The sequence below is a fragment of the Mangrovihabitans endophyticus genome, assembly GCF_014646155.1.
In the GTDB taxonomy this organism is placed as follows: Bacteria; Actinomycetota; Actinomycetes; order Mycobacteriales; family Micromonosporaceae; genus Actinoplanes; species Actinoplanes endophyticus.
Window position 1 is genome coordinate 115,344 of the sequence record NZ_BMMX01000002.1, and the last position, 230,686, is coordinate 346,029.

A 230,686-nucleotide genomic window follows, 5' to 3' on the forward strand; every position below is an offset into this window, starting at 1 on the left:
CGGCGAGGATTCGCCCGTCGAGCGTCATCCGCTGGATGGTCACCGGGCCCCGCCATTGCACCGTTCCGTCGTTGACGCCGATGACGGACAGACCGGCGCCGCGGGGCTGGATGGTCAGCAATTGCGGCGCGTTGGCGCGTCGCAGGGCGTACCACAACGGTTTGCGCCGCCCGTCGCCGTCGACGGCCGCCCAGGAGGAGACCGGCCAGCAGTCGTTGAGCTGCCACACGACCTGCCCCATGCACCAGGGCCGCAGTGACCGGAAGTGCTCGACGGCGTACGTGATCGCCCGGGCCTGGTTGACCTGGGTGAGGAAGTGCCATTCGTCGAAGTCGCGGGGCTGCGGCAGGTGCGGCGTGAGTCCACGCAGCATCTTGGCGTTGCCGTCGGTCGCCTTCTGATGATGCAGCATTCCCGGCGAGTCGGCCGCGAGGGGCTCGTCGCGCACCGCGCGGCGCAGTGTCGCCCAGGTCGGCGGCCCCTGGAATCCGAACTCCGCGACGAAACGCGGTGCGTAGTCGCGGTACACCGTGTAGTCCCGCTGATTCCAGACGTCCCAGATGTGGCGCAGACCGTGCTCGTCGAGGTTCGGGTGCAGGTCCATCGATCCGGAGTACGGGCTTCCCGGCCAGTAGGGTCGGCTGGGGTCGACGTCGGCCACCGCTTTGGGGAGCAGGTCCAGGTAGTACCCGGCGCCCCACGTGCGGTCGCCGATCTGGTCGCGCCAGTCCCAGTCGAACCAGCCCCAGATGTTCTCGTTGTTGCCGTTCCACAGCACCAGGCTGGGGTGGGGCATGAGACGGGCGACGTTCTCCCGGGCCTCGGCCTCGACCTCATCCCGCAGCGGATTCTCTTCCGGGTAGGCGGCACAGGCGAACAGGAAGTCCTGCCAGACCATCAGACCGAGTTCGTCGCAGGCGTCGTAGAAGTCGTCGCTTTCGTAGATGCCGCCGCCCCAGACCCGCACCAGGTCGAGGTTCGCCTCCGTGGCCTGGGTGAGCCGGGCGCGGTATCGCTCGGCCGTGACCCTGGTCGGGAAGCAGTCGTCGGGGATCCAGTTGGCACCGCGGACGGCGACGGCCACCTCGTTCACGTACAGGGTGAAGGGCGTGCCCTGCTCGTCTCGGGTGGTGTCGAGCCGGACGCTGCGGAAGCCGATCCGCTTGTCCCAGGTCTGCACGACCGTGCCGTCGGCGTCGAGCAACTCGACGGTGGCCGGGTAGAGCGGTTGGCCGCCCAGGCCGTGCGGCCACCACAGGTCGACCGAGGGGACGTCGATGTCCAGTTCGGTCTGGTCGTCTTCCCGGGGCACCTCGACCTCGTGGGTGACGCCGGCGACGGTGGCGCGCAGGCGGATCGGCTGCCGCCCGGCTGCGGCGCCGGTCCGGGCCACGTCGATCAGGAACCGCACCCGCCCGTGGCCGCCCTCCACGGACACCACGGGCCGGACGCGGGCCAGCCGGGCGGTGGACCACGATTCGAGCGCGACGGCCCGCCAGATGCCCGCCGTCACGAGACTGGGCCCCCAGTCCCAGCCGAAGTTGGACGCCATCTTGCGGATGAAGTTGAACGGGGCGGGGTACGCGTTCGGCAGGTTGCCGAGTTCGTCACGGACGGCTTCGGCGTACGTCCAGGCCGAGGAGAAGAGCACGGTGAGCTTGTTCTCGCCCGGCTTCAGCAGGTGGCGGACCGGAAATCGGTAGGAGCGGTGCATGTTGCGTGTGCGGCCCACCTCCACGTCGTTGACCAGGACGGTCGCTATGGTGTCCAGCCCACCGCAGACGAGGTCGACCTCGTGCGCGCCGGCCTCGGGCTGCCACGAGAAAACCGTCTCGTACTGCCAGGGCTGCCGTCCGATCCAGTCCACCGCGACCTCGTTGAGGTCGAGGTAGGGGTCGGGAATCAGGCCGGCGTCGAGCAGGTCGGTGTGCACGCAACCGGGAACCGTGGCCGGCACCGGCGACGGCACGTGCTCCCGCGCCTGCGGCGTGGCTTCGTCGCCGACGGTCAGCGTCCAGCCGGTGGAGAGCTCGCGTCGAATGTGAGGCATGGTGAACCCACCAAATCTTGGGAGAGGGTGACTCAGAAGGTGGCGACCGCGGCGTGGCGGTCCGGGTGGGCCGAGGCGCCGATGAAGTTCTCGACCTTCAGGTTTTCGGTGTTGCTGCTGGCCAGGGCGTGGTGGAAGTACTCCGGCCGGTTGTCACCCCAGACGACCTCGCAATTGCGCAGCGTGACGTTGCTGGCGCGGTCGATGTAGAAGCCCGAGGTGGGTGCCTCGAAGATCGGGTCGGCGCCGGAGGAGGGTCGGCGGTCGTAGCGGCCGCCGGGCTGGTTCGACCACTTGTCGAGCTCGATGCGGACATTGTCCAGCAGGACGCCGTCGATGACACCGTCCTGGATGCCGCTGATGTAGGCCCCGTTCTCGGAGCGGGCGAGGATGTTGACGAAGCGGACGTTGCGGATGCGGCCCACGTCGTTGTGCCACGGTTCCACCGAGACGTAGATCGGCTCGCCCCTCCCCCACCACTTGTCGTCGAAGATCCGGGTCTCGACGACGATGTTGGAGAACAGGATGTTCTCGAACAGCGAGTCCTGTCCGCAGTTGACCGACAGACCACGGTGGCTGCGCTGGATGACGCAGTTGTCGAAGACGACGTTGCGGATCGGTGCGATGGCGTCGACGCCGACTACCAGGGCGCTTGAGGTGGTGACGAGCACGCAGTTGGTGACGGTGATGTTCTCGCACGGGCCGTGCTCGGGGAACTCCTCGCAGGTCTTGAGCGAGATGGCGTCGTCGCCGCAGGAGATGTAGCAGTCGCTGATCCGGGCGTTGCGGCACCGGTCCAGGTCGATGCCGTCGCAGTTCGGGTACTTCAGGTCGCCGTCGATCCGGATGCCGTGGATGACGATGTCCTCGCAGCCGGTCAGCCGCAACGTCCACAGTGCCCCGTCGCGCCACGTCGTGTCCCGCAGGGTGACGTCGGTGCAGCCGATCAGGAACATGGTGAACGGGCGGGCGTTCGGGCACTGATAGATCGGCCCGAGGTCCTTCTCGATGAAGTGCCGGCCGGCGCCGTCGATCACCCCGGCTCCGGTGATGGCGATGTGGTGCGCGTCGCGGGCGGAGATGAACATGCCGCTGGCCTGGGTGTCGTCGCGGACGACGCCGGACGACAGCGCGCTCACCACGAACCGGTCGGTGTAGTCGTCCCAGTCGCCGCTCGCCTGCAGGACCGCTCCCCGCTCCACGTGCAGCTCGACGTAGGAGCGTAACTGAATCGTGCCGGCCAGGAACACGTGCCCGGCCGGGATCAGCACCGTGCCGCCGCCGGAGCTGGCGCAGGCGTCGATCGCCACCTGGATCGCCGCCGCGTCGTTGGTCTTGCCGTCGCCGACCGCGCCGTAGTCGCGGATGTCATAGGTGGCCATGTCGTCCCTTCGGTAGAGGTGGGGCTAGCTTTTGACGGCGCCTTCGAGCAGCGCCGATTCCATCCGTCGTTGAAGCAGGATGTAGACCAGATAGACCGGGATCATGGTGATCAGGGCGCCGGCCAGCAGCACTCCGTACTCGGTGTTGGTCTGGGAAACGAGGTTGGGCAGTGCCACCTGGACGGTCCGCACGGCCGGGTCGGGCCCGCCCAGGATCAAGGCGAACAGATATTCGTTCCAAAAGCTGAGGAAGTTGAGGATCGCGATGGTGATGATGCCGGGCATGGTCAGCGGGAGATAGATGCGCAGCAGGATCCTGATCCGGCCGGCGCCGTCCATCACCGCGCTTTCCTCCAGATCGGACGGGATGGCCCGCATGAACTGGGTGAGCAGGATGACGGACAACGGCAGGGCGCCGGCCGGAAGGAAGATGATCAGGAACGCGCGTGTCTGGAAGAGTTGCAGATGGATCGCGAGCAAGACGGTCGGCACCAGAGCGGCGAAGCTGGGGATCAGGAATCCCAGCGCGAAGAAGCGTTCACACCAGGCGGCGATGCGGCCGCGGCTGCGGGCGAGGGCGTACGACGCGGGAATGGCCAGGGCCAGGGTGAGCAGTTCGGCCGACACGGTGATGAAGGTCGAGTTCCACAGCGCCCGGCCGAGCTCGACCCGCTGGAACGCGTCAACGAAGTGGCTCACCGACAGCGATGACGGCGGGCTCAACGGCGAGTTGAAGATGGCCAGGTTGTCCTTGAACGCCGACACGATGATGAAATAGAGCGGGAATACGAGCAGGAGCGCGTAGAACCATGCCAGCCCGTGCGCCAGGGGCGCGGCCCGGTCCCGGATGCCTTTCTTTGCCATGGTGGTCTCCCGATCAGTAGCGCTGGCGGAAAAGGGAACGGATGCCTGCCATGCCCACCACTCCGACGAAGAACAGCAACACGCCGGTCGCCTGGCTGTAGCCGACCTCTGACTGGGTGAAGGCCTTGTCGTAGATGAGGAAGGAGAGCGTGGTCGACGCGTTGCCCGGTCCGCCGCCGGTGAGTAGCAGCACCGACCCGGCGGAGCTGAACAGCACCCACAGGAACTGCAGCATGGCGAGTACGCCGAAGTAGTCCTCGGTCATCGGGAAGGCGATGCGCCACATCCGGCGCCAGTGTCCTGCCCCGTCGATGCGCGCCGCCTCGTAGACCTCGCGGGATATCGACGACAGGCGGGCGCTGAACAGGATGGCGGTGAAGCCGATGCCGCTCCACAGGTCGACGGCGATCACCGATGGCAGGGCTGTCGCCTCGTTGGCCAGCCAGGGCCGGGTCAGCGAGTCCAGGTGCAGCAGGTCGAGCAGTCCGTTGAGGGCGCCACTGGGCGCGAACACCGCCAGGAAGACCATTGCCTTGGCGGACAGCGACACCAGGGCCGGGGTGAAGAGGATGACCCGCAGGAGGTGATGGCCGCGCGGTTCCAGGGTGAGGTAGTAGCCCAGCATGAAGGCGAGCGGGATCATCACCGGGATGACGACGCCGATCTGGATGAGGCTGTTCTTGGCCGCCGTCCAGAAGACCGGGTCGTGCAGGATTTTGGTGAAGTTGTCGAGGCCGACGAAGGTGCTGGGCGACAGCAGGCCTTCCCAGTCCAGCAACGCGATGTAGAAGACCGCACCGAGCGGCCCGATGGTGAAGACGGCGTACCAGAGGACGGCCGGCGTGGCCAGGAGGACGAGCAGTTTGTCGCGCCGGGTACGCCGTCCACCGGCAGGCGTGGTGGCCGGCTTGTCAGAGGTGCCGGCGCCGGGTTCGTCGACGAACCCGTGCGCCGCGTGAGGCGTCGTTGTCATCCGTCCGTCCTCTGTCCGCCGGTCAGGAGTAGAGCTGGTCGAGTGACTTGCAGATCTTGTTCGCGTCATTGCCCTTGATGAAGGCGCTGCTGGTCGCCCGGATCATCGGGTCGGCCACCTTGCCCGGCACCACGGTGTCCGGCATCAGCGCGTACTTCACCTTGCTGTCGAGTTCCGTGACGGCGGTCTTCATCAGGGCGTTCTTGGCCTGGACGTCTCCGCTGCTGACGCCGGCGGTGACGGTGTTCGCCTCGGCCGCGAAACGGTCGACCACGGCGGGGTCGTAGAAGGCGGTCACGAACTCCTTGACGGCATCGATCTTCTTCTTGCCGTTGCGGGACACCCAGAAGCCGGAACCGGTGAAGCCCCGGTACGCCGTCGGTTCCGCGTACGTGCCACCGGCCGGGACCGGCAGCCCACCGAGCTGGATGTTCGGCACCAAGGCGGCCGGCGCCGGCGCGAAGGCCCAGGATCCGGCCGACATCACTGCCGACTTACCCGCGAAGAAGCTGGCGTTCATCTGGTCGGCGGTGAGCCCTTCGACGTCGTCGGCGAACACCCCGGCGTCCCGCAGCCGGGTGAACAGTTGAATGCCGCGCATCGCGGCGGGGCTGTCGCAGTAGCCGCCCTTGGCGTAGACCGTGCGGGCCTCGTCGGCGGTCATGTAGGACTGGGCGATCTGCAGGAAGAGCTTCTGCCCGGACCAGTCCTTACCGCCCACCACGAGCGGGCCGATGCCTGCCGCGCGCAGCTTGCCCGCGGCGGCGATGAGATCGTCGGTGGTCTTCGGGATGTCGGTGACGCCGGCCTTGGCCAGCAGCTCGGTGTTGTACCAGACCGGCCAGACGAAACCGACGTACGGGAAGCCTTGCACCTTGCCGTCGGCGTCCTTCCACTCGGCGAGCGCCTCGGGCTTGATCTTGCTGGTCAGGCCCCAGGTGTCGAGGTATTCCGAGGCCGGGACGACTTCGCCGTTCTTGACCCAGTCGTTGGTCTTCTCGGCGAGGTTGACGATGGCGACGTCGGGTTCCTTGTTCGCCGCGAACGAGGTGTCGAAGGTGTCGGCGAGCGTCTCGCCGCCCTCGATGACCTTGACGTTGATTCCCTTGCTGCCCAACTGGGTGACCACATCGTTGAGGATCTTGCCCTCGGGGTCCGAGGCGTGCCAGATCGACATGACGGTGATGCTCTTGCTGTCGCTGTCGCCGCCGGACCCGCCGCCGCAGCCGGCCGTCACCAGGCACGCCGCGGTCAGGGCAGCGCCTATCCCCAGAATTTTCTTGCGCATGGATTCGCTCCTCGGACTCGCCGTTCTCGAGGAGTGGCCGGCCTCAGTTGTGGGAGCCGGTGCACTCGTTGCCGCCACGTTAAGCGCGCATGACAACGATGTCAACTAACCGGTTAAGTAATTTCTGTGGGACATTTTGGCTGTTCAGACAGCACTTAGACCGAATATTGCCACGAGCTAGTCGATCAGCTAGCCTTCATCAAGTAATTTACTTGATGGGTATGACTTATGGTTAAGCATTCCATCAAGTACGGGGCCGGACGAGATGCCGTCGCGGCACCTGCAGGATGATGAGTCCACACCCGACAGCCCAGAGGACAGGGAAACAAGCAATGGTTGACGATCGGTCCGCACCGAAGGCGGGCGCGGGGGGCAAGCGGCTCACGATCGCCGACATCGCCGCCCGCGCCGGGCTTTCGAAGGTGTCGGTCTCCTATGCCCTCAACGGTCGCCCCGGGGTGTCCGCCACCACCCGCGGCCGCGTGCTGGCGATCGCCCGGGAGATGGGGTGGAGTCCGAACAGCGCCGCCCGCGCGCTCTCCGCCTCGCGCAGCGGGATCATCGGGCTGGTGCTGGGCCGCTCCCCGCGCCTGCTCGGGGTCGAGCCGTTCTACATGGAGCTGATCGGCGGCGTGGAGAGCGTGCTCACCGAGTCGTCGGCCGCCCTGCTGCTCAAGGTCGTTCCCGACCCCGGCGACGAGGCGCGCATCTACCGTGAGTGGTGGAACAGCCGCCGGGTGGACGGTGTCATCGTCACCGATGTCCGCACCGGCGACGACCGTCTGGCAGCGCTGGCCGACATCGGTATGCCCGCGGTCGTCATCGGCAGTTCACCGACGTTCGCGACTGACTTCGCCACCAGCACGTTGTGGACGGACGACGTCCGGCCGATGGAAGCCGTGGTGCGCTACCTGGCCGGGCTCGGCCATCGACGGCTGGCCCGGGTGTCCGGTCCGCCGACACTGGCGCACTGCGCCGAACGGACCGACGTCTTCCGCCGCACCGCGGCCGGCCTCGGGCTGGAACCGACCCTGGTCATCGAGGCCGACTTCACCGGTGAGAAGGGCGCCCAGGCCACCCGGGAAGCCCTGCTGGCCCGTGAGCGGCCCACCGCCATCATCTTCGACAACGACGTGATGGCGGTGGCCGCCGTCGGGGTGGCCGGCGAAATGGGCATCTCCGTGCCGCGTGACCTCTCCCTGATCGCCTGGAACGACTCGGCGCTCTGCACCCTGACGCATCCTCCGCTGTCCGCGATGAGCCGCGACATCCCCGCCATCGGCGCCGACGCGGCCCGGCTGCTGCTCGACGGCATGACCGGTGCCGCGCCGGTCGCCCGGGAAACCCCGCCCTACATCCTCACGCCGCGTGGCACGACCGCTCCCGCGCCGACGGAACCCCCGCCGTCTGGTGGGGTTCGACGGTGGGATTCGGACGGGTGAGCCGTCTTTGTCAACCGGGTGTTCATCCTGGCCCGTCCACGACGGTGAGGATGCCCGCGGCGGTGAACAGGGCGTCAACCAGGCCGGTCGGTGGCAACAGCACGGTGGTACCGGGCAGCAACATCTCGAAGAGGGCGGCCTTGGCCAGCTCGAACAAGACATCCTGGATCAGGATCGCTGCCGCCTCCGCAAGCCAGGAGGCGTCCCGATAGGAGGAAGGCGGGGGCGTCTGCGCGCTGCGGTCCTCCGGACGGCCGTCTGTCGGGCGGCCTTTCCACGCTTCGGCGGCTGCCCGGAGGACGGCCTGATCGGTCCGGTCGCGGAGGCGTGACGTGAGTTCGCGGCGCTCTTGATCGTCGCGGACGGTCACGACCCGGCCCAAGTCCAACCGCATCGACTTGAGCTTGACGGGATCCGCCGCCAAGGCGCGCCCCGCAGCAATCGCGAGGTCCGAAATCCTGCCGGGCGGCTCCGGCGCGGGGTGGTCCCGCCGGCCGTCCGGTGGTGAAGGCGATTCATAGGTAGGGCCGTCCGGCCCACGGGCGTCCACCGTGTCCCGGACGGGATCGGATGCTGCACGAGATGAGGAGGTATCCGGCCTGGCTGTACCCGGCGAAGTGCCGGGCCGCTGTGAAGGGGCGTCGGACGGCTCGGTCAGCATGTCCCGGGCTCCCCGGCAGTGGACCAGGAACCGCTTCCAGTCTTGCTCGCGCGTCGCGGGCGGTGGGGCCATGACCGGGAGCCGGTCATGGTCCTCGGTGAGGAAACGGGCAACGAGGTGGGCTGCCTGGCGCATGACTTCAGGGAACTCCGCCGCCTGTGTCGACAAGTCCTGGCCGGCGAAGTTGTCCACCCGCTGTGCGAAGTCGGCGAATCGGGGATCGCCGCGGGCTAGTTCCAGTGCAGCGTCAACCTGCTGCACGTGCCGGTGAGTACGCTCCGGCAGGATGCTGTCGTCAGGCAGCGGTATCGGCTCCGGTGCGCGCGGGCCGACACCTTCATACGTCGCCGGAGCCCCCTCGGTGCCGTGGTCGCGTATCGCGTCGGCTGCGTCCCGGTCGCTGTGGTCGGCCGAACGCCGGCGGACTGCTTCGTCCAAGAGATCGGTGAGAAGATCCACCGGCGGTGCGGCGAGTCCCGGCCTCGTCGTCTCGACCTTTCCGGTTCTCTCGGCCGCCGGCTTTTCGGCCCTCTCGGCCGCCGGCTCAAGCCCCGTCAGGCGCCTCGCGAACTCTTCCAGCGCCGGGATCATCTGGTCAGGCGGCAAAGGCGCTGCATCGTGGGGTGGCAATTCATCAGGGAGGTCCGACCCGTCAGTCGGGCTCGCGAAAATCCCGTCGAACACCTCCGGGTGCCAGCCTGGATCGTCGGGCACGCCGTGGTCATCGGGACGGTCGTCGTCTTCTCGCGGAATGTCGAAGTCCATCCGGGTGTCCTCCGCCGACGGGGACAGGCTCGTCAGCAATCGTAGGCGCTACGGCAAGCGACCATCTGAGTCCACACGTCGCCGACCTCGGCGCTGGTCACCAACGAGCAACGCGGTCACCTCATGACCGTGACGCTTGGGCGTTGTGCTCGTCGCGCCAGGCGAGCCAGCGGCGCAGCCCGTCCAGGTTGAAGTCCGGCCCGCGGGTCATCAGGGTGAACATGCCGGCGCCGCGCTCGCGCAGCCGCGTCCCGACGGTCCACGGGTCGCCGTCGACGAACACCGCACGTTCGATCGTGGCCGGATCTCGCTGCAACTGGTCGCAGTAGCTGTCGAGCAGACGGGACTTCTCGCTGAAGGCGTCGTCCTCGGCGAAGGTCTGCCAGATGTCGGCGTAGCGGGCCACCAGCCGCAGAGCCTTCGCACCGTCGGCGGCCACCAGGATCGGCAGCTTGCGGACCGGACCCGGGTTCAGCAGGGTCATGCGGCGTTCGATGCGGTGCAAAGCCTCGCCCAGTTGCTGCACGCGCTGAGCCGGTGAGCCGAACTCGAAGCCGTACTCCTTGGCCTCCCACTCCCTGAAGCCCGCGCCGAGGCCGAGGATCAACCGGCCGTCGCTGACGTGATCGACCGTGCGGGCCATGTCGGCCAGCAGATCGGGGTTGCGGTAGGCGACGCAGCTGACCAGGGCGCCGATCGCGGCGTGGCTGGTGGACTCGGCCCACGCGCCGAGCATGGTCCAGCACTCGAAATGTTTGCCGGACGTGTCCTTGCCCAGGGGGAAGAAGTGGTCCCAGTTGAAGATCGCGTCGGCCCCGAGCGCATCGGCTTGCGCGGCGGCCCGCCGGATGGCCGCATAGTCGGCCCGCGACGGTGGGATCTGGATCGCGACCCGGATCCTGGCCGGTGTGGTCATCACGATCGAGATCTTAGGCCTGCGGCGTGCCCGACCTGACGGGTCCTCGCGGCACCCGGCCCTGCCGGCCCCTTCGTCATTGCCCGGCCACGACGCGCTGCCGGCAACGGCAAGCCCACGGTACTGCGACCGGAGCCCGCACGGTTGCCGGCTGTTACGAGGGCAGGCGTACGACGCGCTGGAAGTCCCGCAGCGCCCAGGGCCGGCGACCGCGGACGGTGAGTTTTCCGCTCAACATGGCACGCGGTTTGCTTACTCGGCTGAACAGCACCAGGTTGAGCATCGAGCCGGGCTTGTCCCGCCGCCGCGTCTACCTCCCGCGCGGACGCGTGCTGGGCGGGTCCAGCTCGATCAACACCATGGTCTACGTCCGCGGGCACCGGCTCGACTACGACGGCTGGAACCAGTCCGGCTGGCGTTACGCCGACATGCTGCCGTACTTCAAACGCTCGGAGGACAACGAGCGGGGTGCATCGGAGTACCACGGCACGCTGGTGTTCGCCCACTCGCAGCCGATCAGCCTGATCACCGCCAACCAGCCCGCGAACGTGGAGTTGTTCCGCACCGAGGGGCGCGGCCCGCTGACCGCCAACGGGCCGGAGGCGGGCGGTTTCGTCCGGCTGGGCGACGCAGTGGCCGCCCCCGACGTGGAGTTCCTGGCCGCGCCCGTGATGTTCGTCGACAGCGGCCTGACCCCGCCGACACAGCACGCGTTCTCGTTCGGCCCGTCGATGCTGACCCCGCACACCCGCGGCAGCGTGTCTCTGGCCTCCGACGAGCCGACGGCGAAGCCCTACATCTCGCACGACTACTTCGCGGACGGACGCGATCTGGACGCCGCCGTCGAGGCCACCCGTGCGGGCCTGCGCATCGCCCGGCAGAAGGCGCTGGAGCCCTACACCGAGACCCCGTTCGAGCTGCCCGCGTCGGACTCCGACGCCGACGTGCGCGACTTCATCCGGCATTACGCCCACTCGATCTTCCACCCGGCCGGCACCTGCGCGATGGGGTCGGTCGTGGACGCCGACCTGCGCGTCCAGGGCGTCGACGGGCTGCGGGTCGTGGACGCCTCGATCATGCCGAGCCTGGTACGGGGCAACCCCAACGCCCCCACCATCGCCATCGCCGAGAAGGCCGCCGACCTCATCGCCGGCACGACCGCCCCCGAACCCGAGATCGTCGCCGCGGCGGGCTGAGCCGCCCCGGTCGGCCGGTGTCACCAGGCGGGCGGTGGATCTCTGTGCGATGGCTTATCACCGGGGCCGGCGGAATGCTCGGCCGCGACCTGGTCGCCCGGCTCGGGCGCGAGGCGTTCCCGGGCGATGTGACGGCCGGGCTGGACCGCGCCGCCTTGGACGTCACCGACCCCCGGGCGCTGCGCGGGGTCTTCGCCGAGCTGCGCCCCGAGGTCGTGGTCAACTGCGCCGCGCACACCGCCGTCGCCGCTATCGAGTCGGACGCCGAGCAGGCCGCGCGGGCGTTCGCGGTCAACGGCGACGGCCCGCGCCTGCTCGCCGAGATGTGCACCGCGCACCGGTCCCGCCTTGTCCACGTCTCCACCGACTACGTGTTCGCCGGCGACGTCCGCTCCCCCTGCCCCGAGGATCACCCCTGCGCGCCGGGCACGGTGTACGGAAGCAGCAAGCTGGCCGGTGAGCGGGCCGTGCTCGACCCTCCTGGACCGTTGACGTTGCTGGGCATCTCGTCACGGTCGGACGCACCCCGGAGGCGGCTGGCATCTTCCACGCTACCAACGCCGGCGTCGCCAGCCGGTACGAGCTGGCGCGTGAGGTGTTCCGGCTGGCCGGCGCGGACCTGGCCCGGGTGCGCCCGACAAGCGCAGCCGCGTACGGCCACCCGGTGCCGCTGCCCGACTACTCAGCGCTGGCGCACGATCGATGGCGTGAGATCGGGGCCGCACCGCCGCGGCACTGGCGCCCCGCGCTGCGCGAGGCCATGGAATCCTTCGCCGAGCAGATGCCCGGATGGACGCGCGATCGGTCGTGAGCAGCCGGCGTCATTTACCCCGGATCTCCTTGACGCGCTCGTCGAACACCGCCTTGACGATCTTTTTGGGCAGCGGCTTGTCGGGCGGGAATCGGATCGTGCTCTCGGCCGTGTCGTAATCCTTCAGAAGATCACCGAGGCGGCCGAGCGCCGTGTCGCTCCAGACGTACAGCGCCGAATGGCGTTTGTGCGCCTTGAATCCGCCGAGCGGCTGGCCGTCCAGTTTGAAGTAGGGCCGGCTGTAACTGATCTGCTCGGTGGCATCGGGGTAGAGCTTCTTGATCTGCTGATAGAGCTCTTCCAGGGCCGCGCGGTGCGTTTCCGGAACCGACTTGAAATAGTCGTCGACGCTCTCGATTTTGGAAGCCATATTCCCAGACTTTAACAACCGTCGGGTCGACCGACGCCCTGGTGCGGGAAACCGGCAAACCGATCGGCGAGGCGCGGCAGGAGGTCGCCGCCGCGGCCGACGCGCTGGCCTACAACGCGGGCCTCGCCGGTGTCGTCGGCGGCGGAGCGGGCGTCCTGCCCGATGGCTCGGTCGCCCATCTGGTCCGCGAACCGGTCGGGCTCACCACGTTCATCGTGCCGTGGAACTGGCCGCTGCTGCTCTTGCTGCGCGACCTCGCCCCCGCCCTGGCTGCTGGGGTCACCGCGCTGGTCAAACCGGCGCCGCAGACGACCCTGGTCACCAGCCGGGTGCTGGTGGATCGCCGGCGCTACGCGGAGGTACTCGAACGGTTGGTGTCCTTGCTGGAGGCCATGCCGGTCGGGCACCCCGCCGACGAGCGGACCTGCATCGGCCCACTCATCTCGCCGGCCGCCGGCGAACGCCTGACCGATCTGCTCGGCGACCCGGGGCCTGCCACGGTGGTGACCGGCGGCGGCCGCGTCCCGGTTCCCGGGCTGAAGGGTCATTTTTCCGCTCCCGCCGTGGTGACCGGGGTCGAGGCGGCCTCGCCGCTGGTCCAGCAGGAGCTGTTCGGCCCGGTCGTCACCGTGGAGCCGTTCGCCGACGAGGCCGACGCGGTGCGCCTGGCCAACGCCACCCCGTACGGCCTGGCCATGGGGGTGTGGACGAGAGACGTCGACCGGGCCTGGCGGCTGGCGCGGGCGCTCCAGGCCGGCACGGTGTGGATCAACGGATACAACCGGTCGTACCCGGCGATGCCCAGTGGCGGGACAAGTCCTCCGGGCTCGGCCGCACCCGCGGGTTGGTCGGCGTCGAGCAGTTCACCGAGCTCAAACACGTCCACTTCAGCGTCGCCGGGGTGCTCGCGTGACCGGCGGCGACTGGCCCGCGCGCCAGGACATGCGTTCCTGGCTGCGGCATCTGGACACGCACGGCGAACTGGGCCGAATCCGGACCGCGATCAGCCCGAAGCAGGAGGTCTCCGCGGTACTGGACCGGGTCGACGGACGCCGCGCGGTGCTGTTCGACCGGATCGACGGCGCGCGATTCCCGCTCGCCGGCAACCTGCTGCCCGGCCGCGCCCCGGCAGTCGACGCGCTGATGGCCGTGCTGGCGCTGGGCGGGACGGTGAAACGAGCCGTGGTGGTGGACGACGACGTGGACATCTTCGACGACGAACAGGTCGGCTGGGCGGTCGCGACGCGGGTGCAGGCCGATCGCGACGTCCACGTGGTGCCGCGTGCCCGTGGCAGCAGCCTGGATCCCTCGGCACCCGACGGCGTCACCGCGAAGCTCGGCATCGACGCGACGGTCCGTGGACCCGCCCGGGCCCGGCACGCCCGCATGCGCGTCGGTCCCGTCGCCGAGGAACGACTGGCCCGGTTCCTGGCCGAGGTCGAGGCGCCCGGCCGGGCGCACCCCTGAGGCCCGGGGCCTGGTCAGGCCGGGTGGTCGACCTTGCCGATCCGGGGGAACGGCGACAGCGAGAACACGACCTCCATCGGAAGCTCGAAGTACTCCGCGATCCGCATGGCGAGGTAGAGGCTGGGGCTGTACTCACCGCGCTCCAGGTAGCCCACGGTCCGGTAGTGCACGCCCAGCGCCTGAGACAGCTCCCGGCGGGAGACGCCCCGTTCGACGCGCAGCATGGCGATGCGGTTGTAGACGGTTTCGGCCATCGCTCGTCTCGACACCCGGCCTCTCGGTTCGGTCAATAGCCCCGCTGCAGAGCGCGTTCCCTGCGGGCCTCCACGACCGAGCCGGATTCGCCACGCGCCATCCGGCGCAGCACGCCGAGGGCGAGGAACATCCCGACCACCGCCCACACGGCGAGCACGACGGCCGTCTCGACGGTTCGCCATCCGCCGCCGAGTTCGGCGGCGGCGGCCGCGTCGTCCAGCAGAGCCGAGCGCATGCCCAGGCCGAGCCAGTATATGGGGAACACCTGGCCGATCCCTTGCAGCCACCCGGGGAGCCCGGTGATCGGATAGAAGATCCCGGAGATGGCGATGAGGACGGAGATGCTGAGGAAGGTCAGCCCGAAGCTGGAGGCGGCGCTCTTGACCAGCCCACCGGCGATCGCGCCCAGCGGCACCGTGGCCAGCAGCCCGAGCGCGATCACCCACAGCAGCGTCAGCCAGTCGCCGACGCCGTCGGGCGCGACCCCGTCGAGGAGGAGCAACCCGGCGATGAAGATGATCGCGATGTTGAACACGGTGACGATGGTGGCCAGCGTTAGCTGCGAGACCAGGTAGCCGAACACGCCGTTGGGAACGGCTCTCGCCCGCAGCAGGGTGCCGTCCTCACGGTCGGTGGCCAACTTTCCCGCAACGCCCATGAAGCCGCCCTGGGCCACCAGCATGCCCAGGATGCTCGGCAGCGTCAGCGCCGCCAGCGACGTGCCCTCGATGCGGGAGTCACGCTGGAAGAACAACACCGTGATGAAGGCAATGTTGATCAGCACGGTCCAGGTCATCTCCGGCACGCTGACCAGCATGTGCCGGAACTCGATCAGGCCGCGGTCGGCGCCCAGGCGAACGGCGTACGCGTCGGGGCTCATCCCGTGGCCTCCTCGAAATTGGTGGCTGCCTTGCCGCGGCCGGTCTCGTGCTGCTGCACCAGCGCCATGTAGGCGTCCTCCAGGCTGGCCCGCCGGATCTCCAGGTCGGCGATCTCGCCGCCGTGCTGGTTGAGCAGGTCGCGCACGTAGTGTGTGGCGTCGTCGGTCGGATGGACGAACTGCTTCCCGCCTCGGCTCCAGCGCACCTCGGCGTCGCGGGAGAAGTGACGGGTGAGCTCGTCGGCGCTGCCCTCGGCGACGATGCGCCCGTCGGCCAGGATCAGGATGCGGTCGGCCAGTTTCTCGGCCTCGTCGAGGTCGTGGGTGGTCAGCAGGATGGTCGTGTCTTCCATGTCGGACAGGCGATGCACCAGATCGTGGAAGTCGCGCCGGGCCTGCGGGTCGAAACCGACCGTGGGCTCGTCCAGGAACAGCAGCTCGGGCCGACCCACCAGGCCGACCGCCACATCGAGGCGGCGCCGCTGGCCGCCGGAGAGCGCGGCGATGCGTTTGTCGGCGTTCTCGGTCAGGCCGACCGTCTCGATCAGTTCGTCGGTGGCGTACGGGCGGGGCCGGTCGGGGGTGGCATAGCCGGCGTAGTACCGGCCGATGTGGTTCAGCAGCTCGCGGACCTTCCACTGTGCGTGGTCGCGCCAGGACTGCAGGACCACGCCGATGCGCGCCCGCCACGCTTCGTCCCCCTGGGCGGGGTCGGCGCCGAGCACGCTGACCTTGCCCGCCGAGCGCATCCGGAAGCCTTCCAGGATCTCGATGGTCGTGGTCTTCCCCGCGCCGTTGGGACCGAGCAGGCCGATGACCTCGCCCCGGCTCACGCTGAAGTCGATGCCCTGGAGAACGTCCGTCGAGCCGTACCTCATGCGCAGGTCATGGACGTCGATCACCGTCCCGCCGCCCGCTTCGGCGTTCCGGGTCTGCTCGCGCAGATCGCCGTCCTGTCTCATCCAGCTTCCTCCTTCATGGAGACTGTCGGCCGACGGTAGCACAACTACTACCAATGGACATGGTTGTGTGTCGCCAGGATGCTGTCCTGCGCCATGACGGGGACGGTCTCGACCCGGGAGTGATCGCCGACGACCAGCCGCGGCGCCGCCGCACAGGCGGTCACCGTCGCCGCGTGCCCGATCATCGAGCCGCGCATCTGCGGAATGGTGAGCAGCGACGCACCGTCGAAGATCAGCGAATCGGCCAGCCCGGTGGCACGCAGCAGGCAGTCCCGGCCCACCAGCTCGGCGTGGTACTCGCGGCGCGCAGCCGGCGAGTCACCGGCATACCGCACCACAGCGCATCTCCCGCCGTGCGCCGCGCATTCGTCACGCGAACCTGGCATGCATTGTTACATTTCAATAGATAAACGGAAGAAGAGCCCGCGCCTACACGATGGCGCTGCGGTATGGGCACACTGAGAACGGTTCATGACAGCTAGAATCTCGTCGATGGCCAGGACGGGGGACGTTCGACGGCCGGGGCGCAAGGAGTCCATCATGGATTCCGCGCTTCCGGAGCACCGGGCCGCCTTCGCTTCCCGGCTTCGAAAGCTGCGGCACGAGTGCGGAGAGCCGCCCTACCGCGCGATGAGCGCGCTCGCGCACTGCAGCTTCGCGTCGCTCTCCAGCGCGGCTGCGGGTCGTCGCCTGCCGAGCTGGGAGACGACCCGAGGGTACGTGACCGCCTGCCTGCGCCACGCCGATCGGGCGGCCGAGATCGACACCGTCCTGCCCCGGTGGCACCATGCGTGGGAGGTCGCCTCCGCGCGGGACAAGTCATACCGTCCGCCGCCCCCGATGCCCGAGCCCGCTCCCCCGCCCACGCGTGTTGCTCCACGCCGGGCGTGGCGGGGAGCAGCCGTACCGGCCGCGCTCGTCGCACTGGCGCTGCTCACGATGGCCACAATGGCCGGCGCCGCGGCCCGTCCGCCCGCCCCGGCACCGATGAACGGGCTGTTCAACGTCCTCGTTGTGCCTTTTCGGGGGCTGTCCGCGCTGGAGGCGACACTCGCCCGGGACCTCACGCAATGGGCGGGAGCCGAGCCGATCGTCGCAGTGCGGGGCCCGTCCGGCGTCCGTCCGGTCGCTCCGGACCTGCTGGCTCACGCGGGAGCGGAGCACGGCGCCGACGTCGTCCTCACCGGTGGTCTGCGGATGGCCGGGGATCTCTGGACCCTGACGATCGACGTGGTGCTGACCGATCGGCTGTTCAGCGAGACCCCGGAGCTGGTCGGCCGCCACGAGATCAACCTGACCGAGCCGGCCGATGTGATCCGCGGCAACCTCGAGGTGAACCGCCAGCTCATCGGCGACGCGGTGCGCTACGTGCAGGCGGTGGTGTCGTTCGTCCGGGGGCTGGGGCGCTACGCGCTGGACGACTATCCGGGGGCGGAGCACTATTTCCGTACGGCCGACACGGGGTTCTCGGCGCTCAGGAACGCGATCCGGGCCGAGGTGGTCCTGCTGATGCTGGGCAACGCGGTCGGGCGGACCGCCCGGTATGCCGAGGCGGCGCGGGTCTTCCAGCGGGCGCTGACGGCGAATCCCGGGTACGCGCGGGCCAAGATCGGCCTGGCCGAGGCGCTGCGGGCCGGCTCCGCCCGCGATCCCGCCGGGCTGCGACAGGCGCTCGGGTTGTACGAGTCGGCGCTGGCCGTCCCGGCGAGCATGTTGCAGCAGATGAAGGCTCGGCTGGGGCTCGGGCTCACCTACCAGAGCCTCAGCCGTCTCCACGACGGTGATCATTGGGCCGCGGCGGACGCCGAGTACGCCGCTGTGCTGCGGGCCCAGGCGATCGCGGGTCTGCGGGGCGAGACCGGGCGGCAGGCGATGCGGCTGGCGGCGGAGGCGCGAGCCGGTCAGGCGTTGACAGCGTGGTCGTCCCAGCGCTACGACCGGGCTGCGGTGGCCTACGAGGAGGCGCTCGGCCTGCTCAGCCGGATCGGTGTCGACCGGCCGACGATCCGCGACCGGGAGCAGATCTTCCTGCACAACCTCAGAGACGTGTACGCGGCCTCCGGCGCGGCGGCCCAGGCGAGGGATGTCGAGGCTCGCATCCGCCGCACCGGAGGCTAACCGTGACCGTCCGGCTCCTGACCCGCCGCGCCGCGGTCCCGCTGATCGCTGTCGTCGCCAGCGTGACGACCGTGTCGATCTGGCTCGCCGACGACTCGCAGCGACCGGCGAGTCGTCCGCCGAGCGACGGGGGCACCGCGTCCGCGCCGCCCGCGCCGATCGGCACCGATCCCCCGTCTCCGGTCCAGCCGGATCCCTCGCCGACGGCGGCTGCCCCGGCCGACCTTGCTTTCGGCTCATCGTCACCAACCGCGACGCCGTCGTCGTCGAAGTCCTCCCGCAGGGCCGCCCACGGAGCCGGTCCCGCCCACGGAGCCGGTCCCGGCCGCACGGTGCCGCCCGGCCCGCCCGGCCCGCCCGGCTCGTCTCCGCCGGCCACCGTCCCCGTGCAGTCCGCCTCTCTCGACGAACTGCTCCAGCAAGACGCGACGGCGCCCGCCGGCGTGCCTGCCCAGCTCAATCTCTTCCTGGGTGGCGGGCCGTCGTGCGATTCTTCCGGCTCCACCGTCCCGCGGATCCTGCTGTGGAAGTACGTCATCGAGGTTCCGAGCGTGCCGGTGCTCTGTTTCGAGAACTTTGACCGGGACCACGACGTGTCGCTGGTGTTCACCGATCCGAACGGTGCCGCGGAGCGGGCCGTCATGCCCGGCCCGTTCAGCGAATTCGAAGGGCTCTTCCACCCCGTTCCTCCGGGTGCCGTGATCGGCCGGTACCGCGTCCGCGCCACCCAGGGTCGGACGACCGCGACCACCGAGTTCCAGGTGGTGAGGGCCACGAAACCGCGGATCTGGGTGCATCCCCGGCAGGCCACCGCGGGAACCACTGTCGACATATACCTCGGCGGTTTCCCGCCGTCCGAGCGGGCCGATCTGCATCTCTACTCAGGCTGTGGGACGCAGCGCTACCGGGCCAAGGCCACCGTGATGATCGACCGGCGAGGCGAGGCACACGTCGCGCTGAGCACCAGCACGACCGGCGCGGTGGGCTGTTACGCCGTGAACAATCCACTGGTCTTCGTCCCCTCGGACCCTCCACCCGAGGTGGAAGGCCCGACCACCACGACCTTCTTCGTGCGAGAGCCCGAGGATCCGCCGCCCCCGTGCGGGGCCCCGCCGCTGCGCTGCTGAGTTCAACGCGCCTTCCTGGCTGGGCGGTCGGTACACCAGGAGGCAGTCGGAGCCGGCACACGCCCATCGCGCGCCTCGTCGTCGTTGGCCGCCCACGGGCCGCGGATGTCGCCCGAGCAGAGGTCGCCCTGTTGGTTTCGGCGCACGTCGTGCCGCTCGGCTCATTCTCGATCCGGATGCTGCATCAGCTCCACCGCGGTTCCGTCCGGACCCCAGAGGTAGACGACGCGGACGCCGGTCAGCGGCCCGGCTGACATCTGCACGACCGGTGCGCGCGTCGTCCAGCCATGGCGGCCACCGGCAGCTACTGCCGTCTCGATGTCGTCGACGTCGACCGCGACATGGATCGAGCCGATGTCGCACGGCCTCGGGGCGTAACGCTCCCGGGCCGCTGGCTTCTCGTATTCCAGCAGCTCCACCATCTGGTTCGCCCGCGCCAGGACGGTCACTCTCGTGCGGGCGCCCTGGACGCCGGTGATGGCGTCGATCTCGGGCCCTTCGGAGACCACGCTTTCCACCACCGGGCTGAAGCCCAGGACGTCGTGCCAGAATGCGACGGCGGCATCGAGGTCGCCGACGGTTATGCCGACGTGGGCGAAACTCTGCGGTGTTCCGGTCATGCCAAGTCCTCCGTCATCAAGGTCCGCGACGCGGGCGCGACGCCGGCGACGGCGTCGGTTCCCAGGAGAATGCGCTCGCTGGCGGCACGCACGTTGGCCGGCCACGGGGCAGGCAACCGGGTCTGCGCATCAAGGCGGACCAGGGTGCGGGCCCCCCGAGCGTGGACCACCTCGCCGCCGACGGAACAGATGCGGAAGCCGTGCACGGCCGACGTCGTGCCGAGTTTGTCCAGCCACAGATGCACCGCATACGTGCCCGGCACCACGATCGGCAGGTCATAGGCGATCCCCATCTCGCGCACCACGCTGTGGCCGTCGTCCGGGAGGAAGGTCCATTCATTGGCGAAGGCAATACCCTCCGACCTCCAGTGATTGACCCACGCCCGCTCGACGAGCAACGCGTACCGGCAATGGTGCAGCGTGCCGAAGCTGTCCAAGTCGTCGAAGTGGACGTCGACCTTTTCCACGACACCGTGTGCGATGTCCATGATGCGAGCAGTTCCTTCCTCGAAGAGCCGTGCTTGCCGGCCGGGCCGGCCGGCCCCGGTCAGGCACGGCCGGTCCGGTGTTGGCGACCCGCCCAGCATCGACGGCCCTACCGCGGACAGGTCAAGATCGCAGGAGGGGTACGGGTAAGCACAAAGCACTTTGGTCCCAAGATCGGCCAGGCGGCGAATGGATGCCCCTATGGTCCGCCCATGCCGCTTTTCGCTCCCTTGCCCCGCACGAAGAACATACGCCGCCGGTTCGTCCGCGCCGGCCTGTCGGCGCTTGTCCTCGGAACTGCCACCGTGGTCGCCGCCGCCGTCACGACCGGCGCCGATGCGGCGACCGTGGCGGCGGGCGGCGCACCGGCGCCACCGCACGGTTTCGATCTGACCTGGCACAGCAACTTCACCGGCCGCTCCGGTTCCGGCGTCAGCACCGATCTCTGGAAGTACGACACGGGTCCGGGCAGCAGCTTCGGCACCGGTGAGATCGAGACCATGACCAAGAGCACCAAGAACGTGTACCGCGACGGTTCGGGTCATCTCGTGCTCAAGGCGCTGCATCACGGCAGCGATCCAGCGAGCGGCTGGACCTCCGGGCGCATCGAGACTCGCGAGGACGGCTTCAAGGCGCCCGCCGGGGGCGTCCTGCTGGTCAAGGCCTCCATCAAGCAGCCCGATGTGAAGGCCGCCAACGGGGCCGGCTACTGGCCGGCGTTCTGGATGCTGGGTTCCACCGTGCGTACCGGCACGACCTGGCCTGCCTCGGGTGAGGTCGACATCATGGAGGACATCAACGGTCGTAGCTCGGTGTTCGGCACCATGCACTGCGGTGTCAATCCGGGCGGGCCCTGCAACGAGTCCACCGGTGTGGGCAGTGGCGAACGGCCCTGCCGCGGTTGCCAGGCCGGCTATCACACCTACGCGGTGCGCATCGACCGGTCCGTCTCCCCGGAGGAGATCCGGTGGTACCGCGACGGCACGAACTACTTCACCGTCAAGGCCAACCGGGTCGGCGCTGCCACCTGGAACCAGGCGGTGCACCACGGCTTCTTCATCATCTTCGACCTGGCCATCGGCGGCAGCTTCCCGAACGCCTTCGGTGGAGGGCCTACCGCACGGACCGCCAGTGGGCACGCGATGAAGGTCGATTACGTGGCCGTCTACACCAAGAAGCCCTGAGTCCGCAGCCGAGTCGGTGATCGGCGAAGACGTCGAACAGAGGGGAGCAATCGCGGATGCAGTTCGGTGTCTACAGCGTCGGCGACTGCCGGCCCGATCCGGTGACCGGACGGTCGCCCGGCGGCCGGGAGCGCATCGCCGGTTTGCTGCGGATCGCGCACGCCGCGGAGCAATCCGGATTCGACGTCTTCGCCCTCGGCGAGCACCACACGCCGCCGTACGCGGTGTCCTCGCCGGTGCCGGTGCTGGCCCATCTGGCGGCCACCACCCACACCGTGACCTTGTCGACGGCGACCACGCTGGTCACCACCAACGACCCGGTCCGCCTCGCCGAGGACTATGCGACGCTCCAGCTCCTCGCCAACGGCCGGATGGATGTCATGCTCGGCCGCGGCGTCGACCTGAACGGCTATCGTCTCTTCGGCCGCAACCCCGAAGATGGTGCGCGGCTGGCCGCCGAGAACTACGACCTGCTCCGCCGGCTATGGGATGAGCAGCCGGTCACCTGGCAGGGATCATTCCGCTCCCCGGTGGATTCCGTCACGTCGACGCCGCGCCCGCTGGACGGCACGCCACCGTTCGTATGGCACGGTTCGACGCACAGCCGCGAAACCGCTGAGCTGGCCGCGATGCACGGCGACGGGTTCTTCGCCATGAACAGCTTCTGGCCGCGCGAGCACACCCGCCGGATCGTGGCGGTCTTTCGGGACCGGTACGCCCATCACGGCCACGGTAGCGCCGACCAGGCCGTTGTCGGGCTCGGCGGCCACGTCTTCGTGCGCGCCAACAGTCAGGACGCCGTCCGCGACTTCCGGCCGTACTTCCACGCCTCGTCCGGGTACGGCGGCGCCTCGCTGGACGAGGCGATGGCGTCGGCACCCCTCGTGGTGGGAAGCCCGCAACAAGTCATCGACGGTGTGCTCGGATTCCGCGAATACGCGGGGGACTACCAACGCCAGTTGTTCGCCATCGACCACGGCGGTCTGCCCCTGGCGGTGGTGCTGGAGCAGATCGACATGCTCGGCGCAGACGTCCTTCCGGTTCTGCGCCGCGAAACGGGCGGTCCGGCCGGTGACGGATCACTACGGAGAGGAAGTTCGCATGTCGGCACTGGATGAGTGCGACGAGTATCCGCTCCAGATCGGCGCCCGCCAGTACCTGATCAGCACCGCGTCGACCGCCACCATCGACCACCAGCGGCTGGCCGATCTCGCCGTGCAGACCTCGGTTCCCGGTGACGTGTCGGTGTTCGTGGCGTCGATTGACGTGTCGAGTCCAGGTATCCGCAGATACCTGGAGCATCTGCGGGCCAGCGGAGTCGATGCGGTCGCCGTGGTTTTCGACCCGGTCACCACCGCCCTCGTGCACGAGGGCCACCACCTGATCGAGTCGCAGCGGCAGCTCGGCATCCCGGTGCACGTACCGGATCCGGCGGCCCTCCCGGGGGACGCGGCGCACCGGCACATCCCGGTGACCACCGACGCGCAGCGGACCACCCCCGGCCAAGCGGCGGGACACCGGTTGGTGTCGGACTCGGCCGCGGAACAGCACCGTCACTGGCAGCGGCTCATCGACGCCGTCACCGCTCAGGGGCCGTCGCCGGCTCTGCTTTCCGCACTCCCCCGGTCCGCGCCGGGCTCCGACCTGGCCGTTCACCTCGCCGTCCCGTACGCGCTGCAGGGCAATCTGCCGGGCCTGTCCGTTGCGGAGGAGCTGTTGTCGTCCCTCGCGCCGGTCACGCCAGCGACCTTGGAAGGCGCCTTGCGGGGCACTTTCCAGCGCATCGAGCCCGCGGTGCTGGCCGGCGAATTCGACCACGGGAACGCGTCGGCCATGCTGGCTCACGGATGGCTGGCCGACCGTTCACCGGCGTGGTTCTGGCTCTACCGCGATCCCGCAGGTGAGCTGCGATGGCTGGATCCGCGCCCGGGCGCCGAGTCCGTCTCGCCGGCGCGCCTCGTCACGACCGTGGACGGCATCCCGTCGCTGGACGGCGACGAAAGTCCGCTGGCAGCCCTGCTCGAACAAGCCGACACCACGGCGTTGCTGATCGATGCCGACAACAACGCCTACACACCGAAACGGCAGACACCTGCGGCGGCAGAACCGGCGCACGTCCCGGCGGCGGGCACCACCCGGCTGTCCGACCACACCGTCCTGGTCGGAGCCTGGTACCAGGACGGAAAATACGCGGCCAACGCCTCAAGCCTGGAGGCGTACACCGGACCCGCGACCATCATCGCGGTGAAGGTGCGGCACGAAATCCTCAAGGACTTCGATCCCGTCGGAAACCGCTACTTCAGCCGGAAGGTTCTGCAGCGCGGACTCGCGGAACGGTTCACCGCGACGCTGGCGCGGACGGACACGGCACGCATCGCGTTCCTGACCGAGACCGCTCCGGAGCTCGAATCGCTGGCGCTGAGCCTCGGCGCGTCCGTCGTCTCCGCCCGCGCGGGCGCCGACGTGGGAACCTTTGCCGTGCGAGCGCCCGGCGGCTCGTTCGAGGAGGTTTACCAGGCCCTCGGCAACGGCGTGTGGGAGACCGCGCACGCCGGAGCGACGCCACCACCGGTGCTTCCCGAACCGCTGCGCGAACTCGTGTTCGCACCGACGTGGCCGGAGGCACAGCTCCGATACCAACAACATGCGGAAACGTTCCGCGACCCGATGACCCTGGAGTCGCTTTCCGCCTATCGTGCCGCCGCGAGCGACATCGCCGGCCGTCATGATCTACCGGTGCGGTTCGAGGACCGCACCATCACCGCCTTCGAGCTTCTGGTGCGTACCGGAATCGACGCGCCCGCCTCGTCCGTGGCGCAGCCCGATGCGACGGCCGCGCAGCAATTCCCCACCGATCCGGTCGTCCCCCAGGAGCGAGAGCCCAGCGTCGACTTCCTCTTCGGATACCTCACCGACCGGCCCCTCACGGCCGAGGCGGAGGCAGCCGGCAGCCTGCCCGCGGCGACCATCTGGCTACGAGCGCTGGTCGGTCACGTGGTCGGCGGCACCCTGACCCCGGACGATCTGCTGACCCTGATGCGAGCGAAGGGGGAACTCGACGCGGAGCGGGCCCATCGGCAACCCGGCGACCGCGAGGTCCTGCGCGGGTACGCCAGCGTGATTGCCGCGCTCAACGAACTGGTCTCCAGCGCCGATCCACCCGCGGTGCCCACGGCCGCCGCGACCACACCGTTGACGGCCGAGTGGCTCACGGATCGGCTCCGGGAAGCCGGAGACTGCTTCACCGGACAAGATCGGGTCGTGCTGCTCGGACTGGCCAAGAGTTATCAGGCCCATTGGCCCGAACGGGCCGACACGGTGCAGAGCATTCTGGACTGGATCACCGACTGTCACTGATTCCTGGCACCGGCAATCTGTTCGAAGGGGTGTTGATGGTGGAGCGGCGGCCTCCGGTGTGTCTGGACGGCATGGTGGTGGTGCGGTCGGGTCGGTGGTTGTCGCCGGATCCAGCGGGTGTGCCGCCGGGGTGGGTGGTGCGGGCGTCCGCGGTGCGGGGCGTGGTGCAGGTCCATTTCGGGCCGGGGTCGCTGGGTGCGGTCGCGGTCAGGGATGCGTTGTGGCGTGAGGATCCGGGCGTGGTGGCCCGGATGGTGGAGGTGTTGGAGCCGGGGCAGGCCGCGACGATCAGTCTGGCCGAGGTGGTGGCGCGTACAGCGGTGCACGGGTTGTATGTGGATTTGCCGCGGCGGGCTGATCTGGTGGATGCGGCGGATGTGCGGTTGTTGCCGATTGATGGTCGGCATCGGGTTGTGTCGCCGGAGCGGGCCTCGGGGGTGCGGGTGCTGCCCGCCCGGCATCGGTTGCCGGGCGAGCCGTCGGCGTCTGGTGGGGGGCTGTTGTTTGCGCCGATGTCGGGGCAGATGCGTCTGCGTGCCGGAGGTGTGGAGGTGGGTCTTCCCGCCGCCGTCGTGCACCGGCGGCGGGATCTTCGTGCGGCGGCGCTCGCGGCGGCGGGTACCGCGGTGGTGCCGGGGGCATCGGTTGCGGCGTCCGGATACGCCGGATTATTGATGTTGCTGGACGGCGTCCGGGCCGGTGCGCTGTCGTCATTGACGGTGGGGACGGCAGAGGGGGGCACCGCCGAGTTCTTCGTTGTCGGCGCCCGTGACGGAGTCGCCGTGGTAGACCCGTCCGGGCAGCCTGTGCTCTTGCCGCTGCGCCCGGAGACCATCCGGCTGACGCCACTGACCTCCACCGTCGATTTCACCGCGGGCTCGGTGCGCGCCCTGGTCGGAGAGAAAGCAGCGGCGCTGCTAGCCGCCGCCCCGCCGGCCACCGACGCCGTCCCGGTCTGGTGCCTCGCCGTCGCCGCCGCCGTGCGCGACCTTCACTTCGATCACCAACCCCTGCACCCCGATCCGACCCGGCCCGACGCCACGGCCACCACCGACGATCACCTCACCCCGCACCCCCTGCACAGCCAGTGGGGACCGCCCCGCACCTGGCCGCCCGCCCGCGACTGGCACGACATCCACACCGCCATCGCCGCCGCCGACCGCAGCATCGCCTTCATCGCCGTGAACCGCCCCGACGCCGGACCGGCCACCGACGGCGGCACCGGCCACCTTTACATCGCCGTGAACACCGGTGACGGCACCGTCCAATGGATCAATCCCGACACCCCCCGCCGGCCCTACACGACGCACGACCAACCGCCCCTCGACGCCACTACCGATCTGCGCGCGCGCCTGTACACCGGCACCCGTCACGAGCGCCCCCTGCCCCCACCTACCACCACGCCGAACACCCACCTCCTCCCACCCGGCGCCCACCACTACGGCGGCCGGCGGCCGCAACCCCGGGACATCGAAGCTGCCAACACCCAGATTCCCGCCGAGGTGCTGCACGAGTTCCGCACCGCGAACGACTCCTACATCCGGGGAGTCAAGCAGCCCCTCACCGACCTGATCCTGCGCCACGCCACCGGTGACGGACGCATCCCCGGGGAGGTGATGTCGGCGGCCGTCGGCAGGGACCTCGGCTTCGCCGGGCGCATCATCAGAGCTCACCGGGCTGTGGGCGATGCCGCGAGCCTGGACCCGGAGCGGAAAAGGGCGCTCAAGGCTGCTTACGACGCTTCCGGCACCGGGCGGATGAGGGAATTCTTCGACCTGCTCAACAGGCCGGACAACCGGGCCATCAGCAATGCGGCGCTGGGAAACATCTTCGGAACCATCGAAAATCAGGCTGCCAAGCTGCGGGCGGCTGCCGCCGCGTTCGAGGAGGGACTCACCGGGGCGGCCGATCTGCAACGCGCGTATTTCCGCCGGGATTATTTTCCCGCCGAACTCGCTGACGCACTCACCAGGCACCGAGCCGACAACGTCAGCTACGCGCGGGTTGCCGCGGCTCTCTCCCTAACGCCGCGCGCAATCGAGTCTCTGTTCAGAGGTCTTCGGGCCCCTCAGCAGCACCCGGACGGCACACGCAAATACCCGTGGCAGAAGACCAGGGTTCTCTCGGTCGCCGAGATCGCCCGGCTGCGCACCGCGTTGCGGGACCGCGGCCAGGACGTGCTCGAGATCGTCGACCAGTACCGTCGCGCCGGCGTCTCCGCCGCCAGGATCGCCGACGCCCTCGGGATCGCCAACACCGTGGTTCACGGGTGGTACCGCGCGCTGGCCTCGGCCGGGTACGACCGGCACGGCCGGTTGCTCGCCATCATCGACTCCCGACCGGGAAAGATCCGGCCACGGCACCCGGTGCTGGAGAGCTACGACGGTGACGGCGAGGCGACCGTCGCCCATCTGCTCCCGGAACTGGCAGCCCAGTTCGGCGACGAACTCGGCCCGGCCGGCGGTGCGGCCCCCACCGCTCCCACCGACGTCTTCGACCCGTTCGGCGATGCGCACATCGACGACGACTACCGTGACTTCCTGCTGGCGCACATCGGCGACGACCCCCTGATCCAAGAGCCCGGCACCGAAACCGGGCACGACGTGGGCGTCGATGCGGTATCCGAGGTGGACTCGGATACCGCCATCGACCTTGACGCCCTCGATCAGACACCACCATGGCAGATCGCTGCCCAATACCCGGCCGGCTACGAGATCGAGACGGTCGGCAGCACCACCGTCGACGCCGCCGGGCTCGACAACTCGCTGCCGCTCGACGTCGTCGACCGCGTCACCGCCCTGGCGAGAACGTCCGACTGGGACGGCCTCATCGACCAGATCCACCGCCTGCCCGCCGGCGTCACCATCGCCGACGTCGCCGCCTGGACCGGCCTGGAAGAAGACTTCCTTCACCGGCTCACCACCGCGGACACCTATGTCGGCATGGTGCGTACCGGGACCGCTGCTCCCCGAGCCCTGGCCGACGCCTTGCGGCTTCTCACCGAGCCCGGCCTGAGCGCTGAGCGACGGCAGCAGTACGACACCGGCCTGCGCAACGCCGCCACCGGCTACCGCGAGGCCGTTCACACCTACCTGCACACGGCTGGGGCCCAGGCCGCTGCGGCTCCCGAAACCGCCGCCGCCCGGGCCCTCTGGGACCACTTCACCACCGCGTCGCCCACCGTCGACCTGACCACCGTCGCCATCCTCTACGACCAGCTCCACCACCAACTGCAGCAGCTCGCCCGCCCCTCCGGCCCGCAGAATCCCCTCCCCTCCCTGCACGCCCTGCTGACCGGCGGCGACCGGCCCGCCACCGAACATCTGCCACCGGGCACCCGATACCGCCTCGGCCGAGCGAGGATCACTTCCGAGGAAGCCCGGCAGCGGATTCCCGCCGGCCTCCTGGCGGATCTCTTCGACGCCGACCGCGAGTACGCCCTTGGAAACAAGGAGCCTCTCGAAGACCTCATCGTCGAGCACACCATTCAGGCAGAGGTTCCGGTCGCCGCCGCGGTCATCTCGGCGGCCCTGCACCGCAACGCCGATTTCGCCTCCAGCATCGTTCGCAAGCACGTTGCGCAAGGCAAGGCCGAGAGCCTGGACGCGACGGGTCGAGAGGCGCTCAAAGCCGCGTACGCCAACGCCGGGAACGGGCGCATGGCCGACTTCTTCGGCCTTCTCAACACGCCGGACAACGCACGCAAGAACAGCGCCACGCTCGCCCATGTCATGGGAACCTCAGCCGTCGTCGTCGGCCACCTTCGAACGGCTTCCACTGCTTTTCAGCACGGTTACGACGGAGCCGCCGAACTGCAACGAGCCCATTTTCGACGGGAGTATTTTCCCGACGATTTCGCCGATGTGCTGCACCGGCAGAGGAGCGAGCTTGTCTCCTTCGCCCAGATGGGCGGGGTCCTCTCCGTCTCATTCGACGCGATCCGCGGCTGGCTCGTCAACGACCGGCAGCGGCAGTGGCCGGACCGCACCCGCCGGTACCCGTGGCAGAGAAGCAGGCCGCTGAGCCTGGCGGAAGTCACCGGTCTGCGAGCCGCGTTCCGCAATCCGGTCGACAATCCGCTCAAACTCGTCGAACAACTCCGCCGGGCCGGCGTGACGAGCGAGACCATTTCCGCCGCCCTCGGGACCGAGGACTCCACCGTCACCCGGTGGTACGCGCAGATCAAGGCGGCCGGGAAGCGGGGGCGCTACCCGCAACCAGGGGACTTCCGGATCGGCGGGGCCAGGATCAGGCACCCCGAGTTGGAGAGGTACTTCGGCGCCGGCGCGCCGACCGTGGAGAACCTCCTTCCCGAGCTGGCGGGACTTGCCGGCGCCGTGGTGCCGCAGGCCGACGACGCGGCCGCCGAGGACAGCTTCGAGTCCGGAATGGACATCGACGCGCTGGACCAGGAACCGCCGTGGCAGATCGCGGACCGGTACACGCCCGGCGACGACTTCGACATGACGGGCGCCGCCGTCGCGGACGACGACACCGAGCCCCTACCCCTCGACCTCGTCGACAACCTCACCGCCCTGGCCCGGACGTCGGACTGGGACGGCCTGGTCGACCAGATCCACCTGCTGCCCGGCACCATCACCCTCGCCGATGTCGCCGCCTGGACCGGCCTCGAAGAGGACTTCCTGCATCAGCTCACCGGCACCGATGTCTACGTCGGCATGGCTCGCATCGACACCGATGCCACCCCGGCAGCGCTCGCCGATGCTTGGGCGATGGTGGACGCCCATGCGTCCGATTCAGTGGCCGCGCAACGAATTCATGCGCATCTGCGCGCGGCCGTCCAACACCATCATGCTGCCGTCACGCGACAGCTCCGAGCCGTGGACGACCTGCTCGGCGACGCTCGTCACGGTTCCGGCACCCCTGCGGGCATCCAGTCCGCCGAGCGGGTCCGGCAGGCACGGCTCACCGCCCGCGAAGTATGGAACGCCTTCTCCCGTACGGCCGCTGCGTCCACCGCCGATCTGAAGTCGCTCGCCGCCACCTACGATCAGGCGCACGCGGCGATGGACACGCTCGTCACCGAGCTCACTGAGTATGACGAGTCGCGCAACGCGAGCGTCGAGAATCCACTGCCGCGGGTCGACTACTTGATCAGCGGAAACATCGAGTCGCCGGTCGTCGAGGTACGGCGGGCGTCCACGTTGTTGTCCGACCTGTCGATATCGCAATCGGTGAACGCGGATCTGCATGCTCTTGCAGCGACCAAGACCGTCCAGGCTCATACGCTGAAGGACGATCTCAAGAGGCTGGCTCGGCAGAGCTTCGCCCAGGATGTCGATGCGAAATTGACCATCGCCCTCGCCCAGGCGAAGGTCCGCCGCAGCATCGCAGAATTGGACTCCGCGCGGAGCCGGTACAAGCGTCCGGCCGGCCCGAGCCGGTCGCAGGCACGCGAGCAACTCGTCGAGGCCGTCGGCGACTTCAGTGTCGCCGCCGAAACGGTCGCCCGCGTCATGCAGAGATTGATCACGGACGCCGCGGTCAAAGCGGTTGTCGCGGGCCAGATGACGAAGGTCCGGGAACGCGTCGGCGTGGGGATGCAATACGTCGGGCTCGCCTTGGACATCGCCGCGAACGCCACTGCCTTCAGCGGTTTCGCCACCGCTCCGGCGGCTGCGGCGCTCATCGGCAGCGCCTCCGTGCAAGCAGCGTTGAAAGCCTGGGAGAAGTGGCAGCGTTCGGACTATCTGCGCCGGCACAGCACGGGCGAGGCGCTGGTGCGGATGGACGAGAATCCGGATCTGATCGCCGGCAGGCTCATCGAGTCCTACAAGCAAGGTGTCGACCTGCTGCTGCGGGTCGCCGGCGCGGCCGGAGGCAGTCTGTGGCCCGCGTGGCCGTTGATCCCGCCCGCGGTGAACGCAGCCATCTCCGCGTACCTGGACGCGCGTCTCGCCGAGGCCACCGAGCATCACCGCCTGGACGGCAGCACGGCCGCGGAGCGCCTCCGGGATTATGGTCGTGACGTCTGGGCAGGCATCGGGCCGACGATCCGGGCCAAGCTCACCGATCCGTCGTTTCTCAAGACCGTCATCGAACAGATCGCCGGCGAACCCGATGCGTGGGGCATCGCCGAGCAACTGGTGGAAACCGTCGTCAAGCACATCGTCGACTTTCTCGTCGCGCTGGTGCCTCCGCACCCGACCCAGCGTATCGACGGCGACCATCTGCGCCGCCTGATCGAAGGCGTCGTCGATGTCGCGGCGAAAAGCGAACGGTTGTCCGTACCGACCACAGCAGCGCTGTCGGTCCCGGAGCATCGCCCCCCGACGGTGGCCCCGATGGACGACGCCGGCCGACGGGTGGGTGAATACAAACGATACGAGGCCGGGGGTGCGTTGTCGTACGTCGCCGTTCAGCGCAACGACTCGCTGGTCTGGATGAGGCCGGGGTACCACAGTGGGCTCATTGCCGTGCGCGCCCATGAGTCGGCTTTCGTTCCGCAGGCGCGATGGCTGCACCGTACGGTCGGTGCACGGCACTACGTCGATCCGGCCGTGGGTTATCCCGTCGCGGGCACGTGGCGCAAGCCGTGGGAGGCGCAGAACGTCTTCGTCTTCCGGCGGGACAGCGACGGCGGTGAGGAGTGGGCGCAAGCGTTCGCACCGACCTCGGGGGTGCACAGTGACGCGCTGAACATGACAGCGACGTTCTCGGTTCACCCCGACTGGCTGGTTCCGCATGTCTTCCGAGACGAGGCGACGCCGTTGGCCGTGGACATCGCGCCGGGTGGCGGGGTGCCTGCGAACGCTGCCGGCGACTTGCGGGAGTTCGCCCGGTTCGTGCTGCAGATGGCCGGTCATGTTGCGCGGCAAACCCTCGATGGCGGCGCCTCCGGCGTTCCGGTTCGGGTGCGGGTCGAGGGCGGCGGCGAGAGCGGCCTGCGCCGGGCCGGTGCGGTCCGGGACCGGCTGATCGAGCTGGTGCGCGGCGAGCTGAACCGGATCCGGACTCGGCGCGGACTGCCAGACGGCGCCGTGCCGGACGTGGCCGCGATGTTTGCGGAGCCCACGAATCGGCTCGCCGGCCCGTCACGCGCGCCCGGCGAACGGGCAGGCGGTGCAGAAGCGACACCACGACGGCGGACATTCGCCTGGGTCGAGCGCACGGACGAGCACGGTTCCGACGGCCCGCCGGCCGGGCCGGAGCTCTACGCTTCGGTCACCGAGGATGACCTGCAGACGGCTCCGTCGTGGCTCATGTCGGCATTGGCCGGGCGAACCCGGCCGGTGGACAACCTCATCGTGCTCTCCGACGCGGAGAAGCCCCGAGCGCTGCCGCGAGGGCTGACGGACGCGGCGCAGCAGCGCACGGGGCAAACGGTGATCTATGTCGACCGGCGGCTCGGGCATGCGCTGACGCCGGTGCTGTTGCGGGATCTGTCGGTGCTGCTGGCACAGCTCGGCGACGCGGGGGCGGTGCCGACGGTCGTGGTCGAGGGCGCGGCTCCGCCGGAATTGTCGGCGGTACTCGCCGGTGCGCCGCTGATCGATCAGATCCCCGCCGGGCTCGACATCCGTTTCGTGGCGCGCCGCTCGGTGGGCGACGAGCCCGTGGCGCAGGGTGAGGCCGCCGTCACGGCCGGGCTGCTGGACGCTGCCGCCCGGATGGCACGGTCCACCCCGGCCAGGGACCGGGTCAGTGAGGTGGTGGGCAGCGCCGCCTGGGCCGACGACGCGCACCAACAATGGCTGATCGCGCATTCCGCGTCATCCGTCCTGCGTACCCAGGCCGTGATGAACCGGCTGGCGGAGACGGTGGCGCGGGTTCCGCAGGCTCGCGCGCCACGGTTGTTGCTGTCGCAGTTCGACTTTTTCGGGACGTCGGTGGTGCCGGACTATGTGGCCGCCGATGACGAGCGGCGTCCGCGGGTGTTGTTCCGTGAGATGGCGCGTCGTCATGGCGAGGATCCGGGGGCGTCGTTGGGAGAGTTCGCGTCGTTGGTGGAGGCGACGGGGGCGGGAGCAGCGGAGCGGGACCGCGTTGGGCTGGATTTCACGGTGTGGGTGCTGGATCAGGTGGGGTTGATCCGGCAGGGCAGGTTCGGTGCGGTGGCGCGGTCGTATCCGAAGTCGAAGTCGGCGCAGGTGAAGCAGCAGATGGCGGAGGCGATCGGGGAGTTCGCGGCGGCGATGGACGACCATCAGGCCGAGTTGCGGGAGTTCGCCGCCATCGTCCTCGACTGCTGACCGCGGGAGGGCAACCCGCCGGGCTCGGATCAGAACAGCGTCCTGCCCACGCTGACGAGGTGAGCGAAGACGCCGAAGACGCCGAGCGTCACCGGCGCGATCATCACGCTGGCCGCCACCCCGATGGGCTCCGCCCGGCTGCGGCGCCGCGGTCGCGGGCCGCCGCCGGAGTCCGCGGGCCCGGGCAGCAACACGGTCATCGCCACCCCGGCCCCGACGACGGACAGGCCAACCGCGAGCAGCAGGGTGTCACCGGGCGCTCCCCCGCCGAGCAGTTCGGCGGCGGCGACCAGGAGGCCGAGAATGCCGGCCATCGCCGCACCGCCGGAGGCCAGCAACTCGTTGGTGAACGCGGCCTGCCGAGCCCGGGCAAGCAGCGCAACGGTGACCACCGACGCAGCGGCGATCCCGAAGGGACGGCCGGACAACGCCAGCATGGGCAGTGTCACGGCCAGCGCGGCCGCCGGGCCGGTTATCACCACCGTGAGCATCCGGCTCGACTGGTCGACCAGCCGGCCGGTGGTGTCGGCGGCGGACGGCGTTGTCGGCAGGCGCGCACCCCAGGCGGTCACCGTGGCGGCGAGGCGGCGGCTGAGCGCCAGCAGGCCGGTGCTCGCCGCCGCGACCAGGGCGGCGGTCTCGATCCGGTCCGCGGCCAGCCCGGCAGCGAGGGTGGCGACGAGTGCGGCGATCGCGCACGGGATCTCGACGGCGGCGAGGACCGTGGAGGGGGTGGCCGCGAGGGCCATCAGCACCGCGAAGTTGGCACCGGCTGTCAGCCCGATCCCACCGTAGGTGTCGCCGCCCAGCCCCTGGGCGACGAGCGCTCCGGCCGCCGCGAGGCAGGGCACGGAGGTGAGCGTCACCAGATGCACCAGCACCTCGGGCACGCCGGTCTCACGCTGACGCAGACCCCAGGCGGCGCCGAGCATCGCCAGGCCGGCGATGATCAAGCTGATGGCGGAGCCGGTGCCGCCGTCGGCTCGCCACGCCGCGTATGCCGCCGCGATGGCGAGCCACACCAGGCCGAAGGCGATGACGACCGGGCCGGGGTGACCGCTGGCGCGGCGTTGCCGGGCCGTCTCGTCGGCCACGAACTCGTCCAGATCCTTGACCACGGGAGCATCGCCGGGTTCCCGGGCCGTGTCACGCAGGTAGAGCACATCACCATCGACCACCCCGAGATCGCTGAGGCTGGCGTCCAACGGGAACGGCGGCGAGTCCGCCGCGGCCAGCGACCAGACCGGCGACATCGGCCCGGTTGGCTCATGGCCGCAGAGTTCGGCCAGCCGAGGGGCATACTCACCGATCATCGTCCGGGACGGCACCGCGAGATCGACGCGTTTCCGGTCACCCACGACCGATATCCGGCTCAACTGGCTAGCCATGGCGATCGCCTTTCGCGTTGGTCTGGTGCGGTCCGGTTCATGACGCCGGGTCGGTGACGGGCGTCGTCGCCACGTGCAGGAGCCGGCTGGGCCGGCCCCGCTGGACGAGCACGCCGCGGCCCGGCGGACGCTCGACGGCCCGCTCGTCACCGATCAGGGCACCTTCTCGGTGATCCCCGGACAGGATCAGCCCGGCGCTGCCCATGTCGCGGATGCGGGCGGTCATCTGGTCACCGAAGCCGCGGGCGGCGCCGGTGACCCGTCGCGCGAGGATCACATGCAAGCCGACCTCGCGGGCCTGCGGGATGAACTCGGCGAGCGGGTTGAGCGCCGGGGTGCCGGTGGTCAGCAGGTCGTAGTCGTCGGCCACGACGTAGATTTCGCTGCCTTCCCACCAGTCACGGGCACGGAGTTGGGCCGGGCTGACTTCCGGCGGCGGCAGCCGTTCCCGGAGTTTGTCCACGACCTGTTGGACGTATGTCTGGGCGCTGGCGGAGTCGCCCGCGTACGCCCCGAGGTGGTCCGCCGGTACCACGTCGAGCAGTGAGCGCCGGTAGTCGAACAGCACGACCCGGATGTCGTACGGGGATTGGCGTTGCGTGAGGCCGGTCAGCATGGTGCGCAGCAGGGTGGTCTTGCCGGAGCCGGCGTCGCCGTAGATGAGGAAGTTCCGTTCCGTGCCGGCGAGATCCAGTGACACGGTGGCCAGTCCCGCCTCGTCCACCCCGATCGGCACCGCGGTCTCCTCCGCCGGCGCGTCCAGTTCGTGCACCTCGAGATACTGCGGCAGCAGCCGGATCTCCGGTGCGCGAGTGCCCGCCCACTCTTGCGCCACGGTGGCCACGACCTCTTGCTGCGCCTCGCGCAGACCGTCCGCCGAATCCTTGCCGTCCACGCGGGGCAGCACTAGGTGGAAGAAGACACCCGGCGCGGCGAGGCCGCGGCCTGCGGCGTCGGCCGGCACGCCGGCGGCGAGACGCCGGTTGATCTCGGACTCCGCCGGGTCGTTGAGGCGCAGCTCGATACGGGTGCCGATGCTGTCGCGCAGCGCGGGCCGGATGTCCATCCACCGGCCGGTGGTGAGCACGAGATGGATGCCGGCGCCCAGACCACGCGCGGCGATCTCGGTCACCACCTGTTCCGCGCCTTCGAATTCGGTGCGCAGCGCGCCCCAGTTGTCGATGAGGAGGAAGACGTCCGCGCTGCGGGTGCCCTCGGGCAACGTTCCCGCGGCGCGGCGTGCCCGCAGGTCGCCGACGGAGTCGATGCCCAGCCCGCGCAGGAGACGCTCACGCTCGACGATCAGCGCGCGGATCTCGGCGAGAATGCGGCTGACCAGCTCCGGCTCCGTGCGGCCCGCGACGGAGCCCACGTGCGGGGCGGCGCAGAGCGGGTAGAGCGAGCCACCGCCGTAGTCGATGCAGTAGAACTGCATCTCGTCGGGGGTGTGCGTGAGCATGGCGGAGATCATGATCGTGCGCAGCAGCGTGCTGCGCCCGGTGCGCGGCGCGCCGACCGCGGCCAGGTGGCCGTGAGCGCCGGCGAAGTCCATCACCAACGTCTCCTGCCGCTGACGCAGCGGCAGGTCGAGCATGCCCAGCGGCACGGCGAGCCGGCCGCTGAGCGGCCACACGCTGGAGGCGAATCCCCTGTCCTCCTGCACCGCAGGCCGGCCCAGGAGCTGGTCCAGCGCCATCGTCGTGGGCAACGGTGGGAGCCACACCTGGTGGGCCGGCGCGGCAGCAGCGCCGAGCCTCTCCACGACGATCTGCAGTTCGGTCGGGCCGGTCTGCGTGGCCGGCGCCGCATCGTCCGGCTCCTGCTCGACCGGTTCGGTGGTGGTACGCGTCTGGAAGGCCACCGGCGTGGTCTCGTGCCCGGCTGCTCCGCGCGTCTCGGGGGCGGCGTAGTGGGCGGATACGTGGGCGACTCGCAGCCGCGTGTAGATGGACTCGTCGACCTTGAGATAGGCCGAGCCCGGAATCGGCGGGAGCTGGTAGGCGTCCGTCGTGCCGATCACCGAACGGCTTTCCGCTGCGCTGAACGTGCGCAGGCAGATCCGGTACGACAGGTGGGAGTCCAGACCGCGCAGCTTTCCCTCTTCCAGTCGTTGGGTGGCCATCAGCAGGTGCATGCCGAGGCTTCGGCCGACGCGTCCGATCTGGGTGAACAGCTCGGCGAAATCGGGTCGTCCGGAAAGCAGCTCGCCGAACTCGTCCACGATGATGATCAGGTAGGGCAGCGGGTCGAGCGGCCGCCCGTCCGGGCCGGAGACGCCGGCCGCCCGGCGCATCTGATAGTCACGGATGGTGTCGACGTTGCCCGCGTCCCGCAGCATGCGCTGACGGCGTTGCTGCTCGCCCATCAGCGCGGCGAGCACCCGATCGATCATGGCGAGGTCGTCGGCCAGGTTGGTGATCAGGCCGGCGACGTGCGGCAATCCGGTCAGCGGCGCGAACGCGGCTCCGCCCTTGAAGTCGATCAGAACGAAGTTGAGCAGGTCCGGCGGGTGGGTGAGGGCGAGCCCGGTCACCAGCGTGCGCAGCAGCTCACTCTTGCCGGAGCCGGTGGCCCCGACGATGAGCCCGTGCGGGCCGGAGCCGCCCTGTGCCGACTCCTTGATGTCCAGGACCACCACGTCACCGTCGCCGTCGGTGCCGATCGGTGCGCGCAACAGCCGCGTGTCGCCGGGTCCCACCCAGCGAGCCGTCACGTCGGCATCCTCCGGACCGACGCCGAACACCATCTCCGTCAGCGAGGTCACGCGGGCCAGTAGCTGCTCGCGTTCGTCGCTGAGCCGCAACGGTGCCACAGCTCGGGCGATCAGCTCGGCGAACTCCGGTGTCACCGCTTCCGGGGCGCAGTCCGCAGCGGGAACGGTGATCAGTTCGGTGCGTCCCTCGGTCACGATCCGGCCGTGGCCGTCGATGCGCAGCCGCAGATCGACGCGGCCCGGCTCGCCGCTGTCATGGTCGGTGAGGAAGACGAGTGTGAGCCCGGTGAGCGGGCCGGCGGCCATCAGCAACGCCGTCATCAGCTCGGACCGGCCCCACTCCGAGAACGGGGCGAATCCCGCGAACACCACGACGAGGCGGCGTTGCGGTGGCGCGCCGTCGCGGCCGGCGGAAGCCGTCGTGCGCCGGTTCTTCTGCTGTTCGAGCCGCTGACGTAGCTCCTCCTGGAGGAATCCGGCGAGCAGTTCGGGTTCCCCGGCCACCAGCGAGACGGTGCCGGCCGCACCGCGCACCTTCGGCTCGAAGGTGTGCGGCAGCCACTTCGCCCAGTCCCAGGACGGCGAACCACCGGTCTCCACCGCGATGGTGACGTCGTCGGGCGCGTGCAGCACGGCGATGTGGCAGAGCAGCGCACGAACCAGCGGTTCGGTACGCGAAGCACCGCCCACCACACTGATCACGCCGGCGCCGCCCACATCGGCGACCATGGGTTGCTGCTCGACGCGGCCCATCTGTTCGAGCAGCCGGTTCACGGCCTGCTGCGATTCCCAGTCGTAGTCGGTCAGCGGGTCCAGGCCGCCGTCGACTTCCAGGGGCGTGGTCAGTCGTACCGCACCCACGCCGAGCCGCACCCGCAGGAAGTCCGGGTCACTCTGCCGTCGTTCCCAGACGCGCTGGCGCGTGGTGGCGATGAACCAGAGCCGGGCGGGCTCCGGGTGTCGCAACGCCGCGACGTCGCGCTGCGCCGAGGCCATCTCCCGGGCGCGGTCGCGGGATACGGCCAGCAGAGCGCGGTACCGTGCCCGTTGTTTGCGGGTGGTCTTGCCGGTGGCACTGCGCTGCTGCATGCGCATGGCGATGACCGCGCCGGTCGAGGTGACGAAGAAGAGCACCCCGATGATGATCAGCGCGGGACGTCCGAAGGTGACCATGTAGGCGGCCATGCCCACGCTGCTGAGCAGGGGCATGACGAGGCTCCACGCCCCGTTGGAGGGGTTCTCCTGCGGCTCTTCGGGCGGTGCCGGCAGCATCACGGTGTCGCTGGGCAGCTCGGGCAGCAACATGCGGGCCGGGCGGTGGAAGGCGATTCTGGTCATCGTTCTCCTCAGCCGCGCTCGTCGACGTCGACACCGACCAGGTCGTCGGCTTCCAGGGTGCTGAGCTGTTCGTCGGTGGAGTCGACAAGCTGGGTGACACGGCCCGCGTGTTGCTCAGTCATCTGCTGGAACACCTTGCGGGCGAAGCGGCCGTTGCCGAAGCCTTCGCCCCGGCCGGTCGCGGCGAAGAACGCGGCCAGCGCCTCGCGCGCGCTGCCGGACAACCGGTAGTCGTGCATGCCCGCGTGCCGTTCGACGATGTGGACGAGTTCGCTTCCGGTGTAGTCGTCGAAGGTGAGGGTGCGGGAGAACCGAGAGGACAGGCCGGGATTCGCGGCGACGAAGTGCGCCATCTGCTCGGGATATCCCGCGACGATGACGACGATCTCGTCGCGGTGGTCTTCCATGAGTTTGACCAGAGTGGAGATGGCCTCCTGGCCGAAATCCGTGCCGCCGCCCTCGGGCACCAGCGCGTACGCCTCGTCGATGAACAACACTCCGCCCAGCGCCCGGCGGAATGCAGCCTGGGTCTTGGGAGCCGTGTGCCCGACGTACTCGCCGACGAGGGTGCCCCGGTCAACCTCCACCAGGTGGCCGCTGGAGAGCATGCCGAGCGCGTTGAGCAGCTTGCCGTACAGACGCGCGACGGTGGTCTTACCCGTACCGGGGTTGCCGGCGAAGACGAGATGCCGCGACATGGGCGGCGGCGACAAGCCGGCGGCTCGGCGGCGCTTGACCATCTGCACCAGGCGAACCATGGTGCCGACGTCCTGCTTGACTCGGGCGAGTCCGACCAACTCGGCGAGTTCGGCGAGCAGCGTGTCCAGGTCGGTGCCGTCACCGGCCCGTTGGTCCTGCGAGTCCGGCGGAGCCTCCGGCTGCGAGGTCGCCGTGGCGGCGGCGGACGCCGGGGCCCGCTCCGGGAACGTGGCGGTCGTGACGCCGGTGCTCCAGCAGCCGTCGTACCGGGGTTTGGCGTTCTGGGCCTCGCTGACGTCCTGGTCGGCATCGTGGACATGACACCGGCTGAGCACCGGGTCGGCCTGGTCTCCGATGTGGATGGCGGGATAGCCGGTGCCGGAGATCGTCGCGTCGGTCACCTCGCCGTGCGCGCCGGGTCCGAAGTACAGCCCGTTCTTCTGACTGCCGGTCACCGTGACGGCGCGAAGCAGTGGAAACGCACCCGTGGCGGCGGCCAGTCCGCTGCCGCCGGTTGCGGTGATCTCACAGCGGTCCAGCACCGGTGTCGCGTTCTCACCGACGATGACGCCTGCCGCGCCGCAGCCGTGGACGCGGGAGCGGATGAGCAGGGGCCCGGTGCCATCGGCGATTTCCACGGCGGTCTGCGTGGCATCGCGGATGTCGCAGTCCTCCAGCAGAGGGCGGTGTGGGGTGTCCAGACGGACAGCGACTCTGCCGCCGGTCAGGCGCACGGTGCTCAGCACCGCGTCGGCGGATCCGGAGACTGCGACGGCGTGGACGGCGGCGGCTTCGATCACGCTGTCCTTGAGGTGCAGCAGGGACCGGTCCGCGGCATGCACACCGATCTCCGGCGTGCCGGTCACGACGCTGTCGCGCAGTGCCACCGACGCCGTACCGGTGAGATGGACGGCGGTGTACCCGGACCGGCGTATCTCACCACGGCTGATCGCCGTTCGGCCGCCCGCTGCGTACAGGCCGTTGGCCGTGGAATCGGTGAAGGCGCATCCGACGGCGCGCACCTCGGCGTCGTCGCGCACCGCCAGCGCGGTCTGGGCGCTGTGCGTGATCCGGGTGTCGGACATCCCGAGCCGTCCCTCGTCGGTGACGAGGACGCCGGCGGTCCCGGCGCGGGTCACGTCGACGTCGGTCAGGACCATCTGCGCGGTGCCGCCCAACCAGACTCCGGCGGCTTGGGTGCGGCTGATGTGGCAGCGTTCCACCGCTAAGCCGCCGCCGCCGGCGCCGGGGGCGGGGGCAGAGCCGGCGGCGGGGCGGCCGGCGGCGAGCGGTGTCCACCAGTCGGGGCCGAAGGCGGCGCTCCCGAGCGCCCGGATTCCTTCCCCGTCCGCGTCGTGGATGGTGCAGTCGATCACGTGGGTGCGGGCCTCTTCGGCGAAGTCGAGGCCCGCCGAGCCGGTATGGCCGATGTCGCAGTGTTTGATCGTTGCCGTGCTGCTGCCGGTCACCAGGATGCCGACGCCCGTGATGCCGGTCATGGTGACTCGGGTCAGGGCGAGGTGGGCCGTGTCCGTCGCGGCTATCCCCACCCCGTCGATGTGCTCCAGGCGGAGTCCGTCGACCTGGCCTCGTGCGCCGTCGCGGATCGTCAACGCGGCGATCGACGCGTCTTCGATGACGCACTGGCGCAGAAGCAGGGTGGCGTTGCCGAATGCCTCGACCACGCCACCGGTGATGACGGCCCCGTTCAGGGTCAGGGATCCGGCGGCCACGCTGACGGCTGCCGTGCCGGGAGCTGCCGCCCGCAGGGTGAGGCCGTCGACGGTCACGGAACCGGCACGGACCGACAGCGCAGTCCCGGTGGTGGGGGCGATGTCGACGGTGCCGCCGCGGTCGGCCGCGACGAGGGTGACCGGCCGGTCGATCACCAGATGTTCGCGATAGACGCCGGAGGCGATGGTGACCACGCCGCCGTCGGGGGCGGCGCGCACCGCCGAGCCGATGCTGCGGTGCCGGCCCCAGCCTCGCGGGGAGACGCGCTCCACGCGGCCGGTGAACGGGGTGGATGAGAGGCCGTCGGTCAGGGCCTCGTCGAGGTTGGGCTCAACTGCCACAGGTCACCTTCATCTGTGCCATCGCGAGCCGGCTGCCGGCGGCGCCCGTGTTGCCCGCGGCGTCGAGCCGGACGGCGATTTTCTGCTCGTGCACGGGAAACGAGCCGACCTCGGTCCACCGTCCCGTCCCGGCACGCTGATCGAGGCCGAAGGTGGCGTACGCATCGGCGCCGCTGCCGGCCAGCACCGCATACCGTGCCTGGGCCACCGGGCGGGACGTGCTGCTCGGCGCGGGGACGAAGGCGCTGATCCGGCAGTGGTCCAGGCCGACCGGTGGGGCGAACCACCATGTCCCGGACTGGCCGCTGGATCCGGTCGATCCGGCTGAGGCGGTCGGGACGGTCTCGTAGGTGCCGTGGCAGCCGTCCTGACTCCAACCGCCGGCCGGCGCGGTTCGCCAGTCACCGGTGCGGCCCTGGGCGGAGAAGCCGCGGTCCGCGCCCGTGGCACAGTCCCAGCCGGCCACCGCCGTCCATGAGGAGGGGGCAGCGGAGGGTTTCGCCGTGGCTGCGGGCGCGGCGGAGGTTTCCGGTGGGTCGATGAGGCTCCAGAAGATGCCGACCACCAGGGCGCCCACGGAGACCAGCGCGGTCACCGTGATGAGGGTGGGCCATCGCACCGTCAGGCGTTCGCTGGCTGCCCGGGCTCCGGCGTGCTCCACATAGGCTCGGACGAATTCGCTGCGCTGAGTGATGGCGGCGGAGGCGTCGTCGGACCGCGTCGACGGCATGAGCACCGTTCGCCGGTCGCGGCCCACTGTCACCTCCTGAGGTTCATCACGCTGGCAGACGCGGATTCTGCGATCCGGCTCCGCGGCGAACGCGTGCCGGGAGCATGGCATCCACGGCGCCTACGGAGCCCGGCATCGCGTGCGGGTGAGGACTCCGGGGCACCGACGGGGACCCGAGGGGCAGTGGTGTGTGCCGGTCACCGCGGGAGGTACGCGGTCGCCACCGTCGTGCGATCACTGCGCTGAATCGTGAAGTGGGACAGCTCCTGGATGCCGACCGCGATCTCGCCGTCGATGCTTTCCTCGGCGCCGTCAGCCGTCCAGTACGCCAGCGGCCAGGACCGCCCGGAAAAGTCGTTTCCGAACAGCCGGTAGCCGGTACCCCGTTGCAGTCCGCGCACACGAACGTGCACGTGAGCACCGCCCGGCCGGCGGGTGAGGGTCAGTGCCATGGAGATCGCGTGCGACTTGTCGGTGGCCGTCGCGGTCACGGTCGGCGGCGCCGTGACAGTCGGCTTTCCGTTCCCGGCGAGGGGGTCACGGGCAAGGAATCCGATCCCGAGAGTTGCCAGGGACAGCGTGACGATCAGCAGCCCGCCGGTCAGCACGATGCGCCGGGTGGGACGGCGCTCTCGTCCGCGGCCTGCGGCGGGTGGCGGCGGTGCGGCGGCCGGCGCACCGCGAGCCGGTTCAGGCTCTGCCTGCCCGAGTGGGGCCGTCACCGGCGCGGGTCGGCGCTCTGCGGATGGCTCGGGTTGGCGCCTCGGCGACGGCCGCGAGTCGTGTCGCGGTGCTGCGGGGGTCGTCCGGGCCACCGGTTTGGTAGCGGCGGCGATGGCTCCGTCGCGGGCGCACGGAGCCGGGGACGCCGTCGCCGCTGCGGGGGCGGGAATCGGCGCCGCCGCCGCTTTCGCGGCTGCGGCGCCGATTCCGCTGCCGGGATCCTGCCGGGCTCCGGAGCGGTCACGCGATCGCCGTAGCCGGGCGGCGCGGGCATGCCGCCGGGGCTCCGGTTCCGCCTCCGCCGGGGCGAAGCGCGCGGGGAACGGCGGCGGCGCCGCGCTGCCCAGCGCGCCGAAGGTGTTCAGCAGATCGTCGCGGTCGCCGGTCAGCAGTGCCAGCGCGGCGAGAACGCCGCAGACGTCCACCGCCGAGTTCCGGCAGGCAGCGCAGGCGGCAAGGTGGCTGCGCACTCCCGCCGCCTCGTACGCGCTCAGCTCGCCGAGGTGATAGAGCCCGAGCAGGCCGGTGACGTGCTCGGACTCACCGTGCTTTGCTGTCGCTGACATCGCCTGTCCTCGTCCAGGTCCGCCGGCAGGCGAACGCCGCGTCCGGATCAGCTAGCCGGGGGCGTCTGCTCGGGTGGTCGTCCGGTCACCACCGGCCGCTCGCCTGCCGTCGTTGCGCCCGGCACCGGCGGCGGTGGGGGCGGCGCCGCGGCCGCGTCCGGGCGCACCCCGACCTGGACGAGCGCCGGTTGCGTGCTGCGCGACGGGCCGCCGTTCGCTGGCGGAGCCGCCGTCGTGGGCGGGGCAGGCGGGGGCGGGGCAGGCGGGGGCGGGCCTGATCCGCTCGCCGCGTCACCGCCGGGGCGGGCGCCGTCGGTGCCGGTGGCCGGTTCGGGTCGCAGCAACCGGCGCAACCGCAGGACCAACAGGATCGACGCACCCAGGGCGAGGACCGTGATCAGGGTCAGCAGCGCGGTGTTGCTCCGGCGCACCTCGGCGGCCGGGACGATGCGCGATGCGTTGTCTCCGGTGGCATTCTCCTCCGGCAGTACCTTCGTGACCGAGGCGGCCGGGTTCATCAGGCCCCAGCCGTAGCTGCTGTCCGGGCGGGAGCCCTCGCCCATCGGGTCCGCGGTCACCTCGATCCGGTGGGCGACCTGCGCCGCGGACAGCTCCGGATAGGCGGCGCGGACCAGGGCCGCCTCGCCGGCGACGAAGGCGACCGCGTAGTGCGTTCCAGTTCCGGACGTCGTGCCGGTGCCGGTGATGCCGAGGCTTGTCACGTTCGCCCCCGGTGCGACCAGGTCCACGCCGCCAGCGCGATATTTACCGGCGAGGTCGCCATCCACGCCGATGCCGGCGGTGCGCAGCAGTCCGCCACCGACGTCGGCCTCCGGGCCCGCCGGGGCGGTCGCCGCCGCGGCGGCGACCACGACGACCACATCACCGGCGACGGCGTCGTGCATGGCCGAGGACACGGACGCGTCGCCCGCGTCGACCGAGGGTCCGAGTGCGATGACGGTCGCCCCGGCGTCGGTGGCTACCCGGATCGCGGATGCCGCGTCCGCTGGGCTCGCGTGGGTGGCTGCGCCGGTGACCCGGATGGGCATCACCGTGGCGTCCGGTGCGATCCCCGCAGGTCCGCCGTCGTTGTTCTGCTGGGCGACGATCAGGCCGGCCATCGCCGTACCGGTGCCGAGGCAGTCGGTGTCTCCCCGCCCGCTACCGCCGACGATGTCGGCGCCGACGGAGACGTGCCCGGTCAACTGGGGCAGGCTGCCGTCGGCGCCGGAGTCGACGACGGCGACCAGTTGGCCTTTGCCGCGGCTCTGCGGCCATGCCTGGTCGGCTGCCAGCCGCAGTTGGGCCCAGGTCGATCCGCTGCCGGAGGGGGCAGCACCGGCGCAACCCCCGGATTTGGCGCTCGATCCGGTGGAGGGACGCGGGGCCGGGGCGCTGCCGGACGGGGGGACGGACGCCGGGTCGAGAGACGGGGTGGCGGCCACCGGCGCGGTCGCGCGGTCCGGGGTGGTGTTGGCCGAGCGCGCGGGTGCCGGGGTGATCTGGGCTCCCGGGGTGTCTTCGGGCAGCAGGCCGTAGTTCACCCCGGTGCCGACGGCGTCCCAGGGCAGCATCAACGTCCACCCTGCCGCAAGCTTGGCCGGGTTGACCAGTGCCTCCCCGTCCGGCTGCGGGCGTCCGACGTTGAGATTGAATACCTCGGTGGATCGTTTGCCGTTGCCGAGGAAACGCTGCGCGATCTCGGTCAGGTTCTCCGCGGCTCCATGGTAGGAGGTCGTCACCGTGTAGTACTTCACGTACTCGCTGCCGGCGAAGGCCGCCGAGGGCACGGCAGCGAGGGTTGCCGTCAGGGCAGCCGCCGCGAGCACGGCGCCGGTCGAGGCTCTGGTGGACAGAAACATCTGCGTTCGCACCTGTCGTCGTCTGATTCGGTCAGTTCTTCAGCAGGCGCCAGCGCTGGTCGTGCGCCCGGGGCTGACGCTGGAACTGCTGCACGTACGAGCCGTTCCAGGTGCCGTCCTTGCGCGGCGCGCCGAGGTCGTTGCCGAGCAGATCCATCACCTTGCCGGAGAGATGGTTCTGGAGGTAGATCTGGCCGTTGCCCGCGTCGATCAGCTTCCACTGCTGGTTCTTGACCTTCGGCAGCTTCGCGGAGAGAACCAGCTTGGCCCGGTCGGCGCTGGATTTCTTCTCCACGGCCAAGACCAAACCGGTGAACTTGTTGGTGATGATGACGTAACCGTCGGCCGGCGCCTTGGTGATGGTCCACACCTGATCCTTGGCGTGCGTGTTCTTCCACATATCGACACGGGTTCCCGCGTCGTGCTTCACGTTGTCGCCGGGAACGTCGAGCACCGCCCCGGCCCAGACGTTCTGGATCCGGTAGCCGGCACCGAGGGTGCACTTCACCGGCGTGGCCTTGTCCGCGGCTGGTGCCGGCGGGGCTGACATCGGCGGCTGAGTCTTCGAGGCCGGCACGTTCGGCGATGGTTTCGCCGATGGCGAGTGGCCGGGCGTGGGATCATGCGGCGCGCCGGTGGCGGGTGCAGGCGACGTCGCCGGGGTGCGATGGGGGGCCAGCCTGGGGTCCTTCTGATATTCCTGCGTGAAGCGTTGTGCCCGATCCACGAGTTGCGGGACGGTGGTGCGGGGCAGGCCGCCCGCCTGCCGGATGACGTCCGGGCCCCATTGATAGGCGCCGAGGGCGAGCACGTACGGGTTCGTTCCGCTCAGGCCGGCGAACTGATCGGTCAGGTCGCACATCGCGGTGCCCAGCGCCGAGATGGCGTCGTCCGGGTTCCACGGCGAGGTGGAGTCGCCGGGGCTGTACTCCTCCCACATGTCGGGGGTGAACTGGGCGATGCCCTGTGCGCCGCTGGGTCCTTGCAGGTTCGGGTTGAAGTTCGACAGGGCGCGCAGTTGCGCGGCGAGCCGGACTGGTGTGACGGTGGGGCAGATCCGCCCTGCGGCGGTGACGTCGGAGACCAGACCGGCGGGGATGTCCATCGCCTTGGCCTCGTTCTTCTTCGTGGACTTGTTCTTGTCCGTCTTGGTGGTGAATTCCGGCTGTTCGGCGTACCAGTTCGCATATGCGCCCGCCCGGCGGACGTTGTCCTGTGCCGCCTCGGGAACACCCTTGGCGTCGATGACTGCCCGGACGCCGACCTTGTCCGCGGCCAGGGCTGCCGACCACAGGTCGCCCTTGACGCCCGCTGCGCGCAGGCTTCCGACGGTCTCGCACGTGCGGTGAGCGACCGCCAGGATGTTGGCGGCGTGATCGCCGCGTCCGGCGCCCGGCCAGGGACGCCAGCGGGACCAGTCGGTGTCACTCATCGCGGCGATCCCCTTGCCGCCGGCGTTGCCGAACGCGCTGGTCGCCATGAGCTGGGCGGCGAGTTTCTGGGGGCTGAGCGCGGGACACGAGAGGGCCGCCGCGACCAACGACGCCACGTCCTTGTCCGGCACCGGCGTGCCCTTCAGTTTGTCCGCCGAGGCGAGCGCGGGCACGACCGTGAAGGCCAGGCCGACGGTGAGGGACAGTGTCAGGGCCAAGGCGATTATCTCGGTCCGGGCCCGCATCGATGTCCCGGCGAGACGCCGCGCCTTGATCCGTTCGATGGTATTCACACCCATGGTTCCGTTCTGAGATCGTGTCCCCTCGCGGGGCGGGCTATGGTCGTGGTTCGGGGCCGACGTCGAATCCGCGCTCGGCCAGCGCCTCCCGAAGCGCCTTGAGGGCGTAAAACGTCCGCGATCTCACCGTGCCCGCGGGCACGTGGAGAATCTCGGCGACTTCGGCCACGGATCGCTCGCGGAAGTAGATCTCGACCAGAGTGATCCGCAGTCTTTCCGGCAGCGCGTTCAGCGCGATGCGAACTTCTTGTCGTTCGAGGAGCAACTCCGTCGGATCCGCCACCGAGGCGTTGCCGTCGAGCGACTCGGTGCGAAGCTCGGACGGTCGGACGGCGACGGCCCGGAAGTGGTCGATCATGATTCGCTTGCCGACGGTGAAGAGCCATGCGCGGCTCCACCGGCCCTGCCCATCTCGAGATGACGGTGTCCGCCAGGCCCGCAGGATCACCTCCTGAACCACGTCCTCGGCTCGGTGGCGGTCCCCGTGCGCCAGCCGGGTCAGGTAGCTCAGAAGCACCGGGCCGTGCACCTCGCGCAGGGTCCGGAGGTCTTCGTCCGGCCGGGGTTCCCGAGCGGAGGCGGTGGCCGGCTCGGAGGCACCGATCGTGCCGACGCTGTTCTCCACGCCGAGACGGTCGCACGGGCAGATGATGTTGTCGTCGGCGAAGCAGTCAACGAGAAGCGTAAGTGCCTCGGGCATGACCCTTCGCACCGAAACACGGCCGGCACCCTGGCGCCGACGCTCATGCGAAGTGCGTGAGGATGTCCGGAAGCTGGGCCGCCCGTTGCTCGCTGACCGTTCGGATCTGCTCCGCGATGTCCCGCAACGCGCTCAACACCGCCTGCTCGGTCTCGTCCTGGCCGAGTTCCAGCACCTCGGGGTCGATCCGGACGGCGCGAAACTCGCCGGTCACGGTCACCCGGATCGCGACAGCACCGCCGTGGGCCGTGCCGGTGACCTCGGTGTCGCTGAGGTTTTCGCGTACGGCCGACAGGTGGGCCTGCATGGCCTCGACCCGCTTCAGCAGGTCCTTCATGCCGGGACTGGTCATCATGATTCGCCTCTCTCCTGCGGTGCTTGCCCGGGTCATCGTCAGCACTCGTAGATCCGGGTGATGACATCCATCAGGGCGCCGCGGCCACCCGCCGGTGCCGTGGCCAGGTGGTGCGCCGTGACGTAGTCGGCCAGCGGCTGACGGTTCGACCGCTCGACCTGGCGGAAGACCGACTTGCTGAGCGCTCTGAGCGCGCTCGCCTCGCCTGCGGCGTGGGCGAGCAGCGCGTCGACAATGGTGAGCAGCGCGGCGGCGTTCCGGTCGGTGTCATCGGTCAGCCGCTGCAACGCTGACACGGCCGGTCTGTCCAAACGGTAGGCGAGATCAAGAAGCATCAGGCCGCGCTCGCCGGTCCCGGAACGATCCAGGAGAGACCGGCTGCGGTCCGCGACTTGCGCCTCGGTCAGGATTTGCCACGCATCGCCGGCGGACAGTGCCGCGCCGGTCGTGCGGTGCGCCGCGTGATCGGCGGGCGACGCGGCCACGGCCGTGCCCATGTCCGGCCGGCTTGCTTGTTCCGCGAGCCGTGGCAGCATCTGTGCGGCGACCTGTGCGTAGGTTCGCGGCCAACTCGTCACCTCCTCGATGCTCAAGCCGGGCCGGAAATACCAGTGCCGGATGCGAGAGCGCAGGTCTCGCAGCGCCTCATCCAGGGCGGCGGCCGGCACCTGGTGCCGCAGAACCGAGACGGCCGCGTCCAGGTCGCCGTCGAGCTGCGCCTCCGCAGCCCTCCAGCCGACCCGTTGCAACAGCCAGATCCGCAGGTCCGGAACACCGTTGCGGTGATCCGCCAACCACGAGGCCGCGAGCGAGGTGTCGCCCACGGCCGGGACGTGCTCCGCGGTCGTCAGGTGGGACTCGAATCGGCGCAGCGCGTCGTGGTGCCAGGCGGTGGCAGCGTGCCGGGCGGTGACCGCGTCGGCCCCGGCGAAACGGTCGACTTCGGCATCCACGATGCGGGTCAGTTGAGCTTCGAAGGCAATGCGGGCTCTCGCCCGGGCGGTGGAACGCAAAGCCCCGGCAGCCGCGGCCGTCCATGCGGCCGACGTCAGGTGCGCGTCGCCGACGGCGGCCTTACCAGCCACCTCGTTCAGGAATCGGTGACGCAGCGGGTCTTCATGGGGCAGGCTTTCCGCGCCCGGCAGCGTGGCGAACCTGTCCGCGGCGGTGGCCAGGGCGGTTTCCAGCCGGCGTTCGGCGGCAAGGCGGTCCGGGATCCCGGTAACGATCTCATCGAGCCGGTTCCGTGCCGTCGCCAGCACACGTTCGGCGGATCCGGCGGCGTACTCGCCAGCCTCCAGGCGGCGCCGGGCATCCTCAAGCACGCCGTCGACTTCCCCGTGGATCCGGTGCAGAACGCCGGGACCGGCGTCGAGGGCGCCATCGGCCACCCGCCGGTGCGCGTCCGCGGCGAGGTCACCGAGGAACGGCTGCTGGTCGCTCGCTGCCGGTTCGGACGCCGGCCGCTGCGGCGCGTCGGTGACAACACGCTGACGTTGTCTGGCGGCGGCGAACTCGGCCTGCTCCACGCGCTGGTCGTCATCGACGTGCCGGAACTGCCGGTAGGCCAGGTCGAACACGTCGGCGGTGGCGGTCATGGCCTCGGCGCTGCGAGCGCGCCGCTCGTCGGCGGACAGCGCGACTTGCGCCAGCCGGTTCTGCAGGTCGTCGGCCGCACCTTTCATCGCTTCCCGCCGCGCTCGCGCCATGCGCAGGTGCTGCGGCACCATCGCGGCCAACTCGGCGTCCAGCTCGGCCCAACGGCCGAGCCGGGCGGGATCGAACGGCTTGCTGTGCAGCAGAGCTTCCAGGGCGGCCGTTGCCTCCCGGGTGAACACGGCAACCGCGGCCGCGATGTCGGCGTCGGACAGACCGAGGTCCGCGGCCTCGGCACGCAGACGAGCGATCATCGGCTGGATACGCGCGGTCTGCTGGCGGCGCGCAGCAGCGATCCGCGCCTCGGCCCAGTAACGGGTGTTGAGCTGCTCCCAGCGTTCCACGGCGGCACGCCACGGCTCGGAGTCGACCGCCGAGCCGGTCCGGATCACCGCGTGCCACACCTGCTGGTACAGATCCGTCAGCTCGGACACCGCGCGGTCACGCCACGCCACGCGCTCGTCCGGATCGAGTCCGTCCAGCGTTCGGATCCACTGATGCGCCGCGCTCCGGTCGTGGTACGCCGCAGCGAGCTCGGTGGTGCGCGTCGCGGCGCGGCCGACCTCGGCGGCGAACAGTCCGGCGAAGTCCGGCTGGCGGCGAGCCACCTCGGCGGCCGCGGTCACGCGCGGCGCGTACTCGGTGAGCAGGGCGCCGGTGATGCGATCGGCTCGCGCGGCGAAGTCGGTCACGCTCCGGGTGGACGCCGCGGAGCGCCGGGCCCATTCGGCGGCGAAGACGTGGGTGTCTGCTTTTTCCCTTTCCAGCCAGGCAGCCAACGCGTCCGGTGGCAGGCCCTTACCGCGCAAATGTGACCGGACTGCGTCGACGCGAAAGCCTTCGGCCAGCGCGACGACGGTGGCCGTCGCCCCGGCACCGCCCTCGTGCGCCACGTGACGATGGAACTGTGCCGCCGCTGCGGACAGCACGTCGCGCATCTCGTACGCGAAGGTAAGCTGGTCGCGCAGCCAGGTGAGCGAGGCGTCGAACGACGCGTGCCAGTTCGACCACGTCGAGTCCTCGTGCGACTGGGTCGCGACGGAGACCGCCGTTGTCATGCTTTCGGCGTAGGCGGCCAGGGAGCCGAACCACCCCGGCGCCGTCCCGGCTCCAGCCCGCAGGTAGTCGTCTCGCAGGCGCTGCCCGAATGCGGTCCGATACCACTCTGCCTGCGGGATCTGTGGCGCCTGCGAGGGATCGTCGCCCCCGTCGAAGGCGACGGCCGCGACGGTCCGTTCGAACCATCGGTTTCCCGACGCCGTCACGGCCAGCTCGTCGGCGAGCCTCGCCGCGGCGGCGTCCATGCGCGCCACCCATGAGGGTGTCGCCGACCAGTCGGCCGCGGCGCCGGCTGGACCGGCGGCGTCTCGACCCGTGGCGGCGAAGCCGGCACGCAGCCGCGCGTAGTCATCGGCGCTCAACCACCGGCCACCGAACAGGTCGCGGCGGCGGAATGCCCCGACGACCTTGTCGAAGTGCTCATCGGTGAGGTCGTCGACACGAGCGTGAAGGCGGTCCGAAGGTATCGCCGGAGCTGTCTGTCCGGTGTCGGCGCGGCTGATGGCTTCGTCCAGCCGGCCGGCGAGACCCTGCGTTTTCTCGGCAATGAGGCCGGCCATCAACGTCCGTTGCATCGCGCCGTCGGTCAGGGTGTCGCGGACGGTGTAGAAGTGCGGTGTGATCGTGTCGGCGAGGTCCCGTTCGATCCGTTCCACCATCTGGTCGCTCAGTTGGGCGTGGCGCGACGGGTGCTCGGCTCGCCAGGCATCGACCGCGGCGCGGACCCGGCTTGCCAGATCCTCCCGGTTCGCCCGCAGGTCCCGTTCGAGGGCAAGGTAGGAATCGTAGGCGTCGGAGACCTCGGCAGCGGCCTCCTCGGCCATCCGCTCCCGCAGCCGTTCGGAGGGGGAGGCCGTCCGGTTGTGGGCCGCTGCGCGAGCGACGACGACGGAACCGTCCGGCTGGATCGACTCGATGTCGGGTCGGCTGGGCCCGGCCGCCGAAGTGGTGGTGGGGGCGGGATCCGGTGCCGTACCGGGCGGCTTCGGGGTTGGCGCCGGCAGCTCGTCCGTCTCGGTTTCTCCGAGCCGCCGCAGGCGCCGGGTCAGTTGCTCATCGGGGGCGACACCGAGGGAACGTCCGGTCGCGCCCTCGGCGGCGGCCATCCGCCGGATCTCCTCGGCGAAGTCGCCGAGGTCTTGCTCGCCGTCCTGCGGGCCGGGCGTGTCCGGTCCGCTCCCCCGGTCCGGATCCCGCGGGGCGCCGGACGGCACGGAGGGCATCTGCCGGCGCAGGTCGTCGAGCGTGCGGGGCCGCACCGGCGGGACGGGATCGGTGTCCGGCGCCGCGGGCGCCTGCGACAAGCGCTCTCGTACGCGGGCGATCTCGGGGGCGGCCTCGGACCGTTCCACCAGGCGCACCGCGGCACGCAGTTCGGCCAGCTCGTGCTCGACGTCCAGGTCGGCGGCGCTGGGATGCGGCTGCTGCGAATGGGGCGTGACGGGTTGCTCATCCGCAGGCGTGAGTGCTGCCCGGCGGGTGGCGAGGACCGTCTCCTGCAAGCCGGTCACCGCCTCGTACAGGGCGGTGCCGTCGCCCGCGGCCAATGCCTCGTCCACCGCGGTCACGGTGCCGCGCCATGCCGCCTTTTCCAGGCCGGCCCGCGTCGCCTCCTGCCTCGCCCAGCGGCGGAACATGCCGACCAGGTCGTCGTGCTGCATCGGCACGGTCGGAAGCGCCGACAGGCGGGCCGCGATCTGCGCGTCGTCACCGGGCCTGCGGGCACGGGCGTAGCCGTCGCGGCGCAGCCGCTCATCGAAGGCGTCCAGATCGTCGAGCGAATCGAGTTCGGCGGCGTCGTGGTCGAACCGCGCGGCCAGTTCACGGGTGATCGGTGGGGCGTGCTCACCGATCACCCGGTATCCGTACCGGGGCACGAATCGTCCCAGGGCCTCGATCTGCTGCTCGAAGGTGACGCCGGGCGCGTCGGCGGCGGCCTGCAGCGCGTCCCGGCGGCTGTCGAGCTGGTCGTACAACCGCTCCAAGGCCTCCGGGGTGCCCGCCAACCGGATGTCGCGCCGGAACAGGGCACGCTCCGCATCGGGCACGACGGCGTACTGCCGGTCGAACTCGTCGACCGGTTCGGTTGTGCCGGCCGGTGACGACGCCCCGTCGTCGCCCCGCGCCGCTGCCCGCGCCGCGGCGTCGGCCGTTTCCACCTCGATGCGCCGCATCTCCGCCAGCGAATCGGCGTTCTCGACGCGCTTGGTGAATTCGGTAGCCACGGAGGCGTGAAGCTGCGGATACCGCGACGCGATCGGCATCTTGGCACGCTCCGCGTCAGCCGCGGCGGTCATCTCGCCCCGGATGGCGGCCTGCCGATCGGGATCGTTGCCCGCGGCCAGCCAACGGGACCAGAATTCCGCACCGACCTTGGCCGGCAGAGCCTCGGCGCGAGCCTTGAACAGGGCGGCGAAGCGGTGCAGCAGCCGGGCGTCGGATTCCTGCTCGTGGCCGGGTTCGCCGGACGGCGGCGACAACCACGTGAGTTGGCGCAGTTGCTCCCCGGTCGCCTCCGGCGGCGTGGCGACGACCGTCGCGTGTGGTGCCGGGGAAGGTTCCACATCCGGCACATCGAGGGTGGCCAACTCGCCGAGTTGCTCCTCAGGTTCCGCCACCCGCGGGCCTAGATCACCGGCGTCACCGATGAAGCGCCGGAGCAGCCGCTCGAAGTGCTCCGGGGTGACCCGGCCGGAGCCGGCGGCCGCCCATGCCTGCGTGGCACCGGACACCAGGTCGGCCAGCGCGGTGTCATTGCCGAGCCGCAGCGCGGCGACCTCGGCGACGCGGTTCAGCAGATCGTCCGGAGCGTCCCCGGCCGGGTCCGCCTGCGCTCGTTGCTGCCAGGCATGCCTCTCGGGTTCGGGCAGGAAGCGCAGCAACAGGGCTTCCCCGGCCACCGGATCGGGACGCGCGCCGGGCACTGTGAGCCCGCCGAGGACGTCCATGAGCTCGGCGGCGCGGCGTTCTTCGTCGTCCGCGACGTCGCCGTCCGGCCCGGTCAGCAGGCGGGTTTCGATGCGGTCGTCGGCACTTTCCGAGGGCGCCGCCGGCTCGGGCCGGGTGCGCCGCAGCCAGGCTTCCACATCGAAGCCGCCGTCGCCGCCGAACATCTGGTGATACTCGGCGACGTAATCTCGCTCGAAATCGGAGTAGAGGCGCTGCTGCACCGGCGTGCCGAGGTCGCGGCCGGCCGCGGCGGCGTGCTCGTTGAGCGTCGCCACCGCCGCCGCGTCGCCATGCCGCAGCAGCGCGTCGCGGACCGTCTCGGCGCGGACACGGGCGACGACCGAGGAGAGCCGGCTCTCCAGCTCCGCGAGGTGCCCGGCCAGCGCCGTCGGCGTGTACGCCTGCGCCGCGAAGTCCGTCCGCACCCGCTCGACCCCCGACAGGACTGCGCGGCGGGCGTCGGCCGAAGCGGTGGTGAGAGACGCCGACGGGTCCAGGCCCAGGGTCAACGCCTCGATCACGCCCTCCATCGCCTCGGTGTTGACGCGCTCCAGGGCAGACCGGGCAAGCTCGGCGGCGCCGGTGGCGAACGCGGCTCGCTCCGGGATCTGGTCGCGCAGCAGGTTCAGGCTATGGCGCAGGCCGTGCAGCACGTTCTCGGTGAGGGGTTGCGGGTCGGATCCGAATGACGGAGCAACGGCGTCGATGACGACCTCAGCTTCTCGCCGCACGTGCTGGGTGACGGTGGCGAGGCGTTCCTCATCGAGGGCGGACCGTAGGGCGGGCGGCAGCGTGTCGGGCTGCGTCATCCGCTCCATCCAGTCCAGCAACGGTTGTGTCCGGTCGAGGTGGTCCAGCCGCACACGGACGGCGGCGCCGAGGTCCGGGAAACGGTCATCTGCCAGGTGGGCTTGCGCGGTGGGGTCATCGACGGCCTGCGCGATGCGCGTGGGTCTCCACCAGCTCAGGTACTGGTCATGGGCGGCGGACATCGCCTCGGCGCGGGATCGCGCCACCCGGTCGAGGTCGGCAAACGGGGCGGGCCGCGCGGCCACGACCTCGTCGAACATGTCGGCGACCTCGGCGGCTGCCCTTTCCGCGCCCCGGTGCATGGCCAGGTAGACGTCGGCTTCCCGGATCCGCCGGGCCAAGACCGCTGCGGCATCCTGCCATCGGTGGGCGGCGCCAATCGTTTCCAGGTGGCCGGTGGCGTCCCGCGTCCAGTGCTGCAGCGCCGCGTTGTAGGTGGCGACCGGCTCCACATCCTGCTCTCGCCATCGGTCGAAAGCTCGGCTGGCGGCAGCGTCGATCTCGTTGTGGCCAACCTGCATTCGCAGGTCGTCATCGAGATTCCGCACCAGGTCGGCATAGCGCCGGTGCCACCGGTCACGTTCTGCCGCGCTGGGTGCCCGCACATGGGCGAAGGAATCGGAGAGAACGTCTGCGAACGAGCGTGACACCTCGGCCCGGAAGTCGTTGAGCCGCGCGTCGAGCTGAGGCTCGGTGATTCCGCTGCCGCCGGGGGTGTCGTGCAGCGCGCGGACGAAATCGCCGTCGGTGTCGGGCAGCATTTCGTCGAGGGTGCGGGCGTTGCCGAGGCGCTTGCGGAGTTCGTCGATCAGGTTCTGCCGTACGTGTGACCAGACCGTCCGCTCGTGGGGGTGACCGCCGCGGAACTGCTCGGCGGGCGGAAGGGGCTCCGGCAGGTCCCGAGGCGCCGGGGGCGGCTGCTCGACGTGCCGCGGCGTCAGCAGCCGACGGGCCGCCTCGTGCGCGCTGATCGTCGAGACGCCTGGTTCCAGGTCGCCGCGATCGACCCGGTCCTGCCATTCCCCGGCGACGTGATCGCGGACGCCGGCCCAGCTCGGATCGCTCTGCCGGCGCAGCCACGAGTGTGCGCGGTCCAGCTCGACATTGGGCAGTTCGCGGACCTGTTCCCGCACCTCGGGACCGGCGGATGCGGGGGACGTCGTGGAGTCCGCGGAGCGCAGCAGGCCAGCGGCGACGGTCGGGCCGCTACGTCCTGGGGCCGGTGTGCCCGAAGCGAAGTCGCCGGGTGCCTCGCCCTGCCGGATGCCGTCCCCGAGCGTTTGCCGCAGGTCCGCCTCGTACTTGTTGAGGGCGTTCCAAGCCGTCTGGCGGGCGTCCGGCATCGCGGCGGACGGCACGCCCGGGTCATCGGGCACGGCGCCGTCCAAGCGGCCGGGATCCAGCTTCTGCGACACCGGCCGTTCTGCCCGGCTCAGACCGCCGACCTGATCGGAGGCTGCGGCGCGCTGCTCGGACCGGATCTCATCGATGGTCCGGTTCAGTCCGGACAGAGGCTCGTCGAGCGGCTTGGGCACGATGAGGTTCCGGCGTGCGTCGTTCTCGGCCATCCATCGTGCGACGTCCGACCGTGTCGGAGCCGGCGGCGGGTCTGTCCGTGCCTGCTGGTAGCTGGGCAGCTTGTCGCCATCGAGCATCTGTTCATAGCTCGGTGGTGTGTCGACATGCCCGTCCCGGGAGCCGGCCACCTCGGCCGCCGTGTCAGGCCCGGAGGCTTCGGCGGTCTCCCGGGGGTGCAGACGCGCGGCGGCCTCCCACGACGTTTTGGCGTCCGAGGCCGGCTCTCCCCCGCGCCATGACGCCTTGCTCCGCAGCAGAGCCTGCGCCAGCCGGTCCATGTCCGCCGTCGGCGGTTGGATCTGCACGCGAAAGACCCGGACGTCGTGCGCACCGGGCGCGGCGCCGTCCCCGGCGTCGGCATCGAAGGGCGAGGCCGCGTCGGAGTCCGGCTCCGAGCCCGGCAGGGTTGCGACGTCGGCGGTCGGGCGGTGTGGCACCACCTCCGGATAGCGGTCCGCGAGGGTGAGACGCTCGCTCGTCGTGAGGAACGGGGCGTGCACCTTCACACCCGGGCGGAGCTCGGCGCGCAGACCGGCGCCGAGCGCCCATTCCGGTTCGACGCCGGGGCCGAGGACCAGGTGAGAGTCGCCACTGCGCGCGCCGACGCGCGAGACCGCATCAGCGAGGTCATCGACCAGACCGCGATCCATCGCGACCTGGTCGGCGTTCGCGTGCACGAAGAGCATCCCGTGGCGTTCGGTGACCGGCATGCCAGCCGTCTCAATCGCCGCACGGATGCGTGCGCGTGCGAGCTCGGCCGGAAGACGGGGAAGGTCGACGTCGGCAAGGGGTGCGCGGGTTGAGACGTCCGGTGCCGATCGTTGCTCCGGAACTCGCGCTTCCCGCAGATAGCGGGGCAGCTCGACATCGTTCCACCGCTGTCGCATTTCCTGCCATTGATGTTGCTGCTTGGCGGTGAAGGGCTTGCCGCGGCGGACGGCGTCACCCACCATCCGGGTCACGTCACCGGTGAAATCGCGCCGCCACTGCTGCACGGCGGACGAGAAATCCGAGTCGGACAGGTGACGCCCGGCGTCCTCGGCGAGCCGTTGTTGCGCGCCGGTGAGGCCACCCAGTTCGTGGTGCATGACGCCGTTGACGCGCACCGACTCCCGCAGTGCGGCATATCGCACCTTGAACTGCCATGCCGCCTGCTGGAACCGCGCGCTGTGCGCGTCGAACCCCGCCCGCGTGACAGTCCCCAGGGTCTCGTCGAAGATCTGCTGCTCCGAGGCCCGGAAGTCGTGCAGCATCGCGGTCTGTTCCGGAGGCGGGACCGATTCGAGTGAGCGCACCACCGGCCCGCTGCCACGACCGCTCGACAGGCCGGCGAGGTTCGCGGCATTCCTGCGTTCGGCTGCGAAGTCGGCCACCACGTTGGGGCGCAGCCGGTGGGCGACCGTTGCGGTCTCCTGCTCGATCGCTTCCCGGCTCACCGGCTGGCCGTGGCGCATCGCCGATGCGGGCGGCTCGGAGTCCATGACCGGCCGGACGCGCTGTTCGACGCGGTGGAATTCCGTCATCCCGTCCGACAGTTTGGCGAACAGCTTCTCCCGTTGGGTTGCCCACCGATCGGCCGCGGCTGCGGCCCGGGACTGTTCGGCCTTCAACGCCCTGATCTCCGCGGCGGTCGCCGCGGGCGCATCCGACCTGGCCACCTCTGCCTCAGCGGCGCGGCGTGCGGCAGTGGCGGCATCGTAGCCGTGCAGCGCGCGCCCTTCAGCCACCGTCCGGGCAAGACCACCGCCCGCATGCGGTGCCTCGCCGGGAACTCCGCCTCCCCGATAGGTGCGCAGCCCCTCGCGAAAATCGCTCAACGACTCCGCGACAGCTCCCCGCTCGGTGCGGGCCAGACCGGCTGTGACGGTGGCAACATGTTCTTCCGGCATGCCCGCGAGCCGCGCGATGAACTCGGCGGTTCCCCTGCGGGCTCCGGCCATGTCGCCGGGCACCATGCCCCAGTGCTTGCCGTCGATGAAGCTGCGAATGTCTCCCATCTTGTCCCGCACCCCGGCCTCGCCGGCGTAGAAGCCGGCGAAGCGGTGCAGGAGGTTCCTCGCGTGGTCGGCGAAGGTGACGGGATCGCGATGCATGGGTCCGGTGTGCGCGCGTTCCGGCATCGTGCCGAAGTCCGTCTTGGCGCCCTTGCGGATCGCGCGGGCGGCCTCGGCTGCCTCCGGGATGTCCGGCCCGGAGTGCGTGTTCTGCAGCTCGGCGTGCCGGATCCGCATTCCCTCGTCGATGTGCGCGAGCCGGCCCGTGATCGCGTCGGTGATGGCGGGCCCGGAGTGGCCGTGCGGTGCACCGCCGCCCGTCTCCGGGCGGGGGGTGATTCGCGGAGCAGCGTCCCCGGTGGGCGGCGGGTGCGCCGCCGGCGTCGCGGGCTTGAGCAGGTGACCGGGCACCGAGGGCGGCCGGCCGGGCACCGTCATCTCATCGCCGTGGACCCTGGGAACACCGTCCGGGTGCCCGGGTGCCGGGACGGCAGGGCCTCGCACGCCACGAGGCGCGGAGGGCGCCGCCTCCCCGGCATGCGGCGAGAGGTCGCCGGGCCGGTTGATCGCGCCCTCATGGACGCTGCTGACGGACGGCGTACGCGGCGAAACGTCACCGGCGCGAGGCGCACCCGTGTGCTCGGCGACCCTCGGGGAAGGTGCCCGGACGCCGTCCGCGTCGGAGGTCATCGGGCGCGGCGCCGGTTCGCCGACGCGCGCCGATGGCGTCTCGTGCACCGCGGGCGGTGCGGCACGCCCGGCCGACGGCGAGTTGATCGTGGTGTGGACTCGAAGCTGCGGAAGCTCGCGGGGGCCGGCCCCGGCGCGAAGGTCCGGTGTGGACGCCGTGCCGTTCGTCCGGCCGGGCGAGGGCAGCCCCCGTACGGTCGTGGCGTCGGCATGGGCCGGCGGGCTTCCGGGGCTCCGGGCGGGAAGGCTCCGCGGCGTCGCCGTGGGTGTCGGCATCCTGTCCACGTCGGTGGCGGGGTTCCTGGCCGGCACTGTCGCCGATGTGGTTCCCTCATTCACCCCTTCGCCGTTGCGGCCAGCGCCCCCGAGGTTGTTCTGCCCTTCGCCGGACGACGTGACGTCGACGGACGGGACGTCGAACTTCTCCGCCTCCGAGGCGCCGCCGGTCACACCGGTTCGCTCCAGGGTCGCCAGGCCGGGCCCGATGGCGAACAGACCGCCCAGCAGCGCGGCCACACCGACGAAGACCCCTTCCATCCAGGAAGGCGTGAAGTTGGGGCTTCCCGTCGCGTACGCGTGGGCCGCGGGCTCGGCGATCATGTCCATGGCGAGCTGGATGGTGCCGAAGGCCAGCGCATTCACACCGAAGTTGGCGATGACCGCCGCCGCCCGCGCCGTCGTCCCGGTCAGACCCAAGGTCTTGATGACGTTGGCCACCATCAGCCCGATGCGGATGGGCAGGAATATGAACAACGGCATCAGCACCACGCTGAAAATGCCCAGGATGATGCCCAGGATCATCGACTCCTCGTAGGCGTCGATGCGTTCCTGCCATTGGTCGGCCGACTGATCCAATTGATGAGCCCAGCGGCGCGCGCCCTCGGCGACCTGTTTGAGCTGGATGTCGACAGTGGTCGCCGCGTCCAGGCCGGCGAGCGCGGCGCCGCCCTTCCACGTGGTCGTCCAGACGCCGTTCACCACCGCGTATCCGAGACGCTCCAGCCGGTCGGCCTGGTCGCGCCAGTCTTCGGCCAGCCGCCGGAGCTTGTCGGGATCGGGATGGACGAACGTCATTGCCGCTACTTCCCGTTCTTCCCCACCGAGTAGCTCACCACGTTGGGCCCGTTGTCGTACCGCACGGCGATGGGACCGTCCACGTCGTCCTTGGGTGCGGGCGATCCGGAGCCGCCGCCGTGTGCGTTGAGAGCCTTCATGAGTTGCTGGAACATCTCGGTGACGTGTTGTTCGGCGTTGTCGTAGTTGGCGGACGCGAGTTCAACTGCCGACTGAACCTCGCCGAGAACGCCCGTCTCGCCGTCATCGGCGCCACGCGCTTTCGATCCGAAAAACTTCGCCTGGACCTGCTCCAGGTCGCTAAAGAACTCCTTGGCGGTTTCCGCACTGCCACCGACCCAGTCGAGCTTCAGGTCCTGCCAGGCATGCGAGATGGCCCGCCAGCTATCCACGATCTGCACGATCATCAATTCCATGCCGAGACTGGAGTGCTGCCACATCTGCTTGGGGTCAACCGTGATGTGCGTTCCGGCGGCGTTGTAATTCGACGGCGGAAGCCAGGGCGGCGACGATTTCGTCTCCCAGCTCGCAGGGCCGCCCTCCTTCTCCCATGATCGCGGCGAAGGGTTGTCCGGAAACGTGCCGCTGGGAGTGCTGTCGAGCAGACCTTGAAACGCGCGGTCCATGCCGGACTCGAATGATCTCTCAGACAAGGCGCCGCCTTTCCGACGTACGATCGTCCCGTTATCCCCACGTCAAGCTACGACCGGACAACGACACATCCACAGTCCCACTTTGATGGACTCACAACCGGACGAGAGGGACGTTGCACCCTCGGCCGCCGTCGGTAACAGTCAGGCATGAGCAGCGATGACAATGAGGTGGTCCGCCACGGCCATCCCGGTGGTGAACTCGTGGATCTCACCCAGCGCTGGGCGCGCGGCCGGTCGGTGACCGGAGATTCCGCCCACTTCACCGGCGGGGCTGAACCGTTCAAACTCGTCGACTCTTCCGGCCACCGGACGCACGCCGGCAACGGCTTTCAGGAACCTCAGTCCGCCGCGTTCACCGTGCACCCCGGAACGCTGCTGGACGCCGAGAACAGCATCCTCGCCGCCACCAAGAGCGGGATCGCCGAGTTCGAGAGCTTCAAGGATCGCGTGCTGTCCGAAGAATCGTGGATCTTCTTCGCAGAAGACAAGTCCAGCACGGTCCCGTCTTACCATGCGGGCCACTACGTCTGGCAGGGCGACGAAAGAGTCTGGAAACAGCCCGACACGTACGCCGATGTCAAAGATCCCAATCCCGGGCAGACGGCGGACCTGCAAGGCCAGCAGAATTCACTGCTGCAGGCGGTCGGCGGGGCCATCCAGTTGGTCGGGGTGTTCGTCGGCAAACTCAACGACGCCGCGCAGATCTACGCCGAGGCGGACAAGCAGTCATGGGCGGACGCGTACGACGTACCGATGGACGACGGCTTGCACACCCCGGGGGTCTTCGGCACCAAGACGGCCGGCGGTCCGCCCGGTGGCGGCGAGACGCACGGACACGGCGCCGGCGAACATGCACCGCTCCACGACGGAAAAAACACTCCGGGGGTCTTCGGCACCAAGACCGGTGGCGATGAGCCGGACCATATCGGGAAGCTGTCCACACCGGAGATTTTCGGCATCCACGGCGGCCATGCCTAGCCCGGCGGCTGCCGCCGAGACCAGTCACAGCAGCGACGGGGGCGCCGGCCACCTCATTGAGGTGGCCGGCGCCCCCGTCGCTGGTTCAATGGTTCATTGTCACCGTGGCGCGGCACGACAGCCGCCGGAGCCTGCCGAAGGCCCGACATCGTCGGGCTCGATGCGGGGTTGGGAAGGTTCAGCGGCCCGGCGTCCAGGTACGAATGTTGGCCCACTCACATTCGCTGTAGTTGTCCCACGCGACGTTCAAGGTCCGGCTGATCGCCGACAGAACACTGTCGTTGACGCCGAACAAGCCGTCAGCCGCGGAGTCCCATTCATTCTGGAGGTGACGGTAGCGTTCCCGCGCCTCGTCCTGCCAGGTCTCATCCAGCGGTGCGAGGCGCTTCTTCAGATCAACCAGCTTCTCGGTGATGGCGTCCGCCATCTGATTGAGGCGCGCGCCTGCCTGCTCGAGATCGGCCGGGACCTTCAGGTTGCTGGAAGCCGGATCCACCATGCTTCTTCCTCATCTCGACGTGGTGCCGGCCTCAGAGCCGGGCCGCTGGAATTTCGTTTTGCACCTGACCGAGGTTGGCATCCACGGTGCGCTCGGTGTCGACATAGTTGTGTGCGTTGTGCCGAAGACCGACCGCGATCTCGGTCAACGCGTGATGCAGGTGCCGCCCGCAGCGGTCGAAGTCGTCCATCAGATGATGGAAACGCGTTGCGGATACCCCGTGCCACTTCTGCTGGATTTCGATGACGTAGCGTTTCAAGTGCGCCAGGTCCATCTCGATGTCCGAAGCAGTGGCATTCGTGTGCTGAGCGGCTCCGTAGAGCTCTTCCGGCGTTACCGCGATCGGCCACATGGCCCATCCCCCTCCCTCAGTTGCCCGTACCGTTAGGCTTGCAGCAATCCGGCGCCCCGGCCAGTGAACAATTTGGGGACGGTGTCCGCCGGCGGACTACACCTGGACGGACTTTTTTGGGGACACGGGCGATCCGTCTCCCCCTATCCTCTGCGCCTGTTCCCGGAGTTTCCCGAGGTTGACGTCGATGCCCGCGATGCCCTTGAGCGTGCCGCCCTCGGCGGCGAGGTAGTTGTCGTACGACTTACGCATGCTGTCGACCGACCGGTCGAGCACCTCGATCAGGTCGGCCGCCGTCGAATTGAACCGCCGGGCGACTTCTTCGAAGTTGTGGCCAGCGGGACTGTTCCAGTTCCGCATGATGGCGTTCAGGTGATCTTTGAGGGTTGCTACGCATTGCCGGATATGCTCCCTCTCCTTGCCGACTTTGTGCGTGGCTTCGAGCAGCTTGGGGATCTCGACGGCGTACTGGATGGTCTTGCCGCCGGCGATCTGAGCGATGGGATGCCCCTGGCGATCGGTCACCAGGATGGTGGTCTTCCCCGACTTCGAGGTATAGAAATAGGCGATCTGGCCATGGTCGTACCTGATGGTTACAGTCCTGTCACCACCGTTGATGCGACCGTGCGTCGGCCTTCCCTTGTCGTCGAATTTGTCGTACGTCCAGCCGTGGCTTCGCATGCGGACGACGTCACCTTTGCCGTTCCGGACCACGGTGACACCGCCGCCATAATGCCAGACGCTGCCGCCGCCAGGCCGGTAGTCGATGGTGATGGTGCGCGATGGATCACCGGTACGAAAGCCGCTGACCGGACGCCCCTGGCCGTCGAAATCCGTGTATGTCCAGCCGCCCGAGACCAGCCTCAGCGGGTTGCCGTCGGCGTCCTTGGTGAGAATCGTCTTCTGGTCACCGTCAACGACGGTCCATATGCTGCCGCCGTCGCCGGTGTACCGTACGGAAACGGTCTGCTGGTCGTCGGAAGTCTTGAAACCGGAAACGGGCCGGCCGTGATCGTCGAACCGGTCGAACGTCCAGCCGTCGGCTACCATGCGAGTGACGTCACCGTGCGCGTTCTTTGTAACAACGGTGTCCGGTCCGGATCCCTCGTGATAGGTCCAGGTGCTGGTCCCGCCGCCGTGATAGGCGATGTCCACCGGGGTCGGGCCGCCCTTGCCGGGAACACTGCCGTGCGTCGGCTTCCCCTCCGCATTGAAGCGATCGAACACCGTCCCGTCCGGCAGCTTCTCCCGCACCACATCATCACCATGGCGGGTGATCACGGTCTGCTTCCCGTGATCGTGATACGTCCACACGCTGGTGTCGTGCCGATAGGCGACATCAACCTCAGAGGCGCCGCCCTTACCCGGCACACTCCCATGCGTCGGCTTCCCGTCGGCATTGAAACGGTCAAACACCGTCCCGTCCGGCAACTTCTCCCGCACAACATCATCACCATGGCGGGTGATCACGGTCTGCTTACCGCCGTGGTGGTACGTCCACGTCGACTCGCCATCACCGTGATAGGCGATGTCCACCGCGGACGGACCACCCTTACCCGGCACACTCCCATGCGTCGGCTTCCCCTCCGCATTGAAGCGATCGAACACCGTCCCGTCCGGCAACTTCTCCCGCACCACATCATCACCGTGCCGGGTGATCACCGTCTGCTTACCACCATGGTGATAAGTCCAGGTGCTCTCACCGTCCCCGTGGTGCGCGATGTCTACCGCGCTAGGACCGTGCTTGCCGGGAACACTGCCGTGCGTCGGCTTCCCGTCAGCATTGAAACGGTCAAACACCGTCCCGTCCGGCAACTTCTCCCGCACCACATGATCCCCGTGCCGCGTGATCACGGTCTGCTTACCACCATGGTGATACGTCCAGGTGGACTCACCGTCCCCGTGGTGCGCGATGTCCACCGCCGACGGGCCACCCTTACCCGGCACACTGCCGTGCGTCGGCTTACCGTCAGCATTGAAACGGTCGAACACCGTCCCGTCCGGCAACTCCTCCCGCGCCACATGATCACCATGGCGCTTAATGACGGTCTGCTTACCGTGATCGTGATACGTCCAGGTGCTCTCACCGTCCCCGTGGTACGCGATGTCTACCGCGCTCGGACCGCCCTTGCCGGGAACACTCCCGTGCGTCGGCTTCCCGTCGGCATTGAAGCGATCGAACACCGTCCCGTCCGGCAACTCCTCCCGCACCACATGATCACCATGGCGGGTGACCACGGTCTGCTTACCGTGATCGTGATACGTCCACACGCTGGTGTCGTGCCGATAGGCGACATCAACCTCAGAGGCACCGCCCTTACCCGGCACACTCCCATGCGTCGGCTTACCGTCAGCATTGAAACGATCGAACACCGTCCCGTCCGGCAACTTCTCCCGCACCACATGATCACCATGGCGGGTGATCACCGTCTGCCGGCCGTGATCGTGATACGTCCACGTCGACTCGCCATTGCCGTGATAGGCGATGTCTACCGCGCTCGGACCGTGCTTGCCGGGAACGCTGCCGTGCGTCGGCTGCCCCTCCGCATTGAAGTGATCGAACACCGTCCCGTCCGGCAGCTTCTCCCGCACAACGTGATCCCCGTGCCGGGTGATCACCGTTTGCTTCCCGCCGTGGTGGTACGTCCACGTCGACTCACCATGGCCGTGATAGGCGATGTCTACCGCGCTCGGACCGTGCTTGCCGGGAACACTCCCGTGCGTCGGCTTACCGTCGGCATTGAAACGATCGAACACCGTACCGTCCGGCAACTTCTCCCGCACCACATGATCACCATGGCGGGTGATCACCGTTTGCCGGCCGTGATCGTGATACGTCCACGTCGACTCACCATGGCCGTGATACGCGATGTCCACCGCCGACGGGCCGCCCTTACCCGGCACACTGCCGTGCGTCGGCTTCCCGTCGGCATTGAAGTGATCGAACACCGTCCCGTCGGGCAGCTTCTCCCGCACAACGTGATCCCCGTGCCGGGTGATCACCGTCTGCTCACCACCATGGTGATACGTCCACGTCGACTCACCATTGCCGTGATACGCGACGTCCACCGCCGACGGGCCACCCTTACCCGGCACACTGCCGTGCGTCGGCTTACCGTCAGCGTTGAAACGGTCAAAGACAGTGCCGTCCGGCAACTTCTCCCGCACCACATGATCCCCGTGCCGGGTGATCACCGTCTGCTCACCACCATGGTGATACGTCCACGTCGACTCACCATTGCCGTGATACGCGACGTCCACCGCCGACGGGCCACCCTTACCGGGAACACTCCCGTGCGTCGGCTTACCGTCGGCATTGAAACGATCGAACACGGTACCGTCGGGCAGCTTCTCCCGCACTACATGGTCGCCATGCCGGGTGACGACGGTCTGCTTCCCGTGATCGTGATACGTCCACACGCTGGTGTCGTGCCGATAGGCGACATCAACCTCAGAGGCACCGCCCTTACCCGGCACACTCCCATGCGTCGGCTTACCGTCAGCATTGAAGTGATCGAACACCGTCCCGTCCGGCAACTTCTCCCGCACAACGTGATCCCCGTGCCGGGTGATCACCGTCTGCTTACCACCGTGGTGATACGTCCACGTCGACTCACCGTCCCCGTGATACGCGATGTCCACCGCCGACGGGCCACCCTTGCCCGGCACACTCCCATGCGTCGGCTTCCCGTCGGCATTGAAGTGATCGAACACCGTCCCGTCGGGCAGCTTCTCCCGCACCACATGATCACCATGCCGCGTGATCACCGTCTGCTTCCCGCCGTGGTGGTACGTCCACGTCGACTCGCCATGGCCGTGATAGGCGATGTCTACCGCGCTCGGACCATGCTTGCCGGGAACACTGCCGTGCGTCGGCTTACCGTCGGCATTGAAGCGATCGAACACCGTCCCGTCGGGCAGCTTCTCCCGCACCACATGATCCCCGTGCCGGGTGATCACCGTTTGCCGGCCGTGATCGTGATACGTCCACGTCGACTCGCCATTGCCGTGATAGGCGATATCCACCGCGCTCGGACCATGCTTGCCGGGAACACTGCCGTGCGTCGGCTTACCGTCAGCATTGAAGTGATCGAACACCGTCCCGTCCGGCAACTTCTCCCGCACCACATGATCCCCGTGCCGGGTGATCACCGTCTGCTTCCCGCCGTGGTGGTACGTCCACGTCGACTCACCATGGCCGTGATACGCGATGTCCACCGCCGACGGACCACCCTTACCCGGCACGCTGCCGTGCGTCGGCTTCCCGTCGGCATTGAAGCGATCGAACACCGTCCCGTCCGGCAGTTTCTCCCGCACCACATGATCCCCGTGCCGGGTGATCACCGTCTGCTTACCACCATGGTGATAAGTCCAGGTGCTCTCACCGTCCCCGTGGTAGGCGATGTCCACCGCGCTCGGACCGTGCTTGCCGGGAACACTGCCGTGCGTCGGCTTCCCGTCGGCATTGAAGCGATCGAACACCGTCCCGTCCGGCAACTTCTCCCGCACCACATGATCACCATGCCGCGTGATCACCGTCTGCCGGCCGTGATCGTGATACGTCCACGTCGACTCACCATCACCGTGATAGGCGATATCCACCGCGCTCGGACCGTGCTTACCGGGAACACTGCCGTGCGTCGGCTTACCGTCGGCATTGAAACGGTCAAAGACGGTGCCGTCCGGCAACTCCTCCCGCACAACGTGATCACCATGGCGCGTAATGACGGTCTGCTTACCGCCGTGGTGGTACGTCCACGTCGACTCACCATGGCCGTGATACGCGATATCCACCGCGCTCGGACCGCCCTTGCCCGGCACACTCCCGTGCGTCGGCTTCCCATCGGCATTGAAGTGATCGAACACCGTCCCGTCCGGCAACTTCTCCCGCACCACATGATCACCATGCCGCGTGATCACCGTCTGCTCACCACCATGGTGATACGTCCACGTCGACTCACCGTCCCCGTGGTACGCGATATCCACCGCCGACGGACCACCCTTACCGGGAACGCTGCCATGCGTCGGCTTCCCGTCGGCATTGAAACGGTCGAACACGGTACCGTCGGGCAGCTTCTCCCGCACCACATGATCGCCATGCCGGGTGATCACGGTCTGCTTCCCGTGATCGTGATACGTCCAGGTGCTCTCACCGTCCCCGTGATACGCGATATCCACCGCCGACGGACCGCCCTTACCCGGCACACTCCCATGCGTCGGCTTACCGTCCGCGTTGAAACGGTCAAAGACAGTGCCGTCGGGCAGCTTCTCCCGCACCACATGATCCCCATGCCGGGTGACGACGGTCTGCTTCCCGTGATCGTGATACGTCCACGTCGACTCACCATCACCGTGATAGGCGATATCCACCGCCGACGGACCACCCTTACCCGGCACACTCCCATGCGTCGGCTTCCCCTCCGCATCGAAGCGATCGAACACCGTCCCGTCGGGCAACTCCTCCCGCGTGACCGTGCCGTCCGCGTTGCGGACCACGGTGACGCCGTCGTTCGAGACCTGCGTCGTCGCGGCTTCGTCTCGTCCGTGCACGGTGCGGTGCATCTCCGTGCTGACCGGTCCGACGTACGGCGTTGGCGAAGCCGCGGCCGACCTGGTCGCCTCGTCGGGGAGTACGGCCAACGCGGGCGTGGCGCCGTCGACGGGCTTTGCGGTAGGTGCTGGTTCCGGCACGATGCGCTCCTCGATAGGCGGACTGGCGCTATTCGAGGCTAGGAATCCACCCAGCCGTACAGGCAATCCCTCATAACGAGGCCCGAAAGGGCATCCGGTGGGGACGTCGGTGACGCCCTTTTGTATTTCCCGCGCCGTCGTTGAACGGGGTCTGCCTGCCAGCCGTTCGAAGGGCATGCATCCCGGAGTGGGAGCTCAAGGAGGCCTCATGCACAGCGTTGCGATCGTCGGCAGTCAGCCCATTTCCCGGGTCGGTTACGAGGGCCTGGTGTCCACCGGTTCCGGCATGCGAGTGGTCGCGACGGTGTCCTCCCTCGCAGAGCTGCCCCGCGCGGAGAGGCGGTACGACGTTCTGGTGCTCGACGTGCCGCAGATGGACAACGCCGCGGTGAAGGCGGTCGGCCGGGCTGCTGCCGTGGGCCGGCCGTTGGTCTGCTCAAGCTGGAACGACTCGCCCGGCCTAGTGGCCACAGTTCGAGCGGGCGCGCAGGGTTGCGTGAGCCGCTTCGCCGACCACGAGCACGTACGCGACGCTATCCGCCTGGTCGCGCAGGGCGGCTTCTACCTGTGTCCGCGCCTGTTCGGTGCCTTCCAGGCGGAAATGCTGGCGCGGACCGAGGAGGACCAGGCGGAACTGGCGCCCCGAGAAGTGGAGACGCTGCGGTGGATCGCGTCGGGTCTGACACACGGTCAAATCGCCAAGCGGATGGGGCTGTCCACGGCGACCGTCAACACGTACGCCAAACGGATCCGCACGAAGCTGAACGTCGGCAACAAGGCCGACATGACGCGGATGGCCATCGAGCTGGGCCACTTCGTGCATTGAGCGCATCGACCGCCCGGCGGTCATTCGTCGAGCGCGATGCCGTATTCCGCGAGACGGCGACGGGTGCGGGTGAGGTCGGCGTGGGCGGACAGAGACGCGTAGATGGCCCAGGCATGGGCTCCGGTCTGCGCTGCCTCGTGGGGCTTGCGGTCTGCGGCGAGGAGGACGGCGGCGTCCTCCCAGGCGGCAGCCTCCTCCACGGGACGGCCGTGCCTTCGGTCGTGGTCTGCTGCCGCCAGCGCGGGTGCGGCATCACCGGTCAGCAGTGCACGGCAACGCAAATCTGCGACGTAAGCGCGGGCCGGCGTGCCGTGCGTCCGGGCCGCCTCGGCGCAACGGGTGGCGGCGCGGTGCGCGAGCTCGTGATGGCCATTCGCAAGGGAGAGCCGCACCGCGCTGGGCAGCCACGGCAAGGCTGCCATGGCGTCGCCGAGCAGCATGTCCATGAGGACGACATGGTCATGGTCGGGGATGAAGGCACGAGCGGCGAGGACGACGCCCCGCAATTCGTCGTCCGACGGGGGTGGTTCGTCCTCGATCGCCGCCAACAATTCTACCGCCAGTGCATGGTCCGCTCGGTGCTCCGCGATCAGCGCGGCGATGCTGTGCATGACGGCGCGGTCGAGTGCTGATGGCCGCTCCCCCGTCACGTCGTCCCAGCGCCCTCGCCAGTAGTGCTGAATGGTGACGGAAACCCGCGGGGGCATCGGCGCGCCGGTGCGGATCGCTTCCAGTGCGGCGTCACGCAGCATTCGGTCAGCTTCGCCCATCCGATCCTGGGCGCGCAGCATGGCCACCTGGAGGTGCACGGTTCCTGCATGCTCGTACGCGCCCGGTGGGTGACCCACTGCTGCCGCGCCGAGCAGCGTGGCGGCGACGGCGGGTGCGGAGCGTTCCAGAGTCTCGCGGTGCTGTTTCGCCCACTGCCGCATCCATTCGTCGGGTGCGGGCACCGCGGTAAGGAGGCCGGCGACCCGGGTCACGGAGGCGCCGATGCCGGACAACACTTCGGCGACTCGACGGCGCTCTCTTTCAGGGTTGGGGATGGCCTGGTGGAGCAGTTGGCGCTGGAGTGGGTGGACGAAAACGAGTTGGCTGCCGGTGTCGGTCAGCACACCGGCGGAGACCGCCTCCTCGATCTCGCTGACCAGGTCGAAGGCGGAGCGTCCGGTCACTGCCAAGGCCTCGTCGGTGGTGAGCGCGTTGCCTAGCAGCACCATCTGTTGCAACGACTCTTGAGTTCCGGCGGTCAGCGCTGACAGCCGGTGCGCGAGGTCGGCCGCCACGTCGGGGGGCGGAGGGTTCACCGTCATGACGGGGCCCGGCAGGGTAGACACACGTTCCCTCAGCGTGCCCAGCCGGGCATCGGGCCGTGCGGTGGCGACGAGCAGCAGTGGTGCGCGTCTGGTCGCGGCGATCAGACGATTCCACAGGCGCAGGGTGTCCTCATCGGCTCGGTGCAGGCCTTCGATCACCAACATGAGCGGGCCGCGACGGCAGACGGCGTGCAGGTGCTCGGCCGCTTCGTCGGGCGACTCGAAGCGCTGCCCGAACGCTCGGGTCATGAGGTGCAGCGGGAGGTGCCGGTCGGCTCCGTCGGCGGTGACCCAGGCGATTTGGCAGGCGGCGTGGGCGAACGCGGCCGTCAGCAACGCGGTGCTGCTTTCCGGGTCGCCCTCGATCCAGGCGGCGCCACCGGTCCCCGCGGTGAGATGCTGGAGCAGTTCCCCGAGCCGCTGAGTTCCGGCGTGGTGGGCGGCCGGGACGGGTTGCGCTCGCCGGGCTTGCGCTGGCGGGGTGGGCGTGGTGACCTTGTCCGCGCCGCCTGCGGTGATGGAGCGGTACAGCTCACGCAACGCAGGTCCGGGTTCCATGCTCAGCTCGGTGGCCAGGGTGCGGCGTGCCGTGTGGAAGACCTCCAGAGCTTCCGCGGTGCGGCCTGCGCGGTGCAGCGCCAGCATCAAGAGCTCGTGCAGGGGTTCGTGCAGCGGATTGTCCCGGACGAGGGCGGCCAGATCAGCGACCAGATCACCGTCACCGACCTCCATCAGCAGACGGGCCCGCAACTCCACCGCTGCGAGCCGCCGGTCGTCCAGGTGGGCGCGTTCGGCAGTGAGGCGTTCGCTGGTCAGACCCGCGTAGGCTTCGCCGCGCCAGAGCTGGAGCGCAGCGCCGAGCCGGACCGCCGCGGCGACCGCATCCCCACCGGCGCGGAGTTCGTGAGCCTGCGCAATCATCGATTCGTACTGGAAGCTGTCCAGCTCGGATCGGTCGAGCGCGAGCGCGTACGCGGAAGCCTGTGAGAGCAGCAGGGTGCGGCCGTGCGGTGCAAGACTGCGGCGCAGACCGGACACGTAGGTGTAGACGCTGCCCGCGGCGGTGGGCGGCGGTGTCGCTCCCCAGATTCCTCTGGTCAGTTCGGCGCGTGCGACAAACCGGCCGTCGGCCGCGGTGAGCAGGGCGAAGAGGGTGCGCTGACGGGCCTGTCCCAGGTCGATCTCGCGGTCGCCAAGCCAGGCTCGGACGGGGCCGAGGACCGAAACTCGCAGCCGGTTGGGGGCCGACAAACAACACCTCCGATCGCCCGGTGGAGGCACCGCATCGGTCGCATGGCGAGTCGCGCGGAGCTCGGCAGAGCTGGTCAGGCGGGATTGTAGTTCCTGGTGATGGCTTCGAAGACCCGGTGAATGGCATGCTCGCGGGCGACCTGCAAGGCACCGTCGAGTAGGCGGGCAGTTCCCGCCCGCGAGGCCCGGACCGTGGGCGGGCCGGGCATCTGCCGGGCGAGTTCGCTCTGCACGAGCCCGGCGAGGGCGTGTCCTCCGGCGTCGGCTGTCCCGCCGGCGAGCACTGTTGCCGGGAGGCCGAAGCGTGCGTAGTCCGTTCTGAGCGAGGCGACGATGCGCTCGGTCAGCCGCAGGAGACTTCCGGGCGTGAGGTCACCGGCGGCCGGCGTGGAGCCGGAGGCATTCCCCCCGGCGTCGCGGGCTTCTGGCTCGATGTCTGCTCCGCTGGCCGGCCGTGGCACCGTCCGGCCGCCCGCGCCGGCATCGGCGCGGGCGGCGCCGAGGTGTGCGTCGAAGCTGGGAAAGACCCGGCCCTGCAGCACGTCGACGGTGCGGATGGGATCGGCGAGGTACAACAGGGTGAAGGTCTCGTGTCCGTCCGCGCGCATGTAGGGAGTTTCGGCGCGGGCGGCGAGGCGGGCGTCGCTGACCACGACCACGGGCACGTTCCATTCCCGGGCGAGCATGCGGCGTACGGTCGGACCGAGCGCCGAGGACACCTCAGCGGTGGTGTCCGCCGCGTTCATGACGATCTGGCCGAGCGGCAGCGTTCTCGGATGCGCCTCGGCGGCGGCGCGGACGGCCGCGCAGACCGCGGTGACCGGGTCGAGGGGTCCGGAGACCGGCCGCCGGGCTTTGGTGACGGCCGTCGCGGTCAGGTCCGAGCAGGCGGCGATGACCACGGTGGCGGAGATCTCGACACCGACAACGTTCACACTCATGCTTTTCCCGTGAATCCCTGTTCGCGCCCGGTCCAGGCGACTCGGGCGGTGATGCATTGCCGGAAATGTATGGCATCGGGGCAACACGGATGGGGCACCGTCGTATCGGACCGGTACCTGCGGGAATGGAGCGTGCACTTTCGACGCCGGAGGGGTTGCCGTCCGGCATGGTGTGCGGCCACCGTGACGGTGCTCATGCCCCACCGGCAGGAGTCGACGCAACGGGAGGCCACACCGTGAGCCGATGGCGACAACTTTTCACGGGCAACGAGGCAAGGGCCACCGCCGGTGGCGCTCTCGTGATGGACGGGCTGCTGGGAGTGGATGTCCGGCGGGGTCGCAGGCGGCCCGGGATCGTGGGCTCCATCTTCATGATCGTCGCCGGTCTGCTGTTCGTCTGGCTGGGGTGGTACTGGCATGGCCAGCATGAGCCCTACGCCGACGGCGTTACCACCACCGCCACGGTGACGCGCATCGTGCGCTCGGAGGGCCACGACGGTAAGACGCATTACGGGCGCATTTTTACGTTTCGCACCTATCAGGGGCGCAATATCCGCGTGACGGAGCGTGAGCGCAGCAGCATCCGCCCCGAGCTAGGCGCCCCGCTCACGGTCTCCTATCGGCCGGATGACCCGGAGGGCGCGCGCGTGGTCCCGGAGAACGATTGGATGCCGTACGGCCTGATGGTCTGGGGCTGCTTGTTCGCGCTGATCGGTCTGGCGGTCTTCACCGTGCGCTTGATCAAGCTTGGCTTCGGTGTGTACCTGCTCGGCAGCGCCGACCGGCAGAGCGGGCGCTGACGGCGGCGCCGCACGGAGCGCTACGGTGACATCGACCGATACAACCGGCGTGAGCAGGGCACACAGTGTGTGAGTCATTGCGTGCACAGCGCAGGAAGGGCGAGCTCATGGGTGAGCCCGAGGCGGGTCTCGATATTCGACTGCTGGGTCCGGTGCGGATCCGGCTCGGTGGTGCCGAGACCGCGGGCGGGGCCGACCGGCGAGCCGCGGTTCTCAGTCTGCTTGCCCTGCGCGCCAACCAGCCGGTCACCCGCGACGAACTGGTGACGGCGGCCTGGGGAGACGAGCCCCCGGCGACCGCCCTCGGGAATATCTACAAATTCATCTCGCAGTTGCGGCGCATGCTGGATCCGGGACGCGACACCGGCGCCGCAGGCGAGATGCTGAGCTCCGCGGCCGGCAGCTACATGCTCAGCCTGGACGAGGACGCGGTGGACGTACGCCGCTTCGAGAAGGCTCGCGACCGGGCTCGCCTGCACCGCGCCGCGGACGACCAGATGGCCGAGTTGTCCGCCGTGGAGGAGGCGCTGGGCCTGTGGCACGGCGAGGCGCTAGCCGGGGTCCCCGGACCGCACGCGGCTGCTCAACGGACGCGCCTCGCCGAGTTGCTTGTCGTCACCCAGCAGCGACACGCCGAGCTCCTCCTCGGTCTGGGTCGGCACAACGACGCGATCGCCGTGTTGCGAGAGCTTGCCGCCGCCTATCCGGTGCAGGAGAAGTTCTCGGCCTTGCTCATGGATGCGTTGCAGGCGGCCGGGCGCGATGCTGAGGCGCTGACCGTCTATCGCCGGACCACGCGCATGCTCCGACGGCTGACCGGGACCGAGCCGGGTTCGCTGCTGCGTGACGCCCATCGCCGGGCAACCGGCGCCGCAGACGCTGCGGGCCGCACTCCGCTTGGGGAACAGGTGCTGGTGGGCCGCAAGGCCGAGGTGCACCTGCTCCGCCAGGCGGTGACCGATCTGGTCGCCGGAACGGGCGGCCACCTGCGGCTGGAGGGTGTTCCGGGCATCGGCAAGTCCGCCGTGCTGACGGCTGGACTGCGCGTTGGCGTGCCGGCCGGTTACCGGACCGGTTGGATCGGCTGTGCCGCCGAGGCCACGCACTCCCCGTTGGACGTTCTGATCGAGTGTCTGGCCGCCTCTGTCACGGGCGCGGAACCTGCCTGGCTGACGCGGGTACGGCAGGCCACCGCGGATCGCACGACGCTGGTCGACGTGGTCGTCGAGGCGCTGCGCGAGGGCTGCGCCGAGGCACCGCTGCTGCTGGTGGTCGACGACCTGCAGTGGGCCGACCGGCAGACGCTGCAGTTGTGGCCGGTTCTGCAGCGGCTGACGACGCGGCTCCCCCTCCTGTTGGTGTCGGCTGCCCGCCCGGACCGAACGGCATTGGCCGGACTGGGCTGGAGCGGGGTCATCCCACTCGGACCGCTGCCGGTGGACGAAGCGAGCGCCGTGGTCACCGCCGCGGTCCCCGGCACCCTCGACGAGTCTGCGGCCCAGCGGATCGTCGCCGATGCCGGCGGCAACCCCTGTTACCTGCTGGCCGGGGTTGCGGCGGCGCAGCAGGACGATGATGCGGGCCCGGGCAGCGTCCCCGCGGCGATGGCGGTGGCGGTCACGCGGCATCTCGCCGCGCTGGACGAGCCGACCCGTCATGTCCTGCGCGCAGTAGCGTTTCTCGGCGAGGACTGTGACGTGGTCGAGTTGTCCACGGCGACCGGCCGCAGCGTCGATGCCTTGAGCGGACCCATCACGGCAGCCCGTGCAGCCGGATTCATCACCGCGTCCGGTGAGACGATCACTTTCCGGCACCGGATCGTGGCGAGGGTTCTGCACGACAGCACCTCCACCGGGTTGCGCACGATGCTTCACCGGTCCTTCGCCGATCGCCTGGCCGCCGCCGGCGTGGCACCTCACCGAGTCGTCAGCCAGTTGCTCGCGGCTTCCACGCCACTCGGCGCGGAGATGAGCGCCTGGATGGCTCGGCACATCGAGGCTGCCATCGAGCAGTCACCCCGCGAAGCGGTGGAACTCCTGCGCCGGGCTCACCTCCAGTCCGACCTGCCGGCCACGGACCGTCTGTATCTCACCGCGTCGCTGGCACGGCTTCTCTTCCGCCTCGGCCAGCTACCGACCGGGCCGGCCGAGTGGGTCGCCGCCCGCACGCCCGACGCCGGCCTGGAGGCCGAGATGCGCCTGCTCGTTGCCCGGGCCAGTGAACGCAGTGGTGACATCAACCGGGCGGCGGAAGTGGCCCGGTGGGTTCTGGGCGCGGGGCGTGCGCCGGAGCCGTGGATGGAGAAATTCCGCGATCTGGTGGCCCGGCTTCGTCCGCAGATGAGCGGAGTCCCGACCAAACCGCATGATCAGACGGTCACCGGATATCGCTGAGCGGAACGAACTTCTGAAGAGATCCGGAAGATTTTCCCCACGGCGTCTCGCCACGATGTCGGATCCCGGCATCGGAGGGGTGCGATGGAGAAGATCACGGTCGCGGTGCATGTGACCGACCCGGTCGACGCAGCCGGGCTGCGCGGATATCTGGAGCAGGTCCCGGACCTCAGCATCGTGCAGAACGATCCGCAGGTACGCCTGGTCGTGGCCGAACGTCGTTCGGCCGGCGCGCTGGCCTTGTTGCGTCAGCATGCCGACGGGAACGCGCCGCAGATCCTCCTCGGCGATCTTCCGGCAACTGCGCTGGTCGGCGCCCTCGACGCCGGTCTGGCCGCGGTCATCTCACCTCGGGACGCGGGCCTGGACCGGCTGAGCACGACGATCCGGGCGGTCGTCGCGGGGAGCACCCTGCTGCCGCCGGATCTGGTCACCGAGCTGGTGCACCAGCTTCACCGCCTGCAAAAGGACGTGCTCGCCCCGAACGGTTTGAGCAGCTCCGGGCTCACCACCCGGGAACTGGACGTTCTCCGGCTTCTGGCCGAGGGGTACGAGACCGCCGAGATCGCGGCCAGGCTCAACTGGGCGGAGCGTACCGTCAAGAACATCGTCCGCGTGATCAACACCCGGGAGCATCTGAACAACCGTTCCCACGCCGTTTCGTGGGCGCTCCGCAACGGGTTGATCTAGATGGTGCGCACGTCCAGGCCGGAGAAGGTGACCGTGAACGGCGCCTGGCCCGCGTGTGGCTCGACATCGATCCCCAGCCGGAGTTTCCCGGTCGACGGGGAGCCGGCGGGCAGGCGCACCCGGCCAGCGACGCCGCCGCCCCGGTAGATCGTGACGGTCCCGTCGGCGACATCGATCCTGATGCGCGCCGTCCAGCCCACGAGGATGCGCCGGGCCGCCGGCAGGGAACCGACGACGGTCTTGTCGTCGCCGTCGTCGACCTCGACGGCGATGGAGTTGCGGCAGACACGCAGGACGTCGCCGCCGCGGGCCGGATTCCAGTAGAACCAGAGCGAGGCACAGCTACCCAACGAGGCCAAGGTGACGTTGAAACGGGCGCTGAAGTCGTCGCTGACCGGCGTTTCCGCGCCGGGACACTTGTAGGACTTCCGTTCGGTTCGCTCCACGGTCAGCACGTCCGTGACGGTGCACCGGGCGTTGTGTGCGGAGGTCTCAGTGTCTGGCCATGCGCTCGGCGCCTTCAAGGCATCGTGGATGAGCACCTGCGTGCTCGGTGCCGGGCTGGCCTGCGCGCTGGCGTTGGGACCGGGGGCGGCCGGCGGTGGCTCGTGGCCGCGATCGACGGCGAACGCGGTAGCCGCGGTTCCGGTGAGCAGGACGCCCGCGGCGGCGGCGATCATCGCACGCCGGTGTCGCCGTGCCCGGCGGGCCGGGACGCGTGCCACTTGCTGAGGACCGGAAGCACCCTCGACAGCGTCCACCAACATGTCCAATAGTTCCCGGGCGGTCGGACGGCGTTCCGGCTCCTTGGCCAAGGCGGCTTCGACCGCGCCGCGCAAGGGTGGCGCCAGCCCGTCGAGATCGGGCGGCTGGGTCAGGATCCGGGCAGCGGTCGCCGAGATGGAGTCCCCGGCAAACGGGCTCCGGCCGGTGGCCGCGTAGGCCACGATGCAGCCCCACGCGAAGACGTCCGCAGCCGAGCCGATAGGAGTCTGCGACGCGACGTCGATGCGTTCCGGAGCCATGTAGGCGATGGTGCCGATCGTCCGTTCCGCACTGGTGTAGCCGGTCGCGGCGTCCAGGGTGCGGGCGATGCCGAAGTCGACGACTTTGGGGTTACCCGGCGGCAACAGCACATTCTCGGGTTTGAGGTCGCGATGCACCACCCCGGCCCCGTGAATGCCCACCAACGCCGTGGCCACGCCGGCGGCCAGCGGATGCAGTTGGGCCCCACGCAGCGGCCCGCGCTGCTCGACGACCTCCGCCAGGCTCGGCCCGTCCACGTACTCGATGACCAGGTACGGCGGTTCGTGATCAAGGTCGGCGTCCAGCAATTCCGCCGTACAGTACGGCGGAACCTGACGGACGCGTTCGATTTCGCCGCGAAAACGTTTCCGGAATTCCGAGCGTTCGAGAAGTCGTGCCTGCACGGTCTTGATGGCGACGTAGGCACCCTCGGGGTTGCGCCCCAGATAGACCACACCCATTCCGCCGGATCCCAAGCGCCCGGCCACGTCGTAACCGCCCAAGCACTCGGGGTCGCTATCGAACAGCGGACTGACGCGGTAGGCGGTGTCCACTCAGCCTCCCCTCCGCGGCGGGCACTGGCCTCCCGGGGTCCCGCTGTGGATCCCCTCGTCGCCGTCTTGGAGCACGCGCGCACGGGTGCGTGATCGTCATCGGATGGTAAACGGCGCGGACAGGTTGCGCGAGCGCGGCAACGTCACCACGGCACCAGCGCGAGCCGTCTGAAGAACGCCGGAAGATTGTCTGACGGCATCTGTCCCAGGCTGCTGGCCGACCCGCGTCACCCCACGGGAGGCAGCAGTGAAGCAGGTTCGCGTGGCGCTGTTCGCGTCCACTCCGTTCGGCCGCGCCGGCCTGGTCAGTTACCTGCAACCGCACCCCGCCGTCGCGTTGTTGCCGGAGAGCGACGAATCTGACGTCCAGGTTGCCGTGGTGTGCTGCGACCGTCTCACCCCTGAGGTGATGACGACCATCCGGCGGCTGGCCGCCGGAGCGCGGACGGCCTTCGTGCTGGCGGTCAACGAGATCACCGAGACGGAGTTGCTCCTCGCTCTGCACTACCGGGTCGTCCAGGTTCTGCCACGCACCGCGCTCACTGCCGATCTGCTCACTCGCAGCGTCCTAGACGCCGCGGACAGCAACGGCGTGATGCCTGTGACGTTGTGTGACGAGCTGATGCGACACATCGAGCGTCTCCAGCAGGAGGTGCTCCACCCCCAGGCGCACGAAGCTGGGCTCAGCCCTCGTGAGATCGACATTCTGCGGCTGCTGGCTGACGGGATGGACACCGACGCGATCGCCGTCCGGTTGTGCTATTCGCAGCGCACGGTCAAGAACGTCATCTACGGCCTGACCCGGCGGCTGAACCTGCGCAACCGTCCGCACGCCGTCGCGTACGCCGTGCGGACGGGAATCATCTGACGCCGGAAACCGTCGGCCGTCAGACAACCGGATCAGAGAGGAAGTCCATGAGACGTATCGATCGTCGCCGTCTTCTGTGGGGGGCGGCAGCCGTCAGCACGGGCGCGGCCGGTGTGGGCGTCACCTACACCGCCGCCGCGAGCGAGGCGCCGAAGCCGTCCGTTGCAGGAGCGTCGGCTGCGGGGGCGTCCGCCTCGCCGGACCAGGCGATGTCCGCGGCTACGGGATCGGCGGGACCTCTGCCGGTCATCACGGTCGATGCGCGTACGGTCAAGGCAGCCGTCAGCTCGGGCATCACCGGCGTCAACGGTTCCAAATGGTACGACGACTCCTTCGGCATGTGGGATCGGGACAAGCATCGAGTCCGCCCCGAGGTGGTGGCCAAGTTCAAGCGCGCCGGGATCGGTCTGTTCCGCTACCCCGGCGGTACGTCGGCGAATCTCTTTCACTGGAAGCGGGCGGTCGGTCCGCAGTCGCAGCGCAGCAGGCAGGTCAACGGACTGGAAAGCGCGGATCCGGTGGACAGCAGGTTCGGGCCGGACGAGTGGATGCCGTTGGTCGAACAGCTCGGCGCGGAACTCACCATCATGGCGCCGTTCGCCAGCACCGATCCGCAGGACATCGCCGACTGGGTGCAGTACATGAACGGCCCGCGCGGAACCACTTTCGGCGACCTGCGCGCCAAACACGGACACCCCCAGCCGTACGGGGTGCGCTACTGGGAGATCGGCAACGAACACTACGTCGGCCATGAGCGGTACTGGATGAGCTCGGACACCCAGACCGCCCTCCAGCAGTACGCCTTCGGCGGCACCCAACGGCAGAAGGGACAGCGGGTCGGCGCCCGCGACGATCACCGCCCCCAGGCCGGGGTCAGCACGGGTAAAGCGGGCCAGCAGTTCACCGTCCACTACCCGCCGGTGGTTCCGCGCAGTCAGGTGATCAAGGTCGACGGCACCGCGTGGACCGAATGCAAGGACCTGTCGGCTGCCGGACGGCAGGCCCGGGTCTACACGTTCAACCCGGCGAACGGCGCCGTGAAGTTCGGCGACGGGACGCACGGCGCGATCCCCCGCAAGGGCGCCGTGATCACCGCCGACTACGACTCCGGGCCGCATGCCGGGTTCGTCGACTACTACAAGGCCATGAAGGCCGTGGATCCCTCGATTCAGGTCATCGCGACCTGGGCGCCGGTCGGCCGGGGCGTGCTGCATCCGGGCAAGACTTTCCCGCAGATCATGGCCGAGCACGGCCACGCCGAGCACTACGACGGGCTGGCGGTGCATCCGTACACGAGCGTCGTCCGCGATCTGGGCATCACCAAGTTCCCCAACCGGATCGCCGGCCACCACGCTCAGATGATCGGCGACGGGGCCTCCCGTGACGCGGTCGTCGCCCTGCAAGCTGAGGTCAAGAAGTACGGTAAGCCTTCGGCGTACGTGGTGGTGTCGGAGAGCGGCGCGCTGTTCTTCGGCGACAACCATGACGCTTCGGCCTACCGGGAGTGGACGTGGGCGATGTCCCACGCCCTGTACGAGGCGTCGCAGTGGTCACATTTCCTCAATCGTGGCCTGCGGTGGGCGATCGCCAACGCCCCCATCTCGACGAGGTCCGGTGTCACCCGGGCGATGCTGGGCGGCCCGTCGCATTTCGTCTTCTCGGCCGAAGCGACCGTGCGGGAGTTGCTCAAGCCGGTGGTGCACGGCGGCGGCCACGTGGTGGCGACCGACACGCAGAACAATCTCGTGGTGGACAGCGGCCTGACCACACCTGTCGGCGGGACGTATCACGCCCTGGTGACCACCGCGACCGTGGACCGGGCGGGCGGTCTCAACCTGGTGGTGGTGAACCGGTCGCCGGACAAGGCGGTGCAGGCGCGGCTGGCGCTGAACGGCTACGCCCCCTCCGGCAAGGTTTCCCTCGCCGTGGTGTCGGGGGCCAGGTATGACAGCTTCAACGACGTCGGCCACCTGAACGACGTGACGATTCACCGGACGACGGCCAAGGCCTCGACGTTGACGCACACCTTCGGAGCTCACTCGGTCACCGTGCTTCGCTTCGCGAAGTGACCCGGCGGTGACATCCGGGGTTTCCGCACGCCCCGGCGTGCGGGAACCCCGGCCCGCGACGGGATCCCCGATCTGGCGGGTCAGGTGACTCCGGGCTCGGCCCGCATCGTCAGCAGTCGAGGACGATGGCGGCGAACTCCCGCAACTCGAATTGATGGTCGGCCATCGTCGTCGCGAACTCGCCGATCGCCGCGGCCATTTGCTGCTTCACCTGCGCGGTCTTCGTCTTCGGATAGGAACGCGCGATCTCGGGGAATCTGCCCTGCCTGATCAGCTCCACCTGATCCAGCACCCACACCGTGAAGTCCAGCGGGACCCGGTCCGGCGGCGCCATCCCCGCCGCCGTCGCCTCGACCAACGACGTGAACTCCGACAGCGACGACCCCGGAGCGTCCCGGTGGCGACGCGCCATCTCGGTGAACAAGACCCGCGGACGCCGCTCATCATCGGCAGCCACATAATCCGGCACCACCGACGTCCCGAAAAAGTCGAACTGCGACAGCAGCAGCCGCGGTGAGCGAGCCTGCGGCACCCGGGCCACCGTCTGCCGCAAACGCTCGATGGTCTCCCGCGTCCGCAGCTCAGACGACGACGCTTGCACCATCGTCCACTGCTGGCGCACATCGTCGGCCCAGGTGGCGCTGCCCACCAGCGCACTGACCCGCTCCGCCGCCGGCCGCGCGGTCCTGGCCGCGGCATCCAACAGGCCGGCGGTGACCGCCGCAGTTCCCGGCGACACCGGCGCGCCGCCCACCGTGGTGCGCGCTACGAAGTGAATATTCAGGCCCGCGGGCACCTGGTCGATGACGGGTGCACCGTGCAGCACCGCGGACAGCTCCGGCGGGGCGGCGCCCTCGACCAGCACCGTCGGCGTCACGCCCGCGTCGTGGAACTGAGCCAGCAGCACCGACAGATCCTGCAGCAGCGCGGGCGTCAACGCCTGCCCCAGCCGACGACCGATGAAGATCAGTGTCTGTCCCGGACGTAGCCGCGCCGCTTCCGCCAGACCGTGCGGCAACGCCCGCGCGGTGTCCCCGTCGGACAGGACGATCAGGTTTTCCGCCGGTCTGTTCCGCTGCCCCAGCACCGGCGACAGCCACAACGGCGGGGCCAGCAGATCGTCCTCGGTGATCGACGCGTAAAGGTCACGCGCACTGGGCGAGATGCCGACCTGCTCACCGCCGGCTCGCTCGACCCACGTGAACGTCCTCTGCTGCGGTGCGGTTTCCCGCTCGCCGGAACGATCGCCCGCAGCCGCCGACGATCCGAAAGCTCGGCTCACCGGATCGGCGAACAACGCGGCTACCTCGGGCATGACGTCGTCGGGAAGCCCTCGCCGGGTGCGGACCCGATTCAGCTCGTTGTGCACCACCTCGATCAAGCGGTCGCGCACCACGCCGGCGCGGCGCAGACCACCGTCGCCGCCACCTTCGATCCGCACCCGCACTGCAAGCCCGCCGTCGACGGTCTGGCGAGAGACGTGACCGACAGACCGCAGGACGGACCTTGCGAAGTCACGCAGGTCTTCCGGGTCCGCCGCCGGCACGTCACTGCCGGACGGGAAGTCCACCACCAGGGGCGCCGGCTCGTCGCGGGCGCCGAGACCCTCCGGAGCGACCCCGGCCGCCTGCCCGAGGGCACGGTCGAGAGACCGCGGGGTAGCCGGGACAGCCTCCGGGGACGGCGCGCCGCGCAGCGCGTCGACGAGTGATGTCGGGTCCGGCAGGCTGCCGGCCGGCAGATGGGTGAGCGCGAAGTCGTAAGCGGCCACGACCGACTCCAGCCGCGTCCTGGCCCCCACCAGATCGGTGGGCGCAGCGAAGTGGACCGCGCTGCGGAAGGCGGCCCATGCGGCCCATGCGGTGGAGTCGGGCTCGCCGATCAGCGGCGTCGCCACCGCGTCGAGGTGAGCCGCCTCGGCGGGCAGACGTTCCAGCACGCGGATGAGTTCCGGTGGCGAGCTGACCGCGGCGAGCGCGTCGCCGGTCGAGGTGGGCACGGTTACGTCGGTCAGCGCCATGCCGACGAACGGCTCCGGCGAGCTGGACCGTTCCGTGCCGGAGTCCGGATCTTCGGTCTGCGAGATGTCGGTCTGCTCGGGCTGGGCCGTGGCGCCGTAAGGCAGGTACTGGCCGTCGCGGTCGGCCAGAAACAGCGTGTGCGCGGCACCAGGGCGCCACATCCACTGCCGGGACCCGTCGTCGATGGTGAGGTTGAGGTCGAGCGCCCGGGCCAGCATGGCCGGGACGGCACCGCCCAACGCCGAGGTCAGCAGGCTCCGGTCGGTGAGCAGCTCCCGCAGCACAGCCTGGATCAGGTCGCCGCCCTCGTCGAGAGCCGACCGAGCCGCGTCGATCAGTACCTCGCTGGGGTCTTGAGGATTGAGGCCGTCGGGTTCGAGCCCGCGCAGCCGGTCCAGGGTCTGCGGGTCGGCAGCATCGATCAGCCGGCCGATTTCGGTCCGCCGGTCCGGGTGCGGAGCCGGGTGCAACTCGCGGACCCACCAGTCGGACAGGTAGCCCGCCAGCAGCGGGCCGACGCCGCGGTTGAGCACACCCGCGAAGAGATCGGGCCGGTCCTCGACCAGATCGGCCAGCAGGCGCCAGAGATCGCGCGCTTCGGCGATCCCGTCCGGAAGTGGCACGCCCTGGCGGGTGGCAGCGGCCAGCACGGCCGCGTACAGCCCGCCCGGTCCCTGCTCCTGTTGCGACAGAACGGTCGGGGCGACGTGGTGCCGGACCAGTCCGTCCAGGCCCTCCGGCGCCCGGACGACCGGCGGCCGGGTAACCGGAGAGGGCGGCGCCGGCCGTGTGTTGCGGTCGACGAACTCGGCCGTGGTGTACGGAAGGTCGCTGAGCCACGCCCACCCTTGGGCGGCGGCCCCGGCGCGGGTCGTGAGCATGCTCGCGGCGTGCGGTCCGGCCGAAGCCACGACGGCGCGTAGCCGGTCCACGTAGCCCTCCCAGAAGCGCTCCGGCACGGGCGCGTGCACGACATCGCCGACCAGCAGCCCGGGGTGGGCGTGCCGGAGCAGCGGAAGCGCGTATCGGTAGTCCTCGCGGCGCAGCAGTTCGGCGTCGTCCTGCGGACCGGTGTGCAGGCCGAGGGTGGTCGCCTCGGTTGCGCTCACCCCGAGCGGCAGACCCTCGTGACCGTCGCCCGGGTGCCAGGGTGTGGTGTGCCAGAGGGCGAGGGCCTGCCAGCGCAGTTCCGGCTCGGGGAACAACCGCTCCAGCAGACGCATGGTCCCCGGGTCCGGCGGTCCGTAGAGCCGCCAGTCGTTCACCGGCTCGCCGCGGACCGTTTCCGGCTGCGTGGTGTCCGGTTCCGCGGCGTCGGGCTCGGTTGCGGCCGTGCGGACCAGCGCTGCGGCCAGGCGGGTCTGCGCCTGCAGCACTGGCAGATCAAGGGTCGCGGCAAAGAGGTGGAACGTCGCGACGTCGCCCTCGACGGTGACGAGTTCCCGAGCGGGCAGCGGCCGGACACGTCCGGCCGCCGGGTCGGCGCCGAGCCGCAGCAGCGCCGGCCGGTGCGCGGCGATCAACATGTCGAGCGCCGTCGCAGTTCCGGCGCCAGGCAGCGTGATCGAGACGGTGGCCGAGGCGGGCACCGGGCGGGCACCGTACCCGCGCAGCACCCGCAGCAGGTGCCCGATCTGTCGCCAGGGCCGTTCCAGCACACCCAGATCCGCGAGGGTGACCGTCATGGTCTCGCCGGCGCGCCGCAGCACGGCGCCCGGCAGACCGGCCCGGTCCGCGGCCGACTCGATCAGCTCCCACCGACTGTCCGGGCGCACCGATGTCCAGGGATTGCCGGACGGCCGGACCGGCGCCTGGAGGGCAAACGTGAACCCGGTCCGGGGCATCTCGCCGCGATGGCCGGCGTCGTGCGGCACCGGGTGCAGGCCCTGCCCGACCCTGGTCCGCAGCCAGGCGTCGATGCCGCCGTCGGCCGGAACCGGCAGCAGAGGCTGCTGCCACGCCGCGTCGACCCGGACAGCGGGGTCGGGGTCGGCCGTCGGCCGGGTGCCGTCGTTCAGCAGCCGCGTCCACGCGGCCTCATGCCTCGGGAGTTGCTCGGCGAGCCACGCCGCCCGCTGCGGATCGGTCAACCGGGACAGCCGGTGGAGTTCCCGGTAGGCATCGCGCACCGACTGCGGCGGGATCGCCGCACGGCCGACGGCCAGCAGCCGCATCGCCTCGGCGATGCTCAGCTCCAGCCCCGGGTTCATCCGGGCCAGCACCCGGTCCGGGCCGGCCAGCCACAGCAGAACCTCGACCGGAGACACGCCGCTCGCGGTCGCCAGTCGTACGCCGAGACGGTTCAGGGCGGCAACGTCGAGGCCCGCGGTTTCCGGCGCGTCGCGCAGTGCTGCAGCCACGCCGGAATCACCGACCGGCACAGCGAGGGTGCGATCGGCCAGCACCGGCCCCAGCGTCGGCGGTGGTTGCGGATCCCCGTCCCGCTCGGGCGGCCAGGCACCGTGCTGGAAGACCGCCGCGACCTGCACCCGGGCCAGTGGATGGGGAAGTCGCCGGGTCAGCTCGCGAACGGCCACCTCGTGCCTCGCGTCAGTGGACTCGTGGTAGGCGCCGGCGCTGCGCAGCCGCCCCATCAAGTGCCGCGGCGGTCGCGGGTCGCGGGCGGCGTCGACCAGTGCGGCCAGCAGCATCGCGGCCCCGCGGCGGGTCGGCTCGTCCCGCGCACCGACGGCGAAGGTGACGGTGTCGGCGGAACGCCAACGCACGTTCAGGTGCAGCGGTGCGGCCGGGTCGGTATGCCGGCGGAGCAGATCCTGCACGCTGGCGTACCCGCCCCGCTGCCACGCTTGCGCTCGATCCGGTTCGGCGGCAAGCGCCGACATCCGGCTCAGGGTCGGCAGGTTCGCGTAGTACATCTGGATCAGGCGCACATAGGCCGCGTCGTCGGCGCCGAAGCCGGTGCGGATCCGCACCCGCGCGGGAGCGCGGTCCGCCTCGTCCGGCAGGATCTCCATCCCGTCGGGGACTTGCAGGCCGCCGATGAGCGGCGGTGCACCCCGGCCGCGGGTCGCCGTCCCGAGACCGCGCAGGATGTCGAAGAGCCCATCGACCGGTTCCTCGGCCAGGACGGCCGCGGTGTGCTGCCGGAACACCCCGGTTGAGACCCGGTACGCGAGCAGCTCCCGCTCGGCGTCGCGAGCGGGCAGGTCGTCGAGGGTGCGATAGCGGTAGCCGCTGGGCCGCAGGTGCGTCATCAGCACCTGCCAGATGTCGGCCGTGGCGATGCCGTACCGGTCGTGGAGCCGGGCCATCCAGCGGCGGGACCGCTCGGCGAGATCCTCGGTCTTGCCAGGCGGCAACTCTTCGGCCGCGACCGCGGCGACCCTCGGGTCGACGTGCAGCCGGTGGGCGAGCTCGGCCAACTGTCGCACGCTGCGGCCGGACTCGGCGGCGCGCTCGACGATGTCCACCGGGACCCGCCCGGTGTGCTGATGTAGCTCCCACAGCAGGTCGTTGAGCGTGGTGTCGTCCGGCGGGAGCTGCGCTTCGAGGTCACCGGCCAGGTCGGCGACGGCGGCGAAACGAGTCTCGCCCTCATGATTGAGCCGGGCCAGCCGCGGGTCGGCAGGAATCGACGCCGGGTCGACGCCGAGGTGGGCGGCCAGGGCGAAGAGCCGTCCCGGGTCGGCGACGCCGAGGCGTGCCGCCCGTTCGGGCAGGTCCACCGGCAGGTGGCCGATGCGCACCGCCAGCGCACGCACCCAGCTCGCCGGAACGGCGAGCCGGGCGGTCAGTCGAGTCAGCTCGATCTCGTCCATGCCGAGCGCTTCGGACAGCCGGTTCATCAGCATTCCCCAGCGGCGCAGGCGCGTCCCGGCAACCTGGTCCCGAGGCACGACCGGCGGGCGAACGCCGGCGATCGCGGCCAGCAACTCCCAGTCCTCGGCGGCAGGAACAGAGTCGTTCTCCCGGCGTCCGCCGAGTGACAGCCGTAGCACGTACGCCCGGACGTCACCGGCGGCGCGGGCCTCCACGGCGCGGGCGAAGTCCTCGTCATCGACGTCTTCCCGCTCACGCAGCTCGGTCCAGTCGAGGGCGCCCAGCAGGACCGGGTCGATGCTCCACCGGCGGGACAACTGCACCACGTCCCGTAGCGACACGCCCCAGGCAGCGGCCAGGCCGGGCAGCTCGGTCGGGACCCGGCTGAGGAAGACCGAGATGTCCCGGGCCGTCTGGGTAGGCAGGTCCGCCGCGATGGCGAGGTCCCGGACGGCGCGCGCGTCGAGCGCCGGATGATCCCAGACGTCGTCGGTCTGCGCCCCGAGATCGTCGGCCCATGCTTCGGCCGGGTTGGCTGCCGCTCGCGGCCGGGGCAGCCCGGCCACGATGGTGGCGATGCGTTCGTCGGCCTCGGCTGCGGTCAAGTCTTCGGCGCGCCAGAGCGAGGGGTGTGCGGCGGCGCGTTCTTCGGCCCGGAGCGCGACCTCGGCCACGGTGTCGGCCAGCGCGGCGGACTGGCGGACCAGCCAGTCCCGCAACCGCGCCGCGGCTGCCTGCCCGTACGCGGTGTCGGCTTGCTGCGCCGCGAGTTCGGCATCGTGGGCGTCGACCCAATGATCGAAGGTCGCCGTGGCCCGGCCGGCGGCGGCCGTGTAGGCCGCGTAGGCCTCCCGTTCGACGGCGGCGAGCCGTTCCTGCCCGGCCTCGGGAAGCCGTTCGGCGAGCCGGTGCAGGGGTTCGCGCCGCAGCGGGTCCGGATCGTGGTCGGTGAGTTGGTCGCGTGCCCAGTCGCGCACCGCCTGCAGCTCGTCCGGTACGCCGGGCCGCGTCCCGGCGAGGAAATCGTACTGGTCGGTCAGCCGGTCGACAGCCGCCCGCAACGCGCTCTCCGCATGGTGGAAGGGCTCATGCGGACGTTCGCGCAGGCGCTGCATGACCGTGATCAGTTGCGCGGGGTCCAGGGCGTACCGGCCCCCGTGGGGCGGACGGCCGCGGGTGCCCTGCCGCAGCGGCCAGGCGACGCGGAAACGGGTGGCGCGGATCGGGGTGATGTCCTCGAGGATCTCGCGAGCACTGTCCACGATGGTCACCGCTGTGGGTGCGTATTCGTCCTCGGGGTCGATACGGGCCAGCAGCGACCGGAACGGGGCCAGGACACGCGGGTCCACCTCCAGGCCGGTCGCGACATCGAGCAGCGACGACGCCGGCACGTCCATGCGCAGCGCCAGCGGGCCCAGGTCAGTCGGCACCCGGCCGATGGTGTAGGCGAGTCCCATGATGCGCGGCAACGCCCCAGAGCCGAGGCCGGCCCGGTTCGCGGCGAGCAGCACGGCGGCCGGATCACCGAACGGCGCGTCGACGAAGCTGTCGAACACCTCGTCGGCCACCCCGAGCCGCTGCGACCAGGCTTGCCGTTCCGCAGCGGAATAACGGTTCCGCGGCAGGCTCGCTGCCAGCTCGGCGCTCGGCTCGGGGTGCGCTTCGGCGAGCAGGTGAAGCTCCTCGGCGACGCGGCTCAGCGGCACATCGCCGAGGAACTCGTACGCGAGCAGTTCGACATGCCGGGACGGCACCAGGAAGGCGAGATCCCGGACCGGGAAACCCAGCTCACGGGTCAGGTGCCAGTGCCGGTTGCCGCCGGTGCCGGCGTCCTGGAGCCCGGCGCTGACGGCCGCAGCGACCCGCTCGGCCCACCGCTGCGGGTCCTCGTCCGTGTCCGGGCGCTCCCGGTCGACGGCCTCCGCCACGTCGCGAACCGCGTGCTGCAGAGGCGCGCCGAGCAGCGCGAGGTCGACCGGGTTCAAGCCGAGCGCCCGTGACAGCAGCCGGGCCGTGGTCTCGTCCGGCAGGCCCAGCTCGTGCGCCCCGGAATCCGGCGCGTCGACGATGCGCCGCTGCCGACGTACGGTGTCGAGCACGGCCGTCAGATATCCGTCCGGCAGCGCATGCAGCAGTTCCAGGGCGACCCCGTGCTCCCGGAACCGGACGAACAGCGGCAGGTCGTCGCGGGTCAGCCCGAGGCGGGCCCCGATCTCGGCCAGTCGCACCACGTCGTCGGCGTTCTCGACGCCGTACCGCGCGAGCGCGTCGGGCCACTCGCGCACCGGCATGCCGGCCGCGAGCGGTTCCCCGAGAAGATCCAGGCCGCGCACGTCGACGACGAGGTGCCGGGCCGCCTCGATGAGCGGTGCCGGGCCGGGCAGCCCCATACGAGCGGCGATCTGCCCGGCGTCGTCCGGAACCCGGCCGATGGCTTCGACCCACGCGAGCAGTTCCCCGACCTCGGTCGGGCCGGCCGACGCCCCGACGGCACCGGTGCGCGCCTGATTGACCAAGTCGCCGAAACGCGCCGCGTCGAAGCCGACAAGCGGGTCGGTGGTCAGGCGTGCCCAGCGGTCCGCCGGTGCCGGTGTGGCCGTGGCCGGTTCCGGGTAGCCGGGCGGGTCGAGGTACGGCTGCGGTTCGGAGCCGGGTACCAGGTCGGCGTGACGCCGTGCGAGATGCCCGACCGCTTCCATGTCGGCCAGCAGCTCGACCGTGCCCGCGTGGCGCACGGAGGTGGTGTCATGGGTGTCGGCCACCACGATGAGCGCGGCGCGGATCACCATCCGATGGCTGCCGCCGACGCGGACGTATCCGGCCGGTCGCGGGTCGCTCAGCTCCAGCCGTGCCGTCCCCCGCCCGGACCGCACGGGCTGCCGGGTGGCCAGTGAGTCGGCCAGCAGCCGACGCACTTCCTCGGCGGTGTGCAGGCGGCCAAGCGCCCTACCGATCGCGGCCCGGGCGTCGTCGTCGATCGCGCCGAGCACGACCGCACCGGCGTGGAGTCCGCCGACGGCCAGCCGTTCGTGTCGGGAAACATGGCGGAGTTCCGGCGTTTCGCGACCGGCCGCTGCCGGAGCATCCCGCCGCACCGTCTCCGGCATCTGCACGGTGGCGTGTCCGGCGGCGGCCCGGCGCCCACCGGCATCGCCGCGCCATTCCATGGTCACGTCGAGCGCGCCCTGGTAGGTCACGCCGGCCGTCTCGGCGGGCAGCATGCGATAGGTGCCGGTGCGGCGGGCACGCAGCACCAATTGCGGGCGCTGCCGTCCGGCGCGGCTCGCGCCCGCTCGCAGGCGCAAGCCGTCCGGACCGAGTGCCTGCGGCAGGCGTTCGATCAGGGCCGGCCCGCTCAGCAGATCGCGCAAAACCGAACCGCCGGATCGTGCGCCTTCTGACGTCCAGGTGGCGGCGCCGTGGTCGGCGGGCAGCAGCATCCTGGCGCGGCGAAGCAGTTCGTTGCCGGAGCCGACAGCCAGTGTGGTGAAGGCATCGCCGACCGCTTCCGCCGCCAGGGTCTCCGGCATCTCGGGGAAGGCCGGATCCGAGGCGAGCGGAATGTAGTGGACGCCTTCGGGGTCTCGGTGCCGGGCGACGTGAACTTCTCGATGGCCTCGGTCGCCGAAGACGTGGACGTCGGCGCCGTGGACCACCACCACCCGCAGTCCCAGCCGGTGGGCTGCGGCGCCGACGTTGTCCGGCGTGAGCCCTGCGGGTTCCTCCGGCAGCCCTGCGGCGATTGCCAGCGCGGCGGCCAAGCCGCCGTCGCCGCCGTGCAGTACGGTCAGCCCGAAGACCGCGGCGGCGCCGCCCACGCCCGGGCCCGGTGCGAACGCGGGGCGCACTTGCGAGCCGTTCGCCCAGACGTGGGACAGCGCGCTGCGCAGGTGCGGCGCGAGCGCGACGACGCGGGTCGCCGCCAGATCGTACGCCCGCCAGAGGTCGTTGACCTCGGACCGCATGGCCGCCAGGTCGACGTTGTCGACGCGTTCTTGGGCGCGATCCAGTCCGGCGGTGAACGCCTCCCACGCGGCGCGCGCATCGAGGGCCTCCTCCGAGTATCCGTCGGTGGCCGCGCGCGCCGCGGCGTCGTGGGTCAGCAGCGCGCCGCGGACCGTGGCAAGCTGCTGACGAAGCCCGGCTCGGGTGGCGGCGATCGGCGGGGGAACCGGCACCGCTGCGGGCTGGTCCAGGGCGACCTCGGATACGGGGAAGACCTGGGGGGTCATGGAATTCGGGGCGCTGAGCGCCCGAACGGCGTTCTCGATGCCGTCCCACTGCCGGGAACGGGCCGCGGCGTCCGCAGCCGCCTGGTACGCGGCTCGGGCAAGATCGGCCGCGGCCGCGAGGTTGTCGTCGGTCTGGTCCAGATTGTTCGTCGGGGAGGCGGCCACCATGCTGCCGTCGGCCAGCGGTATCCGGCCCAAGACCGTCCGATGCTCAAGCAGGAGCAGGCCGAGCTCGTCGCCTTCCGGCTCGCGGACGTCGAAGACGCTCATGCCGCCGAACAGGGACCGGATGTCGATGGTCCCGGCCATGGTGAACGCGTCCAGGAGCACCTGCCGCAGGCTGTTCAGGCCCTCCCGGCCACCGGTCGGATCGAGCGGGAACTCGCGGTCGAGCCAATCGCCGGCCGGGTTGAGGGCCGCTAGGTTCGGGTCGGCGAGTTCCATCTTGCGGCCGATGATGTCGACCAGGTATGCCGCGTTGTGCTCGACGAAATCCCGCGGAGAACGGGCCAATCGCCGCACCGCCGTCGCCAGGCTGTGCCGCAGCAACCGCGTCAGCTTGTTCTTGCGATACGAGTCGGGGTGACCGGGGAACGTGACCTTCGCCAGCTCTACCGATGCCGGCCCCGTGGCCACCGGCAGGGAATAGGCGACGGCCATCAGGTGGGTGACCACAACCGCGACGACGCCCTGCAACTGTAGTGGCTCGGAGAGGTTCACCAGCAGGTCGACCCGATCGGCGGGCAGGCGGTCGCCGAGCGAGCGTACGTAGACCCGGGCCAGGTCGGCGCCGACGGCCAGTCCGGTCCTCGCGGTGAAGGCCTTGAGGGCGAGGTGCGGGTGCCGGACAGTGGGCGGATAAACGGGCTCCAGGACCGTGACGAGGCCGCCGAGTGGCGTTCCGCTTGTCGTCTGTTGTCCGATGTGCAGCGAGGCGACCTGTTCGGGAAAGTGCAGGCGCTCGGCGGTGAGCTCGCTGTCGACGATGACCTGGCCGTGGAACATCGCCGCCCGCACCGCCTCGGTGGACGCTCGCGCCGGGGGCGTGGTCTGGGTACGCGCCCAGGAGTCGAACAACGCGGTCACGCGCGGATCCTCGCCCGGGCGCATCGCCTCGCCGAGGGTCATCCCGCGCTGCCCGGCTTGATACACCCAGCGCAGCAGCGCCTTGCCGTTGCGGTGCGCGGACAGCGCGTCCGGGCCGCCCGCGGCCAGTTCATGGTCCAGGACCGCGCCGGGATAGGTGACTGCCTCGACGATGAACCACCGCTGCTGCCGCAGCGTCTGCTCGATCATCGCGGCTTCGTTACGCGACCGGTACACCGTGCCCGACCCGCCGATGGTCACCATCGCCTCGTCGAGCACGAGGTTGACCCCGAGGCCGGGCAGCAGGGCCAGCGGCCGGGCCGACCACCGCGCGCGGCGGGGATCGTCCATCCCGGCAATCGGCGCCCCGACCCGGGCGAGCGACTCCATTTCACCGCCGAGCAGGCCGTAGCCGGTGCCCGGTGCGGCCCCGGATCGAGCCGTGGAGGCCGACTCCGGCGGCTCCGGCGCACCGCGCACGGGCGTCCGGTCGTGGTGGTACGCCCGGACGCGCAGGTCGACCTGTGGCAGCCCGTCCCGCATCAGTTCGGCGTGTGAGCGCATGCGCACCGCCCGGCCCGGGTCAGGGGCATCGAGCCACCCGATCTCGCCCGACGAGGTCCGGACGGCGACGAAGGCGTGCCCGAGTCCGCCCGGCCGGCCCATCAGTACCACCGCGATGCGGCCTGGTTCGACCGGGGCGCCGGCGTCGTCCGTGCGGCCCGGCCGCAGCATTTCGGCAACGGCGTTCCAACCGGCGGCCCGAGGCCACGCCGCCGGCCGGTCCCAGGCCAGCCCCGCATCGTGGTCGAGCACGGAGTCGTCGGCGGTGCGCCCCGGTGCCAGGCCTTCCGGGAAGGTCGCCACGACGGCGGCAGCCGCGAATCGCACGCAGTACCGCTCGTCGGCGGCCGACGGCGTACCCGGCTGCGGGGTGGTCATGCGGCTCAGTGCTTGCGCGGCGAGCAGGCTCATCTCGTCGGCGGCCGCGAGGGTCAGCGGCTCGGGGGCCGGTGCCGCCGGGTCGAGGTCGCGAGGGTCGGCGCTGACCACGGGCGACGGCTCGACGCTGGTGGCCGGGGTGGCCGCGCGGTATTCGATCCAGGCGTGCGACTGGCGTCGTTGCCGCCGCCCGGAACCGGCGCCGTCGCGGGCACTGCGGCCACGGTCGACCACCGGTGCGAACAGGTCGGCCGGGACCTGCGGCAGGTCGGCGTCGGTGAGGTCGCGTTCCCGCTGGATGCGCCGCATTTCCTCGCTGACCAGCCGGGCCAGCAGGTCCTGCACGGCGGTGGCCCGCCGGTGGCCGGGCGCGGTGCGCGGGCCGGGTTCGGTGAGGAGCCGGACGATTGCCGTCTGCACCGGATGGCGGTTGCCGCCGCCGTCGACGTGGACCTGCGGGCGGGCCACCGGTCCGTGCGGCGCGGTGTGGTCATCGATGAGGCGGCCGGCGATCGCGTACGCGAACTGTCGTGTCGCCCAGAGATCGGAGACGGGGGTGAACTCGCTCCGGGAGAAGTCCAGGGTGAGCAGTGCGGGGGGATCCCAGTCGAAGGTGTTGCTCACCCACTGGGGATGCCGGAGGTGGGTGAGATGGATGTTGTGTTCGTCGGTGGACATTCTCGACGTCGCGTAGGCCGGGCCGGCGACCTCAAGAACGCCGTCGCTCTCGCGCAGGAAGCCGTAGTAAAGATCGAGAAGCCGGTACCACTGTCCGGGGACGGGTGTGGGCTTCGCCGTGCTGCCCTCCGGCGGCAGTTCGAGGTACCTTCCGTTTTTGAGAACGCGGTTGAACCACCGTTCGGCCACCTCGGGTCCGGCAGGTACCGGGCGTACCGGCCGGAAGCTGCGGGTGAAGCGGTTGAGGTAGCCCCAGAACCGGGCGCCGCTGAACTCCACCGCCACGTACGCGTGTTCCTCGTCGGAGTAGTTCGCGCGGTACGCCTGGATGGGGCGTCCCCGGTCGTCGGTGGTGGGTACGCCGGCCGGGACGCTCTCGTCTGATCGCAGCGCGGGCTGTGTGGGTTGCGGGGTGTACCAGCCGGTCTTCAGCTTGCCCACCACGTCGAGGACGGCGGTGCGCAGCATCGCGCCGGTGACCGGCTCGGCCGGGCGGGGCGGCATCACCGCGAGCAGCGCGCCCAGGGCGGCTTCGACGGCGGCGTCGGAGGCGATGTTGGCCAGGCCGAGGTAATCCGGGTCGCCGTGGAGCGTGTTGAACGCCTGCTGCAGGGAGCCGATGTCGGTGCGTTTCGCCTTGACCTCGTGGTGCAGCCGATCCCACGCCGAGTCGACCGCCCGGCGCCAGCGGTCCTGCCCGGCGGGGGTGGTGCCTTCGAGGTCCCGCTGGGCGAGCGTCACCCGCTCCTGGAGATATCCCTGCAGGACCTTGGTGATCGCCGACGAGATCAAGGGCCAGCCGGGCACGTACGCGCCGCCGATGCCGGCGGCCGCCATCAACAGTTCGATCGCCTGCTCCTGCTTGGCGACGATCGCCCGCGCCATGGTCAGCGGATCCTGATCGTGGGCGAGCAGCGCCTCGCCCGACGAGTGTTCGCGCCGATACACGTGTTCCTGCCATCGCTGGAATGCCTCCAGCGACGCGGCGGCTGCGGCCTTGACGCCGAGTTCCAGGGCGGCCGGGGCGAGCGCGGCCCCGGCCGGGATGGCCAACGGGGCCGCTGCGGTCAGCGCCGAGCTCACGTACCCGAGCGATTTCTTGGCGCGCTCGTGGGTGTTGCCGGCGCGCAGGCCGGCCCGGATCGCCTTGTCCTCGATGAGCTGCTTGATCCGGTGGCCGGCCCGTTCGGTGACCCGGCTGACGTTCTCCAGCGACTGGGCCAGCCGCACCCGGACCTCCACGCGCACCTGACGTGGGATCCGTGCGGTTGCCGTGCGCGCGTCTTCCATGCGCGCCAGGTCCTCCGCGCGCCCTTCCAGGTCCGCCACCGCGCGGGCGAGTTTCGACCGGTTGCGGCGCACCGTCCACGCGGCCCACACGGATTCCTTGATGAAGTCGTGCGCCAGCAGCCCGCTCAGCACCTCGATCAGATGGTTGCCCTGCTCGACCTGAGCGTGCGCGAGGTCCCGCAGGTTGTCGTCGAACAGGGTGAAGCCCGTGTCGGTGCTGCTCCTGCCGCTCGTCGGGGCGGCCTCGCGGGTCAGGACCGTCGCGGGCGAGGGCAACGGGCTACCCGGCCCCATCTCCGCCAGCAGGGCGTGAACCTGCTCGTACACGGCCACCACCGGCGACAACCCGTCCGGGCCGGCCCCGGCCACCACATCGGTGAAGTGCTCCCACACCGCCACCGCAGACTCGTGGTCCGCGTGCTCCGCGTGCCCGGCCAGGAACGTCCGCACGGCGGTGCCGTGAGCGGCCGCGGCCCGCGCCAGTTCCCCGAGCATCCACTGGCGCTGCGCGGCATCCGTGCCCGCCGCCTGGACCAGATGCTGTGCCCGGAGCGCCGAATCCGGCGCCGTCACGTCGGTGACCGCCATCCCCACGAACGGATAGGTGCTCGACGGCCCCGGACCGGCCATCGCTTCCAGGAAATCCCGGTCGATGCCGGTTGCCGCCGCGATGTCCGTGAGGCTGAACGCCGGCAGCAGGCGGCTCACCTCGTCGGCCAGTCCGTCCCAGTCCTGCCGGCCGACCAACGCCTGCAACAAGTCCGGGTCGATCACCGGCGCGGACCGTTGCGCGGGCTCGCCCTCTTCGACGGCGCCCGAGGACCAATCCTCGGCCCCTGGCCGGGACCGTTTGACTCCGATCCTGGTCCGTGCGTGCGCCGCCTCCCAAGGCGGATTCTGCTGGGTCATCAGCCGTTTGACCCACCTGCCCACGGTCGTCTTGGTGGTAGCGAAGACCTCGGCCAGGTCGACGTGGCTGACCTCGGCGCCGTGCGTTCGCATCCAGTCCGCGACCGCAACGGAATTCTCGGAGTCGGCGCGGTCGGTCCAGCGCTGCGCCAGCCAGTCCCTCTCGTCGGCGGTCAAGTGCCGGCCGCGAGCCGCTTGTGGCCGGCCCGCCCGGTCGGAGGTCCACGGATGCTCATCGAGCCGGGACAGCCAGTCTCGGACCGTCGTTTTGGTGACCGGTCGGCCTGCCGCGATGAACGTCGCCGCCAGTTCCGCCGAGCTGACGTCATCGCCGTTGGCCCGCAGCCAGTCCGCGAGCCGCCGGGAGCCGTCCAGGGTTTCCCGGTCTGCCCACAGCCGGGAAAGCTCCTCCGTCTCGTCGGCAGTGAGCGGGCGGGCACGGCGGGCTTCGATCCCTTGCAGCGATGACCAGGGGTGTTCGTCGGCGCGCTCGATCCAGCGCGTCACCGTCTGTTTGGAGACCGGTTTGCCGTTGACGTCGAACGCCTGCGCCAGGTCGGGGCGTTGCACCTGGTCGCCGTTTTCACGCAGCCAGGCCGCGAGTGCGGCGGAGCTGTCCGGGTCCGCCCGGTGCGACCACAGGTGCTGCAGGGTTTCCCGCTCGTCCTCGGTGAGCTTGCGGCGCGACGGTGTGCCGTGCTGACGGTGCGCTTCGATCTTTTGCAGGGACACAGCGGATGCCCAGGGATGTTCGTCGGCCCGCTCGATCCAGCTCGTCACCGTCGCCGTGGAGACCGGCTTGCCGTCGACGTCGAACACCTGCGCCAGGTCACGACGCTGCACCTGGTCGCCGTTCTCACGCAGCCAGGCCGCGAGTGCGGCGGAGCTGGCCGGGTCCGCCCGGTGCGACCACAGGTCCTGCAGGGTCTCCCGCTCGTCCTCGGTGAGCTTGAGGCGCGGCGGTGCGCCGTACTGCTGGGCGCCGGCCAGGAGCTGGTGGGTGGCCGGCACGCCGGTGACCACCGGCAGGGCGATTTCGCGGCGGTCACTGCCGTAGACACGCCATCGCAGATCCGCGGTGATGGTCGGGTCGTCGGCTCGCACCTGCGACAACGTTTGCAGCCGGTACGGCTCACCCGGCGTCTGCGGGTTGACCCACGCCACCCCACGGCCGTGGTTCACGGCCACGTACGCATGGCCCACCCCGTCGAGGTCGCCCACCCCGCCGGGCCGGCTCATCAAGACCACCGCCAGCCGCCCGGGTTCCGCCGATACCACCCGCTCGACGGCGTCCCAGTCGCCGATGCGCGGCCACGATCCGGGCGGTCCCCACCGCGACCACAGCCCCATCCCGTGGAGAGCGTCGTCGGCCGAGGTCGCACCCGCCGGCAGCACCGGCAGTCCACCGAAATGGGCATCCCGCACCACCGCGGCCACCGCGACGCACCACGCCGCGGTCCCGGACACACCAGCACCGGCCAGCACCCCGGCCGCCAAGCGGCCGACCTGTTGCCGCACCCCCGCCGACGTCAGATCCACGGAACCCGGCACCTGCGCGGCCGCGCGGTCGACCATCCTGAGCGCCTGAGCGACGAAGTCGCCGGAGAGGTCGTCACCGCGGTTGATCACGACCCGGTTGTCGAAGGTGACGAGCCGCCATCCCTTGTCCGCGTGCAGGCCGCCCCGCTGTCCCGGGCTGAGCCGGGTCGGCGCGTTGGGGTGGATCCGGGGCAGATTCACGTCCTGGGCCATCAGATGGACGTCGCGGTGATAGCCGGTCAGCACGAACAGGGCGCTGCGCACCAGCGGCCAGTTCGCGTCCAGCAGGTCGCCGAAACGGTTCATCCGCTCGTCGGTGTACCGTGTGGCGCCGCGGCGATCGGTGACGGCCGTGTGCAGCACCACGAGGGTGCGGCCCGCGGCGGACGCTGCGGCGCCCAGTTCGATGGCCCAGGCCGGCGGTGGTGAGTTGTCGTCGCCGAGCCAGTGCAGACCGGCCCGTTGCGGGAATCTGCCGGCGCTGCCCCGCCAGTCCCGGGCATATCCGATGCGGGTGTCGGCGGGCAGGAGGAGAGCTTGCTGGTAGGCGGTCGCCGACCAGGCTGCGGCTTGCCGGTAGCGCTCTTCGAAGCGGTCCACGGTGAGCTGTTGACCGAGGTCGGCGCGGATCTCGACGACCTCGTGCGGCACCAGCAGCGCCGCGTCGTTCACGTCGGTGCGGTGCAGCGTCGTCATGCCGCCGAAGACCTCGCGCTGGCCGGGGGCGGCCGTGTCGCCGCGCATCGGCGCCAGGAGGTAGTCGGCCAGCTCGACCCGATCCTCGTCGCCGTCGGTCAGATTGAGCGAGCGAAGCTCCACGTCGCCGGCGCCGGGCTCGACGAACTCACGATAGGTGTCGTCGAAGGACGGGATGCGGGCGCGGAAGCGGCGCTCGAAGTTCTCCCAGAAGGCGTTCAGGTCTGCGCGCAGGTATTCCTGCGCGTTTTCCGGAAGGTCGGCCCAGACGTCGATGAAGTCGATCCGGGACAGGGCAGCGACCAGGGATTTCGGATTTCCTGCGACCACTGTGTACTCGGCCAGGCCGGCCGCGTTCGTGTAGGCGAGCGCCGCATAGCCGGAGACCTGTTTGAGGCCCCGGCGTACGTCAGACGAGTCCTGTCCGCTCAACGGAGCCGTCATCGCCAGCGGTTGAACCGGCGTCCCGTCCGGCTCCGGCAGAGAACCGGTTCGCCGCCAGTGCAGGAACCGTGCGCCGATCTCCCGGCCGAAGTCGAGTCCGTCGGCGGTGTGTGCCTGGTTCAGCCAGCCGTTCGCCTCGTCCTTCCAGATGCCGGGGAGCAGGTTCTGCAGCAGCTCGTACATGCCGTCGTGCACGATGCCCAAGCTCATGTGGTAATGCTCGCCGCGCGGTTCCCCGATCGAGGGCGGGCCGAGGCTCGCACGTCGCCCCAGATTCGTCAGGGTCATCTCGTCCAGTTGTGCCGCACGAAGGTATTGCTCGAACGACACGCTGGCGCGGGTGCCGTCCTGGCCGGGAATGCGTGCGGCGGCGGCGCTCAGCCCGCGCAGTGCCCGGAAGACGGCGTCCGGGTCGTGGCGTCCCTCCTCGTGCGGTTGGACGCGCATGATGCCGGAGATGAGTTCCGGCTTGCCGACGAGGATGTCGTCCGCGGTGCCGGTGGCCGCCTCCGCTTCTGCCGGTGTCGCATAGAGCAGCCCGTCGGCGCCTTGGACGGCGAGCTTGGTCTCCACCGCGATGCGCAGCATGCCGGACGGGTGCTCGGCCAGCACGAAGGAGCGTACGTTCTTGATGTTGTCGACGCCCTCGATCCACAGGGTCGGGGCTTGCTCGGCTTCGAAACCGGCGCCGGCGACTCGGGGGTCCGGCGCGTCCAGCAGCGGCAGCACCGCATCCGCGGACGGCACCGGCGCGGGTGGATGCGGCAGCAGACGCCCGTCGGTGTCGAAGATCCGGGCGCGCAGTCCTGCGTCCGACTCGGCGGACGGCAGCCGGTGCCCGTCGCCGGCCGCTTCGGTGATGTCCCGGTGCTCGCGCACCCGGTCCTGCGGCCGGGGCTGCGCCGGGTCGAGCCAGCGCACGCCGTCCTCGGTGCCGACGGCAACGACGACATGGCCCACGCGCCCGGGGCGCTCCAGGTGGACCACCGCGGCCCGGCCGGTCACGGCGCCGACGATCTGCCCGGTGGCGGTCCAGCCGCCGGCTATGGTCGGCCAGTCCCGCGGGCTGCCGAGCGCGGGCAGCGGACCCATGGTGAGGATGCTGTCGTCGAGGGAGACGTCGGCACCCCGGATCCCGGCGACCGAGATGCCGTCGTCCGGGCCGTTCCCGAAGAGTTCCTCCAGCGCTGCCGACGCGAGTGCGAGGCAGTATTGCTCGCCGTCGCCGATGCCGATCCGCGCGCGCACACGTTCCGACAACCCGATCATGCCGGCATGCGTGAGGCTCGTTGTCAGTGGCGCCAGCCGGATGGTCTCGGGACGTGCGGGCAGGACCGCCGGCTGCGCGGTCCGGTCCACCACCGCGACTCCGTCACGCTCGCCGGCGACGAAGAGCTGGAGGGCATCTCCCGCCGCCGTCTCCACCGTCAACGACGACACCGAACCAGCCCGGACATCGTCCAGCAGCGTCAACAACCCGGCGTATCCGGGCGCCTCAACCGGTGTCCCCGCCACCATCTGGCCATCGGCCAGCACCGGCACGATCGCTGCCTCAAGTAGATCCCGCCGCCGGTGGAGGACGGCGGCGGGAAGACCCAGCTCCACGCCCTCAGCACGCAGGCGCAACTGCCCCGACATCCGCCCCCACGAGGCCACCTCACCAGCCGCGGCCGGCCGGTCCTGCACCATATGCCGGACCGGGACCACCCGCACCCCCGCGGCCCGCTGCGGTGAAACGGCCCGATGCCACCCGTCGATCGGCACCAACCGCCCATCCGCGGCATCCACCAGATCAGCCCGCTGCGGCAAATCCACATACAACCCATGCACCGCTGTACGCGCCACCACCTCGGCCAGACTGATCGTCGCGGCCTGCCCCGGCTCCAACACCTCCACCATCCGGGCCACCACGCCCGGATCCTCACGCCGCAACGCGTCCCGCACCACCACCGCGCCCAGCGCACCCGGCCCAAAACGAACCTGAACAACACCCTTCACCGCCGGCGCCCGCACCACCCACTCCGGCGGCACCCCCACCGGATCCAGCGAAAACCACCGACCCGACCGCACCACCACCACGCCATCCAGACACACCGGAGGCCGACCGCCCACCATCAACAACCCACCTCCGCCGTACGAGACATCCGCTGTTGACGCCCGAGACCGCAGGTCAGTGGCGCTGGGGCGGCCAAGTCAGGAAGCCCTGGCCGGGCAGGTCGCCGAGGGTGCTGTGCCGCGAAGGCGGGACCAGAAGGCAGGCATGGGGCGAAACCTAGTGGCAGCCGCGGTCACCGCGCGGTGGTCGAGAGACGAAAGTGCCCGGCGCATACCCCCGCGTCACCGCCGGGCCGCCCGAGCGGACCGGTTAGTTCAGATCGTCCAGCACAATGCGGTTGCAAAGCTGACGACGAGACGTGATGCCCAGCTTCGTGAATATCTTGTGCAGGTGGTATCCCACCGTGCGCGGGCTGAGGAACAGCCGGGTTCCGATCTCGGCGTTGGTCATCCCCCGGGCGGCGAACTGGACGATCTGGGCCTCACGCGGGGTCAGTTCGGCGGCTCGGCTCTCCGTCGGTGAGTCGCCCGGGTCGGGTGCGTCGCCTGCCGCGCGCAGTTCCCCGATGGCTCGTGTGATCCACGGGCCGGCTTGCAGCGCGTCGAATGTCCGCAGCGCCGTCCGCAGGCGCAGCCGGGCATCCTTGACCCGGCGCATTCGGCGTAGCCATTCGCCGTACAGGAGGTTGGTCCGGGCCGCCTCGAACGGCGATGGCGTGGCCGTGTGAATCGCGGTCTGGAAGAGACTGTCGGCCCGGTCGACGTCGGCGAGCAGCGCCGCGCATCGGAGCTGCCGCGCCTGAAGGTAGGGCAATGACCCGGCTGACCAGGCGTCGAGCATGTCGAAGGCACGCCGGCCTTCGTCGTGATCCCCGGCCAGCACCAGCGCTTCGATGAGGTCGGGGAGGGCGACGATGCCCATCGCGAAGTGCGCGGCCGGGTCGTCGATGTTGAGGATGGGCATCAGTTGCACGATCGCTTCTCGCAGGTTGCCTTCGCCGAGGTGCAGCAGGCCGAGCACCCACTGACAATGGGCACTGACCAGCTTCAGCCCGCGCGGCATCGTGCTCTGCAGCGTGGTGCTGACGAGTTTGCGGCATTGTTCTGCGTGCCCGCGCAGTGCAGCCACCCACGCGAGCATCGCCTGCAATCCGACCGCGATCAACGACTGTCCGGTCTCCTCGGCGACGACAAGCGCCGCGCTGCCCTCAGCTACGGCACGGCTCCAGTCGCCGAGATGAATTTGCAAAGCCATCATCGGCGCGACCGTCATCGGGATGGCACCGGCGTCACCGCGCCGGCGCAGCATCTCGACCGCCTCCTGATAAGCGATGAGCACGGTGTCCGTCTTGCCGAATAGCTGCGGCACGAGGGCCGGCGGCCATATCCAGGGCCGGGGATCGTCTCGATCCAGCCACCACACGCAAGGGTCGGCACCCTCATCGGAGGCATCGGTGGCCCGGGCCTCGATCTCCTTGTCGCGCAGCTGCAGTAGTTGCCGGCTGAGCCGCATTTCGGGCCTGTCCGGGGTCAGCGGCAGCTCGCTGAGGCGCCGGCCCACCTCCAGCAAGCCGTTGAGGTCGCCACTGAACCAGGCCGAGCGGGCCGCCATGACAAGCATCTCGGCAGCCAGGTCGGGCGTGCTGTCGATGATCGGTTGTGCGCCGCGGAGCAGGATCGCGCTGGAAGCCGTGGCCGATGAACTGGCGTGGGCGATCAGCGCCCGGATCCGCTCCACCGATGCAACGACCGCGGGTCGCCCGGCAGCTAGCGGTCCCACCCGGTCGAGCAGTTCGCCCGCGTGCACCGGCCGGCCTGCCTGCCAGGCGGCGATCGCCGCATTGACGAGACAATCCGCAGCGAGATCGGTGGACGGCGCCAGGGCCGCCGCTTGTTCGAACGCCGCGATTGCCGCCGACCCGCCGACCGTACGCCGGACCCGTTCCGCGGCGGCCGCGAGCTTGGCGGCTACCTGCTCGTCCGGCCCGAACGTCGCGGCGCCAAGGTGATAGGCGTGCCGCGCGGCGCGGTGATTGAGCGCCTCCGCCAGAGCCCGATGCGCCTCCCGCCGTTCGGCCGGAGCCGCGCAGGCATAAACCACCGACCGGGTCAGCGGCTGCCGGAAGCGCAGACCACCCGCGCTCTGCTCGACGAGCCCGCTGCGCTCCACCTCGGTCAGGGCGGCCCGATCGCCCCACAGCAGCGAGCTGGTGGCCGGAATCGCGGACAGATCGTCGTCGCTGGCGGCGGCGGCGACCAGCAGTAGTCCTCTCGCATCCGGTGCCAGCAGGCGAAGGTGTCGCGCGAAGGCGTCCTGCAACCGCCGGCTGAGGCGCAGATGGTCCGGCAAGGGACCCGCTGCCAGCAACTCGGCCCTGGTGAGAGTGGCCGGCAGCTCGGTCAGCGCCAGCGGGTTGCCGCCGGCCTCGTGGAGCAGACGGTCCAGTACCGGCCGGGCCGCGTCGCGCGCCGTACGCATCAGCAGCGTCTCCGATTCGGCGGCGGAGAGCGGGCCAACGTGTAGCTGTGCGACCTCGGCGAAGCGTTCGGCGTCGCGTTCGCCGTCCCGGGCCGCGGCGACGAACGCGATTCGCTGAGCGTCGAGTCGCCGGCCGACGAAGGACAGGACTTCGGCGGACTCGACGTCCAGCCATTGCGCGTCGTCGACCAGCACGAGCAGGGGCGTGTCCTGGGCGTGGTGGGACAGCAAAGTCAGGGTTGCCAGCGCGATGAGGAATCGGTCGCACTCGCCGGTACCGAGGCCGAAGGCGCTGCGCAGGGCGTCCGCTTGCTGCCGTGGGAGCAGCCCGATCGTCGGCTGCACCGGGAGCAGAAGCTGGTGGAGGCCGGCGAAGGCGAATCCCGCCTCGGCCTCGGCGCCCCGGCAGCTCAGGATCCGCATGTCGCGGCCGGAACTTGCGGCCAGCGAGTCGAGCAGGGCGCTCTTGCCGATGCCGGCGTGTCCGCGGACGACGAGCGCGCCGCCTCGACCGTTACGGGCGTTGGCGGCCAGGGCGCCCAGAGTCGCCGATTCGTCGTCACGACCGACGAGGCAGGGACCGTAAAGGACGGATGATGGGGGAATCCGGCCGGCGATGGAAGGTGTGATTGTTTTGGGCATCCGCCAATTCCACTAATCGTCCGCCCGTGAACCACTATGTCGCTGGAACCTCCTCGTCATAAAAAGTTGAATTCGCCGTCAAAAACCCAAAATGACGTTAAGTCGATATTAGACAGACGCTCCCGGGGTGTCAACGCGTCTTCTGCTTGCCCCTGCGGACCCCGCAGACACGCCGGACAGGCCGGAAAACCGGTCATGTGACAGATGCGTGGCGCCGTCCATTGCCTCTCGGCGGGAAACTTGGCCGAGCGTTCACCGGTCGCGCATCAGATGCCGATGACCGCCGATCTCCGTAATCGTCGATCCGAGTAGCCGATCAAGCGCGAGGCTCTCGGCCCGAACCGGTCGCCCGCCGTTGACGAAAAGGACCACTTCCCCGCACCTTTCCGGCGCCGCAGAATCCCGCCTTCGTCCGTCCGAGAGAGTGAGGAACAATCGTGGCGTCGTCTACGGTTCGCAATTCCGCACGCAGCACGGCCGTCACCGGTGGCTGGACCGGGAGCTCACTGGCCGGCAGGGAACCGGCGTGGCGCATTCCGCTGCGGCAGCCCGCCGTCGAGGAGCTGCTCGTCCGTGCCCGCGCCAGCGCCGCGGACGGCGCCGTCCCCGACCTCGCGGCGCCGGCGCCCCGGGACCTCCCGCACGTGGCGGAGCTCGCCGCCGAGTTGCGGCGGCGGTTGACCGGCGGCCCGGGATGCGTCGTGCTCACCGGCTTCCCCGTCGACGCGGCGGACGAGCAGACCATCGAGCTGGCGCTCTGGACCCTCGGCCTGATGCTGGGCCGCCCGGTCACCCAGAGCCGCAAGGGCGACCTCATCGGCCGGGTGGAGGACCGAGGCGCCGACATCGGCAGTCCCGTCCAGCGCGGCTACGAAAGCTCCGCCGAGCTCCCGTTCCACGTCGACCGTACGGATGTGATCGGCCTGCTCTGCGTGCGCCCGTCCGCGGCAGGCGGGCTGAGCCGGCTGGTCTCTTCGAAACAGGTCCACGACACCCTGCTAGCGGAGGCGCCCGAGTTGCTCGCCGAGCTGTACCGGCCGTTCCCGCACGACCGCCGGGGTGAGCAGCAACCCGACGAACTTCCGTGGTGCGAGATCCCGGTGTTCAGCCGCATCGGCGCGTCGTTCGCCACCCGCTACGTCCGGCGGTTCATCGAGGGCTCGCAGCGGCACGACAAGGCGCCCCGGCTCACCGACCGCCAGCGCGCCGCGCTCGATGCCGTCGACGAGATGTTGCGACGCCCCGGTGTCTCGCTGGACATGGAGCTGCGCCGGGGCGACCTTCAGCTGATCAACAACTTCCACATTCTGCACGCCCGCACCGCCTTCACCGGCCCGCAGAACGGCGCCGGCAGGCTACTGCTGCGGCTGTGGCTGGCCTACGCCGACAGCCCCGAACTGCCGGAGAGCTATCGGGCGCTGTATGGCGCAACCGGCGCGGGCACCTACCGCGGCGGGGTCTGGCCCGCCGGTGTCCGGCCGGCAACTATCGGCGTGCCCGTGGCGGAGCTCGGCCGGTGAGCGTCACCGGGTCACGTCCGGGAGCCGGGCCGGCGCTCGCCCGCATCGGCCGGGCGGAGCTGCTCGACTTCGACCTCGCCGCAGGGCCTGGCGCCGGGGCGGTACGCGGCGCCCAGCTCCTTCTGCACGGCTTCGCCGATGACAAGGCATCGCTGCGGGAACTTGCCGACGCGTTGCGCGCCCCCGGCGAGGTCGCCGTTCTGCCCTCCCTGCGGGCGCACGGCCAGAGTCCCGCCCCGGCCTGGGGCTACTCGCCGCTGGACTTCGGGGCCGATCTGCACCGCATCGCCGATGTGCTGCCCGGACCGGCACACGTCATCGGCTATTCGTTCGGGGCACTGATCGGGGCCGTCACCGCCCTGCTGCTGGGGCCGTCGCGGGTCAGCACCGTCACCGTCCTGGACCAGTCCTTCGACCGGATGCCGGAGCGGTTCGTCGACGACGGCTGGGCGGAAGCCAGCTTTCTCAAGTGGCACTACAGCTACGCCCATGTGTACGACGGGCTGCGGGCGATGGGCATACCCGTGCACGTCGTGTTCGCCCGCGACAGCCACGTCGTGCCGGAGCAGGAACGGGCAAGCCTGCTCGCCCGGGTCGGACCCCGATTCCACTGCGCCGTCGTCGACGGCACCCATGCCGGCTTGATCCGTGACACCGGCCGTCTCGCAGGCGTGCTCAGCCCGTTCTACGAGCGCTACCACGTCGAGAACGTTTCACTGGAGGCCCTGTCGTGACCGTGCGCACCGATGCCGTGAGCAGCCCCTTTCTCGAACCGGTGGTCAGCGTCGTCGAACAGGTCCTGGACGTCGATGACGTGCGGGCCACCGACGAATTCGTCGCCCTCGGCGGCAACAGCGTCCTCGCGCTGCGCCTCCTCGGTCGCATCCATCAGGAGCTGGGCGTCCGCGTGCCGTCGAAGGCGGTCTTCACGGCCGCCTCCGTGGCCGACCTCGTCCGGCATGTCGAGGCCGCCGCGGCGGACAGCGAACAGTCCGCGCCGGCCCGGCCAAAGAGCCGGCCGCCGGCCGGGGCCACCACCGGGCGAGCCTCGCTGGGGCAGGAGTGGGCGCTGCTGTCGAGCCTTCGCGATCCGGGAGCACCCGCACTGCAATTCCATGTCGCCTACCACGTGCGCGGCCCGCTGGAACCGACCCTGCTGCGCAAGAGCCTGCAATCGGTGATCGACAGGCATTCGGCGCTGCGGACCCGGTTCTCGGTGGCTGACGACGCCGCCCGGCAGCACGTGGACCCGACGGCCACGGCCGAGCTGAGTGTTGAGGATGTCAGCGGCCATCCCCCGGAGCATCGGGCCCGGCATGCGACGCATCTGCTGCGGGCGTACGTCCGGCAGCCGTTCGACAGATCCCGCGCGCCGCTGACCCGGGCACTGCTGGTGCGATGTGCGGAGAACGAGCATCTGGTCGCCTTCGCGTTCGACCACCTCATCGCCGACGGCTGGTCGCTGGATCTGTTCACACGGGACCTGTCGACGGCATACGCCCGCTCGCGGGGCGACGCCACGGCTTCCCTCACGGCGGCCGCGGACTACGCCGGCTGGGCGCAGACTCAGCGAGCGGGATTCGACGCCGGTCGGCTCGACGAGGTCGCCGCGTACTGGCGCGACCAGCTCGGCCCGGACCCCGAGGACTTCGCCCTGCGCCTGCCGGGGTACCGGAGCAACGACGGCCTGCACGGGCCCGCCGCGCTCGACCTCGACGTGGCCGGCGAGGTCGCCACCGCGCTGGCCGAATCGTCGCGGGCGATGCGCGTCTCCCCGTACTGCACGGGCATGGCCGCGCTCAAGGCGCTCATCGCCGACCTGACCGGCCGGCGCCGGGTCACCCTGCTGTCCAGTTGCGCGAACCGCCTCGACGCGGAATACCAGCAGACGATCGGCTGGTTCGCCAACGGGGTCTTTCCGACCACGACCGTGGATCTGACGGCCTCATTCCGCGACCTCGTGGCGGCGGTGCAGGACACCGTCCTGGGCGCCACCGCGCACGGCGACCTTCCCGCCATGCACGTCCGGCGCCGGATCTGGCCCACGCTGCCCGCAGGCTTCCGCAAGGAGCCGGGGGTCTACTTCATGCAGAACGAGATGTGGGGCAACGCGCTGCGGCTGGCCGGTGCCGAGGTGGCGCTCCTGCCGTTGGAGGAGGACGCCGACTCCCCCGGCCTGCACCTGTGGCTGTTGCAGGACGACGCGAAGCTCAGGCTGCACGTCCTGCACTACGAGTCCGAGTACTCCCGCGAATACGTCGGCGAATTCGCCGAGACCTTCCTGCGCGCCCTGCACGCCCTGACCACCGATCCGGACGCCCGCGTCGGCGATGTGGTCAGGCAAGCCCGCCGCTGATCCCCGTCCGTCCCGCACGCCGCGCACGATCGAAGAGGAGAAACATGCCGGACATCGACCTCGACTCCTTCCGGAAAGACGGCTACCACCTCCTTCCGGGGCGTCTCGGTGCGGACGATCAGCGCCGTGCCGTGGAACTGTTCGACTCGCTCGACGCCGCCGATGAGGTGCCGGCATCGTACGAGGCGGAATACGACGCGCACGGTGACGAGCGGCGGCTGCGGAAACTGCGGCGGCTGCTCTGGAACGATCCCCAGATGTGGGGGCCGATGCTGAACCGCGCCGGAGTGCCCGACCTGGCCCGCCGGGTGATCGGTGACAACGCCGCGGTCGTCTTCCACGCGGCGTTCCTCAAGGCCGCCCGGGTGGGTACGGAAGTGGCTCTGCATCAGGACCAGGCACTGTGGACGTACAGCTACCCCAAGGCGTTCAGCGTATGGATCGCGCTGACCGAGGTCTCACCCCGCAACGGGGGTCTTTTCGGCTGCCCGGGGTCGCATGCCAACGGCGAGATCAAACACCAGGAGCGCCCGCACTATCCGTGGCACGCCAGCCTGGATGTGGCCGGGGACGGCCTCGCCGAGCCCGTGCAGTTCGTGCTGTCCCCGGGCGACGGGGCGATGTGGGATCGCTACTTCGCGCACGGCAGCGCCGCGAACACCTCGGATGAGGACCGCCGTGGCATGGTGATTGTCTTCGCCGATGCCGGTGATCCCGATTTCGCCGCCAAGGACAGCTTCGCGCTCAGCAGCTTGACCGCACTCGGAAGTCGCTGACGTGACGCGGATCATCGACAGCACCCTGCGCGAGGGCATGCAGACGGCGGGAGGCCGCTTCACGGTCGGCCAGAGTGTCGAGACGGCGCGGCTCCTCGTCCGCCTCGGGGTGGACACCATCGAGTGCGGCCATCCGTCCATCAGCGACGACGAGTGTGCGCGGGTGGCCGCCGTGGTGGCCGCGGTCGGCGACGTGCCGGTCCTGGCGCATGCCCGGGCGCAACGCACCGACATCGACGCGGTCGCCAAGAGCGGCGCCGGCTGGGTGGGCATCTTCCTCGGCGTGAACGACATCTCGCGCGCGTCGCGACTGCCCGGACGGAGCCTGGCGAGCCTGTACCAGCAGATCGATGACACCGTCCGGTACGCGCGGGGGCTCGGATTGTCGGTGCGGTTCACGGTCGAGGACAGCAGCCGTACGGACGCCGGCGAGCTCGGCGAGGCGTACCTGGTCGCCGTCGAGGCCGGGGCGGAGCGGGCCTGCTTCGCCGACACCGTGGGCATTCTGGAACCATCCGAGGTGCATGAGCGGGTCACCCGCCTGCGCCGCCTGTGCCCCCGGGTGGACCTCGAGGTGCATTTCCACGACGACCGGGGGCTGGCGCTCGCGAACAGTCTGGCCGCGGTCGACGCCGGAGCCGAATGGGTGTCGACCTCAGTGAACGGCCTCGGAGAGCGGGCCGGAGTGGTGGACCTGGCGCTGCTCGCTGTCAACCTGCACCAGCGGGGCGGACGGCCCCTGATCGGTGGCGATCTGCTGCCCGAGATCAGCCGGCGTGTCGGGGCGTATTCACGGTCGATGCCCGACGCCCGCCGGCCGGTCGTGGGCCGCGACGCGTTCCGTCACGTCGCCAAGCTGCACCGGGCCGCCGTGCAGCGCGACTCCCGGTCGTACGAGTGGATCGACCCCGGCCTGGTCGGGCGGGAACGCACGTCCAGCGAGCGGCAGCTACCCGAAGAACCGCAGCAGTGGATCGTCGACCCCAAGGTGATCTCGGCGACCGAGCTGCGACACCACCGGGCGGGCCCCGGCGAGCGCTTCGTCCTGGTCGACGAGAGGTTCGTCCCGGGCGCGGCGCAATACTGCATCGCCCGCCACATCCCGGAACTCGACGACTACGGCGCGGGCCACGTCGACACGCACGTCCACCACTGCGACAGCCTGTTCGCCTTCCTGGGGTCGCGCGACGGTTACGAAGGCCTCACCGTGGAAGTCACCCTGGGCAGCCAGGTCTTCCAGGTGCACAGCCCCAGCTCCGTCTTCATTCCGGCGGGCGTCCCGCACGGCTACCGGGTGATCGGCGGCTCGGGTACCTATCTCAACCACGTCCTCGCCGGCGACTACAACTCCAGCCTGCTCGACCCGCTCGGGAGCACATCGTGACGACCAAGGCGACCAATGCCAAGTCCGCAGCGTGGGATCTGATCGGATCGCAGTTCTGGGAGGCCGGGCGCACCTCGGCCAAGCCCAGCCCCGAGGAGATCGGCCTGTTCCTGCGCGAGATCCCGCCGGGCGCCCGATGCGCCGTCATCGGCGCCTCCACCAAGGACCTCATCGAGGCGCTGATCGGCCGGGGGGCGGTCGTGACCGTCCTGGACTTCTCCGCCCGGATGTGCACCGATCTGGCCGCTGCGCTGCCCGCGGGCGCCTGCCAGGTGTGCCAGCTCGACATCACCGCCGAGGTGCCCGCCGAGCTGCGCGGCACCCAGGACGTCGTGCTCTCCGACCGGCTGATCAACCGGTTCAGCGACACCGAGCTCCAGAGGGGTCTGACCGGCATGCTCGAGCTGCTGGCGCCGGGCGGCCAGGTCCGCGCGTCGGTGAAGATGGGCCTGTATCCGATGGACGAGCGCATGATCGCCATCGGGACGGAACGCGGTTGCCTGCAAGACTTCTACCGCCCGGCGGACCGGGTCATCGACTTCGCCGCGGCGGGCGAAGTGCTGGTCGACGCCCTGCTGGCGCACGGCCAGATCCCGGCGCCGACGCTGCTCGACTGGTATCGGGGCCGCGGCCGGGAGAAGCGCGTCACGCACGAGGACATGACCGGCCTGATCGCCGCGGTACGCGGCAACGGCCGCGCGCTACGACTCGTCGAATTCAGCGAGTTCCCGCAGGCGCCACAGACGACCATGTACGTGGCCGAAGCCTCCGACGCGACGGGCGAGGGCTGAGCGGCATGTGCGGAGTCGTTGCGGTCTCGCTCGCCGGACGAGCCGACGCGAGCGCGATGCGCCTGGCCGGCGCCGCCATCGCCCGTCTGCGGCACCGCGGCACGGACGGCCAGGGCGTGCTCGGCGACGACGACTCCGCCGTCGCCATGTGCCGGCTGCGGCTGCGCAGCCGGCCGGGTGACCGGGTGCCGTTCCGGACGGATACGCCGCCGAACGCCTACGCCTTCAACGGCGAGGTGTACGCGGTCACGTCGGCGACCGGAGCGGTCCGCGTCCCCGCGGGCGGGCTGGCCGAGGCGGAGGCCGTCGATCAGGCCGGCCCCTGCGCCGTGGACGGCATGTACGCCACTGTCCGCCGTGACCCGGACGGGTCGATGCACGCCGCCCGCGACCCGCTGGGGATCAAACCGCTCTACGTGCGCCGCCACCGCACCGGCGTCGCGCTCGCCTCGGAGGTTCCCGCGCTGCTGGACGTCTTCGACCGGCCCGCCCTGCGCCCCGCCGCCGTGGCTCAGTTCCTGCTGCTCGGCCGGGTCGTGGACGGCGGCACCTTCTTTGAAGACATCGCGCCGGTGCGCCCCGGCGCGCGGCTGGTCGTCAAGGAGGGCCGGGTCGAGAGTGTCGCCGTCACGGCGGCGCCCGCGCCGCCCCGGGGCATCCCGGTCACACCGGCCGACCTGCGCGCCGCCGTGGCGGAGGCGGTCGACCGGGTCCTGATCACCGATCGTCCGCTGGGTCTCGCGCTGAGCGGCGGCCTGGACTCGTCGATCATCGCGGTCGAACTCGCGCGGCGGGGGATGACCGGCCTCGACACGGTCAGCGTGCTGCCGCGGGGCAACGGGGACGGTGTGCGCACCCTCGACGGCCTCGGCTTGCCCGGCACCGCGTGGCGCACGTGGCGGCACCGGTATGTCGAGTTCGGGCCGCAGGACCTGATCGACGGACTTCCCTCCGCCGTCGCTGCCCTGGGTGAGCCGACCGCGATGACCAGTGTGCCGATGTACGCGGCGCTCGCCGCTCGGGCGCGCGCCAGCGGCATCGTGGCGCTCCTGCTCGGTGAGGGAGCCGATGAGCTGTTCGCGGGCTATCGCAGCTATCTCGACATCGCGGAGCTGCCCGACGCGGCGTCGTTCTACCTGCGGGCGAAACGGTACGCTCTGGCCGGCCGACTGCTGCGGCCCGAGCAGCGCGACGCCGCCGCGGCGGCCCTGCGCGCGGCGCTGCCACCGCAGGATCGCGACGGAACCGCCGAGACGGTGCGGCGGTTCGAAATGACGCACAGCCTGGAGCCGTTGCTCAGACGCGCCGACCACCTGCTGATGGCCGAGAGCATCGAGGGCCGTCTGCCTCTGCTGCACGGCGATGTGCCCGCCTTGGCCGCGGACCTGCCCTGGGACCGGCTCATCCGTGACGGTCAGACCAAGGTGGCGCTCCGCGAGGCGTACGCCGGGGAACTCCCCGCGCACCGCGGCGAGCGCAAGAAGCCGTTCCGGGCGCCGATCGCCTCCTGGTGGTCCACCGGTTCGGGGGGCGCCACCGTCCGGGACGCCATCACCGGGCATCTCGACACGCTCGCCGCGGCCGGGGTGCGGCCCGACGGCGTCCGCCACCTCGCTGCAGCCGCCGATCGTGGTGACGCGACGGCCGCGGATCTGGCGTTCGCCGTGCTCGCCCTGGGCACCTGGCTCACCTGGCTGGCGGCCCGATGACGACCACGATTCACCACGCAGTCGCAGCCCAGGCGGCGTGGCGGCCCGGCGCGATCGCCGTGGTGCGCGGCGCCGACCGCATCGACTACGCCACCCTCGACCGCGCGGCGGACACGTGGGCGGCGGATCTGGCCGCGCACGGAGTGAGCCCCGGCGATGTGGTTCCCGTGGTGTCGCCCCGAACCCCTGCCCTCGTCGCGGTGCTGCTCGCCATCCTCAAGTGCGGCGCCGCGTACGCGGCCCTCGATCACCGGTGGCCCGCGGCGCGGATCGCCTCCCTGACCGAGGCGGTGCAGCCGCCGCTGATCGCCGGGGGTCAGGTCCCAGGCACGCCCACGTGGCCGCTGCCCGACGAGAGTCTGCACAGCGCCGCCAGCCGTACCCCCGGTCCGCCCGCGGTCCGGGTCGGCGGTCACGACCCCGCCACCGTCTTCTTCACCTCGGGCACCACCGGCCCGCCCAAGGGCGTGCTGTCACCGCACCAGGCCACCATCCGGCTTTTCGGCGCGCCCACGTTCGCCGCCTTCGGTCCGGGCCGGGCGATGCCTCAGGCGGCGCCGGTTCCCTGGGACGCGTACACGCTGGAGTTGTGGGGCATGCTGACCACCGGAGGGACGTCCGTCCTGGGCGAGGGCGACAACCTGTTCCCCGGCGACCTGCGCGACATGATCTCGTCGGCCGGAGTGGACACGGTCTGGCTCACCGCGTCGCTGTTCAACCTCTTCGTCGACGAGGACGTCGATTGCTTCCGCGGCATGCGGCAGGTCCTCACCGGCGGGGAACGGCTGTCCGTGCCGCACGTCCGATCGTTCCTGTGGCGGCACCCGGACATCACCCTGATCAACGGGTACGGGCCGGTGGAGAGCTGTGTCTTCGTCACCACGCGGGCCGTCGAGCCAGCCGATTGCGACCTGGCCGGGGGCATCCCGATCGGCTCGCCCGTGCCGGGAAGCGGGGTGCACCTGCTCGACGGGGACAAGCCGGTGACCGACGGCGACCGCGGCGAGATCTGCGTGTCCGGTCGAGGGCTCGCCCTGCGGTATCTCGCCGACGAGCGGGCAACGGCCCAGAAATTCGTCACCGTCGACGTGGACGGCGTGCCGACCCGGCTCTACCGGACCGGTGATCTCGGCTGGCGCGACGACCGCGGCGTTCTGCACTTCGCCGGCCGCAAGGACCGGCAGGTGAAGATCGCGGGCTACCGCGTCGAACCCGGCGAGGTGGAGAGCGCAGCCCTGCGGATAGCCGGGATTCGCGAATGCGCCGTCGTTCCGGTGCAGGCCGCTGACGGCTCGTACGGCCACCTGGCGATGTTCTACACCGCCGAACCGATCGAGTCCGGGGCCGTCGAGGGGACCGATGCCAGGGCCGTCCGCCGGGCATTGGGCCGCTTGCTCCCGCACTACATGGTTCCGCAGCAGATCCGGCGCCGTGACGCGCTACCCGCCACGCCCAACGGCAAGCTCGATCGCGCCTCTCTGCTGAGGGAACTGCGGTGAACACGCGACGCCGGGCCGGTTCGGCGGATGAGGCCGTCCGCCATCCGCTGGCGGAGCTCGCCGCCGAGGCGGGTGGCGACCTGGGGACGATGCCGTACTCGATGCGGGTGTTGCTGGAGAACGTGGCCCATCTGGCGGCGACGGGCCGGGCCGCCCCCGCCTCGGTCGCGTCGCTGGTGCGCTCCGGCGGCCGCAGCTCGCAGGCCGAGCTGCCGTTTCACCCGTCCCGGGTGGTCCTGCAGGATTTCTCCGGTGTCCCCGTCGTGCTGGACCTGCTGGCGCTGCGCTCGGCCGCCGTGCGCAAGGGGCTGCCGGCGTCCCGGGTGGAGCCGGTCATCCCCGCCCATCTGGTGGTGGACCACGCGGCCCGGGTCGACGTCGCCGGAGTCCGGGGCGCGCTGGAGGCCAACCTGGACGGGGAATATCAGCGCAACGCCGAACGGTACGCGCTGCTGCGCTGGGCCGAGCAGGCCTTCGCCAACCTCACCGTGATCCCGCCGGGCAACGGCATCATCCACCAGATCAACCTGGAACGGCTCGCCCGGGTGGTCAGCACGCAGCGCGAGCCGGACGGCCGGGAGCGAGTACGCCCGGACACCGTTCTGGGAACCGACTCGCACACCCCGATGGTCGGCGCCCTCGGCGTGCTGGCCTGGGGCGTCGGCGGCATCGAGGCGACATCTGTCCTGCTCGGCGAACCGGTGCTGGTGCCGCTGCCCCGCGTCGTGGAGGTGCGCATGACCGGACGGCTGCGTCCCGGGGTGACGGTGACCGACCTGGCGCTGACCCTCACCCAGCAACTGCGCGGACACGACGTGGTCGGTGCCTTTCTGGAGTTCACCGGGGACGGCGTTGGTGGCCTCGGCGTGCCCGACCGGGCCACGATCGCCAACATGGCACCCGAATACGGCGCCACCACAGCGTTCTTCCCCGTTGACGACGAGACTTTGCGGTTCCTGCGGGCAACCGGCCGTACCCCGCACCACGTGTCCCTCGTGGAGGCGTACTGCAAGGACCAAGGGCTTTTCGCCGAGCAGAGCACAACCGTCCGGTACGCCCGGACCCTGACGGTGGACCTCTCGTCGATCGAGCCCTGCCTGGCAGGACCCCGTACACCTCACGACCGGGTGCCGCTGGCCCGGGTCCCGGCGAGCTTTCGCGCGCTACGACCGGTCACGGCCTCCGCAGCCGCCGCGCCCGGCGTTCCCGACGACGGCGCCGTGCTGCTCGCGGCGCTGACCAGTTGCACCAACACCTCGAATCCGGCCGCCATGGCCACAGCGGGCCTCGTCGCCCGGCGTGCGGTCGAATCCGGGTTGCGGGTCAAGCCCTGGGTCAAAGCCAGCCTGGCACCGGGCAGCCGAGCCGTGCCCGCCTACCTCGACCGGGCCGGCTTGCTCGCGCCGTTGGAGGATCTGGGATTCGCGGTCGTCGCCTACGGCTGCGCTAGCTGCCACGGAATGAGCGGCCCGTTGCTGCCCGCCGCGGCGCAGGCGGTGGCCGGCAGCGGCATCGCGGGCGTCGCCGTGCTGAGCGGGAACCGCAACTTCGACGGCCGCGTGCACCCCGACGTGCGAGCCGCTTACCTGGCGTCTCCCGGCTTGGTCGTGGCGTACGCGCTGGCGGGCACCGTCACCCGCGACCTGACCACCGAGCCGGTCGCCCTTGCCCCGGACGGCCGCGCCGTGCACCTGCGCGACCTCTGGCCGTCGCCCCGAGAGGTCGAGGACGCCGTCGCGGCGGCGAACGACCCGGGGCTGTTCACCGCCGCGTACGCGGGGATGCTCGCCGGTGACGACCGCTGGCGTTCGCTGCCGTCCCCGGCCGGCGAGTTGTACGAGTGGGATGCCGGCTCCACCTACGTGCTGCCGCCCCCGTTCCTCGACCAGTCCCCGCGGTTCCCGGCCGGGGACATCACGGGCGCCCGCGTGCTCGCGTTGCTCGACGACGACGTCTCCACCGACCACATCTCCCCGGTTGGGGCCATCCCCATCGGCAGCGACGCCGGACAATACCTGCTCGATTCGGGGGTCTCCGTGCGCGACCTCGACAGCTACGGCACCCGTCGCGGCAACCACCACGTCATGGTGCGGGGCACCTTCAGCAGCCCGCGACTGCGCAACGCCTTGGCCGGCGGGCGCCCCGGTCCGTCGACCGTCCTCTTGCCAGAAGGCAGGCCTTGCTCCATCCATGCCGCCGCCGTCGAGTACGCGCAGGCGGGCGTGCCGCTGGCCGTCGTCGCGGGCAAGCGGTACGGCCTCGGCAGCGCCCGCGACTGGGCGGCCAAGGGCACCGCGCTTCTCGGCGTCCGCGTCGTCCTGGCCGAAGGCTTCGAACGCATCCACCGCAGCAACCTGGTCGGAACGGGGGTGCTGCCGCTGTGTTTCCCCGCCGGGCAGAGCAGCGGCTCCCACGGCATCGACGGAACGGAGACGATCGACGTGCTCGACCTGGCCGATCTCCGGCCGCGCAAGTCCGTCACCGTGCGGCTCGGCGGGCGGGACGGTTCGGTGCGGACGCTGGCGATGACGGCCGCCGTCGAGACCGACCGCGAAGTGCAATACCTGCGCGGCGGCGGACTACTGCCGCATGTCATGGCGGGATTGACGTGACCAGCACCCCGCTCGAACCCCCATTCGAGGAGTCAACCGGCATGGAGCGCACGCTGGACTGGGATCACGGCGTCGTGGTGACCGTCGATCAGAGCCTGCTGCCGCAGCGGCATCGACGGCTGCGGCTCGGCAGCGTCGACGAGTTGATCGACGCGATTACCAGGCTCGCCATCCGAGGCGCTCCGGCGCTCGGCGCGGCAGGCGCACTCGGGGTGGCGTTGTCGGCCCACACGCACCGGCACGGCGGGCGTTGCGACGAAGCCGCGGTGCGCCGTGACGCGGAGCGGCTCACTGCCGCTCGGCCGACTGCGGTCAATCTCGCCTGGGGCGTGCGGCGCGCTCTCACCCGCCTCGCCGATGGTCCGGACGCCGTGCTGGACGAGGCCCGGCTGGTGCTCAGCGAGGACGAAACCGCGAACCTGGCCGCGGCGCAGCGGGCCGCGGCGCTCATCCGGCGGCTGTGCCCGGATCGCCCGTTACGCCTGCTCACTCATTGCCACACCGGCCGGCTGGCCACCGTCGCGCACGGCACGGCCCTCGGCGCGATCCGGGAGCTCGCCGGTGCGGGCCGGGTGCTTGAGGTCCTCGCTGGGGAGACCCGCCCGCTGCTGCAGGGTGCCCGGCTGACGTCGTGGGAACTGGCCGAGGCGGGCATCGCGTACCGGCTCTGCGTGGACTCCGCGGGACCGGCCGCCATCGTCTCCGGCGCGGTCGACTGCGTCGTGGTGGGCGCCGACCGGGTGGCCGCCAACGGCGACACCGCCAACAAGATCGGCACCCTGTCGGTGGCTCTCGCCGCGCGGCACGCGGGCATACCGCTGGTGGTCGTCGCCCCACGCTCCACTATCGACCCGGCGGCTGCGCACGGCGGTGACATCCCGGTCGAGGAACGCGATCCCCACGAGGTAACCCATTTCGCGGGGCGCCCGGTAGCCCCACCGGGCGCCCGGGTGTTCAACCCCGCCTTCGACGTCACCCCGGCCTCGCTCATCACCGCGGTGGTCACCGAGGACGGGGTCTTCCCCGGGCACGCCGAAAGCGGCGTGGGACAGCCGTGATCGCGCGATGACGCCGTTGGTCACCGCGTCCGGAAAGCTGCTGCCACCCGCGGGACCCGTGCGAGCGCTCACCGTGGCAACGCTGGCAAGCCGGTTCGGCCGGGGGCTTTTCTACACCATCGCGCCGCTGTACCTGACGCGGGTCATCGGCCTCTCCGTCGGCAGCGTGGCGCTGGGCTTGACCGTGGCCTCCCTCGCCGGCCTGCTCGCCGGCATCCCGACCGGTTACCTTGCCGACCGTCTCGGGCCCCGGCGGATGCGGATCGTCTGCCGCAGCATCGAGGGTCTGCTGCTCTGCGGCTATCTGGTGATCCGCGACTTCCCGACCTTCCTGGCCGTCGCGTCGCTGGTGACCTTCTTCGAGTCCGCCGGTCAGGCCGCCGAGGGCGCGCTGATCGCCGGTTCGGTGCCCGCCGACGAGCGGGTGCGCGCCCGCGCCTATCTGCGCTCGGTGACCAACGCGGCCTGGGCGGTCGGCGCGGCGGCTGCCGGTGCCGCTCTGCTGAGCGACACCCGCGCGGCCTACCTGGTCATCATCCTGATCGCCGCGATCAGCTATCTCGTCTCCGCGTGGGCCACCCGCGGGGTTCCGCCGGTTCCGCCGGCCCCTCATGTCCACAAGGGACCCCGGCTGGTCGCGCTGCGCGATCGCCCCTACCTGACGCTGACGCTCCTCAACGGCGTCCTGGGCATGAATCTCGGCCTGTTCACCGTCGCGCTGCCGCTCTACATCAGCCAGCGCACCCAAGCGCCGGTCGTGCTCTACTCGCTGATATCACTCGTGAACACGTTGGCGGTCACCTTCCTGCAGGTACGGGCGAGCCGGGGAACGGGCACTGTGGAGGGTGCCGCGACGGCGCAACTTCGGTCGGGGCTGCTCCTCTTCCTCTGCTGCGCCTTCTTCGCCGTCGCGGACGGCACCCCCGCCGGAATCGCCATCGCATTCCTCCTGCTCGGCGCGTGCGCTCACGTGGCCGGCGAATTACTGCAAGCCGCCGGCTCGTGGGGAATCTCATTCGAGCTCGCCCCGGACGGAATGCAGGGCCAGTACCAGGGTCTTTACGGCATGGGCCGGGACCTCGGCCAGGTGCTCACCCCGTTGGTCACCGTCACCTTGATGATCGACTTCGGCTGGCCGGGCTGCCTGGCGCTGGGCGTGTTGTTCCTCGCGGCCGGTCTGACCGTGCGATTCGCCGCGCGATGGGCCTCGGCGTCAGCCGCTGCCCGCCACGAGACGTCGAAAGGGGTTCAGTCCCACCCGGGCCGCGCCCGGCCGTAAGTGGGCGGCAGGTGCGGCCAGGTCAGTGCCCGGCCGTCGAGCCGTCCCGGCGGGCTGATCCCGCTCCAGCCCCCGCCGAGATCCGTACGGAAGGCGTCGGCCTGGGCTTCGGCGTCGGCTGCCGATGACGGCGGGACGGCGGTCACCGGGCCCTGGTCGAGCAGCCATTGCGCGACCCTGGCCAACGAGACGGCGACGTGGGTGCTCTCCCCTGTCCGGGCTCGGCGGGTCAGCGCCTCGAGCACTCCAGCCGCGAGGAGATAGCCCGCGGCGTGGTCGAGCATCTGACAGGGCAGGGAACCCGGCCGTTCGCCGTCGGCGCTCGTCGCCCAACCGATGCCCGTGGCGATCTGCACGAGGCTGTCGAAACCCCGGCGTGCCGTCCAGCCCTCCGCTTCGCCCCACGCCGACAGCGTGGCGACAATCGTGCCGGGATGCCGGTCGGCGATCTGCTCCGGCTCAAGACCGAAGCGGGCCAGCGCCCCGGGCCGGTAACCGGTCACGATGACGTCCGCTTGGTCGGCGAGGTGGTGCAGCAGCTCGCCGCCGGCCGCGGTGCGGAGATCCACGGCGGCGCTGGCCTTGCCGATCACACCGTCCACGGCGTGCAGCGGCAACTCCGGCCGCCGCGGGTCGTCGATCCGCAGGACGTCCGCACCGAGGGCGGCCAGCATCCGGGTGCCCACCGGCCCGGCGATCACCCGGGTCAGATCGAGCACGCGCACGCCCGAGGCGGGAAGCGCTGCCGCGCCGCTGCGCGCCGGAGCGCCGACCCCCAGTGGCGCCATCGCCACCAGCGGGGAGGCGCTGGTCACGCCTGCGCCTGCGGCCGCCTGCCACTCGGCGCGGCTTCTGGCCGCCACCGCCAGGCCGCCCGCGCGGTAGACCACCTCTTCGACCTCCGTCGCTGCCCGCTGCGCCATGGCGTGCTCGACCAGCGGCCGCACGCCGTCGTCCGGCCCGTCGGCCAGGTCCAGAGCGGCCAGCAACGCCGCCCGGTGCCACGGATAATTCGCGTGCGTCCGCACCCATCCGGCGCCGGTGCGCCAGAGCCGGGAGAGCGGAGCGAACCCTTCGACGCCCCGGCCGGCCGAATCGCGCAGCCAGAACTCGGCCCGCATGGCGGCGGCCACCTGCCCGGTGTCGAGGGTGACCTCCGGCAGCCGCCCGGTGCGGGCGAGGGCCAGCTCCGCGGCGGCGCCGAGGCAGGCCCCCACCGACGCGATCGCGCAGTCGGCGACCGGCAGCGGCGACGAGAGAACCGCCGGGCGGGGATCCCCGGTCAGGTCGAACCTGCCTGCTCGCGGCAGCCCGAGGTCTGCCAGCACGTCTTCCAACAACCTCATATGCCTATCTTTCCCGTCCGCCGCCGGGCCGGGTCAGGCAGGCCGCTCTCCGAGGCGGTTCCGGCGCCCTCGGGGCGGCGGTGCAGAATGGTCCATAGCGATCGGTGTAAATCCATCCGCCGGGAGGCCCACGCGATGCCGGACGACCGCCCTCAGCCCATCAGCACACGGCCGTTGTTCCAGGCTGGGCCGGACGACGCCCGCCGGTCCGCCCTGATCGACCTGGCCGCGCGCGGCCCGGTCAGCCGGATCGAGCTGCCCGACGGCCGGCAGGCATGGTTCGTCACCGGTTTCAACACGGCCCGTGCGGCCATGATGGACCGGCGCCTGCGCAAGACGACAGCTCAGATGCCGTTCGCCGAGCGCCTGCCACACCTGACCGGGGCCATGCACGACCACATGCTCAACGCGAACCCGCCGGACCACACCCGGTTGCGCCGGCTGGTCTCGGCCGCCTTCACCCGCCGCCGCGTGGAGGCTCTCGAACCCCAAATCGAACAAATCAGCGCTGAACTGCTCGAACAGCTCGCGGCGACGCTCGACGCGGGGCGTTCAGCCGACCTCCTGACCGAGTTCGCGTTCCCGTTGCCATTCCGCGTCATCTGCCACCTGATCGGGCTGCCCCTGCTCGATGAGCCGGAGTTCCGCGCGTACTTCACCGTTCTCACCCGCGGCACGATGGCCGGCGAAAAGGCGTACGGTTGCGCCGCAGACGGTTTGCTGACCTTGACCCGCAGGCTGATTTCCGAGAAGCGCCGCGCCCCCGCCGACGATCTGCTGTCCGCGCTGGTGACCGTTGGCGAGGACGGCGACCGGCTCACCGAGGGCGAACTGACCTCGATGGTGCAATTGCTGGTCGCGGCCGGGCACGAGACCACGACCAACCTGATCTGCAACGGTGTTCTCGCGCTGCTGCGCCATCCCGGTCAGCTCGCCCTGCTGCGCGCCGAACCGGACCGGATCGAGGCGGCCGTCGAGGAGATCTTGCGGTACGACAACTCCGTCCAGGTCGCATTCCCCTTGGTCGCCGCCGAACCGCTGGACCTGGAGGGACAGCACATCGCGGCCGGTGACGCGGTGCTGGTCTCCCTGCTCGGCGCCAACCTCGACCCAGCCGCGAACGACGAGCCGGAGCGGTTCGACATCACCCGCAGCCCGGCGCATCTGGCCTTCGGGCACGGCATTCACCACTGCCTCGGGGCCCCGCTGGCCCGGCTGGAGGCGCGGATTGCGTTGCGGACGCTCCTCGACCGGTTCCCCGACCTGGCCTTGGCCGAGGACCCCGCCGCACCCGCCGAGCGGAACGCCTCGGTGATTTTCAACGCGGTGCAGCGTCTGGAGATCTGCCGGGCAGGCGTCCGGTCGACGGCAGCCGACTGACCACCGGCCGGGGCCGCGCATCCGTTTCATTCCGCGGTTCGCCGAAGCAGCCGGGATTCGCCGAAGCAGCCGGGATTCGCCGAAGCAGTGAGGAGACGCCTCGTGCGTGGAGCATCAGGGATCACCCGTGGGGCTCCACGCCTCCGGTAACCCATCGCCTCCATCACGATCCGGCTCCGCGCCAACTCCGACCGGAGCCGACCATGATCCGTCAGATGCGCTGTAGAGCCGGCGGACCATACCGCCGCGGGGGGACGGCGGCGGACCTCGCGGGGTCAACCGTTCCCTGCAGGGCAGAGGTGCTCGCACCAACCGGACACGAACGGGCGTGAGCGAGCATTCTCGGCCCTACTCTGCTGGCAGACAGACGTCGGCGGCATCCGAGGTGGCATCGTGCCCGTAGAGACCCTTTCCGACAGATGGTTGCGTCGCTTCGTGAAGGCACCGGCGCCCCGCAGCCGGCTGGTGTGCTTTCCGCACGCGGGCGGCTCGGCCAGCTACTACCTGCCCGTGGCCCGGGCGTTGGGTGACATCGCGGACGTGGTGGCGGTGCAGTACCCGGGCCGCCAGGATCGTCGTCACGAGCCGTTCCTGCCGACCCTCGCGGATGTGGCCGACCAGATGCTCGGGGTCGCCGGCCCGCTGGACGACCTGCCGCTGGTGCTGTTCGGTCACAGCATGGGGGCCTCGATCGCGTTCGAGGTGGCGGCCCGGCTGGAGGCCGGTGGTGCCCGGCCCGCCGCGTTGTTCGCCTCCGGCCGGCGGGCGCCGAGCACGCATCGGGTGGAGACGGTGCACAAGCAGGACGACGCCGGTCTGCTGGCCGAGGTCCGCGATCTGAACGGTACGGACACCGCCCTGCTCAACTCCGACCCGGAGTTCCGTCAGATGGTGCTGCCCGCGTTGCGCGCGGACTACCGGGCCGCCGAGACCTACGAGTGGGTTCCCGGACCTGCGCTCGGCTGCCCGATCGTGGCTCTGCGCGGCGTCGACGACCCGCACGCCGACGAGGCCGAGACGCTCGCGTGGCAGCAGCACACCACCGGCGGATTCGAGATGCACTCGTTCACCGGCGGGCACTTCTTCGTCAACGACCACGTGGCCGAGGTCATCCGGCTGGTGCGCGGGCGACTGTCCGCAGCGGCCCACCCCTGATCGGCATCGCGGATAAGGAGCACAGCATGCTCGGCATCGTCGGCACCGGCTCTCACCTGCCACGCACCGAAGTGGACAACGCGACCGTCGCCGAGCGTACCGGCGTGACACCGGAGTGGATCGTCCACAAGACCGGGATACGCCGCCGCTGGTACGCCGGGCCGGACGAGGCCACCTCCGATCTCGCCGTCCACGCGGCTCGGGCGGCCCTGGCCGACGGCGGTGTCTCCGCGGAGCGGCTGCGCCTGATCGTCGTCGCCACCTCCACCCCTGATCATCCGCAACCGCCGACGGCGAGCCTGGTGCAGCGGGCCCTCGGTGCGTACGGCGCGGGCGCGTTGGACGTCAACGCCGTCTGCAGCGGTTTCGTCTTCGCCCTGGCGACGGCGGCCGGCCTGCTCGGCGACGACGAGTACGGCCTGGTGATCGGTGCGGACGTCTACTCGCGGATCATCGACCGGGGCGACCGGCGGGTGGCCTCGCTGTTCGGCGACGGCGCGGGTGCCGTGCTGCTCGGACCGGTGCCGAGCGACCGGGGGCTGCTCGGCTGGGACCTGCGTACGTTCGGTGCCCTGAGCGACCTGGTGTGCGTCGACGCCGGTGGCAGCCGCACACCCGTCACCCCGCAGACCACCGCGGCCGGCCGGCACCTGTTCCGGATGGACGGTCGCGGGGTCGCCGACTTCGTCCGGGCCGAACTCCCGCCCGCGATCAAGCGGGTGCTTGCCTCCACCGGTGTCGCGCCGGAGCAGGTCGATCACGTCGTGCCTCATCAGGCGAACGCGGTCCTGCTCACGTCGGTGGCCGAAAGCCTGGACCTGCCGCGTGCCCGGCTCCAGCTCACCGCGGACGAGCACGGCAACACAGGTGCCGCGTCCATTCCGCTGGCTCTCGACACCGCCGAGCGGTCCGGCGCGTTCGCCGGTGACGACCTGATCCTGCTGACCGGCTTCGGCGGCGGGATGTCCGTCGGCTCGGTTCTGCTGCGCTGGCATCCGACCAGGAAGGCGTACTTGTGAACAGCTCTTTCGTCGAGACCGTCACCGATCCGCAGGCCGATTCCGCGGAGATCGCGGCGCTGGAGGTGCCCGAGTCGTATCGGGCGGCGGTGCTGCTGGCCGAGGAACAGACCATGTTCGACGGGCTGGCCGTCGCCGACCGCAACCCCGCCAAGTCGTTGCACGTGCGCGAGGTGCCGACCCCGGAACCCGGTATGAACGAGGTCCTGGTCGCCGTCATGGCCAGCGCGGTCAACTACAACACGGTGTGGAGCGCGCTGTTCTCGCCGGTGCCGACGTTCGCCTTCCTGCGCCGGTACGGCCGCGAGGGTGGCCTGGCCGCCCGGCACGATCAACCGTGGCACGTCATCGGCTCGGACCTGGCCGGGGTGGTGCTGCGCGCCGGGCCCGGCGTCCGCAAGTGGAAGCCCGGCGACCGCGTGGTCGCGCACTGCCTCAGCGTCGAACTGGAGGAGCCGGAGGGGCACGACGACACGATGCTCGATCCGGCCCAGCGGATCTGGGGTTTCGAGACCAACTACGGCGGGCTCGCCGATCTCGCCCTGGTGAAGGCCAACCAGCTCATGCCCAAGGCCGAGCACCTCAGCTGGGAGGAGGCCGCGTCACCGGGCCTGGTGAACTCCACCGCGTACCGGCAGCTCGTGTCCCGCAACGGCGCGGACATGAAACAGGGCGACAGCGTCCTGATCTGGGGCGCGGCCGGCGGGCTCGGTTCCTACGCCACCCAGTACGTGCTCAACGGTGGCGGCATCCCGATCTGTGTGGTGTCCAACGCCCAGCGCGCGCAGGTGTGCCGGGAGATCGGTGCGGAGGCGATCATCGACCGGGGTGCGGAGGACTACACGTTCTGGAGGGACGAGCACACCCAGGACCCGGCGGAGTGGCGGCGGTTCGGGCGCCGGATCCGCGAGCTCACCGGCGGCCAGGACCCGGACATCGTGTTCGAGCATCCCGGGCAGGACACCTTCGGCGCCTCCGTGTACGTCGCCCGACGCGGCGGCACCATCGTGACCTGCGCGTCCACCAGTGGCTACACGCACCAGTTCGACAACCGCTACCTCTGGATGAACATCAAACGGATCATCGGCTCACACTTCGCCAACTACCGTGAGGCGTGGCTGGCCAACCGCCTGATCAGGCAGGGCCGCATTCACCCGACCCTGTCGCGCAGTTATCCGCTGGGCCAGGTGGGCCAGGCGGTCGACGACGTGCACCGCAACCGGCACCAGGGCAAGGTCGGCGTGTTGTGCCTCGCACCGAAGGCCGGGCTCGGCGTCCTCGACCACGAGCTGCGCGAGCGGCACGAGGCCGCCATCAACCGCTTCCGCACGCCCGACGAAGCCGCGTAGATCCGCCGCCTGGCTGCGATCAGGGCCGTGCAGTGTGGCCCCGGCAGACATCCGATTCGGCCCTTATGACCATCAACGACGCCTCGCCGTCGACACCGGAGGTGATCGAGAAGCACCTTGGGGTGACGACCGGAGAGATCGTTACGGGGCCTCGCCGCGTTGCTGGCCGGACGCGGGACGGGCGCCGGCGCCGACCACGAATGAGGGAAGGCATGCAGACCGCCGAACTGATCACCGAGCTGGTGGCCGACGCCGCCCGGCAGCACCCGGAACGCCTCGCCGTCCGTCAGGAGACCGGCGACCTCAGGTACGGCGACCTGGCCGGCGACGCGGCCCGCCTCGCCCACCGGCTGATCGCCGAGGGGATCGGCCCCGGTGACATCGTGGCCCTGTACGGCGATCCGGGGACCGACCTGGTGACCGGAACCCTCGCCGTGTGGTGGACCGGCGCCGCCTATCTCCCGCTGGACCCCGAGACCCCGCCGGAACGCACGGCGGGCATCCTGGCCGAGGCCGGGGTGCGCGTGGTGCTGTGCGGTGGGCACCATCGCCTCGGCGTACCGGGGGCACGCACGATCGCGCTGTCCGGGCTCGACCTGACCGGCCAGCCCGCGGACCGGCCCGCGCACCGGCCCCGGCCCGGCGACCTCGCCTATGTGATCTACACGTCGGGGACCACGGGACGGCCCAAGGGTGTCATGGTCGAACACGGATCGCTGGCCAACTTCGTCCGGTGGAACGCCGAGGCCCTCGCTCTGACCCCCGCCGACCGCAGCGCGGTGCTCGCCTCGCCGGGCTTCGACGCGTCCGTGGGGGAGCAGTGGCCGGCCCTGGTCTCCGGCGGCTGCCTGTGCGTCGCCCCACCCGGCCTGCGCCGCGACCCCGCCGCGGTGGTCTCCTGGCTGACCGAGCAGCAGATCACGGTCTGCGTGCTCACCACGGCCCTGGGCGAGCTGGTCGTCGGCGCGGTGTGGGAGGCCGGCACGGCGTTGCGGGTGCTGCAGACCGGTGGTGACCGGCTTCGGGTGCGCCCGCCCGCCGGTGTGCCGTTCGCCTTCGTCAACGGCTACGGCCCGACGGAGGGCACCGTGCTGGCCACCGCGGGACAGGTGTCCAGCGAGGACACGGGGTCGCTGCCGTCGATCGGCGTGCCCATCGACGGCGTGCGTATCGAGATCCTGGACCCGCAGTTGCGGCCCGTCGCTCCCGGCGAGGTGGGTGAGCTCTACCTCGGTGGCGCCGGAGTGGCCCGCGGCTACCTGGCCCACCCGGATCTGACCGCCGACCGGTTCGTTCCCGACCCCCGCCCGGCCCGGCCGGGTGACCGGCTCTATCGCACCGGGGACCTCGGCCGGTGGCGGAGCGACGGTGCGATCGACTTCGCCGGGCGCAACGACGACCAGGTGAAGATCCGTGGCCATCGCATCGAACCGGCCGAGGTCTCCGCCGTCATGGGCGAGCATCCCGAAGTCGCGACCGCCCACGTGCAGACCTGCCGCGACGGCGAGACCGGTGACTCGTACCTCGTCGCGTACGTCGTCCCCCGCCAGGCCCGCAGGCTCCCCGCGCCCCGCCGGTTGCGCGAGTTCCTGTCGGCCCGGCTGCCCGAGGCGCTGATACCGACGGCGTTCATCATCCTCGACGCGCTGCCGTGGGACCGCAACGGCAAAGTCGACCGGTCCGCCCTACCCGCCCCCGACCTGCGCCGTCTCACCGCTGAGCCGGCCGGGGCACCGCCGCGTACCCCGCTGCAGCGCACGATCGCGGCGGCCTGGGCCGAAGTCCTCAACGTCGGTGAGATCGGCCTGGACGACAACTTCTTCGACCTCGGCGGCCACTCCCTGCTGGCGACGCAGATCGTGACCCGGGTCCGCGAGTCGCTGGGCACCGACGTGCCGATCGGGACGCTGCTGGCTGCCCCGATGCTCGGTCGATTCACCGAGGCAGTCCAGGAGCTGCGCGACTCGACCAGCACCGGGGGCCTGCCGCCGATCGTCGCGGACGCGGGCACGCCCGAGTCACCACTGTCCCTGCCGCAGCAGCAGGTCTGGTTCCACAGCAAACTAGCCCCGGACAGCGTCGCTTACCACGCGCAGACGAGCATCCGCGTCGTCGGGCCGCTCGACGTGGACGTCCTGGACCGGGCCCTCACCGAGATCATCAGGCGCCACGAGAGCCTGCGGACCACCTACGGTGAGCACGACGGGCAGCCGCTCCAGTCGGTCCGGCCGCCGGTTCCAGCACGGCTCACCCGCGTCGACCTGTCCTCGGCCACCGGTGACGAGCGCGGCAAACGGCTCGACGAGGTCACCCGAGCAGCCCTGGCCGACCCGTTCGACCTGCGGGAACCGCCGCTGGCCCGGTGGACCGCCGTCCGGCTCGGTCCCGAGGAGCACGAGCTGATCCTCGTGGAGCACCACCTGATCCACGACGGCTGGTCGTTCGCGGTGCTGATGGCCGAGGTCGAGGCGCTCTACAACGCGTTCTCCGCGGGCCGGCCGTCGCCGCTGCCGCCGCTGCCGGTGCAGTACCGCGACTACGTCGCCTGGCAGCGCGCGCTGCTCGGCTCACCGGAACTCGCCGAGCAGGTGCGGTATTGGAAGCAGCGGCTGCACGACGCCCCCACCGAACTGGGATTGCCCACCGATCGGCCACGTCCGGCGGTGCAGACGTTCCGCGGTGACGTCCTGCGGCTCCACCTGCCGGCTGGTGTGCCCGCCCGGATCAGGGCGCTGGGCCGCCGGTACAACGTGACCAGCTTCATGGTCATGTACGCCGCGTTCGTCGCCCTCGTGCACCGCTTCAGCGGCGACACCGACATCTGCGTGGCGTCCGGGTTCGCCAACCGGCGGCTGCGCGAGGCCGAGGCGCTGATCGGCATGCTGGTCAACCCGGTGGTGTTGCGGACGCAGGTCAGCGGAGACATGCCGTTTCGTGAGCTGCTGGCCGCCGCCCGGGAGGCGGTTCTCGGCGCCGCGGCGCACCAGGAGTGCCCGTTCCCGGTGGTCGTCGAAGCGCTCGGCGCCCGCCGTGACCCTTCCCGCAACCCGCTCGCGCAGGTCATGTTCAGTGCGCACGACTCGGCCGTCCGCAACCCGGAGCTGGGCACGGCCACCAGCACGGTCTTCGAGCGCAGCAACGGCTCGGCCAAGATGGACGTCAACGTCATCATCGTGCCCCGGGCCCGCAACGCCCTGGGCGACCGCCGGCACACCGACGACCGGGTGACGGTGCTGTGGGAGTTCAACAGCGCCCTGTTCGACGAGTCGACCATGCGCCGGATGGCGGCGGCGTACCTGCGCCTGCTGACCGCGGCGGCCGACGAGCCGGCGGCGCGAGTCGGGCGGTTGCCTGTCCTCGACGACGCCGAGAAGCGGCACCTGCTCGTGGAACGCAACCGGCAGGAGGCCGAGGCTGTCCCGCGGACCGCCGAACCGGTGCAGGAGGCGGTGGCTCGGTGGGCGGCGACCCGGCCGGACCTGATCGCCGTCAGCGACGGCGATGAACATCTGACGTACCGCGACCTCGACGAGAGGGCGTCGCGGCTGGCCGCCCGGCTGAGTGCCGAGGGGGTGGGCCCGGAGACGATCGTCGGGGTGTGCCTGCCCCGCAGCGCTGCCCTCGTCGTGGCCGAGTTCGCCGTCCTCAAGGCTGGTGGGGCGTTCCTGCCGGTGGACGAGGACAACCCGCACGACCGGGTCGCGTTCATCCTGGCCGAGTCCGGCGCGCGGTTGCTGATCACCACCGCCGGGGTCCGCGACCGGCTCCAGATCACCACGCCGGTGCTGCTCAGCGACGCCGGGCCGGAACCTGGCGCGCCATTGTCCACGCCGCCCCGGATCTCTGCGGACACCCTCGCGTACGTCATCTACACCTCCGGCTCGACGGGCCGGCCCAAGGGGGTCATGATCCAACACCGGTCCCTGGCGAACCTGGTCGCCTGGCACCTGCGCGAGACCGGGCTGGGGCCGTCGGACCGCGGCACGATGGTGGCGTCGCCCGGCTTCGACTTCTCGGTGTGGGAGATCTGGCCCGCCCTGGCGGCGGGGGCCACCCTCGTCGTGCCCGGCCGGGCTCTCCTGCTGTCCCCGCCGGATCTGCGCCGCTGGCTGGACGAGGAGCGGATCACCGTCTGCCTGCTGCCCACACCGCTGGCCGAGGCGGTACTCAACGGCCACGGTGGCACGGGCCCGCGGGGGCTGCGGATCCTGCACGCCGCGGGTGATCGGCTCAACGTCCGGCCCCCGGAGGACGCGGGCTTCACCTTCCACAACTCGTACGGGCCGACCGAGAACGCCGCCATCTCGACCAGCGGGCCGGTCGCCGCCCGGGTGGATCCCCCCGCGCTGCCCGACATCGGGCGGCCCATCTCCGGGACCGCCGTCTACCTGCTGGACACCGAGCTCAATCCGGTGCCCACCGGCACCACCGGCGAGGTCTACCTCGGCGGCGCCGGCCTGGCCCGTGGCTACGCCCGCCGCCCCGACCTGACCGCCGACCGGTTCGTCCCGGACCCGTTCAGCGGCCGCAGCGGGGGCCGCCTCTACCGCACCGGAGACCTGGCCCGGTACCGGCCCGACGGGACGCTCGACTTCCTCGGCCGCGCCGACCGGCAGGTGAAGATCCTCGGGTACCGGATCGAACCGGCCGAGGCCGCCGCCGCTCTGCGGACCCATCCGGGCGTGCTCGACAGCTACGTCCAGGGTCGCCCCGCGGGGTCCGACGGGTCACCGGAACTCGTCGCGTACCTGGTGATGCGCGACCGGGACGCGGTCTTGGACGACGAGGAGATCCGTGACCATCTGCGCGACCGCCTGCCGCAATACCTGATTCCGACGCACTTCGTCGTCCTGCCGACCTTGCCGTTGACCCGCAACGGCAAGGTCGACGCGTCCTCGCTGCCGCCCGCGGAGATCACGCTCGCGCAGGCGCCCGAACCGCGCGGCGACCTGGAACGCGCCCTCGCCGCCATCTGGGCGGAGGTGCTGGGCCGCGACGTGGTCGGCCGCAACGACAGCTTCTACGAACTCGGCGGCAACTCGCTGAAGCTGGTGCAGGCGCACCACCGGATGACCAGCCGGCTGCGGATCGATTTCCCGCTCGTCGAACTGTTCGAACGGCCCACCATCCACGAGCTCGCCGGATACCTCGGCGCCCTGACCGGAACCACGGCGAAGTGAGCACCGCCCGACGAGGACGAGCAGCAGGAGGCACCGTGTTCGAGGACGACGACGACCGGATCTATCAGGTGGTCCGCAACGACGAGCAACAGTACTCGATCTGGCCGGTGAGCCACGACCTTCCGCCCGGCTGGCAGGGCGTCGGCGTGCAGGGGGACAAGTCCACCTGCCTGCGGCACATCGGCGAGGTCTGGACGGACCTGCGCCCGCTGAGCGCACGATACGAGGAAGTGGCCCGATGAGTACGGGTGTGGACAACGGCCAGGTCGAGGCGGATCTCGCGGCCTTCCTGAACGAGCGTACGGGCGAGCAGTGGCCCGGTGACCGCGACCTGTTCGCCGACGGCGGGCTGTCCTCGCTGTTCGCCATGGAACTGGTCGTGCACCTGGAGAACACGTACGACGTCACCGTTGCCGGACCGGACCTGCAGCTCGCCAACTTCCGCACCGTCACGGCGATGGCCGACCTGGTCCAGCGGCTGCGGGAGGCGCGATGAGCGAGCCCGAGGCCCTGGTCACCGGCATCGTCGGTGACCAGGCCGAGGAGTGGGACCGCACCGGCCGGATACCGATCGAGACCCTGCGCGAGCTGGGCAAGGGCGGCTGGCTCTGTGCTCAGGTCGGCACCGCGCATGGCGGCCCGGGGCTGGACAGCCTGCGCAACGGCCGGTTCACCGCCCACGTCGGCAGCCTGTGCAGTTCCCTGCGCAGCGTGATGACCTCGCAGGGCATGGCCGCCTGGATCGTGCAACGGCTGGGTGGTGCCGGGCAACGGGCCACCCTGCTCCCGGCGCTGGCCGCCGGGACGCTCGCGGCGGTCGGCTTCAGCGAGCCCGGGGCCGGCAGCGACCTGGGCGCCATGGCGACGACCATCCGCGACGAGGGTGACACCGTGGTCGTCGACGGGCGCAAGATGTGGATCACCGCCGCCGCGTACGCCGATCTGCTCGTGCTCTTCGGCCGCTACGGCTCCGGTGGCGCGGTGGTGGTGGTGCCCTGCGACGCCCCCGGCCTCGAGATCACGCCGCTGGACGACGTGCTCGGCTGCCGGGCGGCCGGGCACGCGGGGCTGGTGCTCGACAACGTCCGGGTGCGGCGCGAGAACCTGCTCGACTCCGCGGGCGCGCCGCTGTCGCTGCTCGCGACCGTGGGGCTCACGTACGGCCGCATGTCGGTGGCCTGGGGCTGCGTCGGGATCCTGGACGGCTGCCTCGGGGCCGCGGTCCGGCACGCCACCACCCGCGAGCAGTTCGGCCGGGCGCTCTCGGAGCACCAGTTGGTCGCCGGGCACCTCGCCGACCTGTACGTCGCCGGCCAGGTCGCCCGGCGCATCTGCGAACACGCGAGCCGATGCTGGGACGAGGGCTCGCCCGAACTCGCCACCGCCGCCGTACTCGCCAAGCACGTCAGCGCGACCCAGGCTGCGACCGGCGCGGCGACGGCGGTGCAGGTCCTCGGCGGCGCCGGCGCTCGTGACAGCAGCCTCGTCGCCCGCGCCTACCGGGACGCGAAGCTGATGGAGATCATCGAAGGCAGCAACGAACTGAGCCGCCTGGCGCTCGCCGAGGACGTCGTCCGGCGGGCACCCCGGCCGGGAGGAACCCGATGAGCGAGGCCAAGACCGTCAAGTGCGTGGTCTGGGACCTGGACCACACGCTCTGGCAGGGAACCCTGCTGGAGGACGGCGAGGTGCGGCTCACCGACGAGATGCGTGCGGTCGTGCAGGGCCTGGACGCCCGCGGCATCCTGCAGTCGGTGGCGAGCAAGAACGACCACGACCTGGCCTGGCAGCAGCTTGAACGACTCGGCGTCGCCGAGTACTTCCTGCTGCCCCGCATCGGCTGGGGGGCGAAGTCGGCGTCGGTCGAGGAGATCGCCGGTGAGCTGGACTTCGCGCTCGACACCATCGCGTTCGTCGACGACCAGCCGATCGAACGGGCGGAGGTCGCGCACCGGCTCCCCCAGGTCCGCTGCTATCCGGCGGAGCAGGCGCTGTCGCTGCTTGAGCGGCCGGAGTTCATCCCGGCGACCGTGACCATGGACTCGCGGCGACGGCGGCTGATGTATCAGGCCGGGCAGCGGCGCGACGCGGCACGGTCGGCGCACCGCGGGCCGGACGCCGAGTTCCTGCGCTCGCTGAACCTGAGCATGAGCATCGCCCGCGCCGACGAGGACAGCCTCACCCGGCTGGAGGAACTGACCCTGCGCACCAGCCAGATGAACGCGACCGGGGTGCACTACTCCGACGCCACGCTGCGGGCGCTGCTCGGCGACCCCGCATATGAGCTGCTGGCCGTGAGCATGTCCGACCGCTTCGGCGACCACGGTGCGGTGGGCATCGTCCTGCTGGCCCGCTCGGACGCCGTCTGGCACCTCAGGCTGCTGGCCACCTCGTGCCGGGTGGTGACCTGGGGTGCCGGGTCGACGATCCTGAGCTGGCTCACCGACCAGGCGGCACGGCACGGCGTCCACTTGGTCGCGGATTTCCGGCGTACGGACCGCAACCGGATGATGGAGGTCGCCTACCGGTTCGCGGGCTTCGCCGACGACCCCTGCGCCTGCCTGGACCAGCTCGGCGCGGCGGGAGAGTTCCAGCGGCTGCACCTCGTGCCGTCCCTGCAGGACCCGTCGCCGACGGTGACCGTCGACGCGGTCGACCTCGGGCGCCTGGCGCGGCTGGACACCTGAGCGGCGTGACCGTCAGACCGGGCGCTTGCGTGCCAGGGTGATCCCGTCGGCCATCGGCAGCATCGTGAGATCGATCCGCTCGTCGGCTTGCAGCGCCCGGTTCAGCTCCCGGACGGCGACGGCGTCCCGGTCGGTGGCACCGGGATCGGCGGCCCGCCCGAACAGCACGGTGTTGTCGATGACGACCAGCCCGCCCGGCCGTAGGAGGATCAGCGAGCGCTCGTAGTAGTCCCGGTAACGCGCCTTGTCGGCGTCGATGAAGACCAGGTCGATGCCGTCGGGGCCGTACGCTGGGTCCCCGATCACGTCGTCGAGGACGGCGGCGGCCGGGCCCACCCGTACCTCGATGCGGTCGTCGACGCCGGCTTTCGCCCAGTACGGACGGCCGATCTCCGGCCACTTGGCGGAGATGTCGCAGGTGACCACGCGGCCCCCGCTGCCCACCGCCCGGGCCAGGCACAGGGTGCTGTAACCGGTGTAGGTGCCGACCTCCACCACGGAGACGGCCCCGGTCGACGCGGCCAGCACGCAGAGGAACTGCCCCTGCAGGGGCGAGACCGGGAAGGTCGTTCCCCCGGGCAGTCCCGTGGTCTCTTCGCGCAGTTCACGCAGCACGTCGTCCTCGCGCAGGGACACCGATTCGACGTACTCCAGCAGGGGGCCGGAAAACTGCAGATGAGAGGCCATACGGCCACCGTAGGACGGGCGGGCGGCCCGGTTCGCGGGGGAAGGACCGCAAGTGCACGGAATTGCTCCCCCGGCGGCCATGCCGGGCGTTCGCCGGTGTCGGCCGCCGCCGTTCCCGGCACTTTTGATCCCAGCGGTTCGGCTCCACGACCGTCACGACGAGGGGGTCCGGGCATGGCTGAACAGGTCGCTTCTGCGCTGTCGTCGGCCGAGCAGCGACTGTGGTTCCAGTGGCAGTTGCGGCCGGACGGCGCCGAGTACAACACCCCCCTGGCGTACCGGTTGACCGGGCCGCTCGACGTGCCGGCCCTGCGCCGTGCGGTGGACGAGCTGGCCGCGCGGCACGAGGTGCTGCGTACTCGCTATCCCGCGACCGGTGGGGTCTCCCGGCACGTCGACCCGCCCGGACCGGTGCCGTGGACCTCCACCGACCTGCGGCGGGTGGCCCCCGCCCAACGGGAGAGCCGAGTCGGCGAGGTTGTCCACGCCGCGGCCGGCACCCCGTTCGACCTGACCGCCGGGCCCGTCTTCCGGGCGGTCCTGATCGAGGTGGGCGCCGCGGACCACGTCCTCGTGCTGGTCTTTCACCACATCGTCGTCGACGGCTGGTCGCTCGAGATCATCACCCGGGACCTGCGGGACCTCTACACGGGACGGACGCCGGAGCCGGCCGGGCGGTACGCCGACTTCATCGCCGCCGAGCAGCGGATGCTCGCCGGTCCTCGCCCGGCGCGGGCCCTGGCCTTCTGGCGGGAGTACCTCGCCGGGGCACCGGCCGAGCTGACCCTGCCCAACGACCGGCCCGCGCCCCCCAATCCCGGCCACGGCGCCGGAGCACACCCGTTCACGCTGCCCGCGAGCGTGCTCGACACCGTCCGGGCGGTCGTCCGCGAGCAGCGGGTGACGCCGTTCCTGATCATGTTGTCGGCGTACGCGGTCACCCTGGCCACGACGACGGGCAGCCGTGACGTCGTGATCGGCGTCCCCGCTGCCGGCCGGTCCGGGACAGGCACCGAGAACACCGTCGGCCTGTTCATCAACATGCTGCCGATCCGGGTACGCGTCGGCCCCCGCACGACCTTCGCCGACCTGGTGCGGGAGGTGATGGCCTCGTTCGTGTCCGCGTACGAGTTCGAGGACGTCCCGTTCCAGCGCCTGGTGGAGGAACTGGCCCCGCCGCGCACCGGGGACCGGCACCCGGTGTTCCAGACGGCGTTCAGCTATCAGGACGGGGGTGGCTGCGGCCTGGAGCTGACCGGGCTGACCGCGCACCGGCTGGCCGTCCCCGGCGGTACCGCCAAGTACGAGCTCACTCTGGACGCCACCTGGGGCCCGGATCACACCGCCGGGAGCATCGGCTACCGCACCGACATGGTGGACGCCGGTGTCGCCGCCCTGATCGCCGAGCGGTTCTGCCACGTGATGGCCACCCTGACAGCCGATCCCGGTTGCCCGCTGGGCTCGCTGCCGATGCTGCCCCCGGACGAGGCCGCGCTGCTGCTGGGCCTGGGCGGGCAACCCCCGCTCACGACCGAGCCGGTGCACACCGCCGTCCGGCGGCACGCTGTCGAGCGGCCCGGCACCCTCGCCGTCGCCGACGGGGACACCGCGTTGACCTACGAGCATCTGGACCGGGCCGCCACCCGGCTCGCCGGTGAGTTGACCGGGGCCGGTGCATCCGGTCCGGACGCCGTCGTGGCCGTCTGCCTGCCCCGGGGCGCCGAGCTGGTCACCGCCGTCCTCGGCGTGCTGTACACGGGCGCCGCGTACCTGCCGTTGGATCCGGCCCACCCCGTGCACCGGCGGCGTACCGTGCTCGACGAGGCAGCCCCGGTCGCTGCCGTCGTCACCAGCGCCGCCTACGGCCCCGACTTCCCGGATCATCCGGTGCTCGGCGTGCCGCCGGTCGCCGGGAACCCGCCGGCCGTCCCGGGAGCGCGGACCGGCGGCCGGGCGTACGTCATCTTCACCTCGGGGTCGACGGGCCGCCCGAAAGGGGTGGCCGTCGGACATGCCCCGCTGGCGAACCTGGTCGCCTGGTACGGCCGGACTGTCGGCCTGCGCCCCGGGGACCGGACCGCACTGGTGGCAGCGCCCGGGTTCGACGCGTCCGCCCTGGAGATCTGGGGAGCCCTGGCAGCCGGCGCCACCCTCGACGTCGCGCCCCCGGAATCGCTGCTGTCGCCCGTGGAGCTGCGGGACTGGCTGGTGCGACGGAATGTCACGCACACGTTCCTACCCACCCCGCTGGCCGAGCGGCTGGCCGCACTCCGGTGGCCCCCGGACTCCGCCCTGCGCACCGTCCTGGCCGGTGGCGACCGGTTGCGCCGCCCCACGCCTCCGGGGCCGCCCTTCACGCTCCTCAACGGGTACGGCCCGACCGAGTCCACTGTGGCCGCCACCTACGCGAGCGTCGACCCCACCGACGAGCGCGCCCCGTCGATCGGGCGGCCGCTGCCGGGCGTCCGCGCCCTGGTCCTCGACGGCGACCTGCGGCTCACTCCCGTCGGGCTGGTCGGCGAGCTGTACCTCGGCGGGTCCGCGCTCGCGTTCGGCTATGTGGGCAGGCCCGGCGCCACCGCCGAGAAGTTCGTGCCCGACCCCTACGGCCCGCCCGGCGCCCGGCTGTACCGCACCGGGGACCTCGTGCGCGTACGACCCGACGGGATGCTGCACTTCGCCGGGCGCAACGACACCCAGGTGAAGGTCCGCGGGTTTCGGATCGAACCCGCGGAGATCGAGGACGCCCTGCGCGGACAGCCCGGCGTCCGCGACGCGATCGCCGTCGTCGAGCCCGGCCCCGGCGACGACGGGGTGCTCACCGCGTACCTCGTCCCGTCCGGCGCCGTGGCCCCCGACGCCGTGGCCCCCGACGCCGGGGTTCTGCGGCGCCGTCTCGCCGAGGTGCTCCCCCAGTACATGGTTCCGGCCCGTTTGTGCGCCGTCGAGGGCTGGCCGCTGACCGCGAACGGCAAACTCGACCGGGCCGCCCTGCGCCGCGACGCGACCGAGCTCGCTGGCCACCGGGACGTCCGCACCCTCCCGCAGAACCCGATGGAGATGCTTGTCGCCGCGGTGTGGGCCGAGGTGCTGGGCCACGACGCGATCACCAGCGACGACAACTTCTTCGACCTCGGCGGGCACTCCCTGCAACTGATGACCATCCGCGACCGGCTGGCGCGCGACCTGGGCCGCCCCGTGCCGATCGTCACCCTCTACGAGCACCCGACCGTACGCGCGCTGGCCCGTCACCTCGGCCAGGCCGCGCCCGGACGGCACGAACCCGCCCCCACCCCGGCGCGGGAGTCCGAAGCCGGCCTGCGACGGCTGGCGTCCCTGCGCACGGCCCGCGGCAGAAGGAGCGAACGTTGACCGATCCGATAGCGCACCCCGCGATCGTCGCGATGGCGTGCCGTTTCCCCGGCGCCGACACCCCGGAGCCGACCACCGCGGACGCCCGGCTGCGTCCGGCCTCGCAGGCCCAGCGCCGGCTGTGGTTCCTGGACGAGCTCTCCCCCGCCAGCACGGCCTACCATGTCGCCCTCCCGCTGCGGCTGCGCGGCCCGCTCGACGTCGCGGAGCTGCGCCGGGCCCTGACCGAGACGATCGGGCGGCACGAAAGTCTGCGTACGACCTTCGAGCTCGTCGACGGCGACCTCTACCAGCGGATCGCGCCGGCCGGCGAGGCCGAGTTGCCCGTCGTCGACCTGACGGGCGTACCGGAATCCGACCGTGAGGCGGCGGCGGTGGACCTGGCGGACGCGGAGGCGGCGAAGCCCTTCCATCTGGACCGGGCGCCGCTGGTGCGGGTCGTCCTGGGCCGGCTGGCCGACGACGATCACGTGCTGTGCCTCACGTGCCACCACATCGTCTGTGACGGGCAGTCGATCGGCATTCTGTTCGCCGAGTTGTCGGCCCGGTATCCCCGCGACGCCGCCCCGCTCCCCGCGCTGCCGATGCAGTTCGCCGACCACGCCCAGGCCGAACGGGACCTGCTCGACGATGCGCGGCTGCAGAAATCGCTGCAGCACTGGCGGGAAACCCTCACCGGAGCTCCGGAACTGCTCGAGCTGCCGTCGAGCCGGAGCCGGCCGGCCGTGCAGGGCCACGCGGCGGACACCCGAGTCGCCCCGATCGACCCGCTGGTCTGGACGGGGCTGCTGCGGGTCGCGCGGGAGCACAACGTGACCGCGTACATGGCGCTGCTGGCGGCGTACGCGGCCCTGCTGTCCCGGCTGACCGGCGCCGACGACGTGGTGATCGGCTCACCGGCCGCGGGCCGGGGCCGTCACGAGCTCGAACCGCTGATCGGCATGTTCGTCAACACGCTGCCGCTGCGCATCGATCTGAGCGGTGAGCCGTCCTACCGCGAGTTGCTAGGCCGGGTGCGGCGCACCACTCTGGACGCCATCACCCACCAGCAGGTGCCTCTTGAGACGATCCTCAACGAGGTCCGGCTGACCCGCGCCACCAGCTACGACCCGCTGTTCCAGACCACGTTCGCGCTCGAGCCACCGCTGCCCCGGCCCGCGATCGACGGCGTGGCGGTCGAGATCCTGCCCGCCGGGCAGCCCGACACCTACACCGACATGCGGCTGGACGTGCGAGCGGAGGGCGACGCTGCGGTCGCCTACTTCCGCTACCGCACCGAGCTGTTCGCGAGTGAGGACGTACGCCGGCTCGCCGGGCAGTTCCAGCGCGTCCTGGCCGCCGTCGTCGCAGACCCGGACGTGCGAGTTCCGGAGCTGGAGCTGCTGAGTCGTGAGGAACGCGCCGTCATCCTGCGGCAGTGGAGCCGATCGGGGCCGGCCTACCCGTGGCAGGGACCCGTCCACGAGTGGATCTGGCGTCAGGCGGCCCTTGCCCCCGGGGCCGTGGCGGTCGTCACCAACGGCGAGACCGTCTCGTACGCCGATCTGATCCACCGTGCCGACCGGCTGGCCGCGACGCTGGTGGCCCGCGGCGCCGGACGCGGACCGGTCGCCCTGTGCCTGCCCCGCGGCACGGACCTCGTCGTGGCGATCCTGGCCGTCATGCGGGCGGGTGCGGCGTTCATGCCACTGGCCACCGACGACCCGGCGAACCGGCTGACCGCGATGATCGAGCACGCGGGCGCGATGCTCGTCCTGGCCGACGAACGGCACGCTGGGCCGCTGCGGCAGGCCGGCGTCACAGTGCTCGACCCCGGTGCCGCCGACGACGATCCCGCCCTGCCGGAGCCGCCCGAGGTCACGCCCGGCGATCTCGCGTACGTCCTGCACACCTCGGGATCGACGGGCACGCCCAAGCCCGTGGCCGTCCCGCACCGTGGACTGGCGAACCGGATCACGCACCTGCGGCGCAGTCAGGGGCTGACCGCGCAGGACCGGGCGCTGTACAGGACGCCGTACACGTTCGACGTCTCGGTGGAGGAGCTGCTGCTACCGCTGGTCGTGGGTGCCGCGGTCGTGCCGGCCCGGCCCGGTGACCACCGGGACACGGCTCATCTGGCGGACCTGATCGAACGCACCGGCGTCACCACCGCCACCTTTGTCCCGCCGCTGCTGGAGGCGTTCCTGGCGGAGCCGGCGGCCCGGCGGTGCCGCAGCCTGCGCCGGGTGCTGTGCTTCGGTCAGGCGCTCACCACCGATCTGCGCGACGAATTCCTGCGGGTGCTGCCGTGGGCGCGGCTGGTCAACTGCTACGGCCCGACCGAGGCGTCCATCGCGGTCACCGAATGGGAGTGCCGTCCGGGCGACCGGAGCTCGCCGGTACCCATCGGCCGTCCGATGCCGGGAGCCGAGATCTATGTGCTCGACGAGCGGCTGCAGCCCGTACCGGTGGGTGTCGCTGGTGAGCTCCTGCTCGGCGGGGTGGCCCTGGCGCGCGGCTATCTGGGCCGCCCGGACCTGACCGCCGATCGTTTCGTGCCGCACCCGTTCGCGACGGGTGAGCGGCTCTACCGTACCGGTGACGTGGTCCGGTGGCGGGCCGACGCGGCGCTGGAGTATCTGGGTCGCAACGACCGCCAGCTCAAGGTGCGCGGGATCAGGGTCGAACCGGATGAGGTCGTGGGTGTCCTGCGCCGCCATCCCGGGGTACGCGAAGCCGTGGTGACCGTGGCCGAGACGGGGGTTGTGGCGTACGTCGTCCCGGCAGGCGACGACGCGGACCTGGAGCGGGCGGTGCTGGATCACGCCCGCGCCTGGCTGCCCCGCTATCTCGTGCCGGTGGGGATCGCTGTGGTGCCCGCCGTGCCGCTGACCCGCAGCGGCAAGACCGACATCTCCGCGCTCCCGCCTGTACGGCCTCCGGCCGTGGCGAAGGGGCGGGCGCCCGAGGGCTCCACGGAGTGTGCCCTGGCCGGCATCTGGGGTGCTCTGCTGGGCCGCGAGCCCGGCGCCGAGGACGACGTCTTCACCCTCGGTGCCGAATCGCTGATGAGCATCCGGGCTGTCCAGCTCGCACGGGCGGCCGGGATCATGCTGTCCGTCGAGGACGTCTTCCGCTGCCCCAGCGTGGCCGAACAGGCGGCAACCGCAGCCCGGCGGGTGGCGGAGCAGTGAGGGAGTGCGCCCTGACGAAGCCGTTCCGATTCGGCGCCATCCTGGCCGGCACCGACGACCGGGGCGTCTGGCAGCAGCGGTGCAGACTGGTGGAACAGCTCGGCTACGACACCATCAACGTCGCCGATCACGTATCCGGCCACGCGCCTCTGCTCGCCCTGACCGCCGCCGCCGCGGTGACCGAACGCGTACGGCTGGGTACGTACGTCCTGAACACCGCGCTGCATCCACCGGGGTTGACGGCCCGCGACGTCCTGACCGCACACCGGTTGAGCGGCGGCCGACTGGAAGCGGGCCTCGGCGCCGGCTACGACAAGGCCGATTTCGTACGGGCGGGCGTGCCTCGCCCCCCGTTCGGCGAGCGGGTGACCCGGCTCGCCGACACGGCCGCGGCACTGGCCGGCAGCGGAGCGGGCCGGCCGGAGATCCTGGTGGGCGGGGGTGGCCTGCGCGTGCTGGGGGTGGCCGCGCAGCACGGCGACATCCTGGCGTTCAGCGGCGCGGCCCCGCAACCGCTGGGTACGCCCGGCCGGCAGTCCCTGCTCGGGCCCGGCGAGCTGGCCGAGCGGGTACGGCTGGCGACGAACACCCAGGGCCGCGCGGCGGAGCTCGAACGCAACCTGATGGTGCAGAAGGTGCTCGTCACCGGCGACCGTCGGACCGCGGCGCAGGCCCTGCACCACCGCTTTCCTCACCTGGGCGTCGACGACCTGCTCTGCCTTCCGACGCTACTGATCGGAACCGTCGACCAGATCGCGGACGACCTGGTCGAGCACCGGCGTCGCTACGGTTTCTCCTATCTGAGCGTGCCGGGCCAGTTCGCGGCGGCGTTCGCCCCGGTCGTCAAGCTGCTGAGCGGGCGGTGACGGTCCGGCGATACCGGCCGGGTCAGCGGCTCCGGTCGGAGAGATCCTTGATCAGCGCCAGTCCGGCCAGCACGGTCGCGGTGGGCAGGCCGAAGTCGATCAGGCAGGCGACCTCGTCGACGCCGGCCTCGGCGAACCGTTCGACGAGGCGGGCGGCCTTGTCCACCGAGCCGAGCAGGCCGCCGTCCTGGAAGTAGCGGTCGAACGAGCGACCGACGAGGAAATCTCTGTCCTGTTCGGACAGTTGACTGGGGTCGACGGCGGCGGCCCCGCCGGGCCTCGTGCCCAACAGCAACTGCAAAGAGCTGCGGATGTAGGTGCTCAAGGGCTCGCGAACGAGGTCCTTGGCCATCGCTTCATCGTCGTTGAGATACGTGTGCACCATCAGCACGACGTGACCGGGCCCGTCACACGCCTGGCGGTACGCCTTGATCTTCACGGTCAGGGAGTCCAGGTCCTGCCCGAGCACGTGCGTCAGCAGGCCGGCGCCGTGCCGGCCGGCGTTACGGAAGGTCTCGACGCCACCCGCGCTGGTGACCCAGACCGGCATCTCCGGCCGGACGGGCGGCGGGTAGACGCCGACCTGCGTCAGGCCTCCGGTTCCGTCGACCACCTCGATCGTCTCGCCGCGCCACAGCCGACGTACCTGTTCGAGGTTCTCGAGCATCACCTCACGCCGGTCCGGGTACGTCTCCGGCTTGAGCGCGAAGTCGGTCGTGTGCCAGCCCGAGGCGAACGACACCCCGGCCCGGCCGCCGGAGAGGTTGTCCACCATGGACCACTCTTCGGCGATGCGCAGCGGGTTGTGCAAGGGTGCCACCACGCTACCGGCCCGGATCTGGATCCGTTCGGTGACGGTGGCGATCGCGGCCGAGGTCACCGCCGGGTTGGGGTAGAGCCCGCCGAACGGGTGGAAGTGCCGCTCGGGTGTCCACACCGCGGCCAGTCCGTTCGCGTCGGCGAACTTGGCGCCCTCGATCAACAGCCGGTAGCGGTCACCGGCCCCGGATGCGCTGTCGTTGGCGAAGTAGAACAGGCTGAAGTCCATCTCGGCTCCTCGTCCTGCTGGATGTCGCGCGCCGCGGCGAGATCACAGACTCCCGTCGACGAGCGGGATTTCGAGTCGGCCGAGACCCTCGATCTCGGTCATCAGCGTCTCCCCCGGTCGCAGGAAACGCTGCGGCTTGCGGCCCATCCCGACGCCGGCCGGGCTACCCGTGAAGATCAGGTCACCCGCGAACAACCGGCAGATGCCAGAGATGTACGCGATCAGTGCCGGCACCGAACGGATCAGCTCCTTGGTGCGGCTCTCCTGCAACACCTCATCGCCGATCCAGCCGCGAAGGGCCAGGTCGTCCCGGTCGCCGATCTCGTCCAGCGTGACCACGGCCGGGCCGGTCGGCGAGAAACCGGCGAACGACTTGCCCATCGAGTACTGCGGGGCCGGACCGCGCCCCTGCACCGACCGCTCGGAGAGATCCTGGCCGACGGTCAGCCCGGCGACGTGCGACCACGCCTCCGACTCGGACACCCGGCTCGCCTCCCTGCCGATCACCGCGACCAACTCGGCTTCGTAGTCCACGACGGCCGACGGCAGCGCAACCGGCGTGGCCGGGCCGCCCAGCGAACTCGGAAACTTGGTGAAGATCATCGGGAACTCCGGCGTCGGCACCCGGGCCGCGGCGACGTGGTCGGCATAGTTCAGGCCGACCGCGAAGACCTGCCGCGGCTCCGGCACCGGAGCACCCAGATCCCCTGTCGCGTACGGGATCCGGTCGGCTCCCTCGACGCCGGTGACCTCGGCGCGGAACTGCGTCCAGCGGTCGAGGACGTCGCGGGGCGCCGGCCCGTACTTGCCGTCGGTCAGCTCGGCCACATCCACGGCACCCCCGTCCACCAGCAGCACGGCTCGTCCGGCCAGGTTTGCCAATCGCATCAGATCCGCCCCCTGGAGGGTCGTCGGCTGGTGGGACGCTCGCAATCTACGGGACGTGGACCTGGCGGGCGAGGGAGCCCACGTAAGGATCGCGGGCGCGGCCCTGGCTGACATTCGATTCGGCCCTTCTGGTCATCAACGCCCCTTCCTCCTCGACAGCGGCGGCAACCGATGAGCACCTTGGGGCGACGGGCGGATCGACGGCGATCGAGGGGTGGCTCAAGGTGACAGTGCAGGTCGGAGAATCCATCACGGCCGGTGGTGACCGTTGCTGAGTAGCGGGCCGGACAAGTGGCTGCTCCGGTTTCCGACGTCGGACCGGCCGGTGGCGCGGCTGGTGTGCCTGGCCGGTGCCGGTGGGTCGGCCCCGATCTTCCACGCCTGGGCCGAGGCGCTCGCCCCCGACGTCGAGGTGTGCGGGGTCGTACCACCCGGCCGCGGGCAGAGGTTCAGCGAGCCACCGCTGACTCGCATGGAGCCGTACGCCGATGCCCTGGCCGAGGTGCTGTGCGACGGCGGTCGGATGCCGCTGGTGTTGTTCGGGCACAGCCTCGGATCGCTGATCGCCTACGAGGTCGCCCGGCGGCTTCAGGACCGTGCAGACGTGGATCTGGTCGGCGTGGTCATGGCCGCGCACACCGCACCTGGCCACAGCACCACCGGCTTCGACTCGCGGTCGGCCGGTGACGACCGGTTGCTGCAATTCATCCGGGAGGCCGGCGGCACCCCCGTCGAGTTGCTCGACGACCCCACCGTGCGGCGCATGGTCATCGCCGCGTTGCGGGCCGACTTCCTGCTCGAAGCCGAATACCGTCCCGCGCGGCGCGACCAGCTCTCCGTCGCCCTGCAGGTCCACGGTGGGCGAGACGATCCGCAGGTCCTCCCGAGCCATCTCGCCACCTGGCAGGAGTTCGCCGGTGGTGAGTTCGACCTGCGGCTGCATCCGGGCGGGCACTTCTTCTTCGCCGAGGACGGCGCGGCCCCTCTTCTCGCGTCCATCAGGTCGCTGCTGACCCGGCAGGCCACGGCGGAGGGCCGACCCGGAGCGATGCCGTGACGATGACCGGCTTCAACCAGCTCTCCCCGGCGCAGCTAGCGATCTGGGTGGCCGACGAACTCGCCGGCGCCGACTCGCCGTTCACCATCAACCGGTTGTGGACGCTGGACGGCCCGCTGGACATCGGCGCCCTGAACGCCGCGCTGGGTTCGGTCGTCGACCGCCACGAGGCCCTGCGCACCGCAGTCGTCACCACCGAGGGACAGCCCTGGCAACGGGTTCTGCCCGACGTGCCGGTGGCCGTCGAAGTGTTGTCCGGCAAGGCCGCCCTGGTGCGTTTCTTCACCGAGCGCTTGGATCCGGCGACCCCGCCCGCGCTGCGCCTGGCCGTCCTCACGGGTGTGGGCACATCGCGGCAGCAGCTCGCGCTACGGGCCCACCACCTGCTGTGCGACGGCACGAGCCTCGGCGTCGTCCTGGCGGATCTGGCAGCGGCCTACCGCCCAGGCGTCACCCCGCCCAGGCCGGCGCCGGGATTCCAGACCTGGTGGCGCGCGCAGTCGGAGGAACTGGAATCTGATCGCGCGCGCGCCGTCGTTCACCGGTGGCGGGACCGCCTGACCCCCGGACGGGTACCGGTCTCGCCGCCACCCGACCGGCCGCGACCGGCGGAGCCGAGCTATCGGGGCCTGGGCACGGCGTTCGGGCTCTCCCACGACATGATGGCCCGGTTGGACGCGCTCGCCGCGGCGTACCGGACGACGACCTTCACCCTGTTGCTGGCGTGCGTGCATCTGATGGTCGGCCGCAGCGCCGGGGTGGACGACGTCACGGTGGGTGTCACCACCTCCGGCCGAGGCGAGGGCGACGGTGAGGTGGTCGGGATGCTGGCCGGCACGGCACCGGTACGTGTCGACCTGACCCGGGCGGCGACGGTCGAGGAGTTGGTCCGGCAGATCCGGACCGGCCTGGCCGAGCTGCTGGAATTGGGCACGACGCCGTTCGACGCCGTTCTGGCGCGGCTGGACCTGTCCCGCAAGGACGGCGACCATCCGCTGTTCCGGGTCATCGTCACCCACCTGGACGAAAGGGAGCGGCCGGCGCTGCGCCTCGGGGACGCCGCCGCCACCGAGCTTCCCCTGCCCGCCGGGGTGCCCACGCGGGCGCGCACCGACGTGACCGTGGAGCTGATCCGCACCCACGCGGGGTTGCGCTGCCGGTTGGAGCTCAGCGCCGACCGCTACGAGGTGGCGACCGCCGCGAAACTCTCCGACTGGCTGCGGCACATCGTGACCGACCTGGTGGAGCAACCGGGCCGACCGCTGGAGGAGTACGGCTCGCCGTTCGCACCGGCGCCGGTTGTCATCGCCGAGCCCGCCGCCGAGGTCCCGGAGGAGGCCTCGGACGCCGCCGTGGACCTCGTTGTCGACGTGTGGCAACAGGTCCTGGGACGCCCGGTCATCGCGGGCCAGTCGTTCTTCGAGCTCGGCGGCACCTCGCACGCACTGATACGGGTGCGCGCCCTGCTGCACCGGCGGGGTTACGACGTCCCACTGATCCGCCTGTTCAGCCACCCGACCGTAGGGTCCCTTGCCGCGGTGCTCGACGAACGCGCCGCGGCAGAAGGAGCGAACGTTGACTGATCCGGTAGCACACCCCGCGAGCATCGCGATCGTCGCGATGGCGTGCCGTTTCCCCGGCGGCGACACCCCTGAGCAGTTCTGGGCCGGCGTCGAGGCTGGTGTCGACGCCGTCCGCCCATTCACCGACGAGGAGCTTGAGCGGTGGTCCGGCGGCACACCCCGTCCGGTGGACCCGCGGTACGTCAACCGGCACGGTGTCGTCGAGGGTATGGGCGAGTTCGACGCCCCGTTCTTCGGGTACACCAGCCGCGACGCCGACATGCTCAACCCCGCGCACCGGTTGTTCCTCGAGTGTTCCTGGGAGGCTCTGGAACGGGCCGGCTACGACCCGGCGAACGTGCCCGGGACGGTCGGGATCTACGGTGGTGCGGGCCGCAACGGCTACGACGACGTCGTCCGGAGCCGTCCCGACCTGTTCCCCGGCCTCGACGACTTCGCCGTCCGGCTGGCCAACGAACCGGAGCATCTGTGCTCGCGGGTGGCCTACAAGCTCGGGCTGACCGGGCCGGCGGTGGCCGTCATGACGGTCTGCTCCACCTCGCTGGTCGCCGTGCACGAGGCGAGCCGGGCCCTGCTCGCGGGCGACTGCGACACCGCGTTGGCCGGTGGCGTCACCGTGCAGGTGCCCCGGCGCGGCTATTGGTACCAGGAAAACGGCGTGATGTCTCCGGACGGGCGGTGCCGCGCGTTCGCCACCGGAGCCGCCGGCATCGTCGCGGGCGACGGCGCCGGCGTGGTGGTACTGCGCCGGTTGGCGGACGCGATCGACGACGGCGACCCGATCCTCGCGGTCGTCCGCGGCAGCGCCGTCAACAACGACGGACGGCGCCGGGCCGGGTTCACCGCTCCGAGTGTGCAGGGCCAGGCCGAGGTGATCCGCGCCGCGCACGACGTCGCGGACGTGGAACCGGCCAGCATCGGCTACCTTGAGGCGCACGGCACGGGCACCCCGGTCGGCGACCCGATCGAGATCGCGGCGCTGGCCGAGGTGTTCGCGGGCTGCGGGCTGGCGCCGGGCAGCGTACCGATCGGTTCGGTCAAGACCACCATCGGGCACACCGATACCGCGGCGGGGGCGGCCGGCCTGATCAAGGCGGTCATGATGCTGCGCCACCGCCGGATCGCGCCGAGCCTGGGATTCGACGCGCCGAACCCGGAGATCGACTTCGCGGCCACCCCGTTCGTGGTGCCTACCGCGAGCCGAGACTGGGAGTCACCGGGCGGGCCGCGCCGCGCCGGGGTGAGCTCGTTCGGTGTCGGCGGGGTGAACGCCCACGTGGTGCTCGAAGAGGCTCCCCCGCGTCCGGAGCGCACGACGGCACCGGCACGGGCCGAGGTGCTCGTGCTGTCCGCCCGTAGCCCCGGGGCGCTCGCCGCGATGGCCGGCACTCTGCTTGAGCACCTGCGCGCCCGGCCGGACCAGCGGCTCGACGAGGTCGCCTGGACGTTGCAGAGCGGACGGCACCCGTTCGCTCACCGAGGCCACCTGGTCCGGTCGCGCCGCGACCCGGACGCCGAGCCCAAATTCCGGCTGTCCACGGCACCCGCGGGGAACCCGAGCGTCACCTTCCTGCTGCCCGGGCAGGGGTCGCAGCGGCCCGGCATGACCCGGCAGTTGTACGACGAGGTGCCCGGCTTCCGCGCCGTGCTGGACGAATGCTGCGACCTGCTGCGCCCGGTGCTCGGCCGGGATCTGCGCGACCTGCTGTACGGCGATGACACGGGCCGGGCCGCCCGCGAGCTGGAGCGCGTCGAGGTCTCCCAGCCCGCCCTGTTCGCGATCGACTACGCGCTGGCGCGCACCTGGATGGACCGGGGGGTGATGCCCGGTGCGATGATCGGTCACAGCCTCGGCGAACTCGTGGCCGCCTGCCTGGCCGGGGTGCTCACCCTGAGTGACGCCGCCACGGCGATCGGGGTGCGGGCGTCCGTGCTGGCCGAGATGCCACCGGGCGCGATGCTGGCGGTGTCGCTGCCCGAGGAGCAGGTCCGGGATCTCGTCAACGGCCAGACCCTCGCCCTGGCCGCTGTCAACGGGCCGCAGCAGTGCGTTGTGGCCGGCACCTCCGAACTCGTCGCCGAGCTCGGCGAGCGGCTGGCCAGCGGCGGTGTGCACAGCCGTCCGGTCGCCGCCGGCCACGCCTTTCACACCCCGCTGATGGAACCCGCGGTGGGCAAGGTTCGCGATCACCTGAGCGGTGTCGCGCTGCGGGCGCCGTCCATCGCCTTCGTCTCGACCATCTCCGGCGACTGGATCACCGACGAGCAGGCCACCGACCCCGGTTTCTGGGCGGGGCAGCTCAGCAGCCCGGTGTTGTTCGAACCCGCGCTGCGAACTCTGCTGGCCACGACCCCCGACGGCGTCCTGCTCGAGACGGGACCGGGCCAGACGCTCAGCTCGCTGGCCACCCTGCGGCCCAAGGAGTCACGGCGCCGGGCGCTGCCCTCACTGGGCGACGTGACCAAGGCCGGTGACGAGTTCGCGGCCCTGCTCAACACCACCGGGCACCTGTGGCAGGCCGGGGTGCCGGTGGATTGGCGGGCCTGGCACCCGGAGGAGGCGACGCCGCGGGTGACCCTGCCGACGTACGCCTTCCAACGCCGCACCCATCTGGTGTTCCCACGGCGCGACCCGGCCCCGGCGTCCCGGCCGGCTCTGGCGGGTGAAGCTCCGGCGCCCTCTGCCGGCTCGGTGCGCGACACCGTGCGGGATCTGTTCCAGCAGGTTCTCGGCTGCGACGACCAGCTTGACGATCCGCACTTCTTCGAGCAGGGCGGTGACTCCCTGACCGCGATGCGGCTGACTACCCTGCTCGACGAGACGTTCGGCGTGGCCCCGTCGCTGGAAGCGGTGTTCGAGGCGCCCACGGTCGGCGAGCTGGCCGCGGTTGTCGAGCGCCTGAGTGGACAGTGAACCCTTTCAACCTGGCATCGAGCCCGTCGGTTGCGCGCCGGCGACCAGCGGTGGCATCGGCGGCCTCGCCACGGTGACAAGGTTCAGTGATGACGGTCAGATCGCTCCGGCGCGCAACGCGTAGGAGACGGCATGCGCCCGGTTGCGCAGGTTCAGCCGTGACGTCAGGTCCTGGATGATCTTCTTGATCGTCCGCTCCGAATAGTGCAGGCGTTCCGCGATCTCGGCGGTGTCCTCCCCCTCGGACAGCAGCCTGAGCACCTCGGTTTCGCGCACGGTGAGCCCGCCGGGCATCAGCCCGAACTCGGAGCGCATCAGGGCGTAGTTGGCCCGGGCCCCGTCGATCAGCCAGCGGGTCACGTGGTCGGAGAGGATCGAGCGTCCGCAGTAACTGGCCAGCACAGCCTGGGCCATCGTGCGCGGCGTGATGGCGTGGCGCGGCAGGATGCTGACCACCCCGCACGCGATCGCCCGGGCCAGGTGGTGCTCCCGGATCGGCGCGGTGACCAGCACCATGCACTGCTCCGGGTTCTCCGCGGCCGACGCCAGGGCCGACATCTCGCCCAGGACCTCGCTGGTGAGCGAGCGAGCCAGAACCAGGACCACGTCGCAGTCGGCACCGCCTTCCTGGGTCAGGCGGATCTCCGGGACCGAGGTGAGAAAGCTCTCCATCGCGGTGGCCAGCCTGGTGTCGGCGGCGGCGGGTGACGCCAGAATGGACAGTCCGATCGCTCCCGGCGATGTTCCGGGCGCCTTCGTGATAGCGGTGTCCACGCAGGTCGTTGCCATGTTGCTCTCCACGAGATCGGACGGGGGCGGCGCCTGACGCGCGACGCCCCGGGCTCGACGGAATAGGAATGACGGCCTTGAATCACTTCTTGATGTGTCGTAGCGCCGGTGAGGCGCGGCCGGAACCCCGGGCCAAAGTGCCGTCGTGCCGGACGAACGGCCGCTGCGGCCGATGGAGCAGCGGAACCGGCACGTAATTGACCGTGCCCTCAAGACCGAATTTTGATCGTCGACGTATGCGGTGCTCGCAGCGTGTCGTCAGAGCGCAGTCGGTGCATCGGCAGTGCCGGCGCGCCGCCCGGTCGTGCGCCGCCGCGCAGCGTCGGCATTCCGCGCTCCCCTTATTTTTCTGTCCGGTGCTCGCAGCCCGTGCGGGGACGCCCGGGAACGCACGTGATCTGGGGAAGGTTGGCAACTGGTCACGCACGGCGTCAGCGGCTCGTGCGGCAAAGACAGTGAATCCGGCGGCCCCCGCCGCCGGGAACCGGAACCGGGCATCCGCACGCCGCCTGACTCGCCGCGAATGGTGCTGGTGGACGATGCCTACCGGGTGGCCGTCGGTGACACCGAGTTCCGTACGTGTGAGGGCACCGGAGCGATGCCGTCGTCGATTGCCGACTGGCTGTCCGCAGTCGAACGCACACCGTTCACCGGAGCGCTTGTCCGCTTGCGTCAGGGACGGACGGCGACCGTTCACTGTCACGGTCCGCTGGCCCCGTGCAGCACCAACCGGGCCGGGTTGGGGTCCTGGGGTCGCCGCGGTCACCCCCGTAGTGCGCGGTGATCGCGTGGATCGGATGTCGCCGGTCAGTGAACCTTTTTCACCGTGGCGAGGCCGGCAGGTGCCGCCGCTGGTCGACGGCGGGTAACCGACGGGCTCGATGCCAGGTTGAAAAAGGTTCAGTGCGGCCAGGGTGGTCGTGGCTATCAACCCGCATGCCCCCAAGGTGATTATCCTTGAACAAGGAGTGATGACAGGACAGGATATTCCACTGTGCTCTGACGGACCGAGCAAACCTGGGCGGCACGTTGTCGTGATTACGACGTAAATGCTTTGGCGAGCTCAGCCCAGAACTCGGGATACCACAATGCACTACGGATCAGTTGCAGCTCCCCGCACAAGGCCGGCGGCTAGCGGGGGTAATGCTGATCTGCCATATGGCAGTTCGACGTGTAGCTGTTGCAGGAGAGTTTTCCTTGAAGCTGCGGAGCAGTGAACCATCCCAGCGCACCACTGACAGCACCGACGCAAACGGCCAGAGTTGCCTGGAGCGGTCCCGGGCGTTCGGAAAAGCCGACAATTTCTTTTATGATCTCCGCACCGGCGACTGACACGGCGAAGACTGCGGCCATCGCCGCTCGCCGCAAACCGTTGCCGAGATCATGCACAGGCTGAGGATACTCTCGACAGTCAAGTGCACACTTCTCGCGAGTGACCCACGTCGGCGCGCCGCAAAGATGAGAACGGCCACTGTGGCCCGCAAAAGAGATGAAGGCCACAGTGGTCGTTCATGACTTCCGATAGGGACGATCGACGCGACGCGGGCCCAGCGCGAAGGCGGCGTTGCGGCCCGCCACACATCAGGGACAGTCACGCATCGGCGACAGCACAGCCGGGCCGCGCGGGATTGTAGCCACAGCGTCGAATGCATTCAATATCGGAGCCCTGGCGGGAACACAACCTGGCGCCCCGGTACACACCCGGTGTCCCCGGCGGGGAATCCATTGCCTCGCGGTCACGCTGCGATGCAATCTCTGACCGCATGCTTCGGGCGACTCATGACGAAGGTTTGTGACTGCATGAACGATCACGACGGGTCCGCGCAGGATCGATTGAGGCGGATGTCGAGTCCGGAACGTCATCGCTTCGCCATGGACACGATGCGGCGCCTTGTCGGATCGGACGCGTTCGGCGCGATGGTCCCCTTCCGGCGGATGGGCGTCTACCGTGATCGGGCGGCTCAATTCCGTGCGGAACTGGGTGCGGAGCTGGGCCTGACGCTGCGCGCCACGGTGCTCTTCGACTACCCGCACCCCCAGGCGCTGGCGCACTTTCTCGCCGGGCTCGCCGGTGGGCCGGCGGCCCCGCAGGACCCGCACCCGGGGCAGGCCGCCCCCTCGCCCGCCGCCGGTGAACCCGTGGCGATCGTGGGAATGGCCTGCCGGCTGCCGGGCGGTGTGGAGTCACCCGACGACCTGTGGCAGGTGGTGTCGGACAGGGTCGACACCGTGGGCGACTTCCCGGTGGACCGCGGATGGGACCCGGAGCTGTACGACACCGACCCGACGGCGTCGGGCAAGTCAGTCACCCGGCGGGGCAACTTCCTGCGGGACGCGGCGGGATTCGACGCGGAGTTTTTCGGCATCGCGCCACGTGAGGCCCTGGGCATGGACCCGCAGCAGCGCCTGCTGCTGGAGACCGCCTGGGAAGCGGTCGAGAGCGCCGGCATCGATCCGACGACGCTGCGGGACAGCGACACCGGTGTCTTCGCCGGCATCATCTCCCAGGATTACCTGCTCGGCCTGGACAGGGCACCGCGACAGGTCGAGGGTTACGCGCTCACCGGTTCGTTCACGAGCGTGGCCTCCGGGCGCATAGCGTATTTCCTCGGGCTGACCGGACCCGCGATCACGGTGGACACGGCCTGTTCGTCCTCGCTGGTGTCGGCGCATCTGGCGGCGCAGGCGCTGCGCCGCGGCGAATGCTCCCTGGCCCTGGCCGGCGGCGCGACGGTGATGGCGACCCCGGGCGTGTTCGTCGAGTTCAGCCGCAAGCGGGGGTTGTCCGCCGACGGCCGCTGCAAATCGTTCGCGGCGGCAGCGGACGGCACGGGCTGGGGTGAGGGCGCGGCCGTCCTGCTGCTCGAACGGCTGTCGGACGCGCATCGCAACGGCCACCGCGTCCTCGCGGTCGTCCGAGGCTCCGCGGTCAACCAGGACGGCGCGTCCAACGGTCTGACCGCGCCGAACGGCCCCGCACAGCAGCGGGTGATCCGGCAGGCGCTGCGCGACGGCGGTCTCACGCCCGCCGACGTCGGCGCGGTCGAGGCGCACGGCACCGGCACCACGCTCGGCGACCCGATCGAGGCACAGGCGTTGCTCGCGGTGTACGGCCAGGACAGGCGGAGCCCGCTGCAACTCGGCTCGCTGAAATCGAACATCGGGCACACCCAGGGGGCGGCCGGCGTGGCCGGGGTGATCAAATCCGTGCTGGCCCTGCGGCACGAGAGCCTCCCGGCGACCCTGCACGTGGACGCCCCTTCGCCGCATGTGGACTGGTCGGCCGGCACGGTCGAACTGCTCACCGAAGCGAAGCCGTGGCCACGTGGGGACGCACCGCGCCGGATCGGCGTGTCGGCCTTCGGCGCCAGCGGCACCAACGCCCACGTGATCGTCGAGGAGCCCCCCGCCGCCGATCCCGAGCCCTCAGCCAGCAACCGTGAGTCCTCGGCCACCGGCTCCGAGACCGCGGCCGTCGAGACCGGCCCGCTGCGGCCGTTTCTGCTGTCGGCCCGGTCGACAGCGGCGCTGCCGGAGCAGGCTCGCCGGCTGGCCACCCACCTACGCGGCCACCCGGACCTGAGCCTGGACGACGTCGCCCGGTCGCTGGCCACCAGCCGGGCCGCCCTTGAGCACCGGACGGTCGTGCTCGCCGCCGACCGGGACACGCTGCTGCGCGGCCTGGAGGGGAAACCGGCAGCGCGCGGCGTCGCGAGCGCCGAGCGGAGAGTGGCCCTGCTGTTCAGCGGGCAGGGGTCGCAGCGCCCGGGCATGGGCCGCGGGCTCAGCGAGCGGTTCGAGGTGTTCCGCGCGGCCTACGACGAGGTCTACCGCTACCTGGACCCGGCAGTCCGGGACGCGGCGACCGGCTCCGGCGACGGCGCCGGACTGCTCGACCAGACCCGCTACACCCAGCCGGCGCTGTTCGCCTACCAGGTGGCGGTCTTCCGGCTCCTGGAGCACTGGGGTGTGTTCCCGGAGTTCGTGGCCGGGCACTCGATCGGCGAACTGGCCGCCGCTCACGTGGCCGGCGTGCTCTCCCTGCCGGACGCGGCCACGCTGGTGACGGCCCGCGGCCGGCTGATGCAGGCGCTGCCGCCCGGTGGCGCCATGGTGGCCGTGGAGGCTTCGGAGCAGGAGCTTCGCCGGCTGCTGTGCGAGGGCGCCGACATCGCAGCCGTCAACGGTCCCCGCGCGGTCGTGCTGTCCGGCGACGAGGACGCGGTCGCTGCCGTGGTCGGCCGGCTGCCGGACAGGTGCAAGCGGCTCAACGTCAGCCACGCGTTCCACTCCGCGCGGATGGAGCCGATGCTCGCCGAGTTCCGTGCGGTCGCCGAGCGCATCTCGTACCGGGCACCGCAGATCCCGTTCGTGTCCACCCTGACCGGCGAGCCCGTCGGGACCTTCGACGCCGGCTACTGGGTGCGGCACGCCCGGGAGACGGTGCGGTTCCACGACGGCGTCCAGTGGCTGCACCGCGAGGGTGTGACCGACTTCGTGGAGATCGGCCCTTCGGGGGTGCTGTCCCCCATGGTCCACGCGGGTCTGCCGCAGGGCTCGCCGACGGTCGTCCCCGTCGCAACCAAGCACCACCCGGAGACCGGATCGCTGCTCACGGCCCTTGCCGAACTGCATGTCCGCGGCGTGCAGCTCGACTGGAACGCGGTGCTGCCCGGCGCCGTCGTGCCCCTGCCCACCTATGCCTTCCAGCACCGTCGTTTCTGGCTCGATTCCGAGGTACGGCCGCCCGCCCGGCCCGCCGAAGCATCCCCGGCCTCGGTCACCCGCACTGCCGCCCCCGCGTCTGCATCCGGCCGCACAGACCTGCTCGACCTGGTGCTGACCGAGATGGCCGAGGTCCTCGGCTACGAGTCCGCCGGGGAGATGCCCCCGGACTCGGCCTTCAAGGAGCTCGGCTTCGACTCCATCGCGATCCTGATGCTGGCGGAGACGCTCACCGAGGCGACCGGGGTCCCGCTGCCCGCGACGGCCATGTTCAGCCACCCCACGGCGAACTCCCTGGCACGCTATCTGGCCGACCCCGGCGGCACCGACGAGCCGGTGACCGCCGAGGCCGGAGCCGACGAGGACGACATCGCCGTCGTGGCGATGAGCTGCCGCTACCCCGGCGGGATCGGCTCGCCCGAGGACCTCTGGCGGGTGGTGTCCGAAGGGCTCGACGTCATCTCCGACTTTCCGGGCGACCGCGGCTGGGACCTCGACGAGCTGTACGACCCGGACCCCGACCACCCGTACACCTCCTACACCCGCTCCGGTGGCTTCCTCACCGACGTGGCGGGCTTCGACGCGGAGTTCTTCGGCATCCCCCCGCGCGAGGCGCTGACCATGGACCCGCAGCAGAGGCTGGCGCTGGAGACCTCCTGGGAGGCGTTCGAGCGGGCCGGCATCGATCCGGCGTCGTTGCGCGGCGGCCGTACCGGCGTCTTCGTCGGTACCGACCGCAACGACTACGCGGACCTGCTCAAACGGCAGCCCGAAGCGACCGGCTACCTCACCACCGGCAGCATGCTGTCGGGTCGCGTGGCCTACACCTTCGGCCTTGAGGGCCCGGCGCTGAGCATCGACACGGCCTGCTCCTCCTCCCTGGTCGCGATCCACCTCGCCGCTCAGGCCCTGCGCCGCGGTGAATGCCCCCTGGCGCTGGCCGGTGGTGTCACGGTGATGGCCACCCCCGAGCCCTTCGTGGCATTCAGCCGGCAACGGGGCCTCGCCGCCGACGGCCGGATCAAGTCGTTCGCCGACGCCGCCGACGGCACGTCCTGGGCCGAGGGCATCGGTTTCCTGGTCCTGGAACGGGTGTCCGACGCCCGCCGCAACGGCCATCCGGTCCACGCCCTCATCCGTGGCTCGGCCGTCAACCAGGACGGCGCGTCCAACGGGCTCACCGCGCCCAACGGCCTCGCCCAGCAGCATCTGATCCGGCAGGCCCTGGCCAACGCCCGGTTGAACCCCGCCGACGTGGACGCCGTCGAGGCGCACGCCACGGGCACCGTACTGGGAGATCCGATCGAGGCGGAGGCCCTGATCGCCACGTACGGCCGGCAGCGCACCACTCCCCTGTACCTCGGATCGATCAAGTCCAACATCGGGCACACCCAGGCGGCGGCCGGCGTCGCCGGTGTCATCAAGATGGTGCAGGCCATGCGGCACGGCGTCCTGCCCCGGACCCTGCACGTCGACGAACCGTCGACCCGGGTGGCCTGGACGGCGGGGCAGGTGGAGTTGCTCACCGAGCCCGTACCGTGGCCGGGAGACGACCGGCCCCGTCGCGCGGGGGTGTCGTCGTTCGGCATCTCCGGCACCAACGCCCACCTCATCCTCGAACAGCCCCCGGCCGCGCAGACCCCCGAGCCTCCCGGGCCGACACGTCAGTTCGAGCACACGCGGTACTGGCCGCAGGAACCGGTCGCCCCGACGGCCGAGCCCGACCGGTCGCTGGGTGAGCGGCTGGCCGCGATGCCGGACGAGGACCGCGACCGGGTGCTGCGCAACCTGGTCCGCACGGAGGTCGCGGCCGTGCTGGGACACGCGGGGGCGGTACCGGAGGACCGGACGTTTCGTGACCTCGGGTTCGACTCGCTGACCGTGACCACGCTCGGCAGGCGGCTGCGGGCGGCGACCGGGCTGCGCCTGCCCAACACGCTGGTGTTCGACTTTCCGACGCCGGCCGACCTCGCCACCCACATCGCCGGCGAGTTCCACCGCAGGGACGACCTCGCCGAGGTGGAGCGGTCCGTCGACGCGCTGGACGACGCGTCCCGCGCCGCGCTGGCCGAGCGGGTGCGCGCCCTGCTGCGCCGGCTCGAACCGGCCGGCGCGGGCGAACTCAGCTCCGTCAGCAACGCGGAGATGTTCGAACTCCTCGACCGCGAACTCGGCTCACCGTGACCCGCCGGAAGGTAAACGCATCTTGCCTGAAGAACAGAAGCTCCGCGACTACCTGAACCGGGCCGTGGCCGACCTGCGCCGCGCCCGCGACCGGATACGCGAGCTTGAGCAGGCCGGCCGTGAGCCGATCGCGATCGTGGGCATGGCCTGCCGCTATCCCGGCGGCGCGAGCACGCCCGAGCAACTCTGGCGCATCGCAGCCGACGGCGTCGACGCCGTGTCGGACTTCCCCGCCGACCGCGGCTGGGACGTGACCGGCCTGTACGACCCCGACCCGAGCCGAACCGGCCGGACCTATGCGCGGGAAGGGGGGTTCCTGCACGACGCCGCCGAGTTCGATGCGGAGTTCTTCGGCATCTCGCCCCGCGAGGCGTTGGCCACGGATCCGCAGCATCGGGTGGCGCTGGAGACCGCCTGGGAGGCCCTGGAACGGGCGGGAATCGACCCGGCCGCATTGCGCGGCAGCCGGTCCGGCGTGTTCGTCGGCGCCACCTATCAGGACTACGCCAGCCGGCTGCACGAGGCGCCCCCGGAGCTCGAAGGCTACCTGGGCACCGTCAACACCTTCGCCGTCCTGTCGGGCCGGTTGTCGTACACCCTCGGCCTCGAGGGGCCGGCGGTCAGCGTCGACACCGCCTGCTCCTCGTCGCTGACGGCGACACACCTGGCCGCACAGTCGCTGCGCCGCGGCGAATGCTCCCTGGCCCTGGCCGGTGGTGTCACGCTGATGTTCACCCCCTCGGCCTTCCTGGAGTTCAGCCGGCAGCGCGGCCTCGCACCGGACGGCAGGTGCAAATCGTTCGCGGCGGCGGCGGACGGGGTGGGGCTGGGCGAGGGCGCCGGCATGCTGGTCCTGGAACGGCTGTCCGACGCCCGCCGCAACGGCCATCCGATCCACGCGGTGATCCGTGGCTCGGCCGTCAACCAGGACGGCGCGTCCAACGGGCTCACCGCGCCCAACGGCCTCGCCCAGCAGCAGGTCATCCGGCAGGCGCTGGCGGACGCCGGACTCGGCACCACGGACGTCGACGCCGTCGAGGCGCACGGCACCGGCACGACGCTGGGCGACCCCATCGAGGCCACCGCCCTGCTGGCCACGTACGGGCACGAGCGCAGCACACCGCTGCTGCTCGGGTCGATCAAGTCCAACATCGGGCACACCCAGGCCGCTGCGGGGGTCGCCGGTGTCATCAAGATGGCGCTGGCGATGCGGCACGGGTCACTGCCGCGGAGCCTGCACATCGACGCGCCCTCGGAGCAGGTCGACTGGAGCTCCGGCGGCATCGAGCTGCTGACCGGCGACAGACCCTGGCCCGACACCGGCCGGCCTCGCCGTGCCGCCGTCTCCGCGTTCGGCATCTCCGGCACCAACGCCCACCTCATCCTCGAACAGCCGCCCACCGACCTGACGCAACCGCCCGCCGTCGTCGGCCAGGCGCCGACTGCCCCGGTTGCCTGGGTGCTGTCGGCGCGGTCCGAGGCGGCGCTGCGGGCCCAGGCCGTCCGGCTGCAGACCGTCGACGCGGACCCGGCGGACATCGCGTACACGCTGGCCGCCAGGACGAGATTCGAGCACCGCGCGGTGATCGTCGGCAACGACTCGACGGACCTCGCGCAGGGCCTGTCCATCCTCGCGACCGGGAACGGCAAAGGCCCCGTCATCCACGGCACGGCCGCCGGCAGCACCGGGCGCGTCGTCTTCGTCTACCCCGGCCAGGGCACCCAGTGGACAGGCATGGGCCGCGATCTCCTGCAATCCAGTGCGGTCTTCCGCGACGAGATCACTGCCTGCGACAACGTTCTCAGGGCGCTGACGGGCTGGTCGGTGCTGGACGTGATCGCCGGTGCCGACGGGGCGCCGCCGATGGACAGGGTCGACGTGGTGCAACCCGTGCTGTTCGCCGTGATGGCGGCGCTGACGACCCTGTGGGACCAGTTTGGGGTGCGGCCGGACGCCGTCGTCGGGCACTCGCAAGGCGAGATCGCCGCCGCATACGTCGCCGGTGCGCTGTCGCTGGACGACGCCGCCCGGATCGTGGCGTTGCGCAGCCGGGCGCTGCTGGCGTTGTGCGGGCGCGGCACGATGCAGACCGTTCTCGCTCCCGAGGAGCAGATCCGTGAGCTGTCGGACCGCTGGGAGGACGGGTTGTGGATCGCCGCGGTGAACGGCCCGGCGACCGTGAGCGTGACCGGTGATACCGAGTCGCTGGCCGCTCTCAACAAGGCACTGTCGCGCGCCAAGCTGATGCGCTGGCAGCTTCCGGGCGTGGACTTCGCGGGCCACTCCGGTCAGGTGGAGGGCCTGCGGGCGGAGCTGACCGAGGTGCTGGCCTCCCTCACCCCGATGACCCCGAAGGTGCCGATCTACTCCACCACCGAGCGGCAGTGGATCGACGGACCGGTCATGGACACCGGCTACTGGATCCGCAACCTGCGCCAGCCGGTGTGGTTCCGGGCTGCGGTCGAGCACCTGACCGAAGCGGGTTTCGGTACGTTCGTCGAGGTCAGTCCGCATCCGGTCTTGACCGTCGCGGTCCAGCAGACGGCCGAGGCCCTCGACCGGGAGGTGATCGCCACCGGTTCGCTGCACCGCGACACCGACGGACCGGGCCGGATGCTCACCAGCGCGGCCGAACTGCACGTACGCGGGGTGAACGTGACCTGGCCGACCGCGGGCGCCCTCGCTGAGCTGCCCACCTACCCCTTCCAGCACCGGCGGTTCTTCCTTGAGGAGACACCGCCGACGGGAGGCGGACTGGACGAGCGGCTCTGGGCAGCGGTCGAACGCGGCGACCTGGCCGAGGTGCTCGGCGTGGACGGGGACACGCCCCTGAACGCCGTCCTGCCGAAGCTGTCGTCGTGGCACGCGGGTTCCGCCGTACAGCAGTGGCGCTACCGGGTCGAGTGGCAGGCGCGCAGCGACACCCCGCCGGCGAACCCCGGCACGGTGCTGCTGGTGTCCGGCCCGGAAACGGACGTCGGCGACGTCCGGCGCGGGCTCGTGTCCCACGGCGTACGGGTGGTCGACCGCGAGATCAGCGACCGTTCCGATCGCAGATCCGTGGCGGCGGCTCTGTCCGGCGTGGAGGCGGACATCGTCGTCTCGGCGCTCGCCTTTCTCGACGACGGGCTGGCCGCGACTCTCACGCTGGCCCAGGCGTTGGGTGATCTGGCCATCGGCAGTCCACTGTGGTGCTTGACCCGTGGGGCCGAGACCAGGCCGGGGCAGGCGCAGATCTGGGGCCTCGGCCGGGTCGTCGGCCTGGAGCACCCGGACCGGTGGGGCGGCCTCGTCGACCTTCCCGCCACCGTCGACGACACCGCGGCCGCACGGCTCGTGGCGGCCCTGTGCGGCACCGAGGATCAGGTGGCGGTCCGGCCCGGTGGCACCTTCGTCCGGCGGCTGCGCCGGGCCCCGCTGCCCACCGACCGTGCCCCCGGCGAATGGCGCCCCCGGGGCACGGTGCTGGTCACCGGCGGCACCGGGGCGGCCGGGGCGAACGTCGCCCGATGGCTGGTCCGCAGCGGGGCGGAACACGTCGTCCTGGCCAGCAGGCGGGGGCCGCACGCCCCCGGCGCGGCCGAGCTGCGGGCCGAGCTCGGAGCGGGCCTGCACATCGCCGCCTGCGACGTCTCCGAGCGCGACGAGCTCACGGCGCTGCTGGCCGGGTTGCCGGGCGAGCTCACCGCCGTGGTCCACGCCGCCGGGATCGGCGAGTACGCGCCGATCGCCGAGACGACCCCCGAGGCCGTCGCCGCGACCCTGGCGTCCAAGGCTGCCGGCGCGACCCACCTGGACGAGCTGCTCAGTGACGTGCCGCTCGACGCCTTCGTACTGTTCTCGTCGATGTCCAGTGTGTGGGGCGCCGGCGGCCAGGGTGCCTACGCTGCCGCCAACGCCCACCTCGACGCGCTGGCCGCAAACCGCCGCGCCCGGGGCCTGGCAGCGACCTCGGTGGCCTGGGGTTCCTGGGGCGGCCGGGGCATGGCAGCCGCCCCGGGTCAGCGCGAACAGCTCGACGCCATCGGCCTGCCCCCGATGCCCCCGGAGCTCAACGTCCTGGCCATGCGGCAGGCTGCGGCCCAGGGCGATGCCTGCGTCGCGATTGCGGACGTACGCTGGGACAGGTTCGCCCCGACCTTCACCGCCCGGCGGCCGAGCCCGCTGCTCTCCGGGATCCCGGAGGCCGTGCAGGCGATCGACGGCTCGCCCGAGGAGACGACCGACTCGGATCTGCGGCGGCGCCTGGCGCCGATGCCCGCCGACGACCGGCGCCGCACGGTCCTGGCCCTGGTCCGGGCGGAGGCCGCCGCCGTGCTCGGTCACGACACCCCCGACAACGTCCGGGCGGATCAGGCGTTCAAGGACATCGGTTTCGACTCGCTGACGGCGGTCGAGCTGCGCAACCGGTTGACCGCGGCGACCGGGCTACGGCTGCCGGTCACGGTCGCGTTCGACCACGCCGCCCCGGCCCGGTTGGCCGAGTACCTGCTGTCCGAGCTGATCGGAGAGGACGACGCGGACCTTCTCCAGCAACTGGACCATCTGCGGGACACGGTGACCGCCGCCGAACCCGGCGGGGCCACCCGGATCGAGGTGGCAGCCCGGCTACGGGCTCTGCTGCGCACCCTCGACGACGTGTCTCCCGACGACGACCTCACCGCCGACGAGGACGTGTTCGACGTACTCAGCAAGGAGTTTGGCATCTCATGAGCGAGGACAGGGTTCGCCACGTCCTGAAGCAGGCCACCGTCGAACTGCGCCAGGCCACCCGTCGCGTCCGAGAACTCGAGGAACGCGACCGCGAGCCGATCGCGGTGGTCGGCATGGCCTGCCGCTATCCCGGTGACGTCGGTTCGCCCGAGGACCTGTGGCGGGTGGTGGCCGAGGGCGCCGACGTGACCTCCGACGCCCCACAGGACCGCGGCTGGGACCTGGACGCCCTGTACGACCCGGAGCCGGGCAAGGCCGGACGCACGTACGTCCGCCGTGGTGGCTTCGTGCACGACGCGGCGGACTTCGACACCGAGTTCTTCGGCATCTCGCCGCGCGAGGCGCTGGGCATGGACCCGCAGCAGCGGCAGTTGCTGGAGACCTCGTGGGAGGCGCTGGAGCGGGCCGGGATCCGGGCGTCGGCCCTGCGCGGCAGCCGCACGGGGGTGTTCATCGGTGCCTGCTACACGGGGTACGGCTCCCGTGACCAGGATGTGGCCGACGAGGTGTCCGGCTATCTGGTCACCGGCGACGCGATGAGTGTGGCCTCGGGCCGGATCGCGTACACGCTCGGGTTGCACGGCCCGGCGATCACCGTGGACACGGCCTGCTCGTCCTCCCTGGTGTCGATCCACCTGGCCGCGCAGGCGCTGCGGACCGGTGACTGCACGCTGGCCCTGGCCGGTGGCGTGGCCGTGCTGTCCACCAACCGCGGGTTCATCGAGCTCAGCCGGCAGCAGGGGCTCGCCGCGGACGGCCGCTGCAAGCCCTTCGCCGCCACCGCCGACGGCATGGCCTGGGCCGAGGGCGTCGGTGTCATCGTGCTGGAGCGGCTGTCCGACGCGGAACGCAACGGTCACGAGGTGCTGGCGGTGATCCGCGGCAGCGCGATCAATCAGGACGGGGCGTCCAACGGGTTGAGCGCCCCGAACGGCCCGGCCCAGGAGCGGGTGATCCGTGCCGCGCTGGATCGTGCCGGGTTGTCGCCCGCCGACGTCGACGCCGTCGAGGCCCATGGCACCGGCACCAGGCTGGGCGACCCGATCGAAGCCTCCGCTCTGCTCGCCGCCTACGGCCGGGCCCGCCCGGCCGAGCGTCCGCTGTGGGTCGGATCGGTGAAGTCGAACATCGGCCACCCGCAGGCCGCGGCCGGGGTCGCCGGCGTCATCAAGATGGTGCAGGCCCTGCGGCACGGAGTTCTTCCGCAGAGCCTGCACATCGAGGAGCCCACGCCGCACGTGGACTGGTCCTCCACAGCGGTGGCGCCGCTGGTCGAGGCACGGCCGTGGCCTGAGACCGGGCGGCCCCGCCGGGCCGGGGTGTCGGCGTTCGGCATCTCCGGCACGAACGCCCACGTGATCATCGAGCAGGCCCCGGAGCCGGCCGCCGACCCGCCGGAGCCTCAGCCGGCCGCCGACCCGCCGGAGCCCGGCGCGCAGAGCCCGCTGCCCTGGGTGCTGTCCGGCCGCTCCCGGGCGGCGCTGCAGGCCCAGGCCGGACGGCTGCTCGCGCACCTGCGGACGCAGCCGCTGCCCGCTGCCGACATCGCGTACTCGCTGGCGGCCACCCGGGACGCTCACGAACACCGGGCCGTGGTGCTGGGCGAGGACAGGGACGCGGCGTTGGCCGCGCTGGCCCAGGGGCGTCCGGCCGACGGGCTCGTCCAGGGTGTGCTCGCGCCGGAGCGCGGCAAGACCGTCTTCGTCTTCCCCGGGCTGGGCTCGCAGTGGGCGGGCATGGCCGTCGAGCTGATGGCCGCCTCGCCGGTGTTCGCCGCGCGGATGGCCGAGTGCGAGGCCGCGTTCGACTCGCTCGTCGACTGGTCGCTGACTGACGCGCTGAGCGATCCTGCGATGCTGGCCCGGGTCGACGTGGTCCAGCCCGTGTTGTTCGCGGTGATGGTGTCGCTGGCCGCGCTGTGGCAGTCGTACGGTGTCACGCCCGACGCTGTCCTCGGTACCTCCCAGGGTGAGATCGCCGCCGCCTGTGTGGCCGGTGCCCTCAGCCTCGCCGACGCCGCAGTCGTGGTGTGCCGCCGCAGCCAGATCACCGCCGAGGATCTGGCCGGGCGTGGTGGCGTGATGGCGGTGGCCATGGGTGTCGACGCGCTGACGTCGCTGCTCCCGCGCTGGCAGGGTCGCCTGTCGGTCGCGGGGGTCAACGCGCCCACGGCGACCCTCCTCTCCGGTGAACCGGCGGCTCTCGACGAGCTGTACGCCGAACTGGAGCGGACCGGGGTCCGGGCGCACCGGCTGAAGGCCGACTACGCCTCGCACTGCGCGCAGGTCGAGTCGATCCGGGAACGGCTGCTGACCGCCCTGGCGCCGGTCGCGCCGACCGGCGGGAGCATCCCGTTCTGGTCCACGACCACCGCCGGCCCGGTGGCCACCGAGGGGCTCGACGCCGGCTACTGGTACCGCAATCTGCGGCAGACCGTCCGGTTCCACGACACCGTCGGCGCGCTGCTCGAAGCGGAGCACACGACGTTCGTGGAGATGAGCCCGCATCCGGTGCTGACCGTGGCGGTGCAGGAGATCGCCGAGGCCGCCGGGGTGGAGGTTCTGGCCACCGGCACGCTGCGCCGCGACCACGGTGGTCTGGAACGGTTCCTGCTCAGTGCCGCAGAGCTGTACGCCGGTGGAGTGGACGTACGCTGGCCGCTGGCGGGCCGTCGCGTCGCCCTGCCCACGTACGCCTTTCAGCGGCGGCGGTACTGGCTGGAGGCGGAGCCGACGAGCCGACCGTCGAGGGTGGACGGTCTGCGGTACCGGATCGGCTGGGAGAAGCTGCCCACCGGCACCGGTATCGGCAACGGCACCGAGCCGGCCGGACGCTGGTTGCTGCTGGCCGAGCCAGGCGACGAGCGCGCCCCGGTGATCGCCCAGGTGCTGGACGCCGAGGTGGCATCCGGGATCGACAGTGCGGGGCTGCGCCCCTACGACAACGTCGTGGCGATGCTGCCCGCCGCGCAGATACCGGACGTGGTCCGGGCTCTGGACGGCGGTGTGGCGAAGCTGTGGTGTGTCACCTCCGGCGCGGTGTCGGTGCGCGGCGAGCCCGTCCGGCCGGAGCAGGCAGAGATCTGGGGACTGGGACGGGTCGTCGCCCTCGAGCACCCGGCGCTGTGGGGTGGCCTGATCGACCTTCCCGGCGAGCTCGGCGAGCGTGCGTCCAGCCGGCTGCGCGGGGCCCTCGGCGGTACACACGGCGAGGACCAGCTCGCGATCCGCGAGGACGACGTCCACATCCGGCGGTTGCGGAGGGCCCCGCTCGGCTCCACCACTCCGGTCCGCGACTGGCAGCCGGCGGGCACGGTGCTGGTCACCGGTGACGGCGGCCCGGCCGGGTCCCACGTCGCGCGCTGGCTTTCGCGCGCGGGCGCGGACCACGTCGTGCTCACCGGCGCCGGCCCCGATGCCGACGAGGTGCGCGCCGAGCTGGACCGGGACGGCACCGAGCTCAGCGTCGTCGACTGCGACCTCACCGATCGCGACGAGGTGGCCGCCATGCTGCGCTCGTTCGCCCCGATCCGGGCGGTCGTGCACCTCGCCGGACTCACCCGGCTGGCCCCGGTCGCCGAGCTGAGCCGGGCAGAGTACGCCGAGATGGTCCGCTCCCGGGCCGGTGCCGCCGACCTGCTCGACGAGCTGCTCGACGACGACCTGGACGCGTTCGTGCTGTTCTCCTCGGTGGTGGGGGTCTGGGGTAGCGCCGAGCATGGTGCGTTCGCCGCCGCCCACGCCCACCTCGACGCCCTGGCCCGGCAACGGCGGGCCAGGGGGCGGCGGGCCCTGGCCGTCGCGTGGGGGTTGTGGGACTTCGGCGGGGAACAGGCCGAACACCGGTTGCGTGGCACGGGTTTCCTGCCCCCGGTGGTGGCTATCGAGGCGCTGCAGCAGGCCATAGCCCACGACGAGACCGAGGTGACGGTGGCCGAGGTCGGCTGGGACAGGTTCGTGCCGGTCTTCGCCTCGGCGGGTCCCCGTCCGCTGCTGCTGGGCGTCCCCGAGGCCCGGGAGCTGTTGGCAGCCGAGCCCGCAGAGCAGGACTCCCCGCTGCGACAGCGCCTCACCGGCCTGCCCGAGGCCGATCGTCGTCGGGAGCTGCTCACTGTGGTCCGCGAGCAGGTGGCAGCGATCCTCGGGTTCACCGACGCCGAGGCGGTCACGCCCAAGCAGCCGTTCAAGGATCTCGGCATCGATTCGCTGACCGCCGTCGAGGTCCGCAACCGGCTGAGCACGGCGGCGGGTTTCCGGTTGCCGTCCACGCTGGTCTTCGACTACCCCACCCCGCAGGCGCTGGCGGAGTTCCTGCGCGCTGCGGTGTTCGGCGAGGACCACCAGCCGGCCACGACCACCGCCACCGCCACCGCCGACGAGCCGATCGCCATCGTCGGCATGAGCTGCCGCTTCCCGGGCGGGGTGACCTCGCCCGAGGGGCTCTGGCGGCTGGTCGCCGAGGGCCGCGACGCCACCAGTTCCTTCCCGTCCGACCGTGGCTGGGACCGTCGCTGGTACGACCCCGGACGCGGGCCCGGCAAGTCCTACGTCTGGCGCGGCGGCTTCCTGGACGGGTTCGCGGACTTCGACCCGGCGTTCTTCGAGATCAACCCGCGGGAGGCCATGGTCATCGACCCGCAGCAAAGGCTGCTGCTGGAGATCTCCTGGGAGCTGTTCGAGCGGGCCGGCATCGACCCGGCGGCCCTGCGCGGCACCCGCACCGGCGTCTTCGTGGGCAGCAACATCCAGGACTACATGGCCCACGTCCTGCAGGGCGACGACCTGACCGGCGGGTACGCCGGTGTCGGCAGCGCCGCCAGCGTCATGTCCGGCCGGGTCGCGTACGTGTTCGGGCTGGAGGGCCCGGCGATGACCGTGGACACGGCCTGTTCGTCCTCGCTGTCGGCGATGCACCTGGCCGTGCAGGCCCTGCGCCGCGGCGAGATCCCGATGGCGCTGGCGGGCGGCGTCACCACGATGTCCTCGCCGCTGAGTTACGTCGAGTTCAGCCGTCAGCAGGGCCTGGCCGCCGACGGGGTCTGCCGGGCGTTCTCCGGCGACGCGGACGGCACCGTGCTCTCCGAGGGTATCGGCATGGTGCTGCTGGAGCGGTTGTCCGACGCCGAACGGCACGGCCATGAGGTGCTGGCGGTGATCCGCGGCAGCGCGGTCAACCAGGACGGGGCGTCCAACGGCATGGCCGCTCCGAACGGCCCGTCGCAGCGGCGGGTGATCCAGGCGGCGCTGGCCGACGCCGGGATGACCGCCGCCGAGGTGGACGTGGTCGAGGCCCACGGCACCGGTACGAAGCTGGGCGATCCCATCGAGGCGCAGGCGATCCTGGCCACCTATGGCCGGGAGCGCCGCGAGGCGGGTCCGCTGTGGTTGGGTTCGCTGAAGTCCAACATCGGCCACTGCCAGGCCGCGGCCGGGGTGGGCGGGGTGATCAAGATGGTGCTGGCGATGCGGCACGGTGTGCTGCCCCAGACTCTGCACGTCGCCGCGCCGACGCCGCACGTGGACTGGAGCGCCGGTGAAGTCCGGCTGCTGACCGAGCAACGGCCGTGGCCGGTGACCGATCACCCGCGCCGGTTCGGCGTTTCCTCGTTCGGGTTGTCCGGCACCAACGCCCACTTCATCGTGGAACAGGCCCCGGCTGCGGCGACCGCCGCGTCCCCGGCGCCGGCGCCGGCGCCGGCGGACGAGATCGTCGCTGTTCCGTTGTCGGCCAAGAGCGACCGGGCCCTGGCTGCGCAGGCCGCCGCCCTCGATGGCGCGGTGGCGGCCTTCGGACCGGCGAACGTCGGCTACTCCCTGGCCACCACCCGGGCCACGCTCGACCACCGGGCGGTTGTCATCGGCGAGGACGTGCGCGCCGGTCTGGCCGCGCTGGCGTCCGGCGCCGACGCGGAGAACGTCGTCCGGGGGGTGGCCCGTAGCGTCCGCGAGGTGGTGTTCGTCTTCCCCGGCCAGGGTTCCCAGTGGGCGGGGATGGGCCGCGACCTGCTGGATGCCTCGCCGGTGTTCCGCGCCGAGCTGACGGCGTGCTCGGCGGCGTTCGAGTCGCTGCTCGGCTGGTCGGTGCTGGACGTGGTGCGGGGCGCGCCGGACGCGCCGCCGCTGGCCCGGATCGACGTGCTCCAGCCGACCCTGTTCTCGGTGATGGTTTCGCTGGCGGCCGTGTGGCGGTCGTGGGGCGTGGTGCCGGCGGCCGTGACGGGCTCCAGCCAGGGCGAGATCGCCGCGGCCTACGTGGCGGGTGAGATCGACCTCGCCGACGCCGCCCGGGTTGTCGGCCTGCGTGGCCGGCTGTTGCAGGAACACCTGGTCGGCAAGGGCGTGCTGGCGTCGGTCTCGCTGCCGGCCGGCCAGATCCGGGACCGTCTCAAGGCCTCCGGCGGCGCGTTGAGTCTCGCCGGCGTGAACTCCCCGACCTCGGTCACGGTCGCCGGTGACGTGGCGTCGGTGGAGAGGCTGGTGGCGGAGCTGACCGCCGAGGGGGCCCGGGCCCGCCTGGTGGCCTCCTCCGTGGCGACGCACAGCGATCAGGTCGACGGCATCCGGGACGAGTTGACGGCGGTGCTGGCCCCGGTCAAGGCCCGGCGCGGGCAGGTGCCGTTCTTCTCGTCGGTCACCGGTGTGCGGCGGGCCCCGGGAACGCTGGACGGGGCGTACTGGCTGGCCAACATGCGCGAGCCGGTCCAGTTCGAGCGCGCGGTCCGTGGCCTGCTCGATGCGGGGCACCGGATTTTCCTCGAAGCGAGCCCGCATCCGGCGCTGGCCGTGCCGATCCAGGAGATCCTGGACGAGGCCGTGCCCGAGGCTGCGGTGCTGGGGTCGTTGCGGCGCAACGAGAACGGCCGCCGGCGGCTGCTCACCGCGCTCGCCGAGCTGCACGTGCGCGGCGTGCCGGTGGAGTGGGCCGCGACCTTCGCCGAGGGCAGCGTGCGGCGGGTGGAGCTGCCGACCTATCCCTTCCAGCGCAGCCGGTTCTGGCCGGACTACGCCGGGCAGGTTGCGCAGCCGATCGAGGGGAACCCGCTGGGCCACGCCCTGCTGACCTCAACGCTGCCGTTGGCCGGGGGCGACGGCCTGGTCGTGCTGGGACGGCTGGCAGCGACCGGCACGCCGTGGTCGGCGGGGCAGTCGCTGCCGGCGGGCGTCCTCGTCGAGCTGTCCATCCGGGCCGGTGACGAGGTCGGCTGTGACGTGCTGGCAGAGCTGGAGCTCGGCGCGCCGTTGACGGTGCCGACCGACGGCGTCCGGCAGCTCCAGCTCCGGATCGGCGCGGCCGATGCCGACGATCGCCGAGCCTTCACCCTGCATTCCAAGGCCGACGGCGAGGCGTGGTTGACTCACGCCACCGGTGTGCTGGCCCTCGGAGCGTCCGTGCCGGACTTCGACCTCACCGCGTGGCCGCCACCGGGCGCCGTGCCGGAAGCCGGGCGGATCTGGCGGCGCGGCGGTGAGACGTTCGCCGAGGTGGAAGTCGACGGGGAGGACGACCGGTTCTTGATCCACCCCGCGCTGCTGGGCTCGGCCCTGTCCGAGGATCGGATCCCCGTGCGCTGGCAGGGGGTTTCGCTTTATGCCGCCGGAGCCCGGGCGCTGCGGGTGCGAACGGTGGAGGTCGGCGACGATGCCGTCTCCGTGCAGCTCGCCGACCGGTTCGGCAAGCCGGTGGCGATACTGGGCTCGGTCACCTACGGCGCGCCGAAGCCGGCGCCGCCGGAGGACGCCCTGTACGGGCTGGACTTCGTCCGGGTTGCCGTGCCCGACGCCGGCCCGGAGTATGTGGCCGTCGACGACCTGGACGCGGTCGGGCCGGTTCCCGCGCTGGTGTTGCTCCACCTGCACGCGGCCGACGCGCATGCGGCGACGGCTCAGGCGGCCGAGGCGGTGCGGAAGTGGCTGGGCGAGGAGAGGTTCGCCGATTCACGGCTCGCGGTGGTGACGAGAAGGGCCGTCCCCACCGATGACGTGACGGATCTGGTCCACGCCCCGGTGTGGGGCCTGATCCGGTCCGCGCAGTCGGAGCACCCGGATCGGTTCGTCCTGCTGGACACCGACGGCAGCGTTGCACCGCTGGCCGCCGCGGCCGCGAGCGAGCCGCAGGTGGTCATCCGTGACGGTGTGGTGCTCGCGCCGCGCCTGGTGAGGATCGCTCCGCAGACCAGCGAAGCCGGCCTGTTCGACGGCGACGGCACGGTCCTGATCACCGGCGGCACCGGTGCGCTCGCGGGCCTGCTCGCCCGGCATCTGGTCACCAACCATGGTGTCCGGCACCTGCTGCTGATCAGCCGCAGCGGCGCGCACGCCGCCGGCGCGGGCGAACTCGTGAGGGAGCTGACCGCGGCCGGCGCGGAGGTGCGGATAGCGGCCTGCGACGTCAGCGACCGGGCGGCGCTGGTGGATCTGCTGGCCACGGTCGAACGCCCGCTGACCGCGGTGGTCCACACCGCCGGGGTGCTCGACGACGGCCTGATCGCAACGCTGACGCGGGAGAAGATCGATGCCGTGCTGCGGCCCAAGGCCGATGCCGCGATGGTGCTGCACGAGCTGACCAGGGATCTGCCGCTGAAGGCGTTCGTGCTCTATTCCTCGGGTGCGTCGGTGCTGGCCGGGGCCGGGCAGGGCAACTACGCGGCAGCCAACGCCTTCCTGGACGCCCTGGCCGCGTACCGCCGGGCCAACAAGCTGCCGGCGGTCAGCCTCGGCTGGGGATACGCCTCACAGGCCAGCCGCATGACCGAACATCTCGATCGCGGCGGGCTCACCGACCGGATGGCCCGGCTCGGCGTGCTGCCGATCTCGCCCGCCGAGGGTCTCGCGCTGTTCGACGCGGCGGTCGGCGGGACCCGGCCCGTGGTGTTCCCGCTGCGGCTGGACCACGACGTACTGCGCGCCAGCGTCACGCCGCTACCTGCTGTGCTCCGCGGCCTGGTCCGCACGAGCGCCCGCCGCGTCGTCCGGGACGGGTCGGCGGTCGAGAGCTCGCCGGTCGAGCGGCTGGCCGGCCTGAGCCGGGCCGAGCAGGAGGAAGCTTTGCTGGCGTTGGTGCGCGGCGTGGTCGCCGGTGCGCTCGGTCACGCGTCCGCCGCGGACGTCGTACCGGACAAGACGTTCAAGGAGCTCGGCTTCGATTCCTTGACCTCGGTCGAGGTGCGCAACCGTCTCAGCGCGGCGACCGGCCTGCGGTTGCGGGCCACCGTGGCCTTCGACCATCCGACGCCGATCGCCGTCGCCCGTTTCCTGCGGGAGCAACTCCTTCCGGAGCCGGATGACCTGGATTCGGCCGACCTGTCGACGCTGATCGATCTCGCCCTGGAAGGTGAGCGCCCGTGACCGTGGACGTGGACCGGCTGGCCGCCGCGCTGCGGGCGGCGATGCGGGAGAACGAGCGGCTGAAGCGGGAGGCCACGGGTACCGACGAGCCGGTGGCCATCGTCGGCATGGCCTGCCGGTTCCCCGGCGGCGTCAGCAGCCCTGACGAGCTCTGGGACTTCGTCGCGCAGGGGCGGGACGCCATCGGGGTCTTCCCGGCCGACCGGGGCTGGTCGACAGCGGGGTTGCCCTGCACCGGCGGCGGTTTCCTGCATGATGCCGCCGACTTCGACCCCGGGTTCTTCGGCCTGTCCGAGGCGGAGGCGCTGGCCTCGGATCCGCAGCAGCGGCTGCTGCTGGAAACGTCGTGGGAGGCCTTCGAACGGGCCGGCATCGACCCGACCTCGTTGCGCGGCAGCCGGACCGGCGTGTACGCCGGGGTGATCTTTCACGACTACAGCTACCGTCTGCCCCGGCCCGCGCCGGTCGCCGGGCACACGTACTTCGGCAGCGCCGGAAGCATCGCAGTCGGCCGCCTGGCCTACACCTACGGTCTTGAGGGCCCGGCGATGGCCCTGGACACGGCTTGTTCCTCCTCGCTCGTGGCCCTGCACCTGGCCGTGCAGGCGTTGCGCCGCAACGAATGCTCGCTGGCCCTGGCCGGCGGCGCGACCGTCATGGCGACCACGGAGATGTTCGAGGAGAGCGCCCGCAACGGCGACGGCCTGTCCGCCGACGCTCGCTGCAGGTCGTTCGACGCCGCGGCCGACGGGATGGGCCTGGCCGAGGGCGTCGGCCAGCTAGTTTTGGAGCGACTGGCCGACGCCCGCCGCAACCGGCATCCGGTGCTGGCCGTCGTCCGCGGCAGCGCGCTGGCCCAGAGCGGCGCCGGGAACGGCTTCACCGCGCCCAACGGCCCGTCCCAGGAGCGACTGATCCGGGCGGCCCTGGCCGATGCCGGTCTGAACGCGGCCGAGGTGGACGTCGTGGAGGGGCACGGTACCGCCACCCCGGTCGGCGACCAGATCGAGGTCAACGCGCTGCTGACGACGTACGGGCAGGATCGCGCCAATCCGGTGCTCCTCGGCTCGATGAAATCGAACTTCGGCCACACCCAGGCGGCGGCCGGCGTCGGCGGCGTGATCAAGATGGTTCAGGCCATGCGGCACGGGCTGCTTCCCCGATCCCTGCACATCGACGCGCCGATCCCGCAGGCCGACTGGTCGCAGGGCGCGGTGCGGTTGCTCGTCGACGCCGAACGGTGGCCGGTCACCGGACGGCCGCGCCACGCCGCGGTGTCCGCGTTCGGCGTCAACGGCACGCTGGCCCACGTCGTGCTGGAACAGCCCGAGCCGGACGAGACGCCGGTCCCGGCCGCCCCGGCAACCATCGTGTGGCCGCTGTCGGGTCACACCGCCGCGGCGTTACGTGAACAAGCGTCCCGGCTGCTGGACCACTGCACGAAAAACGCTGACCTGGCGGCGCTCGACGTGGCGTACTCGCTGTCGCGGCGGGCCCGGCTGGCCCACCGCGCCACGGTGTCCGGCGCCGACACCGCCGAGCTGCTGCGCGGCCTGGCCGATGTGGCGGGCGGTCGCGTCACCCCGGAGTCCGATGCGGTCGTTCCCGATGGACGGCTCGTGGCTCTGCCGACATACGCCTTCCAGCGCCGACGGTTCTGGCTGGATGAGGAGGACCGATGACAGATCCGGTAGTGATCGTGGGCGCCGGGGTGATGGGGACCGGGATAGCCACGCTCGCCCTGGTCCACGGCACGCCCGTGACCCTGGTCGACACAGTCGAGGAGAAGCTGACCGCCGCCGGTCCGATCATCGCCACGGGCCTGCGGACGGCCGGGTTGATGGGCGCCGCACCGGCCGGTGTCGAGCCCGCCGGGCTGACCCTCGTCACCGGCCTCGCCGACGCGCTGGCGGCCCGCCCGGCGGCGGCCGTGATCGAGGCGATCACCGAGGACGCGGGCCGCAAGGCCGACGTGCTCGCCCGGGTGTGCGCGGCCGTCAAGCCGGGCACACCGCTAGTGACGAACACGTCCTCGATCCCGATCGACGAGCTGGCCCACGCCGTGGCCCGGCCCGAGGACCTGCTGGGCGTCCACTTCATGAACCCGTCCTACCTGATCAGCACGGTCGAGCTGGCTCGTGGCCGGCGCACCGGCGCAGCGGCCGAGAGCACGGCCGTCCGGGTGCTGGAGTCGTGGCGGCGTAGGGTGATCGTCGTGCGGGACGCCCCCGGCTTCGTGACCAGCCGGCTGCTCCACCCCATGATCAACAACGCCGCGCGGGTGGTCGAGGAGGGCACCGCGTCCGTGGCCGAAGTGGACGAGCTGATGCACGGATGCCTCGGCCACCCGACCGGCCCGTTGCGCACGGCCGACCTGATCGGCATCGACAACCTCGTCGACTCACTGTGGGTGCTGCACGAACGCAGCGGCGACGAGAGCTGCCGGCCCTGCGACCTGTTGCTGTCCAAAGTCCGCGACGGCCACTTCGGCCGCAAGAGCGGTCGTGGCTTTTACGAGTACGGAAGCCGCTAGTGTCGCGTGTCTGAGGTCTCGTGCCGGTGGGCTTTGGTGAGCTGGTCGGCGGGTTTGGTCCAGCGCAACGGTTCGCAGCGCTGGTTGCAGGCGTCGATGAACGTGCGGATCGCGGCGATCAGAGCAGTGACGCTGCTCGACCGGCTCGGCCGCCCCCAGGGCCGCCGTGCGCGATATATCGCGGGGAAGAGCTGTCGATGACCGCAAGGGCCGAATGGAATGTCTGATGGGGCCGTCCGCATTGATCACATTGACTCGTTCCTCGTCCCGATGATTCGATAACGCAGATCTTGCCGACGGCTCCAGGAGAAGTATTCATCTCCGCCACTCTCCATTCATCTTTTCGTGAACCTTTTTCAACGTGGCGAGGCCGGCAGATGCCGCCGCTGGTCGACGGGGCGCAACCGACGGGCTCGATGCCAGGTTGAATAAGGTTCAGTGCCGTGTAACGCCTGCGAGGGGTCCTATGTCAATGGCTACGCGGGAACTGCCGATGGTTGCCTCACGCAATTTTCTCGGTGGCGCCTTCTCCTTCAAACGCGACCAGCTCGGCTTCCTGGCTGGCGGTATCCGTGAGCACGGCGATCTGTTCCAGTTCCGACCACTGGGTCTGCCGATGGTGATGGTCAACCACCCCGACCACATCCGGCACGTCCTGGTGGACCACGACGACCGCTACGACAAGGACGCGAGCCTGTTCCGGATCGTGCGTCCGGTGCTGCGGGACGGCCTGATCGCGATCACCGACAAGAAACGCTGGCGCCGTCAACGCACGATGATGGCACCGCACTTCACCCCGCGTACGGTCCGGAACTTCGCCCCGAACATGACCGACGAGACGCTGCTGATGCTGCGGCGCTGGGAGGCCCGCCCGGAGCCGGAGGCCCCGCTCAACGTCACCGACGAGATCGGCCAGTTGGCCCTCCGCATCGTCAACCGGTCGCTGTTCAGCGCCGACGTCAGCGCCGCCGCGATGGCCTTCGAACGGGCCTTCTCCGACGCCAACGACCTGCTGGGCGCGTTCTTTCGGCTGCCGTTCCCGCCGCTGACGTGGCCCACCGTCCGCCGCCGCAAGCTGCGCGCCGCGATCGGCGCCATGGACGACTTCATCTCCGGTGTGCTCCAGCAGCGCCTCAACAGCACCGAGCAGGAGCCGGCCGACCTGCTGACGCTGCTGATGCACAGCGTCGACGACGACGGCCACGAGATGGACCTGGAACAGTTGCACCACGACGTGCTGAACCTGTGCATCGGCGCGTTCGAGACCACCACCAACGCGTTGTCCTGGTCCCTGTACCTGCTGGCCCGGCATCCGGAGGCCGAGAAGACCTTCCACGCCGAAATTGACAGCATCCTCGCCGACCGGGTGCCCACCTTCGACGACCTGCCGGAACTGCCTTACACGCGCATGGTGATCGACGAGACGCTGCGGATATATTCGCCGGCGTACATGACGATGCGCCGGGCGATGGTCGACGACGAAATCGCCGGATACCGTATTCCAGCGAACAGCAACGTGCTCATCAACAGCTTTCTTCTGCACCGGCACGCGGACTTCTGGAGCGACCCGGACGCATTCATTCCCGAGCGTTTCCTGCCCGAGCGGGTGGCCGAGCGGCCCAAGCATGCCTACGTGCCGTTCGGCAGCGGACCCCGGGTCTGCATCGGCAAGCACTTCGCCCTCACCGAGCTGGTCATGGCGCTGGCCACCATCGGGCGCACGCACCGGCTCGTCCTGGGCGAGGGTGCGCCGGCGGTCGAGCCCGAGCCGCTGATCACGCTGCACCCGCGCGGAGGCGTGCGCCTGCAGGCCGTGCGTCGCTTCCAGGATTGAGGGAGGCCCATCGTGAGAGACATCGAGTGCCCGTTCCCCTATCAGGTCAACCCGTTTCTCGAGCAGGCGCGAGAGCGCCTCGTGGCCTGGACCGCCCGGACCGGCCTGCTCGGCACCGCACGGGCCCGGGAGCGCTTCGACCGGGCCGACTTCGGCTGGTTCGCGGCCATGGTCTACCCGACCGCCGACGAGGACGCCATCGATCTGATGGTCCAGTGGTTCGCCTGGCTGTTCCTCGTCGACGACCAGCTCGACGACGGCAGCTTCGGTCGCTCCCCGGAGCGGATGGCCGAGTCGGTCGGTCAGATGCGGGCCATCCTCAGTGGAGCCGAGCCCGGTGGTCCGCTGCCACCGGTCGCGGGTGCGCTGGCCGACCTGTGGACCCGCACCTGCCTGCACGCCTCGCCGGCCTGGCAGGCCCGTTACCTGGCCCACCTGGAGCAGTGCCTGATCACGGCGACCATGTGGGAGGCCGAGAACAGGGTGCAGGGGCGGGTTCCGGACGAGCAGACCTACATCGCCAAACGCCGGCACACCGGCGCCATCTACGTCTGCATGGACCTCATCGAGATCGCCAGCCGGGTCGAGATCCCGGAGGAGTGCTACGGCCGGCCCGATCTGGTGCGCGCCCTGGACGCCTCCAGCGACGTGGTCGTCTGGGTCAACGACGTCTACTCGCTGGCCAAGGAGCGCTCCCTGGGCGAAGTGCACAACCTGGTGTACGTCATCGAACACCACCGCGGCATCAGCGAGCGCGAGGCGTTGGAGGTGATCCGGGCCATGACCGAGGAGCGTACGAATGACTTCCTCGACGCCGAGCGCCGGCTCCTGTGCGACCACCCGGACGACCATCAGTGGCTGGGACCTGTACTGGCCGGGATGCGGACCTGGATGCGCGGCAACCTCGACTGGTCGCGGCGCACCAAGCGATACACCGAGACGCCGGCCGGCGGCTACCTGGAACCGACGCTGATGGACTCCGGTCGGTGACCGCGGTCCGCCCGGGCGCCGACGCCGAGGAATTCCTGCTGCGGGCGCGCCGGCTGACCGGCCCGGCGTTACGCGACGCCGTCCGCCGGCTGCCGGAGCCGACCCGTGGGATCGCCGAGTACCACTTCAGTTGGGATCACGGACAGGCCGGCAAATCCGTACGGGCGGCGCTGGTGCTCGCCGCCGCCGAGGCGCTGCACGGCCCGCCCGAGGACGCGGTGTCGGGGGCGGCCGGCGTCGAGCTGGTGCACAATTTCTCGCTCATCCACGACGACCTCATGGACCGCGACCCGCTGCGCCGGACCCGCCCCACGGTCTGGTCGGCGTACGGCGACTCGCAGGCGATCCTGACCGGCGACGCCCTGCTGGTGGTGGCGATGCACGTCCTGGCCGACCACCCACCGGTGCTGCGGGAGGTCTGCGCGGCGCTGCTGGCACTGGTGGACGGCCAGAGCGCGGACCTGGCGTTCGAGAGCCGCACGGACGTCGGCCTGGACGAGTGTGTGCGGATGGCAGCCCTCAAGACCGGTGCGCTGCTGGCCAGCTCGTGCGCGATCGGCGGCATGCTGGCCCGGGCGGAGCCGGCCCGGGTCGAGGCGCTGCGCCGGTTCGGGCACCACCTCGGGCTGGCGTTCCAGCTAGTGGACGACATCCTCGGGATCTGGGGACAGACCCAGGTCTCGGGCAAGCCGGTCGGCGCCGATCTGCGCCGCCGCAAGAAGTCGTTGCCGGTGGTGGCCGCGCTGAACGCCGGCGGATCGCACGCGCGACGGCTGCGCGAGATCTACCACCCCGGAGCCGGGCCGCTGGACGACGACGACATCCAGTCGGCGGCCGAGCTGATCGAGCTGGCTGGCGGCCGGGCCTGGGCGGAACGGCAGGCCGAGCACCACCGCACGGGAGCGATGGCGGCCCTGGCCGCGGCCGAGCCGACAGGCGAGGGAGCGGAGATCCTCGTGGCTCTGGCGACGCTGGTCTGCCGGCGGGACCGCTGATCGCGGCGTCTCACCGCCGGTGACCTGTCGTGATCCGGCGTAACGATCGAGCAGATCGCCACGGACTTCGGGGTCCATCCGATGACGTTGTTCAAGTGGCTGCGCCAGGCCGACACCGACGACGGCTCCAAGCTGCCGAAAGTCCCTGTCAGGATGACCGAAGGCAGCCCCATGGCCTTGAAACCACCCGAATGGGGGATGATGCCAAGAGGCCCCTTGTCTCTTTGGCTGGTGCGCCCATGCTGCGGACTTCTACGCGACGCCGATGCGGGTCGCGAAGGCGCGTACGCCGGAGAGGCTGTGGCTGGCGGGCGCGGACAACAGGTCGCGGGTGAGCTGCTGCGACCAGGGTCGATAGCGGACTTCCTCGGGCACGTCACGTTCCGCGGCGAGCAGTGTGTCGAACGCGGCGGCGGCCCGGCCGCGGCCCTGTAGGGCTAGGGCCGTGTCTTCCCAGTACCGGGCGCGGCGTTCGCCGTCGGGGATGGTGCGGGGGTCGACTCTAGCGGCGTAGTCCACGGCGGCACCGTAGTCGCCGAGCTTACGAGCGACGCCGATGCGGTAAACGGCGAGCTCGGTGGTGTTGAAGCGGGTGGACGTTGCGGCTGCGTGGGCTGGTTGCTCGGCTTCGGCCAGCAGCGTCCGTGCGGTGTCGCGGTCGTCGCGGATCGCCGCGGTGTAGGCGGCGACGGCCAGCAACTGCCCGTACATGGCGTGGGAGGCGGCAGCGGTATCCGCAGTATCGTGGAGGTTTCTGGCGGCGTCCAGGACGAGCTTCTGGGCGCTACCGGGGTGGTCGACGCGACGCAGGATGGTCGCGGCGAGTCGCTGGCTTTCGGCCATGATCAGCGGGTCGTTGCCGGCGGCTGCGGCTTGCACAGCCCGGTCGGCGGTGACGCAGGCGAGGCCGTTGTCGTACAGCTTGATGAGCAATTGGGTCGCGACGGCGTACGCCTCGGCGAGGCGCTGCGCCGCAGTAGCCTGCTCGCTGATGTCGGCGGCCGATCGGCTGGCGGTCGCTTGGGCGAGCAGCTTCGGCAGGCGCCGGGCGAGCCGGGTGTAACGGGTGGCCCGGTAGTCTGCGCGGGCGGCAGCGATCTGGGCGGCCAACTGCTGGCCGGGCAACGGCTCGGCGGTAATCCGGCCGAACAGCACATCCTCGATCGTGTGACCGGTCGGCGCGGCGGCGGCCGACGATGCCGGCAACGCCGCAGCGGCGGCGGCGGCGGCAAGAAAGTTGCGTCGGTGCACGGTGTCGCCCCCTCCGTCCACGGTTGCGGCCAGAGTAGACCCGCTGGCCGGTCCGGACGTGTTTGCCAGGCCGAACATCTCCAGAGGTACGTCGTACAGGTCAGCCAAGGTGCGTAACTCGGTGACATCACGGATGCCGCGGCGACCGCTCTCCAGCCGCGACAGCGTAGACGCCGAGTAGCCGCCGGCCGCACCAAGCTGCTCGAGGGTCAACCCGGCAGCGAGCCGGGAAAACCGGAGAATCGTGGCGTAGTCGCGGGCGTGAACTGCCCGCCGGACCGCCGGATTGGACGTCCACTGCGAGGGTGCGGTCACGGTGGCTCCGTTCATCGCACGGGGAGTTTCAGGGTGACCGCCCGATTGCAGATCACGCAAGGCGCTTGCACGGAAAGTGACATGCCTTCCTCGCGGCGCCCGCAGCCGGTGCACTGGATCCAGCGCCCGCCTCACCTCTTCCAGTGGGCACCGAGCGAGGGAGTTTTCCATGACGCATCCGATGACGCCCGACGAGCTGATCACGGCGGCTGAGCTCGTCCAGTCCGGATTGTTGCAGGTCGGGGCTGACTGCCGCGTGCACCCGACGGCCGTGTTCCTTCCCGCCGACCTGCGGGGCACGGTGCGTCCGATCGTGTTCGGCGAGCACGTTACCGTCGGCGCGTACGCCGTGCTGCATGGTGGCCTGACCATCGGCGATCACGCTCACGTCGGGCACCACACCGTCCTCGGCGAACCCGAGTACGGCTACGCCGTCCGCGAGCGGCATCCGGGCACGGGTGGCAGCACTGTCCTCGGGACCGGGGTAATCATCCGTGCCGGTGCGATCGTCTATGCCGGCACCACGATTGGCGACCAGACCACGATCGGGCACCACACCCTGCTGCGCACCGGTGTCAGCGTCGGCGCGGGCAGCCAACTCGCCGCGAACCTCACCGTCGAGCGTGGTACCAGCATCGGCTCCGGGGTGCGTTGCTCGCCCGGCTCGCACCTGACTGCGGACACCGTGGTCGGCGACCGCGCGTTCCTCGGCGCCGGCGTCCGCACGGTCAACGACAAACATCTGATCTGGCGACAGCCCGGACAGGAGCTGCCGCTGAACCCGCCGATTTTCCTTGAGGGCTGCAAGGTCGGCAGCGGCGCGGTCGTGCTGGCCGGCGTCACCGTCGGCCCGGGCGCGCTGGTCGGAGCCGGTGCCGTGGTCACCCGCGACGTCGCCGACAATACGGTCGTCTACGGCGTGCCCTCCGCGAGGCACGGGCAGGTGACCCGGTGAATGCGCTGGCGTGGTTGGAGCCGCTGCGCAGCAGCGTGCCCGAACTCGACACCGACGCGTGGGCCGCGCTCGAGCGTTTCGATACGGCCCTCGACGAATTTCACCGGGCTTCACCCGTGCCAGAGGACGCCGCCGCACGGTCCTCGTGGCTGCTCGGCCTGCGCCACGACCTTGCCTCGGCTGGGCATCGGGCGCCGTCCGGGCCGGGCCGCCCGATGTGGCAGACCCTGGCCCAGTTCCTCGCGGGTGCCCGCGACCTCGACCTGCGCGACTGCACCGGAGCCGGGCACGGCGCGATGGTTCTTACGCACGCCCCCGCCGCTGTCGCCAGCGCCTGGGAACAAAGGTTGCTCGCCGGTGACCTGATCGGGATTGCCGCGACCGAGCGGCGCGGCGGTTCCCGCATCCGTGAGATCACCACCCAGGCCCGCCTCAGCAACGGCGGACAATGGCGGCTTACCGGCGAGAAATGCTGGGTATCGCGGCTGACCGAGGCCGCCGCGTTCGTGACCTTCATCCGCGACCCCGACGGACGCATCAGCGCGGTCCTGGTCGGCGCCGACGACCCGCGACTCGAACGGGACGTGATCGAACCGTCCGGGCTGGGCGGCTGGGGCTGGGGCGTCCTGCGTCTGCACGACCTGCCCATCAACCCCGCTGAAGCGCTACTCGGAACGCCAGGCTCCGGCCTGGAGATCTTCCACCAGCACTTCGCCCGCTTCAGGCCCCTGGTAACCGCGACCGCCTTGGGCACCGCCGCCGGCATACACGGCCTGGTCGCCGACATACTTGCCGCTCGGCGCGACGCCGGCCTGCCCCGGATCCGCGACAACGCGCTGATCACGCTCGGGCGCACCCACGCCGAGATCACCGCGGCGCTGCTCACCACGCTGACGACCAGCCGGCTCGCCGCCGCCGGGCACCCACAAGCCGGGTTGCTCGCCCGCCTCGGCAAGGCCGCAGGCGTCGACACCGCCGCCCGGGCGATCTCGGACCTTGCACCGCTGATCGGGGCTGCCGGCTACCGGCGCAGCCATCCCATCGCCAAGGCCCGCGCTGACCTCACCGGTCTGCTCTACGCCGACGGCATCCACGACAGCCTTTACCGATCCGGCGGCATCAGCCTGCTCGGCTCTCCCGCGAAGAATCGGCCGTCTCGGTTGGCATCTGTCGCCTGCACCCGGGCGTGAACAGACGCCACGACCGACTCGGCGGCGGGGTCCGGCCACGCCCGGCCGGTCAAGCCACGAAATACCCGTTCTCGAGATACACCACGGTGCCCTCAGCCCGCGCTCGTACCGCCGCGTTGATCCGCCGCGCCAGCAGTTCAGACAACCGCTGACCAGCCTCTTGCTCGGTACACCACGCCCAGCGGCGTAGCTCGTCGGCCGGTAGCCGGATCTGCTCGGTCTGCGAGGGAGTCAGTACTCCCCCGTCGAACACCATCATCAAGCCCTCGGTGCGGTCCGGCCGCGGCGGCACCCAATCCACCACCAGCAACCGACCCGGCTGCACCGGCAGACCGAGTTCCTCCGTCAGCTCCCGCACCACCGCCGTGTGCGGCGACTCGTCGGCTTCCACCGCACCGCCGGGAATCTCGAAGTACGGCTTGTAGGTCGGCTCGACCAGAAGCACCCGGCCCTGCCCATCGCACAGCAGCGCGGCAGCCCCCATCCGCTTACGCGGCAATGTGGCAGTGAAGTCGTCGGTCACCGTGCCAGGCTAATCGCCGCACGCCGCCTCCACCTTGCTGCTCATTCCCTCGTACGGGTAGACACACCGGAGACGAAGGTCAGGGCCGGAAAAGCCGAGAGTTCGTCAAGCTTCCTCGACCAGACTCGCACTGATAACGATGTTACGCGGCACCGCGAGCCAGCCGAGGTCGTGATCGTTTTCGTCTTCCAGCCACCCGCGAAGGCAAGCAAGGTCCTCCTCGGCCTCCTCGCGATCATCGAACGATGGGCTGGTTATCGGCTGGCCCTCGCGGGTTTGGACGTGGATCGCCCAGGTCATTGGCGCCTCCCCATGTCGGGACCAAACTGTAGCCGGTACGCGCCATAGGCCACATCTGACACAAGAGGCGCCGAAGCCAGCCATGACTTGACGGAGGACTGTCACGCTCCGTTGCGTGGGAGCCCGGAGGTGAGATTCCTTCGGGCGACCCGACCCTCCCCCCATCAACAGCGAACCCGCTCATTCCTGACTTGGTGTGCGGCCCGCGATGCGTAGCCCGTCGAGGAGAACCAGAACGACGCGGCGGCCTTGTTCGAAAGTGCGGCCGGGAACGGGCTGGCAAAGCTGGGTGAGCGCGTGCAGCAGGTCCTCGGCACCTACGTCGTCACGGATCGTTCCGTCGGCGATGCCGGCCTCGAGGAGCGCAGTCAGCGCGGGCCCGAGCCGTTGGAGGAAGTAGCCGGGCAGTCCTTCGAATGCCGGATCGCGCGAGTGTAGCGCCGACGCGAGCCCTCGCTTGGTGGCCAGCAGATGCTGAAGGCGTTCCGTCCACGCCACGAGCGCTTCCGCCGGTGGGTGCGTCGCCAGCAGCGTGGAACCCGCTTGCGCGACCGCGTCGATGCCACTTTCCACCACGGCCTTGATCAGGTCGGCTCGCTGCGGGAAATGACGGTAGAGCGTTCCGACGCCCACGCCGGCCAGGTCGGTGATCTCTTTTGCAGGGGCATCCACGCCGGACGTGCTGAAGACGGTCCGGGCAGCGTCGAGGAGAGCGTCGACGTTGCGGCGTGCGTCGGCCCGCCTCGGGCGTGGCGCAGCTTCCTGATTCACACGGCATCCCCTGTTGCTCAAACGGAAACGTTTTCCGTATAGTTCTGGAATAGCTTTCCGTTTAGCGATCGTACGTCATGAACAGGGAGACGACCATGCGCCACCGTGTGCTGGGCCGGACCGGCATCAAGATCAGCCCCTATGCCCTGGGCGGCCTGACGCTGGCCACACAGATGGGAAACAGCCCGGAGGAGTCGGCCAAGCTGATCCACCGGGCCCTCGACGCCGGAATCAACCTCATCGACACCTCGGACGCTTACGGCGACTCCGAGGAGGTCATCGGCAAGGCTCTGCTGGGCCGCCGGGACGACGTTGTGCTCGCCACAAAGTTCGGCCGGCCGGCCGGGCAGGATCCGAACCACCAGGGCGCTTCCCGCCGCTGGATCACCACTGCGGTCGAGAACTCGCTGCGCCGCCTGCAGACCGACCACATCGACCTCTACCAGATGCATCTGCCAGACCCGAAAACCGACATCGAGGAAACACTCTGGGCGCTGACAGATCTCATCCGGACCGGCAAGGTCCGTGCGATCGGCGCATCCCACACGGTCGCGTCTGCGATCGTCGAGGGCCAGTGGATCGCAGAGCGGCGCGGCCTCGCGCGCTTTCATACCGAGCAGCCCGCCTACTCGATCCTCAACCGCGGCGTCGAGCGTGAGATCCTTCCCACGCTCCAGCGTTACGGCATGGGAACACTGGTCTGGGGCCCGCTAGGGCAGGGACTGCTCACCGGCCGCGTCCGCACCGGCGGAGGCAACGACCTGCGCCGCGCCAGTCTATTCAAGCACCTGACTGACGAGCGCCGGATCGCGGTCGCCGAGCAGCTCATTCAGGTCGCGGATGAGGCCGGGTTGCCGATGACGCACCTCGCGATGGCGTTCGCGATCGCGCACCCGGGCGTCACCAGCGCCCTGATCGGCATGCGCACCGATAAGCACCTCGACGACCTGATCGCCGGCCTGGACATCCGCCTCCCCGGCGACGTGCTGGACCGGATCGACGAGATCGTTCCGCCCGGCACCGACGTCGGCATGCTCGACCAGGCCGTCCAACCACCCGCGCTACGGGACGCTTCCCTGCGCCGCCGCCACGAAGGGATAGACCAGTGATCACCATCGACTGCACGATCGACGGCGAACCGTATTCACCTGCCCAGCTCGACCGGCTCCGGTACACCCGGAACCTGCACGTCTTGCACCAGCTCAAACGACTCGGCGCGACGATCAAGCAAACCGACGACGAGATCGACCGTCTCAGCCCGGCACAGGCACACGAGCTGAACGTCGCGACCCGCCTCGCGCACGGCCGCGACGGGCTCCGGAAGCTCTTCGCCGACCAACTGGCCCAATCCGACCTGATGTGGAAGAACCTCACTACCGCCTCGCAGGGGCAACCGCTTCGGGCCGCGCGCGCCGATCTCACCGTGACCGGAATGACAATCGACGACTTCCACGCGCTGCTGACCGATTTCGGTCGCTTGGAGAGCGTGGTGGTGCAGGCGAACCCGGACCACTTCTACTTTCAGCCGCTGGGAGCAGGCGCCGCCTACGCGATGGAAACGTTCGGCATGTACGGGGTGCCGAGCGACCTCATGGTAGCCAGCGACCGCACGATCCCCGCACCTGTCGCCATCGACGACGGCTTCCATCTGCTGCTCGCCGGCACATCAAAACTCGCCTCCGACAACACCCCCATAGACGTCATCGCCTACCACCAGTCCCGTTCCCTGCCGCAGGGCTTCCAGATCAAACTCTGCGCGCTCTTCCCCGCACGCACACCGGCAGAGCTCGTCGACGGCCACGCTTTGCACCTCGCCGTCGAGTTCGGCGCCACGCTGGCAATCATCGCCGCCAACGCTGGTACGGCAGACAGCGCCCGACCCACCAGCACGAACATGCTGTAGATCAACAAGGATTACCTGCATATCAAGCAGATCAGTGCGCTTGGAGCCTCATCCCGGTCTTCCTGCGCGAGCGGCTCCCAGGAGATCCCACCGGTTACCGGCGACGTCCAGGAAGACCGCGACACGGCCGTACGATTCGGTACGCGGCTCCCGAACGAACGTCACGCCGGCCGCGACCATCCTCCGGTACGTGGCCTCGAAGTCATCGACGCGGAGGAAGAATCCGACCCGGCCCGCGACCTGATCCCCCATCGCCGCGGATTGGCGCTCCCCGTCCGCCCGGGCGAGAAGAACGCCCGTCTGCGCGCCGGGCGGGCGGACGACCACCCAGCGCTTGGGACGCCCGTCGTTGGTGAGCGACGGCGAGTCTTCGATGAGGTCGAACCCGAGCGTGCCGGTGAAGAACTCAATGGCCGGGTCGTACTCATCAACGATCACGGCAACCAGGTCGATCTGCACCTCGGCAGCGTAGGCGGTGAAGCATGTCCGCACCGTCGCCCCCGCACGGTTGGGCGGCAGGGTCAGTGAACTTGTTCGCTCGCTGCCCTGCAAAACGCCCTGCTCGCCGAACTCCGCACTCTCATGCCTCCGGCAGCAGAGGATGAGGACGAGCGAATGACCGAGCTCACGCCACCGTTACGTGTGCTGTGGTTGCTCGACCGGCTCGACTTCGAAGTTGCCCAGGGGCGGCTTATTCGCCTACTTCACGAACTCGCATGGTCGGCACGCACCGACCGCGTCGCGGAGGGCATGGGTGTCGTCCCTGCTCGCCCGGGAATTTCCGCGGGGGCACGGACGACATTCCATGTTTCTTGCTGACCCGCTCGTTGTCGTCGAGGGCGCAGCGGGTGTGCCCCACGACACCTCCCCGGCGTCGGCTGGTGTGGATCATTCGGCCTATCGGTGCCGCAGACCCGCCCGCTCACGCCCGTTCGGGTTAATCCGTCCGTCCGGTCTTTCCGGCGTTCACCGACGCATTCGGCCGGTTCAGCGAGTACTCGGCGGCGCTGCTCGCGTTCACCATTCTCGCTGTGAGTGATTCCTTCCTCAGTCAACGCCTTCTCGCCGACCGAATCAGGACGGGCCACCGTCATGGCCGCGACGACGGCCCGTTCGCGGTCCGGGCGGGTGTTGGCGGCGCCCTCAGCACCGCCAGCCGACGAAGCTGAACGCTCCGGCGACGACCGCCGCGGTCACAGCCCCTGCTGCCGTGATGATTGCGGCGATGATCGGGACGCGCCCGGCGATCCGTCGACGATTCTCCCCGCCGCCCCGGGACGCAACGCCGTATGCGCACCCCATCCAGTTGATCGTGGGGGCCCCGGGCGCGCCGGCTGGACCGCAGCAGATGATCATGAAGATCAATCTCATCGGCGGTTGACAGCCTGCATCAGAATGGGTCACAGTGAATCACTCCTCCACATTAGATCTTGAAAAGAATCGTCCGGCATCAACCTCGGCCGGACGTGATCTCCTTTTTCGTTGGGCATCGGAGGGCCGATGACCGGGCCGTTTTCCGCCTGGACCCCCGGTGAGAGCCGTCAGCGCCTCGCCGAGGAGCTGAAGCGCGCCCGCTCGATCTCCGGCCTCTCCGGGCGCGACCTCGCCCAGCGGATCGACATCAGCCAGTCCAAGGTGTCCCGCGTCGAGAGCGGGTCCGCCGTGCCGTCCCTGCCCGAGGTGCGGGCCTGGGCCGAGGCTGTCGAGGCCAAGGACGACGTCCGCGCGTTCCTGCTCGCTCTCACCGAGGCGACCCACACCAACGTGCTGCGCTGGCGCACCGACCTGCCCGGCCGGGCGCACATCCAGGACCAGATCGAGGAAACCGAGCGGGACGCCCGCCGCATCCTGATCTTCCAGCCCTCCGTGGTGCCCGGCCTCATGCAGACCGCGGAGTACGCCCGGCGCGTCTTCGAGATGTTCGAGGAGAGGCCGTACGCGAAGGAGGAGCTCGCCGCCGCCATCGCCGCCCGCCTCGACCGGCAACTGCTGCTGTTCGACGAGTCGTGCGCGTTCGAACTCCTCATCACCGAGGGCGCGCTGCGCTGGCGGCCCGGCCCTCTCTCGCTGCTCGTCGCCCAGCTCGACCGGGTCAGCTCGCTGAGCACGCTCAGCAACGTCACTGTCGGGCTGCTGCCGCAGGCCAACCAGGCCGTGGTGCCCCACTCGCACGCCTTCACCGTCTACGAGCCCAAGAACGAGCAGCGTGAGGAGTTCGTGAACGTCGAGATGGTGCACGGCAACCTTCAGGTGCTGGTCGGTGCGGACGTGGCGGCCTACCGCCGCCGTTGGGAATCCCTCGCGCGCAACGCGATCCGTGACGACGAGGCCCGTGACTTCCTTCGCTCGCTGGCCGACGAGATGCGGGGATCCGCGTGACCGACGGCCAGCCGGGAGGGTGCCGGGGCGGGGTGGCGGACCCGCCCCGGCGCCCGATCACTCAGGCGAGGTCGAACTCGCCTCGCTTGACCGCGGCGGTGAAGTCCCGCCACTCGGTCTCGGTGAAGCCGAGCACCGGGCTGTTCGGGTCCTTCGAGTCCCGGACGTACGCCATGAAGCCGACCTCGACGCAGGTGCTGCCACCCTCGCAGCCGGCGCGGAACTCCGGGGCCGCCGTCTTCCTCTCGAACATTTCCATCCTCCTCATCAGTGGGTGTTGCGCTGTTGAGAAGAACTGTGCGCCACATATCCGTGGCGATTTTCCGTGAATCCGGAGGTTTTCCGTTTGTCGCTCGACGTCAGCATCCTTGGACCGGTGACCATGACCTACGACGGCCAGGTCATCCCGATTATCGACAGGAGACCGCGAGTATTTCTCGGCATCCTGGCCCACGATCTCGGTCTCATCGACAAAGACAAGCTCATCGGCTATCTGTGGGACCGTGGAGAAGAGCCCGCCGATCCCAGTGACGCCGTGCAAACCTGCGCCAAAGGGGCCCGGGCAGCCCTTGACCGCGTGCCGGGTGGGCGCACGCTCCTGAAGACCACCCGGAACGCCGGCTACCAGCTTCTCGTCAAGCCCCAACAGGTGGACAAGCACCGGTTCACCGCGCTCAAGGCTCGCGCCGAGGCAGCGCTCCCGGACGACCCCGGCATGGCCGCCCGGCTGGGCCGTAGGGCGCTCGCGCAGTGGCCGGGCGGCGGCGGTCTACGAGGCGGTACACCCCTGGAGTCGACCGACGCCCGGCTCGACCCGCTCACCCGGCCGCTGCAGCAGCAGTTCCGGGACGTACGGCTGCTGTGCATCGATGCGGAATTGAAATGCGGCCGGCATCGGCGACTGCTCGCCGAGTTGGACGGGCTCACCGCCGAGGAGGACGGTGCGATCGATGCCGAACTCGTCGGACTCCACATGGTCGCGCTCTTCCGGGCCGACCGCACGCCCGAGGCCGTCGCCACATTCGAACGCTACGAGAACGCCATGGGCGAGCTAGGGGGTTACGACAGCGTGAAAGAGCTCAAGGATTTGAGGAATCGCATCTTGAACGACGACGACGAACTCAAACTCGACGAATCCGACTACGCCGATTACGGCTCGGAAGAAAAGTCGGAGGAAGAGCGAACGCCCGCGGCTGGAAGCAGCTTTTCCGTCACTCAGCACGGTAACGACGCCCGGTCTTATCAGGCGCACAGCATGATCTTCCACGAAGGGCCGGACAAATAATGCCTGAGCCCGAGGAGAGCGCGGACCAGCCCGACGACGAGAAGCCCGAGACCGAATCGGAGCCCGCCCGGCCGGCGGCTGCGGACGAGACCGAGGCGCCAGGGCCGGCCGGCCAGGGGGAAGCGGCTGGCCCGGAGCCGCCCGCGGAGGAACCGAAAGAGCTCGAGGATGTGGACCCCGAGCCGAATCCCGAGGACGACTCCGCTGCCCAGGACGATCGGGTACGCGCATTCCACCGGATATCAAGCATCCAGACCGGTGACGGGAGCCGGAGCTATCTGGCCGAGCAGCAGAACTTTTTCGGCGGCGAGTTCTCCCCGCTGCCGAGGCACGGTGCCGTTCCCGGCGCGATCCTCGGCAGGCTGGGCCGGTCGTACGTTGCGTCGCCGGCACTGCGGCGGCTGCTCCAGGCGTTGCCTGTCTCCCCGCTCCAGTGTCTGTTCGGCCCACCGGGCACGGGACGCACCACGACGGCGATCGCCGCGGGCATGCGCCACCTGAAGGACCGCGGGCTGGCGGTCGCCGGCAACGTCCACATCCTCGCCTCGGAGCGCGGCCTGGCGGCGATCGACAGCAAGTCGCTCCCCAAACGAAAGGCGCTCATCCTCACCCTCGCGCCCGACGCGGCGCCGCCGGAGTTCCGCTGGTTCGGCGCGGTCGAGGAGGCGCTGCGCGAACGGGACAGCATCCTGATCGTCGTGAGCCCGGCCGAGCCGGTCGGTGGGGCGCTGCGCGACGGATGGACGGTGGCCTACCAGCCGCCGGCGCCGGAGGAGATCTTCCGGCGGCACTTGGAGCAGCGGTTCGGCGCCGGCCGCATCGCCGAGATCCTCGACCTCGGCATCGTGCGCGACCGGGTCCGGACCTGCCGCACCCCGCGCGACGCGGCCGGTCTCGCCACCGCGATCATCAACGACACCGACGACGGCGTGGCCGACGCCGACCTGTTGTCCGGCGACAGCGACGACAAGCTCGTCAACGCCCGCAAGGAACTGCAGGAGAGCGACCTCTGGGACCGGATTCTGCTGGTCGCCACCACGGTGATGACCGACCTCGCGGCCGGCACGGTGACCCGCGAGGCCGTACGTCTCGCCGAGATGCACAAACCGACCGGTGTGCAGACCGAAGTGCCGAAGGTCGACTGGTTCCACGGCCCGGACCGGTGGCCCGGTTCCATCACGCTCGGCCCGCCCGGCAAGGAGGGTTCCGGGCGCACCGTACGGCTGGTCCACCCGCGGCTGCCGATCATGCTCCTCAAGGCGATCTGGGAGGACCACGTCGGCGAGCGCGACATCCTCCTCCCCTGGCTCTGCGGCCTCGGCGATCACCCGCACAAACGGGTCCGGGTCAAGGCCGCGCAGGCCGCCGCCCAGCTCGCCTGTTACGACTTCGACGTCGTCATGCGCGAGGTGTTGCGGGTGTGGGCGCTCGACGGCCGGTTCCGCACCCGGGAGACGTGTGCCCTGGCGTTGGAGGCGCTCGCCATCGCCGCCGAGGGCCGATTCGCCAAGCGCGTCCGCGGTCAGGTCCGCGGCTGGGCCAAGAGCAATAACCCGTCCCTGCTCGCCGCGGCCGTCGCCGTGTACGGCACGTTCCTCGGCGCGAAGGATCCGGACGAGGCACTGACCCGGATGCGTGAGGTGGCCGGAGCCCGGATCTTCCGCTACGACGGCCGGCGGGAGATGGCCGAGCACGCCGAGCAGCAGTTGGCCAACATCGTCCGGCGGGCGCTGATCGACGTCTTCAACGCCGGCGCCGAGGAGAAGGTGCTGCAGGCCCTCGCCGGATGGGCCCGCATCCCGAACTGGCGCTGGCGTCGCGCCGCCGCGGCCGGGCTGATCGAACTGTCCCGTAAGGACGGTTCCGGGGCCTGGCCGCTGCTCGTGGAGCTGTCCGCGGTGCAGGAGAGCACCTACCGCGCGGTGCGCACGCTCTGGCTGAACACGCTCGACTCTCACCACCGTGACGAGGCGTCCTGGGAGGCGCTGCACCGCTGGCTCGACCAGGCCCGTGACCTGCGCGGCGACGACAGCACCGCCGCGGTCGTGGCGGCCGTCGACCGGCTGGTGGCCGATCTGCGCGCCGAGAGCCCCGACATCGGCCGCCACCTCGACTTCCACCAGGAGATCTGGGCCTTTCGCGACGCCCGACGCCAGCCCGAGGTTTTCACCAAGCCACCCGATCAGGAGAAACCATGACCGATCCCACCAAGCCGCGTGGCGGGCGGATCCGCCGCTGGCTCAGCAAAGTCATCCGTGGCCTGCTCAACGACGGCCCGCACGGCGGCACCTTGACGCCGATGCCGTACTTCCCGCCGACCGACGGCGCCAACCGGATCAGGACCATCACGTTCGAGACGCCCGCGAAAGGCGACGCCTACAACTTCACGATCACCGTGGAGATGTGCCTGTGCGCCACCGGGCAGCAGACTCCGAGCCAGCTGCAGGCAGTGGTCGACGGCCGGCTGCCCGACTTGGAGGCGGAGGTCAGGTCCGCGGCCCGGCCCGAGTCCCGGAAATACCCGATCTACCGGCCCGGGGCGGCCGAGCCGCGGGTGGCCGCGCAGATCGACGCGGCGATCCGCCGCACGCTGGCCGGGGTTCCCAGCGACTACGGCGTCTCGCTGCAGTGCACCACCCGGGTCCGGGTCGACATGCCGGACGAGGTGCGCGCCCTGCAGCGGCAGACCGTCCAGGAGCAGATCCAGTTGGAGGCCCGCTATGAGCACAGCGAGCAGGCCGCGCTGCGACTCGGCGAGCTGCGCGAGGTGTGGAGCAAGTTCATCAAGGACGGACTTCACGAATGGAACACGCCCTACGCCGTACACATGGCGCTGCAACCGACCTCGGCCGCGCAGACCCTGTTCACGCTGCGCAAGGACCGCAAGGACGAAGCGGAGAAGCTCGTCGACATGGTGTCCGCGGTGACCGTCGGCAACGAGCGGATGGACCTGCTGGAGTTCGCGCTGGCCACCGACAGCGCCCTGCGCAAGACCCACGAGCTGCTCGGCATCGCGCCGCCCCCGCCCGGCGGCGACTCCCTGTTCGACGACTCCGAGGAGCGAACCCGATGAACCCGGCCCGGCACGCGGCGGTGCCGTTCCTGCTGACGGTGACCCTGGCCGCGGGCGGGTGCTCGGCGGAGAGCTGGTTCGGCGCGAGCGAGCCGGCCGACCGCTGCCCCACCCTGCTGACCGAGCCGCCCGGCAACGCCGATCCGGCCAGCGTCACGGTGCTGCTGGCGGACGGCTCAGCGTCGGCGTTCGACCGCCCCGAGCCGGCCATGCGCGACGACTGGGACGCCAAGCTCGCCGCCCACCTGCCCGGCAACGGCGCCGACCTGGTGGCGATGGGCCGGTTCGGCGGGGCGATCGACTGGCAGCCCCCGAAGCTGACGCCGGCCAAGAGCAGCGACGCGAACCGCACCAAGAACGATTTCAAAGCCGCGCGGCGGTGTCTCACCGACGACCTGGCCGAGATGATGACGGTCGCGCCGTCCAAGCCGCAGTCGGACGTGCTGCGCGCGCTGGCCGAGGGCACCGAGTACGTCCGGAAGTGGGCCGGCCCCAAGTCGATCTACCTGGCCACCGATGGCCTGGCCAACACCGGCTGCGCCGACCTGCGCGCCGCTCCGATGGGCGACCGGACCGCGATCAAGGACATTGTCGCCGGCTGCGGGCCGGAGCTGCCCAAGCTGGACGCGTCGTACACCGTGCATTTCATCGGGGTGGGCAACGCAGCGTCGGGCTGGCCGGACATCAAGACACCACAGCGCACCTGGATCGCTGACCTGTGGAAGGCGCTGTGCGACGCGACCAAGGCGACCTGCGAGGAGCCCGATTCGGCCAAACCCACCCCGGTCGACGCCTCCGGGGCGAAGCCGCCGGCCGACAACGAGGTGAGAATGCCGGCGCTGGAGATCAAGAAGGACAACCCGGTGGTGGTGTCCGTGCCGTCGTCGCTGCTGTTCGACACCGACTCGTACGAGCTGGCGCCCGACCGCTCGCAGGAGTCGCTGCAGCAGGTCTACGACTTCCTCAAGACGCTGCGCCCGAAGCGCATCGAGGTCAACGGCCACACCGACTCGCGGGGCACGCCGGAGCACAACCACAGGCTGTCCAAGAACCGGGCCGACGCCGTGGCCAGCAGGTTGCGCGCCCAGAATTTCACCGGCATCACGACGAACGGGTACGCGTCCGACCGTGCGAAGTGCACACCGGAGTACCGCGACGGCGCACCCGACCTGATCGCCATGGCCTGCAACCGGCGGGTCGAGATCGTTGTCTACGTCTGAGGCGGAGATCGATGACTGAGGTTTCCCGGAGCGAGTCGCGCGACCTCTTCGGCCACTGCCCCGGCGGTTGCGTCTGCGGGGTGCGCGAGCTCGTCGCCAAGCAGGCCGAACAGGGCGAGCGGGACGCCAACGAGGTCGACGCGGCCGAGATGCGGTCGCTGCTGGTGGCGGTCCGCGACGGCTACGAGACGATCCGGACCGACCCGCGGCTGGTGGAGCGCCGGCACGCGGCGACCACCGCGTACGAGCGCGCCGAGCGGCACCTGAACCGGATGCGCACCTCGCTGGCCGAGCAGCGGGTCGCCGGCAGCGCCGCCGAGGTGGCCCGCACAGAGCGGGCGGCGAGCGGCGGCCGGCGGCGGCCATCCTGGCTGCGGCGGGTGCGCTGGCCGGTGGTGATCGGCATCGGCCTGTTCGACGCATGGTATTTCAGCCAAGTCTTCCGCTACCTGACCTCGCAGACCGGCGACGGCGGCGCGGGCGGGGCGCAGCGGGTCTTCACCACGGTCGAGACGGTCGTGGCGATCGTGCCCGGCCTGGTGCTCGCGGTGGTGATCGCGACCGGCGCGGACCTGCTGATGCGGTCGTTGAAGACCTGGAAGGAAGCCGCTTTCCACCAGCGGGAGAAGATCGAAGGCCGGGGGCGTGTACGCGCGGCGCTGGGTGCCGTCGGCCACGGGCTGATCCGGCTCGCCTGGTGGCTGCTGCCCGTGGTGTTCGTGATGTTCCTGCTCGCCGTGATCGCGGTCTGGGCCGGGATCCGGGCGAAGTCCTCGGCCCCGCCGGACGACGGTTACCCGATGTCGCCGGTCATGGCCCTGATTCTGCTGCTCTCGGTCGGCGCCATGGCCGTGAAGATCGCCGCAGACGACCGGCCCGCCGACGACGTCTCCGCGGCCCGGCGGCGGCTGCGCCGGCAGCAGTACGGCTACAAGTTGCAGTCCGGCCGGGCCGACCGGCTGATCGGCGCGTACGACTCGGCGTGGCGGGACCTGCGGATGCTGAGGGACGACCTGGTCGGTCTGCTGCGCATCAAGATGCTGTCCGCGTGGGAAGGTTTCATACTGCGGGTCCGCTCGCTGCACCGGATGGTGGGCAATGTCACCGCCGCCCCGTGGCCGACCGGCGAGGCGCCGTCGGTGCGCCAGGAGTTCGAGGGCATCCCGCAGCCCGCGATGGAGCTGGGCCCGCTGCTGGAGATCTGCCGGCTGATCGACGAGCGGGACCCGGAACGCCTCCGGGAAATCAAACGCGACCTCGACGCCGAGTACGCCCGCCAGGTCAACATCCCGCAGTTGTCGACGCGGGAGGCGGCACCACCAGCCGAGGCGGCGTGACGCGCGGCCGGGCCTACCAGCACGGGTCCGGCCGCGCACAGGTCGTCGTGGCGCTACCCTGCGTCCTATGCCCGCGGGCCGCTCAGATCGAACTCCTGCGCGCTCTCTGCCTCGCCCGCATGGCGAACACCACCCTAGTCCTGCGCCTTGCTGGAGAGCCGCCTGTGCGTAGGGGCTCGGACACTGCAACATCCGTCCAGCCCGCCTGCACGGCAAGCCGTCTCAGAGGTCACCTCCGCGTGCAGCGGACCCGGACGCGCAGCATCGGCAGCGCCCATTTCGGGTGCAGCTTGATGGTGGTCTCGGAGCGAGGTCGCCGCTGTGGCAGGCGGCCATGTCGTGGGGCGAGTTGGTCCAGGGCGGCGGCGCGGGCAGGATCGGCGCGCAGGTGCAACCCGGTGCGGCCGTGCGAGGCGAGGTCGCGGCGCATCCCGCATAGCACGAGTTGCTCGTGGTCGCCGGTCACCGCGAACTCCGGCGGCGGCTCGGCCACCGGCTCGGGTTCGGGTCGGTGGTTGGCGCGGCTGTCCCGGAAGGTGCCGGCGATGAACAGTTGCCGCCCGGGCGGTTGGCGCCAGTCAAGTCGAGTTCCGACCAGGAAGGCGCCGACCGTACCGGCCGCGGAGAACGCGTCGGCGCCGGCCCCGACCCAGCCACTATCCAAGATAGACTTCCTGCAGCGCCGTCAGGAAATGGTCGATGCGCATCCGCATGGACCGGTCCATCGGCAAGGCGCCGATCTCGTCTGGTGGCGTCCAGCGGACCTCGCTCGTCTCGTCGCTGGGTGTAGGTGTCCCGCCGATCGGACGGGCGGTGAACACCACCGAGAACTCCTGCCGTGCCTCATGATTGCTGGTGTAGAGGATGACGTGCCGAGGGTCGGTGTAGAGCCCGACCAGACCGGTGATCTCCACCTCGACCCCGGTCTCCTCGACGGTCTCCCGCACCGCGGCCTCCGGCAACGACTCACCGAGATCCATGCCGCCACCGGGCAACGCCCAGTTGTCGTTGTCCGAGCGACGGATCAGCAGGATCGAACCGTCGTCGCCGACCACCACGACGTTGGCCGACGGCACGACGCTGGTGGCCTCCGGTGCCTGCGCCGCGGTGAAGCTGTAGATGTGCGTGTTGACCAGCAACTGGTCGTCAGCGCGGTAGATCGAGTTGTACAGCACGGTGCGATGCAACCGGAACTCGATGCCGTCGATGCCGAACAACGGCCGGTACATCACCAGAGAAGGGCTTCCCGGCGGCCAGCCCACGATGGGCGAGACATATGCGACGCGTCCTGCCATGGGATGATCACCCATGACGAGCTAGCGATTATTCACCGAACCGGCTCCCCGTCCGCAGTAGTGAGGTGATCTCAGCGAAGATCCGCTGCCGAGCTTGGACCGAAATGGCTACGCGCTGTGTCGTCCGAATACCAGGCAGAACGGGTGACCTGCCGGGTCTGCGAAGACGCGGTAGCGGCCCTCAAGTTCGCCCGGCAGGCGTCTTGCCCCCAAGGCGATAACCTGGCGCTCGGCGGTGTCTGCGTCATCGACGCGAATGTCCAGATGTACCTGTTGAGGGTGTTGTGATTCGGGCCAGTCCGGCGCGCGGTAGGGCGCAACACGCTGGAACGCCAGTTGGCGCTGGCCCGGTTCGGTGCCGATAACGACCCAGTCGCCGCTGTCCTCGTTGATGCGCATGCCCAGGACTGCGGCGTAGAACGCGGCGAGTTCCCTCGGCTCGGGACAGTCGAGCACCGTCTTCTCCAAGCGTCCGATCACGCTTCGATTCTGGCATCCGTCGCCGGTCACACCTGTTCGACACGGGCCACCGTCCAACCCGGACAGTGCTCGACAGGGCGTGAAACCATCGATAGACAAGGTCTTTGCGACAGATCCGCGTATTCGAGATGCTCCACGTGATCGCCTATTCTGCCATGCTCGACGTGCCCCGGGAGCTGGTGCAGCACCTTGGCCGGTTGCTGGCCGCGCAGCGCCGCGACCTCGGCACTTGGGCCAGGGTCCTCGGGCAGATCGCCGTCTCCGCCGCTCGCACCGACACGTTCCCCGGCGAACGTTATCGGCGCATCGCGCGAAGACGCGGCGCGAAACGCGCGATCGTCGCGGTCGGCCGCTCCATGCTGACGATCATCTGGCACCTGCTGTCCGCCCCGGAAACCGGCTGGCTTCCACGACCTCGGCGCCGGTTTCCACTTGCCGTGCTCGTTCATCCGTCGGTGGGTTCGCGGTTGATGCGGTCGAGCAGCGGTGGGCTCCAGTGGCTGCCGTAGGCGTGTCGGAGCTGTGGCAGGCGCCAATCTCGGCCGGTCACCGTGCCTCGGCAGATCGAGCTGCCGCAATGGCATGTCATGGTCCAGGTCTCGATCCCGGTATGGGTGGCGTAGTCGATCGTCAGTTCCGTGCCGACGGCGATGTTCCGGCGGGCGACAACGGTGACCGCGTCGATGTGCCAGAGGTTGGGATCGCAGGAGTGGTTGCCGTAGCGAGCGGGGTGTGCAGGGTCGAGCAGCAGGTGGAGGCCATGGTCGACGGTGAGGCTGCTGAAGGGAGGGGCGAGTGCGGCCAGTGACGCGTCGTCGATGAGTTGTCCACCCAACTGCAAGACCGCTTCGCCGGCGGGGAGATCGGTGGTGGCGAATAGTCCCTCGCCCTCGATGTTCGATCGTCCGACTCGTGCGTGCGGAGTAAGCCAGCACTGGGCGGCAAAGGGCTTGGTCATCGGTGTGGTGCACCTTCGTTCATTGTTGAGGTGGACGAGTACGGCTCACGACTTGTGACCTCGGCGGCATGGTTGGTCCAGTCGCCGGCGCTGGCGCGTTGCCAGGCGGCGACGACGCTGATATGGATGCCGAGCATGCAGGCGAGGATCGCAGCAGATAGTTCGGTGCCCAGGTGGAACAGCGCGGTGGAACGGGATTGTGCGGGGCTGCGGCCGAGATCGCGTAGCCGTTTTGGTGAGTTGGAAGGCGCTGATGGGCCAGCCGGGTTGGCCGCCGGGAAACAGCCCATGGATTGGTGACTGGGGGCCGCCGGCGACGCGTACTTCGGTGTCGATGCTGTCGTTGTGCAGCAGTGGGCGGGTGTGTTCCCAGGGGTTTCGGTGTCGACGTGGTGACCGGCTAGAAGATCTCCGTCTCGACCCTTGGTGTCCGCGGCGGCACGTATAAAGGATTCCACCTCGGCGGCGAGGCGTCGAGCCTCGCCTTGACGGCCCGCGCCGGCCGCCACCCGGGTCAGGAACCTCAGCGCCGCCGCCCTGTCCGAGAGGTCGTCGATCGTGCCGACGAGTTGAACCGCTCGCCACAGCGCGCTCGAGGTTGCCGAGCGCGGCGTGGGTTCTCGCCGTTACCGTGGTGATCGCGGGTTCGGTTCCCACAGGCGACCAACGCTCCACCAGATGCCGCGACTCGAACCGTGAAGCCGCTCTTCCACGCCCGGTCCGTCAGACCTGCATAGTCTGCTAGATCCTCCGTCGGATTGCCGATGAGCGGGTGCCCCGTGGACTGACATGCGTCGGCATGGCGCCTCGCTGATTGAGGTCGTGACGGAGATCCACGCCGCCTGCGACGTGGTCTTCACCGACCTCGCCCGATAAATCAAACCAATCGTGCGGGGCGGGATGCACGACCGCATTCGTTCATGAAGGGCCAAGCGGCCCGCTAACCCTGATTGCTGAGGGAGCCGCCGAGCCAGCGCGTCAGCATCCCCGCGTCCCGATCCATCGACAGTCGGATCGCGTTCACCAGGGCTAGTTGGGCTCTGCCCGGCGCACGCATGATCCGATCGAACTCCTCACGATCAATCGGAGCCGTGCGCGGGTCACGGCCGTCACCGGCCACTCGAAGGAAATCCCCAACCGCCGCGCTGAACCGGTCAATCTCCTCAGCCACAGGCGCGGGTGCTACCAGGCTGGCCGAGACAAGAGCCGAACTCCAGCAGGCCCAGTCGTACTCCCAGCCGCTGCGGTCTGCATACGCCCGACTCATGATCATGACAAACGTGGCGTACTCGCGTAGCAGATCCTGGTACGCCGCCAACTGCCGATCGCGCAGCCAATGCCGATCCTGGGCCCGCCGAGTCAGCACCGCGCCGAGCATCACGCCGACGCCTGCCGACAGCGCGCCGCCAGCGGTCGTAAGAACTGTCTCCAGCGCCGCCATCAGGCGAGTGTGACAGGCCGGGAGCGCCGGCGATGCCCGTCCCCGGGTCGGTTCCGTACTCACGCCAGCCGCCGTCCAAACGATCGACGTGACGACACAATGTCCGTCGGACGCCAGGACGTTGCACCTGGCGGCCGGAACTCGCCGGCCCTGCGATCTGCATCGAGCTGGCGACCAGCCCAGCAACAGACCAAGCAGCACGCAGCGCCGTCGACAGCACCACGCTGACGAGCCTGCGGCAAGAGAACACCCGCCTCCGCCGCGACAACGAGAACCTCACCGCGAACCTCGAAATTGCAATCGCGAACACCCAGCGACTCACCCGGCATACGCACACCCTCACAGCGGCGCTCGCACATGCCCGCGGCGTTACCGCCTGCCTTGGCGGACCCCCTAGCTTGGGAAGCTACCGCACCTGATGATGCGGTGACCATCAGTTGGCAGCAGGCCTGGCATTTGCCGTCCTCGCAATACCACGTATGAGCTGCCTGTCAACCTGCGGCGGGCGAGCGAGGCCGGTAGCGAAGAAACGCCAATGCGCTCAGAGTCATCGCCACAGCCAGGACCACAAGACTCCACCACACATGATCATGGCGGCTCAGTAGCGCCGCTGATGACAACGCCACCGCGGCGAGACCGCCGCACACGTAGTAGCGACCGGCTCTTGCGGCCGTGGGGAAATGGTGCCGGTCCCGTGGCGACATGCGACCCGTTGACCACATGATGACGCCGTAGATGGCAGGGGCGACGCCGATGACGGCCGCCGCTATGAACAGCCAGGACAGTTGATCCACTGACGAAACCTACTCTCCGGGTCTGGCCGAGGGCTTGATCGGACGGTTCTTCGCCGTCACTGCCCGCTCCCCGGCTGGGGAGGTGCGCCGTTGCGCTCCAGGTAACGCTTGCTGCGCCGGCGGGCCACCCAGAGGAACCCGAGACCGACCGCAAAGCACATGGCGGTCGCGGCGGTTGCGACGGTGTTCGACCAGTCGTCACCACGCGCCAGGCGGACGACGACCAGGATGACCTGAATCGTGAGACCGACGGCGAAGAAGACCAACAGCCAGCTATTGCGGACGTTGCGGTCGGCGGTCTGCCACGTCAATGCCGCATAGCGGGAATCGTCAACATGTCCCACCCGCAGCGCCCGCCACACAACCCGCCAAGAACCCCGGCTCGGTTTCACGTCGTCGCTGGTCACAGCCGCAGGCTACCTCCACCGTAAGGCGCTCACGCATCAGACTAGAAGCCCGTTCTCGGCCCTACCTGTCCAAACGTCGGCGTGCGACGTCACCTCACTTGTGAGTCCGCATTTCGCCGCTCGCACCGTCGGACCGGGTGGACCTATCGGCTTCAACGCGGTCGACCGGTCAACGGCTACTTGGCCGACAGCGTCCTGCACACCTATGAGCGGCAAGACCTGGAGCCGCACCGCGCCTGGTAGTCGCCAGCGAAAGACCCCGCACGCACCAGACGAATGCCACGGCAGAGGATCGACACCGCACCAGCGGGCTCTGCAAGACCGGCCAGGCCTCCCGAGGCCGCCACCGAGCCATTGATGCGAAGGACCTCACCGATGCCCGGCAGGAGGAAGAAGAACGAGGCCGGACCGTGCGGGCCATCGGTCCCCGGCATCGTGAACGAGATCCGGGTCGGCGCATGCACTCGAAGGAACACCCGGCGTGCCGCCGATGAAGGTCGTCCGGCCGGCTCCGTCGGCGTCGCGGTAGCCGAAGGCCGCGATCGGGCAGCGGGCCAGGACGCTCCGGCAGCCCCCGTCGAGGGCGCCCGATCTGCTTGAGCATGATCATCGGTGCGGGCCGACCGATGATCGCCTCCACCTCGTCCACCGTCGCCAACCGACGCACGAGGCTCTTGTTTTCCCAGCTCATGACCATATTATGAGCATTAGCTCAGATACCCGGCTACTCGCTGTTCGCGCCTCTGGAGGATTCACGGATGCCGCCGGCCGACCGCCGTCTTCGGCCACGTCGCACGCCCGCCAGGTACGCGCCGAGCTCACCCGTGAGCGCATCCTCGCCGCTGCTGCCCGCGTTTTCACCGAGCACCAACGGGGAAGTCCTGCTGTTCACCCTCGCCGGCGGCAACGTGTTCAACAACCTGCGCAACACCACCGGCACCATCTGGAGCGGCGCGTTCCCGGTCGACGGCAACGGCACCATCATCACCATGGCCGCCGCCGCGGCGCCGACACCGCCCATGCGCCAGAATGGTTCGGCGTACCCCTCGATGCATTGGATCGCGAAGCCGGCCCGCACGATTGCGGTGACGGCCTCGCCGAGCGTCCACTGCCACATGATGGCTCCGTTGGCCGGGAAGCCGTTGTCGTCGCAGACGAAGGACCGGCCGAAGTAACTGCAGTCCGGCCGGATTCGCGGCTTATCCAGGTCCCAGGTCCACAGCTCGGTGGCTGGGTGGCCCTCATAGAGGAACACACGAGCACCGGCTTGGACCAGGGCGATGTCGTCCTGTCCGTTGCCGCTTGGTGGATGCACGACCATCGGTCGAGTTGTCAGGATGTCGGCAAGTAGTTTGCGTTCGCTAGCGAAGAGCGTGGCGCCCGCCGCGGCCTCAGTCGGCATTTCGTTGTCAGCCGGCATCCGGGCTTGGTAGGCGGTGTCCCCGGCGATACGGTTGGCGAGCGTTATCTCATCCGCATGAAGAATGTGCCGAATTGGGACCTCTGGGGCAACTCATGCGCGACCTGCTCGGCGCACCAGCCAGCTACAGCCTCTCTGGCGTACGCGAGTTCGCCGCACGGATTGGCGTCGCATAACCGCACCGGCGCTGCCCTGCGAATGATGATCCGCGCGCTCCGCAGGCGCCTACACGCAGGCAGCTTGGACGAAGGGCCGTTGCCCTTCGGGCCCGGCAATCAGAACCCGGCTCTTCACCCTCAACCCGAAACCGACATCACCTCCCGGACCGGCATCTCAGATGTCACCGATCGGTGCAGCAGACCCACGTCATCAACGGGCGACCGGGTCGGCCCAGGCTGCCCGTAGGAGGCCGACCAGACCGATGTTCGCGGAGCGCCGAGCCGCCGACAGGAGCGACTCGACGGCCCGAGCATCGTCGGCGAGAGCCGCGGCGGTGGCGGCCGCCCGCTGAGCCTCCTCCTCATCCCGTGCCGCGTCGGCCGCGGCCTGCTCGTAGCTTCGCCGCGCCGCACGCACCCGCAACTCCCACCCGAACGGCACCACGGCGGGGCCCGGCGTGGACTCCGCCGTCATCTGCGCGTGCCGCCAGATCCGGTTGAGTTCGTCTACCGACAACTGTCCACGCTGGTATGCGTCCAGAGCCGCGCGCTGCACGAGCTGATGAGCCTGGCCGGCCGCTTCGGCATCTTTGAGTACCTGCCGGTGGCGCTGCTCCGCAATGTCGCGTGTCGTGGACGCCCGCACGGCCCGATCCTGCGCACGGTCCGCCTCGTCCAACGCGCGCTGCGCCGCCGCGGTTGCCAACTCGGCGTCGGCGGCCACCACATCCACCTCGTCGGTGATGGACACCGACCCGCCGTGCTCCGCTCGCCTGTCAACGAGTTCGCGTTGACGGCGGGCAGCGATCCCCATCAGCACCACCGCCAGCAGCAAGGTGACCTGAATCGAGCTGAAGACGACCATGGCAAGCTTCGACACGCTTTCCCTTTCCCACTGTCTCGCGAAAGTTGACGCTCCGCTCGACCCGCGTTGCTGACACTCGAACGGCGCACGGCGGAACATGCCCAACGAAGCGGCGAGGAACACCTCGGACGGCCGGGTCACACGGAGGCCGTCATCACGCTGCGATCGCCCGCCTTGATCGCCGGCGCTCATGGCGGGAGTGTCAAGAAAACGGCTCTGGTGCAGAAACGGTGGTCGGGCGGACCGCTGTCCTATGTGGTGTGCCGGTACGTGATCATGTTGCCGGTGCGATCTGATCGGGACGATCTTCCCGGGCCTGTCCTCGCTGGTGATCGAGCAGGTGTTCGACCATGGGACGACGGTGTGGGTGGTCGCCCGGACCTCGCTGGTAGCGGCGGCTTGTCCGGATTGTGGCCAGCTCAGCGACCGGGTTCACGCCTATCATCAGCGGCGCCTGGCTGATCTGCCGGTCGGTGGTCGCGCCGTTGTGGTGCACCTACGCGTCCGGCGCCTGGTCTGTGCGGCGCAGTCCTGCTCCCGGCGGACCTTCCGTGAGCAGGCGCCCTGCGGTGACCCAGCGGTGGGCGCGGCGGACCCGGGCGTTGACCGCCCTGGTCGCTGACCTGGCCGTTGTCGCCGCGGGCCGGGCCGGTGCGGCCGTGCTGGCCCGGGTCGGCACCCGGGTCTCGCGCAGCACGGTGCTGCGGGTGCTGATGGCGCAGCCGATTGCTGATCCGGCGTGGCGGTGACCAGACTGCTGGCCGAGATCCGCGAGCCCGGCTATACCGGCAACGCGAACCTGCTGGTCCGCTACCTCAACCGAGGGCGCGCGGACGCGATCCGCACACCGCCCTCGCCGAGCGCGTGCAGCAGTTCGCCGACCTGCTCACCGGCCGCCGCGGCGAAGACCTCGACACCTGGATGACCTGCGCCTACGCCGACGAACTACCCGCCCTGCACGCATTCGTCCACGGCCTGCGCAGAGACTTGCCCGCCGTCGTGGCAGGCCTGACCCTGCCCTACAGCAACGGCCCGATCGAAGGCGCCAACACCAAGGTCAAATTCCTGAAACGGCAGATGTACGGCCGCGCCGGTTTCGCCCTCCTACCCCAGCGAATCCTGCTCGCATAGGCCAACCGCCGTTTCTGCGCCAGAGCCGTTTTCTTTGACACTCCCGATGACAGTGCGTCCGATCGAGGACTGGTCTGTCTGTCCGAACAGAGTCATCGGTTCGTGGTGATGCTGTGGGTTGTCGGGTTTATGGAGTGCGTACCGGTGGTTGAACCGGGTCGGATCACGTAATTCGCTTGTGTCGGCTGTGGAGAGCAGGTGATGGTGGGTCCGCGGGAGGTTTGATGACGCTGGTGGATCTCAGTCCAGTCCTGGCCGACATTAATCGAAAATATGGGCGGCCTGGGTTGGTTGCGGGTGTCACCGATCGGCAGCGGTTATGGGCCGTCGGTGCTACCGGTGTCCGGCGGTTGGGCGATTCGACACCGGTCACCACATCCGACCCGTTCCACATCGGGTCGATCGTCAAGGTGATGACCGGACACGTGATCTTAATACTGGTGGAGCGAGGGCTGCTGGCGTGGACGACGACCGCCGGAGAGGTTCTTCCCGGCGCGTCGGCCATGCACCCGCAGATGCGCGTGGCCACGGTCGCCTCTTTGCTGTCGCACCGATCGGGCATGGCGGGATACTCGGAATCGATGGCGGTTTGGGAGCCGTTCGCCGGATGGAGCGGCACGCCGACCGAGCAGCGGGCGCGGTTCGCCGCTCATGTGCTTGCCGTTCCTCCTGCGGTGCCGCCCGGCGAGGGCTTGTATTCCAACGCCGCGTATACCGTGTTGGGGGCGATGGCCGAGCGGGTCGCCGGCTACCCTTGGGAGGATCTGCTCCGCTCAACCATCCTCTCCCCGCTGGGCATGGATTCGGCCGGGTTCGGCTGGCCGGTTTACGCCAGAACAGAGGCGCCGATCGGCCACCGTGAGGTCGGTGACGGGTTCGAGGTCGCAGAGCAGGAGCTGACCACGCCGCTGAGCCCGGTGCTGGCGTCGGTAGGTGACATGCACATGACCGTGGCCGACCTCGCGACGCTCGCCCGGGCAGAGCTGAACAGCCTGGCCGGTGAGCACACCGCGATCGGTTCGGTCCCAGCGATATACCACGGGATCGGCTATCCCCCACCGGTGGCGCAGGAATCCTCCTCAGCAGGCAGCGCCGGCACGTTCTACGCGCTCGAAGTGCTGCGCCCGGTCCAGCAACAGGGCATCGTCGTGATGGCCAACGCGGGCGACGACAACGCTCTCATCCGGGGCTCTGTGCTGGAAGCCCTGACCGAGTATCTGACCCGATCGCCCCGAAACGAATAACGCAACGGCGAGCCCGTACATCAACCTGGCCACTGACCACAACAGTAGTTGACTCAGCCGACCCGGCCCAACGGCGCACAAAAGTAGCCACGACCCGCTCGCAATGCGGCGTCACATCCAGCTCGGTGTCCGCTTTCTGGCGGAGCTGGCAGACGACGGCCACGCACTGGAGTTCGCCATCGGTACCGGAAGAGTCGCCATACCCCTGATCGAGCACGGCGTTCCGGTGGCCGGCATCGAGCTCTCCCAACCGATGGCCGACCAGCTCAACAGGAAGCGGACGGACATCCCCGTGGTGATCGGCGATATGGCGACGACCACCGTCGCGGGACAGTTCTCGCTCGTGTACGTCGTCTGGAACAGCATCAGCAACCTCCGCACCCAGCCCGAGCAGGTCGCCTGCTTCCGCAACGGCGTCCAGGGTGTAAGACGCCAGGCCGGGTCTGCACCGTTTGGCCAGAGCGAGGTGTCGAGCATCGGCGCGGCGGCGGCAGTCGGGCAGGCGTTCGCGTAGCGGCGCAGGATTCCGGTCTCGGTGCAGGCGTGATGGGCGACCAGCAGGTACGGCGGGTCGGTCAGCAGCGCGTCCAGGCTGGCGAGGACGGCGGGGGCGGCGGGCTGGCCGGCGAACATTCGCGCAGTGATCCCGGTCTGCCGGCTGTCCGCCTCGGTCAACGGGGCATGCGCGGGAGGCCGGATCAGCGCCTCGAACCGGCTGACACACTCCATACCTTCCCGGGTGGGGCGTACGACCACGGCGCCGACCTCGATCGGCTCGGCCGAGCTACCCGCAGGCGTGGTTCCCTCGAAGTCGATGACGACAAATCGTGTGGCGGCGAAGGCTGGATCGTCGAGGTAGCGGTGCAGGCCGGTCATGATGAACTCCGGCCGACGGCGCGGACCTGGGCCACGTACCGGGTGACGGCGCGGCGGCTGCGCAGATGCACGACCCTCGCCCGGGTGGCGTGCTCGCGCAGGCAAGCTTGGACTCGGGGCAGATGCCGGGCGCGGTACGTGGCCGCGTATGTCAGGACTTCGAGGGTGATCCGGTCGTACACCCCGTCGGCGTGCTGGCCGCCGCGGTAGCGCAGCCGCCGGGCGGCGATCCCGGTGAGGCAGACCAGTGGGTGCGGGTCGAGCACGATGATGGTGTCCGCGGCGGCAGCGCGCACCGGGAGGCTGGCCAGGCTGTTGCCGTCGGCGATCCACCGCGTGCCGGCCACGAGCTGGTGTTGTGCCGCGACGAAGTCCGGTTCGGCGATCACGTTCCAGTCGGAGTCGTAGCGCAGCTGGTCGAGGTGGGTAACCGGGAGATCAAGCAGGTCGCCCAGTGTGCGGGCCAAGACGGTCTTACCGGCGCCGCTGGCACCAAGAATCGCGATCCGCTGCATGCACATCACCTTTCGTTGTGCAGGACGGATGGGCTGCGCCGGCGACCATCGCCCATGGGGCGGACTCGCCGGGGTGTTTCCCGACGCGTCAACGGTGACCGTTTTCTAGGTAGGCGGTCACCCCGCTGGTGCGGGCGTCGAACGCGACGGCGATGCGGCGGGCGAGCAGTCCGGACAGGCGTTGCTCGGCCTGGGGCGGGTCGGACCAGGCCCAGATGTGTAGTTCCTCGCTGGACAGCCGGATCGAGCTGGTCTGTTCAGGGGTGAGGTGGCCGCCGTCGAACAGCAGCATGAGTCCTTCGGTGCGCCCGTCCCGGCCGTACCGCTCGAAGCTGCCGGCCTGTACCGCGCCGAGGCGTTCGAGCAGGCGCTGCGAGGCCAGGTTCGCCTGCTGAGTCGTGGCGATCAGCTCGTTGTCCTCGGTGTTGGCGAAGAACCAGTCGCGGACCAGCGCCACGGCCTCACCGGCCAGCCCTCGCCGCCAGAACGCGTGACGCAGATGGTAGGAGATCTCTAACGGCCCGCGTTTGCGGGCCACACTGCCGCTGCCGGCCACCACGCCCGCGGCCTGGTCGACGATCACGAACTGCCCCCACCGCGCTTCGCCAATCTTCCGGGCGGCATCGACCTCAGCGGCCACCTGATCCTTAGGGCCACCGAGATAGCGGCGCACCCGCGCGTCGGTGGCCATCTCCACCAGCGCATGCCCGTCGCCGGGCGCAGGAGCGCGCACCACGACACGCTCGCCGGTCAGGACCTCCAAGGGTGCACAGTGGTCATCGCTGATCACTTCCGCTCTGGTCGGCGCCGGGGTGGTGAGCTGGGGGTCAGCAGAGACGCACGCCGGCCGAGGATGAAGGCGGCAGCGCGTCGATATTCGGCGGCGAAGTCGTGCTCGCCGTGCTGCGCGTACGCCGGGTCGCTGGCGCGAACGCGCTGGTCGATGTCGGTGGCCATGCCGAGCAGCCGGATCGCGGCGTAGTCGATCAGCCGGGCCGGGTCCATGCCGAGGTCGTAGGAGGTGGTGAAGATGCGTAGCCGACGGGCGCGGTCGGGTTCGCTGGACCAGCCGAAACCTCCGAGGTCTTCGGTCGGGTGGAAGGGGACGAGCTGGTGGGCGAGATACGCCAAATCCCAGGCCCGATTGGACGGTCCGGCGAAGTCGAAATCGATGACCCCGACGACCTGATCGTCGTCGAAGAGCAGATTCCAGGGGGCGAGGTCGCCGTGGCCGATGCAGTCGATCTCGGCCGGCACAGTGACCTCTTGCTGGCTCCACTGCCCGGGATGTGGCGGGGTGAACCCGATCGTGGCATCGTGCAGTGCTCGTACGGTGCGGGCGGCGGAGCGCAGCGCTTTCTCGGAACGCACCGCGTCGGCGAGCGGCGGCGAGGCGCTGCTGCCCCGCAGGTAGGTCAAGGTCTCCCGTCCGTCGTCCGCGGCGAGGTCTAGTGGTCGCGGAGCGCGGTCGAATCCCTGGCTGGCGATGTGCTCGAGGAGGGCATGGATATTCCTCGCGCCGGGACCGGTGAGTCGGGTGACAGTATCGCCGTCGCGGATCGGGGCAGCGAATCGGCCACCGGCCAGAGCTTCGTCGGGCATGGGAACTCCTGCGGGTGAAGTCGGGTGTGCAGGTCGTGTGCCGCGGCTACGAGGGGCGGGTCATGGATTCGCGGGTCCCGGAGCAGGAGCTGACGGTGGCGGCTAAAACCGTTGCGCAGGTCGAGGGCGACCGCGCTGCCGCCGGAGTGCGCGGTCACATAGGTCATCTGCCGGGCGAGAGCGCTGATCGCATACGCCGACCAGAACTGGCGCTCGTCGGCTCTACCAGCCTGGACACGGCTACGGGCCGGCTGCGACGCCTGCCCGAGAGGGGCCGCAGCCGGCCTGACGCCGGTCATGGCGAGTCGACCGGTTCCCCGGCCGGCGACGGGCCGAGTCGGGCGACGACTTTCGCCGCGACCTCGGCCATAACGGCGCGGGGGTCGAAGCCGAGGCTGGCGGCGGCGACTAAGGCGGTGACCGCGACGTCACCGAGCTCGTCGGCCACGTCCTGCCGGTCGTGGGTTACGCCTTTGCGGGGGTTCTGGCCGACGGTGCCGATCCACGCGGCGGCGGCTTCGCCGGCCTCTTCGACGATCTTCAGGATCCGCAGACCCAGTTCCGGCTCTGCCGTGCCGTTGTGCTTGTCCAACCACGCCCGGGACGCCGCGATCGCTGCCCAGATCCCCGCCTCCTCGCGACCGTTGTCCTGGCCGGCAGCCTCCTGAGGCGGGTCCGTGGGGTCGACGGGTGTCGCACCGCCGGACTCCCTTCCCGATCCGGCGGCGTCGGCGTGGAGGCGTTTCTCGGCGCAGCGTCGACACATCCTTGGGCAGGGGGTCAGTGCTGCGGCCTCGGCGAGGCCACTGCCGTGCAGGACCGCCGCCACGCTATCCTCGACGGTGGAATCCTGCGCGATCCGCTGCTCCCCGTCGACGCCCAGCAGGTTGTCTGCGGCGAACCAGGACGCCATCGTCTCCGCGCTGATGTGGGCCATGCCGGGGCGGCCAGCGTGCCGGCGCACCGTCTCGTCGAACGACACGTCCATCCAGAACACCGCCGACCGTCCGGGATGCTCGGCGATCAGCTCCCGCAAGAGTGCTCCGTACTGGCCGGTATGCAGAATCCCTTCCAGCACGACGTGATAGCCCGACCCCAGAGCCGCGCGCGCCATCGTGGTGATGAACCCCGGCGCCACCGTCGGGGTGCTGTTGGTGCCGTGCTCACGCAGCACCACCCGGCGTAGGTAGTCCTGCTCGATCAGGGCGCAGCCCCGGCCGTAGCGGCGGCGGACCGCGGCTGCGATGGTCGACTTCCCGGAGCCGGAGTTCCCGCGAATGATCACCAGTGTCGGCGCCTGCGCGGGCGCATGGTCGATGGTCGTCATTGCTCTTGGCCGGGCCAAGTGATCACGATGGTGGTGTGCCGGCGTGGCACCAGCAGCCGTAATCTGCCGCTGTCGGGCAGCCGGGTGCCGGTCGGGTACACGGTGATCCGAGGCCCGGCCCCGGCGCGATGCTGCTCGTGCCAGACCGTCAGCAGATCGATCAGCTCCGCGGCCAGGGTGTCCGCGGCGGGTCCGTAGCCGTGGGTGCCGAACTGCCAGGTCTCGGCGTTCTGCCTGCGCAGGGTGAGGTAGGCGAAGCTGTCGTCGGTCAGCAGGGTGGGGCAGAAGAACCGGTCTTGCGGGTCCAGCAGGCCGGCGGTCTTCTCCCGGTCGACGGTGAGGATCCCGTACGGGCGGGGCTGGCTGGCCAGCCACAGGTGCACCGACTCGAACGCGCTGCCGTCATCGAGCGCGGCCGTCACCGGCGACCACCGCAGCACCCCCGGCGGGTCGAGCGCGGCCCGCAATGCGTCCCCATCGACCTGAGTGGTGGGGTCATCCAGCACCAGGACGGCGTCGTCGCCGCGCAACGGGATCCGGCGTGCCGGGTCCCGGCCGTAGCCCTGCATCGACACGAACCCGCACTGCAACGCCGCCCCCGCGACCAGGTGATCGCCGTCGAGCCGCAGCGTGAGGCAGCGGGTGTGCCCGCGCATCCGCAACGGGATCACCAGCACACCATCAGCAGCCACCTGCCCGATCCACGCCGGTGGTACGTCGCTGGTCTCGACCGTCACGATCACCGCGTCATACGGGCCGCCCTCGGCATAGCCGTGCTCGCCATCCGCGCGGATCGCCTGGACCTGCGGGTAGCCGGCCCGGGCCAACCCGGTCCGGGCGTTGGCAACGACCTGCGCGTCAATGTCAACAGTGACCACCATCCCGGCCGGGCCGACCACCTCAGCCAACAGGGCCGCGTTGTAGCCACCCGAGCCGATCTCGAGCACCCGCGATCCTGGCTTCAGCGCGGCGGCCTCGATCATGTACGCCTGAAGCCAGGGAGCGGAGATCGAGCTGGTCGTCTTTCCGTCCGGGCCGCGCCGGGTGACCACCGTGTCGTCGGCATAGGCCGCCTCGATGCTGGTGCCCTCCGGGGCGAACAAATGCCGCGGCACGGCGGCGAACGCCGCGGCCACCGCAGGCTGGGTGATCCATCCTCGGGCGGTGAGCTGGTCGATCAGCTGCTGTCGGGCCAATTCGGGAGTGCGATCCTGCACGTTGGGGCTGGTGGACACGGGCACCTCTTTCAACAAGACAGATACGAGGTTGAGTAGCCGCCGGACCGCGGCCAGCGCCCGCCCCGGTGGCGACCGCATAGCGGCCAGCCGGGTGCTGAGCAAGCGGCGCAGTTCGCCGACATCGGTGATGTCGCTGATGTGCAGCTGGCGGCAGATCCCGGCCCGGCGGTGCCGATCGCCGCGGGCGTGGTACTTCGCGGCCATCTGGATCAGCATGAGCAGCGTGGCCGGATCGTGCGGATCGAAGCCGGACGCGTCGTCCGGCGGGCAGGTGGCCAGCAGGTCCAGCAGGCCCAGCCCACTGTGGGGCAGACGCGTCCGTTCGGTCAGCACCCGCCCGCCTGCCGGGACGGCCGCACCACAGGTACACGTCGATCAGGACCGGCAGACCGGCGAGCTCCACCGCCACGGCGAGATAGCCTCCGCCGGCCGGCGCGTTCCGCGGCTTCGGCCTGCGGTACAGCTCGACACCCGGCAAACCCAGTCCGCCGACCGGATCGGCGAGCAGAACCGGCGGGATCGGCGAATCGAGCACGACGATCAGATCCACGTCGCTGAACGCGTCACTGCCACCGACCGCGAGCGACCCGACCACCACCGTGCCCGCCACGCGCCGATCCGCGCCCAGCACGGCAGTGGCCTCGGCCAGCCACGCGTCTCGGGCGGCCCTGACCCAAGCCATCTGCATGGCCGGATCGACGACGCGTGGTGGTGGATCGCCGGTAGCGGTGCCGACATTCAGGGGTTGACTCACTTCGTTTCACCGGTCGTCGTGGCGACCGACTGGTAGCCGGCTGCCTGCAAAGCGAATAGGGCCGCGTAGCGGCCGTCGGCGGTGACGAGTTCGGCGTGGGTGCCTTGTTCCTCGAGGCGGCCGTCGTGCATCACGTAGATCCGGTCGGCGTGGATGACGTTGGCGAGCCGGTGGGTGATCAGGATGGTGGTCCGGGTGCCTTGCCGGCTGCGGATCGACTGGAAGAGGGCATCTTCGGCGCGCGGGTCGAGTGCGGACGAGGGCTCGTCCATGATGAGCAGGTCGGCGTCGCGGTAGAAGCCGCGGCCAGCGGTCAGGCGCTGCCACTGACCGCCGGATAGGTCTTGTCCGTTGACGAACGTGCGATCGAGCAGGGTCTCGTACCCGTGCGGCAGCCGCTGGATCATCTGGTCGGCGGCTGCCTGTCTGGCCGCGCCCTTGATGCGATCGAGGCTGGCCGGTTCGGCCAGGTCGCCCATGGCGATGTTGGTGGCGGCCGTGTACGGCCAGCGATGGTGTTCTTGAAGGACGACGGAGATCCGGGCCCGAACAGCGTCAGCGTCCCAGTCCTCCAGTGGCTGGTCGTTCCACTCGATCGCCCCGGAAGTAGGGGTGCGCAGAGCGGCGATCATCGCGGCGAGGGTCGACTTTCCGGAGCCGTTCTCGCCGACGAACGCCACCGTCTGCCCGGCCTCGATGCGCAGGCTGACCTTGTCGACGGCGCACTCCTCGCGGTCGGGATAGCGCAGGCTGACGCCCCGTACGGTGATCGATTGCAACGGTGGCGGTGCCGGCCGGTCGACGGCCTCGGCCGGCGGGAGGTAGGCGGTGGCCCGGTGCAGGAAGCCCAGGTACTCCTTGAGGAACTGGCCCTGAGTGAACACCCGGTCGAGTTGGAACGTCACCGCGGCCAGGGCATGCTGGGCCGCCTGGACGGCGACGACGCAGGTCACTGAAGCCGACAGCGGGATCTGACCGCGGTCGAGCAGCACGGCGAGCAGGACCCACACACCGCCCAAACCAATCCCGCTGATGGTGGCGCCGATACTGGTCGTGGTGGTGACCTTGCGGGCCAGATTCAGATCGACGTTGGTCTGAGCGCTCATGACCCGGTCGTATTGGCCGAGTAGAAAGCCGCGCAGGCCGTAGCTGCGCGATTCCGGCGCCGAGTGCCGTTCGGCCATCTGGCGTTGCAAGACCCAGAGTCGGCGGCGGCGGACAGAGCCGGCCACGAACTCTTCGTAGCGTAGGTGCCCGGCCCGCAGCGCCGCGTAGAAATTAGGCACGGTCGCAACGATCAGGGCAGTCAGTAGCAGCGGGTTAATCACGATAACCGCCACGGTGACCGCGAGCAGATTCACCATCCCCGCGAATACATTCGCGGACTCCTGCACGAGGGTGGCGGCGGCCTCGGGGCCGCGGGTGGCGCGTTCCATGTCGTCGGCGAACGCGTCCTGGTCGAACGCGGCCAGCTCGACCCGGGTCGTCGTCTCGAACAGCCGGCGCTCGGCCTGCTGGACCACGCGCGGGGTAAGCCCGTTCTGCGCGTAGCCCATGACGATCGAGAGGCCGCCGCGGACGGCGGTCACGCTCGCGAGCAGGATCAGGGCGGGCAAGGCGGCTCTCACCCGGTCAGGGGTGGGCCCGGCGGCGAATAGTTCCACGAGCAGCCGTTGCGTGGACAGCAGTCCGAAGGTCGACATCACCCCGGCGAGCAACGTGGTGACCAGCACGACGATGGTGCGGGTGCGGTCGGCCCGCCAGCTGATCGCGGCCGCTTCCCGCACGAGCGCAGGTAGTTCGGCGAATACGCCGAAGATGCCGGTCTCGGCCCGCTTGCGGATCCCGACCTCCCAGTCGGCGGCCCGCAGCTCGGGCAGTACGGACTCGACCTGCCCGGCCGTCATCTGCTGGGGCATCGTGCTGCGGGTCGTCTGGTCTGTTGGTGCGCTCATCCGCCTCAACTCCCTCGTCCGAAGAACCGGATCACCTACTCGTCTCGCACCGGGCCGCCGCGCTGCGCTGATCCGGGGCTCGCCGTGGTGGCGGTGCTATCCCACCGCCGCGCGAAGACCGAGCGCGATCCGCCGCGCGTGCCGAGTCGCCGGGTCGGGCTGTTTCTGTCGCCCAGGCGAAGGACGCGCCCGTATCCCCGCCGACCGCCGCGACCCATCGATACAGAGTTGGTCGATGGCCCGTCCGGGTGTACCTGTTGGGAGCGTGAACCGGCGGGCACGTTGTCCGCCGCACACCGTGTCGGGCCAGGCACGTTCTCGGCACATCCAGGCTCGGGGGCGCCGGTCCATGGCGGCGCGTGGCGGCCTACTCTGTGAAGAGGGGGCGTTGGTGACTGGCGAATTGCTGCGCGAGCAGATCCGTCGGACGGTCGCCGGGATTAGCCCGGCCGACCCCATCGAAGTCGGCGAGCAGGCCTCCGTGCTGGCCTGGATCGACAGCGGCGCACCGCTGTTCCGGGACACGGCTCCATCCCGCCCAGGCATCTGGCCGTGTATTTCGCGGTACTGGATCCCGTGCGCCGTAGCGTTCTTCAGGTCGACCACCGTAAGGCGCAGGCGTGGGTGCTCGCAGCTCGCCATTGCGAGCGGTCCGAAAGGCGCTCGCGGAAATGAGAAGCTGCTTGAAGCGGTTCCCGCCGTAAGTATCGGCTCGCGCCCAAATTGAAGCGGAACGCCAGCTCTTCTGATCGCTCCGTTCGCCGTTGTCGAGCGTAGTCACACCGAGGCAACCATGCGTTAATTGACATGAAGCTATTGTGATGATCGTTATCGCCGTCGGCCGCGTGAGCGAGTTTCGCTTTAGGTGATGCCCTCGAGGCGACCACATGGGTAATGGAACGAATCTTTAAATTCCTAGCTTCACGAGTCCACGGTGGGTCGCCGGTAGATCCCGCTGACCCATCAACTCGTGATGAGCTGGCCGCGGCGGAAGTCGGCCGGAAAGGACGAGCGCGCCGCAGGCCCGGTCACGATTCCCGGGCCCGCGGTCTCACGCCGGGCTTTGGTAAAAATTGGTGCCAAACATCTGCCTGCGGCAGGCTTTCACCTCGATGGGCAGCGCCCGGACTGCCCGCTCCTGTGCCGAATTTGCCGGCACTGCAGCTCACCCACTTCCACCCAATGCACTGGCTCGGCTAGGTGTCGGCCTGGCCCCGACCGAAGCGCGGGTGGCCCAGTTGCTGCTCGCCTTCGACGTGCCGATCTTCCAGGGCCTGAACGCAAGGGTGGTCGCCGCCGTCCACGACGACGACAACTTTGGGTGAGTTCCGCCGCCAGCTGTATGCGACGTACGGTGAACTGCCCGCCGTCCCGCCGCGGGAACGCATCGCCTACCTGCGCGACCGTGAGGACGCGAGTCGCTTTCCTCCGCTGATGTGGCGACGGCGGACAGCCTGCGGGGAATGGTCGTCCTCGCCGGAGGTGACCGGGAGACGCAGCTGCGGGCCGCCATCGAGCAGGGCATGGGGTACTTTGCGCGGGAGTTTGTGTTCGCGTTGCAGACCGGACGCCGACCGTAGACCGGAACCCCTGCCCCGTCCGGGCGCCGAGGGGGAACTTGTCCTTCGACGTCCCTTTTGTGCTCGTTTTCGTCGTGGCCGTCGCGCCAGCGCAACGGTGAATGGCTGTCGGCTCAGTGGCGCGGGTCGACCCGATCACGTAGACTGAATCACAACATCAGATCATGATTCAACGTTCGGGGCGACGATCATGACCAGCATCAACGTCGGCACACTGATAGAGAAAGCGCGGACGGCCGCCAGCCTGAGTCAGCGGGCACTCGCTGACGCGACTGGCATCTCGCAACCCACGCTGTCGCGCATCATTTCCGGAGATCGGGTGGCGAAACTTCCGGAGATCGTTGCGATCTCCTGGGCGACGGGGTGCACGGTGGCCCAGCTGACCGGGGCCAGCACGGTGGCTGAGCGCGCGCAGTGTGCGGCCCGGGCGACCAACGGCTCGGGCATGGAAGAGATGCGCGACGCGCTGCTGCACTTCCTCGAGTTGGATGACTACTTAGACGAGCAGGCCATCCCGGCCAGGATCTGACGGCGGTGACTACTGTGAACGCCGAGGTTGAAGGGCGTGCAGCAGCCGAGAAGTTCCGGGATGAGTATCGGCTCGGCTGGCAGCCGCTGGGTGATCTCGTCGCCTTGATCGAGCAGTCGGCCGGCATTGATGTGGCTGTCCTCGACGTGGGACCCGATGAACATGGTTTGACGATGCGGGATCCGCGGCGCGACGCCGTGTTCATCGGTGTCGCCCGCACGCGGCATCCGATGCGGCAGCGCAGCACGCTAGCTCACGAACTCGCTCACGTCGTTTTCGGTGACTGGGCGGACAACACCACCTGCGACTGGAGCGCGCCGTCGCCGCCGGAGAGCCGCGCTACCGCATTCGCCCGGCATCTGCTGGTGCCGGCCGAAGGGCTTAAGGCTTTCCTGGACGGCGTCGGCAAGGTGAAACTGCCGACGCTGTCGGCGGTTGTTCAGCGGTTCCTGGTGTCCCCGAAGATCGCTGCTATCGCTCTGGAGCAGGCGGGCTACATCGATGCCGACACCAAAGGCGAGTGGTGGTCCGTGACGGCTCCCCAGCTTGCTGTCCGTTTCGGCTGGGGAGACCAGTACCGTGCGCTTCAAGCCGACAGCGACCAGCGGCGGGCGCCCCAGCGTCTTCTGGCCCGCGCCGTTCAGGGCTACACCGAAGGGGTCGTCTCTGCTCAGACGATCGCCACGTTGCGGGGCATCACTGCTGACCAAGCGGCGGCGGAACTACGCGAAGCCGGTGTCTTTCCTGCCCAGCAGCCCGTCGCTTGGGCGGATCCCGGCGAGCTACCTGACGTTGCCGTGGATCTCAACGCTTTGGACGACCTGCTCGGCACGGCAAACGACGTGCTCGCCACCGCACCGGAGCCGGATGCGGGATGACCCAGCGACCGATCATCGATGCCGGCCCCGGCCTAAACTTCCTGTCGATCAATCAGGAGCGGCTCCTTATCGGCACGCTGGGCAAGCTCAGCGCGCCTGCAACGGTAGGTGACGAGGTCCTGCGCAAGGCCGCCCAGGACCCGCGTTTTCAGCCTGCCGAGACGGCATGGAAGAAGCTGACGCCGAACTGGATCCAGATCCTTCCCGACGATGTCACCCCAGACTTGTCCCGTGTCGTGAACCGGCTCACCCAGCAGCCCATGGCCGAACGCTTGAAGCACCCCAAAGATCTCGGCGAGACCATGGTGATCGCCCACGCCGTCGTGGCCGCAGAGGCCGGCGCCCACGTGGTCGTGCTGATCGACGACGGACTAGGGGCACGAACGGCAACTGGTGAGATCCGCCGTCTGCAGCGGCTGCGGGACGGCGGCCGGGCTGTGGGCTCGATCGGCTTGTTCAGCACGCTCAGCGTCCTGGAGAAGGCGGCAGCAACGATCTACATCCCGGATCGGGCCAAGATGCGCGACATCTACCAGCGCCTGCGTGGCCTCGATGACGGCCTGCCGCCCATTGAAAAGACCTCGCTGCTGTCCACTACGCGCTGGTCGAGTAGGTCGTGACCTTGCCGCTGGCCTCGACCCGATGAAGGGCGAACGCGGCGAAGACTTCCCACCTTTGGAAACGGGCCCCGTGCTCGCTCCCGGCCGCCGCGATGAGGCTTACGCCACCATGACAGTCTGGGCTCAGCCGGACAGATACTCCAGAACAGCGGCTTGGGCTGCGTTGTGGATACGGCGTGCGTACACCGGTCCGACGCCGTGAACCTTGCGGAAGGTGCTCTCTTCGGCGAGCAACACGTCGCCGATGGTCTGCAGGTCGAGCTGCGCGATCGTTTTGCGCTGGAAGTCCGTGAGGTCGAGTCGTGTAGCCCGTGCGTTGAGTCGCGCCCGGAGTGCCGCGTTCGCGTCGCCCTGATCGACCGTTCCCAGGTCATGGCCCTTGATTTCGTCGAACGCTCTCTTCGTTTGGAGCGTTCCCGGGGAAGCCCCGCAGCAAGGCATCGTGCTGGAGCGCGGCGATAGGCGCGCCAAGGTGCTCGTCGAGTGGGAGGGCGGCAGGCGGCAGAAGGTGGCGCCAAACGACCAGGCGATCAAATTCGCGCGGGCCGGTACTCGCCGGCTGCAGTGGCTGCTAGACCCCACGCTGTTGGCCAAGCAGTTCGCCGACGACGCCTCATCTGTGTTCGTCAACACGATCCGCGAGCACGGTACGACCATCCATACCGTGTCATTGAAGGAGACGCTCGTTGATCTCGGACTACCGAAGGTGGATGTAGACCAGGCGTTCAACCGATCCAAGCCCGGCTTGAAGAACAACCAACACGTGATCGTTGAGGGGACCGCGCACACGTGGAGTGACGCTCCAGTCGATCCACATGCCGAGTTGCGCAGCCTGTCTCCTCGTTCGGCGCTTGCCCAACTGCTGAAGCCGAACGCTCGGTGGAGCAGGGAGCAGGAGGCTGCGCTCGCGGACGCTATCCGAGCTGGCCTTCCGCCGGAGTAGCGTTCCTTCTGTCGGGCGCGCACTTGTACCCCACCGCGACGCAGACGTTGGTCTGGTGACTTTCTTTCGATCGGGACGCCGCTGGCTGCCCCCGTTCAGGTGGGGTCCACCTTTACGAGCGTTCCCGACGCTTCGTCTTTCACGTAGGTGCGGTTGGCGTTCTTCGCGAGCTTGTTCTCGACCGCTCCTTGTAGATCTACGCCGATCATTTCGGCGAGGGACATGACGTAGATCGCGATGTCCGCGAGTTCTTCACCGAGGTTCTCGCGGGCGCGGCGCCACGCGTCGAATGCCTCAGCTACCTCTCCTTGCAGCAGGCAGAACTCTAGGGGAACTTCGCTCGTGTTGAACCCCTTCGCGAGCTTGTTTTCCCAGGTCAGCTTCTGGGCAGACCTGATCTCCAAGACGGGCCTCCGGGTCTCGACGGGCTGCGGGCCGGGGCAGCCTATCGAGTTGGCGCGATCTCGGTAACCCGTCGTCGGCGTTTCATGCGGCCTCGTCCGGGTGAACGGTGCTACACGGCATGACGGTGGCGATGGTGGTGACGGCACGGAACAGCTGCTCATAGCGCTCGCAGATCAGGGCGATCTCGTTGACGTCGGGTGGATCTTTCTCACCGCGTGCTGCCAGGCGTCGTCTGATTTCGGCGGGTGGCGCTGTGACGTGGACGAAGATCCCGTTGCGGTCGACAACTCGGCGGACGAGGGTCGCCATGTGCCGGTAGGTGAGTCGGGAGGTGCCGCGGTAGATCGGCCCGTAGACGAGCTCGCTGAGGAAGCAGCGGTCGAAGACCAGTCGCCCGTCGCGGTCGAGTTGGCGGCTGTAGGTGGTGAGAAGGTCCGTGCCCGGGGGTGTGAGCGCTGAGTGGATGAGTGTGGCGTTGAGTTGCTGGGCGACGGCTTGGGCGAGGGTGGTCTTGCCCGCGCCGTCGCAGCCTTCGAAGACGATGGTGTCGTAGGCGGTTGCCCATTGCAGGCCGTCGATCATCGGCTGCCGGCGGGGTGGTCGAGCGGGTGGAGTCGATCGTCCACGGCGTACTGGATCATGATGTTGCGCCAGTTGGGTTCTCGGCCGTGGGCGAAGGTCCAGACGGTGTTCGGGCAGTAGGCGAGCACGCGGCCTCCGGCGGCGAGTGTGGCGCCGACTAGGACGGCGGCGCCTGGTGGAGCTTCCGGACCGCTCAGGTCGACGATGAGGGTGTGGCTGCTTATGGCGCTCGCCCAGTCGGCTTGGGCGCTCTGCAGGGGATTTGTGGCTCCGCGCCGTTGGGCGTCACGTCGCTGAGCAGTGCTGGCATGCTGGCGCACGAGAGCCGCCCACTCGACGGAGGATCCGTACGGTGACGGCTCGACGAATACGGTGTCGGCGGATATTGGCGTGGCCGTTGCCGTCGGGCCGTCACGTTCGCTGAGCTCGAGGAGCCGAGTGACGGCTTGGTCGATGCCGTCGCGGATTTGGATGGTGTTGCGGGCGGCGAAGCGACGGAATCGGTCGGGGTGGTCGTTGGCTTGGCCGAGCCGGTGGGCGCGGACGATGTCGGTGGCGACGGTCTCGATCAGCGGGTCGGCGAAGGCGAGCTCGATGCCGTTCTCGGAGAGCCCGTACGTCTGGAAGTCGGTGGTGAAGACGACGATGGGGACGCCGAGTACGGCGGCGTAGCCGATCTCCATGCAGACGCCGTCGTCGAGGCTGGGTCCGTGCAGGATGGCGAGCATGCCGCTGAGGCGGGCGAGTCGTTGTCGGTCGAGGTCGAACAGGCGGCGTCCTTTGACGTGGGCGACGAGGTCTTCTTCGTCGGTGTCGCAGAAGGGCAGGAAGACCTTGTCGGGGTCGGTGCGTTCGGCGAGCGCGGTGGCGGCCAGGGCGCCGAGGTGGCGGTCGTGTGCTGCGAACAGCCGGTGGGCGATGTAGAACATGGGCGTGCTCCTACGGGGGTTGGGGGTGCAGGGTGATCCCGAGGTTGGCGACGCGGCTGGTTGCCGCTTGGGCGGCGTGGTGCAGGGCCAGCTCTTCTGGTACGCCGTTGAGCACTCGCGCGAGGAACGTGCCGGTGAAGGTGTCGCCTGCACCGGTGACCTCGAGTGCTGGGGATGGTTGGACGGTGGCGCGGGCGGCCAGTCGGCCTCGTCGGTAGAGGGAGGCCGGGCGAGGCCCGTCGGTCACGGTCACGGTGCGGAGGCCTTCGAGGTTCACGAGGTGGGCGAGCGTCGCGTGTTCGCTGACGTCCGTGAAGACGATTCGTGCATGGGGTAGGAACGGTGCCGCGGCAGCGATCATCCGGCCGGCGCTGGCGGTGATGAAGTCGACGCTGAAGTCCTGTTCGCGCCCGGCGAGGGCGGCGAGGACCGGTGCGGGGTCGAGAGGTCGCCGGCAGCAGACGTGCACGTGCTCGAAGCCATTCAGGTACTCAAGAGCATGAGCGGTGAGGTGTTCGGCCGCCCCGTAGGATGCCTCGACGCTGGTCAGCGTGCCCTGCTGGTCGTAGGTCAGGTGGAAGCGGCAGGACGGCTGATCGACGGTAGCGATTCTGGAGAGATCGAGCCGGGCCGGCTCCGGTCTTTGCAGTTCGTTGGCGAGGTCGTGACCGATAACGGAGACGGGTGCGGAGGTCACTGCGGCACGGGCGGCGGCGAGGGCGACGTAGAGGGCGGCGCCGCCGAGCAGGTGGTGCTGGTGCTCGGGGTGCCCGGCTGTGTCGCGGGAGATGTTGCCGACCACCCCGAGCCTGGTCATCCCAGCGCCATGGCGTCGCTGTGCGCGCAGTCCAGGACGTCGTTGCAGAACGGCCGTTGACGGCAGACTCTGGGGTGGGGCTGGTTGAGGTATCGGCGTTTGAAGTAGATCAGTACCAGGTGCAGCCACCACGACGGCGTCGCGCGGGCAGGAAACGCGACCGCGTGCTGCTCGTACGTCAGATGCGTGTAGTAGTCGCTGTTCGCGAGGAGAGCCGCTTCAAGGTGCAGGCGCATTTGCTCGTGCGCGATCGCTCCGGACGACAGGCTCATACCGAGGGCGGGCGCCAGCCGGGTGATCATGCCGGAGTCGACAGGGATGATGCCGCAGTAGTAGCCGCGTGCGTATAGCAGGGAGCATTGCCCGACTTTGTAGGACGCATGGGCGACCTGGTCGGCGAAGTCCGCGATGACGACGGTGGGGTCGGCCTCCAGCAGATAGTCGCTGTCGCGGTTGTCGAGGAATGCGGTCAAAGACCGCAGGTAGCTGATTCGCGCGGCGGGTAGGCCGAGCGGTTGGATGATCTTCGCGAGCTCGTCGTCGGGCATTTCCTTCAGCGCGTCGAAGCCGATCCCGGCCGACGTTGCTACTACGTCGGCATAGGTATTGATCATGTTGTAGGAGATTCGGGTGCTCCAGCCGGCGATCAGCATGCGCATCCGGAAGTCGGTGATCCAGGCTGGCCACCATCGGTTGTCGTCGTGGTTCGCTTCGACGTCGGCTCTGATGTTGTCCTGGGCGGCGGCCAGGGCTACCAGGCGGTTAAGCCGCGAATGGAATGGGTCATCGGCTTCTGATGGTTTCATCGTGCCTCCACGGCTCGGGCGAGACGTACGGCGTTGTAGGCAAGAGCCAGATTCGATGAAACCACGGGTATACCGAGTTCATGTTGGAGCAACACGGTTGCTTCAATGGTCGGCCACGCGGTGCAGGAAAGCACCAGCGCGTCGGCGCGTCGGCGTTGTTGCGCATCGATGCGGTAAACCAGGTCTGCTATTTGATGCGGTGTTACGCCGGTGAAGTCGTCCAGGAGCCCGAGATTGAGGCTCGCGTGGTCGAGGACGGTGAAGCCGGCTTCCTGAAGCCGGGCCGCTTGGATTTGCGTGTGCCGGATCGGATACGGCGTGGCGAGGATAACCGTTGACGCCTGCACATCGCGGAGCACGTTCTGCAACGCTTCGAAGGCGTCCAGCACCGCGGTATGCCGGTACGCCTCCGGTTTGAGGAAGCCGGTAGAGGTGCAGGCAACCAGGGCTCCGGCCAATGTCAAGCGGGCGAACTGCCCGAGGGTCTCGGGCACTGCGGCGGCGATCTCGGCGAGGAAGTTGTCCGCGTCGCGGTATCGGCGTGCCGGGACCAGGCGGGCGTGGTGAAAGACCAGCCGATCCAAACCCAGCCGCGGCAGTTCAGTTTCCACGACGGTGTTACCCCACGGCACGAGGACCCCGACGTGGGCTGTTTCCCGCAGCTGTGAATGGCTGTCCCCCAGCAGTGCCAAGGTGTCGACAGCGGCGTCAGCCGGCATCGCGGACTCCGTAGACGAAGCGGGCCGCGTGTTCGGTGACGGTCAGGTCGGCGGGGGTGTAGTGCGGTACGACGGTGTCGCGTTCGACGACCTGAATCGGGTAGGAGCCGAGACGTCGGAACCAGGTGCCGCGGCTGGTCACAAAGAACGAATGCAGGCCACGGAGCCGTAGTCCAACGGGGTAGACCCGCTGCTTCATCGGCTGGTCCCAGACACCGTCGACGTCTGCCTTCCAGGTGGCGAAATGTTCCTGCGATGGTGGTGGGGTCGTCCTTGTCATGGTCGCCAGTGGTGTGCCGGGATAGGCACGGGCCTGCCGAACGTTGGTGCGATGGCACATCACTCCGGCGGTCAGCAGGTCGTCGAGGCCCCGGAGGTTGGCCAGGTGGGTGCGGTGAGTTTCGCCGGGTAGCCCGTAGATGATGTTGATTCCGGGCAGCAGCGCGGGCAGGCCGGCGGGGCCGCGCTGGTTGCCGACGGCGTTGATGTTGTCGATCGCGCGCCGCAAAATCTGCGGTGTGCAGGTGAGCGCGTTCCTCTCGATCACGGTCGGGTCGAAGGACTCCATGCCCATGGGTGCGCAGTTGCCTTCGGTGCAGTAGGCGGCCACGAGCGCCGCGATGCGGGCACCGGCCGGCGAGGCTACCGCGAGAGGGTCGGCGTTGTCGATGTGCAGGACCTCAATGGCCGGGCACGCCTCGCGGATCCCTGCGAGGAGGCGTTCGATGGTCGCGATGTCGCGGTTCCAGGCGGAGAAGAAGCACGTCTGCTGCCCGAGCCGGAAGTGGCGGACACCAGCGGCATAGAGTTGCCCGATCTCCTCCAGAACGTCGTCGAGGTCTCGGAAGGCGACGGCGGACGACTTGACCGGCTCGTTGCAGAAGCTGCAGTACCGGCGGCGCGTGCAGCCGCGGTAGAGCTCGATTTCGCCGACCGGCTCCCAGCCGAGCTGACCGATCAGGTCGGTGAACGAATCGCGGTCGGAGCGCAGTTGCGCGTATTCGGCGCCGGCACGGCTGCCTAACGCTATGTTTCTCGAGGTGATGGTGTGCGTGTGGAGCGCGTCGAAGAGCCCGGCGTAGGTAGCGGTGTTCGCCAAGACGTGGTTGGCCATGGGTCCGAGGAGCACGCGGCGGCCTCGTACACCGGCCAGGATACGGACGATCTCGTCGATCGAGCCGTTGTGGGCGTGCAGGTGTACCGATGGGACCGCGTCGCCGGCCACGATGACCACCGTGCTCGCATCTTGGAGAAGCTTGATGGCGTTACCGCGGTTGGATGTCGCCGAGTACGTGAGCGGGTCGGACTGGGGCGGAGCTACCAGTGGCTCACCACCGTTGAGCTCCCACCGAACGTCATCGATGGTCAGGTAGTGAACTTCAGATCCCGGGCTGCGGCTCAGGGCGGACCATGCCTGACGTACGTATGCCGAGAGGTAGGGCGGGACGCCCAAGCCACTGGGCTCAACCGTGTAGCAGTCCAGGATGACCGCAGTGTCCACGCGACAGCCTTCCGCGGAGGAGGTCGCGCCACGGACGATCGTCGGCTCGCCCTGCGCCACCCACGTGAGAAGACAACTCAGAGTCATATCACCATGACTCAAAAGTGCCCTAACGTGGAAGAGGCGCGGAGGATAAATCTGTGTCGATCTATTGAGGTATGGGGTGCCGTGATCGGGCACCGTAAGGGTTACCCGAGCGCCGACCAGAACGGCCTGCACGGCCAGTCTGGCCAGAGCAATGTGGTGGCGGAACTCGTCACCTACGGGTTCGCACGCAGGTTCCGTCGAAGTACGCTGACGCCCGTGGTCTCGGTGCGGACCAGATACTGAAGACGCGCCCACAGGCCCACCACGGAGCGAAAGGCCCCGACACCGGCGAGCGACGCGTAATAGGGACCCATGGTCGGGCCGGCTACACCACCGGTGGGATGCACAGCCTTGTGTAGCCAGCCGGGGCCGAAGACTGCTCATCGCCCAGGATTCGCCGCCAGCTCGTCCCGTGGTCGTCTACCCGATGATGATCTCCCTCGCCATCTAGCCGATCTGGGCGACGGCCCGGGGCTCGTCGGGGCCGTAGTTGCACAGGTCGACCGATACGTAGCCCTCGTCCGGATACCAGGCGAAGACCGCGGACCAGCCGTTGGAACTGCCGCCGCTGTGCCCGATGAACCAGTGCCCGTCGACCATCGTGGCCAACGGCGCGTAGCAGTGGTACTGGTACAGCGCCGGTTTCCCGGCTGGCGGTACCGGTACCGGTACCGGGTACTTCGAGGTCGTCGCCAGCCAGGTGTGCTGGGCGTCGAGGAGTTTCGCACCGTTCAGCGCACCGACGAAGGCCACCATGTCGGCTACGGTGGAGTAGGCGTCCCCCGCGCCCGTACCCATGGAGATCCCGTCCTTGAGGCGGTCGACGCGCGGGCCGCCGCTGCGCGGATCCTGCGCGGCGTACGGGTGGGCGATCCTGCGGCTGTCGCGACACTGGTCGCGGGTGTAGAAGTCGCTGCTCGCCATGCCGGCCGGCCGGAACACGTGCTGGCGGACGTAGTCGTAGTACGTCTGCCCGGAGACGGCCGCGACGACGAATTGCAGCACGATGAAGCCGACGTTGCTGTACAGGTACGCCGAGCCGGGCGTGAAGTTCAGCGGGGCCGCGCGGACGAGTGCCAGCAGGCCGTCGGACTCCTGTGCCTCGCTGGTCCAGCTCTTCATGATCGGTTGGTTGGCTTCGGTGTAGATGTCGCCTAGGCCCGAGGTGTGGGTGAGCAGGTGATGAATGGTGACGTTGTCGGCTATCTCGGCGGCGAATCCGTCCAGATAGCCGCCGAGCTTCTCGTGGTAGCCGATCTTGCTCTGCTGGACGAGCTGGCCGATGGCCATGCCGGTGAACACCTTGGTGATCGAACCGAGCCCGAAGACGGTGTCCGGCGTGATCGGCAGTGACCGGCTCGTGTCCGCCATGCCGTAGCTGCGGGCCAGTACGGGGTGGCCGTCGTGCAGGAGCAGGTAGTTGCCGGAGTAGGAGTAGGCGGCTGCCAATGTGCGATCAGCTGGTCCAGCGCGCCGCCGGGCCGCAAGGTCCGAGGGGACCGGCTTGCCGGATGCCGTGTCCCCGGCTTGGGCCGAAGGGATGCCGGCCGTAGCGAGCAGTCCGCCGGCGGCGACCGTGCCCGCGCCGAGCATGCCGAGCATCGTGCGCCGCGAGGTTCGAGGAGTGTTCATGGCGGCAAGCCTGCTGCCCGTGTCGCGCTGCTGGCCTCTGTCGCACGACGGATCCGGAACACGACTCGCGACAGACGCGCCTGGCGACCTGGGCCCGTAGGCTCGGACGGTCATGAACGAGGCGATCCGCGACTGGACCCCCACCGCGGCTCTCCTCGGCGCAGCGCTGCTGATCGGGCAGGCGCCCCACCAGGGCGCGCCGTGGTGGGCTTCGGCGTTCGTCTCCGCCGCCGCGGTGGGCCTGCGCAATGGGTTCCCGGTCGCGATGCTCGGCATCAGCACCCTGTGCACAGCGGCTCATCTCCTCACCGGCGCACCCGTCGGCATCGTCGACTGCGGTCTGCTCATCTGTCTGTACGCGGTGGACGTCCGTCGGCCGCGACCGGTGTCGGCCCTCACCCTCCCCGTGCTGCTGCTGGCCTTGGCTGGCTGGAGCGGGGTGTACGTGCTGCGGGGGCACCTCGTCCCAGGGCTGCCCGTGCTCGCCTTCGAGGTCGGGCACGCGCCCGCGGCGCGGCCGGAGCTCGGCGTGCGGCCGAGCGACGCGGCGCGCTGGAGCGGCCCGGTGGTGCTCGGCTCGTTGTTCGTCGCCGCCCGCATTCACTCGCCGACCTGCATCTGCAGGCAGGCGACACCGAGATGGCGTACGCGGAACTGAATGCCGTAGCGAAAGATCCCGCCCTGGGCGAACGGCAGTGCGAACTCGCCGCGGAACTTCTCGCCGCTCATGGCAACCTCGGTCAGGCCGCCCGCTGGTACGACCGCGCCGCCGCCCACCTCACCGAGGAGCAACTCGACGCACTGCGCCGCCGTGACCAGTTGCTCACCATCGGCACCACCATCATGCTGCGCAACCGGCAGCGCGTACGCCAGCAGCTCGGCCACCCGCCCGACCTGCTCGACACCCGCGTCCCCCCACTGCAAGACCCGGAGAAGCCCACCACGTCCGAGGACGTTCTCGACTTCGTGAACTCCGGCTTCGTCCCCCGGCAGACCCGTATGCTCACCTTCCAACGCGACCAGCGCCGACTCGCCCAGCAACAATGGCCCGGCGTCTACGAGCAACCGGAAGACGAGTACTACGACGCCGCCGAACACCGGTGGCGCGAGGTACGCGACAGCGGAGTCCCGTCGATCACCGTCGTCGCCGCCCAGGTCGACGCCCTCATCGAGTTCGCACGTCAGCATGGCGGATCACCGACGGACGCAAACACCAAACGGCGATACTGCGAGACCGCACCCGATCACCTGACCATCAACTGGCCGCCGGAACGCAACGCCGCCTGCTGGTGCGGCTCCGGACGCAAATACAAGAAATGCTGCGGCCGGCCTCAGTAGACCTCGTCGTCCGAAGCGGGTGACCCGACGGATGGTACGGCGTCGCGGTCGATACAGTCGGCACGGTGACCACCGGAACCGCTCCTCCGTCGTTTGGCCTGGACGACTTCGGGCTCGACGACCGGATGCGGCTGTTCGGATACGTCACCGCCGACAACCGGCTCGCCTACCTGTGGGTGCTGCGGGCCTTCGACGCCGCCCGGTCCGGCTATCAGGTCGTGCTGCACACCGCCGAGGTCGGCGCCACCCTGGCCACGCTGGCCGGAACCCACCCCGGGTGTCCCGACCCGGCGACGCTGGAGCTGCCCCGGCTGCTGGATGCCCTGGTCGACTGGGGTGTGCTCGACCGTGGCCAGGACGGAGCCCGGGCGGCGACGCTTTCTGAATACCGCAACCGGCACTCGGTCTACCAGTTCACGGAGGCCGGCTACCGTGCCCACCGGGCCGTGGAGAGCGTGCTCGCCGCCGGGTTGGAGGACAGCAGCCTGTCCCGGCTGGTCTTCGCTGACCTGCTGGCCGATCTCAAAGCCTTGGCCGCCGCCAACGCCGCGGGCGACGGCGAGGAGGTCTTCCGCAAGCTCAACCGCCTCGACCGGGCCCTGGCCGATGTTGCCGAGCGGGCGGCGCGGTTCTATCACATGCTCGGGGACCTGAGCCGCACCCATGACGTACGCCCCGAGGTGTTCCTGTCGCACAAGGACGCTCTGCTGGCCCACCTGCGTGACTTTCACGACGAGCTGCAGCGTTACACCCCGCGGCTGCGGGAGGCGGTCGAGGAGGCCGAGGCGACCGGGCTGGAACGCATGATCGAGGCGGCGGCGGAGGCCGACGACCGGCTCTTCGCGACTCCGGCGGAGCGGCTGGCGGACTGGCACCGCCGCTGGACCGGCCTGCGATCCTGGCTGGCGCCGCCCGGCGCGGACACCCCCAGCGAGGCCGAGCGGCTGTCCGGGGCGACGATGACGGCGGTCAGCGACGTGCTGGCCCTGCTGCGCCGGGTCACCGAGTCGCGGCGCGGCGGGGTGAGCCGCGAGTCGCAGCTACGGCACCTGGCGGCCTGGTTCACGCAGGCGGGCTCCGAGGACGCGGCGCACGCCCTGTTCGACGTGGTGTTCGGGCTGGGTGCGCCGCGGCACGCCGGGGTTGCGCACGCCGATCCGGAAGCGATCCCGACGCGGTTGTCCTGGTGGGAGGCGCCGGCGGTCGAGCTGTCGCGCACGCTGGTCCAGTCCGGCCGGATGCCCGGGCAGGGCAACGGGCGCCCGGCCCGGATCGACCGCAGCGACGTCGCGCGGCGGGTCCTGCGGGAGCGGCAGGTCGCCGAGGAGAAGCGGCAGGCGGCCGCCGCGGAGGGGCTCGTGCACACGACCGCGCCGCTGACCGAGCCGCAGGCGGCGGTGCTGCGGCGGCTGCTGGACCTCGCCCTCGCGGCGCGGGCCGCCGGGCGCCGGGACGCGCCGGTCGCCGCGGCCGCCTTCGGGGTCAAGCTCACCCTGACACCACGCCCGGGGCGCTTCACGACGGTGGTCACCGAGTCCGGGCGGCTGCACCTCGACGGGTACGACCTCGCGCTGACCCAGGGGCGCGGATGAGGTTCGCGGCCGACGTGCCGGATCTGGAGCTGGCCGACTATCAGCGGGCGGTCCGCCTGGTCCTGCGGCATCCCCTGATCACGGCGAGCTGGCCCGACGAGCGAGCGCTGCCGCGCGTCCGCCGGTTCGCGGCCACGCTGCGCCAGGATCTGGCCGAGGCGTTCGGCTATCGGCTGGAGTCGCACGGCCGGGTCGTCCGGTTGATCCGTACGGCCGACGGGCTCGACCCGCAGCGCCCGGCGGTCTCGCGTACCGGTAAGGCTTTCGACCGGCAGCGGTACGCCTATCTGGCGCTCGCGCTGGCGGCGCTGGGCCGCGCCGGGGTGCAGACGACCCTGAGCGAGCTGGCGGACGCCGTGGCCGGGGACGCCAATCGGATCGCCGGGCTGGGGCTCGACGCGGATCGGGGCGCGGACCGGCGAGCGTTCGTGGACGCGGTCGCCTGGCTGGAGGAGCGCGGCGTGCTGCGGGTGGCGGACGGCTCGAGCGCCGGCTGGGCCAGCGACCCTCGCGCGGGCGAGGCTCTGTACGACGTCGAGCGCGACGCCGTCCTCGCGCTGTTTCGCCCGCCTCGGGTGCTGCAGCAGCTCGACTCGGTGACCTCACTGCTGGAACGCTCGTTCGTCAGTAGCGGCAACGCGGAGCGCCGGTCGGCGGCGCAGGCGGCCCGCCGGGCGGTGGTGGAACGGCCGGTCGTCTATTACGACGACGTGCCCGGCGACCTCGTCAATCACCTGCGCGGTCAGGCGCTGCCGGCCGACCTGCACCGCCTGACCGGGCTGCGGCTGGAACGGCGGGCCGAGGGCGTCCTGCTGGTCGACACCGTCGGCTGGTCGGCGGAGCGTTTCCCCGGTACGGGTTCCGTCGCGCAGGCCGCGGTCCTGCTCGCGGTCGAGATCGCCGAGCGGGTGAGCGACCCCGACGGGCGCAGAGCTCGCCGGATGCCCGCGCCGGACCCGCGCGACGCCCAGGACCGGCTGACCGTCCAGGTGGATCTCGGCCTGCCCGCCGCGATCCCGCTCGCCGAGACCGACGAGCCGGAGACCGAGCCGCAGCGAGATGTCCTGGAGGAACGCCGGCTTCCGTTGATCACCGACAGCTTTCTGCGTGACGCCACTTCCGAGATCCTGCAGCGGTACGGGTCAGCCTTCGGCGCCGCGTGGCACGCCGACCCCGACCGGCTGCGTAGCGAGGCGACCGCGCTGCTGGCCCGCTTCGGCGCCGTGACCGTCGTGCCCGGCGGCGTGCTCGCTCGCCCCCTGATCGGCCGCTATCGCGCCACTGTCGCCCAGGTCAAGCAACGACCACTCTTCTGAGGAACCGCGTGTCTCGCTTCGCTCCGACCCGTGCCGGGATCATCAACCTGTGGGACTACCGCGACGAGGAGTTCCTCTTCGTCGACGGGTGGCTGGTGCTGCGCGGCCCCAACGGCTCCGGCAAGACCAAGGCCTTGGAGGTGCTCTTCCCGTACATCCTCGACGGGCGCATCGAGCCCCGCCGGCTCAACCCGTTCGCGGGCGAGGACCGCACGATGAAGTCCAATGTGCTCTATCGCGGGCAGGAGCTGTCCCACGCGTACGTGTGGATGGAGTTCAGTGACGGCACCAGCTTCGTCACCATCGGGATCGGCCTGCGCGCGCACCGGCACAACGACCGGGTGACCCGCTGGCATTTCGTCGCGGACGGCCGCGTGGGCGCCGACCTGTCGCTGCTGGACGCCGACGACCGCCCGGTGTCACGGCGTGACCTGATCGACCGGCTCAGCGCCGAGGCGGTCGTGGACTCCGCCGAGGAATACCGGCACCTGGTCGACGCCCGCCTGTTCGGGCTCGGCCCGGCCCGCTACGAGCAGCTACTCGATCTGGTCCTGACCCTGCGCCGGCCGCAGCTAGCGAAGGACCTCAACCCGGCCGAGCTGTCCCGCACGCTGCAGCGCGGCCTGCGCCCGGTCGAGGAGCACCTGCTGACCGACGCGGCGCGCTCGTTCGAGGACATGGAGGCCGTCGCTCGTACGCTCGAAGGGCTGGTCGCCGCCGACGCCGCGACCTCTGCCTTCCTGACCGTGTACGCCACCTACCTGCGGACTCACTCGCGGGCGGCGGCGGACGCGGTGACTGCCCGGCGGGATCTGGCCGACGAGCGCCGCGAGGCCCTGGCCGAGGCGAGGCAGGCCGCTGCCCGGGCGGCGACCGGCGCCGACGAGGCCGAGCAGCGGCTGCGCGCGGTCGAGGGCGAGCCGGCCCGGCTGCGCGCCCACCGGGAACGGCTCAAGGGCTCGGCGGCGTACCGATCCCACGAGCAGCTCGCCGACCTCGAACGGCACGTGCACGACTTGGCCGGGACCGCCGCCCGGTCGCGGGCATCGGCCGCTGCGGCCCGCGACACGGCCGGCCGACGGCGCACCGAGTGGCAGCAGGCCGTGAGCGCCGCCCAGGACTCCCGCGCACGGGCAGCCCGCACCGCCGCGGAGCTCTCCGGTGAGGCCGAGGCGGCCGGCATCGCGTGGACCGCGGCCGACGCGGATCCCGACGGACTGGAGATCCGCCTCACCGCTCGGGCGGAGGCACGCCGCGACGACATGCGGGTGGTACGCGATCTGCGGGACCGGCTCGCGGAGGCGACCCGGGAGCACACCGGCGCCGCCGAGCGCGACCGCGCCGCCCGGGACGCCGCCGAGCAGGCCCGGATCGTCGAGGAAGAGGCCGCCATCGAGCTGGAAAAGGCCAAAACCCGGACCGCCGAGGAGGTACGCCGATGGGGCGCCCGCCACGAGCGGCTGCTCGACCGGCTGGCCACGCCGGGGCTCGCCGAGGACCTGTCCGAGGCGGTGGACTCCCCCTCACTGCGCGACCTCTACGCCGAGCGGGTCGCCCCGGCGCTGGCCGCCGTGCGCGACGAACTCGCAGCCGCAGCAACCCGGCACGAGCGGCTGACCGCCGAGCGGGCCGAGACCGTACGGCTGCGCGACAGCATCGCCGCCGAGCACGACGACGCCCCACCACCCGTGGTCACCCGCCCAGCGCCGCGGCAGGACCGGGCCGGCGCCCCGCTGTGGCGGCTGGTCCGCTTCGCCGACGAGGTGCCCGGGGACCGGGCGGCCGCGATCGAGGCGGCGCTGCACGCGTCCGGTCTGCTCGACGCGTGGGTCCACCCGTCCACCGGCGACACCGAGGCGGCCCTCGCCGCCGGAGAGCAGGACGCCTACCTGCGCGCCGCCACCCCGGCCGCTGGCGACACGCTCGCCACGGTGCTGCTGCCGGAGGAGCAGCAGCAGCTCGTGCCCGCCGCCCGCATCACCTCAGTCCTGACCGGCATCGCCCTCGGCGACCTCGCCGGCGCGTCGGGCGTCGCGGCGTCCGGCGGCTGGGCCCAGGGCTCCGGCGTGGGCAGCTTCACCAAGCAGCGCTGCGAGTACATCGGCGCGACCGCGCGGGCGGCCCGCCGCGCCGAGCGCATCGCCGAATGCGACCGGCACCTCGCCGAGCTGGACTGCGCCCTGGCCGAGGTGACCGCCGACCGCGATGCCCATCAGGAGGTGCTTGCGGCGGCCACGCGAGCCGCGGCCGACCTGCCCGGCCGCGACGCCATCCGGCAGGCCGAACGCGGCCTGGACCGGGCCGCCGCCGAAGCCCGCGTGCGCCGGGAAGCCGCCCGGGAGGCCGCGAGCCGGCTCGACGCGGCCGTCGCCGAGCAGGCGCACGCCGACATGGTCCTGCGCCGGGCCGTGGCCGAGCGGTCCCTGCCGGTCGGCGAACTGGACGCCGTGGCCGCCGCGCTGAGCCGCTTCGACCGGCTCGGCATCGAGCTGCGCCACGCCTACGACACCTCCGCCCGGGCCGCGTCCCTCGCGGACGACGCGGCGGAACGGCACACCGAGGCGGGCGACCGGCACCGGGATGCCGAACAGGAAGCCCTCGACGTGGCACGCCGGCACGCGGAGAAGGACGAGGAGCTCACCACGCTGTCCGCGGCGATCGGGGCCGAGGCGGCACAGGTGCTGGCCGAGGTGGCGCAGACCGAGAAGGACGTGACCGCGGCAGAGGCGACCCTCGCAGCCGCCCGCGACGACTTCACCACGGCCACCGAGGAACGGGCCGCCACCCGGGCCCGCGTGCAACTCGGCGAGCAGGCCGTCGACGACGCCTTGGCCGAGGCCCGGCACGAGGCGGTGCGGCTGCGCCCGTACGCGCAA

The 230,686-nt window shown here is 70.3% G+C and carries 145 protein-coding genes and 4 pseudogenes (2 of these 149 only partly in view); 78 read left to right on the plus strand and 71 right to left on the minus strand.

Going from position 1 to position 230,686, the window contains the following annotated elements; genetic code table 11:
- The 5 genes in view from IEY73_RS05315 to IEY73_RS05335 are tightly spaced (at most 32 nt apart) and all read right to left on the minus strand, a layout consistent with a single transcriptional unit that may run on beyond the window.
- On the minus strand, positions 1–2,050 hold the 5' portion of the coding sequence (locus tag IEY73_RS05315) for a glycoside hydrolase family 2 protein (RefSeq protein WP_189077944.1). The gene continues 431 nt to the left of window position 1, outside the view; the window shows 2,050 of its 2,481 coding nt (coding positions 1–2,050); its start codon is at positions 2,048–2,050; its stop codon lies beyond the left edge, outside the window.
- Positions 2,051–2,082: 32 nt separating this feature from the next.
- On the minus strand, positions 2,083–3,432 hold the full coding sequence (locus tag IEY73_RS05320; RefSeq protein WP_189077945.1) for a glycoside hydrolase family 28 protein: 1,350 nt from the start codon (positions 3,430–3,432) through the stop codon (positions 2,083–2,085).
- A gap of 24 nt (positions 3,433–3,456) precedes the next feature.
- Positions 3,457–4,296, minus strand: a complete 840-nt coding sequence (locus IEY73_RS05325; RefSeq protein WP_189077946.1) for a carbohydrate ABC transporter permease — start codon at positions 4,294–4,296, stop codon at positions 3,457–3,459.
- Between the two features lie 13 nt (positions 4,297–4,309).
- Complete coding sequence (locus IEY73_RS05330) at positions 4,310–5,269, minus strand: carbohydrate ABC transporter permease (RefSeq protein WP_189077947.1); 960 nt, start codon at positions 5,267–5,269, stop codon at positions 4,310–4,312.
- Positions 5,270–5,291: 22 nt separating this feature from the next.
- A complete protein-coding gene (locus IEY73_RS05335; protein WP_189077948.1) occupies positions 5,292–6,557 on the minus strand; it encodes an ABC transporter substrate-binding protein in 1,266 nt (421 codons plus the stop codon).
- 332 nt (positions 6,558–6,889) lie between these two features.
- Here IEY73_RS05335 and IEY73_RS05340 point away from each other — a divergent pair, with 332 nt between their 5' ends.
- Complete coding sequence (locus IEY73_RS05340; protein WP_189077949.1) at positions 6,890–7,999, plus strand: LacI family DNA-binding transcriptional regulator; 1,110 nt, start codon at positions 6,890–6,892, stop codon at positions 7,997–7,999.
- Positions 8,000–8,021: 22 nt separating this feature from the next.
- Here IEY73_RS05340 and IEY73_RS05345 read toward each other — a convergent pair whose 3' ends face one another.
- Together IEY73_RS05345 and IEY73_RS05350 are read right to left on the minus strand one after the other, a co-directional pair.
- Positions 8,022–9,425, minus strand: coding sequence for an amino acid adenylation domain-containing protein (locus IEY73_RS05345; protein WP_189077950.1), 1,404 nt, complete (start codon positions 9,423–9,425; stop codon positions 8,022–8,024).
- Between the two features lie 121 nt (positions 9,426–9,546).
- Positions 9,547–10,341 carry an LLM class F420-dependent oxidoreductase gene (locus IEY73_RS05350; protein ID WP_189078110.1) on the minus strand — a complete coding sequence of 265 codons (795 nt, stop codon included), beginning with the start codon at positions 10,339–10,341 and terminating at the stop codon, positions 9,547–9,549.
- Positions 10,342–10,577: 236 nt separating this feature from the next.
- Between IEY73_RS05350 and IEY73_RS05355 the strand changes: the two genes are divergently transcribed.
- On the plus strand, positions 10,578–11,537 hold the full coding sequence (locus IEY73_RS05355) for a GMC family oxidoreductase (protein WP_189077951.1): 960 nt from the start codon (positions 10,578–10,580) through the stop codon (positions 11,535–11,537).
- A 74-nt stretch (positions 11,538–11,611) separates the two neighbouring features.
- A pseudogene (locus IEY73_RS05360) lies at positions 11,612–12,348 on the plus strand (SDR family oxidoreductase).
- 10 nt (positions 12,349–12,358) lie between these two features.
- Here IEY73_RS05360 and IEY73_RS05365 read toward each other — a convergent pair.
- Complete coding sequence (locus IEY73_RS05365) at positions 12,359–12,718, minus strand: iron chaperone (RefSeq protein WP_189077952.1); 360 nt, start codon at positions 12,716–12,718, stop codon at positions 12,359–12,361.
- 41 nt (positions 12,719–12,759) lie between these two features.
- Between IEY73_RS05365 and IEY73_RS34315 the strand changes: the two are divergent.
- Both IEY73_RS34315 and IEY73_RS05380 read left to right on the plus strand, forming a co-directional pair.
- A pseudogene (locus tag IEY73_RS34315) lies at positions 12,760–13,473 on the plus strand (aldehyde dehydrogenase family protein); the annotation flags it as partial.
- Between the two features lie 154 nt (positions 13,474–13,627).
- Positions 13,628–14,185 carry a UbiD family decarboxylase domain-containing protein gene (locus IEY73_RS05380; protein ID WP_189077954.1) on the plus strand — a complete coding sequence of 186 codons (558 nt, stop codon included), beginning with the start codon at positions 13,628–13,630 and terminating at the stop codon, positions 14,183–14,185.
- 14 nt (positions 14,186–14,199) lie between these two features.
- Here the strand turns inward: IEY73_RS05380 and IEY73_RS05385 are convergent, their stop codons facing one another.
- Genes IEY73_RS05385 through IEY73_RS05400 form a run of 4 tightly spaced genes read right to left on the minus strand, consistent with a single transcriptional unit; the run spans position 14,200 to position 16,620 of the window.
- Positions 14,200–14,439, minus strand: a complete 240-nt coding sequence (locus IEY73_RS05385; RefSeq protein WP_189077955.1) for a helix-turn-helix transcriptional regulator — start codon at positions 14,437–14,439, stop codon at positions 14,200–14,202.
- A 32-nt stretch (positions 14,440–14,471) separates the two neighbouring features.
- On the minus strand, positions 14,472–15,320 hold the full coding sequence (locus IEY73_RS05390; RefSeq protein WP_189077956.1) for an ABC transporter permease: 849 nt from the start codon (positions 15,318–15,320) through the stop codon (positions 14,472–14,474).
- The gene (locus tag IEY73_RS05395; protein ID WP_229715558.1) at positions 15,317–16,282 is read right to left on the minus strand and encodes an ABC transporter ATP-binding protein; all 966 of its coding nucleotides are present in this window, start codon (positions 16,280–16,282) and stop codon (positions 15,317–15,319) included. The genes IEY73_RS05390 and IEY73_RS05395 overlap by 4 nt, the downstream gene beginning before the upstream one ends.
- A gap of 47 nt (positions 16,283–16,329) precedes the next feature.
- The gene (locus tag IEY73_RS05400; protein ID WP_189077957.1) at positions 16,330–16,620 is read right to left on the minus strand and encodes a hypothetical protein; all 291 of its coding nucleotides are present in this window, start codon (positions 16,618–16,620) and stop codon (positions 16,330–16,332) included.
- Positions 16,621–16,822: 202 nt separating this feature from the next.
- Here IEY73_RS05400 and IEY73_RS05405 point away from each other — a divergent pair, with 202 nt between their 5' ends.
- Together IEY73_RS05405 and IEY73_RS05410 are read left to right on the plus strand one after the other, a co-directional pair.
- Positions 16,823–18,400 carry a tetratricopeptide repeat protein gene (locus IEY73_RS05405; protein WP_189077958.1) on the plus strand — a complete coding sequence of 526 codons (1,578 nt, stop codon included), beginning with the start codon at positions 16,823–16,825 and terminating at the stop codon, positions 18,398–18,400.
- A 2-nt stretch (positions 18,401–18,402) separates the two neighbouring features.
- A complete protein-coding gene (locus IEY73_RS05410; RefSeq protein WP_189077959.1) occupies positions 18,403–19,527 on the plus strand; it encodes a hypothetical protein in 1,125 nt (374 codons plus the stop codon).
- 161 nt (positions 19,528–19,688) lie between these two features.
- Here IEY73_RS05410 and IEY73_RS05415 read toward each other — a convergent pair whose 3' ends face one another.
- Both IEY73_RS05415 and IEY73_RS05420 read right to left on the minus strand, forming a co-directional pair.
- A complete protein-coding gene (locus IEY73_RS05415) occupies positions 19,689–20,147 on the minus strand; it encodes a VOC family protein (protein WP_189077960.1) in 459 nt (152 codons plus the stop codon).
- Positions 20,144–20,635 (minus strand): acyl-CoA thioesterase, encoded by a 492-nt coding sequence (locus IEY73_RS05420; protein WP_189077961.1) that lies wholly within the window; start codon positions 20,633–20,635, stop codon positions 20,144–20,146. Before IEY73_RS05420 ends, IEY73_RS05415 begins: the two co-directional genes overlap by 4 nt.
- 210 nt (positions 20,636–20,845) lie before the next feature.
- Between IEY73_RS05420 and IEY73_RS05425 the strand changes: the two genes are divergently transcribed.
- From IEY73_RS05425 to IEY73_RS05440, 4 genes are read left to right on the plus strand one after another with little or no spacing between them, the layout of a single operon-like run.
- Positions 20,846–21,817, plus strand: a complete 972-nt coding sequence (locus tag IEY73_RS05425; RefSeq protein WP_189077962.1) for a glycoside hydrolase family 16 protein — start codon at positions 20,846–20,848, stop codon at positions 21,815–21,817.
- Positions 21,818–21,873: 56 nt separating this feature from the next.
- Positions 21,874–22,935 (plus strand): CE1758 family FMN-dependent luciferase-like monooxygenase, encoded by a 1,062-nt coding sequence (locus IEY73_RS05430; RefSeq protein WP_189077963.1) that lies wholly within the window; start codon positions 21,874–21,876, stop codon positions 22,933–22,935.
- On the plus strand, positions 22,919–25,174 hold the full coding sequence (locus tag IEY73_RS05435) for a hypothetical protein (protein WP_189077964.1): 2,256 nt from the start codon (positions 22,919–22,921) through the stop codon (positions 25,172–25,174). The genes IEY73_RS05430 and IEY73_RS05435 overlap by 17 nt, the downstream gene beginning before the upstream one ends.
- 35 nt (positions 25,175–25,209) lie before the next feature.
- Positions 25,210–33,387 carry a hypothetical protein gene (locus IEY73_RS05440; RefSeq protein WP_189077965.1) on the plus strand — a complete coding sequence of 2,726 codons (8,178 nt, stop codon included), beginning with the start codon at positions 25,210–25,212 and terminating at the stop codon, positions 33,385–33,387.
- 29 nt (positions 33,388–33,416) lie between these two features.
- On the opposite strand, the gene eccD is transcribed toward IEY73_RS05440, so the two are convergent.
- The 11 genes from eccD to IEY73_RS05495 all read right to left on the minus strand — a co-directional run bounded on the left by eccD (position 33,417) and on the right by IEY73_RS05495 (position 60,704).
- Positions 33,417–34,775 carry a type VII secretion integral membrane protein EccD gene (eccD, locus tag IEY73_RS05445; RefSeq protein WP_189077966.1) on the minus strand — a complete coding sequence of 453 codons (1,359 nt, stop codon included), beginning with the start codon at positions 34,773–34,775 and terminating at the stop codon, positions 33,417–33,419.
- A gap of 37 nt (positions 34,776–34,812) precedes the next feature.
- Entirely contained in the window at positions 34,813–38,826 is a 4,014-nt protein-coding gene (gene eccCb / locus IEY73_RS05450) for a type VII secretion protein EccCb (protein ID WP_189077967.1), read from the minus strand.
- An 8-nt stretch (positions 38,827–38,834) separates the two neighbouring features.
- Entirely contained in the window at positions 38,835–41,600 is a 2,766-nt protein-coding gene (locus tag IEY73_RS05455; protein WP_189077968.1) for a right-handed parallel beta-helix repeat-containing protein, read from the minus strand.
- Complete coding sequence (locus IEY73_RS05460; protein WP_189077969.1) at positions 41,590–42,363, minus strand: hypothetical protein; 774 nt, start codon at positions 42,361–42,363, stop codon at positions 41,590–41,592. Before IEY73_RS05460 ends, IEY73_RS05455 begins: the two co-directional genes overlap by 11 nt.
- A gap of 164 nt (positions 42,364–42,527) precedes the next feature.
- A complete protein-coding gene (locus tag IEY73_RS05465) occupies positions 42,528–43,619 on the minus strand; it encodes a zf-HC2 domain-containing protein (RefSeq protein ID WP_189077970.1) in 1,092 nt (363 codons plus the stop codon).
- 47 nt (positions 43,620–43,666) lie between these two features.
- The gene (locus IEY73_RS05470; RefSeq protein WP_189077971.1) at positions 43,667–45,481 is read right to left on the minus strand and encodes a S8 family serine peptidase; all 1,815 of its coding nucleotides are present in this window, start codon (positions 45,479–45,481) and stop codon (positions 43,667–43,669) included.
- A 31-nt stretch (positions 45,482–45,512) separates the two neighbouring features.
- Positions 45,513–47,207 (minus strand): RICIN domain-containing protein, encoded by a 1,695-nt coding sequence (locus IEY73_RS05475; RefSeq protein ID WP_189077972.1) that lies wholly within the window; start codon positions 47,205–47,207, stop codon positions 45,513–45,515.
- A gap of 43 nt (positions 47,208–47,250) precedes the next feature.
- Positions 47,251–47,913: a sigma-70 family RNA polymerase sigma factor gene (locus IEY73_RS05480; RefSeq protein ID WP_189077973.1), complete on the minus strand. Its 663-nt coding sequence runs from the start codon at positions 47,911–47,913 to the stop codon at positions 47,251–47,253.
- A 43-nt stretch (positions 47,914–47,956) separates the two neighbouring features.
- A complete protein-coding gene (locus IEY73_RS05485) occupies positions 47,957–48,268 on the minus strand; it encodes a YbaB/EbfC family nucleoid-associated protein (RefSeq protein WP_189077974.1) in 312 nt (103 codons plus the stop codon).
- Between the two features lie 38 nt (positions 48,269–48,306).
- The gene (locus IEY73_RS05490; protein ID WP_189077975.1) at positions 48,307–60,078 is read right to left on the minus strand and encodes a hypothetical protein; all 11,772 of its coding nucleotides are present in this window, start codon (positions 60,076–60,078) and stop codon (positions 48,307–48,309) included.
- A gap of 5 nt (positions 60,079–60,083) precedes the next feature.
- Complete coding sequence (locus IEY73_RS05495; protein WP_189077976.1) at positions 60,084–60,704, minus strand: hypothetical protein; 621 nt, start codon at positions 60,702–60,704, stop codon at positions 60,084–60,086.
- Between the two features lie 174 nt (positions 60,705–60,878).
- On the opposite strand from IEY73_RS05495, the gene IEY73_RS05500 reads away from it, so the two are divergent.
- The gene (locus IEY73_RS05500; protein WP_189077977.1) at positions 60,879–61,709 is read left to right on the plus strand and encodes a hypothetical protein; all 831 of its coding nucleotides are present in this window, start codon (positions 60,879–60,881) and stop codon (positions 61,707–61,709) included.
- Between the two features lie 178 nt (positions 61,710–61,887).
- Here the strand turns inward: IEY73_RS05500 and IEY73_RS05505 are convergent, their stop codons facing one another.
- The 3 genes from IEY73_RS05505 to IEY73_RS05515 all read right to left on the minus strand — a co-directional run bounded on the left by IEY73_RS05505 (position 61,888) and on the right by IEY73_RS05515 (position 68,251).
- Positions 61,888–62,208, minus strand: a complete 321-nt coding sequence (locus IEY73_RS05505) for a WXG100 family type VII secretion target (RefSeq protein WP_189077978.1) — start codon at positions 62,206–62,208, stop codon at positions 61,888–61,890.
- 31 nt (positions 62,209–62,239) lie between these two features.
- Positions 62,240–62,560 (minus strand): WXG100 family type VII secretion target, encoded by a 321-nt coding sequence (locus tag IEY73_RS05510; protein ID WP_189077979.1) that lies wholly within the window; start codon positions 62,558–62,560, stop codon positions 62,240–62,242.
- Between the two features lie 96 nt (positions 62,561–62,656).
- Positions 62,657–68,251, minus strand: coding sequence for a WXG100 family type VII secretion target (locus tag IEY73_RS05515; RefSeq protein WP_189077980.1), 5,595 nt, complete (start codon positions 68,249–68,251; stop codon positions 62,657–62,659).
- Between the two features lie 208 nt (positions 68,252–68,459).
- Here IEY73_RS05515 and IEY73_RS05520 point away from each other — a divergent pair, with 208 nt between their 5' ends.
- On the plus strand, positions 68,460–69,077 hold the full coding sequence (locus tag IEY73_RS05520) for a response regulator transcription factor (RefSeq protein ID WP_189077981.1): 618 nt from the start codon (positions 68,460–68,462) through the stop codon (positions 69,075–69,077).
- A gap of 20 nt (positions 69,078–69,097) precedes the next feature.
- Here IEY73_RS05520 and IEY73_RS05525 read toward each other — a convergent pair whose 3' ends face one another.
- Both IEY73_RS05525 and IEY73_RS05530 read right to left on the minus strand, forming a co-directional pair.
- Positions 69,098–71,644 (minus strand): AfsR/SARP family transcriptional regulator, encoded by a 2,547-nt coding sequence (locus tag IEY73_RS05525; RefSeq protein ID WP_189077982.1) that lies wholly within the window; start codon positions 71,642–71,644, stop codon positions 69,098–69,100.
- A 74-nt stretch (positions 71,645–71,718) separates the two neighbouring features.
- Complete coding sequence (locus IEY73_RS05530; RefSeq protein ID WP_189077983.1) at positions 71,719–72,585, minus strand: ROK family protein; 867 nt, start codon at positions 72,583–72,585, stop codon at positions 71,719–71,721.
- A 302-nt stretch (positions 72,586–72,887) separates the two neighbouring features.
- Between IEY73_RS05530 and IEY73_RS05535 the strand changes: the two genes are divergently transcribed.
- From IEY73_RS05535 to IEY73_RS05545, 3 genes are all read left to right on the plus strand, one after another.
- Positions 72,888–73,385: a DUF3592 domain-containing protein gene (locus IEY73_RS05535; protein WP_189077984.1), complete on the plus strand. Its 498-nt coding sequence runs from the start codon at positions 72,888–72,890 to the stop codon at positions 73,383–73,385.
- Positions 73,386–73,492: 107 nt separating this feature from the next.
- Entirely contained in the window at positions 73,493–75,778 is a 2,286-nt protein-coding gene (locus IEY73_RS05540; protein WP_189077985.1) for an ATP-binding protein, read from the plus strand.
- An 84-nt stretch (positions 75,779–75,862) separates the two neighbouring features.
- On the plus strand, positions 75,863–76,468 hold the full coding sequence (locus tag IEY73_RS05545) for a helix-turn-helix transcriptional regulator (protein WP_189077986.1): 606 nt from the start codon (positions 75,863–75,865) through the stop codon (positions 76,466–76,468).
- On the opposite strand, the gene IEY73_RS05550 is transcribed toward IEY73_RS05545, so the two are convergent.
- Positions 76,465–78,048, minus strand: coding sequence for a serine/threonine-protein kinase (locus IEY73_RS05550; RefSeq protein WP_229715560.1), 1,584 nt, complete (start codon positions 78,046–78,048; stop codon positions 76,465–76,467). The genes IEY73_RS05545 and IEY73_RS05550 overlap by 4 nt on opposite strands.
- Before the next feature lie 247 nt (positions 78,049–78,295).
- On the opposite strand from IEY73_RS05550, the gene IEY73_RS05555 reads away from it, so the two are divergent.
- Both IEY73_RS05555 and IEY73_RS05560 read left to right on the plus strand, forming a co-directional pair.
- Positions 78,296–78,916 (plus strand): helix-turn-helix transcriptional regulator, encoded by a 621-nt coding sequence (locus IEY73_RS05555; RefSeq protein WP_189077987.1) that lies wholly within the window; start codon positions 78,296–78,298, stop codon positions 78,914–78,916.
- A gap of 47 nt (positions 78,917–78,963) precedes the next feature.
- Positions 78,964–80,985, plus strand: a complete 2,022-nt coding sequence (locus tag IEY73_RS05560) for an alpha-L-arabinofuranosidase family protein (RefSeq protein WP_189077988.1) — start codon at positions 78,964–78,966, stop codon at positions 80,983–80,985.
- Positions 80,986–81,094: 109 nt separating this feature from the next.
- Here the strand turns inward: IEY73_RS05560 and IEY73_RS05565 are convergent, their stop codons facing one another.
- On the minus strand, positions 81,095–100,717 hold the full coding sequence (locus IEY73_RS05565; protein ID WP_194505931.1) for a hypothetical protein: 19,623 nt from the start codon (positions 100,715–100,717) through the stop codon (positions 81,095–81,097).
- A 250-nt stretch (positions 100,718–100,967) separates the two neighbouring features.
- A complete protein-coding gene (locus tag IEY73_RS05570) occupies positions 100,968–103,778 on the minus strand; it encodes a helix-turn-helix transcriptional regulator (RefSeq protein WP_189077990.1) in 2,811 nt (936 codons plus the stop codon).
- A 437-nt stretch (positions 103,779–104,215) separates the two neighbouring features.
- Between IEY73_RS05570 and IEY73_RS05575 the strand changes: the two genes are divergently transcribed.
- The 11 genes from IEY73_RS05575 to IEY73_RS05625 are packed head-to-tail and all read left to right on the plus strand — an operon-like array spanning position 104,216 to position 118,762.
- Complete coding sequence (locus IEY73_RS05575; protein WP_189077991.1) at positions 104,216–105,298, plus strand: TauD/TfdA family dioxygenase; 1,083 nt, start codon at positions 104,216–104,218, stop codon at positions 105,296–105,298.
- On the plus strand, positions 105,295–106,032 hold the full coding sequence (locus tag IEY73_RS05580) for an alpha/beta fold hydrolase (RefSeq protein WP_189077992.1): 738 nt from the start codon (positions 105,295–105,297) through the stop codon (positions 106,030–106,032). Before IEY73_RS05575 ends, IEY73_RS05580 begins: the two co-directional genes overlap by 4 nt.
- Positions 106,029–107,654, plus strand: a complete 1,626-nt coding sequence (locus IEY73_RS05585) for a condensation domain-containing protein (RefSeq protein WP_189077993.1) — start codon at positions 106,029–106,031, stop codon at positions 107,652–107,654. Before IEY73_RS05580 ends, IEY73_RS05585 begins: the two co-directional genes overlap by 4 nt.
- A gap of 44 nt (positions 107,655–107,698) precedes the next feature.
- Positions 107,699–108,430, plus strand: coding sequence for a phytanoyl-CoA dioxygenase family protein (locus IEY73_RS05590; protein ID WP_189077994.1), 732 nt, complete (start codon positions 107,699–107,701; stop codon positions 108,428–108,430).
- A gap of 1 nt (position 108,431) precedes the next feature.
- Positions 108,432–109,814, plus strand: coding sequence for a hydroxymethylglutaryl-CoA lyase-like TIM-barrel protein (locus IEY73_RS05595; protein WP_189077995.1), 1,383 nt, complete (start codon positions 108,432–108,434; stop codon positions 109,812–109,814).
- Positions 109,811–110,605: a class I SAM-dependent methyltransferase gene (locus tag IEY73_RS05600; protein ID WP_189077996.1), complete on the plus strand. Its 795-nt coding sequence runs from the start codon at positions 109,811–109,813 to the stop codon at positions 110,603–110,605. The genes IEY73_RS05595 and IEY73_RS05600 overlap by 4 nt, the downstream gene beginning before the upstream one ends.
- Positions 110,606–110,610: 5 nt before the next feature.
- Positions 110,611–112,314, plus strand: a complete 1,704-nt coding sequence (locus tag IEY73_RS05605) for an asparagine synthetase B family protein (RefSeq protein WP_189077997.1) — start codon at positions 110,611–110,613, stop codon at positions 112,312–112,314.
- Complete coding sequence (locus IEY73_RS05610; protein ID WP_189077998.1) at positions 112,311–113,813, plus strand: AMP-binding protein; 1,503 nt, start codon at positions 112,311–112,313, stop codon at positions 113,811–113,813. The genes IEY73_RS05605 and IEY73_RS05610 overlap by 4 nt, the downstream gene beginning before the upstream one ends.
- Entirely contained in the window at positions 113,810–116,425 is a 2,616-nt protein-coding gene (acnA, locus tag IEY73_RS05615) for an aconitate hydratase AcnA (RefSeq protein WP_189077999.1), read from the plus strand. Before IEY73_RS05610 ends, acnA begins: the two co-directional genes overlap by 4 nt.
- 41 nt (positions 116,426–116,466) lie before the next feature.
- Positions 116,467–117,483, plus strand: coding sequence for an S-methyl-5-thioribose-1-phosphate isomerase (gene mtnA, locus IEY73_RS05620; RefSeq protein ID WP_189078000.1), 1,017 nt, complete (start codon positions 116,467–116,469; stop codon positions 117,481–117,483).
- 7 nt (positions 117,484–117,490) lie between these two features.
- Complete coding sequence (locus IEY73_RS05625) at positions 117,491–118,762, plus strand: MFS transporter (protein WP_189078001.1); 1,272 nt, start codon at positions 117,491–117,493, stop codon at positions 118,760–118,762.
- Here the strand turns inward: IEY73_RS05625 and IEY73_RS05630 are convergent.
- The gene (locus tag IEY73_RS05630; protein ID WP_189078002.1) at positions 118,732–120,108 is read right to left on the minus strand and encodes a CoA transferase; all 1,377 of its coding nucleotides are present in this window, start codon (positions 120,106–120,108) and stop codon (positions 118,732–118,734) included. The genes IEY73_RS05625 and IEY73_RS05630 overlap by 31 nt on opposite strands.
- 135 nt (positions 120,109–120,243) lie before the next feature.
- On the opposite strand from IEY73_RS05630, the gene IEY73_RS05635 reads away from it, so the two are divergent.
- From IEY73_RS05635 to IEY73_RS05675, 9 genes are all read left to right on the plus strand, one after another.
- Entirely contained in the window at positions 120,244–121,488 is a 1,245-nt protein-coding gene (locus IEY73_RS05635; protein ID WP_189078003.1) for a cytochrome P450 family protein, read from the plus strand.
- Between the two features lie 435 nt (positions 121,489–121,923).
- Entirely contained in the window at positions 121,924–122,643 is a 720-nt protein-coding gene (locus tag IEY73_RS05640) for a thioesterase II family protein (protein ID WP_373292744.1), read from the plus strand.
- A 26-nt stretch (positions 122,644–122,669) separates the two neighbouring features.
- Positions 122,670–123,662 carry a 3-oxoacyl-ACP synthase III family protein gene (locus IEY73_RS05645; protein WP_189078004.1) on the plus strand — a complete coding sequence of 331 codons (993 nt, stop codon included), beginning with the start codon at positions 122,670–122,672 and terminating at the stop codon, positions 123,660–123,662.
- Positions 123,659–125,011, plus strand: a complete 1,353-nt coding sequence (gene ccrA / locus IEY73_RS05650) for a crotonyl-CoA carboxylase/reductase (RefSeq protein WP_229715563.1) — start codon at positions 123,659–123,661, stop codon at positions 125,009–125,011. The genes IEY73_RS05645 and ccrA overlap by 4 nt, the downstream gene beginning before the upstream one ends.
- Before the next feature lie 212 nt (positions 125,012–125,223).
- Positions 125,224–130,191: a non-ribosomal peptide synthetase gene (locus IEY73_RS05655; protein WP_189078005.1), complete on the plus strand. Its 4,968-nt coding sequence runs from the start codon at positions 125,224–125,226 to the stop codon at positions 130,189–130,191.
- 35 nt (positions 130,192–130,226) lie between these two features.
- Entirely contained in the window at positions 130,227–130,433 is a 207-nt protein-coding gene (locus tag IEY73_RS05660) for an MbtH family protein (RefSeq protein WP_189078006.1), read from the plus strand.
- Positions 130,430–130,687 (plus strand): acyl carrier protein, encoded by a 258-nt coding sequence (locus IEY73_RS05665; protein WP_189078007.1) that lies wholly within the window; start codon positions 130,430–130,432, stop codon positions 130,685–130,687. Before IEY73_RS05660 ends, IEY73_RS05665 begins: the two co-directional genes overlap by 4 nt.
- Positions 130,684–131,799 carry an acyl-CoA dehydrogenase family protein gene (locus IEY73_RS05670; protein ID WP_189078008.1) on the plus strand — a complete coding sequence of 372 codons (1,116 nt, stop codon included), beginning with the start codon at positions 130,684–130,686 and terminating at the stop codon, positions 131,797–131,799. The genes IEY73_RS05665 and IEY73_RS05670 overlap by 4 nt, the downstream gene beginning before the upstream one ends.
- Entirely contained in the window at positions 131,796–132,878 is a 1,083-nt protein-coding gene (locus IEY73_RS05675; RefSeq protein ID WP_189078009.1) for an HAD-IIIC family phosphatase, read from the plus strand. The genes IEY73_RS05670 and IEY73_RS05675 overlap by 4 nt, the downstream gene beginning before the upstream one ends.
- 12 nt (positions 132,879–132,890) lie before the next feature.
- Here IEY73_RS05675 and IEY73_RS05680 read toward each other — a convergent pair whose 3' ends face one another.
- Entirely contained in the window at positions 132,891–133,565 is a 675-nt protein-coding gene (locus IEY73_RS05680) for an O-methyltransferase (protein WP_189078010.1), read from the minus strand.
- 174 nt (positions 133,566–133,739) lie between these two features.
- Between IEY73_RS05680 and IEY73_RS05685 the strand changes: the two genes are divergently transcribed.
- Genes IEY73_RS05685 through IEY73_RS05695 form a run of 3 tightly spaced genes read left to right on the plus strand, consistent with a single transcriptional unit; the run spans position 133,740 to position 140,976 of the window.
- Positions 133,740–136,937 (plus strand): non-ribosomal peptide synthetase, encoded by a 3,198-nt coding sequence (locus IEY73_RS05685; RefSeq protein ID WP_189078011.1) that lies wholly within the window; start codon positions 133,740–133,742, stop codon positions 136,935–136,937.
- Positions 136,934–140,110, plus strand: coding sequence for a non-ribosomal peptide synthetase (locus IEY73_RS05690; protein ID WP_189078012.1), 3,177 nt, complete (start codon positions 136,934–136,936; stop codon positions 140,108–140,110). The genes IEY73_RS05685 and IEY73_RS05690 overlap by 4 nt, the downstream gene beginning before the upstream one ends.
- Positions 140,107–140,976: a TIGR03621 family F420-dependent LLM class oxidoreductase gene (locus tag IEY73_RS05695; RefSeq protein ID WP_189078013.1), complete on the plus strand. Its 870-nt coding sequence runs from the start codon at positions 140,107–140,109 to the stop codon at positions 140,974–140,976. Before IEY73_RS05690 ends, IEY73_RS05695 begins: the two co-directional genes overlap by 4 nt.
- Positions 140,977–140,998: 22 nt before the next feature.
- On the opposite strand, the gene IEY73_RS05700 is transcribed toward IEY73_RS05695, so the two are convergent.
- Both IEY73_RS05700 and IEY73_RS05705 read right to left on the minus strand, forming a co-directional pair.
- Complete coding sequence (locus IEY73_RS05700) at positions 140,999–142,024, minus strand: MupA/Atu3671 family FMN-dependent luciferase-like monooxygenase (RefSeq protein WP_189078014.1); 1,026 nt, start codon at positions 142,022–142,024, stop codon at positions 140,999–141,001.
- A 42-nt stretch (positions 142,025–142,066) separates the two neighbouring features.
- A complete protein-coding gene (locus tag IEY73_RS05705) occupies positions 142,067–142,912 on the minus strand; it encodes a fumarylacetoacetate hydrolase family protein (protein ID WP_189078015.1) in 846 nt (281 codons plus the stop codon).
- A 268-nt stretch (positions 142,913–143,180) separates the two neighbouring features.
- Between IEY73_RS05705 and IEY73_RS05710 the strand changes: the two genes are divergently transcribed.
- Genes IEY73_RS05710 through IEY73_RS05720 form a run of 3 tightly spaced genes read left to right on the plus strand, consistent with a single transcriptional unit; the run spans position 143,181 to position 148,466 of the window.
- Positions 143,181–143,969, plus strand: coding sequence for a thioesterase II family protein (locus IEY73_RS05710; RefSeq protein WP_189078016.1), 789 nt, complete (start codon positions 143,181–143,183; stop codon positions 143,967–143,969).
- 2 nt (positions 143,970–143,971) lie between these two features.
- Complete coding sequence (locus tag IEY73_RS05715; RefSeq protein WP_229715608.1) at positions 143,972–145,552, plus strand: condensation domain-containing protein; 1,581 nt, start codon at positions 143,972–143,974, stop codon at positions 145,550–145,552.
- Positions 145,545–148,466: a type I polyketide synthase gene (locus tag IEY73_RS05720; RefSeq protein WP_189078018.1), complete on the plus strand. Its 2,922-nt coding sequence runs from the start codon at positions 145,545–145,547 to the stop codon at positions 148,464–148,466. The genes IEY73_RS05715 and IEY73_RS05720 overlap by 8 nt, the downstream gene beginning before the upstream one ends.
- A gap of 96 nt (positions 148,467–148,562) precedes the next feature.
- Here IEY73_RS05720 and IEY73_RS05725 read toward each other — a convergent pair whose 3' ends face one another.
- On the minus strand, positions 148,563–149,255 hold the full coding sequence (locus IEY73_RS05725) for a helix-turn-helix transcriptional regulator (RefSeq protein ID WP_189078019.1): 693 nt from the start codon (positions 149,253–149,255) through the stop codon (positions 148,563–148,565).
- A 1,131-nt stretch (positions 149,256–150,386) separates the two neighbouring features.
- Entirely contained in the window at positions 150,387–150,644 is a 258-nt protein-coding gene (locus tag IEY73_RS05730; protein WP_189078020.1) for a hypothetical protein, read from the minus strand.
- 453 nt (positions 150,645–151,097) lie between these two features.
- Here IEY73_RS05730 and IEY73_RS05735 point away from each other — a divergent pair, with 453 nt between their 5' ends.
- The 8 genes and pseudogenes from IEY73_RS05735 (at position 151,098) to IEY73_RS05770 (ending at position 176,574) form a co-directional block, all read left to right on the plus strand.
- Entirely contained in the window at positions 151,098–156,164 is a 5,067-nt protein-coding gene (locus IEY73_RS05735) for a beta-ketoacyl synthase N-terminal-like domain-containing protein (protein ID WP_444543368.1), read from the plus strand.
- Between the two features lie 22 nt (positions 156,165–156,186).
- The gene (locus IEY73_RS05740) at positions 156,187–160,878 is read left to right on the plus strand and encodes a type I polyketide synthase (RefSeq protein WP_189078022.1); all 4,692 of its coding nucleotides are present in this window, start codon (positions 156,187–156,189) and stop codon (positions 160,876–160,878) included.
- A gap of 92 nt (positions 160,879–160,970) precedes the next feature.
- Positions 160,971–170,222 (plus strand): annotated as a pseudogene (locus IEY73_RS05745) (type I polyketide synthase); the annotation flags it as partial.
- Positions 170,219–171,904 carry a type I polyketide synthase gene (locus IEY73_RS05750; RefSeq protein ID WP_229715564.1) on the plus strand — a complete coding sequence of 562 codons (1,686 nt, stop codon included), beginning with the start codon at positions 170,219–170,221 and terminating at the stop codon, positions 171,902–171,904. The pseudogene IEY73_RS05745 and the gene IEY73_RS05750, both read left to right, overlap by 4 nt.
- Positions 171,901–172,755, plus strand: a complete 855-nt coding sequence (locus tag IEY73_RS05755; RefSeq protein ID WP_189078024.1) for a 3-hydroxyacyl-CoA dehydrogenase family protein — start codon at positions 171,901–171,903, stop codon at positions 172,753–172,755. The genes IEY73_RS05750 and IEY73_RS05755 overlap by 4 nt, the downstream gene beginning before the upstream one ends.
- A gap of 493 nt (positions 172,756–173,248) precedes the next feature.
- Positions 173,249–174,589, plus strand: a complete 1,341-nt coding sequence (locus IEY73_RS05760; RefSeq protein WP_189078025.1) for a cytochrome P450 — start codon at positions 173,249–173,251, stop codon at positions 174,587–174,589.
- 12 nt (positions 174,590–174,601) lie between these two features.
- Positions 174,602–175,579: a terpene synthase family protein gene (locus IEY73_RS05765; protein ID WP_189078026.1), complete on the plus strand. Its 978-nt coding sequence runs from the start codon at positions 174,602–174,604 to the stop codon at positions 175,577–175,579.
- Positions 175,576–176,574 carry a polyprenyl synthetase family protein gene (locus tag IEY73_RS05770; protein ID WP_189078027.1) on the plus strand — a complete coding sequence of 333 codons (999 nt, stop codon included), beginning with the start codon at positions 175,576–175,578 and terminating at the stop codon, positions 176,572–176,574. The genes IEY73_RS05765 and IEY73_RS05770 overlap by 4 nt, the downstream gene beginning before the upstream one ends.
- 252 nt (positions 176,575–176,826) lie before the next feature.
- On the opposite strand, the gene IEY73_RS05775 is transcribed toward IEY73_RS05770, so the two are convergent.
- Complete coding sequence (locus tag IEY73_RS05775; protein WP_229715566.1) at positions 176,827–178,140, minus strand: helix-turn-helix domain-containing protein; 1,314 nt, start codon at positions 178,138–178,140, stop codon at positions 176,827–176,829.
- A gap of 169 nt (positions 178,141–178,309) precedes the next feature.
- On the opposite strand from IEY73_RS05775, the gene IEY73_RS05780 reads away from it, so the two are divergent.
- A complete protein-coding gene (locus tag IEY73_RS05780; RefSeq protein ID WP_189078029.1) occupies positions 178,310–179,095 on the plus strand; it encodes a DapH/DapD/GlmU-related protein in 786 nt (261 codons plus the stop codon).
- The gene (locus IEY73_RS05785; protein ID WP_229715567.1) at positions 179,092–180,285 is read left to right on the plus strand and encodes an acyl-CoA dehydrogenase family protein; all 1,194 of its coding nucleotides are present in this window, start codon (positions 179,092–179,094) and stop codon (positions 180,283–180,285) included. The genes IEY73_RS05780 and IEY73_RS05785 overlap by 4 nt, the downstream gene beginning before the upstream one ends.
- Positions 180,286–180,334: 49 nt before the next feature.
- Here the strand turns inward: IEY73_RS05785 and IEY73_RS05790 are convergent, their stop codons facing one another.
- The 3 genes from IEY73_RS05790 to IEY73_RS05800 form a co-directional block, all read right to left on the minus strand.
- A complete protein-coding gene (locus tag IEY73_RS05790; protein ID WP_306661467.1) occupies positions 180,335–180,808 on the minus strand; it encodes an NUDIX domain-containing protein in 474 nt (157 codons plus the stop codon).
- 105 nt (positions 180,809–180,913) lie between these two features.
- Positions 180,914–181,108, minus strand: coding sequence for a hypothetical protein (locus IEY73_RS05795; protein WP_189078030.1), 195 nt, complete (start codon positions 181,106–181,108; stop codon positions 180,914–180,916).
- 180 nt (positions 181,109–181,288) lie between these two features.
- Positions 181,289–181,879 carry a TetR/AcrR family transcriptional regulator gene (locus IEY73_RS05800; protein WP_229715569.1) on the minus strand — a complete coding sequence of 197 codons (591 nt, stop codon included), beginning with the start codon at positions 181,877–181,879 and terminating at the stop codon, positions 181,289–181,291.
- A 95-nt stretch (positions 181,880–181,974) separates the two neighbouring features.
- Here IEY73_RS05800 and IEY73_RS05805 point away from each other — a divergent pair, with 95 nt between their 5' ends.
- Both IEY73_RS05805 and IEY73_RS05810 read left to right on the plus strand, forming a co-directional pair.
- Positions 181,975–182,988 (plus strand): aldo/keto reductase, encoded by a 1,014-nt coding sequence (locus tag IEY73_RS05805; RefSeq protein WP_189078032.1) that lies wholly within the window; start codon positions 181,975–181,977, stop codon positions 182,986–182,988.
- Positions 182,985–183,782 carry a hypothetical protein gene (locus tag IEY73_RS05810; RefSeq protein ID WP_189078033.1) on the plus strand — a complete coding sequence of 266 codons (798 nt, stop codon included), beginning with the start codon at positions 182,985–182,987 and terminating at the stop codon, positions 183,780–183,782. Before IEY73_RS05805 ends, IEY73_RS05810 begins: the two co-directional genes overlap by 4 nt.
- 48 nt (positions 183,783–183,830) lie before the next feature.
- On the opposite strand, the gene IEY73_RS05815 is transcribed toward IEY73_RS05810, so the two are convergent.
- On the minus strand, positions 183,831–184,241 hold the full coding sequence (locus IEY73_RS05815) for a VOC family protein (protein WP_189078034.1): 411 nt from the start codon (positions 184,239–184,241) through the stop codon (positions 183,831–183,833).
- Positions 184,242–185,282: 1,041 nt separating this feature from the next.
- On the opposite strand from IEY73_RS05815, the gene IEY73_RS05820 reads away from it, so the two are divergent.
- Positions 185,283–186,161, plus strand: coding sequence for a helix-turn-helix domain-containing protein (locus tag IEY73_RS05820; protein WP_189078035.1), 879 nt, complete (start codon positions 185,283–185,285; stop codon positions 186,159–186,161).
- Positions 186,162–186,222: 61 nt separating this feature from the next.
- On the opposite strand, the gene IEY73_RS05825 is transcribed toward IEY73_RS05820, so the two are convergent.
- Complete coding sequence (locus IEY73_RS05825) at positions 186,223–186,414, minus strand: DUF397 domain-containing protein (protein WP_229715570.1); 192 nt, start codon at positions 186,412–186,414, stop codon at positions 186,223–186,225.
- Positions 186,415–186,486: 72 nt separating this feature from the next.
- Between IEY73_RS05825 and IEY73_RS05830 the strand changes: the two genes are divergently transcribed.
- Genes IEY73_RS05830 through IEY73_RS05850 form a run of 5 tightly spaced genes read left to right on the plus strand, consistent with a single transcriptional unit; the run spans position 186,487 to position 193,076 of the window.
- Complete coding sequence (locus IEY73_RS05830) at positions 186,487–187,446, plus strand: AfsR/SARP family transcriptional regulator (RefSeq protein ID WP_194505932.1); 960 nt, start codon at positions 186,487–186,489, stop codon at positions 187,444–187,446.
- A complete protein-coding gene (locus tag IEY73_RS05835) occupies positions 187,446–189,644 on the plus strand; it encodes a hypothetical protein (RefSeq protein WP_189078038.1) in 2,199 nt (732 codons plus the stop codon). Before IEY73_RS05830 ends, IEY73_RS05835 begins: the two co-directional genes overlap by 1 nt.
- Entirely contained in the window at positions 189,641–190,519 is an 879-nt protein-coding gene (locus IEY73_RS05840; RefSeq protein WP_189078039.1) for a hypothetical protein, read from the plus strand. Before IEY73_RS05835 ends, IEY73_RS05840 begins: the two co-directional genes overlap by 4 nt.
- Positions 190,516–191,739, plus strand: a complete 1,224-nt coding sequence (locus IEY73_RS05845; RefSeq protein WP_189078040.1) for an OmpA family protein — start codon at positions 190,516–190,518, stop codon at positions 191,737–191,739. Before IEY73_RS05840 ends, IEY73_RS05845 begins: the two co-directional genes overlap by 4 nt.
- An 11-nt stretch (positions 191,740–191,750) precedes the next feature.
- Positions 191,751–193,076 (plus strand): hypothetical protein, encoded by a 1,326-nt coding sequence (locus IEY73_RS05850; protein WP_189078041.1) that lies wholly within the window; start codon positions 191,751–191,753, stop codon positions 193,074–193,076.
- A gap of 229 nt (positions 193,077–193,305) precedes the next feature.
- Here the strand turns inward: IEY73_RS05850 and IEY73_RS05855 are convergent, their stop codons facing one another.
- From IEY73_RS05855 to IEY73_RS05865, 3 genes are all read right to left on the minus strand, one after another.
- The gene (locus IEY73_RS05855; protein ID WP_229715572.1) at positions 193,306–193,740 is read right to left on the minus strand and encodes a hypothetical protein; all 435 of its coding nucleotides are present in this window, start codon (positions 193,738–193,740) and stop codon (positions 193,306–193,308) included.
- Positions 193,733–194,371, minus strand: coding sequence for an NUDIX hydrolase (locus IEY73_RS05860; RefSeq protein WP_306661468.1), 639 nt, complete (start codon positions 194,369–194,371; stop codon positions 193,733–193,735). Before IEY73_RS05860 ends, IEY73_RS05855 begins: the two co-directional genes overlap by 8 nt.
- A 108-nt stretch (positions 194,372–194,479) precedes the next feature.
- Entirely contained in the window at positions 194,480–194,851 is a 372-nt protein-coding gene (locus IEY73_RS05865) for a VOC family protein (protein ID WP_189078042.1), read from the minus strand.
- Between the two features lie 104 nt (positions 194,852–194,955).
- Here IEY73_RS05865 and IEY73_RS33350 point away from each other — a divergent pair, with 104 nt between their 5' ends.
- Complete coding sequence (locus IEY73_RS33350) at positions 194,956–195,360, plus strand: hypothetical protein (protein WP_229715573.1); 405 nt, start codon at positions 194,956–194,958, stop codon at positions 195,358–195,360.
- On the opposite strand, the gene IEY73_RS05875 is transcribed toward IEY73_RS33350, so the two are convergent.
- The 7 genes from IEY73_RS05875 to IEY73_RS05905 form a co-directional block, all read right to left on the minus strand.
- Complete coding sequence (locus IEY73_RS05875; RefSeq protein WP_189078043.1) at positions 195,297–195,809, minus strand: SET domain-containing protein; 513 nt, start codon at positions 195,807–195,809, stop codon at positions 195,297–195,299. The genes IEY73_RS33350 and IEY73_RS05875 overlap by 64 nt on opposite strands.
- A complete protein-coding gene (locus tag IEY73_RS05880; RefSeq protein WP_229715574.1) occupies positions 195,806–196,099 on the minus strand; it encodes a hypothetical protein in 294 nt (97 codons plus the stop codon). Before IEY73_RS05880 ends, IEY73_RS05875 begins: the two co-directional genes overlap by 4 nt.
- Positions 196,100–196,749: 650 nt before the next feature.
- Complete coding sequence (locus IEY73_RS05885; RefSeq protein ID WP_189078044.1) at positions 196,750–197,250, minus strand: hypothetical protein; 501 nt, start codon at positions 197,248–197,250, stop codon at positions 196,750–196,752.
- A gap of 491 nt (positions 197,251–197,741) precedes the next feature.
- Entirely contained in the window at positions 197,742–198,044 is a 303-nt protein-coding gene (locus IEY73_RS05890) for a hypothetical protein (protein WP_189078045.1), read from the minus strand.
- A gap of 56 nt (positions 198,045–198,100) precedes the next feature.
- Positions 198,101–198,451, minus strand: coding sequence for a hypothetical protein (locus tag IEY73_RS05895; protein ID WP_189078046.1), 351 nt, complete (start codon positions 198,449–198,451; stop codon positions 198,101–198,103).
- A gap of 724 nt (positions 198,452–199,175) precedes the next feature.
- A complete protein-coding gene (locus tag IEY73_RS05900) occupies positions 199,176–199,871 on the minus strand; it encodes a hypothetical protein (protein WP_189078047.1) in 696 nt (231 codons plus the stop codon).
- A gap of 369 nt (positions 199,872–200,240) precedes the next feature.
- Entirely contained in the window at positions 200,241–200,909 is a 669-nt protein-coding gene (locus tag IEY73_RS05905; RefSeq protein ID WP_189078048.1) for a hypothetical protein, read from the minus strand.
- Between the two features lie 352 nt (positions 200,910–201,261).
- Here IEY73_RS05905 and IEY73_RS34480 point away from each other — a divergent pair, with 352 nt between their 5' ends.
- The 6 genes from IEY73_RS34480 to IEY73_RS34325 all read left to right on the plus strand — a co-directional run bounded on the left by IEY73_RS34480 (position 201,262) and on the right by IEY73_RS34325 (position 203,783).
- On the plus strand, positions 201,262–201,516 hold the full coding sequence (locus tag IEY73_RS34480) for a transposase family protein (protein WP_229715611.1): 255 nt from the start codon (positions 201,262–201,264) through the stop codon (positions 201,514–201,516).
- Positions 201,446–201,643, plus strand: coding sequence for a hypothetical protein (locus IEY73_RS34485; protein ID WP_229715614.1), 198 nt, complete (start codon positions 201,446–201,448; stop codon positions 201,641–201,643). Before IEY73_RS34480 ends, IEY73_RS34485 begins: the two co-directional genes overlap by 71 nt.
- Positions 201,634–201,819 carry a hypothetical protein gene (locus tag IEY73_RS34490; protein ID WP_229715576.1) on the plus strand — a complete coding sequence of 62 codons (186 nt, stop codon included), beginning with the start codon at positions 201,634–201,636 and terminating at the stop codon, positions 201,817–201,819. The genes IEY73_RS34485 and IEY73_RS34490 overlap by 10 nt, the downstream gene beginning before the upstream one ends.
- Positions 201,759–202,025: a transposase gene (locus tag IEY73_RS34495; protein ID WP_229715577.1), complete on the plus strand. Its 267-nt coding sequence runs from the start codon at positions 201,759–201,761 to the stop codon at positions 202,023–202,025. The genes IEY73_RS34490 and IEY73_RS34495 overlap by 61 nt, the downstream gene beginning before the upstream one ends.
- A 224-nt stretch (positions 202,026–202,249) precedes the next feature.
- The gene (locus IEY73_RS05915; protein WP_189078049.1) at positions 202,250–203,269 is read left to right on the plus strand and encodes a serine hydrolase domain-containing protein; all 1,020 of its coding nucleotides are present in this window, start codon (positions 202,250–202,252) and stop codon (positions 203,267–203,269) included.
- Between the two features lie 103 nt (positions 203,270–203,372).
- A complete protein-coding gene (locus IEY73_RS34325) occupies positions 203,373–203,783 on the plus strand; it encodes a methyltransferase domain-containing protein (RefSeq protein WP_229715612.1) in 411 nt (136 codons plus the stop codon).
- 8 nt (positions 203,784–203,791) lie between these two features.
- Here the strand turns inward: IEY73_RS34325 and IEY73_RS34330 are convergent.
- The 7 genes and pseudogenes from IEY73_RS34330 to IEY73_RS05955 all read right to left on the minus strand — a co-directional run.
- Positions 203,792–204,145, minus strand: a pseudogene (locus IEY73_RS34330) (exonuclease domain-containing protein); the annotation flags it as partial.
- Positions 204,142–204,660 carry a P-loop NTPase family protein gene (locus IEY73_RS05925; protein ID WP_189078051.1) on the minus strand — a complete coding sequence of 173 codons (519 nt, stop codon included), beginning with the start codon at positions 204,658–204,660 and terminating at the stop codon, positions 204,142–204,144. The pseudogene IEY73_RS34330 and the gene IEY73_RS05925, both read right to left, overlap by 4 nt.
- A gap of 88 nt (positions 204,661–204,748) precedes the next feature.
- Entirely contained in the window at positions 204,749–205,423 is a 675-nt protein-coding gene (locus tag IEY73_RS05930; protein WP_189078052.1) for a GNAT family N-acetyltransferase, read from the minus strand.
- Positions 205,424–205,446: 23 nt separating this feature from the next.
- Positions 205,447–206,262, minus strand: a complete 816-nt coding sequence (locus IEY73_RS05935; RefSeq protein WP_189078053.1) for a phosphotransferase enzyme family protein — start codon at positions 206,260–206,262, stop codon at positions 205,447–205,449.
- Between the two features lie 295 nt (positions 206,263–206,557).
- Positions 206,558–207,589, minus strand: a complete 1,032-nt coding sequence (locus IEY73_RS33385; protein WP_229715578.1) for an AAA family ATPase — start codon at positions 207,587–207,589, stop codon at positions 206,558–206,560.
- A complete protein-coding gene (fxlM, locus tag IEY73_RS05950) occupies positions 207,586–209,160 on the minus strand; it encodes a methyltransferase, FxLD system (RefSeq protein ID WP_229715580.1) in 1,575 nt (524 codons plus the stop codon). Before fxlM ends, IEY73_RS33385 begins: the two co-directional genes overlap by 4 nt.
- Positions 209,161–209,577: 417 nt before the next feature.
- A complete protein-coding gene (locus IEY73_RS05955) occupies positions 209,578–211,500 on the minus strand; it encodes an ABC transporter ATP-binding protein (protein WP_229715583.1) in 1,923 nt (640 codons plus the stop codon).
- A 1,806-nt stretch (positions 211,501–213,306) separates the two neighbouring features.
- Between IEY73_RS05955 and IEY73_RS05960 the strand changes: the two genes are divergently transcribed.
- From IEY73_RS05960 to IEY73_RS05970, 3 genes are read left to right on the plus strand one after another with little or no spacing between them, the layout of a single operon-like run.
- Complete coding sequence (locus IEY73_RS05960; RefSeq protein ID WP_189078054.1) at positions 213,307–213,645, plus strand: helix-turn-helix domain-containing protein; 339 nt, start codon at positions 213,307–213,309, stop codon at positions 213,643–213,645.
- Between the two features lie 14 nt (positions 213,646–213,659).
- Complete coding sequence (locus IEY73_RS05965; protein WP_189078055.1) at positions 213,660–214,523, plus strand: ImmA/IrrE family metallo-endopeptidase; 864 nt, start codon at positions 213,660–213,662, stop codon at positions 214,521–214,523.
- Positions 214,520–215,143 (plus strand): PIN domain-containing protein, encoded by a 624-nt coding sequence (locus tag IEY73_RS05970; RefSeq protein WP_189078056.1) that lies wholly within the window; start codon positions 214,520–214,522, stop codon positions 215,141–215,143. Before IEY73_RS05965 ends, IEY73_RS05970 begins: the two co-directional genes overlap by 4 nt.
- 123 nt (positions 215,144–215,266) lie before the next feature.
- Here the strand turns inward: IEY73_RS05970 and IEY73_RS05975 are convergent, their stop codons facing one another.
- Complete coding sequence (locus IEY73_RS05975; protein ID WP_189078057.1) at positions 215,267–215,584, minus strand: hypothetical protein; 318 nt, start codon at positions 215,582–215,584, stop codon at positions 215,267–215,269.
- 1 nt (position 215,585) lies between these two features.
- On the opposite strand from IEY73_RS05975, the gene IEY73_RS05980 reads away from it, so the two are divergent.
- Positions 215,586–216,086 (plus strand): hypothetical protein, encoded by a 501-nt coding sequence (locus IEY73_RS05980; RefSeq protein ID WP_189078058.1) that lies wholly within the window; start codon positions 215,586–215,588, stop codon positions 216,084–216,086.
- 95 nt (positions 216,087–216,181) lie between these two features.
- On the opposite strand, the gene IEY73_RS05985 is transcribed toward IEY73_RS05980, so the two are convergent.
- The 8 genes from IEY73_RS05985 to IEY73_RS06020 form a co-directional block, all read right to left on the minus strand.
- Positions 216,182–216,490, minus strand: a complete 309-nt coding sequence (locus IEY73_RS05985; RefSeq protein WP_189078059.1) for a MazG-like family protein — start codon at positions 216,488–216,490, stop codon at positions 216,182–216,184.
- 82 nt (positions 216,491–216,572) lie between these two features.
- The gene (locus IEY73_RS05990) at positions 216,573–217,073 is read right to left on the minus strand and encodes a nucleoside/nucleotide kinase family protein (protein WP_189078060.1); all 501 of its coding nucleotides are present in this window, start codon (positions 217,071–217,073) and stop codon (positions 216,573–216,575) included.
- Positions 217,070–218,002, minus strand: a complete 933-nt coding sequence (locus IEY73_RS05995) for a nucleoside 2-deoxyribosyltransferase (RefSeq protein WP_189078061.1) — start codon at positions 218,000–218,002, stop codon at positions 217,070–217,072. The genes IEY73_RS05990 and IEY73_RS05995 overlap by 4 nt, the downstream gene beginning before the upstream one ends.
- Positions 218,003–218,012: 10 nt before the next feature.
- Positions 218,013–218,804, minus strand: coding sequence for a carbohydrate kinase family protein (locus IEY73_RS06000; protein ID WP_189078062.1), 792 nt, complete (start codon positions 218,802–218,804; stop codon positions 218,013–218,015).
- A gap of 11 nt (positions 218,805–218,815) precedes the next feature.
- A complete protein-coding gene (locus tag IEY73_RS06005; protein WP_189078063.1) occupies positions 218,816–219,625 on the minus strand; it encodes a hypothetical protein in 810 nt (269 codons plus the stop codon).
- Positions 219,622–220,344: an aspartate racemase/maleate isomerase family protein gene (locus IEY73_RS06010; protein WP_189078064.1), complete on the minus strand. Its 723-nt coding sequence runs from the start codon at positions 220,342–220,344 to the stop codon at positions 219,622–219,624. The genes IEY73_RS06005 and IEY73_RS06010 overlap by 4 nt, the downstream gene beginning before the upstream one ends.
- Positions 220,334–221,845 carry a radical SAM protein gene (locus IEY73_RS06015; protein ID WP_189078065.1) on the minus strand — a complete coding sequence of 504 codons (1,512 nt, stop codon included), beginning with the start codon at positions 221,843–221,845 and terminating at the stop codon, positions 220,334–220,336. The genes IEY73_RS06010 and IEY73_RS06015 overlap by 11 nt, the downstream gene beginning before the upstream one ends.
- A gap of 534 nt (positions 221,846–222,379) precedes the next feature.
- Complete coding sequence (locus IEY73_RS06020; protein WP_189078066.1) at positions 222,380–223,564, minus strand: serine hydrolase domain-containing protein; 1,185 nt, start codon at positions 223,562–223,564, stop codon at positions 222,380–222,382.
- Positions 223,565–223,676: 112 nt separating this feature from the next.
- Here IEY73_RS06020 and IEY73_RS06025 point away from each other — a divergent pair, with 112 nt between their 5' ends.
- The 5 genes from IEY73_RS06025 to IEY73_RS06045 form a co-directional block, all read left to right on the plus strand.
- Positions 223,677–224,222 (plus strand): hypothetical protein, encoded by a 546-nt coding sequence (locus IEY73_RS06025; protein WP_189078067.1) that lies wholly within the window; start codon positions 223,677–223,679, stop codon positions 224,220–224,222.
- The gene (locus IEY73_RS06030; protein WP_189078068.1) at positions 224,204–224,902 is read left to right on the plus strand and encodes an SEC-C domain-containing protein; all 699 of its coding nucleotides are present in this window, start codon (positions 224,204–224,206) and stop codon (positions 224,900–224,902) included. The genes IEY73_RS06025 and IEY73_RS06030 overlap by 19 nt, the downstream gene beginning before the upstream one ends.
- 65 nt (positions 224,903–224,967) lie before the next feature.
- Entirely contained in the window at positions 224,968–226,494 is a 1,527-nt protein-coding gene (locus IEY73_RS06035; protein WP_229715585.1) for a TIGR02677 family protein, read from the plus strand.
- Positions 226,491–227,810, plus strand: coding sequence for a DUF2398 family protein (locus tag IEY73_RS06040; protein ID WP_189078069.1), 1,320 nt, complete (start codon positions 226,491–226,493; stop codon positions 227,808–227,810). Before IEY73_RS06035 ends, IEY73_RS06040 begins: the two co-directional genes overlap by 4 nt.
- 8 nt (positions 227,811–227,818) lie before the next feature.
- Positions 227,819–230,686 carry the 5' portion of a TIGR02680 family protein gene (locus IEY73_RS06045; protein WP_229715586.1) on the plus strand. Its footprint extends 1,161 nt past the window's final position, so only the first 2,868 of its 4,029 coding nucleotides appear in the window; its start codon is at positions 227,819–227,821; the stop codon falls past the right edge of the window.

Coding starts and splice junctions, on each gene's coding strand:
- IEY73_RS05545 (WP_189077986.1), top strand. CDS start 75,863: ATGGAGAAGATCACGGTCGCGGTGCATGTGACCGACCCGGTCGACGCA.
- IEY73_RS05330 (WP_189077947.1), bottom strand. CDS start 5,269: ATGACAACGACGCCTCACGCGGCGCACGGGTTCGTCGACGAACCCGGC.
- IEY73_RS05655 (WP_189078005.1), top strand. CDS start 125,224: ATGCAGACCGCCGAACTGATCACCGAGCTGGTGGCCGACGCCGCCCGG.
- IEY73_RS05420 (WP_189077961.1), bottom strand. CDS start 20,635: ATGGACATCGCACACGGTGTCGTGGAAAAGGTCGACGTCCACTTCGAC.
- IEY73_RS05665 (WP_189078007.1), top strand. CDS start 130,430: ATGAGTACGGGTGTGGACAACGGCCAGGTCGAGGCGGATCTCGCGGCC.
- IEY73_RS05355 (WP_189077951.1), top strand. CDS start 10,578: ATGGCACGCGGTTTGCTTACTCGGCTGAACAGCACCAGGTTGAGCATC.
- IEY73_RS05340 (WP_189077949.1), top strand. CDS start 6,890: ATGGTTGACGATCGGTCCGCACCGAAGGCGGGCGCGGGGGGCAAGCGG.
- IEY73_RS05520 (WP_189077981.1), top strand. CDS start 68,460: ATGCACAGCGTTGCGATCGTCGGCAGTCAGCCCATTTCCCGGGTCGGT.
- IEY73_RS05465 (WP_189077970.1), bottom strand. CDS start 43,619: ATGTCAGCGACAGCAAAGCACGGTGAGTCCGAGCACGTCACCGGCCTG.
- IEY73_RS05350 (WP_189078110.1), bottom strand. CDS start 10,341: ATGACCACACCGGCCAGGATCCGGGTCGCGATCCAGATCCCACCGTCG.
- eccCb (WP_189077967.1), bottom strand. CDS start 38,826: ATGACCAGAATCGCCTTCCACCGCCCGGCCCGCATGTTGCTGCCCGAG.
- IEY73_RS34325 (WP_229715612.1), top strand. CDS start 203,373: ATGCGGCGTCACATCCAGCTCGGTGTCCGCTTTCTGGCGGAGCTGGCA.
- IEY73_RS05635 (WP_189078003.1), top strand. CDS start 120,244: ATGCCGGACGACCGCCCTCAGCCCATCAGCACACGGCCGTTGTTCCAG.
- IEY73_RS05365 (WP_189077952.1), bottom strand. CDS start 12,718: ATGGCTTCCAAAATCGAGAGCGTCGACGACTATTTCAAGTCGGTTCCG.
- IEY73_RS05995 (WP_189078061.1), bottom strand. CDS start 218,002: ATGTTCTACATCGCCCACCGGCTGTTCGCAGCACACGACCGCCACCTC.
- IEY73_RS05860 (WP_306661468.1), bottom strand. CDS start 194,371: ATGGCAGGACGCGTCGCATATGTCTCGCCCATCGTGGGCTGGCCGCCG.
- IEY73_RS06005 (WP_189078063.1), bottom strand. CDS start 219,625: ATGAAACCATCAGAAGCCGATGACCCATTCCATTCGCGGCTTAACCGC.
- IEY73_RS05540 (WP_189077985.1), top strand. CDS start 73,493: ATGGGTGAGCCCGAGGCGGGTCTCGATATTCGACTGCTGGGTCCGGTG.
- IEY73_RS05960 (WP_189078054.1), top strand. CDS start 213,307: ATGACCAGCATCAACGTCGGCACACTGATAGAGAAAGCGCGGACGGCC.
- IEY73_RS06040 (WP_189078069.1), top strand. CDS start 226,491: ATGAGGTTCGCGGCCGACGTGCCGGATCTGGAGCTGGCCGACTATCAG.
- IEY73_RS06030 (WP_189078068.1), top strand. CDS start 224,204: ATGGCGTACGCGGAACTGAATGCCGTAGCGAAAGATCCCGCCCTGGGC.
- IEY73_RS05915 (WP_189078049.1), top strand. CDS start 202,250: ATGACGCTGGTGGATCTCAGTCCAGTCCTGGCCGACATTAATCGAAAA.
- IEY73_RS05630 (WP_189078002.1), bottom strand. CDS start 120,108: ATGAGGTTGTTGGAAGACGTGCTGGCAGACCTCGGGCTGCCGCGAGCA.
- IEY73_RS33385 (WP_229715578.1), bottom strand. CDS start 207,589: ATGACGACCATCGACCATGCGCCCGCGCAGGCGCCGACACTGGTGATC.
- IEY73_RS06010 (WP_189078064.1), bottom strand. CDS start 220,344: ATGCCGGCTGACGCCGCTGTCGACACCTTGGCACTGCTGGGGGACAGC.
- IEY73_RS05610 (WP_189077998.1), top strand. CDS start 112,311: ATGACGACCACGATTCACCACGCAGTCGCAGCCCAGGCGGCGTGGCGG.
- IEY73_RS05500 (WP_189077977.1), top strand. CDS start 60,879: ATGAGCAGCGATGACAATGAGGTGGTCCGCCACGGCCATCCCGGTGGT.
- IEY73_RS05470 (WP_189077971.1), bottom strand. CDS start 45,481: ATGTTTCTGTCCACCAGAGCCTCGACCGGCGCCGTGCTCGCGGCGGCT.
- IEY73_RS05725 (WP_189078019.1), bottom strand. CDS start 149,255: ATGGCAACGACCTGCGTGGACACCGCTATCACGAAGGCGCCCGGAACA.
- IEY73_RS05480 (WP_189077973.1), bottom strand. CDS start 47,913: ATGCCCGAGGCACTTACGCTTCTCGTTGACTGCTTCGCCGACGACAAC.
- IEY73_RS05805 (WP_189078032.1), top strand. CDS start 181,975: ATGCGCCACCGTGTGCTGGGCCGGACCGGCATCAAGATCAGCCCCTAT.
- IEY73_RS05835 (WP_189078038.1), top strand. CDS start 187,446: ATGCCTGAGCCCGAGGAGAGCGCGGACCAGCCCGACGACGAGAAGCCC.
- IEY73_RS05795 (WP_189078030.1), bottom strand. CDS start 181,108: ATGACCTGGGCGATCCACGTCCAAACCCGCGAGGGCCAGCCGATAACC.
- IEY73_RS05490 (WP_189077975.1), bottom strand. CDS start 60,078: ATGACGTTCGTCCATCCCGATCCCGACAAGCTCCGGCGGCTGGCCGAA.
- IEY73_RS05565 (WP_194505931.1), bottom strand. CDS start 100,717: ATGGTGGGCGGTCGGCCTCCGGTGTGTCTGGATGGCGTGGTGGTGGTG.
- IEY73_RS05390 (WP_189077956.1), bottom strand. CDS start 15,320: ATGAGCCCCGACGCGTACGCCGTTCGCCTGGGCGCCGACCGCGGCCTG.
- IEY73_RS05425 (WP_189077962.1), top strand. CDS start 20,846: ATGCCGCTTTTCGCTCCCTTGCCCCGCACGAAGAACATACGCCGCCGG.
- IEY73_RS05825 (WP_229715570.1), bottom strand. CDS start 186,414: ATGTTCGAGAGGAAGACGGCGGCCCCGGAGTTCCGCGCCGGCTGCGAG.
- IEY73_RS05735 (WP_444543368.1), top strand. CDS start 151,098: ATGTCGAGTCCGGAACGTCATCGCTTCGCCATGGACACGATGCGGCGC.
- IEY73_RS05510 (WP_189077979.1), bottom strand. CDS start 62,560: ATGTGGCCGATCGCGGTAACGCCGGAAGAGCTCTACGGAGCCGCTCAG.
- IEY73_RS05700 (WP_189078014.1), bottom strand. CDS start 142,024: ATGGACTTCAGCCTGTTCTACTTCGCCAACGACAGCGCATCCGGGGCC.
- IEY73_RS05925 (WP_189078051.1), bottom strand. CDS start 204,660: ATGCAGCGGATCGCGATTCTTGGTGCCAGCGGCGCCGGTAAGACCGTC.
- mtnA (WP_189078000.1), top strand. CDS start 116,467: ATGGAGCGCACGCTGGACTGGGATCACGGCGTCGTGGTGACCGTCGAT.
- IEY73_RS05345 (WP_189077950.1), bottom strand. CDS start 9,425: ATGGACTTCGACATTCCGCGAGAAGACGACGACCGTCCCGATGACCAC.
- IEY73_RS05325 (WP_189077946.1), bottom strand. CDS start 4,296: ATGGCAAAGAAAGGCATCCGGGACCGGGCCGCGCCCCTGGCGCACGGG.
- IEY73_RS05395 (WP_229715558.1), bottom strand. CDS start 16,282: ATGAGACAGGACGGCGATCTGCGCGAGCAGACCCGGAACGCCGAAGCG.
- IEY73_RS05505 (WP_189077978.1), bottom strand. CDS start 62,208: ATGGTGGATCCGGCTTCCAGCAACCTGAAGGTCCCGGCCGATCTCGAG.
- IEY73_RS06020 (WP_189078066.1), bottom strand. CDS start 223,564: ATGAACACTCCTCGAACCTCGCGGCGCACGATGCTCGGCATGCTCGGC.
- IEY73_RS05405 (WP_189077958.1), top strand. CDS start 16,823: ATGGATTCCGCGCTTCCGGAGCACCGGGCCGCCTTCGCTTCCCGGCTT.
- IEY73_RS05535 (WP_189077984.1), top strand. CDS start 72,888: ATGGACGGGCTGCTGGGAGTGGATGTCCGGCGGGGTCGCAGGCGGCCC.
- IEY73_RS05955 (WP_229715583.1), bottom strand. CDS start 211,500: ATGCCCCAGCAGATGACGGCCGGGCAGGTCGAGTCCGTACTGCCCGAG.
- IEY73_RS05820 (WP_189078035.1), top strand. CDS start 185,283: ATGACCGGGCCGTTTTCCGCCTGGACCCCCGGTGAGAGCCGTCAGCGC.
- IEY73_RS05625 (WP_189078001.1), top strand. CDS start 117,491: ATGACGCCGTTGGTCACCGCGTCCGGAAAGCTGCTGCCACCCGCGGGA.
- IEY73_RS05570 (WP_189077990.1), bottom strand. CDS start 103,778: ATGCCCAAAACAATCACACCTTCCATCGCCGGCCGGATTCCCCCATCA.
- IEY73_RS05430 (WP_189077963.1), top strand. CDS start 21,874: ATGCAGTTCGGTGTCTACAGCGTCGGCGACTGCCGGCCCGATCCGGTG.
- IEY73_RS05900 (WP_189078047.1), bottom strand. CDS start 199,871: ATGCCGGCTGACAACGAAATGCCGACTGAGGCCGCGGCGGGCGCCACG.
- IEY73_RS05435 (WP_189077964.1), top strand. CDS start 22,919: ATGTCGGCACTGGATGAGTGCGACGAGTATCCGCTCCAGATCGGCGCC.
- IEY73_RS05335 (WP_189077948.1), bottom strand. CDS start 6,557: ATGCGCAAGAAAATTCTGGGGATAGGCGCTGCCCTGACCGCGGCGTGC.
- IEY73_RS05385 (WP_189077955.1), bottom strand. CDS start 14,439: ATGGCCGAAACCGTCTACAACCGCATCGCCATGCTGCGCGTCGAACGG.
- IEY73_RS05755 (WP_189078024.1), top strand. CDS start 171,901: ATGACAGATCCGGTAGTGATCGTGGGCGCCGGGGTGATGGGGACCGGG.
- IEY73_RS05975 (WP_189078057.1), bottom strand. CDS start 215,584: ATGCCTTGCTGCGGGGCTTCCCCGGGAACGCTCCAAACGAAGAGAGCG.
- IEY73_RS05780 (WP_189078029.1), top strand. CDS start 178,310: ATGACGCATCCGATGACGCCCGACGAGCTGATCACGGCGGCTGAGCTC.
- IEY73_RS05590 (WP_189077994.1), top strand. CDS start 107,699: ATGCCGGACATCGACCTCGACTCCTTCCGGAAAGACGGCTACCACCTC.
- IEY73_RS05850 (WP_189078041.1), top strand. CDS start 191,751: ATGACTGAGGTTTCCCGGAGCGAGTCGCGCGACCTCTTCGGCCACTGC.
- IEY73_RS06025 (WP_189078067.1), top strand. CDS start 223,677: ATGAACGAGGCGATCCGCGACTGGACCCCCACCGCGGCTCTCCTCGGC.
- IEY73_RS05845 (WP_189078040.1), top strand. CDS start 190,516: ATGAACCCGGCCCGGCACGCGGCGGTGCCGTTCCTGCTGACGGTGACC.
- eccD (WP_189077966.1), bottom strand. CDS start 34,775: ATGGCTAGCCAGTTGAGCCGGATATCGGTCGTGGGTGACCGGAAACGC.
- IEY73_RS05880 (WP_229715574.1), bottom strand. CDS start 196,099: ATGGGCTGTTTCCCGGCGGCCAACCCGGCTGGCCCATCAGCGCCTTCC.
- IEY73_RS05440 (WP_189077965.1), top strand. CDS start 25,210: ATGGTGGAGCGGCGGCCTCCGGTGTGTCTGGACGGCATGGTGGTGGTG.
- IEY73_RS05970 (WP_189078056.1), top strand. CDS start 214,520: ATGACCCAGCGACCGATCATCGATGCCGGCCCCGGCCTAAACTTCCTG.
- IEY73_RS05530 (WP_189077983.1), bottom strand. CDS start 72,585: ATGAGTGTGAACGTTGTCGGTGTCGAGATCTCCGCCACCGTGGTCATC.
- IEY73_RS05560 (WP_189077988.1), top strand. CDS start 78,964: ATGAGACGTATCGATCGTCGCCGTCTTCTGTGGGGGGCGGCAGCCGTC.
- IEY73_RS05670 (WP_189078008.1), top strand. CDS start 130,684: ATGAGCGAGCCCGAGGCCCTGGTCACCGGCATCGTCGGTGACCAGGCC.
- IEY73_RS05680 (WP_189078010.1), bottom strand. CDS start 133,565: ATGGCCTCTCATCTGCAGTTTTCCGGCCCCCTGCTGGAGTACGTCGAA.
- IEY73_RS05485 (WP_189077974.1), bottom strand. CDS start 48,268: ATGATGACCAGTCCCGGCATGAAGGACCTGCTGAAGCGGGTCGAGGCC.
- IEY73_RS05705 (WP_189078015.1), bottom strand. CDS start 142,912: ATGCGATTGGCAAACCTGGCCGGACGAGCCGTGCTGCTGGTGGACGGG.
- IEY73_RS05685 (WP_189078011.1), top strand. CDS start 133,740: ATGGCTGAACAGGTCGCTTCTGCGCTGTCGTCGGCCGAGCAGCGACTG.
- IEY73_RS05495 (WP_189077976.1), bottom strand. CDS start 60,704: ATGGACCGCGCGTTTCAAGGTCTGCTCGACAGCACTCCCAGCGGCACG.
- IEY73_RS05885 (WP_189078044.1), bottom strand. CDS start 197,250: ATGGCGGCGCTGGAGACAGTTCTTACGACCGCTGGCGGCGCGCTGTCG.
- IEY73_RS05415 (WP_189077960.1), bottom strand. CDS start 20,147: ATGACCGGAACACCGCAGAGTTTCGCCCACGTCGGCATAACCGTCGGC.
- IEY73_RS05840 (WP_189078039.1), top strand. CDS start 189,641: ATGACCGATCCCACCAAGCCGCGTGGCGGGCGGATCCGCCGCTGGCTC.
- IEY73_RS05760 (WP_189078025.1), top strand. CDS start 173,249: ATGGTTGCCTCACGCAATTTTCTCGGTGGCGCCTTCTCCTTCAAACGC.
- IEY73_RS05605 (WP_189077997.1), top strand. CDS start 110,611: ATGTGCGGAGTCGTTGCGGTCTCGCTCGCCGGACGAGCCGACGCGAGC.
- IEY73_RS05675 (WP_189078009.1), top strand. CDS start 131,796: ATGAGCGAGGCCAAGACCGTCAAGTGCGTGGTCTGGGACCTGGACCAC.
- IEY73_RS05875 (WP_189078043.1), bottom strand. CDS start 195,809: ATGACCAAGCCCTTTGCCGCCCAGTGCTGGCTTACTCCGCACGCACGA.
- IEY73_RS05645 (WP_189078004.1), top strand. CDS start 122,670: ATGCTCGGCATCGTCGGCACCGGCTCTCACCTGCCACGCACCGAAGTG.
- IEY73_RS05320 (WP_189077945.1), bottom strand. CDS start 3,432: ATGGCCACCTATGACATCCGCGACTACGGCGCGGTCGGCGACGGCAAG.
- IEY73_RS05715 (WP_229715608.1), top strand. CDS start 143,972: ATGACCGGCTTCAACCAGCTCTCCCCGGCGCAGCTAGCGATCTGGGTG.
- IEY73_RS05935 (WP_189078053.1), bottom strand. CDS start 206,262: ATGCCCGACGAAGCTCTGGCCGGTGGCCGATTCGCTGCCCCGATCCGC.
- IEY73_RS05990 (WP_189078060.1), bottom strand. CDS start 217,073: ATGATCGACGGCCTGCAATGGGCAACCGCCTACGACACCATCGTCTTC.